Genomic DNA, 228,742 nt, shown 5'->3' on the forward strand with positions numbered 1-228,742 from the left:
TTACACGGACTCCTTCCGAGACGATCATCGCCTCACTCAAGATGTCCGGGAAACCGGGTCAGGCTCCAACCGCGACACCGAGGGAAGTGAGGGTGGTCGCGGATGGGAGGTACAGGTGATGCGCGGCCGCGGACAGGACCCGAGCCCATACAAGCGCGGCGAAGATCAGCGTCATGGCCGCGATCAGATAGGTCGCGGCGAGCAGGCCGCTTCGGGTCCAGCCTCGCACGATCCCGCGCAGGGCTGGATCGGCGCGCAGCTCGTCGTGTCGCCAGGCGAGGTCGCCGGGAGCCCCGCGGGCGGCGCGTCCGATCATCGCTGCGCCGACCCCGGACGCTCCGCGCCGCCGGGCGGCCGAACGCTGCTCCCAGAGGTCCGACGTGAGCTCGTCGAGGCGATCCTGACGCACCTGCTGATCGAGGTCGCGGGTGTACCAGCGCGCCCATCGGAGAACCCACGGTTCGGCGCTGGGGCGGCGGGAGTGGCCGGGGGCCCGCGAAGCGAACGCGGTCATGCGATACCTCGAGCAGCGTGAGCGGGTGCCGTCCCGCTCAACGGCTGATCCGCGCGCGCCTGCGCGAGGGCGGTGGCCCCCTCGGGGGTGACGCGGTAGAACTTTCGCCGCGGCCGGCCTTCCGCCTCGGCGACTGATGGATCTTCCCAATGGCTCTCGAGTAGTCCGGCTTTTGCCATGCGCGAGAGGGCCTTGTAGAGGGTGCCGTGACCGATCAACGACTCAGCGTTCGGAACGTCGTGGAGCGCGGTCGCGAGAAGGAACCCGTGGAAACCTTCAGTCGGGGTCTGCATTTCGAGTCCGCATTCGAGGATGCGGAGCTCCAACGGGATCAAGACTCCGGCACGACGACGAGGCACCCGGCGAGAATAGGACGCTAACTTCCTATTCACAAAACGGCGCGCCAGGCTATCCCCGAACGGTGACACCTTTGGAGCAGGTTTGCTGGTCGGCGCTCTGGCCTTGAACGGTGCTGGGGAGTGCCACAGGGGCTGGCGCTCCGCTGGGGGAGGGGGACGGTGGCGGCGAGGTCGGGGGAGATGTCGGAGCGGCGGATTGTGTTGGGCTGAGGACCGCCCCTCTGCCGGTTGAACCGGTGAGCTGGACGCGCTGATCTTGCTGGAGCGCGGTGTTCACGAGATTGTCGACGCCGGCCACCGGGACGACTCTGTTGGGATAGAGGGGGCTCGATCCGGCGGGATATTGGATCATGGCGATGTTCGCCAACGGGATGTTCTTCACGGCGAGGGCAATGCCGGCGAGCGTGTCGAGGTGACCGAGCGAATCGGACAGTTGCAGGCTCGAGGTCGCGACCTTGGCAATGCTGAACAGCTTGATCGGGTTGTTGAGTACGCCCTGGCTCTTGATCGTTCGCGCCAGCGCCGACAGGTAGATCTGCTGATTGCTGATCCGGCCCAGATCGCTGCCGTCACCGACCCCGTGGCGGGTTCGGAGGAACGCGCGCGCTGTATCGCCTGAGATGGTGTCCTCGCCTGCAGGGAGGTCGAGTCCGACGTTGGGATCATGGATCGGCGTTGCGACGCACACGGTCACGCCGCCCACGGCGTCAGCCATCGTGGCCGCGCCGTCGAAGTCCACCAGCGCGGCGTAAGGAATGTCGATTCCGGTCAGCTTCTCGATCGTCAGGACCGGGCAAGCAGGGCCTCCGCGGGAAAGGCTCTCGTTGAGCATGGCGATGCTCGACGCACCGTAGCTGCCGCCTGCGGGATTCGGGCAGGAGGGGATCGGGACCATGAGGTCTCGCGGGAAGCTGACGACGAGCGCGGACTGATGATCTGCAGCGATGTGAACGAGGATCGTCACGTCGTTGTTGCCGCGACCTGACGACGCAGAGAGCTCGTGCTCGAAACCGGCTTGATCCTTACGGGTGTCGGTACCTACGACGAGGACGTTCACTTCGCCCTTGATCGCGTCAAGCCCCGGCGGTGGCTTCGGACCTGCGAGGTGCACAGTATGGGTCGTCACCGCAGTCGTGAGCTGACCGACTGCGACAGCGACGACCGAAACCCCGGCCACGAGGACGACTGCGATCGCGGCGCCGGCGAAAGCGAGGATTGAACGAGCAATCCCGCGTCGCTTGAGTCGACCGTGACGGACAGGAGCCGTCGCGCGCGGATACGACGGCCGGCGAGGGCTCATCGTTCCGCCTCTTCGTCCTTGCTGACCCGTGCCGAACGAGCAAGAACAGCTGCTCCTTCACGCGTGATCCGATATTCCTTGCGGCGAGGCCGACTACTGGCAGCAGCTAGGAGAGGGTCCTCCCACTCCGCCGCGAGCAAACCGGCCGATTCCATCCGAATCAGCGCCTTGTAGATGGTCCCGTGACCGACTAGCGACGACGAGTCCTCGACGTCTCGCAGAGCTCGAGCAAGAGCGAACCCGTAAAAACCATGAGTCGGTGTCTCCAGCTGCAGACCTCGATCGAGGATGCGGAGCTCGAGCAGGGAAGCAGACCGGCGAGGCACCTGGCGAGATTAGGACTATACCTTCCCATTAGCAAACGCGACGCGCCGTCGAGTCAGCGACCGCTAGCCGTATTGAGCCAAGGCGATCAGAATCGAAGGATGTCGGTGCATCTCCTGGAACCTTCCGAGTGGGCACGCCGCCGTCGCATCGTCACGGAGATTCGGGACTCGACCAGGCTCGCGGGTGGCCGCAGCAGTGATGAGGCGCACCGAATTCAAGATCGCTGGGTTGAAGGAGAGATAACTCGGGAGGAGATGGGCGAGCTCATTCGTTCAATCGATCTTCCACTTTCGCCCTAGAAACGATCGTTTCCGGACGCGATCGCATTGTGACACCAATCTGGCCGTCCGCGCGTCCGATTGCCGTGTCCGAATGGCGACGGCAATGACGTCCGTTTGTGTGACACTGCGCGGGTGACGACCCACCGCATCGGCTATTCGCGCGTCTCGACTCTCGATCAGGACCCGTCGAGCCAGCAAGACGCTCTCGAGCGCGCCGGCGTGGATCGGGTCTTCGTCGAGCACTTCACGGGGACGCGGGCGAGTCGACCTGAGTGGGATCGCGCGCGCGAGCAGCTGCGCGCCGGCGACACGCTCGTCGTGACGCGGCTCGACCGTCTCGGCCGTTCGACCAAGGACCTTCTCGAGATCAGCCAATGGCTCGAGGCCCGTGGGGTCGAGCTTCAGGTGCTCGAGCAGCCGATCGACACTCGAACCCCGGAAGGCCGGATGTTCTTCACGATCCTGGCCGCGTTCGCTCAGTTCGAACGCGACCTGATCGTGGCGCGGACCAAGGACGGGCTCGCAGCCGCAAGAGCGCGGGGGAGAGCCGGTGGCCGGCGCCCGAAGCTAACGCCGCAGAAGACGACCCACATCCTCGAACGGCACGGCTCGGGGGAGTCGGTTACCTCGCTCGCGGCCTACTTCGGAGTGAGTCGGCAGACGATCTACCGGACGCTGGACGGAGAGACGAATGGCTGATCCACTCACCGGCGCCGCCACGGACATCGGGACCGGCGCCGTTCTGGGTATCGGTACCCGGATCTATCGCCGCCTTTCGTTCCCGTGGCGTATCGCCGCAGGTGCGCGAAGGGCCGCCAAAGCGCAGGGGTACTTCGTGTCGCGGCGACGGCTCTGGTTGGTCGTCCGAGCGAAGCCAGTGAAGGCCGCCATTCGGTCAAAGCAACCTGGCCAGGTGCAGGCTGCGCTCACCCTCTTGAAGAAGGTCCGTCCGGTGAACCGAGACGGCGTGGCGATGTCGGAGCAGGAGTTGTTCCGGCTGCTTCGTCGCTCCTACTTCGGCGCGGCGGAGCCTGCAGAGCGTCAGATCGCGCTGCATGACGAGGTGATCGAGAGCGTGCAGGCGTTGGCGACCTCAGGAGACGCACGAGCGGCCTTGTGGCGGACTTTTGTCGACCAGCTCTCACCGTCCTTCGGGCAAGACGCCGTCGCGATCCGCGAGTCGATCGGGGATTCGATGGATCGAGTGCTGCGGGAGCTGCTCAGCGCCGCGGATCGTGCCGCGCTGCTTCGGTCGTGGGCGGTATCACCGCCAAGCTGGCTACCCGATCACGCGGGACTGCTGGGTTGGCTCGGCGAGTACAGCTCCGAGGTGGAGGCCCGAGACGCAGCCTTGGCATGGTTCACACGCGCGATCGAGCTGGGAGCGGTGCCGATCGCGTACTGGAAGGTGCGATTGACCTGGGCCGACCCTGATCTCGATGAGGCCGCAACGGTCGATTACCTCGAGGATGTCTCCGACGACCTGATCGCCAAGGCTGTGCTGCCGGGCGACCCCGAAGAACGGCTTGGCGACGCTCGCTCATGGACTCCGCAGAGTGCAGTACAGGATTCGATTCGTTCGACCTTGATCGCTGACTTCATGCTGAGTCGACTCCAGCTCGACGACTTGATCGAATTCGGTACGACCTCCTTCAACACCAAGGGCCACACCGGCGCTGGCGGTCTCGCGGTGGAGGCGTATCTACGTCGCAGCGGAATGGACATGCGTGGAGCCCACACGCTCGATCTCAGCGCCGGCCTGGCTCTCGCGCTCAAGATCCGGGATGCGCGCCGGCGGTGGGGGCTGTCGTCGGGAGGCGCCGTCGCGCGAGCGATGCGCGCCTACGCAATGCTCACAAACTACGAAGGCGCGTGGAATCTCTCGCACCCGCCGACTGCGACCCAGGCCGAGGCCGATCACCCCGAGGTGCGCAGTGAGTCCGCGGTGCTCCTCGCGTTGTTCGGGAATGTCCGCGCTGCCCGCGAGCAGCTTGATGAAGCGACACCGAGATGGGTGAAGCTTCAGGTCGCCTCTCGCGAGGCAGAGCTCGCCGACGACGCGGACCGCGCGGCGGCTCTGCTCTCAGAGGCCATCGACGCAGCCGAGAAGGAATCGGACAAGGCCGATCTCTGTTTCCGATACGCGATCCTCGGTCATGTGCACCCGTTCGTGGACGAACTCCGCGGCGCCAACCCCGGGATTGCGTCTGAGCTCGAACTGATCGCGGAGCTCTACACGAACGTTCCGGGAGCAGAGCAGCGGGTTCGGGCGCAGGCTCCAAAGAACCCGCGACTGTCGCTCGCACTGATCGGCTATTACGAGAAGATCGGCAAGACCAAGGAGCTCGTCTTCATTGCGGAGCAAGCCGCACAAGAGTGGGGCGACGCCGAGCTGTGGCTGCGCGCGGCACGAGCGCTGCAGGGGGAGCAGAACTACGGCGCTGCTATCGAGCGCGCATCCCGCGCCCTGCAGATCGGCGGCTCCGACTGGGGCAACCAGTTCGACGCCTATGTCGTACAGCTTGAGTGCGGGTCATCACTCGGCGACTTCGCCGCCGCGCTGACCGCCGCGCAAGGCTTGCTCCGGGTCCGGCCGGACTCCCCTTCCGCGCAGTGGGCGCTGATCCGGCTACGCCACGACTCGGGCGATCTCGACCAGGCCTACCGTGATTGGAAGACGTACCGGCCGACGCCGCGGATCGCCGATGACGCCACGTTGTGGATGCTGTTGTTCCGTCATCACGGTAACGACATGGCGACGTTGGCGGAGTTCTTCGAGATCGTCACCAAGTTCGCCGACAACCGGCACGTCCGAAACTTCGCCGTCGCCGCGCTGACGATGGGGGAGGGACTCACGGAGCGGTCTCCGGACATCACTCCGTACAAGCTGCTCGACCAGTTCGAGCGTGAATACCCAGGCGAGAACGCGTTCCGCCGCATCGAAGTCGATCCCGATGACCCGGCCTCGATCATGCAGCAGATGGACGAGCTCGCCGCCGGCCAACACAATCCCGCGATGCAGGAGCTGAACGACAAGCTCAGGAAGGGCCTGTTCCCGATCGGCGTCGCTGCCAAGCCGACAGGTAGACAACTCGCCGAGCTCATCAATCTCGGGCATCGCTCGCCGAGATTCGCCGGCCTCATCCAAGGCGTCGATGAGTCCGCTGCAGTCGATGCAGCGATCACCTCCGGGGTTGTGGTCGACGTCACTGCACTGTTCACACTCACCGTTCTGGACCGCGACCGCGCACAATTCCTCGCATCACGGTTCCCACGCCTGATATCGACTTCGCAGCAGATGGTCGACGCCGGCGCGGCGCGGGAAGCGTTCGCGCGCGAGGTCGGGGGAGTGTTCATCCCCAGCGGGCCAGACGCTCCGGCAACCTTCCGCCCTCAGGATCCCATCGAGCTCCGTATTCAGCGCGAGAACGCGAATTCCCTCTACGAGTGGTTCCGTCAGACCGATCGCGTCGGCAACACGCAGTTCGCAACCGAGGTCGCTCAACGATTCGGGGATGAGCACGATCCGTGGCTCACGGCTTTGGATCTTGCAGTGCAGCGAGGTCTACCGTTCTGGTGCGATGACGTCGCGACGCGCGTCGTCGCCCGAGAAGCTGGTGCCCTGACATTTGGCACGCCGACCCTGATAGCGCGTCTCCGCGTGACGGGCGCTCTCAACGCTGTGGATGCGGACGCGGCGGACGTCGATCTGATCCGCAACTGGACGGTCGGAGTCCCGTTCCGAGACTGGGTGTGGGATGCCGCCGGGCGTGAGGAGCAATACGCGCCGCAGGGCCTCGCGGCGGCCCTCTTGCACAGCGGCCCGGAGCACGCTCCCGACAAAATCGCGTTGATGGTCAAAGCCGCTGCCGCGAATGTCGCTCTTCCCGATCACGTTTCTGCGTGGACTCGGATCGCCGCTAGCTACGCGCGCGACGTCGCCGGCGACGCCCAGGCTGCGTTCGACAACCAGGTGATCGTTCTGCGCAACCTGATCGGTCAGCAATGGATGGACGCCTCGTGTCTCGTGTTCGTCGTCAACGGGGCGCGCGGGGAGATCTCTCGTTGGAGTGAGGCCTTCCAAACCGCGTTCCGTCAGGTCTTCGTCGCGTTGGTCAACAGCAACGGCCATCCCGTCGCAGCGCCCTATGCGGTCGGACTCATCTCGCGGCTCGAAGACGTCGAACGACAGCTCGCCCTCGAGGTCATCATGGCCCGCTGAACGTCCATCAACGCGCCTGGTCGCCAAGTTCGCGGCGCCGGAGGGTGACGTAGTCCGAGCCGGAGCCTCCGGCTCGGGCAACGTGGGCCGCAATGATGGCCGGGGCGTACCCGAGGGTGTTGATCAAGCTCTTCGGGTCGAGTTCACGGCCGAGGTCGCGCAAGGTCGCATTCCGGGCGCGTTGGCCGTCGATGCCGAGGACGAGAAGCCTCTCGCTGAGGGTGCTCTCGTGGAGGTGGTGTCCGGCGCGCGTCCCTGGGAAGAGCCAGTCGGTGCCGGTGTTGGTGGTCTGCTGGTTCGCCCGGTTGCGCACGTGGGTCCAGAACATCGGCGCGATCGCCTCGGGGACGAGGGTGGGGATCTTGCCGAGGCGGATGTGCATCGCGTCCGGCTCGAGAGTGACGTCGGCGGTGGTGAGGGCGACGATCTTGTTCAGCGGGTGAGCCCATAGCAGCAGGAGCAGGCCGGCGATGCGCGTGGAGAGCGTGACCTGCTCGAGCGTGAGGCAGTTGACGACGAGTTGGATCCGCTGGCTCTGGGTGAGTTGGGGCTCGGACTGTGCTGCACGGCGGGGAGCGTCGAGCCGGTTCGCGCCATGGCGTTGCTGTTCGGGGTTGAGCCAGCGCACGAAGTTCCGGATATGCCGGCGCGTGCTGGTGCCGCTGCTGAGGTACTCGTCGACGTGCGCCTGTTGCAGAGCGGCAGGTCCGACGTCGTAGGTGTCTCGGAGCCACAAGAGGAACTTTCCGGCTTCGGTGATCTCTTGCTTGGCCGCGTGCGTGACCGTCTGAAGCTGCGCAGTCGCATGGTCGGCCCGGCGACGAGTTCGGCGCAGGTGGTGCCAGGTGCCGAAGCGTCCGATGGTGGCGCGGGTGCCGTCGTCGGGTAGCTGCGCGACGCGTTCGGTGAGCCACGTCTCGAACCGGACAAGGGGGAGTGGTTCACGCTGGGGGAGCATGCGGTGGTGTTCGAGGATCGCACGGAGATGCTCGGCCGCAGTTGAGCCGCGCAGCTGATCGAAGGCGTCGTGGGTGAGCTCGAGGTTCCGGGCGCCGATCCGGCTCAGAAGGTCTCTGGCTTTGGCTCCGCGCATCCAGGTGTAGACGCTTTCGGGGCGTTCGGCGGAGCTGAGAACGCCAACCAGGCGGTGCAGGCGGAGATCGTCGCCGGGTCGAAGAATGTCGCGGAGGTCGTCCTCGAGCGCGCAGCGTGCACAGAAACCCTTGCGGAATCGTTCGGCTTCTCGGCCGCATCGGTCGCATGTGAGCGCGGTCGTGATACTGGCACAGCTTCGGCACCATAGGTCGCCTTCGGGGGAGCGGCCAGGCAGCATCCGGTGTTCGCCGCATCCGGCGCAGGTGCCGAAGGTGTGCGTCGCTTGGGTGAAGCATGCTCCGCAGACTTGGCCGTCGGGCCACCGGACCCGTATCCGAGGGGTGGCCTGCCGGCATCGGTCGCAGGTGAGAGATCCCTCCGCTCGCGGTCGGCCGCGCTTCCGAGGCTCCACGAACCCCTGGATCGTGGGAGAGCGCCGCGACCCGTTCCCGCCGGTGGCTGGGCGGCCGCTGCTATTGGTCATCGTCGATGATGCGAGCTCGCACGGGCTTGTGGTCGCGAATGTCGGGGATGCCGTCGGCGCGGGAGCCGGCCCGTCTCTTCGTGCGGACGGTGGCCGTGTCGTGCGCGGTGAAGGTGATGAGGTCGTTCGGTGTCACATCGAGCACGTCGCATAGCGCTGCGAGCACCTTGAGCGAGACACGCTCGGGGTCCTGATTCACGATCCGCCACACCGCGTTGACGGTGAGGGTGATGCCACGCTCTTGCAGCAGGGGAGCGAGGTCCTTGGCCTTCCGGATGTGGCGCCGGGCCATGAGCTCGGGCAGGTGCCACGCGTAGTCGATCTCGCGTCGGGTCATGACTTCCTCTTTTCATCGATGAGAGCTTGTGCGGCCGCGAGGGTGCGCTCGTGCGCTGCCTTCAGTGCGAGCACTTGGTAGTCGGGGGAGGGGAGGGTGTAGCCCGTGGTTGTCGAGACGTGCGCGTGACCCATCTGGTGTTGAACGAAGGTCGCGTCGAATTTCTCGACGTACTGCAGATGGGTCGCGTAGGAGCGCCGGAAGGAGTGAATGTCGAGCCCCGGCGGGAACCCGAGCTCGTCGACCAGGGCGCGCAACTTCGACCAGAGATGCGACTCGCCGACGATCTTCCCGCCAGAGGTGGGGAACAGATCCGTGATCGGATCTCCGAACTCCTCCAGTCCCCACTCGACCCAATCCCGAACCACGTCCACCGACCATTGCCAGACGGTCAGCACGGAACGGACCTTCTTCGCGGATCCTCGGGGCGGCTTGCCCCATCGGACTCGCAGGACGCCGAAATCGCCGAAGTAGGGCGCGGAGCCGTTGCGGGAGAAGTCGACGAACTGCAGGTGTCGGACCTCGTTCGAGCGAAGACCCCACGCGTACGTCGTCTTCAACGCGACCGCGTCGCGCCATGCGGCGAGACCGCCTCGTCGGCCGGACTCACGGATCCGCACCACCTCGAGGTCCGCGAGATCGAACAGCTGCTGCAGCTCGTTCTGCGTGAAGGGTCGCTTTTTCGGCCGGGTCTCGGTCGGGACCGAGTGGGTGACTCTGTTCAGCTCCGTGACGATCTGAACGAACACGCTCCCGAACAGGCGGGCGCTCTGCTCGTTCCAGTCGTAGCGGATGTCTGTCGCGTAGTCGCAGAACAGCTTGATCGAGGTCTGATAGCTGCGCACCGTGGAGTGAGAGAGGTTCTTCACGCCGCGGGCATGCGAGAAGAACTCGTCGGCGTCGCCGAGTGTCCATTCCCACGGGTAGTGGCCGCTGAAGTCGATGAGCTGCTGCACGAGCTTGCGACGAACGCGGATGGTGGCGGGGGAGAAGTCCTTCGCTTGCTGCTGGCGCTCCCAGCCCTTAAGCACCTCCGCGATGAAGCGATCAGGATCCGGCGCTTCGCTCCCGAAGGGAGCGAAGACGACGTTGTCGCGCTCGTCTTTCACGCGCTGAACACGCTCCGGGGCACGTTGCGACTGTCGCACATTATTTGCGTCTGCCGCAACTTGCGTTCAAGAAATGCCCGGTCAAGCCGCATTCAAGGGCCCACGCGTGCACGGGCTCTGGCCAAGCCAGGCAAGGTCATCGACGATGAACGTGACCTTGTAAACCCCAGGTCAGGGGATGGTTCTCGCGCAAATCGTCCCGGTCGCGAAAGATGCGGTAATTGCATCAGACGCACAAAGAGTATTTACATACTGACATAATGGCCGTTCCCACGGCCACGCCCGTTCTGTCCCCCTCGGGGGAGCGGCGCCGCAGCGGCTCCAGCTCGCCCGCCCGCACCGCCGCAGGGCGCGCCGCACCCGCACGCCGGGGCGCGAGTTCGACCGTCTCCACGGCCTTCTCCAGACCCCAGTAGCCCCAGAAGTTCCCGCCACCACTCTCGCCCGCGAGGATCTTCGCGCGCCAGTGCGCGGGCATGTCGTTCTGGTAGTCCTTCGCGGTGAACGACCCGTGCTTCGCGAAGTAGGTGCCGATCCGGCGCGGGTCCGCGTAGCGCTCCACCTCGCGCTCCGACAGATCAACCCCGCGCGCCTCATGATCGCGGCGAGCCTGCCCGGTCGCTCCGACGATATCCGCCCACCGGTACCCCGCCCACTTGACGAACGACTGGTTCGGGATCGTCACACCCCGGCCTTCCCGACGCACACGAACGGACCGCCGCTCACCCCGCGCGGGCGGCGCCATGAGGATATGCAGGTGCGGCGCGCCCCGGCGCTGAAACTCCATCTTCCAGACGCCGCGGAGATGCTCGCCCCACGTCACCGCGTAGGCACGCACGAACCGATCGACCATCTTCTTGAACGTCGGCAGATCCGGGACCAGGGACTCCCAGTAGTCAGGATCCCCGTCGTCACCGACGCCCGGAAGGGTCAGGGTGACCATCGCAGCGCGGCGGCCCGGATCGGAGAACATGGGCTCGTAGTCGAGGGATTCCAGGGTGACCGTCATCCGGTTGCGGCTGCGCTCGGACCACTCCGTCACCCGGCCGCGAGTGGGGGCGTCATCCTCGGAATCGTCCACACCGTCATCATCCCCGTAGCCGAACTTCTCCGCCACAAGTCGCTTGCGCACCCGAACCAGGCCCGGCGCGATATCGAGGAAGAACGCGGGCCGCTCGTAGCGGCGCGGAGTCTCGTTCGTGACCTGATGGCCGAACCTCGACAGGCCCACCGGCTCCGGACGGGGAATCAGCGCGGCCGCGGCGCGCACGTCGAGCCGCGAGGGGATGCACAGCATGCGGGCCTCGCGCAGCGCGGGCGCGAGGTCTAGCATCGGGGACTGAACGGCCAAGTTCAACGCCCCCCGCATCTAGCCATGTGGGGGGCGTTCTTCATCCCGCGCTCACCGGAGCCTCCGCCGCGACCGGCTCGAAGTGAACACCCGTTCGAACGGGCTCGCCGGCGAGCAGGTGCTCCGCGTCGAAGGTAAGTTCAGCAATCTCCTCCGCGGTGTGGCCCTTGCAGTACTCGACGTGCTTTTTCTTGTCGCAGTAGGAGCACACCCCATCCGGATTGCCACCACGGACCATCGACACCGCGTCGAGCGTGTCGTAACTCCGGAACGCGAGCGAGCCAGGACCGCGAAACCACTGCTTCGCCACGGGCGTCAGCTTGTCGCGCTTGCCCGAGGTCCACTCGTCGAAATCGAGGGTGTCGAACGACCGCCACCGGAAGACCCGGCGCGGCGCCCACAACCGCACCTGGCCGTCGTTGTCCACCCGGATCGGGGCGGGGTAGTATCCGCGGCATTCGGTCACAAGCTGGGTGACCTCGCGAATGATCTTGTCGCTCCGAGCCCACGACGGCGCCGACCAACCCAGGGTCATGTCGCGGCGTCGCAACTGGACGAGCACGTTCTGCACCGCGGCCGGCAGCCGCATAGCCTCGCGGCTCGACGCGATGCCCACAATCTCGTCCATGAGCACATCGCAGTGCTCAGCGTCGAGCAGCTGCTCGAAGTCAGTGAACGGCACCCACAGCGGATGCGGCTTGTCCGTCGCCGCGTCGAGGATCCGGACCGTGCTGAGCACCCGCCGGCCGCGAGCCAGCGACGGGAGCACGTCGTGCACCATGGCGAGGGACTTGCCGCCGCCGTTCGGGCCAACGTAGGCGCGGATCGGGAAAGCGCGACGGGCCACCCGCGCGCGCTGTTGCGACTTCGGACTACCGCCGACCGCGAGCACGATCCGAGCCGTCAGCGGCAGCCGCTCGGACGGGTCCAGGCGCGCCGTGTCGCGCGGGCGGCTGCTCGGCTCGATCGAGTCAGCGATGCGCTCCAGCGCGTGTGCAGATCGCTTCTCGCTACGCGTCATCTCGGTGTTTCCTTCCTCGCGTCGGCCGGCCGCTCACGGGGGTTCTGCCCTCCCGGTCGCTCACGCGACCTCCCGGGCAGAACCCGCCGGCTATCCGGCCCCTCCGATGAACGGCAGATACGACGCCACCGCACGGAGGACCTTGATCGACAACGTGATGCCCCAGCACAGGAGAACCGCGCTCACCACCGCGAGAATGAACGTCCAATCGACCCAGGCCCCCACCCCGGCGAGGTTGTCGAGAACCGGGTTGACCTGGTCATCCAGGTGGACCAGCCACTCCGGCGGCTCCCACACCGGGAACAGACTCGCGAACCAGGCAGCAAACCCCGTCGCAACGTCGATCAGCCACTGAACGATCACGAGTCGCCCCCGCCCACACCCTTGAACGCGACCACGGCCCCGATGTACCGCGTAACCGCGAGGGCGCCGGCCACTCCGAAGGCCAGATCGCCAAATACCCGCGACCACGACGCGACCGGGGCCAGCACGTCGCCCGGGCACGCCTGCATGATCGTCATCGAGTGCGCGCTGTGATCGGGGAACAGCCATGACACGTCGAAAGTGATGCCGCCGCACCCGCCCCCGACATCGTGAAACGACCAGGCGGGGATGATCGCGCCAGCCTTCCCCATCGGGGTATCCGCCCACGCGTCCGTCATCGTCGCCACGTCCGCCGCGACCGCATCACCGTCAGGCACGAACGCCCATTGGAGGGCGCACTTCACCGGAGTCAAAATCCAGTCCAGCGGGTTGAAGTCGCCCCACGACAGCGCGCCCCAGCACGACGCCGGATCGGGGTTAGACGACGCAGTACCGGTCGCCGCGCCGGTCGTGGTGCCCGGGTTCGTCAGCGTGTCGCCCGATGCCGGGTCGCCGTAGTAGTTGCCGGTCGCTCGCGCCTGAGCCGTGAACGTCGGAGCATAGACGTTGCACTCACTGAGGTCGACCGCATGCGTCCCATAGCTGCACGAGTACGTCGATGCCTTGTTCGGGTCGGAGAACCACGACGTGCACGAGTCCGGCGACTGGAAGCAGCTCACGCCGCTCTTGCTCAGATCCAGCAGGCACGATCCGTTCGAACACTCCGGCGCCAGCGACTGAGCGCTCTGAAACTCCGGGGTGGTCGCTTGCGTCCACAGCGTGTTCGTCACGCCGCCTCCGACCTCGAGCACCGACACGCTCGACACCGTCAGCCCGCTCGCCGGCGTAGGACACGACACCTCAGGCAGCACGCCCGAGGATTCCCTGAATCCGGCCGAGTCCTGCTGTGACGTCGCCCCGCTCGTGTACGCGATGACACACCGAAGCACCCGGTCGGGGTCGGCGTTAGTCCCCGGGAAGCCCGGGCCGCACGTAGCCGTCGCGGCGTACCAACGGACCGGCGTCGGGGATCCGGTCGGCTGCGCACACGAGCCCGGATAATCCGCCTGCGCCTGATCGGTGCCCGGCCCAGGGGACGACGTGAACATCGAATACGGCGCGTAGCCGGTGCCGCACGCGACGCTCATCGTGAAGGTGTCGCCCGTTACTCCGGGGGCGTAATTCGCGGGGCTCTCACCGACTGGCGGGCTAATCGAGTACGTCTGGTTCACCTGCTTAAACGACGTCGGAGTAGTCGTGTTCCTGCAGAACGCGACGCCGGAATCCAACGTCTGCCTCTGCGATCCAGGGATCACCTTGCACGTGTAGCTCGCGTTACTGCCGACGACCGTGACCGCGCTGAGAACGCACCCGAAGTAGCTCGTTCCGGGCGGCGCGACATACCCGCGATAAAGGGTCGTCGCGGTCCACCCCGACGGTCTCGGTGACACGTCGGTGTTGGCGACGAAGCCGTGCGGGATCGAGTTGTAGTCGTCGCAGTTAACGCCGGTAATGAACCCCACCACCGCCTGACCGACTCCGCTCGTGTTGCCGCAGACCGCGCCGTCCGCGTTGACGCCAGCGAGGCCGAGGATGCCGTGTCCGAGCTGCGCGCCGAGTTCATAGCTGCCGAGCGCCGCCGTCGCGCCGCCGACCGCCTTGCCGAGCGTCGCGAGCTTCGTCGCTGGCATCGTGTAACTCTCAGCTTCACTCGTCAGCGCTGCGACCTGGGTCGAACTAGCCGTTCCCGCCGCCCGCGCGCGGACCGCATTCTGAAAGGCGCTGCTCTTCGCCATGCGGTAGAGCATCACCGCCATCATCGTCTGATCGGTGGTCGCGCCCGCCACCGCCGTGCCGCCTGTAATCACCGACGGGAGCCCGTTCAGCGCCGGCGGCGCAATCGGCGGAGTCAACGCACCGGCCGGCGCCGCAACCCCGAGCAGAAGAACGCCGGTGCCGAGCAGCGCTGCGGCGATCAGAGCGACGGTGCGCCTCATAGCGTCTCTCTCCTGTCGAGGATGCGGGGAGCCAGTGCGCCCCGCCCCCTGGGGGGCCGGGGGACGGGGCGCAGAGCGGGGGACTCGCGGCGGTTACTTGCCGACGGCGCGGAGCGCGCCGATGCCCTTGCGGATCCCGAACGTGACCGCGAACACGACCACGCCCGCTGCGACACCGCCGCCGATGTAGGGCAACGCCCCCGTGGCCGCGGTGAGGATCGACGCCGCAAAGTCCGTCGAGGAATAACCCGGATCGGTCATGACATCTCCTTCCATCTTGTGGCCCAGGAGGGCCGGTTACCTCGGCAGCGGGATTGCCGCCGAGGGGTCTCTATGCGCGCTCGATATGCACGCTCAGCCGGTCCAGCACGACGCGCGCCTGATGCGGACGCCCCTGGCGCCACAGCGCGAGCCCGAGACGCAGCGTCGGCTGCTCCACCGGCGTCATGCCCTCCCACGTACACATCCGCAGGAACAGCCACACGTTCGGCCGGCCCGTCGCCTCGCGCGCGTCGCGGCTCACGGTCACCTTGCCCCGCGCCCTCACGACCGGGGCCTTCCGAGGTTGATAGCGACGCCGACCGCGAGCCCGAGGACCCAGCACCCGACCAGGAGAGAGACGATCTGCACTGCCGTGTCCGTCATCGCACGACCGTCCGGAACGCGGTGATGCCGGCGCCGATGGCCCAGCAGATCGCGACGACGCCGAGCAGCGCTCCGGCCACCCCGGCCGTCATCCGAAGAACTCTCGTGAGAGCCGGAAGCCGAGCGTGAACAGGCCCAGGCACGCCGCGGTCAGCAGCAGGTACAAGCCGTCCTGGGCCAACGCGTAGATGTTGTCGAGAGTCATCGGAGGGACCTCCGCAGCGACCACTCCATGAGCACGCCGACGGCCCTGCCGAGCGCCCAGCAGCAGACCGCCAGGCACGCCCCGCTCGCCATCCCGAACGCGACCGCCTCGTCGGTACTCACGAGCGCGCCGCCCAGACGAAAGCGCCGATCCACCCGACGCCGAGGGCCAGGATCACGAAACTACAGATGTATCCGAGCATGGGGAACGGCCAAGTTCTCCGACGCTGGCAGACCCCGCGCTAGGCGGGGACCGCCGCCGTCTGGCTCTGCGCGATGGTCGCCCACGCGGACACCATCGACGGGCTCACGAACCCCGCGAACTTCATCGACGTGCCGCGCCGGCCCTGCATGTCCCACTCGTTGTAGTCCACGAGCACCAGGACCCGCGTCCGCGGCTCGAACTCCACCGAGTCGAACTCGTTCGGCACCTTGACGACCAGTTCCTCGACCTCCGCGTCGTCCCGGAGGCCCGCGGTCTGCACCGTCAGGACGCGACCCTTGTCGATGACCTCACCCGTCTTCTGCCGCGTCACCTCGTCGCGCACCTCGAACAGATCGCGGTCCACATCGAGCACGAGCGCGTCGAGGATCACGAGCGGGTGCTGCTTGAAGTTCCGTTTGATCGCCACAGCGGGCTCCTTCGTCTAGGTGCCCCGAACAGCCAAGTCACGAGGCAATGTACTGAGAACTATGGATTACTTGACAAGGCCAGCGCAACCACCGGACCCAGCGAGTCCTACCCCCGTTCTAGGGCCAATTCTCGAGGACCCCTCACCGGCCCCTGACGGGCCCTCCCCGTTAACGGACCCCCGTCCGCGTGTCTCTGCCCAGCGTGGGCGTTGCACTCCGCTACGCGCCCGTCAAGGGCCCTACAGACGGCAGTGGGGGAGGGGGTGCAGGAAGGAACTCCGTTCCTGTGCTCCACGAGTCCCAGCGTCGGGCCGTCCTCCGGAACCCTTGACAGCCGCTCCGCTCCGCGCACCGGGGCATGGGTGCAGCGATGCAGCCGCATCGCTGCGAACAGCGAAGGAGAGCAAGATCATGAACGACCACTACAGCCCCATCTACCCGGACATCCGGCACGCGCCGCGCCCCGCGCACCAGCCGAAGCCGTGCGGCATCTGCGGGGACCCCGACCACACCACCGCCTACCACCCGCTCCCGGAGGACCCGAGCCTCGCCATCGACACGGACTGCTGCCAGTGACCGGGCGCCGCGGTGACTACGCCACCGCCACCCCGGCCATGCAGCGCCCGGCCTACGAGGTCGGCGCGCCCGTCGAGCCCCGCATCCCCGTGCAGGGCGCCCAGCGCGGCATCGTGACCGCCCGACACGCCAACGGGCAGACCCACGCGTGGATGTACCGGGTCCGCTGGGCCGGCCCCTACGGGTGGGAGGACACCTACGCCGAGCTACAGCTGCGCCCAGCCGAGCAGGACGACCGCGGCTGCTACGTGATCGAGGTCCCGCTATGGTGAGCGCCGTCGAGCGGGGCGACTGGATCTACCTCGCGATCGCGCTCGCCCTCGTCGCCGTCACCGCCGCCATCAGATGGGCCGTGAGAACCGTTCTCAGTCGGCGCGATCGGCGTCGCTAAGCCACCAGCACCCAGGAGTCGCGCATGCCATCCAGGGTGTGCGGCTCGCCACGGTCCGCCGCGAGCAGCCGGGCGATATCCCGCGCCGTCGACGGGCCGTCGTTCACCGAGAGGAACCCGGTGCCCGTCGAGCGTCCGGCCAGGTAGGCGTGACGGCGCCGGACACGACGCTCCCGAACCTCGCCGGTTCGCTCGTTCACCCGATCCACGGTCACGACTCGCACATACGACCGGGACCGCGCTAGCTTGCGCAGGTGCCGCATCGCCACAACCACATCGCGGGGAATCTCATCCGCACCGGTCCAAGGGCCTCCTGACATAATACTGATTATCGGGTGACGCTCGCGCAACCTTCTGTTTTCGCCGAGCGGCCCGGAATCGACGTTCCACCGGTCACGAGGCGCCGATATTCGGCCGTTCGATGCCTCTGCCGGTTCGAACGGCGTCGACGAGCGGGCGACGAGCGCCTGAACGCCACTTCGCCGAGACCGGCCTGTCGCGCCGGATCGAGGCCTCGACCGTGGCCACCTGTCGCCTCGTCGATCGCACCGTGGCTGCTGACATAACGCAACTGCGCCCCTCGATCTACTTCGTGGTCGACGGGCAGCGGGTGGCGGGTGGCGGCGCCGGTGGATCAGCCGCGTCGCGCGAGGTAGCCCCGCACGGCGTCGGTGACCACCTGGTGATCGACGACGTCCGGCTCCCCCGACATCGTGATCGTGCCGACGACCTCGCCGTCGACCCGGATCGGCACCGAGCCGCCGTGCGCCTTGAGCACCTCGTGATCGACGTCGGCCCGCTCGGCGAACGGTGTGCCGGCCTCCTCGTGCGTGCGGCGGACGCGCAGTGACGGTTCGCCGAAGCGCTCGGCCACGGCCGCCTTGCCGGCGAGCCACGGGTCGTTGCCCGGCCCCGTGCTGCGCAGCTTCGCCTGGAACACGACGTCGCCGCGCAGCACGATCCGCACCGCCAGGCTCCTGCCGGACATGCGGATGGCCTCCACGGCGGTGAGGCCGAGCTCCACGGCGTCATCGTTGTCGAACGACTCCACCGCGAGCCCGGTCGGGTCGATATCGGCGGCGGTGTACACGGGCAGATCGGTCATGAGGATCCCTTCAGGCGCCGGGTCGGCGGTCAGAACTGCGAGTAGAACCGGGGTGGAGACGTGGGCGCGAACACGGCGTCGAGCCGCTCCCCCGCGGCGACGCCCGCGAGCGTGAGACGCGATGAGCGCTCGAGCTCGGTGGCCGTGACCGTGCCGAGAAGGAGCACGCCCAAGGTCGCCACGTCCATGGTCACATCGGGAGCGGCCGCCTCGACCCGACGGACCGACGCCGCTCCCCCGCGCACGTCGACCTCGAAGAGCCCGGCGGCGTGTCCGAGATCGTCACGGATGTCCAGCACGATCGTCTCGGCGACCGCTCCGCGGTAGCGGCGGGATCCGAGCGCGGCGACGGGGTCGAGCACGCGCACCCAGAGGGAGTCGTGCACCCCGGTCACGGCCGCCGTGCGGGGGTCGACGACCGCGTGCCGGATCGGCTCGTCGAGCACCGCGCCGTCGAACGTGAGGGTGTCGACGAGGTCCGTGTTGCCGAGCAGGGCCCAGAGCCCGAGGTAGGCGTCGGGTGTCAGGGCGATGAGGTCGAGGATCTCGAGGGAGTGCGCCCACGCTGTGCTGGGCCGGTAGAACGCGAACCCGTCGACCTCACCGTTCTCGCCGAGGTGCACTGCGGCGCGGACCAGCGCCGACAGCCGATCGCCGGTCGGCTCGAACAGGACGTCACCGAGGAACTCGGCGCGCCGGCTCACCGAGCCGAACGAGCGTGTGTGGAAGCGCTCGAAGACGGTCGGTGCGCGATCCATCAGCCAGTGGGGATCCACCTCGTGCACCGACCCCCTGCCGGAGGCTCGAAGCCGAAGACCGGAGCGGACGTCGAGGCGCAGCGGACCGCGCCAGACCGCCGCGCCGAAGCCGAACCGTTCGTAGATCCCGCCCTCGCTCGCGGTGAGGATCGACAGCGGCACGCCCGCGTCGGCGGAGGACCGCAACGACTGCTCCATCATTCGTCGCAGCAGTCCCTGACGGCGGTGGGTCGGCCTCACCCCGACGGAGGCGATGAGGGATGCCGTCACCGGCGCCCCGCCGAGATTCAGAGTGCCGGGAACCGCCGCGAACGTGCCCACGGGCGCGATCCGCCCGTCCACGCCCGGTGCGTCCTCGTAGGCGCCGGTGAGCATCGCGCCGTCCGCGACCGCCGAGTCGACCAGCCAGCTCAACCGCGTCTCATCGGGATCGGCGCCGTGGTACATCTGCGGAACGGCGCGCGCCCACGTGCGGGTGCGCTCGTCGTCAGCCGCCGTGAAGTGCTCGAGCCGGGTCACGGATTCCCTTTCGGTGGGGTGTTGGCGCGCACGAGGTCCGGCAGCTCGGTCGGCTCGGTCTCGTGGGCGGAGGCGGCTTCGGCCTCCAGCTCGGTGGCACTCATCCAGCGCCAGTCGACCATGTCGCGGAGCTCCTCGTCGGTCCATCCGTCGCGCTGCGGCTCGAACGACGCCGGAACACGCACGGCGTACCAGGCCCAGTGCCCGCGGTCGTACACGTGCCAGCGCTGGTCGGGATCGAAGTCGGTGTCGAGGAAGGGCGCCGGGACGCCGTCCAGCTCCAGCCCGGTCTCCTCGCGCACTTCGCGAATCGCCGCGGTGTCGTGGTCCTCCCCCGGATCCACGCCGCCGCCCGGCGTGATCCAGCGCGGCGGGATGCTGCGGTCCTTGCCGTAGTGCAGGAACATCAACACCCGATCGTCGGGGTCGAACAGCAGCACCCGGGAGGTGGCGCGGAAGGTCACGGGCTCTGGAAACCGCTCACGTCGCCGACCAGCCGGGTGTGATCATCCGGAATCGGGTCCACGGCCGCCCTCGCGACCTCGGCGGCGAACTCGGCGACCGAGTACAGGCGTCCGGCCTCCTCGCGCCGCGACTCGAGCGCACCGGGCTGGGCGCGCTCGAGGAGGGTCGCCGTGATGGTGCCCTCGATCATGTCGCCCGAGACGACGACGAAGGAGATGCCGCGCTCGTCGAGCTCGCCGAGGCGCGCGCGAAGCGCGTCCTCGCCGGCGCGTTTGCTGCGAGCCACCGGCTCGTAGAGGTCCATCGTGGCGGTCGTCTCGATGAAGTGCGCCTGGTGGCTGGTCACGAACACCACGCGCGACCCCGACGGCATCAGCGGCAGCGCCTTCTCGAGCACGTCGACCTGGGCGTCACGGTTGAGCCGGAGCGCATAGTCCTCGGCCATCCCGCCTTCCATGCCGCCGGAGGCATTCAAGACGAGCAGGTCGAGACCATCCCATTCCGCCTTGATCATGGCGAACATCGCGGCGACCGAGTCGGGAGCGGTGAGGTCGGCGCCGACGGCGATGGCCTCTCCCCCGGCCTCCTCGATTCCGGCGACGACCTTCAGGGCACGCGCCTCCTTGTTGCGGAAGTTGATGGCGACCCGGGCGCCGGCGTCGGCCAGGTAGCGGGCCGTATCGGCGCCGATCCCCCGGCTGGAGCCCGTGACCAGGGCGCGGATGCCGGACAGCGTGCCGGCCGCGAGCGGAGCCTCATCGTTCACGGGATCCGACCCTACCCAACCCCTCCGCCCGCCGGGCCGGGTGGTACTTTCGAATCATGCCCAGTGACGTGATCTCGAGCTGGGCGTGGGTGGTGTGGCTGGCCCTCATCCTCATCTTCCTGATCGTCGAGGTGCTCAGCCTCGACTTCACCTTCCTCATGCTGGCCATCGGCAGCGCGGGCGGCCTCGTCGCCGGCCTCCTGGGGGCCCAGTGGTGGGTCGACATCATCGTCGCCGGCGTGCTGGCGCTTCTGCTGCTGCTCGTGGTGCGCCCGCCCTTGCTGCACCGATTGCGCCGCGGCGGCGATCCGGCGCGCACGAACGTGGAGGCCCTGCTGGGCCTGACCGGCACCGTCGTCGTCGCCTTCGCCGACGGCCGCGGTCAGGTGAAGCTCGCCAACGGCGAGACCTGGACCTCCCGGCTCGGCAACGCGGGGCCGGCATCCGATCGCCTGATCGAGGGCGAGCAGGTCGTCGTCACGGCGATCGACGGGGCGACCGCCGTGGTCGCGCCGGCCGAGCGGCATCGAAACGAACCCTCAGAAGGAGCCAGCGCCTCATGACCGACGGTCAGATCTTCGGCGACGTGATCCTCATCATCGTGATCGTCATCGTGGCGATCTTCGTGTTGACGGTCCTGTTCCGGTCCATCCGCATCATCCCGCAGGCGTACGCCGGCATCGTGGAGCGGCTGGGCCGCTACCACAAGACCCTCATGCCGGGCCTGAACCTCCTGGTGCCCTTCGTCGACCGGCTCCGCCCGCTCGTCGACCTGCGCGAGCAGGTGGTGAGCTTCCCGCCGCAGCCGGTCATCACCGAGGACAACCTGGTCGTCTCGATCGACACGGTCGTCTACTTCCAGGTGACGGATGCCCGGGCCGCGACCTACGAGATCGCCAACTACCTCGGTGCGGTCGAGCAGCTCACCACGACGACCCTGCGCAACGTGGTCGGCGGCCTCAACCTCGAGGAGGCGCTGACCTCCCGTGACAACATCAACGGCCAGCTGCGCATCGTGCTCGACGAGGCCACCGGCAAGTGGGGCATCCGGGTGAGCCGTGTCGAGCTCAAGGCGATCGACCCGCCCGCCTCCATCCAGGACTCGATGGAGAAGCAGATGCGCGCCGAGCGCGACCGCCGCGCCGTGATCCTCACGGCCGAGGGCACGAAGCAGTCGCAGATCCTCGAGGCGGAGGGGCACCGGCAGGCCGCGATCCTCCAGGCGGAGGGCGACGCCAAGGCCGCGGTGCTGCGCGCCGAGGGCGAGGCGAAGGCCATCGAGACCGTGTTCGGCGCGATCCACGCAGGCGATCCCGACAGCAAGCTGCTCTCGTACCAGTACCTGCAGACGCTGCCGAAGCTCGCCGAGGGGGCGTCGAACAAGCTCTGGATCATCCCGAGCGAACTGACCGAGGCCCTGCAGAACATCGGAGCGGGCTTCTTCGCGCCGCGCGACCCGGATGCCCCGAGAGGGTCGGGTGCGCCCAAGAAGGAGTAGCGCGGCCCCCGGCCCCGATGCGGACTGGTTCTCCCCCGCTCCCCCGCGGGTGCTCGCCCACCGCGGGCTCGCCCTCGAGGCTCCCGAGAACACGATGCTCGCCTTTGTGAAGGCGCTCGCAACCGGCGTCGCCTACGTGGAGACCGATGTGCATGCGTCGGCGGACGGCGTCGCCATCGTCAGCCACGACCCCGATCTGCGCCGGGTCGCCGGCCGGAACATGAGGATCGATCAGCTGACCGCGGCCGAGCTCGCACGGATCGACCTCGGGTCCGGGCAGACCTATCCGACCCTGACCGAGGTGCTCGACGCGTTCCCCGACGCGCGGTTCAACATCGACATCAAGCACGCGGCCGCGAGCGAGCCGGCGGCGCGCGCCATCGCCGCAGCGCGAGCCCAGCACCGGGTGCTCGTCGGGTCGTTCGACGGCCGGCGGCGTCGGAGCACCGTGCGGCGGCTCGACGGCGTGGCCACCTCGGCCTCGTCGCTCGCGGTGCTCGCGACGGTGGTCGGGGCCAAGCTCGGCATCCGGATGCTGGTGCGACGGGCCCTGCGCGACGTCGATGCCGTACAGCTCCCGCTCCGGGTGCTGCGCATACGCGCGACGACCCCCCGCGTCATCCGGGCCGTTCACGAGCTCGGCATCGAGATGCACGTCTGGACCATCAACGACCCCGCGATGATGAGGCGACTGCTGGACCGCGGGGTGGACGGCATCATCACCGACCGATGCGACCTCGCGATGGATGCGGTGCGCCGGCGCGCGGCACCCTGATCCGTTCACTGCGAGGTCGGCGGGTTCCGCTGTGAAAGCTCTGAAAAGGGCCCTCCCCGGGCATGAACGCGACCACCCTCGGGTTGTATATGAGTCGCGTCCCACCGGGCGCGAGCACCACAGCGTCAGGAGGCCACACGATGGCAGATCGCAGCCTGCGCGGGATGCGACTCGGCTCACAGAGCATGCAGAGCGAAGAGGGCGTCGAGTTCTCACCCCGCAAGAAGGTCACGTACCGCACCGAGGACGGCTCGACCTTCGAGGTCGTCTTCGCCGCCGAGGCGGACGTCCCGGAGACCTGGGCCTCGCCCCGGAGCGGACAGGAGGGACGCCTCGTCGATGACGAGGGCGAACTCGTCGAGTCGGAGCCGGTCGAAGCCAAGCCGGTCCGCACCCACTGGGACATGCTGCTCGAGCGCCGCAGCCGTGCCGAGCTCGAGGAACTGCTGCAGGAGCGCCTCCAGTACCTCCGGGCACGCCGCGGCCAGGAGAAGGCCGGGAGCAAGAAGAGCGCCTAGCTCTTCCGCCTCCGGCCGAAGCGGACCGTGAAGCCGGCGACCAGCGCGCCGACGCCGAGCCCGCACACGAGCCACTCGATCTGACGCCCGCCGAGCACGGCGGGCGTCATCGTCGTGGCCAGGGGCACGTCGTCGATCATCACGCCGGGCGTGTAGGTCGCGAGCCGGTCGTGCTCGGTGCCGTCCGGGTAGACGATCGCGCTCGTACCGACGGTCGAGATGTTGACCACCGAGCGGCCGAGTTCGCGCGCCCGGATCCGGGCGATCGCCAGTTGCTGCACGCTCTCGTCGGTGAACTGCCCGAAGTCGGCGTTGTTGGTCTGCGCGAAGACCAGCTGACCGCCCTCCCGGACACCGTCGGTCATGATCTGGTCGTCGACGATGTCGAAGCAGATCGCGATCGAGGCGACGGCTTTGCCGACGTCCATGACGTCGTCGGTGGTTCCCGGCGTGTACTCGCGCTGGATGAGATCGATGAGGCTCGGCACGATCGCGTGGAAGAACGGCCGGGCCGGCACGTACTCGCCGAACGGCACCGGATGCTTCTTGTCGTAGTGGTCGGTCTCTCCGCCCCGCGCCGGCTGCCAGACCATCGACGTGTTGTAGTACCGGGTCACCCCGTGCGACGTGCGCGCGGTGATCGCCCCGCCCACGAGCGGCGCACCGGCGCGCTGGGCCACCTCGTCCCACAGCGCCGCGGCGTCGGGGTCTTCCAGCGGATCCAGGTCGGACGCCCCCTCGGGCCACACCACGACATCCACGTGCCGGCCGTAGACGGGCTGCGTCTTCTGGATCTGCCGCAGCAGGTTGTCGCCGACGCGCGCGGGCGGGTCGAAGTAGCCCGCCTTCGTGTCGCCCTGCACGGCGCCGACGCGGAGCGTCCCGTGGGTCGGAACGGGGAACGCCGGGATCACCACCATCAACGCGGCGATCGCGGTCACGAGAGCGGCGCGCGCGGCCCACGGCACCGCCACCGGCTCCCGCCACGGACCGCGCCTGCGCCACCCCTCCTGGATGGCGGCCAGCGCGACCGCGCACAGGAACACCATGACGAAGCTCACGCCCGAGACGCCCAGCCACGGGAAGAGGTCGGAGATCGCGCTGTCGGACTGCGAGAGCGCGACCCGGCCCCACGCGAAGCCGCCCCACGGCCAGACGCTCGCCACGGCCTCCCGGAGCGTCCAGAGCCCGGCGACGACCGCGGGGAGGAACAGCAGGCGCGAGACCGCGGTCGGGAACGCCGGTGGCACCCAGCGGTAGGCGAGCGTGATCAGCATCCCCCCGGCGCCGCACCATGCGCCCATGAACACCGACAGGGCCGCCCACGGAAGCGGCCCGAGGAACGTGGTCGCCCAGAAGACCTGCCAGCCGAAGAACACCGTGCCGAACACGAAGCCCACCAGGAACGCCGACCCGAGCCGGCGGCCCTGCTGGATCAGCAGCGCGAGCCCGATGCCGAGGAACGCGAGCGGCCAGACGTCGATGTCGGGGAACGCGCCGTCGAGGATGAAGCCGGCGCATACGGCGACCAGGAGCGCCCATCCGAGCGGCAGAGCGGGGCGGGCACGCACCGGCTCAGCATAGGTGGCCAATTACTGGACCGCGCTGTAGGCCACGATCCCGCGCCGGATGGCGTCGATCGCCACGCGCGCGGTGCGGCCGAGCGGGCCGTCCGCCACGATCGAGATCTGGTCGAGCAGATCGATGGCCTGCTTCATCCAGCGCACGAAGTCCCCGGCGGCCAGGTCGGCATCCCGCAGCACGGAGTCCAGCTGCGCTCCCTGCGCCCAGCGCTGGGTCGCGAGGGCGATTCCGGTCGAGGGCGGGTCGCTGTCCGGCAATCGGTGCTCGGTCTCCAGCTCGCTCAGCCGCTCCCAGATCGCCTCGGTCGCCTCGAGCGCGGCTCGGAAGGCGCCGCGGGGCAGCCCGTGCTCCCCCACCTCCTCGCGCTCACGACGGGGCTCGAAGACGAGACAGCTCGCGAGCGCCGCGAGCCCGGCCGCATCGAGGCCGTCCCACACGCCGGATCGCAGACACTCGGCGACGAGCAGGTCGCGCTCGCCGTAGATCCGGCGCAGCGCCGTTCCCGGTCCCGCGACGCCGAGCCGGCCGTGCTGGTCGCGCTCGAGGTAGCCGAGCTCGAGCAGCACGTCGCTCACCCGGTCGAAGACCTGGGCGACGGCGCCCGTGCGCCCGCGGATCTGCGTCGCCAGCTGGTCGTGCTCGCGCTTGAGACGCCACCAGCGCTCGGCCCAGCGGGCGTGCGCCTCGCGGTCGTTGCAGGCGTGACAGGGATGCTGTTTCATCCGGCGCCGGAGCTCGGCGATCCGGCGCTGTCGCTTGTCGCGCTCGCTCCGCGACTCGTTGCCGAGCTCGCCGCGGCGTCCCTCGGCCCGCGCGTTCTTGCGCTCGAGGTCGGTCAGCTCGCGGCGGAGCGTCGCGTACTCGGCGAAGTCGCCGAGGTGGCATCGCATCGCCTCCGCGTACGCCTCGAGCGACTTCTCCTGCTCGCGCAGCCGGCGCGCGAGGTCGACGACGGCGCGGTCGGCCTGGAACTGCGCGAACGAGCTCTCCAGGATCTCGCGGGTGCGCTCCCGGCCGAACTGCTCGATGAGGTTGACGGCCATGTTGTACGTGGGCCGGAAGCTCGACACGAGCGGATAGCTGCGGCGGGAGGCAAGCGACGCGACGGCCGCGGGGTCGAGGCCGCCGATCCACTGGATGACCGCGTGCCCCTCGACGTCGATGCCGCGCCGACCGGCCCGGCCGGTCAGCTGGGTGTACTCCCCCGGCGTGATCGGCACCCGCGCCTCGCCGTTGAACTTCTCGAGCTTCTCGAGCACGACGGTGCGGGCCGGCATGTTGACGCCGAGCGCGAGCGTCTCGGTCGCGAAGACGACCTTGAGGAGCTTGCGCTGGAACAGCTCCTCGATGATCTCCTTGAACGCCGGCAGCAGCCCGGCGTGGTGCGCGGCGACCCCCCGCTCGAGCCCGTCCAGCCAATCCCAGTACCCGAGTACGCCGAGATCGGCGTCCGGGATCGCACGGCAGCGCTCCTCGACGAGGTCGCGGATCTCGTCGCGCTCCCACTTCTCGGTCAGCCGCAGGTCGGAGCGCATGATCTGCTGCACGGCGGCGTCGCAGCCGGCTCGGCTGAAGACGAAGAAGATCGCGGGCAGCAGGTGCCGCGACTCGAGCAGCCGCACCACATCCGGGCGATCCATGCGGTCGCCGGCGTTCCATCCCCCGCCGAGGCCCCCCTGCCGCTGCCCCTCCGAGCCGAGGCCGCCCTGCCCCTTGCGATGGTGGCGGCCCGGGTGCTGGCCCCGGTAGGTGCCGGCCGGCCGCCCACCGGCGGAGGCGAGACGCGCGAGCTCGGGATTGACGCGGTTGGCCGCGATCGCGCCGGAGTCGTCGAAGAGGTCCATGAGCTTCGAGCGCACGAGCACGTGCTGCTCCAGCGGCACCGGGCGGTCCTCCGAGACGACGACGTCGGTGTCGCCGCGCACGGCCTGCAGCCAGTCACCGAACTCCTCCGCGTTCGACACCGTGGCGCTCAGCGACACGAGCCGCACCTCGCGCGGGAGGTGGATGATGACCTCCTCCCACACCGCTCCCCGGAACCGGTCGGCGAGGTAGTGCACCTCGTCCATGACCACGTAGGCCAGGTCCTTCAACAGGGGCGAGTCGGCGTAGAGCATGTTGCGCAGCACCTCGGTCGTCATGACGACGACGCGGGCGGAGCTGTTGACGTTGGTGTCGCCGGTGAGCAGGCCGATGCGCTCGGCGCCGTGCTCGGCCGCGAGCTCCGAGTACTTCTGATTGCTGAGCGCCTTGATCGGCGTCGTGTAGAACACCTTCGCCCGCGGGTCGGCCAGCGCCAGATGCACCGCGAACTCGGCGACGATCGTCTTGCCGGCTCCGGTCGGTGCCGCCACGAGCACCCCGCGCCCCGCCTCGAGGGCCCGGCAGGCCTCGAGCTGGAAGGGGTCGAGGTCGAAGTCCTGCCGCTCCCGGAACAGCTGCAGTTCGGGCGCCGCGCGACGCGCTCGTGCAGCCGCGTACCGCTCCGCGGGCGAGAGGGTGCTCACCCCCTCATTCTCGTTCAGTCGGGCCTCGTTCAGGCCGGCGTCGCGTCCACCGAAGCGGAGGAGGCGAGCTCCTCGGCGGCCTTGCGCCGGTCGACCTGGCGGTCGTGCAGCAGCGAGATCCCGATCGCGACGAAGTACAGCACCGTCATCGGCAGGGCGAGCAGCATCATCGAGCTGATGTCGGCCGCCGGCGTGGCGATCGCGGTGAACACGACGATCGCGAGCACGGCCCAGCGCCATCCCTTGAGGATCGCCTTGCCGCGCAACACCCCCACGAAGTTGAGCAGCACGAGGAACACCGGCAGCTCGAACGCGAAACCGACGACGAGCACCAGCTTCAAGACGAAGTCGAGGTAGTACTTGGCGTCGTAGAAGCTGGCCGACCCGGCCGGGACGAAGCTCGACATGAGCTCGATCATGTGGGGGAACACGATCCAGCCGACCGCGCAGCCGATCAGGAACAGCGGGATCGCCGTCCCGATGAACGCGAGGACGTAGCGCTTCTCACGCCGGGACAGGGCCGGCACCAGGAACGCGAAGATCTGGTACAGCCACACCGGGCTCGAGACGACGATGCCGATGGTGAACGCGATCTGCACCCGAAGGTCGAACGCGCCCGTGATGTTGGTGAAGTTGATGATCGCCTGGTGCGATTTGGCGATGTGCTGGATCGGCGACTCCAGTTGCGGCCAGACCAGGTCGTAGAGGAACCATCCTCCACCGGTTCCGACGACCACCGCGCCCGCGGCCCAGAACACCCGTCGCCTGAGCTCGACGAGGTGCTGGCCCAGGGACATGCGGCCCTCAGGATTGGACCGCCGCCGCGTGCGGACGGCCACGACCGCCTACTTCGCGGAGGTGCCGTCGGCGGGCGTCGTCGCCTCCGACGTGGTGGTGGTGCTGGCCGACGCGTCGTCGGCCTTCGCTTCGGCAGCCTTCTCGTCCTTCGCGTCCTTGACCTCGGTGCGGAAGATCTTGGCCGACTGGCCGAGGCTGCGGGCGAGAGCCGGCAGGCGGGTGGCGCCGAACAAGAGGATGACGACCGCGAGGATGATCCACGGAGCCGGACCCTCGAAGAGACCACGAAGCATGAGCGAGTTCCTGTTCTTCTGCGCTGAAGTGTCAGTGTAAGCCAGGCTACCTGGATTCACCCGACCGAAGACGGCGATACGAAATTATCGCATCTCTTTCCGATAACGGTCGACGCCGGAGCGGGCCCAGTCGGCGACCGCCTCCCGCGCGCTCGGCGGGGCGACCACCGTCATGACGCCGGACATCCGCGTCGCGAGTCGCTTGAGGCCGTGGTAGTGGGACACCCGGAGCGTCGTGCGGATGCGTCCGTCGTGCTCCGTCGACGTCGCGCCGTCGGGGATGAAGTCCGCGATCAGGGGCATCGCGGAGGACGCGATGTCGATCGTCACCTCGAGATCCTGCGGCGACGGCTCGAACAGGCGATCCGGCAGGCGCACCTCGCTCGCGCGGTGCTCGATCGGGAGGTCGGTGATGACCGCGTCGGAGATCCGGTCGAGCCGGAAGGTGCGCACGGCCTCCCGCAGGTGGCACCAGCCGCGCAGATACCAGTCGTCGTCGAAGGACTCGACCCGCAGCGGGTCGACGTGGCGGCGCTCCTTCTCCCCCGACGCGTTGAGGTAGACCAGATCGAGCTGCACGCCGCTCGCGACCGCCTGCCGGATGAGCGCCAGGGTGGATGCGATGGCCGGATCGGCCTCCACCCCCACCTGGGCGGGTGCGGCGGAGGCACCCGCGCTGAGCTTGCCCGTCAGACCCGCGAGCGTCGCGCTGCCGGCGTTCTCGGGCAGCGATGCGAGGTACTGCAGACCCGCGATGAGGGCGGCCGCCTCGCGCGCCGAGAACCGCGGTGCATCGTCGATCGCCACGAGGTGGGTGAGTTGGATCTCGTCGTGCTCCTCGAAGGCGTCCCAGTCGATGTCGAACAGATCCTCGTGCTGATAGGCGTCGGTCTCGCCGGGGATGCCGCTCACCGCGATCAGGCGCACCGCCTCCCGGATCTGCTCCGGCTGCATGCCGAAGTGGTCCGCGGTCTCGGCCACCGTGGCGCCGTCGTGGTCCATGAGCCACGGCACGAGCGACAGCAGGAACGCGAGCTTGTCGCGAGCCTGCAGCGGTTGCGCACGCTCAGCCACGCGCCGCCTCCTCCAGACGTTCCACGACCGCCGCGCGCAGGTCGGCGGGCTCGATGACGAGCACCTCCGGCCCGAACCCGGCGAGCTCGTCGGCGAGGATCGCCATGTCGACGTAGTGCACCCGCAGCCGCTCCGTGCCGGCAGCGCCCGGGCCGAGCTGCTCCGTGTCGCGGCGGTTGGTCAGACGGGTCGCCGCGTCGGTGTCGCAGGTGACCTCGACCTCGGCGACGCCGCGATGCCAGACCTCCTCCAGGCCCGCGACCGCCTCGGCGGTGTGGTCGCCGGGTCGCGCGGGGGCGGGCTTGCCGGTCGCGACGGGGCCGACGATCCGGCGCAGCAGGAACATCTTGCGCGCGCCCGCGGTCGAGCCGCCGTCGACGTACTCCTCCGCCGAGAGGTGCCATCGCCCCTGGTACTGCACGAGGGCGAGCGGGATCACCTCGCGCTCCCGCGCGGCCTGATCCCCCGGCTTGAGGTACGGGAAGCGCACCACGAGGTGCTTCTCGAGCGCCGCGTCGAGCGGCTCGAACGCCGCATCGCGCAGCCGCACGCGTGGCGCGTAGCCGATCGTGGGCTCGGCGACGTCGACGCCGAGCGAGCGGAGCTTCAGCAGCGCCCGCCGCGACTCCCCCGACAGCGAGCCCTCGCGCCACACGCGCGCCGCGAGGTCGAGCAGCGTCATCTCCTCCGGCGTGAAGCGGATGTCGCTCGGGAGCTGGTACGCCCCACGCGGGATGCGGTAGCGCAGCGTCTGGTTGTTGCCGGCATCCCCGGGCGAGTCGACGGTCTCGAGCGGCACGCCGAGATCCCGGATGTCATCCTTGTCGCGCTCGAACTGGCGCTCGAGATTGGCGTTGTCGCCCCCGGCGTCGAAGCGCTGGCGGTAACCCTGCACGGTCGACAGGATCTCGTTCTTGGTCAGCCCGTTCTCCGTGGCGAGCAGGGCGAGAACGAGGCTGAAGAGACGCTCCTCCACCGGCACGCGGGCGGTGGCGTTGGACATGCTGATGATCCTACGGACCGCGAGCACCTCCGTTAGGTGCGCGTCGTGCCCGGCGACGCATCCAGCCGGATCAGCGCGAGACCGGATTCGGGATCGACCTTCTTGCGGAGGGGTTCCGGGGTCTGCGTCAGGATGATCTCGCAGGTGGGCCGCACGTGGGCCTCCTGCACGTGACCGCCGAGCACCCGCCCGTCGGCGAGCGCGACGGCGGCGTGCGCGTGCAGCTGCGGCTCGCCGTCCTTCTCGGCGAGGTCGCCGATGAGCGAGACCAGCTCGACCTGCTCGTTCAGATCGACCGACGTGCGGTACTCCTTGGCCTCCCAGTCGAAGTAGGCGAGCCGTACCGACGAGAACGCACCGATCGCGCGGATCGAGGCGCCGAGGATCCGGTGCTCACGGGCGAACCCGGTCAAGGATCCGACGAGCTCCTCGCCCGTGTCCAGCACGATCACCCAGCCCGTGCCCGGAGTGCCCGATCGATCGACGCGCATCCGCCCTCACCGCCGTCACCGTCGCGGCCGCGATCGCGACCCGACTTCAGGCGTACCCGCGGATCCCGGCGGTGCGGCGCTCTCGAAGGATCCGCCCAGCCTCGGTGCCGAGCGGCGGGGTCTAGGAGCGGACGCCGAGGATGTCGATGACGAAGATGACGGTGTCCTTCGCCGAGGCGCCCTGCGGCGGGTTGGCGCCGTAGCCGTCCTTCGGCGGCAGCACGACGAGCAGCTGCGAACCCGCCTTCTGACCGACGATCGCGTCGATCGCCTGGGCGGGCAGGACGCCGTTGCCCTTGCTGAGCACGACGTCCCTCGCGATACCGGCCGACCACGTGTCGAGCGAGTCGATCACGGCCGGCTTGTCGCCGTTGGCGTCCGGCCAGGTCCACGCCGTGTAATGCAGAACGGCCTTCTGGCCCTTCTTCAGCACAGCGCCGCCTCCGGCCTTCACGACCTCGGAGCGTGCGTTCTTGGGCTTGTCGAGCTCCTGCAGCACGATGCCGGGCTGGCCGTCGACCGCCGTGATGACGCTCGGCATGCCGTCCTGCGGCAGCTGGTTCGCGCCGTCGGCCTTACCCGGGTAGACGTGCACGACATCGATCACCGCGACGATCGGCTCGGAGGCGGGGAGACCGGAGACCGCGTTCAGGCGCTTGCCGTTCGAGGTCAGCGCGATCCGGGATCCGGCCTGCGCGCACACGAGGGCCGTGGCGAGTGAGGACCTGCCGAGCCCGGCCTGACCGGGCAGCCCCTTGCCGGCCACGGCGCGCAGCGACCCGTCGTACGCGGTCGCGGCGATGGGCCGGCCGGTGGTGCCGTCGTAGATCGTCGCGTCGAGATCGATCTGCGCGCCCTTGGCCGCGACCAGGCCGTGACCGGCCTTCAGCACCGTCACCTGGTCGCTCTTCTTCACCACGATCGGCGTGGGGAATGTCGCCTTCGGGCTCTTGCCGACGACTCCCGTGGCCTTCACGATGCTCGAGGCGTCGCCGCTCGGCAGCTCGGGAACGCAGCCGCCGGGCTGATTGCCGGGCCCACGGCCGGCCGGAGCGCATCCCGCCAGGACGCCCGCGAGGAGGGCGGCGGCGGCCACGGCGGTGATGATCGCGGTCGTACGGCGCACGGGTCCTTCTTCCAAGCGTCGGGAGGGATGCCCGCCGATCCGCGCGAACGCAGACGGGCCCGAAACACTCTACCGGCCGTCGCCGGTCGCTCCGTGCGAACGCGCCTGCCCGGCGAGGCGCTGCGCCTCGCGAGCGACCTTGCGCAGGCGCTTGTCGCTCTTGACGTGCTCGCCGAGCGCCCCGGGCGTCCAGGCCTCGACGTCCTCGTCGCCGTACTCGGTCTTCGACGCCCGACGCGCCGGCGGGGTCAGCACGGCGCCCGGCGCGAGCCGGCGCGCGGTCAGCAGGAACCCGGTGTGACCGACCATGCGGTGATCGGGGCGCACCGCGAGGCCCTCGACGTGCCAGCCGCGCACGAGCGTCTCGGTCGGGTCGGGTTCCGTGTAGGACCCGGTGGCCCGGATCGCCTCCGCGACCCGCGAGAGCTGCGTCACGGTCGCGACGTAGCAGAGCAGCACTCCCCCGGGTGCGAGCGCTTCGGTGACCACGTCCAGGCATTCCCACGGCGCGAGCATGTCGAGCACGACGCGGTCGACCGATGCCGGCGTCGCGACGTCGGGCAGCCGCTCGGCGAGATCGCCCAGTTCCACGCTCCAGTTCGGCGGCACGCTCCCGGTGAAGGCCGCGACGTTCCCGCGCGCGACGTCGGCGAACTCCTCGCGACGCTCGAACGAGACGAGCCGCCCCTCGGGGCCGATCGCACGCAGCAGCCAGAGCGAGAGCGCGCCGGAGCCGACCCCGGCCTCCACGACCACCGCACCGGGGAACACGTCGGCCTGCGCGAGGATCTGCGCCGCGTCCTTCGGGTAGACGATCGCGGCGCCGCGCGGCATCGACATGACGAAGTCGGCGAGCAGCGGGCGCAGCGCGAGGTACCTGTCGCCGTTGCTCGCGGTGACGACGCTGCCCTCGGGTTCACCGATGATCGCGTCGTGGTCGAGAGCGCCGCGGTGGGTGTGGAACTGCTTGCCGGCCTCGAGCGTGATCGTATGCAGCCGGGCTCGCGGGCCGGTGAGCTGCACGCGGTCGCCGGCGGCGAACGGTCCCCGGCTCATGCGGCCCTCCGACGGGCGTGCAGGGCGGCGAGGTCGGCCACGCCGCGCCCCTCGAGAGTCGGCCAGAGGGTGTACGCCGCCGACGCGGGCAGCTCGAGGTGCGAGGGCACGGCGATCGTGCTCGCTCCCGAGGCGACGGCGGCGGCGACGCCGACCTCGGAGTCCTCGATCGCGACGCAATCCCCCGCCTCGACGCCCAGACGCGACGCGGCCGTGAGGTAGGCCTCCGGATCGGGCTTGCCGTGCTCGACCTGGTCGCCCGCGACGACCACATCGAATGCGGCTCCGGCGACCTCCGAGATCGCGTCCGCCATCCTCCGCAGCGACATCGTGACGAGCGCGGTCGGGATGCCGGCATCCCGCACGTCGCGCAGGAGCGCCTGGGCGCCCGGCCGCCACGGCACGGTGTCGCGCAGCTGCTCGAGCACCCGGTCGGTGAGCAGGTCGACGATCTCACGGGCCTCGAGGTCGACGCCGCGCGACTTCAGCACGAGCGCGGACACCTCGAGCGCGTTCCCGACCAGGGTCAGCGCGTCGTCGTGGGTCCAGGTGCCCCCCCACGCCTCCACCAGCTCCGTCTCGGCCCGCATCCAGTAGGGCTCGGTGTCGACGAGCGTGCCGTCCATGTCGAACAGGACGGCCGCCGGGAGCGCGGGCTGCGAGGTCACCCGGAGAGTCTAGGGAGCGGGCGGCCTCCGTTCCCGGCGCCTACAGTGGACTGATGGCCGAGGCAGCGGGATTCGGGACCGGCTCGACCCTCGTCGTCGCCTTCGAGGGGTGGAACGACGCGGGCGACGCGGCGTCCAACGCCGCCCGCATGGTGCGCGATCAGCTGGAGCTGGTGGCGATCAGCGACCTCGAGCCCGAGGACTACTTCGACTACCAGTTCAACCGCCCGACGAGCGTGCTCGACGAGGACGGCAACCGCACGCTCGAATGGCCGGGCGTCACCCTGTACGGGCCGGTGGACGGCGGGACCGGCATCCACGTGCTGCTCGGCACCGAGCCCTCGCGGGGCTGGCGGACCTTCGCCGGCGAGCTCGTCGACGCGTTCCTGGCCGCCGACATCACGGGGATCGTGTTCCTGGGCGCCATGCTCGCCGACGTGCCGCACACGCGGCCCATCTCGGTCTTCGCCTCCAGCGAGAGCGGCGAGCTGCGCGACCGGTTCGAGCTCGAGAAGTCCACGTACGAGGGACCGGTCGGCATCCTCTCCGTGCTGGGCGATGCGGCCCAGAAGGCGGGCATCCCGTCGCTGTCGATCTGGGCGTCGGTGCCGCACTACGTGCACAACGCCCCGTCGCCCAAGGCGACCCTGGCGCTCATCGAGCGGCTCGAGGAGTTCGTCGAGCTCGAGGTGGATCGCGGCACGCTCATCGAGGAGTCGACGGCCTGGGAGGACGGCATCAACGCCCTCGCGAGCGACGACGACGACATGGCGGCCTACATCACCCAGCTCGAGCAGGCCCGCGACACCGTCGACGCCCCGGAGGCGAGCGGCGACGCGATCGCCGAGGAGTTCGAGCGCTACCTGCGCCGCCGCGACGGTCGCGCGGGCGACGGGAACACGGGCCCTCGTCGCTGACGCATCAGTGCATCGCGATGTCGAGCAGGATGATCGCGAGCCCCAGCAATGCCGTCACGACTCCCCCGAGGATGCGCAGCGGCACGGGTCGGCGGCGTTCCGACAGCGACTGGTAGCCGAGCACGCCGAGCACGAGCACGTTGACCACGAGCGCCCAGTCGGCGGCGTCGGGCAGCACGCCGGCCGCGCCGAGCAGCACGACGACCGTCGCCGGGATGGCGCTCCACAGCATCCCGTTGGAGTGGGCGAGGGCGTGGCGGAAGGAGACGCCCAGACGCCGATCCTCCCCCGACCGCATCCCGTGCCCGGCGATCGTGCGCGCGTAGACGTGGGCGATCCAGAACACGATGAGCGTCGTGACCGACCACTCCAGCACCTGCAGGAAGTCGACCGAGGCCGGGGTCAGAAGGGCGAGGTCTCCCTGCACGTTCGGCTGATCGCCCGGAACACCGTCGCCGGCGTGTTCGTATGCCGCACTCACGGCGATCAGGGCGGCGTACAGGATCGTGCCGTAGACCGCGTCGGCGGTGACGACGCGGTCGCGGAGACGCGAGAGCCTGCTCATTGCGCCGGCAGGATCCCCAGGGCGAGCACCACGAACAGGGCGATGCCCAGCAGCACCCGGTAGATCACGAACGGCAGGAACGAGCCCTTCGAGATGTAGCGCATGAAGAGCGCGATGACCGCGAAGCCGACGACGCCCGCGACGACGGTCGCGACCCCGGTCTGCGGCCAGCTGAACACCTCGTGCCCGTGGCCCTTCAGGCTCTTGAACAGCTCGTAGAAGCCGCTGCCGAACACGGCGGGCAGGGCGAGCAGGAACGAGTAGCGCGCGGCCGCGGGGCGCTCGAAACCGAGCGCGCGGCCCGCCGCGATGGTGGCCCCGGAGCGGGAGACGCCGGGCACGAGGGCGAGCGCCTGCGCCGTTCCGAAGACCAGAGCCTGCCCCCAGCGCATGTCACGCAGCCGGTAGATCCGCTTGCCCAGCAGGTCGAGGACGCCGAGCAGGATGCCGAACACGATGAGCGTGGTCGCGACGATCCACAGGGACCGGAACACGGTCTCGATCTGGTCCTGGAACAGCAGACCGAGCACCACGATCGGGATCGAGCCCACGATGATGAACCAGCCGAGCATCGCGTTCGGGTCGCGCCGCGGGATCCGGCCGAACAGCGCCTTGACCCACGACCCGATGATGTGCGCGATGTCGGGCAGGAAGTAGATGAGCACGGCCGTCTCGGTGCCGAGCTGCAGGATCGCGGTGAACGCGGCCCCCGGGTCCTTGCCGGTGCCCATGAGGGTCGACGCGATCCGCAGGTGGGCGCTGGAGGAGATCGGCAGGAATTCGGTCAGACCCTGCACGATGCCGAGGATGATCGCTTCGAGCCAGGTGTCCACGAGCGACGATTCTGGCAGACCGGCGCTCGGCGATCGCGCCCCGGGCTCTCAGCAGTCCCTGAGGAAGTCCGCAAGGACCGCGCGGCCGAACTCGAGCGCAGCGAGCGGCACGCGCTCGTCGACGCCGTGGAACATCGCCGGGAAGTCGAGTCCGGCATCCAGCCGCAGCGGGGCGAAACCGTAGCCGGTGATGCCGAGTTCGGCCAGCGCCTTGTTGTCGGTGCCGCCGCTCATGAGGTACGGCAGCACGGGCGCACCGGGATCGTGCCGCTGCAGCGTGGCCGTCATCTTCTCCACGAGCGCCCCCTCGAACGGGAACTCGAGCCCGATGTCGTGGTGCAGCACCTCGAGCTCGATGTCGGGGCCGATGAGCTCGCGCACCCGGTCGAGCACCTCGTCCTCCTGGCCGGCGAAGGGGCGCAGGTCGACGAGGGCGCTCGCCGTGTCGGGGATCACGTTGTGCTTGTAGCCGGCCTCGAGCACGGTCGGGTTGCCGGTCACCCGCAGGGTCGCCTGCAGGAACCCGGCCGCGGTGCCGGTCGCGAGCACGACCTCGTCGGGCTCCGCGTCGTCGGGGAGCCCGAGGATGCCGCGCAGCTCCCCCACCAGCTGCGTCGTCGTGGAGGTCATGTGCAGCGGCCACTCCTCGGCACCGAGGGTGGCGACAGCGCGCGCGAGCTTCGTGACGGCGTTGTCGCGGATGACCCGCGACCCGTGCGCCGCCGTCCCGCGCGCGGTCAGCTTGATCCAGGAGAGCGCCTTCTCCCCCGTCTGCAGCAAATAGGCGCGGGTGCCGCCGATGTCGACCGAGTAGCCGCCGACCTCGCTGATCGCCTCCGTCGCGCCCGCGAACCACTCCGGATGCTGCACGACGGCCGGATGCGAGCCGAACACCCCGCCGTTCTCCTCGTCGGCGAAGAACGCCACCACGAGGTCGCGCGCCGGCTGCTCCCCCGCGGCGTGCAGGTCGCCGAGCGCGGTGAGGATCATCGCGTCCATGTTCTTCATGTCGACGGCCCCGCGGCCCCACAGCATCCCGTCGCGGATCTCGCCGCCGAACGGGTCGACGCTCCAGTTCGCGGGGTCGGCCGGCACGACGTCGAGGTGCCCGTGCACGACGAGGGCGGCGCGCTCCGGATCGCGACCCGGCACCCGCGCGACGACGCTCGTGCGGCGCTCGGCGGCGTCCCAGAGCGTGGGCTGAAGGCCGAGCCGGCGCAGCTCGGCGGCCACGTACTCGGCGGCCTCGGTCTCGCCCTTCGACCGGCCCGCACCCCAGTTCGTGGTGTCGATCCGGATGAGGTCGCGCGCGATGCGCGCGGTGTCCTCGAGGGGGGCGTCGGGGTGGGCGGCCATGTCCTCACGCTAACCGGCGAGGTGCTAATCTCGACACTCGGTCGTCCACAAGGCGACCACCTCGCGCGGGTGGCGGAAATGGCAGACGCGCTAGCTTGAGGTGCTAGTGCCCGTATAGGGCGTGGGGGTTCAAGTCCCCCCTCGCGCACGAGGGCTCTGTTCGCAGAGACCGAAGGCCCCGGAGTCCGCTCCGGGGCCTTCTTCGTTCTCTCGGCCGGCGGCGCGCGGCTACGCGGGCATGGGCACGCGGGCGAATGCGCGCACGGGCGACGTGCCGAGACCGCGGATGTTCAGCGGCGCCGCGGTGAACCGCGATCCGCTCGGCGGCAGCTGCGCGAGGCCGGTGAGGTGCTCGACGACGTGGATGCCGTCGCCCAGCAGACGGGTGTGGGCCGGCCGCTCGCCCCCGGCATCCGGGGACATGTCGTCGATGTTGACCGAGTCGATGCCCACGAGCGTCGCGCCCTGCTCGGCGAGGTGGTCCGCGGCCTCCGCGCCCAGGTACGGCGCGCCGTTCGCGTACGCGGGCGTGCCGAAGTGCCGCGACCATCCGGTGTGCAGCAGCACCGCCCTGCCCCGCACGTCGCGGTCGAGGAACAGGCTGGCCGGGATCTCGCGCCCCGTCACGTCGTCGAGGTGGAACACCTCGGCCGGGAGGTCGACCAGGGTCGCCAGATCGAGGCCGGACAGATCGGGTCCGTGCGGATAGCGGTGGTACGGGCTGTCGAGGTAGGTCCCCGTGTTCCCGGCGATCGTGATGACATCCATCGCGAACACCGTGCCGGGCGCGTACCGCGCGACCGAGTCGGCATGCGTGAGAAGCGGCGTGATGACCGGAGCCGGGATGCCGGGCAGGGTGACCAGGCCCTCGGAGATCGGGTGGCTGAGGTCGACGACGTGCCACGCGTCGGTCTCCGCCGGCGCCTCGATCACCCCGCGCGATCCCTTGTGCGCCTCCTCGACGATCTCCAGGCCCGTGAGGACGACCGAGCCGACCATCGCGAGACCGAGGTGCTGCACCAGCAGCCGCCCGATCTCCGATTCGGCGACGTCCCGGGACGGCAGGTCGAGCCGGAAGCCCTCGGCGGTGAGGCCGCCGCCGTTCAGGAAATCGATCCGGGCGTCGAAGCGGGCGCGGTACTCGGGCATGCGGCCAGTCTCGCAGCGGCATCCGACCCCGGCTGGGGCCGCTCTCGCCGGTCGGCTACCGGATGCCGGGCACGCCGCCCAGGAGCTCCCGGAACACCTCCGCGGCCTCGGTCGCGGTCGCGAGGGGTGCCGATTGCCCGAGCCACAGCGACTGGAGGTCCCCCCGTTCGCGGCGGCCGGCCTCCGCACGGAAGCGGCCGGTGAGCCAGTTCTGCGCCGGGAACGCGGCGATCGCGGCGCCCGCCTCGATCGTGCGGACCGCGCGGTTGGGAGCCCCCCGGGCGAGCCGCCCGCTCATCGCCCGGGTCAGCACCGTGCCGTGCGCCGGTGTCCGGGCGATCGCGTCCCGGTGGGCCGCATTCGCGGCGGACTGGCGCGTGTGAAGGAACGCCGTACCGACCTGCACGCCCTCGGCGTCCAGAGCGAACGCGGCCGCGACGCCGCGCCGGTCGGCGATGCCGCCGGCCGCGATCACGGGAACGCTCACCGCATCCGCGACCTGCGGGATCAGCGCGAGACCCCCGACGAGCGAGTCCTCCGCGCGGTGCAGGAAGGAGACCCGGTGACCGGCCGCCTCGGCTCCGGTCGCGACCACGGCATCCACCCCGCCTGCTTCGAGCGCGACCGCCTCGTCGACCGTCGTCGCCGTGCCGACCACGCGGATGCCCGCGGCGTGCACCCGCTCGACCAGCTCCGGCGAGGGGACGCCGAAGACGACGCTGAGCGCGGCCGGGCGCGCGGCGATGACGGCATCCACCTGTTCGGCGATGTCCGGCAGGAACCGGGCCGGCAGGGGCGGCACATCGACGCCGAGCTCGTGGAAGAACGGCGCGACGACGGCCATCGCGGCGTCCCATTCGGCATGCTGCGGGTCGATCTCGTCGCCCATCGGCAGCCACAGGTTCAGTGCGAAGGGTCGCGGGGTCGCGGCGCGGATCGCTCGGACGGTCTCGGCGATCCGCTCCGGCTCGTACCCGTAGAGACCGTAGGAGCCGAGGCCGCCGAGCTCACTGACCGCGGCCGTGAGCTCCACCGCGGACAGGCCGCCGAAGGGGGCGAGCACGATCGGGGCATCGATGCCGAACAGCTCGCGGACCCGGTCACCGTCGCGCATGACTCAGGACGATACCCCGCTCGATCGGCGCCCCGCGCGGGTCCGAACCTGCCCCGCCTACCCTGCAGCGGGCCGGATCGCGGCGAGCCGCTCGGCGATGGTGTCGCCGACGCGCCCCACGAAGCCGGCCATGTCGGGACCGGCCGCGCGGAGGTGAACGTGCTCGACCCCCAGGGCGGCCAGCTGCTCCGCGGAGCGCAGGAAGGCATTCGGATCGGTCAGCGGGTCGGCCACGATCGGTCCCTGCACGGTCTTCTCGATGGCGGCGTAGTCGGTGCCGAGCCGATCGCAGTGCTCACGGAGCACCTGGAGCTTGTGCGCGACCGCCTCGACGTCGGAGGCGATGAGGTTGCAGCCCTGCGCGTACTGCGCGACCAGGCGCAGCGTCTTGCGCTCCCCCGACCCGCCGATGACGATCGGGGGGTGGGGCGCCTGGATCGGCGCCGGGCGGTTGATCGTCTCCGCCAGCCGGTAGTGCGTGCCCTCGTACGGGCCGTCGTCGTCGCTCCACATCTGCAGCGCGATCTGCACCGCCTCCTCGAGCCGCTCGAACCGCTCCGCCAGCGGCGGGAACGGCACGCCGAGCGCGAGGTGCTCGCGCTCGTACCAGGCGGCGCCGATGCCGAGGAAGGCGCGGCCGCCGCTCAGCACGTCGAGCGTCGTCGCGATCTTCGCCAGGAGCGCCGGATGCCGATATGTGACGCCCGTCACGATCGTGCCGAGCTTCATCCGGCTCGTCACGCCGGCGACGAAACCGAGGGCGGTGTAGCCCTCGAGCATCGGATCGTGGGCCGTGCGGAACTGCTCCATCTGGAAGTAGTGGTCCATGACGCTGAACCACGAGGCCCCGATCTGCTCGGCCGCGATCGCGGTGTCGCGCATCATCGGGGCGATCGTCGCCGGCTCGCCGGGAATGGTGAAGTCCATGAAGTGGAATCCGAAACGCATGACTCAACGCTACGCCCAGCCGGAGGGTGCCTCCGCACAGGGGGCGTCGCGGGCGGGGCCAATCCACAGGCCGGGCAGTCCGGACGGTTCCGAGCCGGCCTCACCCTAGACTCCGGGGATGCTGGAGGGATGGAGCCGCCAGGCGGCCGACTACGTCGACAGCACCGCCGTCTGCCCGCGATGCGGTGCCCGCATCGAGCCCACGCTCGTGTGCGGCACCTGCCGCGCGATCCTGAGCGGTGAGGAGGCCGTGCGGGTCCGCGCCGCGTCGCAACGGGCCGCCGAGGCCCTGCGGGAGCGGCAGCGACTCATCGATCTGCTGCCGGTGGCCCCGCTCGCGAGCGCGGCGGCGGCCGTGCCCGCCACGGCGCCGGTCGGCCCATCGCCGACCTCCGCGGTGCCGCGCGCCCCGGGATCGCAGGGCCAGATCGGCGTGCCATCCGTCCTGGCGGTCGTCGGCGCCGCCCTCGTCGCGGTCGCGGGCATCGTCTTCACCTTCCTCAATCCCGATATCGCCTTCGCCGCCCGCACGGTGATCATCGCCCTGCTCACCGTGCTGTTCCTCGGCGCGTCGTGGCTCATGATGCAACGACGATTGCGGTTGTCGGCCGAGGCCCTCGGGGCTCTCGGCATGGTCTTCGTCGTGCTCGACATCTGGGCCGCGGTGCAGAAGACGCCGCTCGACGTGAGCGGATGGGTGCCGGCCGCCGTCGGCACGCTGCTCGCCTCGCTCGTCATGTTCGGGCTCGCGCTGCTCGTGCGGATGCGGGTGTGGCTCTGGACCTCGATCGTCGGCTTCGTCCTCGTGCCGGCGATGTTCGGGTACGCGCTCACGAACGGCTGGGCGGTGCACGCCGGGCACGTCGCGGCGGGTTTGGTCGCGTGGGGCGCCCACCGCCTCCTGCGGCGCGCGGCCGGGCGCTTCGGATCGGAGCTGCGGGCCGACCACGGCACGGCGACCACGCTGCAGCTGGTGGCATCCGGGGTCGTGGTGCTCACGCTGCCGTTCTTCCCGGCGCCCGATGGATTCCGCGTCGTCGGCTCCGGGGCCGACGACGCGGGAGCCCGCGTGCTCGGTGCGGGCCTCGTCCTGCTGGCGCTGGCCGTGCTCGCGGCGCTCGGCACGCGGGATCGCCTCCCCCGGCTGTGGAGCGTGCTGGCCGGCGTGTGGGTCGCCCTCGCCGTCGCCCAGCTCGCCTTCGTGCCGCTGGACGACGCGGCACCGCGCGTCGTGCTCGCGCCGCTCACGACCGCGATCGTGCTCGTGCTGCTGGCGGCGATCCCCCTTCCCGGCTCGGTGCGACGGCCTCAGCTGCTCGCGGGTGCCACCGCGGTCGCCGCCCTGGCGGCCGTGCCCGCGGCGGTCGAGGGCCTGCTGGAGCTCGGATCGGCCGGCGTGCTGCTGCCCGCGGACGCGGGCAGGTGGTCGATCCTCGGGCTGGCCGCCGCCGCGGTCGGCGCGGCCGCCACCGGCTTGCTCTCCCGCCGGCGCGGTGAGGGCGGGTTCGCCCGTGCCGGCTGGATCTCCAGTCTCTGGATCGGCGCCGGCACCGTCCTGACCCTTGCCGCCTGGGCCGGCTGGAGCCGCACGACGGGCGCGGTGCTGGCCCTCGCGATGGCCCTGGTGCTCGGGATCCTGGTGCTGCTCGTACCCGCGGCGCGCCGGTCGCCGGCCTGGCTGCGCATCCCCGTGCTCGTCGCGGGACACGCACTGCTGCTCGTCGCCGGCATCTCGTCGTGGATCGAGCGGCCGCTGACCGTGCCGGTCGGGGTCGCGATCGTCGCGGTGCTCATCCCGCTCGGTCTCGCGTCTCCCCGCGCACTACGGCCGTACACCGTCGCCGCCGGCTACGCGTACGCGCTCGTCGTGTTCGCCACCGGTCTGGCCCGGGCCGACGTCGAGTCGATCGCGGTGCTCTGCCTCACCGCGTCGCTCGCCGCGGTCGCGGGCCTCGCGGCCACGCTCGTGCGACGGGTGCGGGCGGGGGCCTGGTACGCCGTGCTCGTGGTGACCGCGGTGCCGTTCCTGATCGGCGTCGTGACCGTGCTGTTCGTGCGCAGCGGGTGGACCGCGCTCTCGACCGGGCTGATCTTCCTGCTCGCGCTCACCCTCCTGCTCACCCGCCGCCCCGGGCTCAACCGCGTCGTGCGCACGCTCGCGGCGGCGCTGCTCGTGCCCGCCCTCGCGGTCGTCGTGGTGTGCCTCGGCGCGCAGCTGCTGGTCCAGAGCGGCTCGCCGGTGACGCTGCCGATCATCGCCGTCATCGTCGCGGCGACCCTGTGCGCCACCACTCCGATCGCCGCGGGCCTCACCCGGCACGGACTCGCGGCGCAGGATGCCGTGGCGGCGCGCATCGCGATCGAGACCTCGGCGCTCGTCACCGGGGCGATCGCGGTGCTGCTCGCGCTCGTGCGCCAGGCGGCCGGACTCGGTACGACGTTCGTCGTGCTCCTCGTCCTCGGCATCGGCGCCGCGGCCGCGGCGGCGTTCGCGAAGCGCGGCTACGGCTGGTGGGTCGCCGGCGTGTGCTGGAGCGGCGCCCTGTGGTGCGCGCTGTGGCTGGCCGGTGTGCAGGTGGCGGAGCCCTACGTGCTGCCGCCCGCTCTCGCGCTGGCGCTCGTCGGGGTTCTGCTCGCGGCGCGCGGCGGGGCGGGACTGCCGCTCGTGGCGACCGGGCTGGCGTGCGCGGTGCTGCCGACCCTCGTGCTGCTCGCGGTCGCCGGGCCTGGCGACGGCATCCTGCCCTGGCGCACGGTCGGCCTGCTCGGCGGTGCGTTCGTGCTGCTCGTGCTCTCCCGCCTCGCGGCGGGCCGGCTGGATCGGCACGGCCGGCTGGCGAGGCTCCACGCGCCCGTGCTCGCCGCCGCGATCGTCGCCTCCGCGGCCGGCGCGGTGCAGGGCGTGCGGTGGGCGGTGCGGGGCGACGCGGTCGCGATCCCCTCGGCACAGCTGGTCCTCCCGGTGCTCGGCCTCGCGATCGTCGCGGTCGTGTTCGCGGGATTCGCCGGCCGGATGCTCGTGCAGCGCACCGGCCGCGCCTCGCGCTGGGTGCTTATGCCGGCCACGCTCTTCCTGATCCCCGGGCCGATCGCGTCGGCACGCGATGTCTGGCTGCCGATCTGGACCCTCTGGGGCCTCATGCTCGCGCTGCTCGCCGGGGTCGTGCTCGTCGCATGGCGAGCGCGACGCGGCCCCACGATCCTGCCGCCGGTGTGGCTCGTCTGGGGCGCCGCGTGGGCGGTCGCCGTCGCCGGGTGGAGTGCCCGCGAACTGCGGGTGGAGATGTTCTCGCTGCCCCTCGGCATCGCCCTCCTCGCGGCGGGTGTCGTCGGTATGCGTCCCATGGCGCCGACCACGATCGTCGACCGACCCCTGCGCACCACGCCCAACGGCTGGCCGGTGGGGTTCACCGGCTCGTGGGCGCTGCTGACGCCGGGCATCGCGGCGGTGTTCCTGCCGTCGCTGCTGTCGACCGGCACCGATCCGCAGACCTGGCGCGCCATCCTCGTGATCGCGCTCGCGCTCGCCGCGATCCTGGTCGGCTCGCTGTTCAAGCTCGGGGCGCCGTTCGTGCTCGGCATCGCCGTGCTGCCGATCGAGAACATCGTCGTGTTCGCGGTGCAGATCGGCCGCTCGATCGGCTCGACGCCGTGGTGGATCACGCTCGCCAGTGCCGGCGCCGTGCTCATCGTCATCGCGGCGACCTGGGAGCGGCGCACGAGCGGCGAACGGGGCGTGGCCGCCCGGATGCGCGATCTGCGGTAGCGCGCGCTCCGACTTCGACCTGCGATAGTCGAGTCATGACCGCGTCGTACGCGTTCGAGGCCGAGCTCTACCGCTGGGCGTCGCGGCGGGAGAAGTGGCTGTTCGTCTCGCTGCCCGCCGACGTGTCGGAGGAGATCGGCGAGCTGCCCGCTCCCCCGCGCGGCTTCGAGTCGCTGCGCGTCGACGTCACTCTCGGTGCCAGCACGTGGCGCACCTCGATCTTCCCGGGCGGTGACGGTCGGTACACGATGCCCGTCAAGCGCGCCGTCTACGAGAAGGAGGGCGTCGACGAGGGCGACACGGCGCGCGTCTCGATCCGCCTGCTCGACGTCGGCTGAGCGGAGCGCAGCACACGCAGGTGTCGGCCGTCGTTGACACCATCGAACACATGTTCGACACTGGAGCGATGACGGCGACAGCAGCGGCCGTCACCTTCGAGCTGTCGGAGGTGGAGGCCGAACTCGATCGGGGCGGCCACGCCCCGACTGGCCGCGCGCAGGGTGACGTGGTGCGCGAGCTGCAGGCGCGCATCCGGAGCATGCAGCGCAACCGCATCGACACACGGGCGCTGCCGACCCACCCCGCCCTCGCCGACCTGCTGCCGAACGGGGCGCTGAGTGCCGGCGGCACCTACGCGGTCGCCGGGTCGACGACCCTCGCCCTCGCCCTGCTGCAGGGCGCGAGCGCCGCGGGGGCCTGGTGCGCCGTGGTCGGGGTGCCCGATCTCGGGGTGGAGGCGGCCGCCGGCCTCGGTGTCGATCTCGACCGGCTCGTGCTGGTGCCGCATCCGGGTGAGCAGTGGCTCGCGGTCGTCGCCGCGCTCGTCGACGTCGTCTCGATCGTGCTCGTGAAGCCGCCGTCGGCCGCACCGGGCGTGCCGCGCATCGGCGAGGCGACCGCGGGCAGGCTCTCGTCCCGGCTGCGTCAGCGCGAGGCCGTGCTCGTGAGCCTCGGCGACTGGCCGCGGGCGGATGCCCGACTCGCCGTCACGGAGTCGGCGTGGGCCGGCGTCGGCGCCGGTTTCGGCCACCTCGTCGGGCGCCAGGCGACCGTGACCTCCGCCTCGGCGGCATGGTCGGGTCGTCCGCGCTCACGCCGGCTGTGGCTGCCCGGTCCCGGCGGGACCACCGTCGAGGCGGTCGTCGCCCGACCGGAGGGCGCCGACCGCGCCGACCGCGCCGACCGCATGGACCGGCTCCGCGTTGTCGGCTGAACGTCGCGGCCGCTGCGCGACGAGCCGGATGCCGAACAAGGCTCAGGGACAGCACAATGACCCCATGCAGATCTTTGCGATCGGATGGTTCACCCTGTTGGCGGCCGGCGTCATCCTCGTGATCGTCGGTCTCGTCGTCTGGATCACGGTCGGCATCCGCTGGCTGCGGCTTCATCCGGAAAACAACGCGCCCTCGTCGAACGGCACCGCGCCGCCCGCATCCTGACTCACTCCGGACCGACGCCCGAGACGGGCGTCGGGACTGGCGTCGCCGCGAAGGCCAGAAATGGCCTTCGCTCAGAGCTCCAGCGTCCCGATGTCCTCGTTCCACAGCTCGGGGTTGCCCGCGATGAAGTCGGTCATGATCCGGACGAGCTCCGGGTCCTGCACGACGTCGACGCGCACGCCGTTCTCGCGCAGCCAGTCCTCGCCGCCGTAGAACGTCGTGTTCTCCCCGATCACGACCCGGCCGATGTTGAACTGGCGCACGAGCCCGGAGCAGTACCAGCACGGCGACAGCGTGGTCACCATCGTCGTGCGGCGGTACGAGCGCTGACGCCCGGCGTTGAGGAACGCGGAGGTCTCGCCGTGCAGGGCGGGGTTGCCGCCCTGCACGCGCTGGTTGCGGCCGGAGCCGAGCAGCCGGTCGTCCGCGTCGAACAGCGCCGCACCGATCGGGATGCCGCCCTCCTCGAGCCCCGCGAGGGCCTCGTGCCGGGCGACGTCGAGCTTCTCGGCATCGGTGGCGTACACCGCGCCGACAACGGGCGCGGCGCTCATGCGGCCTCGTCCGCCGCGTCGACGCCGATCACGACATCCGGCTCCTCGGAGACCGGACCGCCGACCTGCGGGCGGAAGACCCGGAAGAACAGCAGGTACAGCAGGCCGGCCAGCACGAATCCGACGAGCGGCGTGAGGTCGCCGATCGGGGAGCTCGCGCCGCCCGTGGCGGTCACCACGAGCCCCGTGAACAGCACCTGGTTCGAGAACAGCACGATCGAGACGACCGCCGCGATGACGAACGCGATGATGCCGGCCGGGTTGCGGTACTTCGCGCGGTCCGGGATGAATGCCGCGATCGCCGTGCCCCGGCGCAGCAGCCGGTCGACGAGCACGACGCCGAGCCACGGCGCGATCCAGTAGGCGATGACGAGCAGGAAGTTCTCGTAGTTGCTGGTCACATCGGTGAGGATCGACACCAGCGCGATGAGGAATCCGAGGATGCCGAAGCCGATCGCGATGATCGCCCGCCGCAGCGAGAACCGGATCCGGATGCCGGCCGCGAGGAACGACATGGAGCCCGAGTAGATGTTGAGGGCGTTCGCGGCGATCGCGCCCACGGCGATCGCGAGGAGGGTGATGGCGGCGACCCAGCCGGGCATCCCGTGCACGAAGGCGTCGGTCGGGCTCGCGTTCTTCGGCGCCACGATGAGCGCGGATGCCGCGCCGGCCGCCATGAGCACCGTGCAGGAGACGAAGTTGCCGAGCGCGGCGGCCCAGCCGGTCTTGGCCCGGCTGACCGTCTTGGGCAGGTAGCGGGTGTAGTCCGAGGCGTACGGGTTCCAGCCGGCGGCGTAGCCGAAGGCCGCCGCCGCGGTGAGGGTGAACCCGCCGAACGTGAACGCCGAGTGGCCGAGGGCCGGGCCGACGACCGGGTTCGCGAAGATCGCGATGGTCGCGATGATGAAGACGACGCCGAGCACGATGCTTGCGTACCGCTCGAAGACCTGCACCAGATCGTGCCCGACGAAGGCCAGCAGCACCTCGAGCACCACGATGATGAGCAGCGCGAGCCAGATCGGCATGTGCGTCAGGGTCGCGAGCGCGAAGGCGCCGGAGACCGAGTTGACGGCGAACCAGCCGAGCCCCGCCATGATCGTGTTGATCGCCGCGGGCAGGATGTTGCCGCGCAGGCCGAACGCGGTGCGGCTCAGCACGAGCTGGGCGAGGCCCTCGCGCGGCCCCCAGGTCGACAGGATGCCGTGGCTGGTCGCGCCCAGCGCGTTGCCGATGACGACCGCGAGGATCGCCTGCCAGAAGCCGAGGCCGAAGTACGCGACGCCGATGAAACCGACGAAGACGGTGGCGAATTCGAGGTTGGGGGCTGACCAGGTGGCCAGGAGCTGCCAGGGCGATCCGTGGCGCTTGTCGGCCGGGATCGACTCGATGCCTCCCGGCTCGATCGAGGTGGGCCGGGGAGGGGCGGTCGTCGTCATGGCCACACCGTAGCGACTCGGCGCGTTTCGGGGGTGTTTCGCCGCGACGATCAGCGCGACCGGCGCCGCTGACGGGCCGAGGCGACGAGGACGATGATCCCGATGACCGCCATGACGACGCCGAGCCCGATCTTGACGCTGTCGGGCGGTCCGCCCTCGATGAACTGCGTTGCGGCGTAGCCGACGCCGCAGACGGTCAGCAGGATGCCGAAGATCATGATCACGGTCATCGCGGTGCGGCGTCTCACGGGCGGGTCTCCTCCATCGCCCTCGATCCTCTCAGTTCTCTCCCGACGCGCCGGACCGGGTTGAACCATTCGAACATATGTTCGAGAATACCGGGATGACACCACCCCGCCTCCTCGTGCTCTGGGTGCCGGACTGGCCCGTGCTCGCCCATGCGCGGGCCGGGCGGCTGCCGGAGGAGGCACCGATCGCGCTCGTGGCGAAGAACGAGGTGGTCGCCTGCTCGGCCGCGGCGCGCGACGACGGCGTCCGGCGCGGGATGCGGCAGCGCGAGGCGCAGGCGCGCTCACCCCGGCTGCACGTGCTGCGTTACGACCCCGCGCTCGACGCGCGTGCGTTCGAGCCGCTGCTCGTCGCGCTCGAGCAGTCGTTGCCGGGGCTGCATCCGCTGCGTCCCGGCACGGTCGCCGTGCGGGCGCGGGGGCCCGCGCGGTACTACGGCGGCGAGAAGGCGGCGGCCGTGCACGTGCTCGGCGTCGCGCGCGAGCTCGGCGCGCCGGGTGCGCGGGTCGGCATCGCCGACGGGCTGTTCGCCGCGGAGCGCGCCGCGAAGAGCGGCGCCGACGCCGCCACGATCGTCGCCCCCGGCGCCACCCCCGCCTTCCTCGCTCCGCTCCCGATCACGCTCATCGACGAGGATCCGAGGGCCGGGACGGCCCTCGGCGCTGGGGTCGCGGCGAAGGCCAGAAATGGCCTTCGCTCTGAGCTCCACCGCGCGGAGCTCGTCTCGCTGCTCCCCCGGCTCGGCATCCGCACGCTCGGCGAGTTCGCCGAGCTCGGCGCCGACGATGTGCTCGCGCGGTTCGGTCCCGCGGGAGCGCGGCTGCATGCACGGGCCGGGGGTCGGGATGCGCGGCCGGCGACCCCGCGCATCCCCCCGAGGGACGTCGACGCGCAGGTCGACTTCGAACCGGCGCTCGAGCGGGTCGACCAGATCGCGTTCGGCGTGCGGCAGGCGGCCGACGAGTTCATCGCCGCCCTGCTCGAGCAGAAGCTCGTGTGCACCGCGCTGCGGGTGGAGCTCGTCGGCGATCGCGGCGAGGCGAGCGAGCGGGTGTGGCTGCATCCGCGCTCCTTCTCCCCCGCCGAGGTCGTCGACCGGGTGCGCTGGCAGGTGGCCGGCGCCCTCGATCCGAAGCGCAGCGCGCGGCCGATCGAGGGCGAGCTGCGGTCCGCCGTCACCCGGGTGCGGCTGAGCCCGGAGGCCGTCGACCCGGCCGGGGCGCACGAGCGCGGGCTCTGGGGCACCGGACCGGACGAGGGCGTGCACTCCGCGCTCTCGCGCGTGCAGGGCATGGTCGGGCACGAGGGCGTTCTGACGGCGGCACCGGCCGGCGGTCGCACGCCGGCCGAGCGGCAGGCGCTCGTGCCGTGGGGCGACCGGCCGCTCGTCGCGCGCGATCCCCGTCGCCCGTGGCCCGGTGTGCTCCCGCCGCCGGCGCCGTCGATGGTCTACGAGCTGCCGCGCGGCATCGGCGTCGAGGATCCGGCCGGCAAGCCGGTCACGGTCGACGAACGCGGGGCCCTGAGCGGACCGCCCGCCGTGATGGTCTCGCCGACCGGCGCGCGGCGCGATCTGACGGCGTGGGCGGGTCCGTGGCCGCTCGACGAGCGCTGGTGGGATGCCGAGGCCGCCCGCAGCGTCAACCGCTTCCAGGCGGTCGACAGTGAGGGCGTCGCCTGGCTGCTCGTGCTCGACGGCGGCGGCTGGTGGGCCGAGGGGCGGTACGACTGATGATCGGCCGGGAGTAGGCGATGGGCTTCGACAATCCGCCGATCCCGTGGTCGGAGATCGAGCGCAAGCTGAGCGACCGGCGCCGGCCGAAGCAGATGCCCGCTGCGGCCGACGGCGGCGACAGCCCGGCGTGGTCGTTGCGCCGCGGTCCGTACCAGCGGCCCGACGACATCGTGCGCGACCGCGCGGCGGTCCCCTACGCCGAGTTGCACGCGCACTCGCACTACAGCTTCCTCGACGGCGCCTCCAGCCCCGAGGAGCTGCTCGAGGAGGCGGATCGGCTCGGCCTGCACGCGCTCGCCATCACCGACCACGACGGCTTCTACGGACTCGCGCGGTTCGCCGAGGCGGCCGAGCAGGCCGAGGTGCAGACGGTGTTCGGGGCGGAGCTCTCGCTCGGGCTGAGCGCCCCGCAGAACGGCGAACCCGACCCCGAGGGCGACCACCTGCTCGTGCTCGCCCGGCAGGAGGAGGGCTACCACCGGCTCTCGGGCGCGATCACGGCCGCCCAGCTGCGCGGCGGCGAGAAGGGGCGCCCGGCCTACGACCTGGGCGAGCTCGCCGAGATCGCCGGCGGGCACTGGGTGATCCTCACCGGATGCCGCAAGGGCGCGGTGCGGCGCGCGCTCGAGGAGCGCGGCTTCGGTCCGGCGGGTCGTATGGCCGCGGGCGAGGAGCTCGACCGGCTCGCGGGGTTGTTCGGGCGGGAGAACGTCTACGTCGAACTGTTCGACCACGGCGAGCCGCTCGACTCCGATCGCAACGACGCGCTCGCCGCCCTCGCCGCCGAACGCGGGCTGCCGGTCATCGCGACCGGCAACGTGCACTACGCCGCCCCGCGCCACCACCGGCTCGCCACCGCGGTCGCCGCGGTCCGCGCCCAGCGCAGCCTCGACGAGCTCGACGGCTGGCTGCCCGGGGCGGGAACCGCGCACCTGCGCAGCGGACGCGAGATGCAGGAGCGGTTCGCGCGGTATCCGGGCGCCGTCGAGCGGACGGTCGCTCTGGCCGACGAGCTCGCGTTCCCGCTGCGGCGCGCGAAGCCCGCGCTGCCCACGCAGGAGGTGCCCGAGGGGCACACCCCGATGTCATACCTGCGGCAGCTCGTCTGGGACGCCGTGCCGCAGAAGTACCCCGACCTCGACGAGGCCGGGCGCGAGCGCATCGAGAACGAGCTCGCCGTGATCGAGCAGAAGGACTTCCCCGGCTACTTCCTCATCGTCTACGGGATCGTCGCCGAGGCCCGGCGCCTCGGCATCCTGTGCCAGGGTCGCGGCTCGGCCGCGAACTCGGCCGTCTGCTACCTGCTGAACATCACGGCCGTCGACTCGATCTACTACGGACTGCCGTTCGAGCGGTTCATCTCCAGCCTGCGCGAGGAGGAGCCCGACATCGACGTCGACTTCGACTCCGACCGGCGCGAGGAGATCATCCAGTGGACGTTCGAGAAGTACGGGCGCGAGCGCGCGGCGCAGGTCGCCAACGTCATCCAGTACCGGCCGAAGAACGCCGTGCGCGACATGGCGAAGGCGCTCGGGCACTCGCCCGGCCAGCAGGACGCGTGGTCCAAGCAGGTGGAGCGCTGGGGCGCGTCGCTCTCGTCGATGGAGGACAACGACATCCCGCCGCCGGTCGCCGCGCTCGCGATGGAGCTGCTCGGCGCACCGCGGCACCTCGGCATCCACTCGGGCGGCATGGTGCTCACCGAGCGCCCGGTCGGTGAGGTCGTGCCGATCGAGCACGCCCGCATGGACAAGCGCACCGTCATCCAGTGGGACAAGGACGACGCGGCGTGGATGGGACTGGTCAAGTTCGACCTGCTCGGGCTCGGCATGCTCGCGGCGCTGCAGTACTGCTTCGACCTCATCCGCGAGGCCACCGGCGAGAAGTGGGAGCTCGCGACGCTGCCCAAGGAGGAGGCCGCGGTCTACGACATGCTGTGCCGCGCGGACTCGATCGGGGTGTTCCAGGTGGAGTCGCGCGCGCAGATGGGGCTGCTGCCCCGCCTGCAGCCACGGCGGTTCTACGACCTCGTCGTGCAGATCGCGCTCGTGCGGCCGGGTCCCATCCAGGGCGGCGCCGTGCATCCGTTCGTGCGGCGCAAGCTCGGGCAGGAGGCGGTGACCTACGCGCATCCGAAGCTCGTGCCGGTGCTCGAGCGCACGCTCGGGGTGCCGGTGTTCCAGGAGCAGCTCATGCAGATGGCGATGGCGGTCGGCGAGTGCTCGGGCGAGGACGCCGACCTGCTGCGCCGGGCCATGGGCTCCAAGCGCGGCATGGAGAAGATCGAGAAGCTGCGCGAGAAGCTCTACGCCGGCATGGCGTCGAACGGCCTGACGGGCGACGCCGCCGACGCGATCTACGAGAAGATCGAGGCCTTCGCGAACTTCGGCTTCGCCGAGAGCCACGCCCTGAGTTTCGCGCTGCTGGTCTATGCGAGCTCGTGGATCAAGCTGCACTACCCCGCCGTGTTCCTCGCGGGACTGCTGCGGGCTCAGCCGATGGGGTTCTACTCCCCGGCCACGCTCACGGGCGATGCGCGCCGGCACGGCGTCGAGGTGCGGCGCCCCGACATCCAGCGCTCGGGCGTGCACGCCGGTGTGGAATCGCTGAGCGGGTCGAGGAGTCCCTCACCCACGGGGATGGATTCGTGCCGCACCCTCCACCAGCCGCCGATCCCCGAGTTCGATCCGTCGGCAGCGGTCGCCGATGCCGCGCACCGCCGCGACGGGAACGTCGCCGTGCGCCTGGGACTCGCCGAGGTCACCCGGATCGGCGAGAAGGTCGCGCAGCGCATCGTCGCCGAGCGCGACGAGAACGGTCCGTTCCGTTCGATGGAGGACCTCGTGCGCCGCACGGGCCTCGTCACGGCGCAGCTCGAGGCGCTCGCCACCGCGGGTGCGTTCGACGAGTTCGGCCTCACCCGGCGGGAGGCGCTGTGGCGGGCCGGGTCGGCCGCGCAGGACCGCGAGGAGTTCCTCGCCGGCTCGATCGTGACCGTGCAGCCGCCGCTGTTCGCCGACCAGAGCGCGTTCGAGACCCTCGCCGCCGACCTCTGGGCAACCGGGATGTCGACCGACGACCATCCGCTCGCCCACTTCCGCGGGGCGCTCGACGAGCGCGGCGCGCTGTCGTCCGCGGCGATCCGGGTCGCCGAGCCGGGACGGCGGATCGAGGTCGCGGGGCTCGTGACGCACCGGCAGCGGCCGGCCACGGCATCCGGGATCACGTTCCTCAACCTCGAGGACGAGCACGGTCTCGTGAACGTCATCTGCTCGCAGGGCGTCTGGGGCCGTTATCGACGGATCGTGCGCGACTCCCCCGCGCTCATCGTGCGCGGGGTGCTCGAGCGCAGCCCCGAGGGCGTCACCAACCTGCTCGCCGACCGCTTCGAGCCGCTGCGCGTACCCGTCCAGCACCGCTCGCGCGACTTCCAGTGAGCGCGCGATGGCGGTCAACAGCGACCCGAAGGACGGGATCGATGCCGCCGGCCGGGCGCGCATCGGGTACGCGCCCGGATGGCATCCGATCCTCGCCGCCGTCGAGCAGCGGCCCGGCGAGTGGTGGCTCACGACGCAGTACGGCACCCACTACGCGATCGTGCGGCTGCTGCGCGTCGGCGGCGAGCTCGGGTACCGCGCGGTCACCTGGGCCGAGCACAGCGCCGACCGCGAGCTCATCGGGTACTTCCGCACCCTGCGGGCCGCGACGTTCTGGGCGCACCGGCACTGGCTGCGCACCCTCGCCCGGCCGGGCGGGGTGAACGGAGGTTAGGCGCGCTCCTCGATCGCGAGCAGCAGACACGTGCACAGCCCGTCGACCGCGGCCTCGACCTCGTCGAGAGCGGGGAAGGTCGGAGCGATCCGGATCACCGCGTCGTCCGGGTCCTCCCCGTACGGGAACGCGGCGCCCGCCGGCGTGATCGCGATGCCCGCGTCACGGGCGAGGTCGACCGCACGTGTCGCCGTGCCGGCCGGGCCGGTGAGCGCGACGAAGTAGCCGCCCGCCGGCGTCGTCCAGCGTGCGACGCCACCCGATCCGGGCGTGCCGAGCCGCTCCTGCAGGATCCGCTCCACGGCCGCGAACTTGGGCTGGATGATCGCGCGATGCCGCTGCATCAGCGCCCGGACGCCGTCGGCGTCCTGGAGGTGGCGCGCGTGGCGCAGCTGGTTGACCTTGTCGGGCCCGATCGTCTGCACCGATGCGTGCTTCCGATACCACGCGACATTCGTGGGCGACGAGCCGAAGAACGCCACCCCGGAGCCCGCCATCGTGATCTTCGACGTCGACGCGAACACGAACACCCGATCCGGGTTGCCCGCGTCCGCCGCGAGGCCGAGCACGTCGATGACCGGCGGGAACTCGTCGGTGAGCACGTGCACCGAGTACGCGTTGTCCCAGAACAGCCGGAAGTCCGGCGCCGCGGCGGGGAGCGACACGAGCGCGCGCACCGTCTCCTCGTCGTAGACCTCGCCGCCGGGGTTGGCGAACATCGGCACGCACCACATGCCGCGCACGGCCGGGTCCTTCAGGTGCTCGGCGATGACGTCGAGCGGCAGGCGACCGTCCTCGTCGAACGGCACCGGGATCATCCGGATGCCGAACGCCTCCGTGATCGAGAAGTGCCGGTCGTAGCCGGGCGATGGGCACAGGAAGGCGACGTCATCGTCGCGCCAGGGCACGTTGCCACCGGGCACGCCGTGCAGCAGCGCATGGACGATCGTGTCGTGCATGACCGCGAGGCTCGCGTTGCCGAGCGCGAGCAGTTGCTCGACCGGGATGTGGAGCAGGTCGCCGAAGATCGCCCGCAGCTCGGGCAGCCCGGTGTCGCCCCCGTAGTTGCGAACGTCGGTGCCGTCGGCGGCGCGGTAGTCGTGCGAGAGGTCCATCGCGAGCAGCGGCGCGGCGAGCTCGAGCTGCGCGGGCGACGGCTTGCCCCGGGTCAGGTCGAGCTTCAGGCCGCGGGCGACGAGCGCCTCGTAGGCGGCGCGCGCGGAGGTCGTGGGCATGGTTTCAGGCTACCGGCCGCGCCCTACTGCCCGATGCGCGCGCGCAGCCAGTCGATCCGCTTCTGCAACTGCGTCACGGAGGCGCGGGCGACCTCCGGACCGCCGTTGACGCGCCGCACCTCGGCGTGCACGTACGCGTGCGTCTGGCCCGTGTTGCGCGCCCGGATCGAGACGAGCCGGTTGAGAAGCTGACGCTGCTCGGAGAGGGTGCGGTGCAGCGGCGGCGGCACGTCGTCGGAGATCGGCCGGCCGGCGCTGCGGCGCGCCTGGCGGGTCTGCCGGGACCGCAGGAGCTCGCTCACCTGCTCCGGCTCGAGGATGCCCGGGATGCCGATGAAGTCCCACTCCTCGTCGCTGCCCGGCTCCGCGAGGTGACCGAACTCGGCGCCGTCGAACAGCACCTTCTCGAACGTCGCGATCGAACCGAGCGCTGTCCACTCCCCCTCGTCGAGCAGGTCCGCGCTGGCCGACTCGCCCTGCTCCGCGCGGTCGAGGTCGTCGTCGTCGAGCAGCTCGTCGTCGTCGCGTTCCCGATCGAGGGCGTGGTCGCGCTCGAGTTCGAGCGCGGTGGCGAGCGCGAGCAGGATCGGCACGCTGGGCAGGAAGATCGAGGCCAGCTCGCCGCGGCGGCGCGCTCGCACGAACCGGCCGACCGCCTGCGCGAAGTACAGCGGTGTCGCGGCGCTGGTCGCGTAGACGCCGACCGCGAGCCTCGGCACGTCGACGCCCTCGGAGACCATCCGCACCGCGACCATCCAGCGGTCGTCGCTCGCGGCGAAGCGCGCGATCCGGTCGCTCGACGCCTTCTCGTCGCTCAGCACGACGGTCGGGGCTCGGCCGGTCAGCTCGGTGAGGATGGCCGCGTACGCGCGCGCCGCCGCCTGGTCGGTCGCGATGACGAGACCCCCGGCATCCGGCAGGCTCTGGCGCACCTCGCTCAGCCGCCGGTCGGCCGCAGCCAGCACGGCGGGAATCCAGTCGCCCGACGGGTCGAGCGCCGCGCGCCAGGCCTGCGCCGTGACGTCCTTCGTGTCGCCCTGGCCGAGCGCGGCCGACATCTCCTCGCCCTGCCGCGTGCGCCAGCGCATCGACCCCGCGTAGCTCAGGAACAGCACCGGACGAACCACCCCGTCCTGCAGCGCGCGCCCGTACCCGTAGGCGTAGTCGGTCTGCGAGACCCGGACGCCGCGCTCGTCGCGCAGGTACGTGACGAACGGGATCGGCGCGGTGTCGCTGCGGAACGGCGTGCCGGTCAGCGAGAGCCGTCGCGTCGCCGGCTCGAACGCCTCCCGGATCGCGTCACCCCAGCTGAGCGCGTCGCCGCCGTGGTGCACCTCGTCGAGGATCACGAGCGTGCGGCGCCAGCCGGTGAGTTCCCGGTGCACGGCCGCCTTGACGGCGACCTGCGCGTAGGTGACGACGACGCCGTGGTAATGCCGCGCCTCGCGCCCGTGCCGGTTGCTGAACTTCGGGTCGAGCCGGATGCCGGCCCGGTGCGCCGCCTCCGCCCACTGGGTCTTGAGGTGCTCGGTGGGAGCCACGACCGTGATGCGGTCGACGATCCGCCGCCGCAGCAGCTCGCTGGCGAGCCGGAGCGCGAACGTCGTCTTGCCGGCGCCCGGAGTGGCGGAGACGAGGAAGTCGCGGCGCGCATCGCTCGCGAAATAGGTGTCGAGCGCCTCCTGCTGCCAGGCGCGGAGGCGGTTCGCGGTGCCCCAGGGGGCGCGCTCGGGGAAGCTCGGCGGGAGGTGCTCGGCTGCCGCGGTCGCGCGGAAGGTCGGCAGCTCACTCATCGCGTGTTCGAGGGTAGGCGATGACACCGACGGTCGAGACGGCCGTCGACGCCGGCGACCCGCTCAGTCGTCGCCGTCGGCGCCGATGCGACGCGCCGGCGACCGGCCGAGCAGCGCCGCCGGGCCGATCGCGCCCGCACCGAATCGTGACGCGACCGCGTCGACGGTCGACTCCGCGTCGCGCCAGGCGGCATCGTCATCCCAGAGGCCCAGATCCGCGCTCGCTCCCACGAGACCCTCGCCCCGCACCCCGAGGAGCCGCACCGGCCGGCCGTTCTCCGAGGCGGCGTCATAGAGGGTGCGCGCCTCCTCGTAGAGCCGTCGCCCGAGGTCGGTGGGCTCCGCGAGCGTGCGCGAGCGCGAGACGGTCGTGAAGTCGGAGAACCGGAGCTTGAGGGCGACGGTGCGGGCCTGCACGCTGGAGCGCCGCAGCCGGGCGCCGACGGCATCCGCGAGGCGCAGCAGCTCCTTGTGGATCTCGGCCCGGCTCGTCACGTCGTGCTCGAACGTGAGCTCGTGCCCGATGCTCTTCTCGACGTGGTGGGTCTGCACCGTCCGCGGGTCGCGGCCCCACGCCAGATCCTGCAGGCGCGCGGCATTGGTCGGCCCGACCGCGCGCGACAGCGCATCCAGCGGCACGGCGGCGACCTCGCCGACCGTGCGCAGGCCGAGGCGCTCGAGCTGCTCGGCCGACTTCGGGCCCACCCCCCACAGCGCCGACACCGGCAGCGGATGCAGGGTCTGAATCGTGCGATCGCGCGGCACGACGAGCAGCCCGTCGGGCTTGGCGAGCGATGACGCGAGCTTGGCGACGTACTTGGTGGCCGCGGCGCCGACGGAGGCGCGCAGCCGCGTCTCCTGATGGATGCGCTCGCGGATCCGGGCGCCGATCTGCCAGGGCGTGCCGTACAGGCGAAGCGCGCCCGCGACATCCAGGAACGCCTCGTCGATCGAGAGCGGCTCGACCCGGGGCGTGAACTCGTGCAGCAGTCGCATGACGATCTTCGAATAGCGGCTGTAGTCCTCGAAGTGCGGCTCGAGCACGATCGCCTGGGGGCAGCGCCGCAGGGCGAGCGCCATCGACATCGCGGAGTTGACGCCGTACTTGCGCGCCTCGTAGGTCGCCGCGGTGACGACCGAGCGGGCGCTCGGATGGCCGACGATGACGGGCTTGCCGACGAGGTCCGGGCGCTGCAGCAGCTCGACGGAGGCGTAGAAGGCGTCCATGTCGACGTGCAGGATGGTGGCGGTCAGGTCGTCGAGCGGCTCGGCCGAGACCTGCCTCCCGCTCCCGTCCTGCTTGCTCACCCCACCATGCTCGCAGCGACGGCGGACTTAAGCTCGAAGGCGTGACGGCTGCACACGCCTGGACGCGCTACGTCGCGATCGGCGACTCCTTCACCGAGGGCATCGGCGACCCGGAACCGGGTGCGCCGGGCGGCCACCGCGGCTGGGCGGACCGCGTCGCCGAGGTGCTGAGCGAGACGGCGGCGGGAGGGCCGGAGGGCTTCGCCTACGCCAACCTCGCGATCCGGGGCCGTCTGCTCGACCGGATCCTCGCCGAGCAGGTGGAGGCGGCGATGGAGCTGCGCCCCGACCTGATCACGATCTCCGCGGGCGGCAACGACGTCATCCGGCCGCGCACCGACCCGGACGACATCACCGCGCGCTACGAGACGGGCCTGCAGCGCCTGGTCTCGGGCGGTGCGACGGTCGTCGTCTTCACCGGCCCGGATCCCGGTCGCACCCCGGTGCTCGGCCGGGTGCGCGGCAAGGCGGCCATCTACAACGAGAACGTGCGGGCGCTCGCGAGCCGCTACGGCGCCCGGGTCGCCGACCTGTGGGCGCTGGATGTGCTGCGCGATCCGCGCATGTGGGCGCCCGACCGGCTGCACTTCTCCCCCGTCGGGCACCACACGATCGCGCGCATGGTGCTCGACGTGCTCGAGGTGCCGAACGAGCTGGAGCCGTTCCGCCCGGAGCCGCTGCCGCGCAGCGGCTGGCGCCGCGCCACGCGCGAGAACATCGACTGGGCGCGCGAGTACTTCGTTCCATGGATCGGACGTCGGCTCACGGGGCGCTCGTCCGGCGACGGCATCGAGCCCAAGCGACCGGTGCCGCGCGCGGTGCGCTGAGCGCCGCGGAGGACCCGCTGCTCAGACCCCGCCGAACACGATCCCGGGATGCCCGAGGCGCCATCCCCAGCCCGGGTCCTGGATGCCGCGCGACAGCTCGAGCGGCACGCTCAGCGTCGTGCCCGCGACGGTGAACCGCGCGGTGCCGACGTCGGCGCCGCGCACCGCGGTGGTGAGATTCTCGGCCGTGACCCTCGGGGCGACCGTGACGGCGCCCCAGACCAGCGTCGTGACCTTCTTCGTCGCGACGAGCTCGGCGCGCTGCCCCCACGGCATCGTGTAGCCGCCGAACACCTGGCCCCTGCTCGCGAGCGTGACGACGTGGAATCCGGCGACGACGCTGCGGATGAGGGCCCGGATGTCGCGGTCGATCGTCGCATGGTCGCGCCCGCCCAGCACGACGCCCACGATCGTGATGGCCTTCCCGCCGATCGTGCGGTCGCTCGCGAAGAGCAGATTGGCGCCCCAGTCGTTGAGCGTCCCGGTCTTGACCCCGTCCACCCCGTCCGTGCCGAGCAGCGTGTTCGTGTTGCGCACGCTGCCGACGTTCGGCACGGTCGCCGTCGCGCTCGACACGATCGGCGCGACCACCGGGTCCTGCAGCGCGAGTTCGCCGAGTTCGACGAGATCGGATGCCGTGCCGACGTTGCGCGGGTCGATGCCGGTGGGTTCGACGACGTGGATGCCGGTCAGGCCGTGCGCGGACAGCCAGGCGGTCGCGGCATCCGCGTAGCCCGCCGAGGAGCCGAAGGCCCACAGCGCAAGGCTGCCGGCGTAGTTGTTGGCCGACTTCACGAGCGCGAGCTTCAGCAGATCGAGCTCACTGAACCGAAACCCGGGCTGGACCTGCACGACCTCGCCGTCCAGGGAGAGGTAGTGCCGGTAGAGCGCGACGTCGTCGCTCGTCATCGTGATCGTCGGCCCCGCCTCGCCGGGTTTCAGCGGCTTGGCCTGCAGCACGACGAGGGCCGTGATGACCTTGCTGATGCTCGCCATCGGCACCGCGTCGGTGCGACCCGCGGTCGCCGCGGCCTGCGGATACCCGACGACACCGACGGCGCTCGCGCCGTACGACGGCAGACCCGGCTGGGCGGCGGCGGTCGGCGGGATCGCGGGAGCGGTGACGGTGGCGGCCACACCGCGCACGGGGGCGAGCAGTGTGAGCGTTCCGTACAGTCCGCCGCCCACGACGACGACGGCGATCAGCAGGGCGGCAAGGCGGCGTCGGCGATAGGTCGCGGGCGTCGGCACCGGTCGAGACTAACCGGTGTCGCGCGGGCGTCAGGTCCGCGTCGCCCAGATCGCGACCGCGGCCGCCGACGCGACGTTGAGAGAATCGACGCCGCCCGCCATCGGGATCTTCACGACATCGTCGGCGGCATCCATCGTGCGGGGCATCAGCCCGTCGCCCTCGGTGCCGAAGACGAGCGCGAGCCGCTCGGGGGCCCGGTACTCGTCGAGCGGGATCGCGTCGTCGCGCAGGCCGAACGCCGCGACCCGGAAGCCGAGCGACGTCAGCAGCTCGAGACCGGCGCCCGGCCACTCGTCGATCTTGGTCCACGGCACCTGGAACACCGTGCCCATCGACACGCGCACGCTGCGCCGGTAGAGCGGGTCGGCGCAGCGCGGGGTGATGAGGACGGCATCCACCGACAGCGCGGCGCAGCAGCGCACGATCGCCCCGACGTTGGTGTGGTCGACGATGTCCTCGAGCACGACGACGCGCCGAGCGTCCGCGAGGAGCTCGGCGACGGGTCGCAGCCGCGGTCGATGCATCGAGGCCAGAGCGCCGCGGTGCATGACGAAGCCGGTGATCGACTCCAGCACGTCGGGCTCCCCCACGAACACCGGCACGTCATACGGGTCGAGCACGGCCGAGACCTCGTCGACCCACTTGGGCAGCACGAGCGCCGATCGGGGCAGGTGCCCGGCCGCGAGGGCCCGCTCGATCACGCGTACCGACTCGGCCAGATACAGCCCGCCGGCGGGCTCGGCGAGGCGCCGCAGCACCACGTCGGTGAGGTCGCGGTAGTCGCGCAGCGCCGGATCGGCGGGGTCCGAGATCGGCACGAGATGCACGAGGCGGAAACATAATCGAAAAGAGCGGCGTTTACCCTGGGGAGCCTGACCAGGAGGTGCGCATGAGCGTCATGACCCCGCCCGCGCGGGACGCGCTCGCCCCGGAGACCGCGCCGCTCGTCGACGAGGCCGCCGAGCTGCTCGGCGGGCGGCTGCTCGTGCTGCTGACGGGAGCGGGTGTCAGCACCGATTCCGGCATCCCCGACTACCGCGGCGAGGGCGCACCCGTCCGCACGCCGATGACGATCGACCGGTTCCTGAGCGACCCGGTCGCCCGCCAGCGCTACTGGGCCGGCAGTCACCTCGGCTGGCGGCACTTCTCGGCGGCCCAGCCCAACGACGGGCATCGCGCCATCGCCGACCTCGAGCTGCTGGGCGTCGCCGACGGGGTCATCACGCAGAACGTCGACGGGCTGCACCTGCGGGCCGGCTCGCGGCGCGTTGTCGACATCCACGGCTCGATGGATCGGGTGCGCTGCCTGCACTGCGGCCAGATCTTCGCGCGCACCGACATCGCCGACCGGCTCACCCGCGACAACCCGTGGCTCGCCTCCCCCGACGACGTGAAGCTCAACCCGGACGGCGACGTCGACGTCGACGCGTACGACGAGGTCATCGTGCCGGCCTGCACCAACTGCGGCGGCGTGCTGAAGCCCGAGGTGGTGTTCTTCGGCGAATTCGTGCCGCGCGAGAAGTTCGCGGAGGCCGCGTCGCTCGTGCGGCGTGCGGAGGGCATGATCATCGCCGGCTCGTCGCTCGCGGTGAACTCCGGCATCCGGCTGCTGGATCAGGCGGTCAAGCGCAAGCTGCCGGTCGTGATCGTGAATCGCGGCGCCACCAAGGGCGACCCGCGCGCGACGCTCAAGATCGACGCCGGCACCTCCGAGGTGCTCGCGGCGCTGCGCGATCGCCTGACCTGAGCGCGCACCTGGCATCCTGGGCTGCGTGACACTGCTCTTCCTCGTGCGCCACGGCGAGACCGACTGGAACCGGCAGCGCCGCATCCAGGGCCGCACCGACATCCCGCTGAACGAGACCGGACGCGAGCAGGCCCGGATGACGGGGCGGCGGCTCGCCTCCCGATCCTGGGACGGCCTGCTCGCCAGCCCGTTGTCGCGGGCGCGGGAGACCGCGGCGATCATCGCCGAGGAGATCGGCCTCGGCGATCCGGATGCCGTTCCCGCCCTCGTCGAGCGCGACTACGGCGAGGCCGAGGGCATGGACTGGCTCGAGATCGAGCGGCGGTTCCCGGCCGGCACCGTCGTGCCCGGGCGCGAGACCCGCGCCGACGTGGCGAACCGGGTCGTGCCCGCACTCATGGAGATCGCGGCGTCGCGTCCGGGAGCCGCGCTCATCGTGGTCAGCCACGGCGGCGCGATCCGCGCGGTGCTCGACCGTGTCGACCCGGCGACCGAGTACGGGCCGATCACGAACGGCTCGGTGCACAGCTTCGAGCTCGCGCGCGGCGAGTTGCGGCTGGTCGCCTTCGACGATCCGCTCGGGTCGTCGCTCGACGAGCAGAACGCCATCGAGGCCCGCGAGGACGAGCAGCACGACGCCCGGCACGAGGGCGGCCGATGAACGGCGTCGACCGGTTCCGTGCGGCCGTCGCGCCGCTCGGTCTGCACCCGGAGATCCGCGAGTTCGACGAGTCGACCCACACGGCCGCCGAGGCCGCTGCCGCGATCGGCTGCCCCGTCGCGGCGATCGTCAAGAGCCTCGTGTTCGAGGCCGGCGGCGCGCCGTTGCTCGTGCTGGTCTCCGGCCCGAACCGCGTCGACACCGCCGCGCTCGGCGCGCGGTTGGGGGTCGACATCGGCAAGGCGGATGCCGCCCTCGTGAAGTCGGCGACCGGCTACTCGATCGGCGGGGTGCCGCCGCTCGGCCTCTCCTCGCCGTTGCGCACGGTCATGGACGCGGACCTGCTCGAGCTGGATGTCGTCTGGGCCGCTGCCGGCTCGGCGACGTCGGTGTTCCCCATCGGGCCCGCCGACCTGGCGCGGCTGACGCGCGCGGAGGTCGTCCCGGTCGACGCCTGAGCTCCGAGCGCGCTCACGGGTTCGACCGCCCACGTTCGCATCGATCCGGCACCGTCACCCGTGCCGACGTGATGCGAACGTGGGCGCTCGGTGGTCGCGGATCAGGCGAGCGACTGATCAGGCGAGCGACTCCATCAGCTCCAGCAGGGCGGCCGCGGAGCGGTCCCAGTCGAAATGCGCGGCCTGGAGCACCGACGCCGCCGATCGTACGCGCCACTCGTCCGGATCCTCGAGGCGCCGGATGCCCGCGGCGAACCCGGCGGGATCGTCTGCGGGTGCGTAGAGCGCGGCGTCTCCCCCGATCTCGCGGAAGATCGGGATGTCGCTCACGACGACGGGCGTGCCGAGCACCATCGCCTCCACGAGCGGCAGCCCGAACCCCTCGTCGCGGGATGCCGTCACGAGCGCCCGCGCCGACAGCAGCAGCGCGCGGTACTCCTCCTCGCTCGTGCCGTCGTGCACGACGAGCGCGCCGGCCGGTGCCAGCGCCTCGAGTCGGCTGCGGGCGGCGGACGGGATCCGGCTGAGGAGGTGCAGCCGGTAGCCGGGCAGTTCGTGCAGCGCGCGGGCGAGCGTCTCGACGTTCTTGTAGGGCATGAACGAGCCCATGTAGACGAGGTCCCGGCCGCCGGCGCCGGCCGGATCCGGTGCCGGCCGGTCGAGCCGGGCGCCGGCCGGTGCGGGATCGGCCGCGTTCGCGACGACGACGACGGGACGTCGCGTGAGCCGGTGCTGTGCGATGAGCTGCTTCGTCGTCGCCGACACGGTCGCGACCGCATCCGCGCGGTCCAGCAGCAGACGCTGCGGCCACCACGCGAGGTGGTAGATCCGCCAGAGCAGCCGGACGAACGCCGGCAGATCGCGCGGCGGGGTCCGGTGCCGGTGGTAGATCAGGTCGTGCAGGGTCTTCACCAGGCGGTAGCGCCGCCCGAACGTGCCCATCGTCTGCAGAGGCGTGAAGACGACGTCGGGTCCGAGCCGATTGACACGGCGGGCGACCCACGGCTCCCCCGGGCCGGTGGGCGACGGCCCCATCGCCCACGGCAGGTCGGGCAGCAGCGCCAACTGGCGCTCGTCGCAGATGAGCATCGTGACCTCGTGCCCCGAGGCCGCCGCGAGCCGGCCGAGCGCCGCCGTGATCCGGGAGCTGTACCGGCTGATGCCGTCGTGGTGGTCGACCCGCACGTAGCGGCAGTCGGAGACGATCTTCATCGCCGCGGCAGCCTCACGGCGCCACCTCGTCGAGGAAGGCGGTGATCGCGGTGGCGGCGCCCTCGGAGGCCTCGTAGTGGATGAGGTGCCCCACCCCCGGCAGCACGACGAGACGCCCGTCGGGGAACCGCCGCACGGTCTGCCGGGCCCCCGCGGCGGGCGCGATGTGGTCGACGGCGCCCGCGATCAGCAGGGTCGGCACGGTGACGTCCGCCGCCGCGTCGCCCACCTGCCGGCTGAGCGACGCGTCGAACCCCTCGGCGACCGTGCGCACGTCGCTGAAGCCGTTGAAGTAGCGGTGGTGCTCCTGGTGGATCCAGCGCCGCAGCGCCTTGTCGGGCGTCTTCACGAGGGTGCGCGACATGACCGTCACGATGGGCCGTGCCGCGAGCAGCGCGCGACCGATGCGCTCGGGCAGCCGCCGGGCGAGCCCGTAGTAGGCCCGGGTCGCGCCCGCTCCGCCGACCTTCGCCGGGTCGCTGGCGATGGGGTTCACCAGGATGAGGGCCGGCGGCGTCAGCCCCGCCGCCACCGCGTGCGATGTGACGATCGACCCGAACGAGTGCCCGAGCACCACGGCATCCTGCAGGCCGAGCGCGTCGACGAACGCCGCGAACCAGCGCGCGTAGCCGTCGATCGTGTGCCGGTCGTCGGTCATCGGCGTCGACGAGCCGAAGCCGGGCAGGTCGGGGCCGATGATCCGGATGCCCGGCAGCTTCGCGATGACCGGCTCGAGGCCGTGGTGGTCGCCTCGGTACCCGTGGCAGATCACGATCGTGCGTGCGGCGTGCAGCGGGCCGTAGTCCCAGTACCGGGTGGTGCTGCCGAGCAGCCCGAGCTCGCCGGTGCGCAGCGGCAGGGCCGCCAGCTCGGCGGCGTGCGGGGCGGGTACGGGCATCTGGCGAAGTCTATGAGTGCTGGCTGGGCGTGCCGTCCCCGGCACGACGGGCCAGCCCTAGGGTGGAAACGTGACCTTCACGGCCCCGATCACCCTGCCCGGTCTGGCGCTGGATCCACAGTGGTACCGACGGTCGGTCTTCTACGAGGTCATGGTGCGCTCGTTCGTCGACTCCAACGGCGACGGCACGGGAGATCTCGGCGGCCTGATCTCGAAGCTCGACTACCTGCAGTGGCTCGGCATCGACGCCCTGTGGATCCCGCCGATCTACACCTCGCCGCTGCGCGACGGCGGCTACGACATCTCCGACTACAAGGGGATCCTGCCGGAGTTCGGCACCCTCGACGAGTTCCGTGAGCTCGTGACCAAGGCCCACGAGCGCAACATGCGCATCGTCATCGACCTGGTGATGAACCACACCTCCGACCAGCACGAGTGGTTCCAGCAGTCGCGGTCGGACCCGGACGGCCCCTACGGCGACTTCTACGTCTGGAGCGACACCGACGAGAAGTACCGGAACGCGCGCATCATCTTCACGGACTACGAGGAGTCCAACTGGGCCTTCGATCCGGTGCGCCGCCAGTTCTACTGGCACCGGTTCTTCTCCCACCAGCCCGACCTCAACTTCGAGAACCCGGCCGTGCACGAGGCCATGTTCGACGTCATCCGGCACTGGCTCGACATGGGCGTCGACGGCCTGCGGCTGGATGCCATCCCGTACCTCTACGAGTCCGAGGAGGGCAACAGCGAGTCGGAGCCGCCGACGCACCAGTTCCTGCGCGAGGTGCGTGCGCTGGTCGACCGGGAGTACCCGGGACGGGTGCTCATCGCGGAGGCGAACCAGTGGCCCGCGGAGGTGGCGGAGTACTTCGGCTCGGACGAGGGCCCCGAATGTCACATGGCGTTCGACTTCCCCGTCATGCCGCGCATCTTCTATTCGCTGCGGTCCCAGTCGGCGGCGGAGCTGCAGCGGGTGCTCGCCGAGACCCAGGACGTGCCCGACGGCGCGGCCTGGGGCGTGTTCCTGCGCAACCACGACGAGCTGACGCTCGAGATGGTCAGCGAGGAGTACCGCCAGGCCATGTACGGCTGGTACGCCTACGACCCCCGGATGCGCTCCAACGTCGGCATCCGGCGGCGCCTCGCGCCGCTGCTGGACAACTCCCGCGCCGAGCTCGAGCTCGCGCATGCACTGCTGTTCTCGCTGCCCGGCTCGCCGTTCCTGTTCTACGGCGACGAGATCGGCATGGGCGACAACATCTGGCTGCCCGATCGCGACTCCTCCCGCACGCCCATGCAGTGGAACCCGGACCGCAACTCGGGATTCTCCACCGCCGATCCCGGCAAGCTCTACCTGCCGGTCGTGCAGTCGCTCGTCTACCACTACAACCAGATCAACGTGGAGGCCCAGCTCGCCCAGTCGCGGTCGCTGCTGCATTGGGTGCGCAACGTCATCCACGTGCGCAAGGCCCACCCGACCTTCGGGCTCGGCAGCATCCAGGTGCTCGAGACCGACCACGAGTCGATCCTGGCGTTCATCCGCGACTACCCCGGCTCCGGCCAGCAGTTCGGCGACGCACCGGAGCGGATCCTGTGCGTGTTCTCGTTCTCGCACAACCCCGCCTCCGTGCACATCCGGATGCCGGAGGAGGATCACGGCGCGCCCGTCTACGACCTCTTCGGCGGCGGCGAGTTCCCCACCGTCGACCCGGACGGCACCCTCACCCTCACGATGGCCACCCAGAGCTTCTACTGGCTCCACGTGGGCACCCAGCGCTACCAGCCGCCGCGGCCGTGAGCGACGATCGAACGATCCGGCTCTGCTGCCTCCTGTGGGCGGTCGAGGGCGAGGCGGCCGGCCTGCACGGCTACGAGGATGCCGTTCTGCCGCTGGTCGCCGAGCACCGCGGCGCGGTCACGAGCCGGGTGCTCGGAGGGGGCGCCGACGGCACGCCGCACGAGGTCCAGATCATCGAGTTCGCCGATCGGGAGGCCATGGACGCCTTCCTCGGCGATCCCCGGCGCACGGTCCTCGCGCCCGAGCGAGACCGGGTGGTCGCCCGGACGGAGCTCTTCCCGGTGCGCCTCCCCGGTGCTGACGGGGGCGCCGCCTAGCCTGACCGGGTGAGCACCTGGGACGGTCCTCTGGGCGTCTTCGACCTGGAGACCACGGGCGTCGACACGGACGTCGCGCGCATCGTCTCGGCGTGCATCGCGGTGCTCGATTCCGAGGGCCGGGTGACGGCGCGCTGGGACTGGCTCGTCGATCCGGGCGTCGAGGTCCCGGAGGGCGCGAGCGCCGTGCACGGCATCACCACCGAGCGCGTGCGGGCGGAGGGCCGGCCCGCCGGGGCGGCGATCGCGGAGATCGCGCAGACGCTGCGCGTGCTGTTCTCGCAGGGCATCCCGTTGACCGTCTACAACGCGCCGTACGACCTCACGCTCCTCGATCGGGAGTGCCGGCGGCACGCGATCGAGCCGGTCGAGCACCCGCAGCCGGTCGTCGACCCGCTCGTCATCGACAAGGCCGTCGACCGCTACCGCCGCGGCAAGCGCACGCTCGAGGTCACCGCCGAGTTCTACGGGGTGGAGCTCGACGGCGCGCACGACGCCGGTGCCGACGCGATCTGCGCCGGACGGGTGGCGCAGGCGATCGCCCGCGCCTACCCCGACGACCTCGGCGTGAGCGCGGGTGACCTGCACGGTCGGCAGGAGATCTGGTTCGCCGACCAGCAGCAGAACTTCGAGGAGTACGTGCGCACCAAGCCGGGGCGCGAAGGCTACGTCGGCGACCGCTCCTGGCCCGTGCGACCGGTCGGGCATCCGAACACCTTCGTCGACACGCAGCCGCTGCCCCCGCTGCCGCCCCAGCCCGGACGGGTGCCCATCGTCGACTTCTCGGAGTTCGATCAGCGACGGCTCGCGGCGCCGACCGTGGCGGACGAGCTCCGCGGCGCCCCCGGCGTCGGACCGCAGGCCGAGGACCTTCGGCGAGCACCCGAGGTACCGCTGACGACGCTGGTCGAGTCGATCAGCATCACGGAGGTCGAGGTCGAGGTCGAGTCCACTCCCGCACCGGCGGTGACGACGGTGCTGCGCGTCGCGGCCGCGATCGTGACGGATCCGGCCGGGCGGGCGCTCGTCGTGCGCAAGCGCGGCACCGAGCTGTTCATGCAGGCCGGCGGCAAGGTCGAGCCGGGCGAGTCGGCTCTCGAGGCGCTGACCCGTGAGCTGCGCGAGGAGCTCGAGCTCGAGCTCGACGCCGATCAGGCGGAGTACCTCGGCATCTTCCGCGCACCGGCGGCCCACGAGTCCGACACGATCGTATCGGCCGCGGTCTTCGCGGTCGCGGCGGCCGACGGGCTCCAGCCGCACGGCGAGATCGAGGAGCTGCGCTGGATCACGTCGCTCGACACGGACCTGCCGCTCGCTCCGCTCACCCGCGACGAACTGCTTCCGCTATGGGAACAGCGCCGCACGTCGTCCGACGGGGCGCTGTTCTGATCGGCGGGGCGCCAGGCGCGGAGCCCGGCGCGGGCGGTTACTTGCCGAAGCCCTTGTAACGCGAGTTGAACTTCTCGACGCGGCCGGCGCTGTCGAGGATGCGCTGCTTGCCCGTGTAGAACGGGTGCGACGCCGACGAGATCTCGACGTCGATGACCGGGTAGGTCTCGCCGTCCAGCTCGATGGTCTTCTCGCTCGTGACGGTCGAGCGGGTGAGGAACGTCTCACCGCTGGCCAGGTCGCGGAAGACGACCGGAGCGTACTCGGGGTGGATCTCGGACTTCATGGCGATACCTCGGGATGGAGATGGAAAGCGTACGGGCCGAACGGCCGAAGGATGAGTCTACTACGAGCGGGCGCGAGCCGAGAAGCGGCCGTCCTCGCTCGTCGCGACGACGAGCGGGACGCCGAATGCCTCGCTCAGGTGCTCCTCGGTGAGGATCTCGGCGATCGGACCGGCGGCGCGGATGCGGCCGTCGGCCAGCAGCAGCGCGTGCGTGAAACCGGGCGGGATCTCCTCGACGTGGTGGGTGACCATGATCATGGCGGGGCTCTGCGGGGCCGTGGCATAGGCGCCGAGCAGCTGCAGCAGCTCCTCGCGCGCTCCGAGGTCGAGCGAGGCCGCCGGCTCGTCGAGCAGCAGCAGCTCGGGATCCGTCATCACGGAGCGGGCGATCTGCACCCGCTTCTGCTCGCCATCGCTGAGCGTGCCGAACAGACGCCCCTCGAGGTGCTCGAGCCGCCACTCGGCGAGCACGCGGCGCGCCCGGCGCAGGTCGACGTCGTCGTACTCCTCGTTCCACCGCCCGGTCACCGAATAGGCCGCCGTCATCACGACATCCAGCACCGCCTCGTTCGCCGGGATGCGTCGGGCGAGCGCCGTCGAGGCGAACCCGATCCGCGGCCGCAGGTCGAACACGTCGACCCGGCCGAGCGTCTCGCCGAGGATCGTCGCGGAGCCGGAGCTCGGGTGCACGTTCGCCGACACGATCTGCAGCAGCGTGGTCTTGCCCGCGCCGTTCGGGCCGAGCACGACCCAGCGCTGATCCGGCTCCACCTCCCACGACACGTCGTCGAGGATGGACTTGCCGTCGCGGACGACGGTGAGATCGTGGAGGCCGAGCACGGGGGGCATGATCAGCCAGCCTAAGCGGTGGTGGTCGCCCCGGCTCCGAGCACCTCGTCGTAGATCGCACGGGTGCGCTCGGCGATGGTCGTCCAGCTGAACTCCGACTCGACGCGCCGCCGGCCGGCCTCGCCCATGCGCCGCGCCGACGCCGGGTCGGCCACGACCTCGGTGAGTGCGGTCGCGAGGTCCGCGACGAAGCGGTCGGGGTCCAGCGGTGTGCCGCTGCCGTCATCGGCCTGCTCGATGGGCACCAGCCGGCCGGTGACGCCGTCGTCCACCACCTCGGGGATCCCCCCGGTGGCGGTGCCCACCACGGGGGCGCCGCACGCCATCGCCTCGAGATTCACGATGCCCAGCGGCTCGTAGATCGAGGGGCACACGAACGTCGTCGCCGCGGAGTGCAGCACGGCCAGCTCGCGGCGCTGCAGCATCCGGTCGATCCACACCACGCCGGTGCGTTCCGCCTGCAGCGCCTCGACCCCCGCGGTCACCTCGGCGAGGATCTCCGGCGTGTCGGGGGCACCCGCGCACAGCACGAGCTGCACCTCGGGCGGCAGGCTGCGCGCGGCGCGGAGCAGATAGGGCAGGCCCTTCTGACGGGTGATGCGCCCGACGAACAGGACGCTCGGGCGATCGGGATCGAGCCCCAGAGCGCGTGCCGCCTCGGGATCCTCATCGCGGTGCCAGAGCTGCGGGTCGACGCCGTTGTGCACGACGCGCACGCGGGCCGGGTCCACCTCGGGGTAGCTGCGCAGGATGTCGCCGCGCATGCCCGCGCTCACCGCGATCACGGCGTCGGCCGCGTCGAACGCGCCGCGCTCGATCCAGCTCGACACCCGGTAACCGCCTCCGAGCTGCTCCGCCTTCCACGGCCGCAGCGGCTCGAGGCTGTGCGCGGTGACGACATGCGGGATGCCGTGCAGCAGCTGCGCGATGCGCCCCGCGGAGTTCGCGTACCAGGTGTGCGAATGCACGAGGTCGGCGTCGCCGGCATCCTGGGCCATCTGGAGGTCGATGCCGAGCGTCGCGAGCGCCGGGTTGGCACCGATCAGCTGCGGCGGCACCAGGTAGGCGTAGGTGTGCGGCTCGTCGCGCGGCGCGCCGAAGCAGCGCACGACCGTATCGATGTCGAGTCGGAGAGCGCGCACCAGCTCGGCGACGTGCACGCCGGCTCCGCCGTAAACCTCCGGTGGATATTCACGGGTGAGGACATCGACGCGCACCTGGGAAGGGTATCCGGCCTTACTGTGGGGTCGTGGCGTCGAAGAAGATCTTCGGGATCGTTCTCGCCGGCGGCGAGGGCAAGCGCCTGATGCCGTTGACGGCCGACCGGGCCAAGCCCGCGGTCCCGTTCGGCGGGGGCTACCGTCTCATCGACTTCGCCCTCTCCAACCTCGTCAACTCGGGGCTGCGGCAGATCGTCGTGCTGACCCAGTACAAGTCGCATTCGCTCGACCGCCACGTCTCGACGACCTGGCGACTGCCCCCGATGCTCGGCGCCTACGTCGCCTCCGTGCCCGCGCAGCAGCGACTGGGCAAGCGCTGGTTCTCCGGGTCGGCCGACGCGATCCTGCAGAGCCTCAACCTGCTGCGCGACGAGAAGCCCGACATCGTCGTGGTCGTCGGCGCGGATCACGTGTACCGCATGGACTTCAGCCAGATGATCGAGGCGCACGTCGAGTCGGGCAGCGGCGTGACGGTGGCGGCGATCCGCCAGCCGATCGAGCTCGCGAACCAGTTCGGGGTGATCGACGTCGACCCGACGCGGCCGGATCACATCCGCGCGTTCCTCGAGAAGCCGGAGGACCCGGTGGGCCTCCCCGACGCAGCCGATCAGGTCCTCGCCTCCATGGGCAACTACGTCTTCGACGCCGACGTGCTCATCGACGCGGTGCAGAGAGACGGGCTGCGCGCCGACTCGAACCACGACATGGGCGGCGACATCATCCCCGATTTCGTGCAGCGCGGCGACGCGGGGGTGTACGACCTCAACCGCAACGAGGTACCGGGATCGACGGTGCGCGATCGCTTCTACTGGCGCGACGTCGGCACCATCGACTCGTTCTTCGACGCCCATCAGGACCTGATCTCGGCACTGCCGATCTTCAACCTCTACAACGAGCAGTGGCCGATCTTCTCGTCGCAGCTCAACTCGCCGCCGGCCAAGTTCGTGCGGGACAGCCGGGGCGCGCTCGGCGAGGTCATCGACTCGATCGTCTCGCTCGGCTGCGTCGTCTCCGGAGCCCACCTCGAGCGCTCCGTGCTCGGCACCTGGGTGTCGATCGAGTCGGGGGCGGTCGTGACGGACACCGTCGTGTTCGAGCGCTCCCAGATCGGCGAGGGCGCGATCGTGCGTCGCGCTATCCTCGACAAGGGCGTCGTGGTGAGCCCCGGGGCGACCGTCGGCGTGGATCGCGAGGCGGATCTCGCGCGCGGCTTCACCGTCACCCAGAGCGGCATCACGGTCGTCGGCAAGGGCATCCTGGTCGAGTAGCCCGTCCCGACTACGAGAGGAACGCATGTCGCGCTTCCTCGTCGTCCTCGACGTCGACTCCACGCTGATCGAGGACGAGGTCATCGAGCTGCTCGCCGAGGAGGCCGGCTCGCTGGATGCCGTCGCCGACGTGACCTTCCGCGCGATGAACGGGGAGCTCGACTTCGCCGACTCGCTGCGGCAACGGGTCGCGACGCTCGCCGGACTCGAGGAGGCCGCGATCGACCGGGTGGCCTCACGGGTGCGCGTGACCGGCGGGGTTCCGGAGCTCATCGCGGCCGTGCAGGGCGCCGGCGGCCTCGTCGCCGTGGTCTCCGGGGGATTTCACGAGGTCATCGATCCGCTCGCAGCCCGGCTCGGGCTCGACCACTGGCGGGCCAACCGACTCGAGGTCGCGGGCGGCCGCCTGACGGGTGGGGTGATCCCGCCCATCGTGGATGCCACCGCCAAGGCCGACGCTTTGCGCGAGTGGGCGGGCGCGGCGGGCATCCCGTTGCATCAGACTCTCGCGGTCGGCGACGGCGCCAACGACCTGCCGATGATGGCGCTGTGCGGCCTGTCGATCGGGTTCGATGCGAAGGCGCCGGTGCGCGACGTCGCCGACGTGCTGCTCGACGACCGCGACCTCTCGCGGCTGCTGCCGCTGATGGGGCTGCGCTGATGGGCCGCACGTGATCACCGTCGGACGGGCGATCGCCGCGGGCGTGCTGACGGCGGTCCTCTGGGTGGCGACCGCGCTTCTCGGCACCGTGCCGATCGGCGCCCGGCCGCTCGGCTGGCTCGAGCAGGTCATCGTGCCCGGTCCGCTGGCGCGGATCGGCGAGCTGCCGGTGCCCTGGCCGCAGATCACGGTGGGAGCCGGGGCGGTGCTGCTGGGCGCGCTGATCGCCGGCGCCGCCCTGCTGACCCGCGGCGGTGCGCGCCTGCCGGTCGTCTGGCTGGCCGCCGCGGTCGGGTCCCTGATCGTCGGTGCGGTCATGGGCGTCGGAACGATCATCGGCGAGACGCCGCGACTCGGCGTGTCCTATCCCGCCGCCGACGTGGCCCGCGATCTCGGCACGCAGGCGTGGGGGCTGGTGCTCGGATGGGCGCCCGCCCTCGTCGCCGGGTGGTCGCGCGACCGCGGTCCGCTGCGGGCGGCCGGGATCGCGACGGGGGCCGTCGCTCTCGTCGCCGCCCTCGTCACGGGGGTCGCCGCCGGGGTCGGCGGGCCGTTGCGTTTCGCCGCGCTCGACGCCGCCGCCTCGCCGCCGGCCACGCCCTCCCCCACGCCGTCTCCGCCCGTCACCTTCTCCCCGGCACCGCTGCCCCATAACGTCTATGCCCTCGCGTCGACGACCTGCCCGCCGGACGCACTCGTGCTCGCGTCCACGGGGGGCGACGCTGCGCTCGGGCACCGGCACTTCGCGATCGAGATCCGCAACTCCTCCACCGCGACGTGCACCCTCGACGGCTATCCGGCCGTCGGCTTCCGGGACGCGCGGGGCCGTGCGGTCGCGGCCTCCGTGGCGCCGGGCCGCTCGTTCATGGACCCCGACCCGGGCGCGACGCCGGTCACTCTGGCGCCCGACGCGACCGCCCTCGCGACCATCGGATGGGATGCCGGCGCCGGATCCGGTGATCCGACCCTCGCGCGCGAGCTGGTGCTCCGGATCGACGCGGGCGGGCGCGAGCTGAGCATCCCGTCGGGCGCCTTCGACGTCGTGCAGGGCACCTCGGTCACGGTGCAGGCCTGGCACGCGGCGCCGGCGACGTCGGGCTAGTGCCCCATCCCGAGGCCGCCGTCGACGGGGATGACGGCTCCGGAGATGTAGCCGGCGTCGTCGGACGCGAGCCAGGCGACCGCCTTCGCGACCTCCTCGGCGCGTCCGGGCCGTCCGGCCGGCACGGTCTTGATGTACTCCGCCTGCTGATCCGCGGGAAGCTCGGCGGTCATGTCGCTCTCGATGAAGCCGGGCGCCACCACGTTCGCCGTGATGCCGCGCGCCCCGAGTTCGCGGGTGAGCGAACGCGCCATGCCGACGAGGGCGGCCTTCGACGAGGCGTAGTTGACCTGGCCGGGGCTGCCGTACAGGCCGACGATGCTCGAGATCAGGATCACCCGCCCGAACCGCGCCTTGAGCATGCCCTTCGAGGCGCGCTTGACGACGCGGAACGCGCCGCCGAGGTTGGTGTCGACGACCGTGTCGAAGTCCTCGTCGCTCATCCGCAGCACGAGCGTGTCCCGGGTGATGCCGGCATTGGCGACGACCACCTCGACGGGGCCGAGCTGCTTCTCCACCTCGGCGAACGCGGCATCCAGGGATGCGCCGTCGGTGACGTCGGCGCGAACGGTGAGTGCACCCTCCGGACCCTCGCCGGAGCGCGCAGTCACCGCGACGCGGTGACCCTGGGCGACGAACTCCGCCGCGATGGCGCGGCCGATACCACGGTTGCCGCCGGTCACGAGCACGGTGCGAGGTGTGGTCACGGTGAGCCAGCCTAGAGCCGAGGAACCCGGCCCGGAACCGACGGCCGAGACGGCCGTCGGCGCTGGCGTCGCGGCGGAGGTCCGAAAGGACCTCCGCTCTGAGCTCCAGCGCGCGAGCGTAGGCTAACGCTCAAGCCCATGGCCAAGACCGTCTCGATCACCGAGCTGCCGCCGTCGCCGGATCACGAGCGGCACATGCGGATGATCAAGTACGCGGTGGCGATGACCGTCCGGGTGATCTGCCTGATCGCGGTGCTGTTCGTCCCGGGCTGGTGGCGCCTCATCCCCGCGATCGCGGCCGCGGCGTTGCCCTACTTCGCGGTGGTCATCGCGAACAACGTGCACACCGACCGCGCTGCCGCTGTGGAGCGACCCGGCGGGATCGTGCCGGTGGGGTCGGGCGCGGGCGCCGGCGGCCAGCACGAGGACATGCGGTGATCGGCGGCGGCGAGGCGCCCACCCAGTGCTCGAGCGCGGGATGCCGGGAGCCGGCGTCCTGGCGGGTCAATTGGCGCAATCCCCGCCTGCACTCCCCCGACCGCGTCAAGGTCTGGCTGGCCTGCGACGCCCACCGCGACCACCTCGAGGGGTACCTCGCCTCGCGCGGGTTCCCGGTGGTCGTGACCGCGCTCGACGTCGTGGCTGACGTCGTGCCGGATCGCGCGTGAGCGGCATCCGACGCTGGGGCGGCTACGTCGCCCTCGTCGTCGTCTTCTCGATCGCCTGCGGCGTCCTCTCCTGGTGGCAGTGGTCGCGCAACGCCGAGCGGACGGCCGAGAACACGCTCATCTCGATCAACTGGTCCAAGCCCGCCGTGCCGGTCGACCAGGCGCTGCCGAGCCTCGACTCCTGGCGGCACGACCTGGAGTGGCGCGAGGTGACGCTGCACGGGCGGTACCTGCCCGGCCAGCAGCTGCTCGTACGCGATCGTGCGCGCAACGACAACCCCGGATTCGAGGTGCTGGTGCCGCTGCGCCTGCCCGACGGCCGGATCTTCGTCGTCGACCGCGGCTGGCTCCCGATTCCCGCGCGGGGCGATGTGCCGCAGGTGCCCGCGCCGCCGTCCGGTGACGTGTCGGTCGTCGTGCGGCTGCAGCAGAGCGAGCCCGACCTGCCCGGCCGCACCTCGCCGCGGGGCCAGATCGCCTCGATCGATCTGCCTCAGATCGCCCGCGCAACCGGCGCGGACACGTACACGGGCGCGTACGGCACGATGACGCGCGAGGATCCCCCCGCGACGAGCCGGCCCGTCGCGGAGCCCGAGCCGGTGGCCGATCCGGGGCCGTTCCTCTCCTACGCGATCCAGTGGATCGTGTTCGCGCTGCTCGCCGTCGTGGGCCTGGTCTGGGCCTACCGCCGCGAGAAGCGCCTCGGCGCCATGTCGGCCGAGGAGCGCGCGGTCGCCCTGCGGTCGCGCCGCCCCTCGCACGACGCCGACTACGAGGACGCGGTCCTCGACCGCAACCCGGACTAGCTGGCGCGCTAACTGACCCAGCGAAGCGGGGCGACCGCGCTCGTCCCGCGTAGCGGCCGCGCGCCGCAGGAGCGGCGGCGCGCTAACTGACCCAGCGAAGCGGGGCGACCGCGCTCGTCCCGCGCAGCGGCCGCGCGCCGCAGGAGCGGCGGCGCGCTAACTCACAGAAATGAGGTCGGCGTAGTCGGGGTTCCAGTGGTCCTCGACCCCGTCGGGCATGATCAGCACACGCTCCGGGTTGAGCGCCTCCACCGCGCCCTCGTCGTGCGAGACGAGCACGACGGCGCCCGTGTAGCCGGCCAGCGCGCCGAGGATCTCCTCGCGCGACGCCGGGTCGAGGTTGTTGGTCGGCTCGTCGAGGAGCAGCACGTTCGCGCCCGACACGACGATCATCGCGAGCGCGAGACGGGTCTTCTCGCCGCCGGAGAGGACGCCGGCGGGCTTGTGGCCGTCATCCCCGGTGAACAGGAACGAACCGAGCACCTTGCGCGCCTCGGTCTCGGTGAGCTGCGGCGAGGCGCTCATCATGTTCTGGATGACGGTGCGGTTCACGTCGATGGTCTCGTGCTCCTGGGCGTAGTACCCGATCCGCAGCCCGTGCCCCTGTTCGACCGCGCCGGTGTCCGGCCGGTCGATGCCGGCGAGGATCCGCAGCAGGGTGGTCTTGCCCGCACCGTTCAGCCCCAGCACGACGACCTTGGACCCGCGGTCGATGGCCAGGTCGACCGCGGTGAAGATCTCGAGCGATCCGTACGACTTCGAGAGGTCGGATGCCGTGAGCGGCGTGCGCCCGCACGCGACCGGGTCGGGGAAGCGCAGCTTCGCCACCCGATCCACCGCGCGCACCTCCTCGAGGCCGGCCAGCAGCCGTTCGGCGCGCGCGACCATCTGATGCGCGGCCGCCGCCTTGGTCGCCTTGGCGCCGAATCGCGCCGCCTGCAGCTGCAGCGCGGTCGCCTTCTTCTCGGCGTTGGCGCGTTCCTTCTTGCGGCGCTCCTCATCGGCCTCGCGCTGGCGCAGGTAGTGCTTCCAGCCCATGTTGTACACGTCGAGAACGGCGCGATTGGCGTCGAGGTAGAACACCTTGTTGACCGTCTCCTCGACGAGGTCGACGTCGTGGCTGATCACGATGACGCCGCCCTGGTAGCCCTTGAGGAACTCGCGCAGCCAGACGACGGAGTCGGCGTCGAGGTGGTTGGTGGGCTCGTCGAGGATCATCGTCTCGGCGCCGGAGAACAGGATGCGCGCGAGCTCGATGCGGCGCCGCTGGCCTCCGGAGAGGGTCTTGAGCTGCTGGTCGAGGATCCGGTCCGGCAGCGCGAGGTTCGACGCGATCGCGGCCGCCTCGGCCTCGGCCGCATACCCGCCGAGCGCGACGAAGCGATCGTCGAGCCTGCTGTAGCGCGCCATGGCCGCCTCGCTGACCGCCGGATCCGGGTTGGCCATCGCCAGACTCGCGGTGCGGAGGTCGGTCACCAGGCGCCCGAGGCCGCGCGCGTCGAGGATGCGGGTGCGTGCGGTGTCCTCCGGATCACCCGACCGCGGATCCTGCGGCAGGTACCCGATCTCACCGCTGCGGGAGATCGTGCCGCCCGTGGGCTGGGCCTCGCCGGCCAGCGCCTTGGTGAGCGTCGTCTTGCCCGCGCCGTTGCGGCCGACGAGGCCGACCTTGTCGCCCTTGTCTACGCGGAACGTCACGTCCTCCATGAGCAGACGTGCCCCGATGCGGATCTCGAGGTCGTGCACGGCGAGCACAGAAGGACTCCGGTTCTTTGGTGGGGAGGGTTGATGAGGCCGACGTGGGCCAGCCCGCTAGCCTAGCCGCATGACCATCGCAGCGCCCGTCCGCCGTCCCGTCCTCGCCGATCGCGTGGTCCCTCGGTCGTGGATCACGAGCGCGATCTTCGTGGTCGGCGGAACCGGCCTCGTCGCGCTGCTGGCGCAGGTCGCGATTCCGTTGTGGCCGGTACCCATCACGGGTCAGACGTTCGCGGTCCTGTTCGTGGGTGCGGCCCTCGGGCCGGTGCGCGGCGCGCTGTCGATGGCGCTGTATCTCGTGCTCGGTGTGGCCGGACTGCCGATCTTCACGGGCGGCGCCCACGGCAGTCTGTTCGCACTGGCCTCCGGGGGGTACATCGTCGGGTTCCTGTTCGCGGCCGGACTGGTGGGCTGGCTCGCCGCGCGCCGCTGGGACCGCCGTTGGTACGGCACCGTCGTCGCCTTCCTGGCCGGCTCCGCCGTCATGTACCTGTTCGGACTGCCCTGGCTCTACCTGACCGTCGGCGTGCACCAGGCCGACCCGGTCGGCTTCACGCTCCAGAACGGGCTCCTGGTCTTCCTGCTCGGCGACGCCATCAAGGCCGCGGTCGCCGGGGTGATCCTGCCCCTCGCCTGGAGGATGAGCGACCGCGCCGAGAACCATCGCTCGGCCTGAGCGACCTACGGGGGGGGGGCGGTGCACGGTGGGCGCTTCGGCGTGACGAGGGCGACGGCATGACCGAGACGCCCCGTCGGGTCGCGGTCGGCCTCGTCATCGGCGTGCTGACGGCCGTTCTCCTCGGGCTCGCCGGCGTCGCGGTCTTCTCCGCGACGGTGCCGCGCGCGACCTCCGCCAATCCGCTGCATGAGGCGCGGTTCTACGTCGATCCCGCCTCGAGCGCGGCGCTCGCCGCCCGTCGCGATCCCTCCTTCGGCCCGATCGGCCGTGAGCCCGCCGCGATCTGGCTGACCCCGGAGGCGCATGGTGCGTCCGAGGTGGGCGGATACGTCGGTGGGATCGTGGATGCCGCCCGGCGCGGAGGCGAGTGGCCCGTGTTCGTCGTCTACGGCATCCCGCACCGCGATTGCCAGGCGCAGGAGTCCGCCGGCGGAACGGCGGATGACGCCGCATACCGCGATTGGCTCCGGGCCATCGCACGCTCGCTGACGGCGCAGACCCTCGTCGTCGTCGAACCGGATGCGCTCGCCCTCACCGCCGAGTGCCACGATCGGTCGGCGCGGGTGGCGCAGCTGCGCGACGCGGTCGGTCTGCTCGCCCCGACGGGCGCCGTCGTCTATCTGGACGCGGGTCACTCCGGCTGGCTCGATCCCGCGCTCATGGCTGGCCTGCTCCGGGATGCCGGGGTCGACCGGGTGCGCGGGTTCGCGAGCAACGTCTCCAACTTCGAGACGACCGCCGCGGAGCGCAGGTACGACGAGGCCATCAGCGCCGCGCTGGGCGGCGCGCACTACGTGATCGACACCTCGCGCAACGGCAACGGGCCCGCGCCCGACCAGGCGTGGTGCAATCCGCCCGGTCGCGGGCTCGGCGACCCGCCGCGCGTCGTCGAGGATCGAACGCACCTGGATGCGACGCTGTGGGTCAAGAACCCGGGCGAGAGCGACGGCGCCTGCAACGGCGGTCCGGCGGCCGGGCGATGGTGGCCGGATGGCGCGCGAGCGCTCATCGCAGGAGGAGACTGAGATGGCCGAACGCGACGCACGTCGGGTGGCAGTGGTGATCGAGGACGACGACGACATCCGCAACCTGCTCGAGACCGTCCTCACCCAGGGCGGATTCGAGGTCGTCGCCCGGTCGAACGGGCTGGACGGGATCGAGGCGGTGCGCGCGTTCAGCCCGACCGTCACGACCCTCGACGTCAACATGCCCGGGATCGACGGCTTCGAGACCGCGAAGCGGATCCGGGCCTTCAGCTCCACCTACATCGTGATGCTCACCGCTCTCGACGAGGAGATCGACACCCTGCAGGGGCTGGAGGCGGGCGCCGACGACTACATCACCAAGCCGTTCCGGCCCCGCGAACTGCGCGCTCGGATCGAGGCGATGCTGCGGCGTCCGCGGACGCTCGGTTCCCCCGACGACCCGGCCTCGGTCGCCGGATCCTCCGCGCTCTCCCCCGCTGACGACGCGTCGACCGAACCGGTGCAGCCGGGCGCCGAGACCGACGGGACGCCCGTCGCGTCGGGATCGGCTGTGCGGGACGATGCAGAGGGCTGGATCGAGCACAACGGCCTCCGGCTCAACCTGCCGATGCATATCGTGCGCGTGGACGACGAGGAGATCCCGCTGACCCGGTCGGAGTTCGAGCTGCTCGCCGCGCTCATGCAGTCGGGTCGGCGGGTGCGCACGAAGGCGGATCTGGCGCTCCTGCTGCGCGGCGAGAGCTACGTGACGAGCCACTTCGTGAGCGAGGCGGATAAGCGCGGCATCGAGGTGCACATGGGCAACCTGCGCAAGAAGATCGGTGAGAGCTCCGCCACGCCACGCTGGATCGAGACCGTGCGCGGCGTCGGATACCGCCTCACCGCCGCCGACGACTGACGTCCGGAGGACGCTGACGGGAGGCCGCCCCGCCTGAGCTCCGTCCGACGACCCAGGGGGATGGAAGTCGTCACCGCCGTCTAGATTCGGCGGGCCGCGTCGGGGGTCGCGGCGAACGGATCGGGTTCTCAGGCGGGCGCAGCCTCCAGTCGGTGGGCCAGGTCGGCCAGTTCGTGGCAGGAGGCGGTGCCCACCTCCACGAGTCGCCGGACGGCGGGTCCGTCCACCTGGTGGGTTGCGGCGATCCGGTGCTCCAGATCGCTCGCGGCCGAAGACAGAGCCGTGGCTCCCAGCATCCCGCTCGCAGTGCGAACGCTCAGCAACACGGTGGTCACGTCCTCGGGGTCACGTCGTTCGGCCGCGTCGAGGAGCCGGGCGACCCGGCCCTCCCACGCCCGAACGAAGTCGGTCAGGAAGCGCACGCCGGCCGGGACGTCGCCCGCGAGCTCCCGCAGGAGTCGCACGACGATCGCCTCGTCGATGTGCATGTAGGTCATGGCGGTCACACCCGGTATCCGCGCTGGCGGCGCAGGAGCTTGAACAGCATCCCGACCGTCTGGACGGCGGTGATGACCCCCAGGATCGGCCAGCCGACCCAGAGGATCGACGACTGGATGATCACCGGCAGCAGGAACCACCCGAGCACGAGCACGGCCATGACGAGCACGGCGATGACCGCCGGCGCGATGAACGCGCTGCCGGAGCCGCGCTCCGCCTTGGCCTGGGCGGCCCAGTTGTCGACCTGCTTGCGACTGAGGAACTTGCTCCACGCCCGCACGAAGTGGCCCAGCCGGATCCACATGTAGATCTCCGACGGGACGAACAGCGCGGCGAACAGGATGTCCTTCGCGTCGCGCCGGTGCATGGACAGCGCGATGCGCAGGTTGAGCAGGATCGCGACGGCCGGCGCGATCAGCCAGATCGGCTCGAACACGAACGCGTGGATCGACAGCGACCCCACCAGCAGCAGGACGAACAGCAGACGCGTGACGCCGTTGATGAGCATCGACAGGTTCTCGAGCCAGCGCAGGCGGAGGTTCGGATGCAGTGGCTGGCCCTTCGTGTCGCCGCGCTGACCGGGCCACATGAGCTCGATCGCTCCGAAGTTCCACTTGACCTGCTGGGCATCGAGGCCGCGCAGCGTGGTCATGCCGCCGACGTCGGCGCGGGCGCGGGCGCTGATCTTGGTGAGATATCCGGCGCTCTTGATCTGCAGCGAGAGGAGCGAGTCCTCGACCTCGCTGTCCTTGACCCACGGCGTGGACTGGTGGTTGTCGATCATGGCCTGGTGCAGGGCCTTCATCGAGAAGATCGAGAACTGACCGCCGAGGACCGCCATGTTGCGTCCGCGCAGCATGTTCTGCATGTTGAAGGCCGCGAACTGGGCGCGCTGGCCGGCGACCAGGAAGCCCGCCATGCCGGACATCCGGGTGTCGTCGATCGTGTAGATCGCCGAGATGCCGCCGATGCGCGTGTCGCTGACGATCTCCTCCTCGAGGCGTTGCACCGCGTCGGCGTCGGCGACCGTGTCGCCGTCCACGCCGAGCAGGTAGTCGCAGCCTTCGACGAGCTCGAAGCCGTAGTTGAGTGCGCCGACCTTCTTGTCGGGGTTCTTGCCGATGTCGTGGACGAAGACCTCGGTGAACTGCTCGCGTGCGGCGTTGACGACGCGGTGCGGGCCGGCGTAGGCGCTCGCGATGGCGACGGTGTCATCCGTGGTGTTGTTCACGACCACGTGGATCATGTCGGGAACGCGTGACTGCGCGAGCAGCGACTCCAGCACCTGGGCGATCGATTCCCCCTCGTTGTAGGCCGGGATGATGCAGCCGATGGTGGCGCGCTGGACGCTGAGAGCCTCGACGGAGGCGATGAAGTCGTTGTCGGCGTCGGGCTCGACCCGCGTCACGTACGCCTTGGGCGCCGCGATGGTGTCCGTCATGTCTGTCATCCCCCGTGTCGCGGTTCCGGGTCTGTCCCTGGCCGCTACAGTCAGTGTTCAGCAGCGACCTCAAGGACCGGGCCTGGTCCCCGGCAAGATCACCTCAAGATCGGATCAAGTCGCAGCGGGGTCGTGGACGGGGGTGCCGGATGACGCGGACGGGACGTGGGATCGTCGTGGTCGCCGCTGGCTCGGCGCTCGTGCTGGCGCTCGCCGCGTGCGGAACACCGCCCTGGGATCAAAGCGGAGCGGCGACCGGAGGCGCGACACCGTCGCCGACGTCGACCCGGATCGTCGTCGTCCACAACGACCTGCAGACGGGTTCCACGAAGCGGACCCTCAAGGCGGGCGACATCACGCTCGACGTCACCTACTTCTCGACCCTCGACATCGGCCGGTGGTACGCCGACGCGAACAAGCCGCTGAGCCTCACCGCGGTCGCCTCGCTCGGCACCGACGTGGGCCAGGGCGTGTATCTGAGCAAGGTGACCATGACGACGACGGTGCGGGGTCCGAAGGGGGCCCTCCCGGCTCCCGCGGCGCAGGTCGACCAGTCGACGGTGCCGCCGGGGTACTTCATCAAGCAGCCGTTCAGCTACTCGCAGACCTTCGTCGTGCCACCCGTCGCCCCGTCGGCCACCTCGGCGACCTTCTCGATCGTCTACGAGCTGCTGCTGCAGACCGGGGCCAGCTCGTCGACGTACGCCAAGGAGACCGCGTCGGACAGCGTCACCGTGACCTTCCCGGCGCGTTAGGCCGCGTACTCGATCGTGCCGGGGCGGCCGGAGTCGATCGCGAGGTCGAGCACGGCTTCGGCGGTCTCGAGCAGTTCGTCGTAGCGCGATCCGGCGGCTCGCGTCGAGGTGATGCCGATGTAGGTCGCGACACGGAACCGGTCCGCGTCGTCGATCGGCGAGGTGAGAGCGTCTCCGTTGATGCGCTCGGCGACGACGCGCGCGTCGTCCTCGTCGTCCATCGGGAACAGCACGGCGAACCGCCGGCGGCTCAGCCGTCCGACCAGCGACGCGGCGGGAGCGTCGCCGAGCGCCAGCCGTCCCATGACCCGGATGGCGTGGTCCCCCAGCCCGCGCCCGAAGGCCAGGTTGATCTCGTCGATGTTGGCGAGCTCGACCAGCACGAGCGCGATCGTCGTCTGGTCGCGCATCGCCCGGCGCAGCCAGACCTCCGCCAGGGTCCGGAATCGGTCATCGGCGAGCAGTCCGTCGGCTTCCGAGTCGGATGGGATGTTCAGCCCAGGGCGCCGGAAGCGTTCCATCTGGAGCATGGAGAGGCTCACCGTCCCGAGGACGATCAGGCCGAGGTTCACGAGGGTGGCCTCCGCCGGTCCGAATCCCGTGGAGAAGACCGCGTCCGAGGGGCCCAGCAGCGGCAGCAGCACCGCGCGGGCGGCGTAGTACAGCGCCATGACGAGGCTCGCGATGCCGACGATCCGGGCGTTGAGGCTGCGTCTGAGCCACCCGCGGAGGGTCTCGATGAATCCGAGGCCGGCGAGCACCGCGGCCGCGACGAACATCTCGACCGCGCCGGCCCACATGCCGGCGGACGCCCCCCGCGCGAGCACCGCGGCGGCGACGAGTGCCGCGACGCCGAGCGGCACCGCGGTGAGCGGCCGACGTCCGTTCGCGGCACGGTGGCCCGACCACAGCATCCCGATCGCGAGCACGAAGGCCCCGTTGCCGACGGCGATCGCCCACCAGGCCGACGGCTGCAGCCCCTCGATCGTGTACGCGAGCGTCTCGAGGATGCCTGCCACGAACGCGACGCTCCAGATCCGGCCCACGGCGTCGTTGCGGCGCAGGGTCGTATTCAGCACGAACGTCACACCGCACAGGATCACGATGAACCCGCTGACGGCGGCGACGGTGGTGATGTCGAGCTTCATGCTGCCTTTCCATGGCGGGCGATCGAGGATGCCGAGATGGCTCGATCTGGCGCATCCGGCGCGACGTGCTCGGTCGGAATCCGGACGCGGAAGGTGCTGCCGAGCCCCAGCTCGCTCTCCACCGACAGGTCGCCGCCATGTCGCTGGACGATCTCGCGCGTGATGGCCAGGCCGAGCCCGGTGCCGCCGGTCGTGGAGTTGCGGGCCGACTTGGTGCGATAGAAGCGGTCGAAGATGCGGGCGAGGTCGATGTCCGGGATGCCCTGGCCGGTGTCGCGGACCTCCAGGGTGATCGCGGGGCCGGTCTCGCGCACCGACACCTGGACCGTTCCCCACTCGCGGTTGTACTTGATGGCGTTCGTGACGAGGTTGTCGACCACCTGCCGGATGCGCACCGGATCGATCGTCGCCGTCGCGGACGCCGGGACATCGAGCTCGAGCTCGACCTCGCGGTCCTCGGCGAAGATGCGCTGCGACGCGACGGACTCCCGGGCGATCTCCGCCACGTCGGCTCGTACGAACGACATCGGCAGGTTCTTGTCCGCGTCGCTCGCGGCGCGCAGCAGGTCGTTGACGAGCACGAGCAGTCGCTCGGCGTTGCTCGCGGCCACGTCGACCTGCTCGAGCGTCTCGTCGTCGAGGTCGGCGTCGCGGACGAGGTCGAGATACCCGAGGATCGAGGTGAGCGGAGAGCGCAGCTCGTGCGTCACCGAGCCCACCAGATCGTCCCGCGCCCGGACGGCGTCGAGCTCCCGGGTGACGTCCTTGACGACGACCACGCCGCCGCGGTATTCGCCGCGGGCGTCACGCAGCGCCCGCGATCCCACTGAGTAGGCGGCGCGGCGCCCGCCGGGGTCGCCCACCCAGATGACGAGGCCGTCGAACTCCTGCCCCGCAAGGGCGCGGGCGAACGGACGGTTCTGCTGCGGATAGGGGGTGGCTCGGTCCGCCTGATAGACGACGCGATGCACGAACACGGTCTTGGGCTCGCCGAACTCATCGAGCCACCGGCGCTGCGTGCGGTTGACGAAGGTGACCTGGCCGTTCCGGTCGAAGGCCAGCACGCCGAAGTCGACGGTGTTGAGCACCTCGTCGAGCAGCCGCTGCTGCTGGCGCGCTCGCTCCAGCGCGTTCTCGATGAGCTGCGAATGCTGCCGCAGCAGCACCGACTGCGCGCGCGAGCGCCGCGCCGCGACGTACACCGTGGTCGAGACGAAACCGAGCGTGATGGGAAGGAGCACGACGGAGGCGAAGTCGTTGACGACCAGGGGGGTCGGCGAGAGAGCGCGACTGATCCAGATCATGGCGACCGCCAGGCTCGTGCCGCCGACCACCTCGACCAGCGCGAACGACCTGGCCAGCCAGATCACCGGGAAGACCATCATGAGACCGGAGCCCAGTTGCGGCTCGGCCGCGCGGATCGCGCCGATCGCCAGGATGTTCAGCACCGGCATCAGCACCCGCCACTGTCGCGAGATCAGGTCCCACGGCACCATCGCCGCGACGCCGGTGAGCACGAAGACGAGGCCGATGCCGGCGAAGATCGCGGGCTGGGTGAGGGCCTCCGGTGCGAAGACGACGATCGCGACGACCACGACGAGGACCGCGGCGGAGACCAGCATCTGGCTCGCCAGGATCGCCGTCGCAGCCGCGCGCGATCGCGGCCGCGACGGGGCGCGTCGCTCCCCCGCCGACATGGACTCAGGTTATCGGGGCGGACGGAGCGATCCGAGGTCCCAGAAGGGGTGGGGCCAGAACGGGGGCGGACCGGACTCCGAGCTCCCCGCGTTCGCCGTCAGATGCTGAAGCCGCTACCTGCTGTCGCAGGAGCGATCGGTCGGCCGCCATCGGCGCCCGACATCTGCCGACTTCGTCGTCAGATGCTGAAGCCGATCGCTCTCATCATGTCTCGGCCGTCGTCGGTGATCCGCTCGGGGCCCCACGGCGGCATCCACACCCAGTTGATCCGGAATCGCTCGACGATGCCGTCCAGCGCCTGGCCGGTCTGCTCCTCGAGGACGTCCGTCAGAGGGCACCCCGCCGAGGTGAGGGTCATGGAGATGATGAGCGCGTCGTTCTCGTCGTCCCAGGCCAGGTCGTAGATGAGGCCGAGGTCGACGACGTTGACGCCCAGCTCGGGATCGATGACGTCCTTGAGACCTTCCTCGACCTGGTCGAAGAGCGCGGGCGACAGTGCGGTCGGCATGGCTACGCCTGCTCCCCGGCCAGCGCGGCCCCGTCGTTCAGATACCTGTCGTAACCCTCGTCCTCGAGCCGCTCGGCGAGCTCGGGGCCCCCCTCCTCGGCGACGCGACCGTCGACGAAGACGTGCACGAAATCCGGGTGGATGTAGCGCAGGATCCGCGTGTAGTGCGTGATGAGCAGGATGCCGAGGTTCGTGGTCTCATGCGCCCGGTTGACGCCCTCCGACACGATCTTGAGCGCGTCGACGTCGAGACCGGAGTCGGTCTCGTCGAGCACCGCGAAGCTCGGCTTCAGCAGCTCGAGCTGCAGGATCTCGTGGCGCTTCTTCTCGCCGCCCGAGAACCCCTCGTTGACGTTGCGCGACGCGAACGAGCTGTCCATCCGCAGGTTCTTCATCGCCTGCGTGACCGTGCCTGCCCACCCGCGGATCGCGGGGGCCTCCCCGTCGATCGCGGTCTTGGCGGTGCGCAGGAAGTTCGACACCGCGACCCCGGGGATCTCGACCGGGTACTGCATCGCGAGGAACAGCCCCGCGCGCGCGCGGGCGTCGACCGTCATCGCGAGCACGTCCTGCCCGTCCAGCGTGATCGAGCCGCCCTCCACCTTGTACCGCGGGTGTCCGGCGATCGTGTAGGCGAGGGTCGACTTGCCGGAGCCGTTGGGGCCCATCACCGCGTGGATCTCGCCCTGCCGGATCGTCAGGTCGACGCCCTTGAGGATGTGCTTGGTGCCCTGATCGGTCTCGATCGAGACCTTGAGGTCCTTGATCTCGAGGGTGCTCATGCGATGTCCTTCTTCACGTCCGGGTCGATGTACACGTCGTCGCCGTCGATCTCGACGACGAAGACGGGGACCGGCTCATAGGCCGGCAGGCTGAGCGGCTTGCCGCTCAGGAGGGAGAACTGCGAGCCGTGGGCCCAGCACTCCAGGGTGTCGTCCTCGACGAATCCCTCGCTCAGCGAGATGTCGCCGTGGGTGCAGGTGTCGCCGATCGCGTGGATCGCGCCCGCCGAGTCCTTGACGACGGCGATAGGTACCCCGCCCAGCACGACGCGCTTGGCCGTGTCCGGTTCGAGCTCGGCGACCGAGCACGCGCGCTCCCGGCTCACGACGCCGCCACCGTCCGAGCCCCCTCCAGCTCCGCGACGAGCGCCTCGAGCAACCGCGCCTCCAGAGCCGGTTCGCCGATGCGCTGCACGATCTCGCTGAGAAAGCCGAGCACGACGAGGCGGCGCGCCTCGTCCTCGGGGATGCCGCGTGCCTGCAGGTAGAACAGGTGCTCGTCGTCGAAGCGACCGGTGGCACTCGCGTGCCCCGCGCCGACGATGTCGCCGGTCTCGATCTCGAGGTTGGGGATCGAGTCCGCTCGGGTGCCTTCGCTCAGCACGAGGTTGCGGTTCTGCTCGTAGCTGTCGGTGCCCGTCGCCCGGGGGCCGATGAGCACGTCGCCGACCCACACCGTGCGTGCGCCGTCGCCGTTGAGCGCGCCCTTGTAGGTGACCCGGCTGCGCGAGTGCGGAGCATCGTGATGCACGTACACGCGCTGCTCGAGGTGCTGATGCGCGTCGGCGAAGTAGACCCCGAGCAGTTCGGCCTCCGAGCCCTCGCCCGCGAGGTGCGTCGAGGGGTTAACCCGCACGACCGCCCCGCCGAGCGACACCACGATGTGCTTCAATCGCGCGTCCTTGCCCACCCGCGCGAACTGGCTCGAGAGGTGCAGCGCGTCGTCGTCCCATTCCTGCAGGCTGACGACCGTGAGGTCGGCGCCCTCGTCGAGGATGATCTCGACGTTCTCGGTCACGGCGGCCGGCCCGCGGCTGTCGAGCACGACCAGCGCGCGCGACTGCGCGGCGGCCGTGATCAGCACGTGCGCGGCTCGCGGGGTGTCGCCGAGCTGCGCCCGGGTGACGGTCAGCGCGTCGGCGACCTCCCCCTGGACCCCGATGTGCAGCGCCTTCTCGAAGGCCGTCCAGGCGTTCGCGGCCGCGCGCTCCTCCGGCTGGCCGGCGGAGCCGATCCGGGTGTCGGTGCGATCGATCCACTCGACGGTCGTGCCGGCGACCTCCGGGTACAGCACGGGGTACGGCGATCCGTCGAGCTCGCCGTCGATGAGGGTGCGAACGCGATCGACCGGGGTGAGCTTCCACTCCGCCTCGAAGCCGGTGACCTCGGCGAAGTCGGCATGCTCGAAGCTCTTGAAGCGCTCCGAACGGGTCTGGACCGGGGCCAGGAAGGTGGGCTCGGTCTCGGTGTACGTGCTCACGTCAGCCGACGCTGCCTTCCATGCTCATCTCGATGAGCTTGTTGAGCTCGAGCGCGTACTCCATGGGCAGCTCGCGCGCGATCGGCTCGATGAAGCCGCGCACGATCATCGCCATCGCCTCGTCCTCGGGCATGCCGCGGGACTGCAGGTAGAACAGCTGCTCCTCGCTCACCCGCGAGACGGTCGCCTCGTGGCCGAGCTGCACGTCATCCACCCGGATGTCGATGGCCGGGTAGGTGTCGGAGCGCGAGATCGTGTCGACCAGCAGTGCGTCGCACCGCACCGTGTTGGCGGCGTGATGGGCCCCCTCGGTGACGCGGACCTCGCCCCGGTAACCGGCGCGGCCTCCGCCTCGGGCGATCGACTTCGAGACGATCGACGATGTCGTGTACGGCGCCATGTGGATCATCTTCGCGCCCGCGTCCTGATGCTGGCCCGGTCCCGCGAAGGCGACCGAGAGGGTCTCGCCCTTGGCGTGCTCCCCCACCAGATAGATCGACGGGTACTTCATCGTCACCTTGGAGCCGATGTTGCCGTCGATCCACTCCATGGTGGCGCCCTCGTGTGCGATCGCACGCTTGGTCACGAGGTTGTAGACGTTGTTCGACCAGTTCTGGATCGTCGTGTAGCGCACGCGCGCGTTCTTCTTGACGACGATCTCGACGACGGCCGAGTGCAGCGAGTCCGACTTGTAGATGGGCGCCGTGCAGCCCTCGATGTAGTGCACGTACGAGCCCTCGTCGGCGATGATGAGGGTCCGCTCGAACTGGCCCATGTTCTCGGTGTTGATCCGGAAGTAGGCCTGCAGCGGGATCTCGACGTGCACGCCGGGCGGCACGTAGACGAACGATCCGCCTGACCACACCGACGTGTTGAGCGCCGCGAACTTGTTGTCGCCGGCCGGGATCACCGTGCCGAAGTGCTCCTTGAAGAGCTCCGGGTGCTCCTTCAGGGCCGTGTCGGTGTCGAGGAAGATCACGCCCTGCTTCTCGAGATCCTCACGGATCTGGTGATACACGACCTCGGACTCGTACTGGGCCGCGACGCCGGCGACGAGGCGCTGCCGCTCGGCCTCCGGGATCCCGAGCTTCTCGTAGGTGGCCTTGATGTCGTCGGGCAGCTCTTCCCAGCTGGTGGCCTGCTTCTCGGTCGACCGCACGAAGTACTTGATGTTGTCGAAGTCGATCCCGGTGAGGTCGGCTCCCCAGGTCGGCATCGGCTTCATGCCGAAGATCTTGAGCGCCTTGAGGCGGTTCTTGAGCATCCACTCGGGCTCGTTCTTGAGCGCGGAGATGTTCCGGACGACCTCGTCGCTCAGGCCTCGCCGCGCGGCGGCGCCGGCGGCGTCGGAGTCGGACCAGCCGAATTCATACTGGCCGAGACCGGCCAGCTCGGGACGATCGATGAGCACGTCGGACATGGGGTTACCTTCTCTCTGCCGCTGCGAACCATTCCGCTCGGACCGGCATTCGTGGCACGCGCCATTGCGTTCGATCTGTCCACGATCCTACAGGGCGCTCCTCCGGCTGCGCCGAGAAGCCGGCCGTCACCGCGCCGTGCGAGTGCTAACTTTTCTTCATCCACGTCAGGAGTGAAGGTGTCTCGCATCCGGGCTCTCATCAGCGCACTGGCCGTCCTGTGCCTCGCCATGGCGGGCGCGATGTCCGGGGCTGCGAGTGCGACAGCCGACGCTGGCACCGGTTCGATTTATGGTGTCGTGACGGCGCCAGACGGTTCGACGCTGGACGGACCGGTGACCGTCACGCTCGGCCGAGTCTCGAGTCAGCAGACGGACGTGCACGGCAGGTATCTCTTCTCGGGTCTTGCCGCAGGGTCGTTCGATCTGACCTTTGACTACGGGGGGACGTCGAAGATCGTCCGTCATGAGAGGTGGGACGGATCGTTCGGGCCGACCGGCCCCGACGTTGTCCTCACCGCCGGCGCCGCCCGAGAGGTCAACGTGCGCCTCGTTCGGGGCGCCACCGTCAGTGGCGCCGTCACCGGCATCGACGGCCCCCTCGACGCGACGACGACGGTGACGCTCTTCTGGCGCACCTCGCCGGCCACGTTCAAGATCCCCGCCTCGTTCGATGCCGCGAGCCAGACCTGGCAGGTCAGCGACGTGCCGCCCGGCAGCTACTCCCTCCTGGTCGATCCACCCGACCGCTGGTCCTCGCAGCAATGGGGAGGGCTGACAGTCGTGGAAGGCGTCGATCTCGTCGACCAGTCCCGTACCCTCGCGCGGTCGACCAACATCGGTGGCACGGTCTCCTACGTCGAGAACGGGGTCGCATCCCCCCTGCCGGATGGCGTGGCATGGGCCTGGAATCACAAGGGCGGAGAGATCTCGGCGCCGATCGTCAACGGGCGCTACGACTTCTACGGGCTTTGGGCCGACAGCTACACGATCTGCTTTCAAGAGCAGAACTACGTCGATCTCACGTGCTACGGAGGCGGAGGCTTCTACGACCCGCCCAATGTCACCGTCTCCGAGGGCGAGGTGCTCGACGGCATCGATGCGACCGTCGTCCGCGGGGGGCAGATCCTCGGTGAGGTCCACGGCGCCGGCGACCCGCAGTGGCAGGTGAGACTTCTCCGGCGGGATCCCGATACCGGAGACTACGGCGACGAGCTCGATTCCTATACGAGCGCGGCGTTCGGCTTCTCAGCGGTCGCGGCGGGCACGTATCGACTGCAGGTGGTCGATCAGACCAATGCCAACCGTGCCCAGTACTGGGATGGTGCACAGTTCGCCGATGGAGCGACGGACATCGTGGTCACGTCAGGCCACACCGTGGATCTGGGCACGATCACGGCGCAGCCGTGGAACATCGACATGCAGAGAACCGGAGGATCCGACCGATTCGCCGTGTCCGCAGCGGTCTCGAACGAGCGCTTCCCGGTCATCCCCGCGTCGGGCGTCCCCGTCGTCTACGTCGCGGATGGACTGAACTTCCCCGATGCGCTGTCTGCCGGCCCGGCCGCGATCAAGGACGACGGCGACATCCTCCTCGTGACGCCGATGGCGATTCCCCCGCCGATCGCCGCTGAACTCGCGCGGCTGCGTCCCCAGCGGATCGTCGTGGTCGGGGGGACCGCGTCGGTGAACGAGGCGGTCCTCCATCAGCTCGATGCCTATGTCACGGGGGCGAGCGGCAAGGCGACACGCCTGGCCGGCGTCGACCGCTTCGCCGCCTCCCGCAACGTCGCCCGCTCGGCCTTCGGGACCGACGGCGCCCCGACCGTTTTCATCGCCACGGGGAACAACTATCCGGACGCCCTGAGCGCCGGGCCGGCAGCGGGATCGGTAAGCGCTCCCGTGATCCTCGTCGACGGGCTGGCCTCGCATTTGGACAGCGCGACCACCGCGCTCCTGCATGACCTGCACACGACCTCCGTCGACATCGTCGGCGGGCCGGCCAGCCTGAGCTTCGGGATCCAAGAGGATCTCGAGGGGATTGTCGGCCCGAGCCATGTGACGGTCTTCGGCGGCTCCACGCGTTACGACAACGCCGCGCAGTTGGGCGCCACCTTCTTCCGACACACTGATCTGGTCTACTTCGCGGTGGGCACGAACTTCGCCGATGCCCTCTCGGCCGCGGCACTTGCGGGCCACGACCGCGCTCCGATCGATCTGGTTGAGTCGAACTGTGTGCCGGCGAGCGTCGAGTACTGGGTGCGCGCTCAGGCGGCGCAGAGCATCCGGCTCATCGGAGGGCAGGTCTCGCTGGGTTCCGGCGTCGAGGCGATGACACCCTGTCCCGCGTGACCGAGCGACCACCTGACCTCGTGGAGGATCCATGACACGCACCCTCTCAGCCCTGACTTCGGCGCTCGTCATCGCGGTTGCCGTCGTGGTTCCTTCCGGGCCCGCGTTCGCCGACACCGGGACGGGGATGATCCATGGGGTCATTTCGATGCCCGACGGGACCGTTCCGGACGCCATTCAGCCGCTGGTCGTCTGCGGCGCCAATGCGGAGTCGAATGGATGCGGGTACGGAACCGCCTCCCTCGACCCCACTACGGGGGCGTACCAGATCACCGGCCTCCTGCCGGGGAGTTACCACGTGAGCGCCAGGTACGACGGCAGCTCGCCGGACGTGATCCAGTCGGTGGACTCGTCGAACGTCGACGTCGCGGACGGACAAGATGTCAGGCTGGACCTGCAGTTCGAGGCCGGCGCCGTCATCACCGGGCATCTCACCGGGTCGGACGGACCTCTGAGCTCGGCGATCGTCACCGGCTCATGGGACTCGGGAGCGTCATCCGGAGCCACCCAGGCGACATTCGACCCCGCCACGCAGACGTACAGGTTCGATCGCCTGTACCCCCAGACCTACACGATCCGATTCAGCAGCACGCGCTACGGGGATGTCACGGCACCGCCGGTCACGGTCACGTTCGGGCAGGTCGTCAGTGGTGTGGACGAGGTCCTCCCACGCGAGAACCAGATCTCGGGGCAACTGTCGTACGACGACGGCTCCGGTCCGGTCGCCCGACAGGGCAAGGTCTCGCTCATCTCGTCGGGCGCCGAGATCGCGTCGACGACAAGCGACGCGACGGGACACTACGAATTCAACGGCGTCGCGCCCGGCGACTACCGCATCTGCGCCAACGGGATCGGATACTTCGCGCAGGCGTGTTGGGGCGATGGCGGCGAACTCGACGCGCCGAACGTGTCGATCGCGAGCGGCGGATCCGCCGTCGGCAAGGACATCACTCAAGTCGCCGGTGGCATCCTCAAGGCGCAGGTCAACATGCCGCCGGAACCGGGCGGATTCTCGGTGGGGTACGAGGCCGAAGTCGACGTCTGGCGACTCGACCAGAGCGCGGGCTACTACACCCTGTTCCAGAAGTTCACTGCGAATGAGGGCGGGACGGGCACGGTCGAGGACGAGGGACTGCCGGCGGGCACCTACCGGGTCCAGTTCATCGACCCGCTGGGTACCTACAACGCGCAATGGTGGAGCGGCGCCCGCTACTTCAGCGACGGCGAGGACATCACGCTGTCGCCGAACCAGGTGACCGATCTGGGCAAGGTGGCGCTGATGCCGCGCACTCTGGACGTGTACAGGACATCCGGCAGCGATCGATACACGGGTTCCGTTGAGATGTCGAAGGAGACCTATCCGTCCGTGCCGAATGACGGCGTGCCCATCGTCTACGTCGCCAACGGCCTGAATTACCCGGATGCCCTTTCCGCAGGCCCGGCGGCGATCGCGCAGGGAGGGGTGCTCCTTCTGGTATCGCCGACGCAGATCCCCTCAGCAGTGGCGGGGGAACTCCAGCGTCTCCGGCCTCAGAAGATCGCCGTGGCGGGTGGCCCGGCGTCGGTGAGCGATGCGGTGCTCTCGCAGTTGACGGGATACGTGCAGAAGCCGTCGGACGTCTTCCGACTCAGTGGGGCCGATCGTTTCGCAGCATCGAGATCGATCACTCGCAGCGTCTTCCTCGGGGACGGCGCGCGCGAGGTGTTCATCGCCACCGGCAACAACTTCCCGGACGCGTTGAGCGCTGGTCCCGCCGCCGGATCTATCGGCGCCCCGGTGATCCTCGTGAACGGTCTGCTCCCCGCCCTGGACTCCGAGACCCGGCGTCTTCTGCTCGATCTCGGGACCACGGATGTCGATATCGCCGGGGGTCCGGGTAGCGTCAGCCCGGGAATCGAGGCGTCGCTGGACGACCTCATGGGCGGTTCGAGGCACGTGCATCGCTACACCGGTGCCACCCGGTACGAGGCTGCGGCTGCGATCGGCGCCGAGTTCTTCCCCGACCCGGAGACGGTGTTCCTCGCCACAGGGGCGAACTTCCCCGACGCTCTCGCCGGCGCGCCGCTGGCCGGTGCCGTCGGGGGGCCGATCTATCTGTCGCAGCCCGACTGCCTCTCGGATGTGGACGCGGGTCAGATCGTCAACTCGGACACTCAGCTCATTTGGCTGCTCGGCGGACCGGCCTCACTCAGTCCCGCCGTCGAGGACCTCCACGTGTGCTGACGCGGCACTCCGGAGCGGGAACAGCGCGGGATCGGCATCCAGCAGCACCCGGATCGCGCCCACCCACACGAGCGCCGCGCCCAGCACGTGGATGACCACGAGGAGCTCCGGCAGTGCGGTCAGCGATTGCACGAGACCCACCGCCCCCTGCAGCAGCAGCACGACCAGGAAGACGATCGCCCGGCGACGGGCGGCCGGGACGAGCAGCAGCGTCGCGACCGCGAGCAGGATCACCAGTGCGGCGAGCAGGCCGTGCACCCAGACGACCGAACCCCAGTCGAACCCGTTGCGAGGAACGAGGTGGCGCAGGTCGGTGCTGTCGCCGGAGTGCGGCCCCGCCCCGGTCACGATCGTGCCGACGATGACGAGCCCCGCCGAGGCGACGACGACGGCCCAGCCCATGCCGCGTGCGCGCGGGGTCACCACGGCTCCCGGGGTCCCGCGCCAGCGCGCGCGATGCCAGGTGAGGGTCGCGGTGGCCAGCAGCGCCATCGCGAGCACGAAGTGCAGCGCGACGACCCAGGGGTTCAGGCCGGCGAGCACGGTGATGCCGCCGGCGACGGCGTTGACGATGACGAGCCAGAACATCGACCACGCGAGCCGGGTGAGGGCGCGATCCCACGGCCTCTGCAACCGCACCGCGATGATCGCCCAGCCGACCGCGACGACCAGAACGCCGGTGAGCGTGCGGTTGCTCTGCTCGATCAGCTGGTGCACCGTGTCCGGCACCACCAGCACGCCGTGGCCGTCGCACGTGGGCCAGGTCGAGCATCCGAGGCCCGACGACGTGACGCGCACGATCGCTCCCCCGAGGACGATGACCACGCTCATCACGAGAGCGGCGGTCGTCCCCCAGCGCAGCGCCCGAGGGCCGAGGGTCCAGCGGGAGGCCGCCCAGGCGAACGGCGTGACGATCCGGCTCACGGAAGCGGGATGGCCAGGTGCAGCAGCGGGTCGAGACCGACCGCGATGAACACGATCGTGAGGTAGGTGATGCTCGCGTGGAACACCCGCATCGGCTTGATCTCGCCGTCGCGGATGGCGTTGGCGTAGAGCCGGTGCGACTCGAGCAGGAACCACGCTCCGGACAGGACCGCGGACACGCTGTACAGCACCCCCATGCCGGCGATCGGGATCAGCAGGAGCGAGCACGCCACCGTCGCCCACGCGTACAGCACGACCTGCATCCCAACCGCGGTGCGGGTGCGAACGACGGCCAGCATCGGCACGTGCACCGAGGCGTAATCCTCCTTGTAGCGCATCGACAGCGGCCAGTAGTGCGGCGGCGTCCACAGGAACACGATCCCGAACAGGATGACGGGGGCCCAGTCGAGCGAGCCGGTCACGGCCGCCCAGCCGATGAGCACGGGCATGCAGCCCGCCGCGCCGCCCCAGACGATGTTCTGCGGGGTGCGCCGCTTGAGGATCAGCGTGTAGATGAGCACGTAGAACGCGATCGCCGCGAACGACAGGATCGCCGCGAGCGGCGTCGTGAAGAACCACAGCCAGGCGATCGACACCGCGCCCGAGATCCAGGCGAACGCCAGCGCCTCGACGTCGCGCAGGTCGCCGGTCACGAGCGGGCGCTTCTGGGTGCGCTTCATCACGCGATCGATGTCGCGGTCGATGTAGCAGTTGAAGGCGTTCGCCGAGCCCGCGCTGAGCGTGCCGCCGACCAGCGTCGCCAGCACGGTCCACAGATTCGGGATGCCGTGTGCGGCGAGCACCATCACGGGCGCGGTCGTCACGAGCAGCAGCTCGATCACGCGCGGCTTCGTGAGCGCGACGTAGGCCAGGAGCTTGCGTCCGAGCGGGATCCGGGGTCGGCCGGCACGCCCGGCCGGCGGCGCGGCCGGAGTCGCCACGGCCTCCTGCATGCGGCCAGTTTAGGCGACGCGCGGCACCCGGCCCGTACTCCCCCGGGAGTCGACTGGACGGGGCAACGCTCGGTCGGCGCGAGTTCCGGCCTCTCACTAGGATCAAGGAACGTGACTGCTCTTACATGGGACGCCATCGATCAGAAGGCGGTCGACACCGTCAAGATCCTCGCCGCCGACGCCGTCGAGAAGGTGGGGAACGGGCATCCGGGCACCGCGATCAGCCTCGCGCCGCTCGCCTACCTCCTCTTCCAGAAGGTCATGCGCCGCGACCCGAAGGACCTGCAGTGGCTCGGGCGCGACCGGTTCATCCTGTCCGCCGGCCACAGCTCGCTGACGCAGTACATCCAGCTCTTCCTCGAGGGGTCCGGGCTCGAGCTCGACGACCTCGAGGCGCTCCGCACGTGGGGGTCGAAGACCCCCGGCCATCCCGAGTACGGGCACACCCCCGGCGTCGAGATCACCACCGGCCCGCTCGGCCAGGGGCTCGCCTCGTCGGTCGGCTTCGCGTACGCGCAGCGCTACGAGCGCGGCCTGTTCGACCCGGATGCCGCGCAGGGCGAGAGCCCCTTCGACCACCACGTGTACGTCATCGCGAGCGATGGCGACATCGAGGAGGGCGTCACGAGCGAGGCGGGGTCGCTCGCCGGCGTGCAGCAGCTCGGCAATCTGATCGCCTTCTACGACAGCAACCAGATCTCGATCGAGGACGACACCAACATCGCGCTGAGCGAGGATGTCGCCGCCCGCTACGCCGCCTACGGCTGGCAGGTGCAGACGGTCGACTGGAACACCAAGGCCGGCTACGTCGAGGACGTGCACAAGCTCTGGGACGCGATCGAGACCGCCAAGGCCAACACCACCCAGCCGTCCCTCATCGTGCTCAAGACGATCATCGGCTGGCCGTCGCCGACCAAGCAGAACACCGGCAAGATCCATGGATCGGCGATGGGCGCCGACGAGGTCGCCGGCCTCAAGAAGGCCCTCGGCTTCGATCCCGAGAAGTCGTTCGACGTCGACCCGGCCGTGCTCGAGCACACCCGGGCGTCGCACGACCGGATCCAGGAGTTCAAGGCGGCCTGGCAGGAGCGCTTCGATGCGTGGGCCGTGGCGAACGCCGACCGCAAGAAGCTCCTCGACCGGCTGTCGTCGGGCGCCGCGCCGGAGGGCGTGGCCGACGTGCTGCCGGTCTTCGAGCCGGGCAAGGACGTGTCGACGCGTGCGGCGTCGGGCAAGGTCATCAACGCGATCGCCGCCGTCATGCCGGAGCTGTGGGGCGGCTCGGCCGACCTCGCCGAGTCCAACAACACGACGATCGAGGACGCCGAGTCCTTCCTGCCGCCCGAGCGGAGCACGGCGATGTGGTCCGGTTCGCCCTACGGGCGCGTGCTGCACTTCGGCATCCGCGAGCACGCGATGGCGTCGATCCTCAGCGGCATCGTGCTGCACGGCAACACCCGGCCGTTCGGGGCGACGTTCCTCATCTTCAGCGACTACATGCGGCCCGCGGTGCGGCTGGCGTCGCTCATGAAGGTGCCCTCGATCTACGTCTGGACGCACGACTCGGTCGCGCTCGGCGAGGACGGCCCCACCCACCAGCCGGTCGAGCAGCTCACGGCGCTGCGCGCGATCCCCAACCTCGAGATCGTGCGCCCCGCCGACGCGAACGAGGTCGCCTGGGCGTGGAAGACCATGCTCGAGCGCCGGGTCGGACCCGCCGGGATCGTGCTCAGCCGACAGAACCTGCCGGTCTTCGCGCGCGGCGACGGGGCGGCATCCGGCGACACGCTGGCGGCCGCGTCGAACGTCGCGAAGGGCGCCTACGTGCTCGCCGAGGCGCAGGGCGGTGCGCCGGATGTGATCCTGCTCTCGACCGGGTCCGAGGTGCAGATCGCCCTCGCTGCCCGCGAGCAGCTCGAGGCCGACGGCGTGCACGCACGGGTCGTCTCCGTGCCGAGCCAGGAGTGGTTCGCCGAGCAGGATGCGGCCTATCGCGAGTCGGTGCTGCCGACGGCGGTCAGGGCGCGCGTCTCGATCGAGGCCGGGCTCGCCCTGACCTGGGCACCCTTGCTCGGCGACGCCGGTCGCCACGTCTCGATCGAGCACTACGGCGCCTCGGCCGACTACAAGACCCTGTACCAGAAGTTCGGTCTCACCGCGGAGGCGGCCGTCGCCGCCGCGAAGGAATCCATCGCCGCGGCATCGGCATAAGCCGTCACCATCCCGCCACCACCTCCGACAGGAACCAGGAATCATGGCCCCCAACACCAACACCGCAGCACTCTCGGCGCTCGGCGTCAGCATCTGGCTCGACGACCTCTCGCGTGAGCGGATCGCCTCGGGCGGGCTCACGGAGCTCATCGCCGACCGGAACGTCGTCGGCGTCACCACCAACCCCACGATCTTCGCCACGGCACTCGCCAAGGGCAACGCCTACGACGCCAAGGTCGCCGAGCTCGCCAAGGCGGGCACCTCGGTCACCGACGCCGTGTTCGCCATCACCACCGGTGACGTCCGCGACGCGTGCGACGTCTTCCGACCGGTCTACGACGCGACCGACGGCCAGGACGGCCGGGTCTCGATCGAGGTCGAGCCGGGCCTGGCCCGCGACACGGACGGCACGATCGCGGAGGCCAAGCAGCTCTGGTCGGCCGTCGACCGCCCGAACGTCATGGTCAAGATCCCGGCCACCGTCGAGGGGCTCGGCGCCATCACCGCGGCGACCGCGGCGGGCATCAGCGTCAACGTCACCCTGATCTTCAGCCTGGAGCGGCACCGTCAGGTCATCGAGGCCTACCTCGACGGCCTCGAGCAGGCCAAGGAGGCGGGTATCGACCTCTCGACCATCCGCTCCGTCGCCTCGTTCTTCGTGTCGCGGGTCGACACCGAGACCGACAAGCGGCTCGACGCCATCGGCACCGACGAGGCGAAGGCCCTGCGCAGCAAGCTGGGCATCGCGAACGCCCAGCTCGCCTACAAGCTCTACGAGGAGGAGTTCGCGACCGATCGTGCGAAGGCCCTCCTCGCCGCGGGCGCACACACCCAGCGTCCGCTCTGGGCCTCCACGGGCGTCAAGGACCCGGCGCTGCCCGACACGCTCTACGTGACGGAGCTCGCCGTCGCCGACGTGGTCAACACGATGCCCGAGAAGACGCTCGAGGCGGTCGCCGACCACGTACAGCTGCACGGGGATGCCGTCACCGGGTCGTACGCCACCGCGCAGCAGGTCTTCGACGACCTGAAGGCCGTCGGCATCGACTACGACGACGTCACCGCGCTCCTCGAGAAGGAGGGCATCGAGAAGTTCGACGTCTCGTGGACCGAGTTGCTCGACACGGTGACCGCGGCGCTCGAGGCGGCCAAGTGACCGTCTCGGTCGTCCCCACCGGGGCCGCGAAGGAAGCGGTCGACCGGCTGGTGCCGCAGCTGGTCGCCGACGGCGTCGCGGGCGGGATCGCCTCCCTCGACCCGACCCTGTGGGGCCCGGATGCCGAGAGCGAGGCCGCCATCCGGCTGGGCTGGACCGAGGCCGTCGCCATCTCCGAGCCGCTCGTCGCCGAGATCGTCGCGCTGCGCGAGCAGCTGCACGGCAAGGGCGTCACCCACATCGTCCTCGGCGGCATGGGCGGATCATCGCTCGCGCCCGAGGTCATCACCCGAACCTACGGGGTCGAGCTCACCGTCCTCGACTGCACAGACCCGCAGCAGGTGAAGGACGCGCTCGACGACCGGCTCGCCCAGAGCGCGGTCGTCATCTCGTCGAAGTCGGGCACGACGGTCGAGACCGACAGTCAGAAGCGCGTCTACGAGGCCGCATTCCGTGCGGCGGGCATCGACCCGACCGAGCGCATCGTCATCGTCACCGACCCGGGATCCCCTCTCGACGAGTCCGCTCGTGCCGACGGATACCGCGTCTTCAACGCCGACCCGAACGTCGGGGGCCGGTACTCCGCGCTCACGGCCTTCGGCCTCGTGCCCAGTGGCCTCGCCGGGGCCGACATCGCCGAGCTCCTCGACGAGGCCGGCGCGGTGCTGCTCGAGCTCGCGCTGGACCGCCCCGAGAACCCGGGGCTCATCCTCGGCGCGGCGATCGGCGGCACGCAGCCGCTGCGCGACAAGCTCGGGATCGTCGCGGACGGCACCCACATCGTCGGCTTCGCGGACTGGGCCGAGCAGCTGATCGCGGAGTCCACCGGCAAGCAGGGCACCGGGCTGCTGCCCGTGGTGCTTGACACCCGCTCGCCGGAGCTGTCCGAGAACCTGCCGGATCTGCAGATCGTGCGTCTCGTGCGGGATGAGCGCGCGACGCACGAGGTCAACGACGGCGAGATCGAGATCTCGGGCTCGCTCGGCGGACAGCTGATGGTCTGGGAGTACGCGGTCGCCGTCGCGGGACGGCTGCTCGGCATCAATCCGTTCGATCAGCCGGATGTCGAGTCCGCCAAGAAGGCGGCCCGGGGCCTGCTGGATGCCCAGCCCGCTCCGACCGAGCCGGTCTTCACGGACGGCGCCGTCGAGGTGCGCACGGCCGGGGGCCTCACGATCGACGGCACGAGCGTCGAGGCGGCGATCGACGCCCTGCTCGCAGCGCTCCCCGAGGACGGCTACGTCGCCATCCAGGCCTACCTCGATCGCGTCGACCACCCGGAGTTCGCCCAGCTGCGCGACCTGGCGGCCGCGGCGTCGAAGCGGCCGGTCACCTTCGGCTGGGGGCCGCGATTCCTGCACTCGACCGGGCAGTTCCACAAGGGCGGCCCCGCCGTCGGCGTGTTCCTCCAGCTCACCTCGGTGACGGCGCCGGCCGACGATCTCGCGATCCCGGACCGTCCGTTCACTTTCGGGCAGCTGATCCGCGCTCAGGCCGCCGGCGACGCGAGCGTGCTCGCCGATCACGGCCGGCCGGTGCTCACCCTGACGCTGACCGACATCGACGCCGGGTTCGACGCCGTCCGCTCGGCGCTCGGCGCGACCCGGGCGGGCTGATGCCACCGGTGGAGATCGGGCCCGGCCGCAACCCGCTGCGCGCGGCCAGCGATCGCCGGCTCAGCCGGATCGCGGGGCCGAGCGGCCTCGTGATCTTCGGCGTGACGGGCGACCTGTCGCGTAAGAAGCTCATGCCGGCGGTCTACGACCTGGCCAACCGCGGGCTCCTGCCGCCCGGGTTCGCCCTGGTGGGATTCGCCCGTCGCGAATGGGACGACCAGGACTTCGAGAAGGTCGTCTACGAGGCCGTCAAGCAGTACGCCCGCACACCGTTCGACGAGGACGTATGGAAGCAGCTGCGTGAGGGGGTGCGCTTCGTCCAGGGCGAGTTCGACGACGACGCGGCCTTCGACCGGCTGAAATCGACGCTCACCGAACTCGACGAGACGCGGGGCACGATGGGCAACCACGCGTTCTACCTCTCGATCCCGCCGAAGTCGTTCCCCCAGGTGACCGAGCAGCTCAAGCGCTCCGGGCTGGCCGATCCGAAGGACGGCGAGTGGCGGCGCGTCGTCATCGAGAAGCCGTTCGGGTCCGACCTGACGACCGCACGGGAGCTCAACGACGTCGTCGAGTCGGTGTTCCCGCCGGACTCGGTGTTCCGGATCGACCACTACCTCGGCAAGGAGACGGTCCAGAACATCCTGGCGCTGCGCTTCGCCAACCAGCTGTACGAACCGATCTGGAACGCCAACTACGTCGATCACGTGCAGATCACGATGGCCGAGGACATCGGCGTCGGGGGCCGCGCGGGGTACTACGACGGCATCGGGGCGGCGCGCGACGTCATCCAGAACCACCTGCTGCAGCTGTTCGCTCTCACCGCGATGGAGGAGCCGGTGTCGTTCGACGCCGCCGATCTGCGCGCCGAGAAGGAGAAGGTGCTCTCCGCCGTCCACCTGCCCGCAGACCTCTCGACCGCCACGGCCCGGGGGCAGTACTCCGCGGGATGGCAGGGGGGCGAGAAGGTCGTCGGCTTCCTCGACGAGGACGGGATGAACCCGCAGTCGGTCACCGAGACCTATGCGGCCATCAAGCTCAACGTCAACACCCGGCGCTGGGCGGGCGTGCCCTTCTACCTGCGGGCCGGCAAGCGCCTCGGCCGTCGGGTGACCGAGATCGCGGTCGTCTTCAAGCGGGCGCCGCAGTACCTGTTCGCCGAGGCGCAGACCTCGGCGCTCGGCCAGAACGCGCTCGTCATCCGGGTGCAGCCCGACGAGGGCGTCACGATCCGCTTCGGCTCCAAGGTGCCCGGGGCCGGCATGCAGGTGCGCGACGTGACGATGGACTTCGGGTACGGGCATGCGTTCACCGAGGCGAGCCCGGAGGCGTACGAGCGGTTGATCCTCGACGTGCTCCTCGGGGATCCGCCCCTCTTCCCGCGCCACCAGGAGGTGGAGCTGAGCTGGAAGATCCTCGACCCGATCGAGGAGTACTGGTCCTCGCTCGGCGGGCCGCTCGAGCAGTACAAGCCCGGCACCTGGGGCCCCACATCCGCGGACGAGCTCCTGGCTCGTGACGGACGGGTCTGGAGACGGCCGTGAGCTGGAGGAACGCATGATCGTCGACCTGCCGGACACCACCACGAGCGCCGTGTCGAAGGCTCTCGTCAGCATCCGCGAGGAGGGCGGCGCCGTCGCCCTCGGCCGTGTGCTCACGCTCGTCATCGTGACCCCGCTCGGCGAGGAGGAGGAGGCCATCGAGGCGGCCAACGACGCCTCGCGCGAGCACCCGATGCGCGTCATCGTGCTCTCGCGGGGCACCGACCGCTCGGAGGCGCCGCGCCTGGACGCGCAGATCCGGGTGGGAGGCGACGCCGGGGCCAGCGAAGTCATCGTGCTGCGGGTCTACGGCGAGCTCGCGAGCGACGAGGAGGGCCTGGTCATGGGCCTTCTGCTGCCCGACGCACCCGTCGTGCTGTGGTGGCCGAGCGATCCCCCGGCACATCCCGCCGAGTCGGCCCTCGGGCGCATCGCGCAGCTGCGCATCACGGACGCCGCGACGGCGGTGAACCCGGTGAAGGCGCTTCAGGCGCTCGGCGAGAACTACCGGCCGGGCGACACCGACTTCGCGTGGACGCGGCTGACGCTCTGGCGTGCCCAGCTGGCGGCCGTGCTCGATCAGCCGCCGTACGAGCCGGTCACCGCGGTGGTGGTCGCCGGGTCGAGCGACTCCCCGTCGACCGAGTTGCTCGCCGCCTGGCTGCAGCTCGAGCTGGAGGTCGACGCGCGGCTCGAGATCTCGAGCGCCGCGACCCACGGCTCCAGCGGGATCCACGGTGTGCGCCTCGAGCGACCCTCCGGCGCGGTCAGCCTCGAGCGGCTCGTGCCGAACGTGGCGACGCTCGTGCAGCCGGGTCAGCCCGACCACGACATCGCACTGCCTCGCCGCAGCCTCCGGGACTGCCTGGCGGAAGAGCTGCGCCGACTCGACCCCGACGACCTCTTCGGCGAGGTCGTGCAGTTGGGGATACCGAAGCTGCCGGCACCGTCCACAGCGGCCCGTGCCGGGAAGAGCAGCGCGAAGAAGGGCTGAGAACATGGCGACCAACGAACGGCGGGTGCTCGTGCATCCCGACAAGTCCTCCCTGGCCGGCGCGGTCGCGGCGCGGTTCGTCACGAAGATCATCGACGTGCTCGAGGAGCGAGGGCACGCCGACGTGTGCTTGACCGGCGGCTCGATGGGCTCCGCGGTCCTGCAGGCGATCGCAGACTCCCCCGCGTGCGGCACGGTCGATTGGAAGGCGATCACCTTCTGGTGGGGCGACGAGCGCTACCTGCCGCACGGCGATCCGGACCGCAACGACACCCAGTCCAAGGCGGCCCTGCTCGATGCCCTGAACCTCGACGCCGCGCAGATCAAGAGCCTGCCGGCACCGGGAGAGCACCCCGACATCCACGCCGCGGCGGACGCCTATGCGGCCGAGCTCCTGGCCGGCGCGCCGGAGGGGGCGCGGGCACCGCGATTCGACGTGACCTTCCTCGGCGTCGGACCGGACGGGCACATCGCCTCGCTGTTCCCCGACCATGCCGGCATCCGCGACACGGAGCACGTCGTCATCGCCGAGACCGACTCCCCCAAGCCGCCGCCCGAGCGGCTGAGTCTCACCCTGCCGATCATCAATGCGTCCGACCGGGTGTGGATGGTGCTGGCCGGCTCCGACAAGGCCGGCGCCCTGGGTCTGGCCCTCGCCGGGGCGAGCGCGAGCTCGGTTCCCGTCGCGGGGGTCGAGGGGCGTCGCCGTACGGTCTTCTTCGTCGACCAGGAGGCCGCGGCCGAGGTGCCGGCGAACCTCATCGCCCCCAGCTACTACTGGACGGGTGAGGACGACAAGCCCGAGGAGTAGGCGCTACTTCGACGGCGACGCGGTGCCGCGGCGCTGACGCAGCTGCGCGAGCGCCTCGTCGAGGAGCTGGGCCGCCTCCTCGTCGGTGCGACGCTCCTTCACGTACGCCAGGTGCGTCTTGTACGGCTCGGCCTTGGCCAGCAGCGGCGGGTTCTCGCGATCACGTCCGGCCGGCAGACCGGTGGTGGGGCTGTCGATCGTGTCCGGGATCTCCTCCACCGGGAGGTTCGCGGCGAAGTACCGCACGGTCTCGTTGCCGTGCGCGTCCCAGTAGGAGATCGCGACGCGGTCCGCGTGATAGCCGCGATCCTGCTCGCCCATCGGGCCGGAGCCCACCCGCGATCCGCGAATCGCGCTGCCGCCTGATGCCATGGTCAGATTCCGTCCGTCTTGTAGTGAACCCGGCGTCGGGTTTCTGAATGGATCAGACGCCGAATTTGATGGTGAGCCCGAGCACGACGATGCACGCGAGCCAGACGAGCGCGAGCACGACCGTGATGCGGTTGAGGTTGCGCTCCGCGACGCCGGACGCGCCGAGGTTCGAGGTCACGCCACCGCCGAACATGTCCGACAGGCCGCCACCGCGCCCCTTGTGGAGCAGGATGAGCAGCGTCAGCAGCAGGCTCGTGATGCCGAGGATCACCTCGACGATCACCTGGAGGATCTGCACGGGTTCGGGCCCTTCGGTCGGGAAGCTCGGATGATTCTACCTACAGGACGACGTGCTTCTGGAACTGCACGATGCTCGCGAACTCATCGAGCTGGAGGCTGGCCCCGCCCACGAGCGCACCGTCGATGTCGGGTTCGCGCATGAAGGATGCGATATTGGACGACTTGACCGATCCGCCGTAGAGGATGCGCGTGGCGGCGCCCGTCTCGTCGCCGAGCAGCTCGGCGAGCTCGCCGCGCAGGGTCACGGCGACATCCTGCGCCTGCTGCGGAGTCGCGGGCTGACCGGATCCGATGGCCCACACGGGCTCATAGGCCACGACGAGCTCCTGGCCGCGCTGCACCGGACCGAGCGCCTCGCGGAGCTGCTTGACCGGGATGGCGCTGGCGCCATGCCGCTCCAGGTCCTCGGCCGTCTCGCCGACGCACAGCACGGGGATCAGACCGTGCCGGATCGCGGCGGCGACCTTCTCGGCGCAGTCGGCGTCGGTCTCGCCGTGATATTCGCGACGCTCGGAATGGCCGATGAGAACGTACCGGCAGTCGAGACCCTTGAGGAACGCACCCGAGATCTCGCCCGTGTACGCACCGCTGTCGAACCTCGAGAGGTCCTGCCCGCCGAAGGCGATCGGCAGGTCGTCGGACCCGACGAGCGTTTGCACCGACCGCAGGTCGGTGAAGGGCGGGAACACCGCGACCTCGACGGCCTTCGTGTCGAGCTTCGCGTCGCGGAGGGTCCAGGCCAGCTTCTGCACGAAGGCGATCGACTGCAGATGGTCGAGGTTCATCTTCCAGTTGCCGGCGATGAACGGCGTGCGCGCTGTGCTCACGGTGCCCTCACTCTCGTGTCCAGCCCAGGGCTTCGAGCCCGGGCAGCGTCTTGCCCTCGAGGAACTCGAGGCTGGCCCCGCCGCCCGTCGAGATGTGACCGAAGTCGTCGTCGGCGAAGCCGAGCTGCCGCACGGCCGCGGCCGAGTCGCCGCCCCCGACGACGCTGAGCCCGTCGACCTCGGTGAGCGCCTGCGCCACTGCGCGGGTGCCGGCGGCGAACGGCTCGAGCTCGAACACTCCCATGGGGCCGTTCCAGAACACCGTCGCGGAGCCGCAGATCGCCTGGGCGAACGCCGCGGCGGTGTCGGGACCGATGTCGAGACCGAGCCCGTCGGCTCCGGCCGACGTCGACTCGATCCCGTCGATCGTCGTGACCTCGTAATGCGCGTCGGCGGCGAAGCGATCCGCGACCACGACATCCGTGGGCAGCAGGAGCTCCACGCCGCGCTCGTGCGCCTGGTCGAGATAGCCGCGCGCGGCCTCCAGACCGTCCGCGTCGAGGATGCTCTTGCCGATCGCGTGACCCTGCGCGGCGAGGAAGGTGAACAGCATCCCGCCGCCGATCAGCAACCGGTCCACCCGCGGCAGGAGCGCATCGATGACGCCGAGCTTGTCGCTGACCTTCGAGCCGCCGAGCACGACCGTGTACGGGCGTTCCGGCTCGCCGCTGGTGAGTCGCTCCAGCACCTCCAGCTCGGCCTGTACCAGGCGACCCGCGGCACTCGGCAGGAGCTTCGGCAGCTCGTAGACGCTCGCGTGCTTGCGGTGGGCGGCGCCGAAGCCGTCCTCGACGACGGCGTCGCCGAACCGGGCGAGCCGCGTCGCGAACTCCTCGCGGTGCGACGCGTCCTTCGAGGTCTCATGCGCGTGGAAGCGCAGGTTCTCCAGGACCGCGACGCCGCCGTCCTGCAGGGCGGCGACGGCCTTCTCGGCGTCGTGCCCGACCGTGTCGGCGGCGAACGCCACCGGTGCTCCGAGCAGTTCGCCGAGTCGCGTCGCGACCGGGGCGAGCGAGTACGCCGGGTTCTCCTCGCCGTCCGGGCGGCCGAGGTGCGAGATCACCACGACCCGCGCCCCGGCGCCCGTCAACTCGCGCAGCGTTCCGAGCGATGCCCGGATGCGACCGTCATCCGTGATCTCGCCATCCCGCAACGGCACATTCAGGTCGCAGCGGACGATGACGCGCGTGCCGGCGAGGTCGCCGAGCGATTCGATCGTGCGCAGCCGTTCGGAGCTCGGCACGTCTACAGGCGCTCGGCGACGTACTCGGTGAGGTCGACCATCCGGTTCGAGAATCCCCACTCGTTGTCGTACCACGCCGAGATCTTGACCTGATCGCCGAGGACCCGGGTCAGCCCGGCGTCGAAGATCGACGAGTGCGGGTTGCCCACGATGTCGCGCGAGACGATCTCGTCCTCGGTGTACTGCAGGATGCCCTTGAGCGGCCCGTCGGCGGCCGCCTTGTACGCCGCCTTGATCTCGTCGACCGTGACCGGCTTGGAGGCCGTCAGCGTGAGGTCGGTGATCGAGCCCGTCGGGGTCGGCACGCGGAGCGCGTAGCCGTCCAGCTTGCCGTTGAGCTCGGGCAGGACGAGCCCGATGGCCTTGGCGGCGCCGCTCGAGGTCGGGATGATGCTGAGCGCGGCGGCACGGGCCCGGCGCAGGTCGCTGTGCGGCCCGTCCTGGAGGTTCTGATCCGCCGTGTAGGCGTGGACCGTGGTCATGAGCCCGCGCTCGATGCCGAACGCGTCGTTGAACACCTTGGCGAGCGGCGCGAGGCTGTTCGTGGTGCACGAGGCGTTCGAGATGATGTGGTGGTTCGCCGGGTCGTAGTCGGTGTGGTTGACGCCGATGACGAACGTGGCGTCCTCGTTGCTGGCGGGCGCCGAGATGATGACCTTCTTCGCGCCGGCGGCGATGTGGGCCTTGGCCTTCTCGGCGTTGGTGAAGAAACCGGTCGACTCGATGACGATGTCGACGCCGAGCTCGCCCCAGGGCAGGTTGCCGGGATCGCGGTCGGCGAGCACCTTGATGCGCTTGCCGTCGATGACGATGCTGTCGCCGTCGACCGAGACCTCGGCGTTCAGGGTGCCGAGGATCGAGTCGTACTTCAGCAGGTGCGCGAGGGTCTTCGGGTCGGTGAGGTCGTTGACGGCGACCACATCCAGGTCGCTGCCCTGGGCGAGGGCCGCGCGGAAGTAGTTGCGTCCGATCCGGCCGAAGCCGTTGATGCCGATCTTGACGGGCACGGAAGATTCTCCTTGCCGGACGCGCGTCCGCGCGCCGCAGTTCGAGGGGTGGTGGTGGCGTGGACGGCGGCGACCGGGGCCGTAAGCCTGCGCTTCGGCCCGGCCGCGTCGCCTCTTACGACAGTAGCAGCAGGCCCTCGGTCTTCTCGCGCGCGGTGGTGAAGCGCTGATCGGCGTTCTGCCAGTTGGCGATGTTCCAGAACGCCTTGACGTAGTCCGCCTTGACGTTGAGGTAGTCGAGGTAGAACGCGTGCTCCCACATGTCGAGCTGGAGCACCGGGATCGTCGCCTGCGCGGTGTTCGCCTGCTGATCGAACAGCTGCTGGATGATGAGCCGCTTGCCCACGGGATCCCACGACAGCACGGCCCAGCCGGAACCCTGGATGCCGGTCGCGGCGGCCGTGAAGTGCGCCTGGAACTTGTCGAAGCCGCCGAAGAACTCATCGATCGCGGCGGCCAGCTCGGTGCCCTCGGGCTTTCCCTGGCCGTCGGGGGTCAGGTTGGTCCAGAAGATCGAGTGATTGACGTGACCGCCGAGGTTGAACGCGAGGTCCTTCTCGAGCTTGTTGACGTTCGCGAGGTCGCCGGAGTCGCGCGCCTCGGCGAGCTTCTCGAGAGCGGTGTTCGCACCGGCGACGTAGGTCGCGTGGTGCTTGTCGTGGTGCAACTCCATGATCTTGCCGCTGATGTGCGGCTCGAGGGCTGCGTAGTCGTACGGAAGATCGGGCAGCGTGTATTCGGCCATGACTCGAATCTAGTGATCCGAGCGGGGCCCGCGCCGGGGTGTGACGCCCTACTCCAAGCCTTCGGGAAGGTTGGCGTCGGTGCCCGGGATGCCGCGATCGCTCGCGCTCTTGTCGGCCATCGCGAGCAGACGCCGGATGCGCCCCGCGACCGCGTCCTTCGTCATCGGCGGATCGGCGTGGTGTCCGAGCTCGTCGAGGCTCGCATCGCGATGGCTCAACCGCAGCTCCCCTGCGTAGCGCAGGTGGCGCGGCACGTCCTCGCCGAGGATCTCGAGCGCCCTCTCCACGCGGGAGCACGCGGCGACGGCGGCCTGGGCGCTGCGCCGCAGGTTGGCGTCGTCGAAGTTGACGAGGCGGTTCGCGGTCGCGCGCACCTCCCGGCGCTGGCGCAGCTCCTCCCACGCGGCGACGCTCTGCGCCGCTCCCATGAGCCGCAGCATCGCCGCGATGCTCTCGCCGTCGCGGATCACGACCCGGTGCACGCCGCGCACCTCGCGGGCCTTGGCCACGATGTGCAGCCGCCCCGCGGCGCCGACGAGCGCCATCGCCGACTCGTTGCCCGGGGCGCTCACCTCGAGCGCGGCCGAGCGTCCGGGATCGGTGAGCGAGCCGTGGGCGAGGAACGCGCCACGCCAGATCGCGGCGAGCTCCTCGCGCGATCCCGTGGTGAGCCGGTTCGGCAGCCCGCGAACCGGGCGGCGCCGCGCATCCAGCAGACCGGTCTGCCGGGCGAGGGTCTCACCGCCCTCGACGACCCGCACGAGATAGGTGCTGCTGCGGCGCAGGTTGCCGCCGGAGATCACCGAAACCTCGCTGCGGACGCCGTAGAGCTCGGCGAGGTCCTTGCGCACCCGCCGCGCGATGTCCGGAGAATCCAGCTCCGACTCGACCGCGATGCGGCCGGAGATGATGTGCAGGCCGCCGGAGAAACGCAGCAGCGCCGCGAGCTCCGCGGCCCGCACCGACGTGCGACCCGCTTGAACGGCCGCCAGCTCTTCCTTGACGTCGGCGGTCAATGCCACGCGCTCCGCCCTTCTCTCGTCGCCCTACTCGCGCCCGAGATCTCGATGCTTGACGCTCACCGTCACGTCCGGAAGGGCGCGCAACCGGCGCCCGAGCTCCTCGGCGATGGCGACCGAGCGGTGCTTCCCGCCCGTACATCCGATAGCGATCGTAGCGTGCCGCTTGTTCTCCCGACGGTACCCGGCGAGTACAGGTGCCAGGGCGGCGACGTAGGCGTCGATGAACTCGGCGGCGCCCTCTTGATCCAGCACGTATTTCTCGACGGCGGGGTCGAGTCCCGTGAGGGGTCGCAGTTCCGGCACCCAGAACGGGTTGGGCAGGAACCGGCAGTCGGCCACGAGGTCGGCGTCGGAGGGCAGACCGTACTTGAAGCCGAAGCTCTCGACCGCGATGCGGGTGGTCTGATCGGCCGCCTCGGAGAACTGCTCGGCGATGACGGCGGCGAGCTGATGCACGTTGAGGTCGCTCGTGTCGATCACGACGTCGCTCTGGTTGCGCAGGTCGGCCATCCGGGCGCGCTCCGCCGCGATGCCGTCGAGCAGCGTGCCGTCGCCCTGCAGCGGATGCGGGCGCCGGACCTGCTCGAACCGCCGCACGAGCGCCTGGTCGGTCGCATCCAGGAACACGACCCGCAACTCCGACGCCGTGCCCCGCAACGACTCCAGGGCGCTCTGCACGTCGGCGAAGAGCCGTCCACCCCGCACGTCGACGACGGCGGCGACCCGCGGGATCGTGTCGCCCGTGTGCTCGGCGAGTTCGACGAGGGGGCGCAGCATCTGCGGCGGCAGGTTGTCGACCACGTACCAGCCGAGGTCCTCGAGCGCATCGGCGGCCGTCGAGCGACCGGCACCGGACATGCCCGTCATGATCAGGATCTGACGGTCGGTCGGCATGGCTCTAGTCTTCCGCAGGCTCGGCCGTGTCGGGGGCCAGCCGCGCCACGATCGACTCGGCGAGAACCGGACCGATGCCCTTGACCTGGGCGATCTCGTCGCGCCCGGCCGCACGCAGCCGCTTGACCGACCCGAAGTGCTTCAGGAGCGTCTTGACCCGGGCGGGGCCGAGGCCCGGCACCTGGGAGAGCTGCGATCCGATGTCGTTCTTGCGCTTCTGCCGCTGGAACGTGATCGCGAACCGATGCGCCTCGTCACGGATGCGCTGGATCATGAACAGGGCCTCGCTGTTGCGCGGCAGGATGACCGGGAAGTCCTGGCCGGGCAGCCAGATCTCCTCGAGCCGCTTCGCGATCCCGGCGACCGGGATGTCGTGGATGCCGAGCTCTTCGAGCGTGCGCGCCGCGGCCTCCACCTGCGGCTGCCCGCCGTCGACCAGGATCAGCCCGGGCCGGTAGGCGAATCTCCGGCGCCGACGCTGCCCCGGGGCGTCCTCGTCCAGCGGCGCATCGTCGTCGTCATCGCCGGCGGCCACGTCCTCCTCGACGCCCGAGATGTCCTCGTCCTCGAGATGCGCGAGCCGGCGGCCGAGCACCTGGTGCAGTGACTCGAGGTCGTCGGCGTAGCCGGGGATGGCGAACTTGCGGTACGCGCTCTTCTTCGGCAGCCCGTCCTCGAACACCACCATCGAGGCGACGATGTTCGTTCCGCCGAGATGCGACACGTCGTAGCACTCCATCCGCAGCGGCGCCTCGGGCAGGCCCAGCGCCACCTGGATGTCGTTCAGCGCCTCCGTCCGCGCGACGTAGTCGGCCGAACGACGGTTCTTGTAGAGGATGAGCGCCTGCTTGGCGTTCAGGCGCGCGTTGTCCATCACCCGGGCCTTGTCGCCGCGCTGCGCGGTGCGGATGGTCACCGCTCCCCCGCGCGGCCGCATCCCGGAGAGCCAGGTCTCCAGCGCGCTCGCATCCTCGGGCAGCGCGGGCACGATGATCTCGCGCGGCGGCACGTCGGTCTCGTATGCCGTCTCGAGCATCTGCTCGACCAGTTCGCCGGTCGTCAGGTCGAGCTCCTTGTCGACCACCCAGCTGCGCACACCGCGGATGCGGCCACCGCGCACGACGAACTGCTGGATCGCCGCCGCGAGCTCGTCCTCCTCGACGCCGAACACGTCGGCCTCCGCGCTCTCGGGCAGCACGACCGCGCTCTTCTCGAGCACGTTCTCGAGCGCCTGGATGCGGTCGCGGAGCCGCGCGGCCTCCTCGTACTCGAAGGCGGCGGCGGCCTCGTTCATCGCGCGCTTGAGATGCGTGATCACGCTCGTGTCGTGGCTCGCCATGAACGCGACGAACTGGTCGACGATCTCGCGATGCTCCTGAATCGTCACGGTCTGCGAGCATGGGCCGCCGCAGCGCCCGATCTGGCCCGGGAAGCACGGGCGCCCGGTCTGCATGGCGCGCTGGTAGCTCGAGTCGGAGCACGTCCGGATCGGGAACGCCTTCGTCATCAGGTCGATGGTCTCGCGGACGGCCCACATCTTCGGATACGGCCCGAAGTACCGCGCGCCTGGGATCCGGTGGTTGCGCGTGACCATGACCCGCGGCGCCTCGTCCGCGAGGGTCACCGCCATGTACGGGTAGCTCTTGTCGTCGCGGAACTTGACGTTGAACGGCGGATCGAACTCCTTGATCCAGGTGTATTCGAGCTGCAGCGCCTCGACGTCGCTGGCCACCACGGTCCACTCGACGCTCGTGGCCGTCATCACCATGCGCCGGGTGCGCTGGTGCAGGCTGCGCAGCGGCTGGAAGTAGTTGCCGAGGCGCGCCCGCAGATTGATGGCCTTACCGACGTAGATGACGCGCCCGTTGGCCCCTCGGAAGCGGTAGACGCCCGGCTGCGTCGGGATGTCGGACGGCTTCGGTCGCCAGTCGCGCGCGGCGCGGTGCGCGAGATCGCCCTCGCCCATGGCGATGCGCCCGGGCCCGGCGATGCCGAGCGATGCCATCAGCTGGCCTTCTTGCGCGCCGTCGTCACCCGACCCACGCCGGTGGACTCCGCCTCGAGCAGCTCGCGCAGGAACACCCCGGTGTGGCTGCCGGGCGCCTCGGCGAGCTCCTCGGGCGTGCCGGTGGCGATCACCTTGCCGCCGCCCGATCCGCCCTCGGGGCCGAGGTCGACGATCCAGTCGGCGCTCTTGATCACGTCGAGGTTGTGCTCGATGACGATGACCGTGTTGCCCTTCTCGACGAGCCCGTTCAGCACGAGCAGCAGCTTGCGCACGTCCTCGAAGTGCAGTCCCGTCGTCGGCTCGTCGAGCACGTAGACGCTGCGCCCGTTGGAGCGCTTCTGCAGCTCGGTCGCGAGCTTGACACGCTGCGCCTCACCGCCGGAGAGGGTGGTCGCGCTCTGCCCGAGCCGCACGTAGCCGAGGCCCACGTCGACGAGGGTCTTGAGGTAACGATGGATCGCACCGATCGGCTCGAAGAACTCCGCGGCCTCGCTGATCGGCATGTCGAGCACCTCGGCGATGTTCTTGCCCTTGTAGTGCACCTGCAGCGTGTCGCGGTTGTAGCGCGCGCCGTTGCAGGTCTCGCACACCACGTACACGTCGGGCAGGAAGTTCATCTCGATCTTGAGCGTGCCGTCGCCCTGGCAGGTCTCGCAGCGGCCGCCCTTGACGTTGAAGCTGAACCGGCCGGGCTGGTAGCCGCGCGCCTTCGCCTCCATCGTCTCCGAGAACAGCGTGCGGATGCGGTCGAAGACGCCGGTGTAGGTCGCGGGATTCGACCGCGGGGTGCGCCCGATCGGCGCCTGGTCGACGTGCACGACCTTGTCGAGATTCTCGAGCCCAGTGACCCGGCGGTGCCGACCCGGCACCTGGCGGGCGCCGTTGAGCTGGTTGGCGAGCACCTTGTAGAGGATGTCGTTGACCAGGCTCGACTTGCCCGACCCGCTGACGCCCGTGACGGCGGTGAACGTACCGAGCGGGAAGTCCACCGTCACGTCCTGCAGGTTGTTCGCCTTCGCGCCCTCAACCGTGATGATGCGATCGCGATCGACGGGACGGCGGGTGTGCGGCATCTCGATCGCGCGCCGCCCGGCGAGGTAGTCGCCCGTGATCGACGCCCGGTCCTCGAGCAGCGACTCGTAGTCGCCCGAATGGATCACGACGCCGCCGTGCTCCCCCGCGCCGGGGCCGATGTCGACGATCCAGTCGGCCGTGCGGATGGTGTCCTCGTCGTGCTCGACCACGATCAGGGTGTTGCCGAGGTTCTTGAGCTTGACGAGCGTGTCGATGAGCCGCCGGTTGTCGCGCTGGTGCAGGCCGATCGACGGCTCGTCGAGCACATAGAGCACGCCCGTCAGACCGGAGCCGATCTGGGTCGCGAGCCGGATGCGCTGCGCCTCGCCGCCGGAGAGGGTCGCGGCCGCGCGCGCCATGGTCAGGTACCCCAGCCCGACCTCGAGCAGGAACTCGAGTCGCAGCCGGATCTCACGCAGGACCTGCGCCGCGATCTTGGTCTCGCGTGCGGTCAGCTCGAGCTTCTCCATGAACCCGTAGGACTCCTGGAGGCTGAGCTCCGCGACCGCCGAGATCGAGTTGCCGGCGACCTGCACGGCGAGCACCTCCGGCTTGAGCCGCTGGCCGTGACAGACCGGGCAGGGGATCTCGCGTAGGTACTCGCCGTAGCGCTGCTGCGACCAGTCGCTCTCGGCCTCGAGGTACTTGCGCTCGATGTACGGCATGACGCCCTCGAAGCCGGTCGTGTACTTCATCGTGCGGCCGAAGCGGTTGCGCCACTGCACCTGCACCTCGAAGTCGTTGCCCTGCAGGATCGCCGCCCGCACCTCGTCGGAGAGATCGGACCACGGCGTGTCGAGGTCGAAGTGCAGGTCGCGCGCGAGCCCCTCGAGCAGCCGGCTGAAGTAGCTGTACAGGCCCTTGCCGCCCTGGTTCCAGGGGAGGATGACGCCCTCGTTGAGCGTGAGGCTCGGGTCGCCGATGAGGAGGTCGGCATCCACCGCCATCTTGGTGCCGAGGCCGGAGCACTCCGGGCACGCGCCGAACGGTGCGTTGAACGAGAACGTGCGCGGCTCGATCTCGGTGAGCGCGATCGGGTGCCCGTTGGGGCAGCTCAGCTTCTCGCTGAAGGTGCGGAACTTGGTCGTGGACTCGGCGGGCTGGTCGACGAAGTCGATGCCGACGATGCCCTGGGTGAGCCCGAGCGCCGTCTCGACGGAGTCGGTGACGCGAGTGAGCAGGTCGTCGGAGGCGACCAGCCGGTCGACCACGACGGAGATGTCGTGCTTGTACGACTTCTTGAGCACGGGCGGCTCGGTGAGCTGCACGGTCTCGCCGTCGACGACCGCGCGCGAGTAGCCGCTCGCGCTCAGCTCCTTGAAGAGGTCGACGAACTCGCCCTTCTTCTGCGAGATCACCGGCGCGAGCACCTGATACCGCGTGCCGGTGGGCAGCTCCATGAGCTGGTCGGCGATCTGCTGCACCGTCTGGCGCTGGATCGGCTCGCCGCAGATCGGGCAGTGCGGGATGCCGATGCGCGCCCACAGCAGCCTCATGTAGTCGTAGATCTCGGTGATCGTGCCGACGGTGGAGCGCGGATTGCGGTTGGTCGACTTCTGGTCGATGCTCACCGCGGGCGAGAGCCCCTCGATGAAGTCGACGTCGGGCCGGTCGACCTGCCCGAGGAACTGCCGCGCGTACGCGGAGAGCGACTCCACGTACCGCCGCTGCCCCTCCGCGAAGATCGTGTCGAAGGCGAGGCTGGACTTGCCCGAGCCGGAGAGCCCCGTGAACACGACGAGCGAATCCCGGGGGATCTCGAGGTCGACGTCTTTGAGGTTGTGCACCCGCGCGCCGCGGACGCTCAGCTTCTGGGGGCCGGGAACGGGTGAGATCGACACTCCCCCCATTCTACGAAGACCACCGACATCGCGCCGGGAGCGGATTCGCGATGGAATGGCGGGATGCGCATCCGGGCGGTCATCGCGGCCGCCGCGGTGCTGCTCTCGCTCGCCGGCTGCACGAGCGGCGCGTCGCCCGTGCCGCGGGTCTCGATCCCCGGTCTGCTCGGGGGCGGCGGCGCGACGGGGACGGCGCAACCGCTCGACACGTCCGACATCTGCGCCGTGTTCCCCGTGGCCGCGGTCGCGACGAGCTCCGGATGGCGGCTCTCCTCGGCCACGGCCGGCACGTCGACCGCGGGGTCGGCCCCGGCCGTGCAGTGCACGTACTCGGGGGTCGACGGCACGCTGCGCCTGCTCGCCGCCCCGGGCGGCGACGACGCCGCGCTCACCGCCCTCATCGCCTCGCCCGACCTCGGCGGGGGCGCCATCGTCGTCACCGGGCTCGGGGATGCGGCGCAGGCGGCCCTGGACGGCATCGTCGTGCGTTATGGCGACGACGTGCTGGCGATCGTCGAAAAGCCGGCCACGACGGCTCTGCCGCTGGCGATCACCCAGCGCCTCGTGATATCCCTCCGGGACCGCCTCACGCGGTAGCGTGCGGCATGGGCGTGCGGATCTCGACGGTGGGTGCCGTGACCGTGCAGCGAGACGGCCGGTCGCTGCCCGCCGGTGCGCTCGACGCCCGCCGCTCGCGTGTCGTGCTCGTCGCGCTCGCCCTCAGCCCCGCCGGTCTGGGCTCGCGCGCACTCGCCGAGCGTGTCTGGGACGCACCGCCGTCGACCTGGTCGGCCGCGCTGCGCGGCACGATCCTCGCCCTGCGGTCCGCCCTCGATCCGATCGGCCTCGGCGGTCAGGAGCTCGTGCGCACGACCGATCAGGGCTGGGCGCTGGCTCCGGATGCCGCGGTCGACCTGCTCGAGGCGCGCGCCGCCGCCGATCGTGCCGAGACCGAGCTCGCGGCGGGTCGCGCCGAGACCGCGCTCGAGCTCGCGACGGCGGCCAGGCCGCGCGGCGATCTGCTGCCCGGCGAGGACGGCGAGTGGCTCGACGAGCCGCGCGCGCAGCTGGCGGCGGTGACCGAGCGGCTTCTCGCGATCGAGGGCGACGCCGCCCTGGAACTGGGGCGGGGGCCCGCGGCGGCGGCCGCGGCACGGGAGCTGCTGGAGCGCAACCCGCTCGACGAGCGCCCGCAGCGCACCCTGATGCGGGCGCTCGCCCTCTCCGGTGACCGGGCCGGCGCCATCCACGCGTTCGAGGAGTTCCGGACGGTGCTGGCCGAGCAGCTGGGCGTGGATCCGGGCCCGGCGACCGCCGCGGCGTACCTCGAGGTCCTGCGATCGGGGGCATCCGGCGGCGGCACGCTCCCCGCTCCCCCGCGCAACGGCTTCTACGGCCGGCAGGACGAGCTCGCCCGCATCGCGGCTGGTCTTGCGGCGCCGGGGTTCATCGTCGTGCTGGGCCTAGGCGGCGTCGGTAAGTCGCGGCTCGTGCTCCGCGCGGCGCATGCGGCCGCGGATGCCGTCCCCGGCGGGCGCTACTGGGTCTCGCTCGGCGACCTGCCGAGCGCGGATCTGGTCGCGGTGGCCGTCGCTCGCGCGGTCGGTGCCGATGAGGGGCCCGACCCGATCGGCGCGGCGACGGCGGTGCTCGCGCCGGCCGGTGCCGCGCTCTTGGTGCTGGATGGCTGCGAGAACGTGGTCGACGGCCTCGCCGAGACGGTCGCCGCCCTCGCGGAGGCCAACCCCGAGCTCCGGGTGCTGGCGACATCGCGCCGGCCTCTCGACCTCCCCGCGGAGCGCAAGGTCGAGCTGGCTCCGTTCGAGCTGCCGGCCGGTGACGCGGCGTTCGCGCGGAGTGCGGCCGTGCAGCTGCTCGCCGACCGGCTCGCGGCGCGGGGCCAGGCGCTGGCCCTCGACACGCGCAACGCGGCGGCGGTCCGTGCGCTCTGCGAGCGATGCGGCGGGGTGGCCCTCGCCCTCGAGCTCGCGGCGGCGCAGCTCGGTTCGATGGCGGTCGCCGACCTGCTCGATGGACTGCCGACGGTCTCGCGCGGCGCCGAGGACGTCGTGCACTCCCTGCTGGCGCAGAGCTACCAGTCGCTGGACGAACGTGAATCCGCCCTGTTCCGCGCCTGGGGCGCGGTGGACGGGTCGCTCTCGCTCGGAATGGCCACCGCGCTCGTCGCGGACGGCACGGCACCCGGTCGCGTGGCCCGCCTGCTCGCCGAGCTCGCGGACGGCGGCCTGCTCGGAGTGGACCGCTCCGGCCCGCGCTGGCGCTATAGGCAGGATGACCAGGTGCGCGCGTTCGCGCGGGAGCGCCTCGACGAGACGGAGGGTCCGGGCGACGTACTCGCGGGGCTCGCCCGGGCCGTGCGGGCCCTGCTGCCCGAGGACGCCAGGACGCCTCCCGGCGGCTTCCGCGAGTCGGTGACGGATGCCTCCGATGCGCTGCGCACCGTGCTCGAGGCCGCCGCGAGCGGTCGGCTCGATCGCTCGGTCGGGCTCGAGCTCGCCTTCCGCCTCCACCGGTACTGGACGGTCGTCGGGCTCGCGGAGGGCCGCTACTGGCTCGCGCGACTGCTCGACGGGGCCGGCGATGACCGCTGGGCTCCGCTCGCGACGTTCGCCGCCGGCTACCTCGCGTACTGGGCCGGCGACACCGCGGCGGCCGGCGATCTGCTCGAGACGGCGGCGGAGCGCCTGCGGGGCGTCGAGGACTCCTTCGCCGCACGCGCGCTCGTCTTCGCCGCCGGGATCGCCGACGACGAGGACCGCCCGCAGGCGGCGCTGCGCGACATCCGGGCCGCCATCGAGCTCGCCGACACGACGGACGACGCCAACCTGCAGGTCACCGCCGCCATGGGTGTCGCGAGCATCCTCGCCGAACGCGGCGATGCCGACGCCATCGGATTCACCGACCGCGCCCTCACGATCTGCCGGGAAAAGGCGTCACGGGACCAGCTGCTCGCGACCCTCGCGACCGCGTCGATGATCGCGTGGCAGGTCGGCGACCTCGACGCGGCCAGACGCTGGATCGCCGAGGGCGAGCCCCTCCTGCGCGAGGAGGCGCGCATCGCGCGAGTGGTGCTCGCGGTTGCTGCGGCGGGCGTCGCGATGGCGGAGGCCCGCCTCGAGCAGGCGGCCCGGCTGGTGGAGCGGGCGGTGGCCGACGGCGAGGAGCTCGGCGTCGAGCGCGAGCTGCCCCTGGCCCATGCGCTGCGGGCGCGCATCGCGCTCGTGCGAGGTCGCCCGGCGGATGCCGTGGCCCCCACGCTCGCCGCGCTCGACACGGCGGATCGGCTGGCCTACCGGTATCCGCTCGCGATCGGCCTGGAAACCGCCGCGCTGCAGTGCGACGACGAGACCGCGGGGATCCTGCTCGCGACCGCGGCGGTGATCCGGGCCGAGGGCGATCGTCCGGCGCCGCACTCGCTCGCGGTGCCCGCGGTCCTCGGCGAAGCGATCGATCCGGCGGCGGCGGCTGATCTCGCGCGTTCGGTGCTCACCCGAGTGACCCGATGAGAACAGCGCGAAGGCGACGGTGCCTCAGATGTGCCCCGCGGTCGCCATCTGCCGCAGCTCCTTCTTCATGTCCTGGAGCTCGTCGCGGATGCGGGCCGCGAGCTCGAACTTGAGCTCCCCCGCGGCCTGCAGCATCTGCTGGTTGAGGTCGGCGATGATCGCCTCGAGCTCGTTCGCTCCCCCGGCCCCGATGCCCTCCCTGCGCAGGTTGGGCGTGGGCGAGCGCCGGCGCGATCCGTCGGAGGTGGACCGCCCGGCGAGCAGCGCGGCCGTGTCGGCCTCCTCGCGCGCGAGCACCGCCGTGATGTCGGAGATGCGCTTGCGCAGCGGCTGCGGGTCGATGCCGCGCTCCGTGTTGTAGGCGATCTGCTTCTCGCGACGCCGATCGGTCTCCTCCAGCGCGTTGCGCATCGAGTCGGTCATGTTGTCGGCGTACATGTGCACCTGGCCGTTGACGTTGCGCGCGGCACGGCCGATGGTCTGGATGAGCGACGTGCCGGACCGCAGGAAGCCCTCCTTGTCGGCGTCGAGGATCGCGACCAGCGAGACCTCGGGCAGGTCGAGTCCTTCGCGCAGCAGGTTGATCCCCACGAGCACGTCGTAGACCCCGGCGCGGAGCTCGGTGAGCAGGTCGACGCGGCGCAGGGTGTCGACGTCCGAGTGCAGATATCGCACCCGCACGCCGTGCTCGCCGAGGAACGCGGTCAGCTCCTCCGCCATCTTCTTCGTCAGCGTCGTGACGAGCACGCGCTCGTCGCGCTCCGCCCGCACCCGGATCTCCTCGAGGAGGTCGTCGATCTGCCCCTTGCTGGGCTTGACCACGATCTGCGGATCGACGAGCCCCGTCGGGCGGATGATCTGCTCGACGACCCCGTCGCCCATGCCGAGCTCGTACCGCCCCGGCGTCGCCGACAGGTAGACCTTCTGCCCGACCCGCTCGAGGAACTCCTCCCAGCGCAGCGGGCGGTTGTCGAGCGCGCTCGGCAGCCGGAAGCCGTGCTCGACCAGCGTGCGCTTGCGGCTCGCGTCGCCCTCGTACATTGCGCCGATCTGCGGCACCGTCACATGCGACTCGTCGATCACGACCAGGAAGTCGTCGGGGAAGTAGTCCAGCAGAGTGTTCGGCGGCTCGCCCGGGTTGCGGCCGTCGATGTGGCGCGAGTAGTTCTCGATGCCGGAGCAGAACCCGATCTGCTCCATCATCTCCAGATCGAAGGTGGTGCGCATGCGCAGCCGCTGGGCCTCGAGCAGCTTGCCCTGGCGCTCGAACTCCGCCAGCCGCTCCGCGAGCTCCTCCTTGATGGTGCCGATCGCCCGGTGCATCGACTCCGGGCTCGCCGCGTAGTGCGTCGCCGGGAACACCGAGACCGCGTCGAGCTTGGCGACGACGTCGCCCGTGAGCGGGTGCAGCGAGTAGAGCGCCTCGATCTCGTCGCCGAACATCTCGATGCGCACGGCGAGCTCCTCGTAGACGGGGATGATCTCGATCGTGTCGCCGCGCACCCGGAACTTGCCGCGCGAGAAGTCGACGTCGTTGCGCTCGTACTGCATGTTGAGGAACCGCCGCACGAGACGGTCGCGTGAGATGTGCTCGCCGACCTGCAACGCCGTCATCGCGCCCAGGTACTCCTCCGCCGCGCCGAGACCGTAGATGCAGGACACCGTGGAGACGACCACCACGTCGCGCCGGCTCAGCAGCGAGTTGGTGGTCGAATGCCGCAGCCGCTCCACCTCGGAGTTGATCGACGAGTCCTTCTCGATGAACGTGTCCGTCTGCGGCACGTAGGCCTCGGGCTGGTAGTAGTCGTAGTAGCTCACGAAGTACTCGACCGCGTTGTTCGGCATGAGCTCGCGGAACTCGTTGGCCAGCTGAGCCGCGAGCGTCTTGTTATGGGCGAGCACGAGGGTCGGGCGCTGCACCTGCTCGATCAGCCAGGCGGTCGTCGCCGACTTGCCGGTGCCGGTCGCCCCGAGCAGCACGATGTCGGTCTCCCCCGCCTGCACCCGGTGCGCGAGCTCCTGGATGGCCTGGGGCTGGTCGCCGCTCGGCGTGTACTCGCTCACGACCTCGAAGGGCCGCACCGACCGGGTGGGTTGCATGGTGTCCAGGCTAGGACGCGCCACCGACGAGCGCCGGATAAGGATCCGCTGTGAAGGGCCGCCGCGAGTCTGAGCATTTCCCTAGGGTTGTGAGCATGTCGACGACCGACGAGCGTCCGCGAGTCCGCCCCACGCCGATCCTGTTGCACCGACGCCGTGGCATGGTCATCGTCCTGCTCTGCGTCATGTACTTCATCGCGTACTTCGATCGCAACAACATCGCGACGGCCGCGCCGCAGATCATGGGCGACCTGCACCTCTCCAACGCCGAGTTCGGCCTTGCCATCTCGGTGTTCTCGCTGTTCTACGCCCTCTTGCAGATCGCGGGCGGATGGGTGGGCGAGAAGTTCGGCCCGCGCCTCGGCCTGCTCGTCCTCGGGGTGCTGTGGGGCCTGTCGACGCTGTTCACGGGCATGGCGGTCGGCCTGGTGACGCTGCTCGTCGCCCGCGCCCTCCTCGGTCTGAGCGAGTCGGCGACGTTCCCCACGGCGACACAGGCGATGAGCCGGTGGGTGCCGCGCGATCGCAACGGATTCGTCCAGGGCATCGTGCACTCCGCCTCCCGGCTCGGCAACGCGGCGGCGCCCATCACGGTGGCGTGGTTGATCCAGCTCGTCGACTGGCGCTTCTCCTTCATCTCGGTCGGCGTCCTGAGCATCCTGTGGGCGCTGATCTGGTACCTGATGTTCCGCGACCGCCCCAGGGACGTGAGGGGCATCAGCAAGGTCGAGCTCGCCGAGATCCCCGACATCCCCAAGGCCGCCGACCGCCCGCCGGTGCCGTGGCGGCGGCTCATCCGGTCGATCCTGCCGGTCACGCTCGTCGATTTCGGCTACGGCTGGGCGGCGTGGATGTTCTTCACCTGGATCCCGACGCTGCTGGTGAGCACCTACCACCAGAACATCAGCAAGTACGGTCTCGCGACGAGCGCGATCCTCGCCGGCGGCGTCATCGGCGACTGGCTGGGCGGCGTGCTGAGCGACGCGATCCTGCGTCGCACCGGCAACGCTCGCAACGCCCGCCGCACCCTGCTGCTGATCGGGTTCATCGGGGCGATCGTGTTCATGGTGCCGCTCGTGTTCACGCCACCGCTCCCGTTCGCGATCGCGACGCTCGCCCTCGCGTTCTTCTGCCTCGAGCTCACCAACGCGCAGCTGTGGTCGATCCCGATGGATGTCGCCCCGACCTGGTCGGGCACGGCCAGCGGCATGATGAACACCGGCTTCGGCGTCGCCGGCATCATCTCGCCGATCGTGGTCGGCGCGCTCGTCGACTGGACCGGGAGCTTCGCCTTCCCGTTCGGGCTGTCCGCCGGCATCCTGGTGGCCGCCACGATCCTCGCCGCCGTCATGCGGCCCAAGGTGGTCGACCCGATCGCCCCGCCCGAGGAGCGCGTGACGGCGTAGAGCGGCTCAGCCGCGCCAGCGCCGCCCGGCCAGCGCCAGGCTCAGCGGCGAACGGCGCGCGAGATCGGCGATCAGGTACGACAGCCCGATCACGATCAGGTACGCGACCAGCGTGAGCCACGGCGTGGGCACGTGGGCGGGGACCCAGCCGGCGCCGATCCAGAGCAGCACCCACAGCAGCATCGGGTGCACGAGGAAGATGCCGAACGATCGGTCGGAGATCCGGTCGACGGCCCGGGCGAAACGCGCCCCGTCGACGCGCCGATCCGCCCACCAGGTGCCGATCGCGAGGAAGCCGAGAACCACACAGGTCGACCAGACCATGATCACGGGCTGTAACGGCGTCCCCGCGTGGTACAGGCTCATGCCGACCACCCAGTGCTGGATCGCGAACACGCCGAGGGTGAGCACCGCGCCGCCCAGCACGAGCAGGCCGATCGCGCCGCGATGTGCGCGCACCCAGGCGAGGAACGCGGGCGCGTGGTCGGCGGCGATCGCGCCGGCGATGATGAAGAACGGGTAACTCCAGAAGAACTGCTTCTCGGCGGCGCCGTACCAGCCGAGCGACCCGGGGTGATAGAGGTACACCGCCGTGATCGCGAGCTGGATGACGAAGAAGATCGCGAGCACGAGCCGGTGGTGGCCGCGCGTCCTGCGCACGAACCACACGATGAGCGGGACGAGCAGGTACACCTGCATCGTCACGAGCAGGAAGTACAGGTGGTACCAGGCGGATCCGGTCACGATCCGGTACAGCAGGTCGACCACGTACTGCACGGGAGCCTTGTCGCTCTGGCTGTAGAGGTTGGAGGCAACGTAATAGATGACCGACCAGGCGACGTACGGCACGCCGACGAGCAGGAACCGCTTCGGCCAGAACTGCCGCATGGGCTTCGGCCGGTTGAGCTGCCCCAGCATGAGCACGAACGCGGTGAGCGCGAAGAAGACCAGCCGGGTGATGTGCAGCAGGCCCAGGAGGCCGTAGAGCGGGACGTCGTCCGACGCGATGGTGTGGCTGGTCACGTGCACGCCGATGACGCACGCGAAGGTCAGGATGCGGACGACATCGACCTCGTACAGTCGTTTCACGCCGGAGTCTCCGCCGCCATCCGGCGGACCTCGGCGCGACGGATCTTGCCGGCGGGCGCGCGCGGCAGCTCGGCGACCAGGTTGATCTCGACGGGTCGCTTGAAGCGTGCCAGCTGCTCCTCGCAGCGCTCACGCAGCGCCTCGACGTCGACGGCCGCCCCGTCCACCGGGATGACGTAGGCGACCGGGATCTGGCCGAGGACGTCGTCGGGCCGCCCCACGACCACCGCCTCGAGCACGTGCGGGTCGCCGAGCAGCACCTCCTCGACGTCGATGGGGTACACCTTCTCACCGCCGCGGTTGATGACGTCGTCGCTGCGGCCCGCGAGGGTCACGAGGCCGGAGCCGTCGATGGCGCCGACGTCGCCGGTGCGCAGCCAGCCGTCGTCGTCGAACCGGTCGGCCGCCGCGTCGAAGAGATAGTGCCGGATGATGCCCTCACCGCGCACCCAGAGTTCACCGGTCTCCCCCGCGGTCAGACGCTCCCCCTCCGGTGACCGGACCTCGACCTCCCCGCCCTGCGGCCGTCCGACTCCGCGCACCTCGGCGGCGTCCTGAGGGTCGGTCGCCGTGATCTGACTCGCGCCCTCGGTCATGCCCCAGCTGAGGATGAACGGGATGCCCGCGAACGCCTCGCGCACGTGGTCGGGCAGCGGGGCGGATGCGGAGCGGATGAAGCGCAGCGTCTCGGGCGGATCGAGCTCGCCCGTGCGCGCGAGCACCGCGAGGATCGCCGGGACGGCGTTGAGCCACGTGATGCGGCGCTCGTGCAGGAGCTCCCAGAATCCGGTGCGGCGGAAACGCGCGTCGAGCACCGTCGTCGAGCCGGCGACGAGGGTCGCCAGCACACCGATCACCTGCGGATTGACGTGGGACAGCGGAAGCGGGTTGAAGCCGCGATCGCCGGGTCCGAGGCCGTGGTGCGTCGCGATGCGCGCGGCGACGTACAGCAGCTGCGGCTCCGGCAGCTCCACGCCCTTGGGGGTGCCGGTCGAACCCGAGGTGAACAGCACCGCCGCGCCCGCGCCGGTGGGCTCGGCTGCTGCTGCCGGCGTGCCCTCTCCCGCCTCACCGGGCGCGAGGTCGGCGCCGACGGCGGTCCACGGGGCGCCGGGGACGGCACGATCGTCTCCGCGATCGCCGACCGTCATGCCCGCTCCGCGGATCAATCCGGCGATGCGCGCCGGCTCTTCACGGCTCGCGCCGTGATCGATCGTGATGGCCCGGAATCCGCCCGAGACGACGGCCAGCTGCAGCACCGTGGTGGCGAGCACGTCGTCGGTGTCGATCAGCACCGCCGCCGACGGTCCGAGCCCCGCACCCGCGAATCGCTCGTGCCAGGCGGCGACGAGGCGCTTCAGCTCACCGGCCGTGACGACGCGGTCCGAGCGGGCGTCCTCGAACAGCACGTGACCCGGGTCCTCGGCCGCTCGCCGCGCGATCAGCGACGACAGGGTCGGCGAGAGCATCCCCCGATCCTACCGAGCGCTCCTAGGACGCGATCCCGGAGGGCTGCCGGACGGCACGCAGCATCGCCGCCCAGACCTTCTGGAACACCGGGCTGTCCTGGTGCCCACGCGGACCCCGATCGGTGATGAAGAGGCTGTGCGACTGGCGGCGGTCGCCGATCCTGCGATCGGTGACCAGCTGATGAGCCAGCCGGTGCGGCGGCGTGCTCCCGAGCAGCTGGGGCCGCCCGGGCAGGTGCAGGGCGCGCCAGGAGCCCGTGATGCGATCCGCGTACATGTCGCGGCGGGAATCGAAGGCGTAGTAGCGCGTCACGGGGGTGACACCCGGGTGCGCCATCCATGCGGCCGTGACACCGTCGACCGACTCCACCGGAGACCCGAACATGAGCACGCCCTGCACGGCGTGGTGGTGAGCGATGAACGCGGACTCGCCACCCCCCTGCGAGTGCCCGGCCACGACGATCCGGCCCCAGCGCACGTGGTCACCGTGGGCGAAGCGCCCCCAGCCGCCGTGCGGATCGTGCCGGTCGAGCGTGGTCAGGGCCCGCCGCAGCCGGTCGAGGATCGAATCCTCCGGGGCGATCGCCGAGAAGCGGGTCGGGTGGCTGCCGTCGAACCGATTGGCCTGCAGGTCGCTGTAGCAGTTCGCGTCCCGCTCGCAGGTCCGTGCGACGGAACGGCCGCGGTTCCAGTAATCCAGCGCGAGCACGTGGTAGCCGAGATCGCCGGCGGTGTTCAGGAACTGCCGGTAGTCCCGCGGCACGGCGCCGGTCGCGGGCAGGAACAGCAGCAGTGGTCCGCGTGCATCGGAGCGCATCGCGACGTTGCGCGCGTTCGGCGAGTACCGGATGCCGTGCGCCCGGAGCCGGAACACGTCGCGCACGAGCGGAGCCAGGACGGCCGCAACCGGCTGCGATGCGGCCGGCGGCGTCGCCGCGTCGGTCGGCACCGCCAGCGGCGGATCGTCCGGCGTCCCCAGGGCCGTGCCGCTCACGACCCCGGCGATCATGAGGACGACGGCGCCCGCCCTGATCAGTCCCGTGGTCCGCACGCAAGGAGCATAGGTGAGCCGCGCGTCAAGGGGTGGCTGCAAACGCGTCGAAAACGCTCAGGAATCGCGCCGGAGCCGTTCCCAGAGCGCATCCGTCTGCGCGCGGGTCTCGTCGAGCGTGCCGTTCGCGTCGATCACGATGTCGGCGGCCGCGACGCGCTCGTCGTCGCCGGCCTGCGCGGCGATGCGGCGCCGCGCGTCGTCCTCGCTCATCCCGCGCAGCGACACCATGCGCCGCACGCGCTCCTCGGCGTCGGCGACGACCGCGACGATGAGGTCGAACTCCGCCGTGCGGTCGGTGTCGACCAGCAGCGGCACGTCGTAGACCACGATCGCCTTCGGATCGGCGGCCGCGGCCGCGGCGAACAGCTCGTGCGAGCGCCGCGCGACCGCCGGATGCGTGATCGCGTTCAGCAGGTGCCGCTTGTCGGGCTCCGCGAAGACGGCGGCGCCCAGCCGCGCCCGGTCGAGCGAACCGTCGGGGCGCACGAACTCCGGACCGAGCTCCGCGGCGATCCGGGCAAGGGCGGGTGTTCCCGGCTCGACCACCTCACGGGCGATCCGATCCGCGTCGACGACCACCGCCCCGTGCTCCGCGAGCCGCGCGGCGACCGCCGATTTGCCGGATGCGATTCCTCCGGTGACCGCGATGAGCTGCACCCGTCGATGCTAACGACGAAGGCCGGGCCCCGAAGGACCCGGCCTCGCGTTCGTGCGGGTGCTAGCTGTTCGAGCTCAAGCGCTCGCGCAGCGCGGCGAGCGACGCGTCGTCGGCAAGGGTGCCGCTCGAGGCGCTGTCGCTCGAGTACGAGCTGCCCTGCGACGCCACCGGACCGAAGTCGGTCGCGCCGGCCTCCTCGGCGGCCAGGATCTGCTTCTTGTGCGCCTCCCAGCGAGCCTGGGCGGCCGCGTACTCGGCCTCCCACGCCTCGCGCTGGGCGTCGAAGCCCTCGAGCCACTCGCCCGAGGTGGCGTCGAAGCCCTCCGGGAACTTGTAGTTGCCCTGCTCGTCGTACTCGGTGACCATCCCGTACAGGGCGGCCAGGCCGGAGTCGAACTCGGCGTTGTTGGGATCGATGCCCTCGTTCGCCTGCTTCAGCGAGAGCGAGATGCGGCGACGCTCGAGGTCGATGTCGATGATCTTGACGAACACCTCGTCACCGACCGACACGACCTGCTCGGCGAGCTCGACGTGCTTGCCCGACAGCTCCGAGATGTGAACGAGACCCTCGATGCCGTCCGCGACGCGCACGAACGCACCGAACGGAACGAGCTTGGTGACCTTGCCGGGCGCGATCTGACCGATGGCGTGGGTCCGGGCGAAGATCTGCCACGGGTCCTCCTGCGTCGCCTTGAGCGACAGCGACACGCGCTCGCGCTCCAGGTCGACCTCGAGGATCTCGACCGTGACCTCCTGGCCGACCTCGACGACCTCGCTCGCGTGCTCGATGTGCTTCCACGACAGCTCGGAGACGTGCACGAGGCCGTCCACGCCGCCGAGGTCGACGAACGCACCGAAGTTGACGATCGAGGAGACGATGCCCTTGCGGACCTGGCCCTTGTGCAGGTTGTTGAGGAAGGTCGAGCGCGACTCCGACTGGGTCTGCTCGAGCAGCGCACGGCGGCTCAGCACGACGTTGTTGCGGTTCTTGTCGAGCTCGAGGATCTTCGCCTCGATCTCCTGGCCGAGGTACGGCGTGAGATCGCGGACGCGGCGCAGCTCGATCAGCGACGCCGGGAGGAAGCCGCGGAGGCCGATGTCGACGATCAGGCCGCCCTTGACGACCTCGATGACGGTGCCGGTGACGACCCCGTCGGTCTCCTTGATCTTCTCGACGTCGCCCCACGCGCGCTCGTACTGCGCGCGCTTCTTCGAGAGGATCAGGCGACCCTCCTTGTCCTCCTTCTGGAGGACGAGCGCCTCGACGCTGTCGCCGACGTTGACGACCTCGCTCGGGTCGACGTCGTGCTTGATGGAGAGCTCGCGCGAGGGGATGACGCCCTCGGTCTTGTAGCCGACGTCGAGGAGGACCTCGTCGCGGTCGATCTTGACGACGGTGCCCTCGATGAGGTCGCCGTCGTTGAAGAACTTGAGAGTCAGTTCGACCGCGGCCAGGAAGTCCTCAGCAGATCCGATGTCGTTGATGGCGACCTGCTTGGTGGCCGTGGCGGTCGTGGTGTTCGTCATGTAGTAGGTGCTCCGAGATGGTGCACGCAGTTATGCGGGCGGGGATCGGGCTCCGGGAACGCGGTGCGCATGGATGTTCCCGGGGCGGTGCGGATATGAAGGATGATGCCGCGAAAGCGACATTCCAGACTACTACGCCCGGGCTAATCCGCGCGCCGGATGAGCTCCGTCTCGATGCGCAGCACGTTCGGCGTGCCCTCCAGGCCCACCTGCTTCACGATGCCGGGGTTCAGCGGAGCGTTGTACGCGTACCCGATCGACCCGCGATCCGAGCCGCCGGGCTCGGGCGACGTGTAGCTCCAGGTGCGGGTCTGCAGCGCGTACGGCACCGGCGTCGCCGAGGGCGCCGGCGTGTTCGTGTAGCTCGCCGTGAACCCCTTCGTCGCGCCCGTGGCGGCGACGGCGGCGATGAGCTTCTGGGCGTCCGCCGAGGAGATGCCGATGTAGAGGTAGGTGCGATGCGTGATCGTCGACGGCGCGTTGCCGTGGGTGCTCGTGCTGGACCGGTACGCGCAGGTCGGCGCCGGTGACGCGGGCACGTTGAACACCTTCGGCGAGTCGCCGGCATCGAAGGCGACCTGACGGGTCGCCGAGTCGTCGCCGAGCAGGATCTCCTTGACGTGGCCGCCGCAGCTCGGCGAGGCCGAGGCGGCGGGTGTGTCGGCCGTGCAGCCGGCGAGCAGGACGAGCGCCGACGCGGAGAGCGCGACGACGGCGGCACGAAGGAGCGGGCGGCGCGAGACGGAGGGGCTCATGACCTTGGCATCCTACTGAGGACCCACCTGAGCCCCGGCTGCGCGACGCGCCCCGCGCCGCTCGGCGACGATCTGCCGCAACGCGGGTTCGAGCTCCGGATACCGGAACCGGTACCCCGCGTTCTCGAGCCGTTCCGGCAGCACCCACCTGCTCTTGAGCACGAGCTCGGTCTCGGTGCGCAGCACGAACGCGCCGAGCTCCAGGGCGGCCCGCGGCAGCGGCATCCCGAACGGCACCCCGAGCACCCGCCGCAGGGTGCGCATGAGCGTGACGCCGTCGACCGGGTACGGCGACGAGACGTTGACGACGCCGGCGAGCTCCGGATGCGCCCGCAGGAACGCCACGATCCCCACCACGTCGTCGATGTGCACCCAGCTGAACCGCTGGCGACCGTGCGGCGTGCCGAAGCGGTGGTAGGTCCCGGCCGTGAGGCGGGTGCGCGACGCGGGCCAGCGCCCGTCGAGCTGGGCCCCGCCGGCGCCGAACCGGGCCAGGCGCAGCAGCGGGATGAGCGCGCTCCCGTTGCCGAGGGTGATGGCCGTCCGCAAGGCGACCCGCCGCACGCCCGGCAGCTCGGGGGCGAGGAAGGCGTCCTCCCACGCCCGCGCCACGCCGACCGAGAAGCCCTCGCCGAGCTCCCCCGCCTCCTCCGTCATCGGGCGGTCGTCGGCGTGCCGGTAGATCGTCGCGGTGGACGAGTTGACCCAGAGCGGCGGCGGCGCGTCGGACCGGTGGATCGCCTCGGCCAGCTCGGTCGTCGTCGCGACGCGTGAGCGCAGGATCTCCGCGCGGTTCGCCGGGCCGTACCGGCAGTCGACGCTCTTGCCGGCCAGGTTCACGACGAGCTCGGCACCGTCGACGAGCCGCGCGATCCCGTCGGTGTCGCCCCACACGGCGTCGCCGGCGCGTCCGACGGTGCGCACGGTCTCCCCCGCCGCCTCGATCGACGCGCGCAGCCGACGCCCCATGAAGCCGGATGCCCCGGCGATGACGACACTCATGCGTCCTCCACCACGTAGTCGAAATGCCCCGCGTATTCGTACAGGCGCCCCACGAGCGGGGCATCCAGCGTCAGGGCGACGTGCTGGCGCTCGACGGCGTCGTCCCAGCGCTCGGTGAGGTGGACCCGCGGCGCGAACGGCACCGGGATGCCGCGCCACGAGGTCCGGATCGAGCGCAGCAGCAGCGCCCCGTCGACGATCGACGCCGTCAGCACGGCACGCCACGAACCCGAGCCCCCGAGGCGGTCGACGATCACGCCGCCGCTCGCCTCGATCGCGTCGACCATGACGCGATCGCCGCCGGGCAGCGAGAAGGTCCGCCGCGCTCGCAGCACCGCGCCGTCGGGACGGTTCTCGATCGCGAACGGCACGTCGTGCGCCCAGACCGGGAAGGCGATCCCGGAACGACCGAGTACGGCCAGCATCGGCCACAGCCACCGCCGCGGCGTTCCCACCCGCTCGAACACGCCCGCTCCGCGGCCCACGCACCCCTCCGGGATCTGCCCGACGTAGGTGCGCAGGCGCGGATGCAGCGCCGCGGTGCCGTCACCGAGCACCCGCTGCCAGGGCGAGCTCACCCCCGCAGCAGCTCCGCCTGGAGGGTGTCGAGTCCGACGCCGCCGAGGTCGAGGGCGTCTTTGTGGAACTGCTTGAACGAGAAGTCGGCGCCCTGCCTGCTCTGCGCGGCCGCGCGGATCTGCTCCCAGATCCGCTGCCCCACCTTGTACGCCGGTGCCTGACCGGGCCAGCCGAGGTAGCGGTTCACCTCGAAGCGCACGAACGCGTCGTCCATGTTGACGTTCTTGCGCATGAACTCGAGCGCGTAGTCCGCATCCCAGGTGCCGTTCCCGTCCGGGCGCGGCTTTCCCAGGTGCACGCCGATGTCGAGCACCACGCGGGCGGCGCGCATGCGCTGCCCGTCGAGCATGCCGAGCCGATCGGCCGGGTCGTCGAGGTAGCCCAGCTCCTCCATGAGCCGCTCCGCGTAGAGGGCCCAGCCCTCCGCGTGACCGCTCGTGCCGGCGAGCTGACGCCGCCAGGTGTTGAGCTGCGCGCGGTTGTAGACGGCCTGGCCGATCTGCAGATGATGACCCGGAACGCCCTCGTGGTACACGGTCGTGAGCTCACGCCAGGTGTCGAACTCCGTGACGCCCTCGGGCACGCTCCACCACATCCGGCCGGCGCGCGAGAAGTCGTCGCTCGGGCCCGTGTAGTAGATCCCGCCCTCCTGGGTCGGCGCGATCATGCACTCGAGGGCCTTGACCGGCTCCGGGATGTCGAAGTGCGTCTTCGACAGCTCGGCGACCGCGTGGTCGGCCGTGCGCTGCATCCACTCCTGCAGGGCCTTCGTGCCGTGCAGCTTGCGGCTCGCATCCCTGTCGAGGACGGCGATCGCCTCCTCGACGCTCGCCCCGGACTGGATCTCGCCGGCGATGCGGGTCTGCTCGTCGACCATGCGCTGCAGTTCGGCGAGGCCCCACTCGTAGGTCTCGTCGAGGTCGATCGCCGCACCGAGGAACTGCCGCGACTGCAGCGCGTAGATCTCGCGGCCGACGCCGTCCTGCTCGCCGGCCTTCGGGGCGAGTTCGTTCTCGAGGAACTCCGCGAGCTCGCCGTACGCCTGCGCGGCCGCCTGGGCGCCTCGAGCGAGGTCGGAGGCGACGGCATCCGGCGCCGCCGCGCCCCCCTCGAGCTCGGCCGACGCGGCGAATCCGGCGAAGAAGCCGTTCTGCGCGTCGGCGTGCTTGCGGGCCTGGGCGGCCACCTCGGCCACCTGGCGCCGGGCGGGCACGACGCCGTGACCGATCCCCGAGCGCAGCGTCTCGATGTAGCCCGCGATCGCGCCCGGCACGTTGCCCATGCGCTCGGCGATCGTGGCCCAGTCGTCCGCCGTCTCGTGCGACATGAGGTCGAAGACGTCGCGGATCTCCTGCGACGGCGACGCGATCACATTGAGATCGCGCTCCTGCAGGCGCGCATCGCTGCGCTCGACCTCGAGGCGCAACTCGGCGAGCAGGTCGGTCTTGGTCACCCGGTCGATGTCATCCGCGACGGTGGCGTCCTCGAGGCGTCCGATCACGTCCTTGGCCGCGGCGAGGTGCGCCTCGTGCCCGGCCGGCGACTGGTCGCCGTATTCGCCGAGCCGGCCCGGCAGGCCGAGCCAGACCGCCATGGAGGGCTCGAGATCGATGAGGGTGGTCACCCAGTCCTCGGCGATCGTGTCGATCGAGGTGGGCGTGCGGTGCGGCTGTTCATCCGTCATGTCTTCACGCTATTCGTCGTCGAGGTCGCGTTCCAGCATCGCGGCAAGTGTCTCCACCGCCCCCGCGGACTCGGAGCGCAGGGTGACCGCCTCGCCATGGGCGACGCCGAGCGTCAGGATGCCGAGGATGCTCGCCGCGTCGACCGTCGTCCCGGCGGCGTTGGTGACGCTCACCGGCACTCCGAGCGCCGCAGCCGCCTCGCTGAACAGGGCCGCCGGGCGCGCATGGAGGCCGCTGGTCGCGGCGACCCGGACCCGGCGCTCGATCGGACGCGACGCCATCAGTGCGCGGCGGCGTCCCAGTCGGGACCGTGGCCCAGCTGCACGTCGAGCGGCACGGTCAGATCGGCGGCCCCCGCCATCCCGTCGCGCACGATCGTCGTGAGCTGGTCGATCTCGCCCGGCGCGACCTCGAGGACCAGTTCGTCGTGCACCTGGAGCAGCATGCGGCTGGCCAGCCCCTGCTCCCGCAGGCGCGTGTCGATCGTGATCATCGCCCGCTTGATGATGTCGGCCGCAGAGCCCTGGATCGGCGAGTTGAGCGCCTGACGCTCGGCGTTCTCCCGCAGCACCCGGTTCGTGCTCGTGAGGTCGCTGAAGGGCCGGCGGCGTCCGAAGATGGTCGTGGTGTAGCCGTCGACCCGCGCCTGCTCGACCACGCCGCGCAGGTAGTCGCGCACCGCGCCGAACCGCGCGAAGTAGTCGGCCATGAGCTCCTTGGCCTCGCTCACCTCGATCCGCAACTGCTTGCTGAGGCCGAACGCACTGAGGCCGTAGGCCAGGCCGTACGACATCGCCTTCACCTTGGTGCGCTGCAGCGGCGTCACCTCCGAGGGGTCGACGTGGAAGATCCGGGCCCCGACGAAGCGGTGCAGGTCCTCCCCCGAACGGAACGCCTCGATCAACCCCGCGTCGCCCGAGAGATGCGCCATGATGCGCATCTCGATCTGCGAGTAGTCGGCCGTGAGCAGCGTCTCGAAACCCTCGCCGCACCGGAAGGCGGCGCGCACCTCGCGGCCGACCTCGGTCTTGATCGGGATGTTCTGCAGGTTGGGGTCGTTGGAGCTCAGTCGTCCGGTCGCGGCTCCGGTCTGCTCATAGGTCGTGTGGATGCGACCGTCGTCGCCGATCGCCGCCTCGAGCGTCTCGACGATCTGCTTGATCTTCGTCGCGTCGCGATGCCGCAGCAGCATCTCGAGGAACGGATGCGGGTGCGCCTCCTGCAGGTCGGCCAGCGCCGCCGCGTCGGTCGAGTAGCCCGTCTTGTTCTGGCGCGTCTTCGGCATCCCGAGCTGGTCGAAGAGCACCTCCTGCAGCTGCTTCGGCGAGCCGAGATTGACCTCCCGCCCGATCTCGGCGAACGCGGCGCGGGCGATCTCGTCGGCCTGCGTACCCAAGCGGCTGTTCAGCCCGGCCAGCCGATCGCGATCGACCGTGACGCCCTGCAGCTCCATGCGGCCCAGCACGGGCAGGAGGGGCGCCTCGATGCCGGTCATGACACCGCGCGAGCCGTCGTCGAGCCGGAGGCGCAGCTCGTCGGCCAGCCGGAGGATGTACCAGGCCTCGGTCGCCGGGCTGAGCGGCTCGGTCTCGGGCACCAGCTGGCTCGGGTCGGGCTCCGGGAGCGCCTCGCCGAGGTAGTAGTAGCTGAGTCCGGCGAGGGTGTCGGTCTTGGTGCTCGGTCGCAGCAGCCACGCGCCGAGCGAGGTGTCGAACACGATGCCGTCGAGCGTCAGCCCGGTGCCGGCCAGCGCCTTGAACTGCCGCTTGCCGTCGTGCAGCACCTTCGGCGCGGGTCCGGCCAGCCACGCCTCCAGGGCGTCATAGTCCTGCCGGCCCGCCGCCCAGGGCACCCAGGCGGTGTCGTCCGGGCCCGCGATGCCGAAGCCGTCGACGCGGCCGTCGATCGTGACGATGCGCAGGCCGAGCTCCCGGGTGCCGCCCGCCGACTGCCTCTCGAGCCACAGCGCGAGCTCCTCGTCGATGAGCGTGCGCACCGGCGGAAGCTTCACCACGGGCGCGCGGGACTCGTCGGGCCCGGCGTCGCCCGCCGCCTCCTCGAGCTTCAGCACGCGCTCCAGCAGCGTGCGGAACTGCAGCCGGTCGTACACCGCACGGACCGCGGGCACGTCGAACGGGCGCCGCGCCAGGTCCGCGGGGCCGACCGGCAGCTCGACGTCGCGCACCAGCCGGTTGAGCCGGCGGTTGCGGACCACGCGGTCCTGCTGCTCACGCAGATTGTTGCCCACGACGCCGCCGATCTCCTCCGCGTGCGCGAGCAGCTCCTCGACGGTGCCGTACTGCTGGATCCACTTGACCGCGGTCTTCTCGCCGACCTTGTCGACGCCCGGGAGGTTGTCGCTGGTCTCCCCGACGAGCGCCGCGATCTCCGGGTACTGCTGCGGCTCGATGCCGTAGCGCTCGACGACGGCGTCGTGGTCGTAGCGCTTGAGCTCGGAGACGCCGCGGGCGTTCGGGTACAGCAGCGTCACGTCGTCGTCGACGAGCTGGATCGTGTCGCGGTCCCCCGAGACGACGAGCACGTCGAAGCCCTGCTCCTTGCCGCGCAGCGAGAGCGTGGCAAGGATGTCGTCGGCCTCGAAGTCCTCCTTCGTGATCGTCGTGATGTTCATGGCGTGCAGCGCCTCCTCGAGAAGCGGCACCTGGCCCTTGAACTCCGGCGGCGTCTCGCCCCGGGTCGCCTTGTAGTCCTCGTAGTCCCGGTTGCGGAACGAGTAGCGCGAGATGTCGAACGCCACCGCGAGGTGAGTCGGCTTCTCCTTCTGCAGCAGCAGGATGAGCATGCTGAGGAAGCCGTGAATGGCGTTGGTGTGCTGCCCATCTCGGGTCACGAAGCTGTCGATGGGCAGCGCGTAGAACGCCCGGAAGGCGAGCGAGTGCCCGTCGACGAGCAGCAAAGTAGGCTTTTCGGAGCCTTTGACGGCAGAGTCCGGCACGCGCTCCACCCTAACCGCCGGCCCCGACACCCCTTTCGATGATGCAGGAGCCCCGTGACCAAGCTGCCGCCGGATCTGGACCCGTTGCTCGCCGAGCGGCTCGTCGGAGGTGGCGGGGGCGAGCTGACGCAGCGCATGGGCATCGACCTGATCGAACTGTCCGCCGACTACTCGGTCGCGACCATGCCGGTCGTGGGCAATCGCCAGGTGGTCGGCATCCTGCACGGCGGAGCGCACCTCGTGCTCGGCGAGTCGCTCGGATCGCTGTCCTCCGCCATCCACGCCGGACCGACCAACTACGTCGTGGGCATCGAGATCAACGCGACCCACAGCGGCTCGGCGCGCGAGGGCATCGTGACGGGCACCTGCCGCGCGATCACGCTCGGCCGCACGCTCTGCACGCACGAGATCGTCGTCACCGACGAGCGCGACCGGCTGCTCTCGACGGTGCGCATCACGAACCTGATCAGGCCGATCAAGGACTGACCCGCCGCCAGCGCCCTACTTCTTGGGCGAGAGCTGCTCGATGATCGCCTTCGACACGTCGTGCATCGTGAGCCGACGGTCCATGGACGCCTTCTGGATCCAGCGGAACGCCTCGGGCTCCGAGAGTCCCATCTTCTCGTTGAGCAGGCCCTTGGCCCGGTCGACGAGCTTGCGCGTCTCGAAGCGCTCGACGAGGTCCGCCACCTCGTTCTCGAGCGTGACGATCTGCTGGTAGCGGCTGAGGGCGATCTCGATCGCCGGCAGCAGGTCGTTCGGCGTGAACGGCTTGACGACGTAGGCGAGCGCGCCCGCCTCCGACGCCCGCTCGACGAGCTCCTTCTGGCTGAACGCGGTCAGCAGCACGACGGGGGCGATGTGGTTCTTGGCCAGCTTCTCGGCGGCGCTGATGCCGTCCAGCTGCGGCATCTTGACATCCATCACGACCAGGTCGGGCCGCAGGTCGGTCGCGAGCTGCACGGCCGTCTCGCCGTCGCCCGCCTCCCCGACCACGTCGAACCCGTTGTCGCGCAGGATCTCGACGATGTCCAGCCGGATCAGCGACTCGTCCTCGGCGACGACGACGCGTCGCGGGGCGGCAGGGGTCTCCGGCTCATCGCTCACCCGTCGAGCCTACGATATGGTCGCAGCGCGCCGCGTGATGACGTGCGCGCCGGATTGGCGGAATGGCAGACGCGACCGACTCAAAATCGGTTGTCCGAGAGGACGTGAGGGTTCGAGTCCCTCATCCGGCACCTACTTCATCGTGCCCTGCGACACGGATCCCTGCAGCTGCCGCTGGAAGATGACGTACACCACCAGCACCGGCGCCACCGTGATGACCACGGCCGCCATGAGCGCCCCGAAGTCGACCGAGTAGCCGGCCTGGGAGGCGAACGACGCCATCCCCTGGGTCAGGACGTAGTTGTTCTGGTCCGGATTCAATGCCACGGGCAGCAGGAACTGGTTCCAGAGCCCCAGGAAGTTGAAGATCGCGACGGTCGCCATGCCAGGGCGCGCCATCGGCAGCATCACCTGGAAGAACGTGCGCCACTCGCTCGCCCCGTCGATCTGCGCGGCCTCGTAGATCTCGTCCGGAAGGGCCCGGAAGAACGAGTGCAGGAAGAACACGGTGAAGGGCAGCGCGAAGGCGACGTAGGTCAGGATCAACCCGGGCAGCGTGCCGAGCAGCCCGATGCTGCGCAGCACGAAGAACAGCGGCACGATCGCCAGGAAGATCGGGAAGGTCAGGCCGGCGAGCATGAGGTAGTAGATCGCGCGGTTGCCGATGAAGCGGAACCGGGCGAGCACGTACGCGCACATCGCGCCGAGCAGCATGACCAGCACGAGGGCGCTGCCGACCACGATCAGGGTGTTGGCGAAGTAGCTGCCGACGCCGGAGGTCGTCCACGCGTTGGCGTAGTTGTCGAACTTCCATTGCGCCGGCAGCGCGAACGGCGAGTGCAGGATCTCCTTCGTCGTCTTGAACGACGACATGAGCACCCACAGGAACGGCAGCACGATGATGACGGTCCAGAGGATCATCACGAGGTGCGAGAGCACGCCGGCGACCGCGTCCCCGGGGGTGAGGCGGCCGCGGCCGGTCGTCGGCGCGGCGATGCGCGGATCGACGCGATCGATCGTGGCGGTCATCGGCGGTCTCCCTTGTCACTGCCGGCGAGGAGGCGGTTCACGCCGAACACGATCGCCGCGAACAGCAGCGTCACAACGGCGAGCACGACGCCCATCGCGGTGGCGTAGCCGAAGTGCCCCTTGCGGAACGCCGTGATGAACAGCTCCTGCGACATCACGAGCGTCGTGTTGTTCGGTCCCCCGGCGTTAGGGAACAACGCCGTCATGTAGACGAACGCGTCGAGCGCCGCGATGCCGAGATAGATGTAGCCGGTCTGCACCGTGTCGCGGATCAGCGGGACCGTGATCGAGAAGGCGGTACGGAACCGGCCGGCGCCGTCCAGGCGCACGGCCTCGTACGTCTCGGCGGGGATGCCCTTGATCGCGGCGACGAACAGCACCGTGTAGAAGCCGACGAAGCTCCAGATGATGACGAACATCGACGCGGGCAGCGCCGTGCGCACGTCGCCGAGCCAGGCGAAGTCGCCGATCGGGATGCCGATGCCGTTGAGCACGCCGTTCAGGAGGCCGGCGGACGGGTCGTACACGAAACCCCAGATGATGCCGATCACGATGGCCGGCACGCAGTAGGGGAAGAAGGACAGGGTGCGGTACAGCGCGGACGCTCGGATGCCCTGGACGTTGCCGTGGCTGCGGCCGGCGACGGTAATGAGGCTCGCGAAAGCAAGCGCGAGCACGATCGTCACGAGCGGCACGACGACCGCGATGATGATGTTGTTCACGAGCGCGTGCTGGAAGATGTCGTCCTGCGCGAGCTTGACGTAGTTGGCGATCCCGATGAACGGGATGTCGCTCGAGAACCCGCTCCAGTCGGTGAGCGAGTAGTACCCCGCGAGGATGAACGGGTAGATGACGAAGATCAGGAAGATCGCGACCGGCAGTGCGAGGAACACCAGCATGAAGCTGACCCGGTCGAAGGTCAGCCGGCGCCGCCGGCGGCCGACCCGGGTGGGTCGACCGCCGACGGCGGTTCCGAGGGGGACGGTCACTTCTTGTCGGCCGCCGCTTTGTCGGTGATCTGCTGCAGTGCCGCCGTGAGACCCGCGGCGTCCAGGCTGCCCGAGAGGAACGAGTTCCACGGCACGAGCTGGTCGGTGTTGAGGCCGTACAGGTCGACGAACTGGTAGTTGAAGGTGTTGGAGCCCGCGGCATCCAGCATCTTCGTCTGCGAGACGAGCGCGGTCGAGCCGAAGCCGTCGGCGGGCACGAGCCCCTTGACGATCGTCGGCGCGAGACGCGTCTTGGCGAAGTTCGTGGCCGCCTCCTTGGAGAGCATGGCCCGCAGCAGCTCCTTGCCACCGGCGGGGTTCTTGCTCGTCTTCGGCACGATGAACGGCTCGCCCGCGGCACTGCGCAGCGACTCGTAGGGCATCTTGGGGCTGTCGCTCACGACGAGCTCCGGGATGCCGGTCATCTTGAAGCCGTCCTTGGTCGCCTTCTTCATCTCGTTCTCGATCCACGAGCCCGACGGGTAGAGCAGGGCCTGCTGGTCGTTGCTCCACTTCGCCTGTGCGGCCGTGAACTGCGTGCCCGCACCGCCCGGCACGAAGTACCCGGCGGCCACGATCTCGCCCAGCGCCTTGAGCACGCTCTGGACAGCAGGGTGCGACCAGCAGTCCTTGGTCAGGTTCTCGAACCCGTTCTTGACCTCGTCGCCACCCTCCTTGATCGCGGAGTCGACCGCAAGGGTCTGGTAGTAGGTCGCGGCCTCCTTGCCCCAGACGAAGAGGTACTTGCCCTTGGCCTTCGCCTTCGCGCCGAGCTCCTTGGCCTCCTCCCAGGTCTTGGGAGGCGTCCAGCCGTTGTCCTGGAACAGGCTCGCCGAGTACCAGAGCGCGTAGATCGTGAGGACGTAGTTGAGGGCCTTGAACTTGCCGTCGAACGTCCCCGGCACCTTCGCGTTCGGGTAGAGCGTGTCGCCGATCTTCTTGCCCTCGTAGTTGTTCGCCTCGAAGACGTCGTCGAGCTCCTCGAGCTGGTCGAGGATCGTCGTGAAGCCGATCGCGCCCGCGCCCGAGTTGTCGATCAGGTCCGGCGGGTTGCCGCCGACGAAGCGCGGCTGCAGCTGCTGGGCGATCTGGGTGGACGGCGACACCTTGACCTTGAGGCCCTTGGTGTACTTCTCCATCTGCTTGGCCGCGTCCTGGACGTAGTCGTACCCGTAGCCGCCGTTGAAGATGACCGCCTCGGTGCTGGAGTTCGCGGCGACGCCGAACGGGTTCTTCGCCGACTTGGTGCCGCCGCCGCCTCCCCCGTTGCCGCCACCGGTGACGCACGACGCGAGCGTCACGCTGACGGGGACGGCGACGGCCGCCGCGAAGGCGCCGCGCAGGAAGAGACGCCGGTTGAACTGACCGCTGTCATTGGTCATGGTGTCGATGCTGCCTTTCGTTGTTGTGGGTGTGGTGCTGCCGGGTCGGCCGTTGGCTCAGGCTGTGCGGCTGATCCGGTCTCGGTAGAGGTCCTCCAATGCCTTGTTGTGCTCGTCTCCGCCCGGGATGTTGGCCGAGAGGTAGACGGGCGGGGTCTGCCCCGATGCCGCGATGCGGTCGGTGACCGCGATCGTGAGCAGCTGCGCGATGAAGGCGGCGGTGATCGACGAGATCGCGCCGATCTTCGTCTCGCCGACGTCGAGCGTCGCGTCGCCGTACGGCGCCTTGTTGTCGATCACGACATCCGCGATGTCGCGCAGCCGCTTGCCGCTCGGGTGCTTGGGTTCCACGGCCATCGTGTGCTCGAGGCTCGTGACCGCGATCACCTTGTGACCGGTCTCCTTCGCCCTGAGGGCCATGCCGACGATCGACCCGTTGACGCCCGAGTTCGACGCGATGAGGAAGACGTCGTCCGGCCCGATGGGCGAGATGTCGAAGAGCTCGTCGACGATGGAGGGATCGCGTTCGAGCTTGCCGTCGCTCAGGATGTCGGAGGGCCGCGATCCCTGGAGCACGACGTTGCGCAGGGCGATGCGGTTGGTGGGGATCAGGCCGCCGGCGCGACCCGCGATCTCCATCGCGAACGCCTCCGAGTGCCCGGTGCCGAACGCCTGGAGCACTCCCCCGACATTCAGCGCCTCGACCAGGATGTCGATGGCCGGGTCGAGGGCGCCGGCGTCCGCCTCGGCCGTCAACGCGGCGATCCGCGTCTCGGCCTCGTGCCGGAAGTCGTCGTAGAGGGTCATGCCTGCTGCTCCTTGGGTTGGGCCCGTCGACTGCGTGACGACCGGCGGTGCGGGGCGACCGCCGACGCCGACGCCGCGAGGGTCGTCGTCGAGCGGCCGAAGTTCTGCTGCGCCACCAGGAGGTAGAGCAGGTCGAGCACGAAGAGCTGGGAGTGCTTGGCCGACAGGTCGTCGGGCTGCAGGAACTTCTCGTGCGCGAGGGTCACGATGTTCTCGTCGGCCGCCTGTGCCAGCGGGGATTCCGGGGAGCTCGTGATCGCGACCGTGAGCGCGCCGGTGGAGCGTGCGCATTCGATCATCTGGATCGTCTCGTCGGTGCGACCGGTGTTGGAGATGCCGATCGCGACGCAGTGCTCGTTCTGCAGCGAGGCGCTCGTCAGGCCGGAGTGCACCTCGGGCCACGAGTGCGCGTTGATGCCGATCCGGTACAGGCGCAGTTGCATCTCCTCCGCCATCACGCCGCTGCCGCCGATGCCGTACAGGTCGATGTGCTCGCACGTCGCGATCCGGGCCGCGATCCGCTCGAGCTGCTCGAGGTCGATGAACTCGGCCGTCGAGCGCAGCGATCGCGTGTGCGCCGTGAGCAGTGTGCTCATGACCTGGGTCGGCGTGTCGTCCGGGCCGAAGGCGCGGCCGATGTCCTCGCTCCACCGCTCGATGGCGTGCTTGCGGCCCGTGTCGGAGGCCACCGCGACGCGGAACGGGGTGTACCCGGAGTAGCCGATCGTGCGGCAGAAGCGCGTCACGGTCGCGGCCGAGGTGCCGGCCTCCTCGGCGAGTTCGGTGATCGAGAGCCGCAGCGGCGCATCCGGCGCCTCGAGCAGGAGGGCCGCGATCTTGCTCATCGCCTGCGACATGCGCGGAAGGCGGGACTGGATGCGCATCCCGATCGCCGACAGCGTGCCGGCGGACGCCGTCTCCGCGGCGCTGCTGGAGGACTCGGTGGTCACGGTCACTGAAAATCAGTCTCACTTCATCGTGCAATTGACTGAACAGCATTATCAGCGCGCGGGGGCCCGCAATCAAGCACAATCGACTCTCGTGACCGAATTGCTCGCTGTCGACGCCGGCGGGACCTCGACCAGGGCCATCGTCCTGAGCAGCGACGGCAGGTGCCTGGGGTTCGGGACCAGCGGCGCCGGCAATCCCATCTCGTCCGGCCCGGAGCACGTGGCGCACCAGGTGACGACGGCCGTCGGCCGCGCGATGAGGCAGGCCTCGATCACGCAGCTCGACGGGGTCGCGGTGCTCGCGATGGCCGGCTCGCGGGCATCGGCGCCGACCGACTGGATCGCCCCCCGGCTCGTGCAGGCGGGGGTGCGCGGACCGCTCGTCTTCGAGTCGGACCTGCTCGCGACCTTCTGCGCAGGCGCCTGGGAGCCCGACGGCTACGCGGTGGTCGCCGGAACCGGGGCCGCGGCGATCCGGGTGCGCGGCGGGCGGCAGGAGGCGGTGGCCGACGGCATCGGCTGGCTGCTCGGTGACGCCGGGTCCGGCTTCTGGATCGGCCGCCGCGTCGCGCGCGCGGTCGCGGCCCAGCTCGACCGGCGCGGGCCCGCCACGGCGCTCACGGGGGCGCTGCTCGAGTCGCTCGGCATCCCGGCCGACACGACCCCGCTGAGCCCCGCGGGGCGCCCCGAGGCGCTCGGGGCGCTGCTCGAGGCCGTCTATGCCGCCCGGCCCATCGACCTGGCGCGCTTCGCGCCCCTCGTGTTCGAGGTCGGGGACGATCCGGTGGCGAGCGCCATCCGTGCCGACGCGCGGGCTGCGCTGCGCACGTCGCTGCGATCGATCCACCGCCTCGACGTGAGCGGGCCCGTGGTGACCGGCGGCGGGGTGCTGGGGCGTCTGGGTCTCGACGTCGCCGGCCTGGACGGGATGCGCGAGGTCCGCCGGGTGACCGATGGCAGTGCAGGCGCCGCGGTGCTGGCCCTGCGACATCACGGCGTCGCGGTCGACGCTCTCATGTTCGAGCGGGTGCGCACGAGCCTCGAGCTCGTGCGCACGTCATCGCCGCGGGACCCGGTGTCCTAGTCCGCGTGCTCGCCCGTCTCCCAGACCGGCGGGTTCTCCGTCGTGCCCACGACGTGCACCCGCATGTCGTTCGTCGAGCCGGCGATCCCGGGAGGGGATCCGGAGATCACCACGACCTTGTCGCCTTCGGCCACCAGCCCCTCGCCGAGGAGCATCTCGTCCACCTGGCCGAACATGTCATCGGTGCGCACGACCCGGTCGACGAGGTACGACTCGACGCCCCAGGTGAGCGCCATGCGGCGCCGGATGGCCTCCTCGGTCGCGAACGCGCGCAGCGGCACCTTGTGGCGCAGCCGGGACATCCGGCGCGCGGAGTCGCCCGACTCCGTGAAGACGCAGACGAACTTCGCTTGGACGAACTCGGCGACGTCGGCGGCCGCGAGGGTGATCGCGCCCCCCTGGGTGCGCGGCTTCGTGCCGAGCGGCGGGATGCGCTCCAGGCCGTGGTCCTCGGTGGACGCGACGATGCGCGCCATCGTCGCGACCGTGACGACGGGGTACTCGCCGACGCTCGTCTCGCCCGAGAGCATGACGGCATCCGCACCATCGAGCACCGCGTTCGCGACGTCGGAGGTCTCGGCACGCGTGGGCACGGGGCTCGAGATCATCGACTCGAGCATCTGGGTCGCGACGATGACCGGCTTGGCCATCCGGCGCGCCAGTTCGACCGCGCGCTTCTGCACGATCGGCACCGCCTCCAGCGGCAGCTCGACGCCGAGGTCGCCGCGGGCGACCATGATGCTGTCGAAGGCGTCGATGATCTCCTCGAGGTTGTCGACCGCCTGCGGCTTCTCGATCTTGGCGATGACGGGAACGCGGCGCCCCTCCTCGGCCATGATCTCGTGCACCCGGGAGATGTCGGAGGCATCGCGCACGAAGGAGAGCGCGATGTAGTCCGCACCCAGCTTCAGGCCCCAGCGCAGATCGGCCTCGTCCTTGTCCGACAGCGCGGGCACGCTGACCGCGACGCCGGGAAGGTTGATGCCCTTGTTGTTCGAGACAGGCCCCGCGACGATGACCTCGGTGCGCACGCGCACCCCGTCGGTGTCGAGCACCTTGACGCGTACCTTGCCGTCGTCGATGAGCAGGAAGTCACCGGCCTTCACGTCGCCCGGCAGGCCCTTGAAGGTCGTGCTCACGAGCTCCTTCGTGCCGAGGATGTCCTCGGTGGTGATCGTGAAGATGTCGCCCACGGCCAGCTCGTACGGGCCCGACTCGAACTTGCCGAGCCGGATCTTCGGGCCCTGCAGGTCCACGAGCACCGCGACCGGCTTCTTGAGGTCCTCGGCGGCCCGCCGCACGTTGGCGTAGACCTCCTCGTGCACGGCGTAGGTGCCGTGGCTGAGGTTCATGCGGGCGACATCGACCCCCGCCTCGAGGATCGCCCGGATGTTCTCATAGCTCGAGGTGGCGGGCCCCAGAGTGGCGACGATCTTGGCTCGTCTCATGACTTCCTTCGGTGGTGGTGGTGGCGGTGGTGGTGGTGTGAGAGTGCAGCGCGAGCCTAGAGGCTGACCGCACGGTCGCTCGGCCGAACGGGGCTCGGCAGCTCGGTCTCGCCCTCGAGGTAGCGATCGACCGCGGCGGCCGCGGCGCGCCCCTCGGCGATCGCCCACACGATGAGCGACTGACCGCGGCCGGCGTCGCCGGTCACGAAGACGCCCGGCTGGTTGCTCGCGTAGTCCTCGTCGCGGGCGACGTCACCGCGGGGCGTGAACGGCAGGCCGAGCTGGCCCTCCAGCGCGTCGCGCTCGGCACCCGTGAAGCCCATGGCGATGAGCACGAGGTCGGCCGGGATCTCGCGCTCGGTACCCGACTTCGGCACCCGCCGCCCATCGACGTACTCGGTCTCCGCGACCCGCAGGGCGCGCACCTCGCCCGCCCCGTTGCCCAGGAACTCGACGGTGGAGGCCAGATACTGCCGCTCCCCGCCCTCCTCGTGCGCGCTCGAGACCTCGAAGATCTGCGGCATCATCGGCCACGGCTGGTCCTCGGGACGGTCCGACGGCGGCTGGTAGCCGATCGCGAGGTTGGTGACGGTCAGCGCACCCTGCCGGTGCGCGGTGCCGATGCAGTCGGCTCCGGTGTCCCCGCCGCCGATGACGACGACATGCTTGCCCTCCGCCGTGAGCTGCTGGGGCACGACGTCTCCGGCGCCCACCTTGTTCTGCTGCACGAGGTAGTCCATCGCGAAGTGGATGCCGAGCAGGTCGCGCCCCGGGATCGGGATGTCGCGCGGCACCGTCGCCCCGGTCGCGATCACGACGGCGTCGTAGCGCGAGCGCAGCTCACTCCAGGAGATGTCGACGCCGATCTCGACGCCCGCGCGGAACCGGGTGCCCTCCGCCTGCATCTGGTTCAGGCGCTGCTCGACCTGCTTCTTCTCCATCTTGAAGTCCGGGATGCCGTACCGCAGCAGGCCGCCGATCCGGTCGTCGCGCTCGTACACGGCCACGGTGTGCCCCGCCCGGGTCAGCTGCTGCGCGGCCGCGAGCCCCGCAGGCCCAGAACCGACGACGGCGACCGTCTTGCCGGTGAGGCGCTCCGGCGGATGCGGCGCCACCCAGCCGTTGGCCCAGGCCTGATCGATGATCGAGACCTCGACCTGCTTGATCGTCACCGCCGGCTGGTTGATGCCCAGCACACAGCTCGACTCGCACGGCGCGGGGCACAGCCGCCCGGTGAACTCCGGGAAGTTGTTGGTGGCGTGCAGACGCTCGATGGCGGCCCGGCCCTCGTTGCGCCAGGTGAGGTCGTTCCACTCGGGGATCAGGTTGCCGAGCGGGCAGCCGTGGTGGCAGAACGGCACACCGCAGTCCATGCAGCGCCCGGCCTGCCGACGCAGCTGCGCGGGATCCTGCTGCTCGTAGACCTCCTTCCAGTCCATGATGCGGACCGGAACGGGGCGGCGCTTGGGGAGCTCACGCTCCTGCACCTTGAGGAAACCCTTGGGGTCGGCCATCTCAGCCTCCCGTCACTTCGAGGATCTTGCGCCAGGTCGCATCGCCGTCGGGGTCGATCCCCGCATCGAGCGCGTCCTGCCGCGTCTGGAGCACCGCGGCGTAGTCGCGCGGAAGCACTTTGGTGAACCGGGCGACCGCGGCCTCCGGGTCGTCGAGCAGGCGCAGCGCGACGGCGGACTCCGTCTCGACCGCATGCTCGCGCAGCTGGTCGAGCAGGATCTCGGCGTCACCGCCCGCGAGCGGCAGAAGCTCGAGTTCGCCGGCGGCGAGCGCGTCGCGGTTGACCCGCTCCGGCTTGAGGTCGAGCACGTACGCCGTGCCGCCCGACATCCCGGCGCCGAGGTTGCGCCCCGTGCCGCCCAGGATGATCGCGAGCCCGCCCGTCATGTACTCGAGCGCGTGGTCGCCCACACCCTCCACGACCGCCGTCGCCCCGGAGTTGCGCACGAGGAATCGCTCCCCCACGACGCCGCGCAGGAACATGCTGCCCTGCGTCGCCCCGTAGCCGATCACGTTGCCGGCGATGACGTTGCGCTCGGCCGCGAAGAGGGCGCCGCGCGGCGGGCGGATCACGATCCGGCCGCCCGAGAGCCCCTTGCCCACGTAGTCGTTGCTGTCACCCTCGAGCCGCAGCGTGATCCCGCTCGGCAGGAAGGCGCCGAGCGACTGCCCGGCCGATCCGTGCAGCGCGATCTCGATCGTGCCCTCGGGCAGCCCGTGCTCGCCGTGGCGCTTCGTGACCTCGTGCCCCAGCATGGTGCCGACGGCGCGTTCCGTGTTGCGGATCTCGAGATCCAGCTCGACGTGGTCGCCGTGCTCGAGCGCGGCGGCCGCCTTCGCGATGAGGGCGCGGTCGAAGTGCTTGTCGAGTTCGTGCTCCTGGCCGCGGCCGTTGCGCCGCGGCTCGTCGTCGGCGAAGTCCGGACCGACCAGGATCGGCGTCAGGTCGAGGCCGTCGGCCTTCCAGTGCCGGATCGCGCGATCGACGTCGAGCAGTTCGGCGTGACCGATGGCCTCCTCGATCGAGCGGAACCCGAGTTCGGCGAGGTACTCCCGCACCTCCTGCGCCAGGAACTCGAAGAACGTCTCGACGAACTCGGGCTTGCCGCTGAACCGGGCCCGCAGCACCGGGTTCTGCGTGGCAACGCCTACCGGGCAGGTGTCGAGGTGGCAGACCCGCATGAGGATGCAGCCGGAGACGACGAGCGGCGCGGTCGCGAAGCCGAACTCCTCCGCACCGAGCAGCGCCGCCACGATGACGTCGCGGCCCGTCTTCATCTGGCCGTCCACCTGCACGACCACGCGATCGCGCATCCCGTTGAGCATGAGCGTCTGCTGCGTCTCCGCCAGGCCGATCTCCCACGGCGTTCCGGCGTGCTTGAGCGAGTTGAGCGGGCTGGCACCCGTGCCGCCGTCATGGCCCGAGACGAGCACGACGTCCGCGAGGGCCTTCGTCACGCCGGCCGCGACCGCACCGATCCCGGATTGCGACACGAGCTTGACGTGCACGCGCGCCTCGGGGTTCGCCCGCTTGAGGTCGAAGATCAGCTGCTTGAGGTCCTCGATCGAGTAGATGTCGTGGTGCGGCGGGGGTGAGATGAGACCGACGCCGGCGGTCGAGTGCCGGGTGCGCGCGATCCACGGATACACCTTGGCCGCCATCAGCTGGCCGCCCTCGCCGGGCTTGGCGCCCTGCGCCATCTTGATCTGGATGTCGGTGGCGTTGGTGAGGTACATGCTCGTCACGCCGAACCGGCCGCTCGCCACCTGCTTGATGCGACTGCGGCGTTCGGGGTCGACGAGGCGCTCGACATCCTCACCGCCCTCCCCGGTGTTGCTGCGCCCGCCGAGGCGGTTCATCGCGATCGCCAGCGTCTCGTGGGCCTCCTGCGAGATGGAGCCGTAGCTCATCGCGCCCGTGTTGAACCGCGCGATGATCGAGCTGATCGACTCGACCTCGTCCAGCGGCACCGCCGGGCGCGCTCCGGTGCGCAGGCCGAACAGACCGCGCAGGGTCATGAGGTTCTCGGCCTGCGCGTCGATGCGACGGGTGTAGTCGCGGAAGATGTCGTAGCGCCGCGCCCGGGTCGAATGCTGCAGGCGGAACACGGTCTCCGGGTTGAACAGGTGCGGAGGCCCCTCGCGGCGCCACTGGTACTCGCCGCCCGTCTGCAGGCGCTCGTGGGCGACGATCGCCCCGTCCTCCGGGTAGGCGGCCCGGTGGCGGGCGGCGTTCTCCGCCGCGATCACCTCGAGGCCGACACCGCCCAGCAGGCTCGTCGTGCCGGTGAAGTACTGGTCGACGAACTCCTGGCTGAGCCCGACCGCCTCGAACGCCTGGGCGCCCGCATAGGAGCCCACGACCGAGATGCCCATCTTGGACATGATCTTGAGCACGCCCTTGCCGAGCCCCTTGATGAGGTTCTTGACGGCCTTCTCGGGGCCGACACCGGTGAGGATGCCGCTCACCACCGCCTGCTCGGCGGTCTCCATCGCGAGGTACGGGTTGATCGCCGACGCGCCGTAGCCGATCAGCAGGGCCGCGTGGTGGACCTCGCGCACGTCGCCGGCCTCGACGACCAGCCCGGCCTTCATCCGGGTCTCCTGCCGGATGAGGTGGTGGTGGACGGCGGCGAGCATGAGCAGCGACGGGATCGGTGCGAGGTCCGCGTTGGAGTCGCGATCGCTCAGCACGAGGAACTGCGCGCCCTCCTCGATCGCCTGGTCGGCCTCCGCGCACATCGCGTCGAGCCGCTCGGCGAGCCCCGCGGTGCCGTCGGCGACGCGATACAGACCCTTGATCACGCGCGCGAGCCGGCGGCCGCCCTCGGTCTGGAAGTGCTGCACCTTGGCGAGCTCGTCGTTGTCGATGACGGGGAAGTCGAGCACGATCTGCTTCGCGTGCTCCGGGCCGGCGTCGAGCAGGTTGCGCTCGGGGCCCAGGCCCAGCTTCATGCTCGTCACGACCTCCTCGCGGATCGAGTCGAGCGGCGGGTTGGTGACCTGGGCGAACGCCTGGGTGAAGTAATCGAAGAGCAGGCGCGGGCGCTCACTGAGCACTGCGATGGGCGTGTCGGACCCCATCGCACCGAGCGGTTCGGCACCGGTGCGCGCCATCGGCGTGATGAGGATGCGCACCTCCTCCTCCGTGTAGCCGAAGGTGCGCTGGCGGCGCGTCACCGACGCCGGGGTGTGCGTCACGTGCTCGCGCTCCGGGAGGTCCGCCATGCGGATCCGGCCCTGGTCGAGCCACTCGCCCCACGGTTCGGCCGCGGCGAGCTCGCCCTTGATCTCGTCGTCCTCGACGATCCGTCCCGCGACGGTGTCGACGAGGAACATCTTGCCGGGCCGCAGCCGGCCCTTGCGCACGATGCGGTCGGGCGGGAAGTCGAGCACCCCGACCTCGCTCGCCAGCACGACGAGCCCGTCGTCGGTGACCACGAACCGCCCGGGGCGCAGACCGTTGCGGTCGAGGGTCGCTCCCACGAGTGAGCCGTCGGTGAACACCAGGGCGGCCGGACCGTCCCAGGGCTCCATGAGCATCGAGTGGAATTCGTAGAACGCACGGCGCCGCGGCTCGAGGTCGACCTGGTTCTCCCAGGCCTCCGGCACCATCATCATGATCGCGTGCGGCAGGGACCGACCGGCGAGGGTCAGCAGCTCGACGACCTCGTCGAAGGACGCCGAGTCGCTCGCGCCCTCGCTCACGATCGGGAACAGCGGCCGCAGGTCGCCCAGCGCCTCCGACTCGAGCTGGCTCTGGCGTGCGCGCATCCAGTTGCGGTTGCCCTGCACGGTGTTGATCTCGCCGTTGTGGGCGATCATGCGGAACGGCTGCGCAAGCGGCCACGACGGGAAGGTGTTCGTCGAGTACCGCGAGTGCACGAGCGCCAGCCGCGACGCGAATCGCTCGTCGCTGAGGTCGGGGTAGAACGGCTCCAGCTGGAGAGTCGTCACCATGCCCTTGTAGACGAGGGTGCGTGACGACAGCGACGGGAAGTAGGCGCCCAGCTCCCGCTCGGCGCGCTTGCGCAACCGGAAGGTCTGGCGGTCGAGCACGATCCCCGACACCGGCAGGTCGCGCTCGTCGAGGCGGCGGGATGCCAGGAACACCTGCTCGAAGACGGGCATCGCCTCGCGAGCGAGGTGTCCGAGGTGCGACGGGTCGGTCGGCACGACGCGCCAGCCGAGCACGTCGAGCTCCTCCTCGCCGGCGATCCGCTCGAGCTGCGCCTTCTGAGCGGCGCGCTCCGCGTCGTCGACGGGCAGGAACGCCATGCCCACCGCGTAGCGCCCCGCCGCGGGGAGATCGAACGACGCGACGGCGCGCAGGAAGGCATCCGGCATCTGCGTCACGATGCCCGCGCCGTCGCCGGTGCCCGCATCGGAGCCGACCGCACCGCGGTGCTCCAGGTGCCGCAGCGCCTCCAGCGCCTGCATCACGATGTCGTGCCCGGCCGTGCCGCGCAGCGTCGCGACCATGGCCAGACCGCAGGCGTCGCGCTCATGGCGCGGGTCGTACAGCCCCTGGGCATGCGGGACCATGCTGAAAGCCGACATGGCTACCGTCCTCACGATGGTGCGGTGGTCAGGACGTCAGCGGCCCGACGGATTCGGGAGTCCGCATGCGGTGGCGGACGGGTTACGAAACGGGGGCTGCGCTTGTGGCGGGCGCCTTCTCGGTCTCGGCGTCGTCATCGTCGTCCGAGTAGGTGTCCTCGGATTCTACCTGATCCTCCGGAGTCCACTGCCGCCCCGGGTGGTAGACGCTCGGCTCGATGCCCGGATGGCGCCGGGTCTGCACGACGATGATCACCAGTCCGAGCACGATCGCACCGATCGCGCCCCACACGTTGTCGCGGATCCCGAGGAAGGTCTGGCTCGGGTCGATGCGGATGTTCTCCATCCAGCTGCGCACGGCGCCGTACCAGATCAGGTACAGGCCGAGCACCTTGCCCCACTGCCAGAACGGGCTGCTCACCCACTGCCCGCTGCGGCGGCGATGCGTGATGACCATGATGACGCCGAAGCCGATGACGTTCAGGATCATCTCGTACAGGAACGTCGGCTGGAACAGCGTGCCGTCGGGCAGCCCGACCGGGATCGCGGGGTTGGGGCTGTCGATCTTGAGGCCCCACGGCGCGTCGGTCGGCAGGCCGAAGAGCTCCTGGTTGAAGTAGTTGCCGAGCCGCCCGAGCGCCTGCGCGAGCAGGAGCGTCGGCGCGAGCGCGTCGGCGACGCTCCAGAACCGGAGGCCGGCGATGCGGCAGCCGATGAACACGCCGAGCGCGCCGCCGAGCAGCGCGCCGAAGATGGCGTCGCCGCCGTCCCAGATGTTCCAGATCGCGCCCGGCTGGGTCGGATTCCAGGTGTTCTTGCCCGGACCGAAGTAGTCGTCGATGTGGGTGACGACGTGCCACCCGCGCGCCACGATGATGCCGAGCGCGATCGTCCACAGCGAGATGTCGATGATGATCCACGGCTCGCCGCCCCGGCGGGTCAGCCGGTAGTTCGTCAGCACGATCGACACGATGATCCCGACGAGGATGATGAGCGCGTAGAAGTGCACCGGCAGCGTCCACGAGGCCGGCCAGGCGGGCAGCCAGGAGTGGATCCAGGTGCCCACGTAGTAGACGCTCCACGACGGAGGCGGGCTCGGGATGCTCGTCAGGATCACGATGCAGAACCTTACCGGTCCGTGCCCTGAGCCAATTCCGCAGCGGTCCGGGCGAGGCCGGAGACGCCGTGCTCGGCGAGGGCGGTGACGAGGGCGGAGCCGACGATGGCTCCGTCGGCGTAGCCGAGCACCTCGGCCACCTGGCCGGGCGTCGAGATGCCGATCCCGACGCACGCCGGGATGGTGTCGGGGCCGGTCGCCCCGGCGGTACGGAGACGGCCGACGAGCGTGCGCGCGGCGGCGTCCACGTCCTGCCGCGCGCCGGTGATGCCCATCGTCGAGACGGCGTAGACGAAGCCGCGGCTCGACCGCACCGTCTCACGGAGACGCTCGTCGCTCGAGGTGGGCGCGGCGAGGAAGACGCGGGCGAGGTCCTGCTGCTCGCTCGTCGCGATCCAGTCGGCGGCGGCATCCGGCGTGATGTCCGGGGTGATGAGCCCGGCACCGCCGGCGTCGCGCAGATCGCGCGCGAAGCGGTCGACGCCGTACTGCACCACCGGGTTCCAGTACGTCATGACGAGGGTCGGCACCTCGACCCGGCCGCGGATCGCCTCGACGGCCGCGAACACGTCGCGCACCCGGAAGCCGGCCTGCAGGGCCGCCTGCGTCGCCTTCTGGATGGCGAGACCGTCCATGACCGGGTCGGAGTAGGGCAGCCCGAGCTCGAGCACGCCGACACCGTTCTCGACCAACGCGATGGCCGCGTCGATGCTCGTCTCCAGGTCGGGGAAGCCGATCGGGAGGTAGCCGATGAGGGCCCGATCGGGGATCGTGGCCGCCCCGGCGGTCGCGTCGGCGCTCACTCCTGCGTCGCCCCCTCGTCGAAGAGCCCGAACCAGCGGCCCGCCGTCTGCACGTCCTTGTCGCCGCGTCCGCTCAGGTTGACCAGCAGCACGGCGTCGGGGCCGAGCTCGCGCCCCACGCGCAGGGCACCGGCGAGGGCGTGCGCCGACTCGATCGCCGGGATGATGCCCTCGGTGCGACTGAGCAGCCGCAGCGCCTCCATGGCCTCGTCGTCGCTCGCCGGCAGGTACTGGGCCCGCCCGATGTCGTGCAGGTAGGCGTGCTCGGGGCCGACTCCCGGGTAGTCCAGGCCCGCCGAGATCGAGTGCGACTCGACGGTCTGACCGTCCTCGTCCTGCAGCAGGTAGCTGCGGGCGCCGTGCAGGATGCCGGGGCGGCCCTTCTCGATCGATGCGGCGTGCCGCAGGGTGTCGATCCCGTCGCCCGCGGCCTCGAAGCCGATCAGGCGCACGTCCGCGTCGTCGAGGAAGGCGTCGAAGATGCCGATCGCGTTCGAGCCGCCGCCGACGCAGGCCAGCACGGCATCCGGCAGCCGGCCGATGCGATCCAGCAGCTGCTGGCGCGCCTCGCGGCCGATGACGCTCTGGAAGTCGCGCACCATCGCCGGGAACGGGTGCGGTCCGGCGGCCGTGCCGAACACGTAGTTGGTCGTCTCGACCGAGGTCACCCACTCGCGGTAGGCCTCGTTGATCGCGTCCTTGAGGGTGCGGGAGCCGGTCGTCACCGAGACCACCTCGGCGCCGAGCAGCCGCATCCGGGCGACGTTGAGCGCCTGGCGCTGCGTGTCGACCTCGCCCATGAAGATCGTGCACTCCATGCCGAACAGGGCCGCCGCGGTCGCCGTGGCGACGCCGTGCTGGCCCGCTCCGGTCTCGGCGATGACGCGCTTCTTGCCGATGCGGCGGGTGAGCAGGGTCTGGCCGAGCACGTTGTTGATCTTGTGCGAGCCGGTGTGGTTCAGGTCCTCCCGTTTGAGGAAGACCCGCGCGCCCCCGGCGCGCTCCGCGAAGCGCGGAGCCTCGGTCAGGATCGACGGCCGGCCGCTGTAGTCGCGGTGCAGGGCCGCGAGCTCCGCCTGGAACTCCGGGTCGGACCGGGCGGCCTCGTACGCCGCCGCGAGCTCGTCGATGGCCGCGATGAGCGACTCGGGCATGAACCGGCCGCCGTACTCGCCGAAGAACGGGCCGGGGAGCTGCTGCAGCGACGTCATCGGCGGAACGCCTCGATCGCGGCGACCGGGTCGTCACCGGTCACGAGCGCCTCGCCGGCCAGGACGACATCGGCGCCCGCCGCGCGGTAGTGCGCGACGTCCGCGGGCTCCCGCACGGCCGACTCGGCGACCCGGATGACGCCCGAGGGGATCGCGTCGGCCAGCGACCCGAACAGCTCGCGGTCGAGCTCGAACGTCGCCAGGTCGCGCGCGTTCACGCCCACCACCTGGGCGCCCACGTCCAGCGCCCGCTGCACCTCGTCGGCGGAGTGGGTCTCGACCAGGGCCGTCATGCCGAGCTGGTGGACGAGCGCGTGCAGCGCGAGCAGCTGCTGCTGCTCGAGAGCGGCGACGATGAGCAGCACGAGGTCGGCGCCGGCGGCCCGCGCCTCGAGCACCTGATAGGGCTCGGTGACGAAGTCCTTGCGCAGCACGGGGATCTCGACGGCGGCGCGCACCTGCTCGAGATCGGCCAGGGAGCCGTGGAACCGCCGCTGCTCGGTCAGCACGCTGATCGCGCTGGCACCGCCGGTCTGGTACGAGACGGCGAGGGCGGCCGGCTCCGTGATGGCCGCGAGCGGACCGCGGGACGGCGATGCGCGCTTGATCTCGGCGATGATCTTCACGCGATCGCTCGGGGCGAGGGCGGCCACCGCGTCGAGTGCGGGGGGCGCGTCGAGGGCGTCGCGCTCGACCTGCTCGAGCGGACGATCGACTCGGCGCGCCGCCGCATCCTCGCGGGCGCCGGCGACGAGGTCGTCGAGCACGCTAGTCGTGCGCCTTCGAGGTCGTGCGCGACCCGTGCACGCCGTAGCCGAGCTTGGCGAGGATGCCGCCGACGATCGCGCCGACCAGCACGAGCCCGGCGAACGACCAGACGAGCCACGGGATGTCGAACCAGAACGCGAACGTGCCGCCCGCGATCGCGATCAGCATGATGATGACGGCCACCCAGGCGGCCGGCGAGTTGCCGTGACCCGGGTCGGTCTGACTGTGGTCGCTCACTCCGCGTGTCTCCTCGTGTCGTGCATGGTCAGTCTATGGGCTCGGCCGGGTCGGATCGTCGCCCTCGCTCAGGGCGTCCCACTCCCGGACCGGATCGAGGTCGGGCTCCGCGGAACCGGCACCGGCCCCGGGGGTCGCCCGGGTGCGGCTGAAGCGGCGACCGCTCCGCGGCCAGGAACGGACCGTGATCGCCAGGAACAGGCCGCAGAGCACCATGAGGCACCCCCCGACGATCGCCACGACCGGCCAGCCGGTCGCCGCGACATCGCCCGCGTACGCCGCCGTCGAGCCCGACAGACCGGTCGCCTTCGTGATCGAGGGCGCCGACGCGACGAGCGGGTTCGCGAGCGCGAACGAGGTCACCGTGATGACGCCCACTCCGAGGAGCGCCTCCAGCAGGGCCAGGATGATCCGGAACGCCGGGCCGGCCAGCGCGAGCGCCAGCACGAGGGCGAGCGACGCGAGCGCGAGCGCGGGCAGCGCGGCGCCCGCGACGTCGCCGCCGATGTCGAGCGCGTGCGGGGCGAGCGCGATCCGGAACCAGGTCTGCGACCAGGCCAGGAACTCCAGGCCCGCGAGCAGCGCGACGACGGCCAGCGAGACGCCGCGCAGCCGCGCCGGACTCACGGCGTTCCGATCGCGGGCTCGAGCGGGTCGACGTCGAAGCAGGCGTGCGCGCCCGTGTGGCAGGCCGGCCCGAGCTGTTCGACCTGCACGAGCAGGGTGTCGCCGTCGCAGTCGAGTGCCGCGCCCTTGACGTACTGACGGTGGCCGCTCGTGTCGCCCTTGCGCCAGTACTCCTGGCGGCTGCGCGACCAGAACGTCACACGCCCCTCGGTGAGGGTGCGGCGCAACGCCTCCGCGTCCATGTAGCCCAGCATGAGCACCTCGCGGCTGTCGTGCTGCTGGATGATCGCGGGCAGCAGACCGTCCGCGTTGAAGACCGCGCGGCTCACGACCTCGTCGACATCGGTCATCGGACCGTCACTCCCTCCGCGCGCAACGCGCCCTTCACCTGTCCGACGCTGAGCAGGCCGTCGTGGAACACGGATGCCGCGAGCACGGCGTCCGCCCCCGCCGCGACCGCGGGCGCGAAGTGCTCGAGCGCGCCGGCTCCCCCGCTCGCGACCACCGGCACGGGGCTGATCTCCCGGATCGCGGCGACGAGCTCGAGGTCGAAGCCCTGCTTCGTGCCGTCGGCGTCGATCGAATTGACCAGCAGCTCCCCCGCGCCTCGCTGGATCGCCTCGCGAGCCCACGCGATCGCATCCAGCTCGGTCTCGGTGCGGCCACCGTGCGTCGTGACGACGAAGCCGGACGGGTACCGTTCTCTCCCCGCGGGGGCGCTCCTCTTCACATCCAGGCTCAGCACGAGCACCTGCGCGCCGAAGCGGGTCGCGATCTCGTCGACGAGGTCCGGTCGGGCGATCGCGGCGCTGTTCACGCCGACCTTGTCCGCTCCCACCGCGAGCAGCCGCACGACGTCGTCGACGGTGCGCACGCCGCCACCGACGGTGAGGGGGATGAACACCTGCTCCGCCGTCGCCGTCACCGTCGCGTACATGGTCGCGCGGTCCTCGATCGTGGCCGTGACGTCGAGGAAGGTGATCTCGTCGGCGCCCTGGGCGTAGTACAGCCGCGCCAGCTCCACCGGGTCGCCCGCGTCGCGCAGGTTCAGGAAGTTGACGCCCTTGACGACGCGGCCCGCCGCGACGTCGAGGCACGGGATGACGCGGGTGGCAACATCGGATCCGGTCATATCCGTGCCGCGTGGATCGCGCTCACCAGGATGGCGCGGGCACCCAGCTCGTAGAGCCGGTCCATGATCTGGTTCGTCTCCGCGCGCGGCACCATGACCCGCACGGCGACCCAGCCGCCGTCGCGCAGCGGCGACACCGTGGGCGACTCGAAGCCCGGCGCCACGGCGGTCGCCTGGTCGATCAGCTCGGCCGGGAGGTCGTAGTCCATGAGCACGTAGCGATGAGCGACGATGACGCCCTGCAGGCGACGGCGCAGCGTCGTCAGGCCCTCCGGGTCGCCGTTCGCGATCAGGACCGCGTTCGACTCCAGGATGACCGGGCCGAAGATCTCGAGGCCCTGCTTGCGCAACGTCGTGCCGGTCTCCACGACGTCGGCCACGGCGTCCGCGACGCCGAGCCGCACCGCGGACTCCACCGCGCCGTCCAGGCGCACGACCGTCGCGCTGACGCCGTGACGGGCCAGGAAGTCGCTCACCAGGCCGTCGTAGCTCGTCGCGACGCGCACGCCCTCGAGGTCGGGGAGCCCGCCGAAGCGGTCGGGCGGGCCGGCGAAGCGGAACGTCGAGGAGCCGAAATCGAGCACGTCGACCTCGGTGGCGCCGGAGTGCGAGTCGAGCAGCAGGTCGCGGCCGGTGATCCCGACGTCCAACGCGCCCGAGCCGACATAGGTCGCGATGTCGCGCGGACGCAGGTAGAAGAACTCGACGTCGTTGCGCGGGTCCGCGACGATGAGCTCCTTGGGGTCGCGGCGGCCGGAGTAGCCGGCCTCGGCCAGCATGGCCCCCGCGGTCTCGGAGAGGGTGCCCTTGTTGGGCACGGCGATGCGCAGCATGGGGATGAGATCCTTCGGGTCGTCGGGTGGGCGGCGGGATCTCAGAGATGTCGGTAGACGTCCGCGGGCGTCAGGCCCTTCGCGAGCAGCAGCACCTGCAGGTGGTACAGCAGCTGCGACACCTCGAGCGCGGTGGCCTCGTCGGTCTCGTGCTCGGCCGCCATCCACACCTCGGCGGCCTCCTCGACGATCTTCTTGCCGATCGCGTGGATGCCCGCATCGAGCTCAGCGACCGTGCGCGACCCCTCGGGGCGCGCCGCCGCCTTCTCGCCGAGCTCGGCGAACAGCTCGTCGAAGGTCTTCACGCCCTCAAGGCTACCGACTACCGCACGCCCAGGAGATCGATGACGAACACGAGGGTCCGCCCGGAGAGCCGGTGACCGCCGCCCGCGGGGCCGTAGGCCCAGGCCGGTGGGCAGACGAGCTGCCGGCGGCCGCCGACCCGCATGCCGGGGATGCCCTCCTGCCACCCGCGGACGAGGCCGGCGAGCGGGAACTCGATCGACTCGCCGCGGTCCCAGCTGGCGTCGAACTGCTCGCCGGTCTCGAAGTCGACGCCCACGTAGTGCACGTCGACGCGCGCACCGGGCGTCGCCTCGGGTCCGTCGCCGACGACGAGGTCGGTGATGACGAGCTCGGTCGGGGCCGGGCCCTCGATGAAGTCGATCTCGGGCTTGGTCATGTCTGCCATGGGTCCATTCAAGCCCATGCTCCGACCGGCCCGGTCGAGTGCGTCGAGCAGGTCGGCGAGGGCCTCCGGGTAGATCGTCTCGGTGCTCGTCCGCAGCTCGGCCGTGGTCCACCACCGCATCTCGTCCTGCGCCCCGCGCTCCAGGTCGGTCCATCCGGAGCGGTCGGGCTCGAAGCGCGCGACCCGGATCGCGTAATACACCTCGTGCTGGCGCAGCACCATGCCGTTCCAGCCGAATTCGGCGTCGCGGCGCCACACCACGGGCCCGAGCGGCACGCCCGTGAGGCCGGTCTCCTCGGTCAGCTCGCGGGTCGCGGCCTCCTCGTCGCTCTCCCCCGGCTCGACACCGCCGCCCGGCGTGGTCCACCAGGAGCCGCCCGCCTCCTCGAGCGGGTCATGGCCGTGGATGAGCAGGATCGCCCCGTCGTCGTCGCGCAGCAGGATCCGCGCCGCATTGCGGTCGATCGGCTCGGTCATGCCGCGGCGGCCGCCGCGCGCAGGGCGCCGATCGCGGCCGCCGGATCCTCGGCGCCGTAGACGCTCGATCCCGCGACGAACGTGTCCGCGCCCGCCGCCGCCGCACGGGCGATGGTCCCAGCCGAGATGCCGCCGTCGACCTGCAGCCAGGTGCCGGTGCCGGCGGCGTCGATCGCCGCACGCACGGCGCGGATCTTGCCGAGCATGTCGTCCATGAATCCCTGCCCGCCGAAACCCGGCTCCACGGTCATGACGAGCACCTGGTCGTAGGCGTCCAGGTGCGCGATCACCTCGTCGGCCGGCGTGCCGGGCTTGAGCGCGATGCCCGCACGGGATCCGGCCGCGCGCAGCCGCGCGGCCAGTGCGAGCGGGTCGTCCGTCGCCTCCGCGTGGAAGGTCACCGAGAACGCGCCGAGCTCCGCGTATCCGGGAGCCCAGCGGTCGGCATCCGTGATCATGAGGTGCACGTCGAGCGGCACGGGCGAGACGGCCTGCACCCGCCGCACCATCTCGGGGCCGAAGGTCAGGTTCGGCACGAAGTGGTTGTCCATGACGTCGACGTGCACGGCGTCCGCGGTCGCGATCCGCTGCAGCTCCGCCTCCATGTTGACGAAGTCGGCGGAGAGGATGCTCGGCTCGATCCGCACGCTCACGCCTCGACCCTACGGCGCCGGGACGGCGCGCATCAGGCAGCGCGCAGCAGTTGGATGAACATCGCGTCGGTGCCGTGCCGGTGCGGCCAGAGCTGGGCGCTCGGCGACGCGGGCAGGCCGAGGTCGCGGGTCGCGATGCCGGCGAGAACGGCGGGGGTGTCGACGGCCCGCAGCCCCGGATGCCGGCCCAGCACCGCCGCGACCTGCTCGCGCGTCTCCGCGGGATGCGGCGAGCACGTGACGTAGGCCAGCAGCCCGCCGGGACCCAGCGCGACGACGGCGGCATCCAGCAACGCCGCCTGCAGCGGGACGAGCTCGGCGAGGTCGGACGGCTGCTTGCGCCAGCGCGCCTCGGGGCGACGGCGGAGCGCGCCGAGGCCCGTGCACGGCGCGTCGAGCAGGATCCGGTCGTACTCCCCCGGATGGTCCCGGCCGAACGCGACCGCGTCGCCCTCGTGCACGACCGGCGGCGGATCGAACACCTCCAGCGCGCGGCGCACGAGCCCGGCGCGGGCCGGGATGAGCTCGTTCGCCTCGAGGACGGCTCCCCCGAGGCGTGCCTCGGCCGCGAGCAGTGCGGCCTTGCCGCCCGGGCCGGCGCACAGATCGAGCCAGCGCTCCCCCGGGGAGATCGGACGGGCGCGGCTCAGCGCGAGCGCCGCGAGCTGCGAGCCCTCGTCCTGCACCCGGGCGCGGCCGGATGCGATCGGCGGCAACGCGGCCGGGTCGCCGCCGGGCGACGCGGCCGCCACGGGCGAGACGCCTCCCGGAGCACCGAGTTCCGCCGGCTCGGCGAGTCCCGGCAGCGCCACCAGCGCGACCCGCGGGGCGACGTTGTCGGCGGCCAGCAGCTCCGGCAGCTCCGCGGCGGCGTCCTCGGCCGCCAGCGCGGCGCGGAACGCCTCGACCACCCAGGTCGGGTGCGCGGACTCGGCCGCGAGCAGCTCGTCGCCATCGAGCCCCGCGAGAACGCGCGCGCGCCACTGATCCGGGGTCGACCGGGAGACCGTGCGCAGCACGCCGTTCGCGAACCCGGTCGCCCGCTTCCGGCCCGCGGCCGTGACGAGCGACACCGATTCGTCGACCGCCGCGTGGGCGGGAACCCGCATCCCGAGCAGCTGCCGCACCCCGAGCCGCAGCGCGTCGAGCACCTCCGGGTCGATCTTCTCCACGGGCCGTCCCGCCGCCAGCGCGATGACGCGATCGTCGTAGCCCTGCATCCGCAGTGCGCCGTAGCTGAGCTCGGTCGCGAGCGCGGCATCCGCCGGCGAGAGCCGAGCCTGACGGATCCGCGAGGGCAGCAGGAGGTTCGCGTACGCGTCCCCGTCGTGCACGGCGCGCAGCACACCGTACGCGACGCGTCGCGCGGGGCTGATGCTCACGAGACGCGGTCCCGAGCCCCGGCCGGGCGGCCGCGCCACCAGTCGGCGGCCGGCATCGGGCGCCGTCCCGCGGGTTGGACGAGCACGAGCTCGACGGGCTCGCCGCCGGTGCCCACCAGCACGCGTCCCTCGCGCACGGCCAGCGCGCCGGGCTCCAGCGGCGTGACGCCGCGGGCCGGCACCGCATCGAGGATCTTCAGCCGCTGGCCGTCCAGTTCCGTGAACGCTCCCGGCTCCGGCGTGACGCCGCGGATGCGGGCGTCCACTTCGTCGGCGTCGGCGCTCCAGTCGACCCGGGCGTCGTCGATCGTGAGCTTGGGCGCGAGGGTGAGCTCGCCGTCCTGTTCGACCGCGACCGCGGTGCCGGAGGCCAGTTCATCGACGACCTCGACCAGCAGCTCCGCGCCCTCCGCGGCCAGCGCATCCAGCAGATGCCCCGCCGTCTCACGGGCACCGATCGGGCGGCGCTGCATCGCGAAGACCGGGCCGGCATCCAGTTCCGGCACGAGCTGGAAGACCGCCGCCCCGGTCTCCCGGTCACCGGCCATCACGGCGCGCTGGACGGGCGCCGCCCCGCGCCACCGCGGCAGGAGCGAGAAGTGCAGGTTGATCCAGCCGAGCCGCGGGGCCGACAGCAGCGGCTCGCGGATCAGCCCGCCGTAGGCCACCACGACGCCCAGGTCGGCTCGCAGGGCGATCAGGCGCTCGGTCACCGCCGCCAGTCGATTGGCCTTGACGACGGGGATGCCGTGCTCCGCCGCGAGGTCGGCGACCGGGGTCGGTGTCAGCACCCGCTTGCGCCCGAGCGGTGCGTCCTCCCGGGTGACGACCGCGACGACCTCGTGCGGTCCGGCGATCAGGGCCCGCAACGAGGGGACCGCGGCGGCCGGACTCCCGGCGAACACGACCCGCAACGACTGCACTCCTCGACGCTAGCGGTCACCGCGGCTCGCGACCGGCACCCGGTCACTCGGCGAACGGGTCCGGATCGTCCAGGCGCACCTTGAGCGGGAGCGGCTGCCGCCCCCGGCGCGGTGCCCCGGGGGTCGGCTTGCGCCGGGCCGTCGCCTGCCGGATGACCTCGGCACGCAGCGCGGCGGCGACGGCCGCTCCGTGCGCGTAGTCGAAGCGGATGATCGAGCGTGCGGCGTCCCCATCGGCCGTCGTGCCCACCACCTCGGCGCCCTCGGGAAGGGCCGCACCCCCGGCCGCCACGGCGTCGGGCCGGCCCTGCAGCGTCGCCATCCGCACCGCGGGCGGGAACCGCAGGGCGCGCCGGTCGGCGAGCTCGGCTCGAGCGTATGCGGCGGTGTCGCCGGTGACCATCGCGGTCGCGAGGGCGCCGCCGACGCCGACGAGCACGACCCGGGCGTCGTCGGCGGCCAGGGCGCTCGCCGCGGTCCACCAGCGCAGCACGTCCTCCCCGATGCGCAGACTCGCGCGAGCCACCATCCGGTCGCCGTCGAGCAGCAGCACCGCGCGGTAGCCCCCCGCGGCGATCGGCTCGGCGCCGCGGGTCGCGATGACGATCGCGGGCTCGGGGCCCACCTCGCGCACCGTCCGCTCGCCGTCGGCGATGACGATCCGGATGCCGGGGAACGCGCGTCCGAGATCCTCCGCCGTGCGGGTGGCACCGGCCCCGCTCGGCCGCAGCCGGGTGCCGCCGCAGGTCGCGCACGCCCACGCGGCATCCGGCGAACCGCACCACCCGCAGGACGGCACGCCGCCCGCCCGCGCCTGCCGGAGCGGACCGCCGCAGCGGCGGCACCGCGCCGCCTCGCCGCACTCGGCGCAGCGCAGCCCCGGCGCGTAGCCGGGCCGCGCGACCTGCACGAGGACCGGGCCGCGGCGCGCCGCCTCGGACGCCTCGCGCCAGGCGACCGAAGGGATCCGCGCCCGGGCCGCGAGCCGGTCCCGCGCATCGATGTTGGCGGTCGGGATCACGTGCGGCCGCGACAGGCGCGCCGGCGCCGCGTCGCGCACCCAGCCGACCTCGACGAGCCGTTCGACGTCGGTCGTGCGCGTGTGGCCGGCGAGCACGAGCGCCGATCCCTGCTGCTCCTGCCGGATCAGGGCCGCATCCCGCGCGTGCACGTACGGCGCGAGCGGCTCGCCGAGCAGCGGGTCGCCGTCGTCCCAGACCACGATGAGCCCGAGCCGGGCGGCCGGCGCGTAGATCGCCCCCCGGGTGCCGAAGACCACCGCGGGCGCCGCCTCCATGGCCCGCAGCAGACCGCGGTACCGCTCCGGATTGCTGAGGGCGGCATCCCAGCGCACCCGCGCCGAGGCGGGCACGAGCGGCGCGAGCGCGGCCGCGAACTGATCCTCGTCGCGGTAGTCGGGCAGGACGACGATCGCCGACTCGCCCGCCGCGACGGTGCGTGCCGCCAGCCGCGCCAGCACCGACGCCCAGCGCCCGGCCCAGGCGTCGCCGATGCGTTCCACCCCGGTCGGCACCCGCAGCGCCAGCCGCTCGTGCGCCGCGAGGGCGCGCACGAGATCGTCCGGGTACTCCGGCAGTCCGGGTGCAGCGATCGCCGGAGCGGCCGGCTCCTCGCCGCGGGCCAGCCAGGCCTTCTCGACGCGCACCTGCCGGGTCGGGATGGCGTGTCGCAGCACGTCGGACGCCGAACCCGCCGCGCGATCGGCCACCGCGCGTGCCAGCCGCCACACCTCGGGCCTCAGCACGGGAACCGGCGACACGACGGCCGCGAGATCGCTGAGCGGTCCCGGGAACGCCTGCTGGTCGGCGAGCTCGACGACGAACCCGTCGGCCCGCCGGCCCGCGGAGCGCAGCGGCACCGAGACGCGCACCCCCGGGGCGACCTCGAATCCGTCCGGCACGCGGTAGTCGAGCAGCCGGTCGAGCTGCGGCAGCGACGAGTCGACGAGGACCCGCGCGATCGCGCTCACGGCTGAGCGACCGCCCGCAGCTGGTCGACCCGGTCGGTGCGCTCCCAGGTGAAGTCGGGCAGCTCGCGGCCGAAGTGGCCGTAGCTCGCCGTCGGCGTGTAGATCGGGCGCAGCAGGTCGAGGTCGCGGATGATCGCGGCGGGACGCAGGTCGAACACCTCGCGGATCGCGGCGATGATCCGCTCGTCGGGCACGGCGGCCGTTCCGAACGTCTCGACGTAGAGCCCCACCGGCGACGCCGTGCCGATCGCGTACGCGACCTGCACCTCCACCCGGTCGGCGAGACCGGCCGCGACGACGTTCTTCGCCACCCAGCGCAGGGCGTAGGCCGCGGAACGGTCGACCTTCGACGGGTCCTTGCCGCTGAACGCGCCGCCGCCGTGCCGCGCCGCGCCGCCGTAGGTGTCGACGATGATCTTGCGGCCGGTGAGGCCGGCATCGCCCTGCGGGCCGCCGATCTCGAACCGGCCGGTCGGGTTGATGTAGCGCTGCGCGTTCTCCCACGGCAGATCGACCCGATCGAGCACCGGACGGATCACGAGCTCGATGAGCTCCGCCTCGAGCTGCTTGGTGCTCACCCGCGGCGAGTGCTGAGCCGACAGCACGATCGCCTCGATGGAGCGCGGGACCGCGCCGTCGTAGCCGACGGTCACCTGGGTCTTGCCGTCCGGGCGCAGGTAGTCCACCTCCCCCGCCTTGCGCACCTCGGCGAGGCGCTCCGCGAGCCGGTGGGCAAGCCAGATCGGCAGCGGCATGAGCTGGGGGGTCTCGCGCACCGCGTAGCCGAACATGATGCCCTGATCGCCGGCGCCCTGGCGGTCGAGCTCGTCGGCGCTGGAGCCCACGCGCGTCTCGAGCGCCGTGTCGACCCCGAGGGCGATGTCGGGCGACTGGCCGCCGATCGAGATCTCGACGCCGCAGGAGCGCCCGTCGAACCACACGTCGGACGAGTCGTAGCCGAGCGCGGTGATGCGGTTACGCACGATCGACGGGATGTCGACGTAGCCGCTCGTGCTGACCTCGCCCGCCACGTGCACGAGTCCCGTCGTCACGAGGGTCTCCACGGCGACGCGCGCGTGCGGATCCTGCGCGAGCATCGCGTCGAGGATGCTGTCGCTGATCTGGTCGCAGATCTTGTCCGGGTGCCCTTCCGTGACGGACTCGGACGTGAAGAGGCGCAGATCGCTCACGGGGACCTTCTGATGGGGGCGGAGCCCGCCGGTCAGGCGAGCACGTCGAGGATACGGTCGGCGACCGACGCCTTGCTGCCGCTCGCCTCGGCCACGATATCGCCGGATGCCGCGAGCACCGTGACCGCGTTGGTCGCGGTGCCGAAGCCCTCGGACCACCCGACCCTGTTGAGGACGAGGAAGTCGCACCCCTTGCGGGCGATCTTGGCGCGGCCGAGCTCGAGCTGCCGCTCCGGGTCGCGCTCCGTCTCGGCGGCGAACCCCACCACGACCTGCCCCGCCCGCCGCGCGGCGGAGAGCTCGTGCAGGATGTCGGGGTTGCGCACGAGCCGCAGCGCGAGCTCGTCGCCCTGGACGTCCTTCTTGATCTTCTCGTCGGCCACCGAGTCGGGACGGTAGTCCGCGACCGCGGCGGCCATGATGACGACGTCCGCGGTCTGGGCCGACAGCAGCGCGGCCTCCTGCAGCTCCGCCGTCGTCGAGACGTGCTGCACCCGGAGTCCGTCGGCGGGCACCTCGAGGTTGGCGGCGATCAGCGTGACCTCGGCGCCGCGCCGCGCGGCCGCGCGCGCGAGCTCGACGCCCTGCCGGCCGGTGGAGCGGTTGCCGATGAAGCGCACGGGGTCCAGCGGCTCACGGGTGCCGCCCGCCGTCACGACAATCCGGCGACCCGCCAGGTCGTGCCGGGCGTGGGAGCCGGCGACCGCGAGGGCCGCCTCGGCGATCTCGTGCGGCTCCGACATCCGGCCCGGTCCCGAGTCGGTACCGGTCAGCTGCCCGTCGGCCGGACCCACGATGCGGATGCCGCGCGCCACGAGCGTCGCGACGTTCGCCTGCGTCGCGGCGTTGCGCCACATCTCGGTGTGCATGGCGGGCGCCACGACGAGCGGCGCCTCGGACGCGAGGATCGTCGTGCCCAGCAGGTCGTCGGAGAGCCCCGCGGCCAGCTTGGCGAGGGTGTGCGCGGTCGCCGGCGCGACGATGATGAGTTCCGCGCTCTGCCCGAGCGCGACGTGGCGCACCTCGGCGACGTGATCGAACAGGTCGCTCGTGACGTCGTTGCGGCTGATCGCCTCCCAGGTGGGCGCCCCGACGAATCGCAGCGCCGAGGCGGTCGGCACCACGTGCACATCGTGACCGGCGAGCACGAGCTCTCGCACGAGACCGACGGTCTTGTACGCCGCGATCCCGCCGGCGACGCCGACGACGATCTTCATACCCGTGGGGCGCGCCGCGTCCTACTCGGCGATCGGCTTGAGGACGAGCTTGTCCTCGTTGATCTCGTGCAGCGCCACGGAGAGCGGCTTGTCGTCGATCGTCGAGTCGACGAGCGGACCCACGTTGTCGAAGAGCGAGCCCTCGTGCAGGTCGGCGTAGTAGTCGTTGATCTGACGCGCACGCTTCGACGCGAAGATGACCAGCTGGTACTTCGAGTCGACGCGCGAGAGCAGCTCATCGATCGGCGGGTCGATGATGCCGGAGTTCTTGTCGGCCATGGGATGCTCCTTGCGAGGTCGTCAGCGCCCGTCGAGGTCGATCAGGGCACTTCGAGCAATTCTACGACCTCGTGCGCCGCTTGGCCGACGTCGCGGTTCACGACCTTGACGTCGAACTCATCCTGGGCCTGCAGCTCGACCTTCGCGGTCTCGAGCCGCCGCGCCTGCTCGACCGGGCTCTCGGTGCCGCGCCCGACCAGTCGGCGCACGAGCTCCTCCCAGCTGGGCGGCAGCAGGAACACCAGCAGCGCCTCCGGCATAGCCGCTCGCACGGATCGCGCGCCCTGCAGGTCGATCTCCAGCAGCACGCTGCGACCGGCCGCCAGCGCACGCTCGATCGGCGGTCGCGGCGTGCCGTAGCGGTAGGCGTTGTGCACCGTCGCCCATTCCAGGAACTCGTGGTCGGCGATCATCCGGTCGAACTCGGCGTCGCTCACGAAGTAGTAGTGCTGCCCGTCGACCTCGCCCGGTCGCGGCGGGCGCGTGGTCGCGGAGATGCTCAGCAGCACGTCCGGGTAGTTCGCCCGGATGTACTGCGACACCGTGCCCTTGCCGACCGCCGTCGGACCGGCGAGCACGACGAGCCGGCTGCGGTCGGGTGTGCCGGCCCCGCGCGGGCGGCTCTGCCGCTCGCGGCCGATGAGCCAGACGCGCAGCCGATCGCGCTGCCGGACGCCGAGCCCCCCGATCTTCTTGGAGCGTGCGATCCCGAGCTCGGCCATGACCCGATCGGTCTTGGTCGGGCCGACGTTCGGGATGCTGAGAAGCAGCTCCCGCACGCGCATCGCCGCCTCCGGGGCCGTGAGCTCGCCCGCCCACGCGGCCTCGGCGACGTCGATGGCCCGGCGCGCCCGGATGGCGACGTCGTGCTTGACCGCCGCCCGGGCCCGGCGGGCGGCGATCGCGGCCCGCGATGCGGCGGCGCGGTCGACCTCGGGCGGTGTGCCGCCCCGGCGGTCGATGCGGGGGGTCTCGTCTACCACTGCGCCTCCGCCGCATGCGCCGCGATCGCGTCGGAGAGCCCGTCCGGACCCGCCCGCAGGATGCTGCGGGAGGCGGAGGCGAGCACGAGGTCCGCCGCATCACCGAAGCGGGCGCGCGCGTCGACGAGGCGCGCCCCCTGAGCGCCGTGGCCGGGGGCGAGGATCGGCATCCCGATCAGGTCGTCGCGGTCCAGCCCGACAGCGACGAGTGCTCCGGTCGCCCCGATCACGACGCCGTGCCCGCGTGCACGCACCTCGTCGACGACCGCGCGCGCGACGCTGCGGCCGTCCCGCAGGAGTGCACCCTGCAGGGGCGCCGCCTCGGGGTTGGAGGTGGCGGCGAGCACGAACAGCCCCTTGCCGGCCGCGTCCGCCCGCTCGAAGGCGGGGGTCAACGCGCCGACGCCGAGGTAGGGCGACACGGTCATGGCATCGGCCTCGAGATCCGCCCCCGGAGTCAGCCAGCCCTCGGCGTACGCGTCCATCGTCGAGCCGATGTCTCCGCGCTTCGCGTCGGCCAGCACGAACAGGCCGGCTGCGCGTGCCGACGCGAGCACCTCGACCAGGGCGGCGGCGCCGTCAGCGCCGTGCCGCTCGAAGAACGCCGCCTGCGGCTTCACGACGCCCGCGACGCCGGCGGTCGCCGCCACGACCCGCAGCCCGAGCTCCCGCGCGCCGGCCGCGGAATCCTCGAGCCCCCAGGAGCGCAGCAGCTCCGCGTGCGGGTCGATCCCGACGCAGAGGTGCCCGTGCGCCGCGATGGCGGCGCCGAGCCGATCGCGGAAGCTCACGAGACGACCGCCGCCGCGGCGCGCTCGGCGCGCTCGGCCCGATCCCGGGCGTAATCCTGCAGGCTGCGCACCCGGATGGCACGGTTGTGGGCCTCGAACGACGCGACCGCGGCGCCGAGCTGGGCGATCGTCGTGAACAGCGGCTTGTCGGCCGCGACCGTCGCCGTGCGGATCTCGATGCCGTCGGCCCGCGCGCTGCGGCCCGACGGCGTGTTGATCACCATGTCGATCCGGCCCTCGTTGATGAGATCGACCACCGAGGGATCGCCCGGTTGCACGACCTGGCCCTGGAAGTACTTGCGCACCGTCGTCGCCCGGATGCCGTTGCGTGCGAGCACCTCGGCGGTGCCCTCGGTCGCCACGATGTCGAACCCGAGCTGGGTCAGGCGCAGGACGGGCAGCACGACCGCGCGCTTGTCCCGGTCGGCCACCGAGACGAAGACCGTGCCGCTGTCGGGCAGACCGCCGTAGGCGGCATCCTGGCTCTTCGCGAACGCGCGCGGGAAGTCGGTGTCGATGCCCATGACCTCGCCGGTGGAGCGCATCTCGGGTCCGAGCACCGAGTCGACGACATGGCCCTCGCGGGTGCGGAACCGCTTGAAGGGCAGCACGGCCTCCTTCACGGCGACCGGGGCATCCAGCGGCACCGACGAGCCGTCGTGCTCCGGCAGCAGCCCGTCGTGCACGAGGTCGGCGATCGAACGGCCCACCATGATGAGCGACGCCGCCTTGGCGAGCGGGATGCCGAGCGCCTTGGACACGAACGGCACGGTGCGCGAGGCCCGCGGGTTCGCCTCGAGCACGTAGAGCACGCCTGCCCCGATCGCGAACTGCACATTGAGCAGTCCCCGAACCCCGATGCCCTCGGCGATGCGGCGGGTGGCCTCGACCACCTGCTCGATGATGTCGCGGCCGAGGGTGACGGGCGGGAGGGTGCACGCCGAGTCGCCGGAGTGCACGCCGGCCTCCTCGATGTGCTCCATGACGCCGCCGATGTAGAGCCGGGATCCGTCGTAGAGCGCGTCGACGTCGATCTCGATCGCGTCGTCGAGGAAGCGGTCGACGAGCAGCGGCGATCCGGGACCGATCATGGCCTCGCTGCGCACCCGGTCGAAGTAGTCCTCGAGCGCGGGCGTCGAGTAGACGATCTCCATGCCGCGGCCGCCGAGCACGTACGACGGACGCACGAGCACCGGATAGCCGATCGACTCGGCGACCCGCACGGCGCTCGGCGCATCGGTCGCGGTGCCGTTCTTCGGCGCGAGCACCTGCGCGTCGTGCAGGATCCCCGCGAACAGCCCGCGCTCCTCCGCCAGGTCGATCGCCGACGGGGTCGTGCCGAGGATCGGCACGCCGGCCGCCTCGAGGCCCTTCGCGAGCCCCAGTGCGGTCTGGCCGCCGAGCTGCACGATGACGCCCACGAGCTGGCCCGACTGCGACTCCGCGTGGATGACCTCCAGCACGTCCTCGAGCGTGAGCGGCTCGAAGTACAGCCGGTCGCTCGTGTCGTAGTCGGTCGACACCGTCTCCGGATTGCAGTTGATCATGACCGTCTCGTAGCCGGCGTCGTGCAGCGCGAAGCTCGCGTGCACGCACGAGTAGTCGAACTCGATGCCCTGCCCGATGCGGTTGGGCCCGGAGCCCAGGATGATGACCTTGCGCCCGGCCGACGGCTCCACCTCGGTCTCGAGGTCGTAGCTCGAGTAGTGGTACGGCGTGTAGGCCGGGAACTCCCCCGCGCAGGTGTCGACCGTCTTGTACACCGGCCGCACGCCCGCCTGCCAGCGGACGTTGCGCACCTCCTGCTCGGTGAGTCCGCGCAGCTGCGCGATCTGGGTGTCGGAGAAGCCGTGGTCCTTCGCGAGCTCGAGCAGCGCACGGTCGAACGGGCGAAGGCTCGCCACCTCGGCCGCGACCTCGTTGATGAGCACGATCTGGTCGAGGAACCACGGGTCGATCCCGGTCGCGATGTAGAGCTCGTCGATCGTGGCCCCGGCGCGCAGCGCCTGCTGCACGGTCACGATGCGGCCGTCGGTGGGGGTCTTGGCGAGCTCGATCAGCTCGGCCTTCGGTGCCGGCTCGCCGAGCCAGTGGAAGCTGCTGCCGCGTTTCTCGAGCGAGCGCAGTGCCTTCTGCAGCGCGGTCGCGTAGTTGCGGCCGATGGCCATGGCCTCGCCGACGCTCTTCATCGTCGTGGTGAGGGTGGCATCCGCCGAGGGGAACTTCTCGAACGCGAACCGCGGCACCTTGACGACGACGTAGTCGAGCGTGGGCTCGAAGCTCGCCGGGGTGACTTTCGTGATGTCGTTCGGGATCTCGTCGAGCCGGTAGCCGATCGCGAGCTTGGCGGCGATCTTGGCGATCGGGAATCCGGTCGCCTTCGAGGCGAGCGCGGAGCTGCGCGAGACCCGCGGGTTCATCTCGATCACGATCACCCGGCCCGTGGACGGCTCGACCGCGAACTGGATGTTGCAGCCCCCGGTGTCGACGCCGACCGCGCGGATGATGTCGATGCCGATGTCGCGCAGGCGCTGGTACTCGCGGTCGGTCAGGGTGAGCGCCGGCGCCACGGTGATCGAGTCGCCGGTGTGCACGCCGACCGGGTCGACGTTCTCGATCGAGCAGACCACCACCGTGTTGTCGGCCTGATCGCGCATGAGCTCGAGCTCGTACTCCTTCCAGCCGAGGATCGACTCCTCGAGGAGCACCTCGGTGGTCGGAGACTGGTGCAGGCCGTCGCCCACCATCCGCACCAGCTCGTCGTGCGTGTAGGCGAACCCGGAGCCGAGGCCGCCCATCGTGAAGCTGGGGCGCACCACCATCGGGTAGCCGAGGTCGTCCGCCGCGGCGAGGGCCTCGTCGAGCGTGTGCACGATGTGGCTGCGGGCCACCTCGGCCCCGCACTCGAGCACGAGCTCCTTGAAGATCTGCCGGTCCTCGCCCTTCTTGATGGCGTCGACCTTCGCCCCGATCAGCTCGACGCCGTACCTGTCCAGGATGCCCGCCTCCTCCAGCGCGATGGCCGCGTTGAGCGCGGTCTGGCCGCCGAGGGTCGGGAGCACCGCATCCGGGCGCTCCTTTGCGATGATCGCCTCGAGCGCCTCGTTGGTGATCGGCTCGATGTAGGTCGCGTCGGCGAAGTCGGGGTCGGTCATGATCGTCGCCGGGTTCGGGTTGACCAGGATGACGCGCACCCCCTCCGCGCGGAGCACACGGCAGGCCTGGGTGCCCGAGTAGTCGAATTCGGCCGCCTGGCCGATCACGATGGGGCCGGACCCGATGACGAGGACGCTGGTGATGTCGGGGCGCTTGGGCATCTAGGCCGTGCCCTCCTTCCGGCCAGGATTCCCTGACTGATGAGCGACGACCATGTCCACGAACCGGTCGAAGAGGTAGTTGGCGTCGTGCGGTCCGCCCGCGGCCTCCGGGTGGTACTGCACCGAGAAGGCGGGGATGTCGAGCGCGCGCAGCCCCTCGACCACCTGATCGTTGAGGTCGACGTGGCTCACCTCGACCCGGCCGTAGCCGTTCGGGCTCTCGACCGCGCCGTCCAGCGGCGCGTCGACCGCGAAGCCGTGGTTGTGCGCTGTGATCTCGACCCGGCCGGTGAGGCGGTCGAGCACCGGCTGGTTGATCCCGCGGTGCCCGAACGGCAGCTTGTAGGTGCCGAAGCCGAGCGCCCGTCCGAGCAGCTGGTTGCCGAAGCAGATGCCGAAGAACGGCAGGCCCGCGTCGAGCACACCGCGCAGCAGCGCGACGTGCTCGTCGGACGCACCGGGGTCGCCCGGTCCGTTCGAGTAGAAGACCGCGACCGGATCGACCGCGAGCACGTCCTGCAGCGTCGAGCTCTGCGGCAGCACGTGCACCTCGAAGCCGCGGCGCGCGAGATTGTCGACCGTCGCCTGCTTGATACCGAGATCCAGGATGGCGAGGTTGCCGATCCGCTCCCCCTGCGCGGGTGTGACCGTGTCGGCGAGAACCGAGACCTCGGCCGAGAGGTTGCGGCCGGTCATCTCGGGGGCCTCGCGCACGATCGCCAGGTGGGCGTCGGCGTCGAGCGCGGCATCCGGTCCGGAGAAGACGCCCGCCCGCATCGCCCCCCGGTCGCGCAGGTGGCGCGTGAGGGCACGGGTGTCGATGCCGCGGATGCCGACGATGCCGTTCTGGGTCAGGTCGTCGTCGAGCGACCGGGTCGCCCGGAAGTTGCTGACGATGCGCGAGGGGTCGCGCACCACGTAGCCGGCCACCCAGATGCGACGTGACTCGGGGTCCTCGTCGTTGACGCCGGTGTTGCCGATGTGCGGCGCGGTCTGCACGACGATCTGCCCGGCGTAGCTCGGATCGGTCAGCGTCTCCTGGTAGCCCGTCATCCCGGTCGCGAACACGGCTTCGCCGAGTGTGCGACCGCGGGCGCCGTAGGCGCGTCCGGTGTAGCGCGTGCCGTCCTCGAGCACGAGCACGGCTCCGTCGTTCGGGGTGGCGCTCACGCGACCTCCTTCTTCCGGTCGGTGGGGATCAGGTCCTGAATCGCGGCGACCAGCGCCGCCGGGTCGTCGGGTCGCAGGTAGCTGTCGACCTCGGCCTCTCCCAGCATCCAGCGCACGAACACCAGCCCGGAGCCGCCGACGGCCCGGTCGATGGTCCAGGTCGCGCGTCCCACGCCACGGAGGTCGACCGCGGGGATGAAGGCGGGTCGCTCGCCCGCGATGTCGAGCCGGATGCCGACCGCGGCGACCGTGATCTCGGCGCGGCCCCGGAATCCCAGCCCGTGCACGGTGATGCGCTCCAGCGGGGCGTCGGCCGGCGTGGTCGCGACGTAGAACAGGTCGACGCGCAGCTCGACGTCGCCGAGTTCGGCGGGCGGTGCCGCGGGTTTCGCGACATCGGCCTGCCGGCGGCGGCGCGCGCGCCAGCCGAGCGCCATCCCGGTGAAGACGAGCACCAGGACGACGATCACGACCGCGGCGTCGAGGAACATGCCGTCAGTGAGCGCTGGCACGCGCCACCTCCTCCTCCGGACGCAGGTGCCCGTCGAGCACCGTCGGCACGCCGCCGTGCACGGTCGCGACGACGCGACCCGGCAGCTCGGTGCCGAGGTAGGGCGAGTTGACGCTGCGTCCGTGCAGGTTCTCGATCGAGAACGCGCGTCGCGCCGCGGGGTCGACGAGGGTCAGGTGCGCCGGGCTGCCGAGAGCGAACGGCGCGTCGTAACCCCCCAGCCGCCCGATCGCCGCCGGGGCCGACGAGAGCACGCGCGCGACATCGACCCAGCCGAGCAGTCCGGTGTCGACCATCGCCGCCTGCACGACGCTGAGGGCGGACTCCAGTCCGACCATGCCGAAGCTCGCCTCGGCCCAGGCCGCCTCCTTGCTCTCCACCGGATGCGGGGCGTGGTCGGTCGCCACGATGTCGATCGTGCCGTCGGCCAGCGCCGCACGCACGGCCGCCACATCCTCGGTGGAGCGCAGCGGCGGGTTGACCTTGTACCGGGCGTCGTACGACGCGGCGAGCTGCTCGGTCAGCAGCAGATGGTGGGGTGTGACCTCGGCGGTCACGGCGATCCCGCGGCCCTTGGCCCAGCGCAGCACCTCGACGCTGCCGGCGGTCGAGACGTGGCACACGTGCAGGCGCGCGCCGACCTGGTCGGCGAGCAGCACGTCGCGGGCGATGATCGCCTCCTCGGCGACGCCCGGCCAGCCGGCGAGCCCGAGCTCGGAGCTCAGCTCGCCCTCGTTCATCTGCGCGCCCTCGGTGAGGCGCGGCTCCTGCGCGTGCTGCGCCACGACGCCGTCGAAACCGGCCACGTACTCGAGTGCGCGGCGCATGAGCAGCGCGTCGGCGACGCACTTCCCGTCGTCGCTGAACATCCGCACCGCGGCGCGGGATCGTGCCATGGCGCCGATCTCCGCGAGCCGCCGGCCCTCGAGCCCGACCGTGACCGCGCCGACCGGCCGCACCGTCGCGTAGCCGTGCTGCGCACCGAGCGACGCGACCTGCTCGACCACGCCCGCCGTGTCCTGCACGGGGAACGTGTTGGCCATCGCGTGCACCGCCGTGAAGCCGCCGGCCGCTGCCGCGCGGGTGCCGCTCAGCACGGTCTCGCTCTGCTCGAAACCGGGTTCGCGCAGGTGGGTGTGCAGGTCGACGAGGCCGGGCAGCGCCTGCAGGCCGTCGGCGTCGATCCGGATGGCCCCCGCCGGTGCGTCGTCGACGAAGACGCCGCCGTCGACGACGAGGTCGCGCCGGGTTCCGTCCGGCAGCGTCGCGCCGGAGATGACGAGCGCGCTCATGAGGCGCCCTCCTTGCGTCCGCCCGCACCGAGCACGAGGTAGAGCACCGCCATCCGTATCGACACCCCGTTCGTCACCTGGTCGAGCACGACCGAGCGGGCCGAGTCGGCCGCCGCGGACGAGATCTCGAGACCGCGGTTCATCGGGCCGGGGTGCATCACCATCGTATCGGCGGGCAGCCGGGCGAACCGGGCCTCGTCGAGGCCCCACTCCCGGGTGTACTCGCGCTCGTTGGGGAAGAACGCGTCGTGCATCCGCTCGCTCTGGATGCGCAGCATCATGACGGCATCCGGGTGCTCGCCCCAGGGCTCCCCGGCCAGGGCCGCATCGAGGTCGGTCCCGGTGCTGACCGGCCATCCCGCGACCCCCGGCGGCAGCAGCGTGCCGGGGCCGACGAGGTGCACGCGCGCGCCGAGCGTCGCCAGCAGCCAGGCATTGGATCGGGCCACGCGCGAGTGCAGCACGTCGCCGACGATGGTGACGCGCAGGCCCTCGAGGTCGCGCCCGCGCGACGCATCGCCGTGCCGGGTCTTGCGCATCGTGTACGCGTCGAGCAGCGCCTGGGTGGGATGCTCGTGCGTGCCGTCGCCGGCGTTCACGACCGCCGCGTCGATCCAGTCGCCGTCCGCGAGGGTGCGCGCCGCCCCGGATGCCCCGTGGCGGATGACGACGGCATCCACGCCCATCGCCGCCACCGTCTGGGCGGTGTCCTTGAGGCTCTCGCCCTTGGAGACGCTGGAGCCCTTGGCGGTGAAGGTGATGACGTCGGCCGACAGCCGCTTGGCCGCGGCCTCGAAGCTCAGCCGGGTGCGGGTCGAGTCCTCGAAGAACAGGTTCGCGACCGTGCGCCCGCGCAGCGTCGGCAGCTTCGGCACGGCGCGGGTGGCGACGGCGGCCATGTCCTCGGCGACGTCCAGGATGCCGACCGCCTCGTCGCGCGAGAGGTCGCGCACGCTGAGCAGGTGCCTCACCGCGCCACCCCCTCTGCGCCGTCGCTCGCTCCGACGACGACCTCGTCGACGCCGTCGAGCTCGGTCAGGCGCACGTTGACACGCTCGCCGGGTGCCGACGGCAGGTTCTTGCCGACGAAGTCGGGGCGGATCGGCAGCTCGCGATGGCCGCGGTCGACGAGCACGGCCAGCCGCACGGCGCGCGGCCGCCCGAGGTCGTTGATCGCGTCGAGGGCGGCGCGGATCGTGCGGCCCGAGAACAGGACGTCGTCGACGAGCACGACCGTGGCTCCGTCGATGCCCGCGGGGGGCACCCGGGTGGGCTGCGGCGTGCGGGTGGGCTGGCGCGCGAGGTCGTCGCGGTACATCGTCACGTCGAGGGCGCCGATCGCGGCGTGGCCGGGTCGCAAGCGCTCCAGCACCGCGCCCAGGCGCTCGGCGAGCACGACGCCCCGGGTGGGGATGCCGAGAAGGACGAGCGGACCGGGGACGGCATCCGGGTCGACCGGCGAAGCCTCGAGGATCTCGTGAGCGATACGCGTGATCGCGCGCTCGATGTCAGCCTGCTGCAGCACGGGACGTGCCGGCATCCTGACCTCCTTCCCCGCCTCTCGGGACGGACTTAAAGGACGTCGTGGTCGAGAGCGAGCCTAGCAGCCGCTGCACGCGTTCCCGGGGCAGGGCCCAATACGCTGGGCGCATGGCGACGCCCCCCGACGAAACCTCCGCCGCCCTGGCGCGCTCCCTCTCCTTCGCGATCGGCCGTGCGAATCGCCGCATGCTCGCCGCCGGCGAGGGACTCGGCCAGGGCCATCTCAACGCACTCGCGACCGTGTTCCGGGTCGGCCCCATCCGGCCGGGCGACCTGGCGCAGCGCGAATTCGTGAGCGCCCCCACGATGACGCGCACCCTGCGCGACCTCGAGGATCGCGGCCTCGTGACCCGCACCGGCAACCCCGACGACCGCCGCTCGATCCTCGTCTCGGTGACCGCCGAGGGCGAGCACGAGGTGCTGCGCGCCCGCTCGGCCCGTGCCGACATCCTCGCCGGGCTGATCGCGCGGCTCGACCCCGCGGATCGCGCGGCGCTGCAGACGGCGCTCCCGGCGCTCGAGCACCTGGCGACGCTCGGCACCGACGATCCCGTCTAGTCGCGAGGGCCGCCGGTCTCTGCCGTCTTCGCGCGGGCGATCGCCCCCAGGAGCCCGTTGAGGAACCCGGCCGAGTCGTCGGTGCTGAGCACGGTCGCCGACTCGACCGACTCGGCGATCGCGACCGCGTCGGGCACCTCGTCGTTGTAGAGGATCTCCCACGCGCCGATCCGCGCGATCGCGCGGTCGAGCACCGGCATCCGGTCCAGGGCCCAGCCGTGCGCATTCTCGACGATGACGCGATCGAGTTCGTCGCGGTGCTCGGCCACGCCCTCGACGATCGCGCGCGCATAGGGCCACGACGAGCCGCGCTCGGGGCGCGCGGCGGCGCGCGCGGATTCCTCGGCGAGCAGCTGCTCGATCGGCAGGTCGCGCAGATCGGCGCCGTAGAGGATGTCGAGGGCGCGCTTGCGCGCCTTGCTTCGAGCGCTCACGCGGCGCTAGTCGGTGACCCGGCCGAGGTAGTCGCCCGAGCGGGTGTCGACCTTGACCCTCGTGCCGGTCTCGAGGAACAGCGGCACCTGGATCTCGTATCCGGTCTCGAGAGTCGCGGGCTTGGTGCCGGCGCTCGACCGATCGCCCTGCAGCCCGGGCTCCGTGTAGGTGACCTCGAGCACGACGGAGGTGGGCAGCTCGACGTAGAGCGCTTCGCCGTCGTTGGTGGCGATCGTCACGGTCTGGTTCTCGAGCATGAAGTTCGCGGCGTCACCGACGATCGCGCCGGGGATGGTGACCTGGTCGTAGTCGCTCGTGTCCATGAACACGAAGTCGTTGCCGTCCTTGTACAGGTACTGGAAGTCGCGCCGGTCGACGGTCGCGAAGTCGATCTTGGTCCCGGCGTTGAACGTGCGGTCGACGACCTTGCCGCTGCGCACGTTCTTCATCTTCGTGCGGACGAACGCGCCGCCCTTCCCGGGCTTCACGTGCTGGAACTCGACGATGCTCCAGAGCTGCCCGTCGATGCTCAGCACGGAGCCGTTCTTGATGTCGTTCGTCGTAGCCACGAGGGGAGAGTCTAGCTAGGCCGGGTCGGCCAGTCCGACCCCCCGCAGGGCGAGCACGTAGGAGTCGAAGCCGAAACCCGCGATGGTCCCGGTCGCGACGGCGCTGACGACGCTCGTGTGCCGGAACGTCTCCCGCGCGGCCGGGTTCGAGATGTGCACCTCGACGAGCGCCAGACCCGCCTTCGTGATGAGGGCGCACGCGTCGCGCAGCGCGTAGCTGTAATGGGTGAACGCCGCGGGGTTCAGGATGACGGGCTCGCCTGCGTCGACGGCCGCGTGCAACCAGCCGATCAGCTCCGCCTCGTCGTCGGTCTGCCGCAGGTCGATCTCGACATCCGCGGCCGCGACCTCGGCGAGCCGCGTGCGCAGCTCGGAGAGGTCCTGGCGGCCGTAGACGTCGGGTTCCCGGCTGCCGAGGCGGCCGAGGTTCGGTCCGTTCAGTACGAGCACGCGGCGGGTCACGGTCCGAGGCTACCGGGGCGTCACGTTGTGGTTGCCGCGGAACACGTTGTCCGGATCCCAGCTGCGCTTCACCTCGCGCAGTCGCTCCCGCGTCGACGGCGGGTACATCGCCTCGACGACGCGAGGCGCGCGAGTCGGGTGGAAGTTGCCGTAGCAGCCCACCGAGACGCCCGCCATGGCATGGGCCCAGATCTCGCGAGCCGCGGAGATCTGCTCGGCCGGCGCGCCCGGCGCCCGGAAGGCCGCGCAGATGAGGAAGGCCTCCGCCCTCCGCCCCGCGAAGGCCGTCGCGTCCTCCGCGACCCGGCCGTAGGCGCCGCCGAGGGTGCGGAGCATCATGACCGCGGGCGCGAGGCTCTCGTGCGCCGCCGCGATCCGCTCGATCGCGTCGTCGTCCAGACGGCCGACGAGGTCGCTCTCGTCGACCATCGTCGGCGGCGGCCCCGGCATCTCGGGCGGCGGTCCGGCCAGCAGGTCGCGGTAGGCGCCCGGTGCGAGTTCGCCCGCCCGGAGCGCGGGATGCCCCAGGAGCGCCCTCGACGCGTCACGGGCGGCGTCGAGGTCCTCTCCCGCCCAGACGACCTCGACGTGCAGGGAGGGAGGCATCTCGGGGCCGAACGACGGGAGCGTGAGGAGGTTCGCGGTCCACTCGTCGGGCGCGCGCCGCAGGTCGTCGCGGAGCGCGCGCAGCACCGAGCGCAGCTCGGCCGGATCGAACTCGAGGTGCCCGTGCACGACGCCCCGCAGCGGTCGCGCCCGGAAGACGAACTCGGTGACGATGCCGAAGTTGCCGCCGCCCCCGCGGATGCCCCAGAACAGGTCGGGGTGCTCGTTCGCCGATGCGCGCACGATCTCGCCGGCGACCGTGACGACCTCCGCGCCCACCAGCTGATCCACGGCGAGGCCGGTCGCGCGGACCAGCCACCCGATGCCGCCGCCCACGGTCAGCCCGCCGACGCCGACGCTCGCCGTGTCGCCGGAGCTGATGGCGAGCCCGTGCGGTGCGAGGGCGTCCGCGACGCTGCCCCACACCGCCCCGCCGCCGACCGTGACGAGCCGGTCGTCGCCCACCTCGATCCGGTCGAGCCGGAGCAGATCGATCACGACGCCGCCGTCGTTCGTGGACCACGGCGTGTGTCCTCCGCCGCGCACGCCCACCTCGAGCCCGCGTTCCACCGCCGATCGCACCGCCTCGGCGACCTCGCCGGCGTCCGCCGGCCGCAGCACCTCCACCGGGGTGCCGTGCACGTGGTACGAGGTCGCCGCCTCGTCGTAGCCGACGTCGTCCTGTCGCAGCGTCTCCATCCCGACACCGTAGGCGGCGCCGGCGACACGCGTCAGTCGGCGAGCTCCTGGTACGCCGAGTAGAGCAGCGACTCGTCCGGCCCCGAGATCGTGGTCGGGCGGCCGATGTCGTCGAGCACGATGAACCGCAGCAGGGCGCCGCGCGCCTTCTTGTCGCGCTTCATCGTCGCGAGCAGCATCGGCCAGCGCCCGGCCGGGTACGTCGTCGGCAGCGTGAGCGACTCCAGGATGCGGCGGTGTCGTGCCACGCCCTCCTCGCCGAGGTTGCGGGTGAGCCGCGACAGCTCCGCGGCGAACACCATGCCGATGCCGACCGCGGCTCCGTGACGCCACTGGTAGCGCTCGGCATGCTCGATCGCGTGCCCGAGGGTGTGCCCGTAGTTCAGGATCTCGCGCAGCCCCTGCTCCGTGAAGTCCTCGCCCACGACGCGCGCCTTGAGCCCGATCGCGAGCTCGATCGCCCGGCGGAACTGCGGTGTCGCCGGGTCGGTCGCGGCATCCACGTCGGCCTCGACGATGTCGAGGATCTCGGTCGCGCCGATGAAGCCGGCCTTCACGACCTCGGCGTACCCGGCGAGGATCTCGTTCCTCGCGAGTCCCTCGAGCAGGTCGAGGTCGCACAGCACCGCGCGCGGTGCCCAGAAGGCCCCGACGAGGTTCTTGCCCTCGGCCGTGTTGATGCCCGTCTTGCCGCCGACCGCCGCGTCGACCATGCCGAGCACCGTGGTCGGGATGTGGATGACGTCGACGCCGCGCAACCAGGTCGCCGCGACGAAGCCGGCGAGGTCCGTCGTGGCGCCGCCACCCAGGCCGATGATCGCGTCGGAGCGCGTGAAGTCGGTCTGCCCGAGGATCTGCCAGCAGAACGCCGCGACCTCGACGCGCTTGGCGGCCTCGGCATCCGGGATCTCCGCCAGCAGCACCTGGTAGCGCCCGCCGAGCGCCTCGCGCAGCTCCTCGGCGCGTGCGGCGAGGGTCGGGGGGTGCACGACGAGCAGCTTCTGCACGCGCCGCCCGAGATGCTCGGCGACCGAGGTCCAGATCCCGCGCCCGACGAACACCGAGTAGCCGGGGGCGCCGCTGACCGGGATCGCGGTGACGCGGTCGTCGTCGGTCATGCGCTCTGCCGCGCCCATGCGGCCACCTCCTCGGCGACCTCGGACGCGCGGCGGAACGACGTCTCGACCGTCAGATCGGCGAGGCTCTCGTACAGCGGCAGGCGCTCGGCGAGGATGCGTGTCCACGACGTGAGCCCGTCCTTGACGAGGGGCCGCCGTTCGTTGCCGAGCCGCGCCTCCACGGCCTCGGGGCTCACCAGGAACAGCGCCACGCGCTGCCCCGCCAGGTCGTGCCGCGTCGCGGGATCGAGGATCGCGCCCCCGCCGAGCGAGACGACGCCGTCGGTCTCGAGCGCTCGCTGCACCGCGGCGCGCTCCAGGGCGCGGAAGTGCGGCTCGCCGTGCGTCTCGAACAGATCGGAGATCGGCCCGTGCTCCGCGACGACCAGGGCGTCGGTGTCGGTGAACCCGACGCCGAGCTGCTGCGCCACGCGCTTGCCGATCCGGGTCTTGCCCGACCCCATCGGCCCGATGATGACGACCGCCGGGCTCATTCCGCGACCGCGGTCTCGGGCGCCGAATCGGTGGAGGTCTTCAGCAGCTCGGGGATCGAGTCGAGGTACGCCCGGAGGTTGCGTCGCGTCTCGGGCACCGAGTCGCCGCCGAACTTCTCGAGCACGGCATCGGCGACGACGAGCGCGACCATCGCCTCGGCGACCACTCCGGCCGCCGGCACCGCGCAGACGTCGGAGCGCTGATGGTGCGCCGGGGCCGCTCCCCCGGTCGCCACGTCGACGGTGCGCAGGGCGTGCGGCACCGTCGCGATCGGCTTCATGCCGGCCCGCACGCGCAGCAGGGTCCCGGTCGACATGCCGCCCTCGGTGCCGCCCGCGCGGTCGCTCAGCCGGGTGATGACCCCGTCGAGCTCGACGAGTTCGTCGTGGGCCTGCGATCCGCGTCGCCGGGCGGTGCGGAAGCCGTCGCCCACCTCCACGCCCTTGATCGCCTGGATGCTCATGATCGCCTCGGCCAGGCGGGCGTCGAGCCGGCGGTCCCACTGCGCGTACCCGCCGAGGCCGGGCGGCACACCGTAGGCGAGCACCTCCACGACACCGCCGAGGGTGTCTCCGGTGTCGTGCGCGTCGTCGACCTCGGCCACCATGAGCGCGGAGGTCGCGGCGTCGAAGCAGCGCAGCGGATCGGCATCCAGCGCCGCGACGTCGTCGGGCGTCGGCAGCGCCGCACCCTCCGGCACCTCGACCGGGCCGATCGCGAGCGTGTGGCTGACGAGCCGGATGCCGAGCTCGCCGAGGAAGCTCTTGGCGACGGCACCGAGCGCCACCCGGGCCGCGGTCTCCCGGGCGCTCGCGCGCTCCAGCACGGGTCGGGCCTCGTCGAAGCCGTACTTCTGCATGCCGACGAGGTCGGCGTGCCCGGGTCGCGGGCGGGTCAGCGCGGCGCCTCGGGCGGTCTGCAGCACCGACGGATCGACCGGCTCGGGCGACATGACGTCCTGCCACTTCGGCCACTCGGTGTTGCCCACCCGGATCGCGACCGGACTGCCCATCGAGACCCCGTGCCGCACGCCGCCGCTCAGGTGCAGCTCGTCCTGCTCGAACTTCATGCGCGCCCCGCGTCCGTAGCCGAGCTTGCGCCGCTGCAGGTCGGCCTGCACGAGCTCGGCCGTCACCGGCACGCCCGCGGGCAGTCCTTCGAGGATCGCGACGAGCTCGGGGCCGTGCGACTCCCCCGCGGTCAACCAGCGCAGCATGCCAGATCCTTCCCGTGCAGCATTCTCGCAGAGGGATCAGAGGCCGACCGACGCCCGCATCGCGGCGACGACCCGGGACTCGCGCTCGACCGGCGCCGATTCGGCGCCGGTCGTGAAGATCCGCACCTGTTCCACGGCCTGGTGCAGCAGCATCTCGAGGCCGGAGACGACCGGGCGACCCGCCTCGAGCCACCGCCGGGCACGGGGCGACGGCCAGCCCTCGTAGATCACCTCGAGGAAGGCGCCGGCGTCGTCGACCTCGGCCGTGTCGCCCATGTCGCCCGGGATCGTGTTGACGAGCAGGTCGATATCGGCGGGCGCGGGCGAACCGGCGGCGCGGAAGCTCAGGTCCCGGCCGAGCGCTCGCGCGAGGCGACGCAGCTCGTCGTCGTCGTCGCGTCGCCCGGTCACGACGATCTCGGTGGCGCCGAGCTGCGCGACGGCCGCGAGCGTGGAGGCCGCCGTCGCGCCCATGCCGAGGATGTGGGCGCGGCCCACCCGGCCGACGCCGTGCTCGCCCAGCGCGGCGACGATCCCCGCGACGTCGGTGTTGAATCCGTGCACGCGACCCTCGTCGAACAGCACCGTGTTCGCCGCGCCGACGAGCGTCACGAGTCCGGTGCGCGTGTCGAGCATCGGCAGCACCGCGCGCTTGAGCGGCATCGTGAGCGAGAGGCCCCGCCAGTCGGCGTCACGCGAGGTCAGGAACGCGCCGAGGGCGCCCTCCGGCACGTCGACGGCGTCATAGACCCAGTCGAGTCCCAGCTCCCGGTACGCCGCCGCGTGCAGCGCCGGGGAGAGCGAATGCGCGATCGGCGAGCCGAGCACGGCCAGCCGAGTCAATTGCAGTACGCCATGTTCTCGGGGCTCTGCCGGCACCAGGCCTGCCACTTCTTCACGGCCGCATCGTGCTCCGCAGCGGTCGTCGAGAAGACCGTCTCACCCGTCTTGAGGTTCACCGCGACGAAGTACAGCCAGGGACCGGGAGTGGGGTGCAGGGTCGCCTTGATGGCGTCGTCCCCGGGCAGCGCGATCGGGCCGACCGGCAGCCCCGCGTGCACGTAGGTGTTGTAGAGGTTCTTCGAGTCCGATCGCTCCGAACCCGTCGTGGTCACGTGATCGGTGCGCCCCGTGCCGTAGGCGACGGTCGCGTCGGACTGGAGCAGCATCCCCGCATCGAGCCGATTCTGGAAGACCCGGGCGACCTTGCCCATGTCGGGCACGCTGCCCGCTTCGCGCTGCACGATGGATGCCATCGTCAGCACCTTGAGGTCGTCCGCGGGCGCGACGCCGTCGGCTGCGAGGTGCTTCTGCATGGTCGTCACGAGCACCTGCAGCGCCTGCTGCGCGGTCGTGCCCGGATCGAACTGGTAGGTGGCCGGGAAGAGGAACCCCTCGATGCTCGGGAAGGTCGACGGCACGCCCAGTGCCTGGTAGTTCGCCGCCGCGGCCTGGAACTCGCTCACCGGTCGGCCGGTCGCGGCGGCGAGCTGGGAGTAGGCCTGCGCGGCGGTGATCCCCTCCCGGATCACGGCGGTGTGCACGATCCGGTTCTTCGGATCGGCGAGGGCCGCGAGCGCCGCCTTCGCGCTCATCTGCTTCTGCAGCTGATAGCTGCCCGGCTGGAAGCTCTGGTTGGTCTTGATCAGGATCGCGTAGGCCGCCTGGTACGTCTTGGTCACCCCGGCGCGCTGCAGCTCCTTCGCGACGTCGGAGCCGATGTCGCCCGACTGGATGACGACGGTGGCCTTCTGGCCGTTGCCCGATCCGGCGTAGTCGACCGACTCCTGGCAGAACGTCAGGACCTTGCAGACCTTGTCGTGGAAGCCGAACCACGCGACCGCTCCCCCGCCCAGCACGACGACGACCACGACGAGCAGCGCGATGAGGCCGCCCCACCGCCGTCGGCGACGGGGCGCGGGGGGCGACGGATCCGAGGGCCCGCCCCCGTTGGCGCGGACCTCGGCCTCGCGCAGCTCCCGGCGCGTCAGCGGCTGCCCGCCGGCGGTGCCGACCGCCTCGCGCGCGGCTTGCGCCTGCGCGGCATTGGCCTGCGCCGCGGCGACCGCGTAGGGGTCGGACAGGCGGGCGGTCGGGAACTCCTCCGACACGGGCTCCGGGCCGGCCGGCTGCTGCGTGGAATCCTCGGGTTTCTGTGGCCGGCCCCCGAAGATCTCGTCCCAGCTGGGTTCGGCCACGCGTCAGGTTCCTTCGTCGGGATCGACCGGAGCGCCGGGCGGACGACCGGATGCACGCTCCGAATCGAGGGCGTTCTGCAGGATGATAACAGCGGCGACCTGATCCACGACCGCCCGCGAGGAGCGCGTGGTGCGCCCGCTGCGGTGCAGCTCGCGCTGCGCGGAGACGGTCGACAGGCGCTCGTCCACGAGCCGCACGGGAACGCTCGTGCGCACCGCGAGCGCGGCAGCGAACGCCCGGGCGTCGGCGGTCGACGGGGTGTCGCCGCCGCTCAGCGACAGCGGCAGCCCCACCACGATCTCGAGCGGTTCCAGCTCGGCCACGACGGCCGCGATCCCGTCGAGGGCGCCCTCGCGGGGCAGGGTCTGGATGGGCGTCGCGAGCAGCGCATCGCGGTCGCTGCGGGCGACACCGACCCTCGCCCGCCCCACGTCGATCCCGAGTCGCACGCCGGGCCGCACCTCGGCCATCGCTCAGCCGCGCAGGGCCGCCGTGACGCCGTCGAGCGCTGCCCCGATCGCGCCCTCATCGGTGCCGCCGCCCTGCGCCATGTCGTCCTTACCACCGCCGCCGCCGCCGAGCACCGCGGCGGCCTGGCGCACGAGCGCGCCCGCCTTGGCGCCGAGCTCCCGCGCGGCCGGAGACGTCGCGACGACGATCGACGGCTTGCCGGCAATCCGCGCCGCGATCGCCGTCACGCTCGGCTCGCCGCCGAGACGCTCCCGCACGCCGGAGACGAGCGAACGCAGGTCGTCGGCGCTTCCGAGCTCCCCGGCATCCTCGACGACCGCCAGGTACGGGCCCAGCCGCGACGCGCTCTCGACGAGCGCCGGCACCCGGCCCGAGAGCCGGCTCGCCTCGAATGCCGCGATCTTCTTCTCGGCGGCCTTCAGCTCCTGCACCAGGTTCTCGATGCGGTCGGGCAGCTGCTCGCGCGGGATCTTGAGCGAGGTCGAGAGCTGCGACACGATCGCACGCTCGGTCGCCAGGTCCTTGAGCGCGTCCGCGCCCACGAGCGCCTCGACGCGGCGGTTGGTCGAGCCGACGCTCGACTCGCTCACGAGATTCACCAGGCCCACCTCGCTCGAGCGGCTCACGTGGATGCCGGCGCACAGCTCCCGCGACCACGGCCCGCCGATGTCGACCATCCGCACCGTGTCGCCGTACTTCTCGCCGAACAGCGCCATCGCGCCGGCCGCGCGCGCCTCGTCGATGGGCAGGATCCGCGTGACGACCTCGAGGTTGTCGCGCACCGCCTGATTCGCGATGTCCTCGATCTCGCTGCGCGTCTCGGGGCTGAGCGCATGGTTCCACGAGAAGTCCAGGCGCATGTAGCCGGCGCGGTTGAACGACCCGGCCTGGTGCGCCTCCTGCCCGAGCGTCTGCCGCAACGCCGCGTGGATGAGGTGCGTGGCCGAGTGCGCCTGCGACGCACCGGCCCGGTACACCGGATCCGCGAGCGTCGTCGCGGCGTCGCCCACACCCACCTCGCCGGAGCGCACCTGCACCGTGTGGCTGATCAGCCCCTTGACCGGGCGCTGCACGTCGAGCACCTCGAGCTCGAAGCCGGAGCCCACGATCGTGCCCTCGTCGGCGGCCTGGCCTCCGGATTCCGGATACAGCGACGACTCCGCGAGGATGACCTCCGCGACCTGGCCGGCACTCGCGCGCTGCACGGGACGCCCGTCGACGAGCAGGCCGAGCACGCGGCTCTCGGTCGTCAGGGTGTCGTAGCCGGTGAAGACCGTCTCGCCGGCCGCGCGGAAGTCGCCGTACACGGAGAGATCGGCCAGCGCCCGCTTCTTCGCCTTGGCATCCGCCTTCGCACGGCTGCGCTGCTCGGTCATCAGGGTGTCGAACGCGGCGCGGTCCACGCTCAGCCCGGCCTCCTCGGCGATCTCGAGGGTGAGGTCGATCGGGAACCCGAACGTGTCGTGCAGCAGGAACGCCGTGTCGCCCGCGAGACGCTCGCCCCCGGCGCGCTTCGTGTTCTCGACCGCGGTGTCGAGGATCGTGGTGCCGCTGGCGAGCGTTCCGAGGAAGGCCTCCTCCTCGCCGAGCGCGAGCCGCTCGCTGCGGTTCCAGTGCTCCAGCACCTCGGGGTAGCCGTCCTTCATCGCGTCGCGCGACGCGGCGAACAGCTCCGCGAACGACGGCGCATCCACCCCGAGCAGCCGCATCGAGCGGATGGAGCGGCGCAGCAGCCGCCGCAGGATGTAGCCGCGGCCCTCGTTCGACGGTGTGACGCCGTCGGTCATCAGCATGAGCGAGGAGCGCACGTGGTCCGCGATGATGCGCATGCGCACGTCGTCGTCGTGGTCGGCGCCGTACCGGCGACCGGACATCGCCGCGGCCCTGTCGAGCACCGGGCGCACCTGGTCGATCTCGTACATGTTCTCGACGCCCTGCTTGAGGAACGCCAGGCGCTCGAGGCCCGCACCGGTGTCGATGTTCTTCTTGGGCAGGTCGCCGACGACGTCGAAGTCGACCTTCGACGTGACGTTCGTGATCAGGTCCTGCATGAAGACCAGGTTCCAGATCTCGATGAACCGGTTGTCGTCGACGGCCGGACCGCCATCGCGTCCGTACGCGGGACCGCGGTCGAAGAAGATCTCGGAGTCCGGACCGCCCGGGCCCGGCTGCCCGGTGTGCCAGTAGTTGTCCGCGGCCCCGAGGCGCTGGATGCGCTCCGGCTTCAGGCCGATCACGTCGCGCCAGATCGACTCCGCCTCGTCGTCGGTCTCGTAGATCGTGACCCAGAGGTCCTTCTCGTCGAAGCCCAGCCCGCCCTCGGCCTCCGAGCTCAGCAGCAGCTCCCAGGCGAGCTCGATCGCCCCCTGCTTGAAGTAGTCGCCGAACGACCAGTTGCCGAGCATCTGGAAGAACGTGCCGTGGCGGGAGGTCTTGCCGACCTCCTCGATGTCGTTCGTGCGGATGCACTTCTGCACGTCCGCCGCCCGCGGGTACGGCGCCGGCACGACGCCCGTCAGGTACGGGATGAACGGCACCATGCCGGCGATGGTGAACAGGATCGACGGATCGTCGCTCACGAGCGACGCCGACGGCACGATGGTGTGGCCGCGGTCACCGAAGAAGGTGAGCCAGCGGCGTTGGATCTCAGCGGTCTGCACGGCAGTTCCTACTACTCAAGGCGGTCGGGAGGGGGCGGGGCGTCCGGGCCGCCGGCGCAGCTGCTGCCGAGGCCGGACTACTTGGCTCGCTTGGTGATGTCGACGACGGCGGCCTGGGCGTCCGACACCGCCGCGCGCAGCTCAGCCTCACGAGACCGATAGCCGTCGACGACGGCGTCACCGAACTCCTTGGCTTTGGCGTCGACGCTGTCGAAGAACTGCTTGCCCTGCGGCGTCTTGGCGACCTGATGGGCGATGACGAAGCCGGCTGCGGCGCCGACGACCAGGAGCAGGAGACCCTTCATACCCTCAGCCTACGCAACCGAGGGCACCGACAGCACGCCGTCGATGCGGCGCGGGATGCCGGGGTCGGCATCCCGCAGCTCGAACGGCAGCACCGACTCCGGAGCGTTCTGCCACGCCAGGGGACGGAGGAAGCGCCGGATCGCGGTCGGTCCCACGGAGGTGTGCTGGGTGTTCGTCGCGGGCCAGGGACCGCCGTGGTGCTGCGCCCAGGCGACCCGCACCCCGGTCGGGTAGCCGTCGAAGACGATGCGGCCCGCCCGATCGCGGACCTCCTCGACGAGCGCGCCGACCAGCTCGGTCTCGTCCGCCTCGGCGTGGATGCTGGCCGTCAGCGAGTGCGGCACCTGGTCGAGGGCGCGGGCGATCCCGGCGACATCGTCGTAGCGCACCACGACGACGAGCGGTCCGAATGCCTCCTCGGTCACGGCGGGCGTGACGTCGGCCGCGTCGATCTCGAGCACGCTCGGGGCGACCGAGAAGCCGCGATCGTCGGTCGACCCCTCGGCCAGCACCGTCGCCCTGCCCTGGGAGATCAGCCGCTCCCGGATCTCGCCGTACGACGCGAGGATCCGCGCGTTCAGCAGCGGCTGGCCCCCCGCGCTGCGGGCTCGGGCGGCGAGACCGTCGACGAGCGCCTGGGCGCCACGCGGCACGAAGGCGACGCCCGGCTTGGTGCAGAACTGCCCGGCCGAGCCCGTCACCGAGGCGAACAGGCCCTCGGCGAGCTGCTCGGCGCGCGCGGCCGCTGCCCCCGGTGTGACGATGAGCGGGTTGACGCTCGAGAGCTCGCCGTAGAACGGGATGGGCTGCTCGCGTCGCCCGATGATCTCGAGCAGGATCTCGCCGGTCGAGAGCGACCCGGTGAACCCGACGGCCTGGATCGCGGGATGGGCGACGAGGGTCGCGCCGGCCCGGGTGCCGTAGACGATGCCGAGGGTGCCGTCCGGGGCACCGGCCGCGGTCGCCGCCTCGGCGAGCACCTCGTGGGCGAGGCGGGACGTCAGCGGATGCGATCCGTGCGCCTTGAGCACGACGGGGCAGCCGGCGGCGAGGGCGGATGCGGTGTCGCCTCCGGGTACGGAGAAGGCGAAGGGGAAGTTGCTCGACCCGAAGACGGCCACGGGGCCGATGGGGACGAGCATGCGCCGCACGTCGGGACCCGGTCCCATCGGGGTGTCGCCGGCGTGGTCGATCGTCGCCTCGAGGTACGCGCCCTCGCGGATCACCTCGCCGAACAGCCGCAGCTGGAACGCCGAACGCGTGAGCTCGCCGTCCAGACGGCCCTCGCCGAGGCCGGTCTCCCGCTCCGCGGTGGCGACCAGCGCGTCGCGGTGCTCCTCGAGCGCCGCGGCGAGTGCGTCGAGAAGGCCCGCCCGCCGGTCACGGCTCCACTGCCGCAGGGTCGTGAACGCCGTCGCCGCGCGGTCCGCGATGGCGCCGACCTCGCCGTCGGGGGTCGCGGCGATGTCGGTGGCGGTGGTGGTTCCGGTGCGCGGGTCGGTCGTCGAGAGCATCGTCACCAGCGTACGAGGCCCCGACATGGAACGAGGACGGGAGTCGCCTCCCGCCCTCGTGACATCGCGTGCCTCAGCGCGCGGCGTAGTACTCGACGACCAGCTGGACCTCGGCGGTCACGGGCACCTCGGCGCGCTTCGGGCGGCGCACCAGGCGCGCGTGCAGCTTGTCGAGCTCGACCTCGAGGTAGCCCGGGACGGGCGGCAGCACCTCGGCGTGACCGCCGGCGGCCGCGACCTGGAAGGGCTCGAGGCCCTCCGAGCGCTCCTTGACGTGGATGAGCTGGCCCGGCTTCACGCGGAACGACGGGCGGTCGACGAGCTGGCCGTCGACCTTGATGTGACGGTGCACGACGAGCTGGCGCGCCTGAGCCGTGGTACGGGCGAACCCGGCACGCAGCACGAGGGCGTCGAGGCGCATCTCCAGCAGCTCGACCAGGTTCTCACCGGTCAGGCCCTGGGTGCGGCGCGCCTCGTTGAAGACGATGCGCAGCTGCTTCTCGCGGATGCCGTACTGCTCGCGCAGCCGCTGCTTCTCGCGCAGACGCACCGCGTAGTCGGAGTCGGTGCGGCGCTTGGTGCGGCCGTGCTCACCGGGGGCGTACGGGCGCTTCTCGAGGTAGCGCGCGGCCTTGGGCGTGAGCGGGATGCCTAGGGCACGGGACAGGCGGACCTTGCGGCGGTCCTGCGACTTCGTCGGCATGGGGTGATGCGTTCCTTCCGAGACGTGGCCGCGTCTTTCGCGACTCACGGACGTACACGCCCCGCCGTCCCGTCCCGGTCGCACGTCGCGGCGTCCGGAGGATCCGATGGTGGGGTGGTGCCCGAGTGGGCCGGTCAAGACTACCAGAACGGGCTCAGGGGGCGGCGGGCGCCTCGGGGTCGCCGGTCTCCGCGGCCGGCTCGGGACGAGCGGGCATCGGCTCACCGCGCAGGATCGCCCTCAGCCGATCGAGCCGCGGGCCCACGTCGCGCTCGTATCCGTTCCCGGTCGGCGCGTAGTACTCGGTGCCCCGGAGCTCGTCGGGCAGATACTGCTGCTCGGCGACGCCGTGCGGCTCGTCGTGGGCGTAGACGTACCCCGTGCCGTGGCCGAGGCGCTTGGCGCCCGGGTAGTGCGCGTCGCGCAGCGGTGCCGGGATGCGTCCGATCCGCCCGGCCCGCACATCGGCGATCGCCGCGTCCAAGGCGCGGTACGACGCGTTGGATTTGGGCGCGGTGGCCAGGTAGACGACGGCCTCGGCCAGCAGGATGCGGCCCTCCGGCATCCCGATGAGCGCCACGCCCTCCGCCGCCGACACCGCGATCGTCAGCGCGTTCGGATCGGCCATGCCGATGTCCTCCGCCGCGGAGATCATGATCCGCCGGGCGATGAACCGCGGGTCCTCCCCCGCCTCGATCATCCGGGCCAGGTAGTGCAGCGAGGCGTCCACGTCGGACCCGCGCACGCTCTTGATGAAGGCGCTGATCACGTCGTAGTGCTCGTCGCCCTGCCGGTCGTAGCGCAGCAGGGCGCGATCGACCGTGGCGGCGACGAGGTCGGCGGTGATGACGCCGTCGCCCTCCGCCTCGGCCGCGACGGCGGCCGCCTCGAGCGCGGTGAGCGCGCGCCGGGCGTCGCCGGACGAGAGCTGCACGATCGCGGCGCGGGCCTCCGGCTGGAGCTGCACCTTGCCCTCGAGTCCGCGCGGATCGCCGACGGCGCGGTCGACCAGCATCCCCAGGTCGTCGTCGGTCAGCGGCTCGAGAGTCAGCAGCAGCGAGCGCGAGAGCAACGGCGCGACGACGGAGAACGACGGGTTCTCGGTCGTGGCGGCGACGAGCACGACCCAGCCGTTCTCGACGCCGGGCAGCAACGCGTCCTGCTGGGCCTTCGAGAACCGGTGGATCTCGTCGAGGAACAGCACCGTCGAGAGGCCGTAGAGGTCGCGGTCGGCGTGCGCCTTCTCCATCACCTCGCGCACGTCCTTCACGCCCGCGGTGACGGCCGAGAGCTCGACGAAGCGCCGACCGGAGCTGTGCGCGATGGCCTGGGCCAGCGTCGTCTTGCCGGTGCCGGGCGGGCCCCACAGGATCACCGACACCGAACCCGAGGTGCCCTCGCGGTCGTTCGCGAGGTTCACGAGCGGCGAGCCGGGGCGCAGCAGGTGCTTCTGTCCCGCGACCTCGTCGAGCGACATCGGGCGCATGCGGACCGCCAACGGGGTCGACCCGGTCATCAGCCCCTGCTGCCGCGCCATGCCAGCAGCCTAGGAGAGACGCCCGACCGCGCTCGGCTAGAGTCGTCCCGGCCATTCACCCGGACCGGCAGGAGGCGGCGTGGCACCCAGCAGGCAGGATCGCGAGGCACGTCAGGCGCGCGAGCGGCTCCGGGCTTACGAGGCACGCCAGCAGGTGCACGAACGGCAGACGACCCGCCGTCGCCGCGACAACGTCATCGCCGTCGTCGGGGTCGTGGTGATCGCGACGCTCGCGGCTCTGACGCAGGTCTACTACTTCTCCGGCGGCCCCGGCAAGGCCGTGGCGAAGCCCTCGTCGTCGGCCTCCGCCACACCCTCGTCGACGCCGTCGCCCTCGGCCACCGGGTCGAACCTCGGCGCCCCGGACCCGAGCCTCGCCGCCGGCCGCACCTGGACCGGCACCCTCACGCTCAACAAGGTCGCTCTCGGGATCCAGCTCGACGGGGCGAAGGCGCCGCAGGCGGTCTCCGGGTTCATCCGCGACGTGCAGGACAAGTACCTCATCGGCAAGACGTGCCACCGGCTGGCCAAGAGCACCGGCTTCGGTCTCATCCAGTGCGGCTCGATCGACGGGCAGGGCGGACCCGATCCGGCCTACCACTTCGGACCCATCGAGAACGCACCGGCCGACAACGTCTACCCGGTCGGCACGATCGCGATGGCACGCGCGAGCGGCGACGCGTACAGCAACGGCCACCAGTTCTTCATCGTCTTCGACAAATCGAGCATCCCCGCCGACTCGGCCGGGGGGTACACGGTGATCGGCAAGGTGACGAGCGGGCTCGACCAGCTTGAGAGCGAGATCGTCGCCGGGGGCATCACCGGCGGGACCGACGACGGCGCGCCCAAGATCGCGACCGCCATCACCGCGGCCACCGTCCAGTAGATTCCGCGGTGGGCCGCGAGGCGGCGCCTGACTAGGCTGGTCTGCGCTCGGCGGACAGCGGCCGGGCATGAGGCGAGCGGCAGGAACTTTCAGTGGCGAATGACGAGACGACCTCGTGGGGTCGCGTCGATGACGATGGCACCGTCTACGTCCGCGACGGCGACGGTGAGCGGGTCGTTGGGCAGTATCCGGATGCGACGCCCGAGGAGGCACTGGCCTACTACGAGCGCAAGTACGTCGAGCTGGCCGGTCAGGTCGGCCTGCTCGAGCAGCGGGTGCGCGGCGGGGCGAAGGCGACGGATGTGGCGAAGGCCGTCGCCCACCTGAGCGAGTCGGTCGCCACCGCCAACGCGGTCGGCGACCTGGGTTCGCTCCGCCAGCGTCTGGAGAAGCTCGGCGGCAGCGTCGGCGAGCTGACCGAGCAGCAGGCCGCGGAGGCCAAGGCGGCGAGCGAGGGCGCCCTCGTCGAGCGCGAGGCGATCGTCGCCGCGGCCGAGGCCCTTGCGGCGCAGGAGCCGAGCCGCATCCAGTGGAAGCAGACCACGGCCGAGCTGGACGCCCTGTTCGCGCGCTGGCAGACGGCGCAGAAGGACGGCCCGCGCATCCCGAAGTCCGAGGGCGACGCCCTCTGGAAGCGCTTCCGCGCGGCGCGGGCGACGCTCGACGCCCACCGCAAGGCGTTCTTCGCCGAGCTCGACGACCAGCACAAGGAGGCGCGCTCGCGCAAGCAGCGGCTCGTCGAGCGCGCCGAGGCCCTCGCCCCCAAGGGCACGGCCGCGATCCCGGACTACCGCCGGCTGCTCGACGACTGGAAGCTCGCCGGCCGCGCCGGCAAGCGTGCCGACGACGCCCTCTGGGCGCGCTTCAAGGCCGCCGGCGACGTGTTGTACGCCGCGAAGGCGGAGGCCGACGCGATCGAGAGCGAGGAGTTCGCGGGCAACCTGGAGCAGAAGCTCGCGCTGCTGACCGAGGCCGAGCGGCTGCTCGAGGTCACGGATCGCGAGAAGGCGCGCAAGACGCTCACCGAGCTCCAGCGCCGCTGGGACGCCATCGGCAAGGTGCCGCGCGACTCGATTCGCACGGTCGAGGACCGGCTGCGCAAGGTCGAGACCCACGTGCGCAAACTCGATGAGGACCACTGGAACCGCAGCGATCCGGAGAAGCAGGCACGCTCGGAGGGGCTCGCCGCGCAGTTGGCGGCGTCGATCGAGAAGCTCGAGGACGAGCTGGCGGCCGCACGCAGCGCCGGCGACGAGAAGAAGATCGCCCAGGCGCAGGACAAGCTGGCCGCGCAGCGCGTCTGGCTCGACGCGATCGGCTCCTAGCGCTCTCCACAGGCGCGCGTCTCCACGGATGCAGCGGCGGCGCGGCCGGCCGGTGAGCCGGGGTCTCATCCTGATCGGGTGAGCCGCATCCCCGTCACGCTCGATCAGGGCGAGCTGCCTCTCGCCGAACTGCAGGCGATGCGGCTCGACGGAGAGGTCTTCGGGCTCGTCGACGCCTGGTGCCCGATCGACGTCGTCGAGACGCCGCAGGTCCGCACCCGCGCCGTGATGACCGCACGATCGGAACGGCTGGTCGCCGCGCGGTGCACCGCCGCCTGGATCTGGGGTGCGCTGCCCGTGCTCCCCCGACCGATCGAGTTGTGCGCGGACGTGCGCGCCCGGGCGCGGCTGCGCCCCGGTGCGGACGCCGTCGTGCACGAGTACGTGCTCGACGACGGCGACGTCGTCCGGTTCGACGCGAGCGCGGTCACCGCGCCGCTGCGCACCCTCGTCGACGTGGCGCGCTCCGGTGCGGTGGGCGACGACGTGCTGCGCGCCCTCGCCCAGGCGGGGCGGATCGGCCTCGACGAGGCGCTCGCGTCGATCCAGCGGCGCCCGCTCCCGGGCCGCCGGATCGCACGCCGGGCGCTCGAACGCGCGCTCAGCCCGCGCTGACCCGGTACACGTCGTACACCGCGTCGATGCGCCGCACCGCATTGAGCAGCCGGTCCAGGTGCACGGTGTCGCCCATCTCGAACACGTAGCGGCTGATCGCCAGCCGGTCGCTCGAGGTCGAGACGTTCGCCGACAGGATGTTGACGTGGTTCTCGCTGAGCACCCGCGTGATGTCCGACAGCAGCCCCGAACGATCCAGCGCCTCGACCTGGATCTGCACGAGGAACAGGCTCGACGAGGTCGGCGCCCACTCGACGTCGATCATGCGCTCGGGCTCGTTGCGCAGGGAGGCGACGTTGTGGCAGTCGGCGCGGTGCACCGAGACCCCCGCCCCGCGGGTCACGAAGCCCACGATCTCGTCGCCCGGCACCGGCGTGCAGCACTTGGCGAGCTTGACCAGGATGTCGGGCGCACCGCGCACCAGCACCCCGGAGTCGCTCGAGCGCAGCTGTCGCGCACGCCCCTTGGGCACGAACGGGATGTCGGCCTCGTCGGCGTCCGCATCGGTCTGCAGGCTCGCGAGGATCTTCTCGAGCACCGACTGGGTCGAGACGTGTCCCTCCCCCACCGCGGCGTAGAGCGCGTCGACGGTCTCGTAGCGCATCTGCGCCGCGACCTCGCTCAGGGCGTCCTGGCTCATGAGCTTCTGCAGCGGCAGGTTCTGCTTGCGCATCGCCCGCGCGATCGCGTCCTTGCCCTGCTCGAGCGCCTCCTCGCGACGCTCTTTCGTGAACCACCCGCGGATCTTGTTGCGAGCCCGGGGGCTGCGCACGAAGGTCAGCCAGTCCTGGCTGGGACCGGCATCCGGGTTCTTGGAGGTGAAGATCTCGACGACATCGCCCGAGCTCAGCGCGCTCTCGAGCGGCACGAGCCGGCCGTTGACCTTCGCGCCCATCGTGCGGTGGCCGATCTCGGTGTGCACGGCGTACGCGAAGTCGACGGGCGTCGCGTCGGCCGGCAGGCCGATGACCTTGCCCTGCGGGGTGAAGACGTAGACCTCCTTCGCGCCGATCTCGAAGCGGAGGTTGTCGAGGAACTCTCCCGGGTCGGCGGTCTCGGACTGCCAGTCGGTGATGTGCGCGAGCCACGCCATCTCGTTGTCGTTGGTGCGCTCGTCGACCTGCCGGCCGGCCATCCGCTCCTTGTACTTCCAGTGCGCCGCGACGCCGAACTCCGCGCGCTGGTGCATCTCCTGAGTGCGGATCTGGATCTCGACCGCACGCCCCTTGGGACCGATGACCGTCGTGTGCAGTGACTGGTACAGGTTGAACTTGGGGGTCGCGATGTAGTCCTTGAACCGGCCGGGGATCGGATTCCAGCGCGCGTGGATCGCGCCCAGCACGGCATAGCAGTCGCGGATGTTGTTGACGAGCACCCGGATGCCGACGAGGTCGTAGATCTCGTCGAATTCGCGACCGCGCAGCACCATCTTCTGGTAGATCGAGTAGTACTGCTTGGGCCGGCCGACCACCTGCCCCTTGATCCGGGCGGCCCGCAGGTCCTCGTTGATCGCGTCGATGACCTGCTGGACGAAGCTCTCGCGCTCGGGCGTGCGGTCGCGCACGAGGCTCTCGATCTCGACGTAGAGCTTCGGGTACAGCACCGAGAAGCTCAGGTCCTCCAGCTCCCACTTGATGGTCTGGATGCCGAGGCGATGTGCGAGCGGCGCGTAGATCTCGAGGGTCTCCTGCGCCTTGCGACGGGCGTTCTCCTGGGGCACGAAGCCCCAGGTGCGGGCGTTGTGCAGCCGGTCGGCGAGCTTGATGACGAGCACCCGGATGTCCTTCGACATCGCGACGACCATCTTGCGCACCGTCTCGGCCTGCGCCGAGTCGCCGTACTTGAGCTTGTCGAGCTTGGTCACGCCGTCGACGAGCATGGCGACCTCGTCGCCGAAGTCGGCGCGCAGCTGGTCCAGCGTGTAGTCGGTGTCCTCCACCGTATCGTGCAGCAGGGCCGCCGCGATCGTCTTCGCCCCGATGCCGAGGTCGGCGAGGATCTGGGCCACCGCGACCGGATGGGTGATGTACGGCTCACCGCTCTTGCGCTTCTGGCCGGCGTGCGCGCGGTCGGCGGCGGCGTACGCGCGCTCGATGAGGGCGACGTCGCCCTTCGGGTGGTGCGAGCGCACCGTCTTGATGACGGTGTCGATGGAGCGGGTCGAGCGGTCGGCGCGCGAGAAGATGCGCGGCAGCAGCGTCCGGAGCGTCGACGGCGAGCCCGTGGAGGGCGCGGCGGCGGGCGTCTGCGCGCGCGGTGGCTGCGTCTGCGTCATCCGATCACCTCCGGTGCCTCGAGTCTAGAAGGCAGCGGAGCGCGTGACCGGCGGTTCGCCGTGAGCGTCAGGCGCCGGCAGCGCGCGCCTTCAGACGCCGGGCCTTCTCGTCGCGCTGTCGGATCGCGGCCTCACCCGAGCGGAACTGCGCGTACAGCGGCGAGGCGACGAACGGCGTCGAATAGGTGCTGACCACCGTGCCGACGAACAGGGCGAGCGAGATCTCCTTGAGCGTGTCGGCTCCGAGGATGAACGACCCGATGAACAGGATCGCGGCGACCGGCAGCGCGGCGACGACACCGGTGTTGATCGACCGGACCAGCGTCTGGTTGACGGCGAGGTTCACCGCCTCGCCGAAGGTGCGTGTCGAGTCGTCGGTGAGCTCCGCCGTGTTCTCGCGGATCTTGTCGAAGACGACGACGACGTCGTACAGCGAATAGCCGAGGATCGTGAGGAACCCGATGATCGTCGCCGGGGTGATCGTGAATCCGGTCGCCGCGTACACCCCCGCCGTGATGACGAGGTCGTGCAGCAGCGAGAGGATGGCGGCCGCCGACATCTTCCAGGTGCGGAAGTAGAGCGCCATGAGCACGGCCGCGAAGATCACGAACACGATGAGCGCACGCAGCGCATTACCCGTGACGTCCGCGCCCCACGTGGCGCCGATGAAGGAGTTCGTGACGTTCTTCTCGGCGACGCCGTAGGTGTGGGCGAGCGCGGTCGCGACCTGCTGCGACTGCTGGTCCGTCAGCTGGTTGGTCTGCACCTGCACGCCGTGGTTGCCGGCCGTGGTGACGAGCACGTTGGCGCTGGGCACGACGCCGAGCGCGGCATCCCGCCCCTTGATCGTGTCCGTCGAGTTCGCGTCGGAGATCTGGAACTGCGATCCGCCGGTGAAGTCGATCCCGAAGTTGAAGCCCTTCGAGAAGTCGCCGCCGCCGCGCACGAACGGGATCGCGATCGACGCGAGCACCATCACGATCGCGATCATGTACCAGACGCGCCGACGACCGACGAAGTCGACCGACCGTGCGCCCGTGTAGAGGTCGTTGCCGAACTTGGCGAAGCTCGCCATCAGTTGCTCCCGCCCTTCGAACCGCGCGATGCCTCGAGCTCGGCGGCCTTGCGCTCCGCGATCGTCTGGCGGCGGCCGGCCTCACGGCTGGCACCGGAGCGGCGCGCGTCCTCCGAGAAGTGGAACTCCGCCCGGCCCCGATACACCGCGCCGAGCGCGTTCGGGTCGAGGCCCGACAGCGGATGGCCGCTGGAGAAGAACCTCGTCGTGGCGAGCAGGCGCAGCACCGGATGCGTGAACAGCACGACGATGATCACGTCGATCACCGTCGTGATGCCGAGGGTGAGCGCGAAGCCCTGGACGTTGCCGACCGCGAGCACGTACAGGATGATCGCCGACAGCAGGTTGACGCTCTTGGCCGCGAGGATCGTGCGCAGTGCGCGCTTCCATCCCGCCTCGACGGCGCCCGCGAGGCCGCGCCCGTCGCGCAGCTCGTCGCGGATGCGTTCGAAGTAGACGATGAACGAGTCGGCCGTGAAGCCGATCGCGACGATCAGGCCGGCGACGCCCGCCAGCGAGAGGCGCAGCCCGTTCTGCCACGACAGGATGTCGAAGAACTCGTACGTGATGACGCCCGCGACCACGAGCGACGCGAGCGTCACGAACCCCAGCAGCCGGTACTGGAACAGCGAGTAGACGGCGACCAGCAGGAGCCCGATGAGTCCGGCGATGAGGCCGTTCTGCAGCTGGCTCACGCCCAGCGTGGCGGCGATCGTGTCACGGCTCTGCACGGCGAAGTTGACCGGGAGGGCGCCGTACTTGAGCTGATTGGCGAGCGTCTGCGCGGAGGCCTGGGTGAAGTTGCCGGAGATCTGCGGCTTGCCGTTGGTGATCGCGGCCTGGGTGACCGGCGCCGAGATCACCTTGCCGTCGAGCACGATCGCGAACTGGCTGCGCGGCTGCTCGAGCGACACCAGCCGGTTCGTGACCTTCGCGAACTCCTTGGTGCCCTCGGCGTTGAAGATGATGTTGACGGCCCACTCGCCGGTGTTCACGCCCTGGCTGCCCTGGATCGTGCCTGCGTTGGCGTCGGAGATCGTGGAGCCCTCGACCTCCACCGGTCCGAGCAGGTAGGTCTGCGTCCCGGTGTCGTCGCAGGTCGCGAGCGGCTTGTCCGCCGGGGCGACGTTCGTGTCGGCCGCGTCGATCTTCGAGCAGTTGAGGTCGGTGAACTGCTTCTGCAGCGCCGGCGTGACCCAGTTGAGATCGCTGCCGTCGGTGGGCTTCGCGGTGGGGGTGTCCGCGAGCGACGGGCTCGGCGATGCGGAGGCGCTGCCGCTGGCACCCGGGCTCGGGGTGGCGCTCGCCGACGGGCTGACGTTCGAGGTCGCCGGCGCACCGGTCATCAGCACGGGCCGGAACTCCATCTTGGAGGCCGACTCGATGCGGTCCTGGGTGGTCTTGTCGAGGGTGGTGCCGGGGATCTCGATGAGGATGTTGCGCGAGCCCTGGGTGCTGACCTCCGCCTCCGAGATGCCGCCGATCCGCTGACGGATGATCGAGACCGCCTGGTTGAGCTGGTCGGAGGTCACCTGCTCCCCCGACGCCACCTTCGGCGTCAGGATGATCTCGATGCCGCCCTGGAGGTCGAGGCCGAGCTGCGGCTTCAGTCCCCAGTTCCAGAACATCTTGCCGGCCGCGAGCAGCAGGCCCATCACGATGACGATCACCAGCAGCCAGGCGAGCGACCTCCAGGCGCTGCGCACGGGCGTCGATCTCGTTGCCACAGGGCGTTCTGCTTTCTACGGAGCGTGCGAGCGGGCGCTGCGCGACGGCGGCGTCCGGCGGTATCGGCCGGACCGGCTATCAGAGTAACGGAGCCGACGAGAAGGGCTACTCGGCGGCGTCGCTGTCCGAGGCGGGCTTCTTGCGCGTCGTGGTGCGCGGCTTCGCAGCCGCCGACGACGAGCTCGCGCGCGGGGCGCGGGCGGGCTTGGCCGCGGCATCCGGCGTCTCGTCCGAGTCGATGCGCTCGCCGTACTCGGGCTCGCCGGTCACCACCGGCTCCTCCGCCACGACGTCCTGCTCGGGAGCGACGTCCTGCGGCTCGATCACGCGCGCGACCGTCTGGCGGTGCACGCGCAGCCGCGTGCCCGGGGTCGTCTCGATGATGGCCTCGTTCTTCTCGTCGTCGACCGAGATGAGGGTGCCGTAGATGCCGTGCTGGGTCATGACCTCGACGCCGGGAACGAACTTGTTCTTCAGCTCCTCGGCATCGCGCTTGCGCTTGCGGGAGTTGCGGACCATGAAGATGACCATGATCGCCAGCACCGCGACGAGCGCGATGGTGAGGAAGTTCTGGGAGAAGAAGTCGCCCGAGGCGGCCGGCTTGTCGGCGGCAGGAAGCAACGTGGTGAGGAACGACATGGGGGCGCGGGAGCCTTCCGGGATTCAGGGAGCGCGATCGAGCCTAAGAGAGGCCGCTGTGCGATTCCCCGGAATCATACGTCATCGAACAGCACTCCCGAGGTCGACCGGCGCACGCCCAGGTGATCCCACGCCCGTCGGGTGGCGACCCGCCCGCGGGGCGTGCGGGTCAGCATCCCGATGCGCACGAGGAACGGCTCGACGACCGACTCGATCGTCTCCGGCTCCTCGCCGACCGACACGGCCAGCGTGTTGAGCCCGACCGGACCGCCGTCGAAGCGGGTGACGACGGCATCCAGGACCGCCCGGTCGAGCCGGTCGAGGCCGACGGCATCGACGTCGTAGAGCTCGAGGGCGCTCTGCACGGCGGGCATGTCGGCGCCGCTCGCGTGCACGATGGCGTAGTCGCGCACCCGGCGCAGCAGCCGGTTGGCGATGCGCGGTGTGCCCCTGCTGCGGCTCGCGATCTCGTGACGCGCGGCGGGCTCGATCTCGAGCTCCAGCATGCGGGCGGCGCGGGCGAGCACCTCGTCGAGCTCGTCGTCGTCGTAGAACTCCAGGTTGGCGGTGAAGCCGAAGCGATCGCGCAGCGGATTGGGCAGCAGGCCCGAGCGGGTCGTCGCGCCGACGAGGGTGAAGGGCGCCAGGTCGAGCGGGATGCTCGTGGCGCCGGCTCCCTTGCCGACCATGATGTCGATCCGGAAGTCCTCCATCGCGAGATAGAGCATCTCCTCGGCGCTGCGGGCCATCCGGTGGATCTCGTCGATGAACAGCACCTCGCCGGGCACGAGGCTCGACAGCAGCGCGGCGAGATCGCCGGCGTGCTGGATGGCGGGGCCGCTCGACATCCGCAACGGGCGGCCCGACTCGTGCGCCACGATCATCGCGAGCGTGGTCTTGCCGAGCCCGGGCGGCCCGGCGAGCAGGATGTGATCGGGCGTGCGGCTCTGGATGGCGGCCGCGTCGAGCAGCAGCTGCAGCTGGCCGCGCACCTTGGCCTGACCCACGAACTCGGCCAGCGAGCGCGGACGCAGCGCGCCCTCGAACGCGAGCTCCGCCTCCGATTCGGGCTCCGGGCGCACGATCCCGTCGTCGGTCACGCGCGCACCTGCTGCGGGCCGAGACGGGCCAGCGCGAGACGCAGCAGCGCCTGCACGGAGGCGGTGTCGGCATCGGAGGCCCCTGCCGCTGCCTCGTCGACCGCCTGGGCGGCCACCCGCTCGTTCCAGCCGAGTCCGACGAGGGCACCGACCACCGCCGACGAGATCACGGACCCGGAGGCGCCCGACGGCACGGCGGCGGCCGCCGCCACGGGGGCGAGTTTGCCCGCGAGCGAGACGGCGATGAGCTTGGCGGTCTTGGGGCCGATGCCCGAGACCTTGCGGAAGGGCGCGTCGTCCTCGTCCGCGACGGCGCGGGCCACCTGCTCCGGCGTCAGGGTCGCGAGCACGCCGAGCGCCGACTTCGGGCCCACGCCCGACACGCCGCGGAGCAGATCGAACACGACGAGCTCCTCGGGGGTCGCGAAGCCGTAGAGGCTGAGGTCGTCCTCACGGACGACCAGGGCGGTGTGCAGGCGCGCCTCGTCGCCGATGCGCAGCGCGAGCGCCTGCGGCGGCGTCACCTGCACGGCGAGCCCGACACCGCCGACCTCGACCACGACGAGGCCGCCGCCGGAGGACAGCACGGCACCGCGGACCGACGAGATCATGCGGTCAGCCTACGAGCGGCTCGCCGCCTCGGCTCGCCGCCACGCGCGCTGGGCAGGGGTGAGGTCCCCGGTCGGCGCCCCGGCCGCGGGCGCGCCGCGCCACGCGTGGCAGATCGCGAGCGCGAGCGCGTCGGCGGCATCCGCGGGCTTCGGCACCGACGCCAGCCCGAGCACCCGCGCGACCATCGCGCCCACCTGCGCCTTCTCGGCGTTCCCATACCCCGTGACCGCGGCCTTGACCTCGCTCGGGGTGTGCAGCCCGACCGGGAGGCCCCGCTCGGCCGCGGCCGCCAGCGCGACCCCGGATGCCTGCGCCGTGCCGATGACGGTGCGCAGATTGTGCTGGGCGAACATCCGCTCGACCGCGAGCGCATCCGGCTGGTAGGTGTCGAGGGCCGCGGCGATCCCGCGCGCGACCGCGAGCAGCCGCAGCTCGATCGACTCCTCGGGGCCGGTGCGGATGACGCTCACGTGCACGAGCGTCGCGGACCGATCGGGCGCGACATCCACGATGCCGACGCCACAGCGGGTCAGGCCCGGATCGATCCCCAGGACGCGAAGCACGATGCGACTCCCGGGGCCGCTTCGTTACTCGTCGTCCGCGTCGAGCTCGGCCTGCACATCGGCCGGGATGTCGACGTTGCTGAACACGTTCTGCACGTCGTCGCTGTCCTCCAGCGCGTCGATCAGGCGGAACACCTTGCGCGCCGTGTCCGCATCCACCGGCACCTGCACGCCGGGCACGAACTCGGCCTCGGCCGAGTCGTAGTCGATGCCCGCCTCGACGAGCGCGCTGCGCGCCGACACGAGTTCGGAGGGGTCGGTGACGACCTCGAAGCCCCCGCCCTGGTCGACGACGTCCTCGACGCCGGCGTCCATGACCGCCTCGAGGATCGCGTCCTCCGTGACGCCGTCGCCCTTGGTGATGGAGATGACGCCCTTGCGGCTGAAGTTGTAGGAGACGCTGCCCGGGTCGGCCATCGTGCCGCCGTTGCGGGTCATCGCCGTGCGCACCTCGGCCGCCGCGCGGTTGCGGTTGTCGGTGAGGCATTCGATCAGCAGCGCGACGCCGTTGGGGCCGTAGCCCTCGTACATGATCGTCTGGTAGTCGACCGACTCACCGCTGAGCCCCGCGCCGCGCTTGATGGCGCGGTCGATGTTGTCGTTGGGCACCGAGGTCTTCTTGGCCTTCTGCACGGCGTCGACCAGGGTCGGGTTGCCGCTCAGGTCGGCGCCGCCCATCTTGGCCGCGACCTCGATGTTCTTGATGAGTTTGGCGAAGGACTTCGCACGCCGTTGGTCGATGACCGCCTTCTTGTGCTTGGTCGTCGCCCACTTGGAATGGCCGCTCACGGCTGCTCCTTGATGATCCGGGAAAGACGCTTCATCCTACGCAGGCGCCGCGCTCAGGCCGCGCGCACCCGCTCGAGGAAGCGCTCGTGGAAGCGGTAGTCGTCGGTGACCTCGGGGTGGAAGGAGGTGCCGAGCAGGTTGCCCTGCTCCACCGCCACGACGCGCCCGTCCTCGAGGGCGGCCAGCGCCGTGGTGCCGTCGCCGAGATCGCTGACCGCGGGCGCGCGGATGAAGACGGCGTGCACCGGGGCCTCCCCCAGCTCCGGGATGTCCAGGTCGGTCTCGAACGAGTCGTTCTGGTTGCCGAAGGCGTTGCGCTGCACGGTCACATCGAGCCCGCCGAGGGTCTCCTGGCCGTCGATCGCGTCGGTGATCCGGTCGGCCAGCATGATGAGGCCGGCGCACGTGCCGTACACCGGCATCCCGGCGGCGATCCGGCCGCGCAGCGGGTCGCGCAGCCCGTACAGCCGGCACAGCTTGTCCATGACGGTCGATTCGCCGCCCGGGATCACGAGGCCGGCGACCTGGTCGAGCTCGCTCTCGCGGCGCACGGGCACGGCATCCGCTCCCAGCTCGCGCAGGACGAGCAGATGCTCGCGGAAGTCGCCCTGGAGCGCGAGGACGCCGACCCGCGGAGTCCGTGTCGTCACCGGCAAGCGCTACCAGCCGCGCTCGGCGAGCCGGTGCGGCGCGGGCACGTCGGCGACGTTGATGCCGACCATGGCCTCGCCGAGCCCGCGCGACGCCTTGGCGATCTCGTCGGGGTCGTCGTAGAACGTCGTCGCCTTCACGATCGCCGCTGCGCGCTTCGCGGGCTCGCCCGACTTGAAGATGCCCGAGCCGACGAAGACGCCGTCGGCACCGAGCTGCATCATGAGCGCCGCATCGGCCGGGGTCGCGACGCCGCCCGCCGTGAACAGCACGACCGGGAGCTTGCCGGTCGCCGCGACCTCGGCCACGAGGTCGTAGGGCGCCTGCAGCTCCTTGGCGGCGACGTACAGCTCGTCCTTGGTCTTCGACTTGAGCGTGTTGATCTCCGACGTGATCGTCCGGATGTGCTTGGTCGCCTCCGACACGTCGCCCGTGCCGGCCTCGCCCTTGGAGCGGATCATGGCCGCGCCCTCGGTGATCCGGCGCAGGGCCTCGCCCAGGTTGGTCGCGCCGCAGACGAAGGGCACCGTGAAGGGCCACTTGTCGATGTGGTTGACGTAGTCCGCGGGCGAGAGCACCTCGGACTCGTCGATGTAGTCGACGCCGAGCGACTGCAGCACCTGCGCCTCGACGAAGTGGCCGATGCGCGCCTTGGCCATGACCGGGATCGACACCGCGGCGATGATGCCGTCGATCAGGTCGGGGTCGCTCATGCGCGCCACGCCGCCCTGCGAGCGGATGTCGGCCGGCACGCGCTCGAGCGCCATGACCGCGACAGCCCCGGCATCCTCGGCGATCTTCGCCTGGTCGGCGGTGACGACGTCCATGATGACGCCGCCCTTGAGCATCTCAGCGAGCCCGCGCTTGACGCGGCTCGTTCCGAGCTCGGTCGTGTCCTTGGTGTCAGTCATGATGACCGATTCTACGGGCCGCGGAGCCGGTCGGCTGCGCCGGCCGTCACGCAGCGACACGGCCGGTCGGCCGGGCCCGGCCGGCGCGCCGGGGCGTCCGCCGCGCATCGACCCAGGACGGAGGTACCAGCCAGCGCTCGCCCTCGACCACCTCGAGCGTCCACCTGTCGAGATCGAACCGGCGGTGGTGGAAGGGGCAGAGCAGGATCGCATTGTCGAGGTCTGTGGGTCCGCCCCGCGCCCAGGGATCCACGTGCGCGATCTCGCACCAGCCCGGAGGCGCCGTGCACCCCCACCACGCGCAGCCGCCGTCGCGCAGCCCCAGTGCGCGTCGTTGGGCAGCCGAGAACAGTCGTGCGGAACGGCCGAGGTCGAGGGGCTCGCTCGCCCCTCCGAGCACGACGGGCACGATCTCGGCCTGAGCGGCAAGGCGGCGGGCGGTCGCCGCCGAGATCGTGGCATCGATCCCCGCGATTTCCGCGGCGCCGAGGCCGGTGCGCAGCGCGTCGAGCGAGACCGTCACGACCATCGTCACCGCGGTTCCCGCGACGTTGCCGGGATCGTGGCGCAGCGACTCACTCGCGATCGAGACGAGGGCGTCGAGCCGACGATGAGCCAGCGTGCGGGTGCCGCCCTCGGTGGGCTCGTCCTCGAGGGCGTCGTCGACGGCGAACCGCGGCTCGCGACGCGGGGCGGTGCGGGCGTCGAGGGCCGCGGTGAGGAATCCGGCCGACTCCGGATCCATCGTGACGATCCAGCGCAGCATGCCGTCGGGTAGGTGCGAGACCTGCACCCCCGCGCGGCGGCGCTGCTCCTCCTCGCGGATCGGCACGCCATCCGGATCGGCGCGATCGATGGCGAATCGGCACAGCCGCGCGAGCTCCCGAGGCGCGAGACGCACGGCCTCGGCCAGCAGCACCGGAGCGATCGACTCGCCACGGCCCGAGGCGCGGCACTCGACCTCGTCGACCGTGCGCGCGATGCGCGACAGCGATCTCATCGTCAGCTCGGCCCGTTCAACTGCCTCGGCGATCACCGGGCGACGCGGGGACAGATCCTCCCCCGCGAGCGACAACCGCGGCACGACCTGCGCCCCCACCTCGCACCAGTCCTGAGCCTCCGCCGGGTCGAGGCCCGCCTCGACGGCAAGGACGGCCGCTGCCGAGCGCTCGCCCCACCGCACCGCGAGAGCGCCCTCGTCGCATCGACGGGCGAGCTCCCCCGCGATCCGCACGCCGACCGCATCCACGAGTCGTCGCACCGACCCGATCATGCCGATCAGGTCACGCAGCCGGTCGTCGCCGACTGCGCCGAGCGGCTCAGCGAGCGCGGCAGCAAGTGCCGCCGCCTCATCGGCGAGCCGGTGCTCGAGTGCCATGGCGCGACCCTTCGACGCGAATCAGATGACCGGCACGAGCAGGCCCAGTCTACCACACATTCGAACGTGTGTTCGACCCCACCTCGCCGATGCGGGGCTCGCCCGCCCTCGGCTCGTCACTCATCGGCGGTTCGGGGTCACCCACCCCGCTCCGCGCTCCGACTGCTCGCTCGCGAGTGCGAAGTACGGCTGGGTCGACAGGTCGTCGGACAGGCCCGGATAGAGGTCCTCGCCTGCCTCCGTCGAGACGGTGACGTAGTACATGAGCGGGTAGGTCCCGGCGGTGTACTCGGCGGGGATCTCCCCCGCGAACACGTCGCCGTCCCGCTCGAGCTCCACCACCTGCCACGACTCAGACTGGTCGACGTGCCGGTAATGCAGCCGCGCAGCGTCAACACCCGTCGAGCGGACGGCGATCGGGACGGCGGCGCCGCGCGAGAACGACGCGGGCGCGTCGTGCTCGAGGGCCCAGCCGTCCCGGCGCGGACCACGGGTCAGGTCGAGGGCGTCGGCGCCGGAGGCGGCGTCGGAGGCCGTGGCCGCCGCGCGCTCCGCCTCGAGCTCGGCCAGATCGGCCTCCATGTCGGGGATGCGGTCACGCCAATGGCCGTGCTCGGAGCGCTCCACGCCGAATGCCAGCTCGTCGCGGTAGACGCCGTCGACGAGCGGCAGGATCCCGGCGTACGCCGCATGGGCACGACGCGCGTGGGCGATCGCCTCGTCCAGAGCGAGCGTGGACGAGGCCTGACGCCATACGGCATAGCTCGTCGCCGCGCGCAGCTTCTCGGCGTAGAACCGGCCGAGCCGGATCAGGATCGCGATGTCGACGGACGCCCGCTCGACATCCGCCGAGGACCGGAAAGCGCCGAGCCCGGCCAGCGGAGCCTCCGCCTGATCGCACAGAGCGTCGATCCGGTCGGCGACCTCCAGCGGCGTGTAGGCCGCCGTCGGGCGGCCCGCGAGCGCATCCTCGACGAACCGGTCGATGATGACGAACATCTCCGGGTCGAACGGGCTGACCGCGCCCCAGTTGGTCGGCGCGTCCGTGTCGCTGGCGTAGTGCTCGGACCCCAGCCCCGCCGAGATCGGCAGGTCGACGTACATGTCCGGTGCGTAGCCGTTGTTCGAGCCGTTGACCCCGTGGACCACGACGACGAGCGGCAGGATGCGGCTGGCGGGCGTGAGCGCGGCCTCGACGAGCTCGGCGGCGTCACCGTACTGCGCGCGCAGCGGGGCCCGCCAGGCCTCGGCCCGCACGGCCGGGTCGTACAGGTGCCGCCCCATGAGCGTGTAACTGTGGCGGTGCTTGCGCCACTCGCGACCGCCCAGGCGGAGGTCCTCGCGCAGATAGGGCTCGCGCCCGCCCACGATCCCGCTGCCCTTGCGCCCCTTGAAGAACAGAGGCTCGCAGTAGTCGACGCCCGCGCTCCCGCCGAACGTCGCGTACCGGCCGTAGCCGGCCGCGATCGCGGGATCCCCCCAGAGCAGCAGCTTCTGGGTGCCCGGCCAGATCCGGAACATGAGGTCGACGACCCGGTCCTCGCGGAGGAAGTCGCCGTAGCCGTACCGTGTGAAGCGCCGGCTGAACTCGGTGATGCCCTTCATCTCGTGCCCCGGCGGGATCGGCCGCGCCGCCTCACGGTGCCGGATCCGCGCCTGGTGATAGGGCAGGCCCAGGTGTTCTGCCCAGTACTTTCCCGACAGGATCGGCGAGATGTTCGGCTTGTCCGCCGCGTCCAGCAGCGCCTGGTCGACGCCCTTGGCGTGCATGTCGATCTGGAGCGGGCGGCCGGCCTCCGACGCGGCCTGGAACATCGCGTCCCAGAACACCTCGTGGGCGTTCTCGTGGATGCCGCCCTCGTAGTGGACGCGGAAGCTCAGCCCGTCGACCTCGGGCACCTCGCGCAGGAGACGCGACAGCCCCGCGGCCGAGTACGCCGCGTGGGTCTCGGGGGTCAGGCCCGTGATCGGGTACCAGTGCCGGGAGTCGCGCCCGTAGTCGTAGGCGTGGTTCCAGAGCCCGAGCTGGAAGTCCATCCCCCGTCGCTTCGTCTCCGCGGCGATGTACTGCAGTGCCGCGAGGTTGCGGGCCTGCTCGGCCGCGTGGACGCCTTCCGCGCGAACCTCCCAGCCGTCCACGTCGAACAGGAACGGGTACGCGAAGCAGAGGTAGTTGTCGGTGGCGCCGTTGCGGTCGGCGCCGTAGTTGTACTGCATCCCGAGCGCGAGGTGGAACCGGCTGAAGCGGCAGTCCGCGAGGAAGTCGAGGTACTCCGTCCAGAACTCCCGGTCGACGAACCACGGCGTGTCCTCGTGCACGCTGGAGAAGGAGCGGACCAGCCCGCGGATCGGCACGGCGGGCCGGCCGGTGATCGTGACCTCGTCGGCGATCCCGCCGTCGCGCAGGCGCTCGGCGATCTCCTGGATTCCGTAGACGAAGCCGCGGTCGTCGGCGGCGCTCACCGTGAGCAGGTCGCCTGCGGTGACGCGATACGACTCGGCGGGGGCACCGGGCTCCGACACGAGGGCGATCGCCTCGTCCCGATCGGCGAGATGGTGCTCCAGCGCCCACGCGATCGGAGGGCGGGCGGCGAGCGAATGGTCGTCGGTGACGACGTGGACCACGATAGGACTCCTCAGATTGGACGGTCGGTCGAAGAGGTGGACGGCGGGACGGGCGTGGAGGACGCGTTCGCTCTGCCCGCCACGGTGTTCACCGGGAAGCGCATGCGCTCGCCGTCGAGGGCGAGGAGCAGATTGTCGACGGCCGCATCGGCCATCGCGGCGCGCGCGGCCGCGGTCCCCGACCCGATGTGCGGGGTCACCGTCACGCGCGGCGTGCTCAGGATGCGATGGCCGAGCGGCACCGGTTCGGGATCCATGGTGTCCAGCGCGGCGCCGCCCAGGCGGCCGGCGTCGAGTGCGTCGGCGACGGCATCCAGGTCGACGAGGCCGCCGCGCGAGGTGTTGATCAGGATGGCGCCGGGCTTCATCCAGGCGAGCGTCCGGCCGTCGATGAGGAGCGCGGTCTCCGGCGTCAGCGGACAGTGCAACGAGACCACGTCGCTCTCGGCAAGCACGGCGCGCAGGTGCTCCCGGGAGTCCTGCCTGCCCTGGACGAGCACCCGCATCCGGAGGCCGCGCGCGCGATCCGCCACGGCGGTGCCGATGCGACCGGGACCGATGACCGCCATGGTCGCCCCGGTGAGGCCGGCGCCGAGGAATGCCGTCGGCGACCAGGTGCGCCATGCTCCGGACCGGACGAACGCGTCGCCCTCGACGATCCCCCGCGCCCGTGCCATCAGCAGAGCCAGGGTGAGCTCGGCGGTCGCGTCCGTGAGGGCGTCGGGCGTGTTGCCGATCGCGATGCCTCGCGCGGTCGCGCCCGCCACGTCGATGTTGTCGAAGCCCACGGCGTAGTTGGACACCGCGCGCAGCTTCGGTGCCGCATCCATCAGCTCGGGGTCGATGCGGTCGGTCAGCAGCGCGAGGAGCCCCTCCGCGTCGCGGACGAGTCCGACGAGCGCCTCCCGCGACGGGGGCAGCTCGCCCTCCCACACGAGCACGTCGTGGCGCTCGCGCAGCCGATCCAGGGCCGTGCCGGGCAGCATCCGCGTGACCACGCAGCGCGCGCGATGTGCGTCGGCTCGCTGCTGGGGAGGCATCGTAGATCAATACTTTCAGTATGTGAAAGCCAGTTGCGGCTTATGCGATCAGTCAACGAGACCGCGCAGGGGATGTCAAGCACCATGTGCATTCCTACTTCGCTATGTGAAAGACTGCGGGCACGCACGACGGGAGGTCACGTGGCGTACGAACTGCAATCGCTCGAGCGAGCCCTCGACCTGCTCGGGCTGCTCGCGAGCCGCGGGCCGCTGCGGCTCAGCGCGATCGGAGACGAGCTCGGCGCGAACCAGACGACGGTGCTGCGCACGCTTCGCGTGCTCGAGCGCAACGGCCTCGTGCGCCGCGATCCGCGCGTGAACGAGTACGCGCTCGGAACCCGGCTCGCCGAGCTCGGCCAGGCGGCGATCGCCGGCATCGACGTCCCGAGGTCGCTGCGCCCGTGGACCACCGCGTTGTCGCGTCGATTCGGCTGCACCGTGCACGTCGGCATGCTCCGGGCGGGCATGGTGACGATCATCGACAAGGTCGACGCGATCGACTCCGTGGTCCGGTACTCCTCGCTCGGCACCCGGATGCCGCTGCACGCGACCTCGATCGGCAAGGCCGTCCTGGCGCTGGTCGGTGTGGACGACGCCCGCGAAATAGGTCTCACGCCGCCGCTCGGCGTGTACACCCCGCACACCATCACCGACCTCGACGCCCTGCGTGCCGACGTGCGAACGGCCGCCGAGCGCGGCTACAGCATCGAGCGCGAGGAGTATCAGATGGGCTTCGCGTGCAACGGCGTCGCGTTCCGGATGGGGGGCGAGGTGTTCGGGGTCAGCATCTCCGGGCAGACGGGCGACGAAGGCCTCATCGCCGATCGCGGCGACGCACTGAAGGCGGCGCTCGACGAGTTCGTGCGGGAGTTCCGCGGCGCCGCGACCTCGATCTAGTCGGACACCTGCTGCCACGCCTGCGCGAGCTCCTCGCGCGCCTCGCCCAGCAGCTTCGGGATCGCTTTGGTCTGCCCGATGATCGGCAGGAAGTTGGCGTCCGACGCCCACCGCGGCACGACGTGCTGATGCAGGTGCTCCGAGATGCCGGCGCCCGCGACGGCGCCCTGGTTCATGCCGATGTTGAAGCCGTGCGGATGCGAGGTCGCCGCGAGCACGCGCATCGCCGTCTGCGTCATCCGGGCGATCTCGTGCGTCTCCTCCGCCGTCGCGAGGTCGTACGTCGCGACGTGCCGGTAGGGCACCACGAGCAGATGGCCGCTGTTGTACGGGAACAGGTTGAGGATCACGTACCCGGTCTCGCCGCGGTGCACGATCAGGGTCTCCTCGTCGCTCATCATCGGCGCGGCGCAGAACACGCACGGCGTGGCCGCCTTCTCCTGCGGAGACTGCTCGATGTAGGCGATGCGGTGCGGGGTCCAGAGCCGCTGCAGCCCGTCCGGCACGCCGGCCAGACGGTCCGCCGGCTCGACGGATGGGTAGTCGGTGCCGTCGTAGTCGCGCATCCGCGGCTTAGACCTGCGCCCGGGTGTCGATGGCCCCGCGGATGCGGCGCACCGCCTCGTCGACGGGCACCCCGTTGTCCTGCGTGCCGTCGCGGAACCGGAAGCTCACCGTGCCGGCGTCGCGGTCCTTCTCCCCCGCGATCAGCTGGTACGGCACCTTCAGCTGCGTCGCGTTGCGGATCTTCTTCTGCATGCGGTCGTCGCTCGCGTCGAGCTCGGCACGCACGCCCTCCGTCTTCAGCCGGTCGACGATCTCGCCGAGGTAGTCGGCGTACTCGTCGGCGACGGGGACGCCGACCACCTGCACGGGCGCCAGCCACACCGGGAACGCGCCCGCGTAGTGCTCGAGCAGGATCGCGAAGAACCGCTCGATCGAGCCGAACAGCGCACGGTGGATCATGATGGGCCGCTTGCGCTGCCCGTCGCGGTCGGTGTACTCCAGCTCGAACCGCTCGGGCAGGTTCGGGTCGACCTGCACGGTCGAGAGCTGCCACACGCGGCCGATGGCATCCCGCGTCTTCAGGTCGATCTTCGGACCGTAGAACGCGGCCTCCCCCGGCACCTCGATGAGCTTGAGCCCGGATGCCATGGCGACGTTGCGCAGCGCGTTGGTCGAGTACTCCCAGAACTCGTCGGACCCGATCCACTTGTCCTTGTGGTCGTCGCGCATCGAGAGCTCCAGCTCGAAGTCGTCGAGACCGAAGTCGCGCAGCATCGAGATGACGAACTCCAGCACCTTGGTCGCCTCCTCCTCGAGCTGCTCGGGGGTGACGAACAGGTGCGAGTCGTCCTGGGTGAAGCCGCGCACGCGGGTGAGCCCGTGCAGGGCGCCGGAGAGCTCGTTGCGGTAGACGGTGCCGTTCTCGGCGAGCCGCATCGGCAGGTCGCGGTAGCTGCGGGCGCGCTCCTTGTAGATCAGGATGTGCATCGGGCAGTTCATCGGCTTGAGGTAGTAGTCGGTGCCCTGCTTGAGGATCTCGCCGGTGTCGGCGTCGCGCTCCTCGTCCATGCGGATGGGCGGGAACATCCCGTCCTTGTAGGTGACGAGGTGGTTCGACTGCAGGAAGAGGTCCTGCTTGGCGATGTGCGGGGTGTAGACGTAGGTGTACCCGGCCGCCACGTGGCGCTTCCGGGCGTGCTGCTCCATCTCCATGCGCACGACGCCGCCCCGGGGATGCCAGACCGAGAGCCCGGAGCCGATCTCGTCGGGGAACGAGAACAGGTCGAGCTCGCGGCCGAGCTTGCGGTGGTCGCGCTTGGCCGCCTCCGCGAGGCGCTCGGTGTAGCCGCGCAGCTCGTCCTTGGTCGCCCACGCGGTGCCGTAGATGCGCTGCAGCTGGGGATTCTTCTCCGAGCCGCGCCAGTACGCGGCGGCGATCCGCATGAGCCGGAAGACACCGAGCGCGCCCGTGTTCGGAACGTGGGGACCGCGGCACAGGTCCTTCCAGGCGGTCCGGCCCTCGCGATCCACGTTGTCGTAGATGGTCAGCTCGGCCCCGCCGACCTCGACCGACTCGCTGTCGTCGCCCGTGCCCTCGCCGTGGCCGACGTGACCCTTCAGGCCGATGAGCTCGAGCTTGTACGGCTCGCCGGCGAGCTCGGCGCGCGCCTCGTCCTCGGTCACGACCCGGCGCACGAAACGCTGACCGGAGCGCACGATGCGCTCCATCTCCTTCTCGATCGCCTTGAGGTCCTCCGGGGTGAAGGGCTCGGCGACGTCGAAGTCGTAGTAGAAGCCGTCGGTGATCGGCGGACCGATGCCGAGCCTCGCCTCCGGGTTGAGGCGCTGCACGGCCTGCGCCATGACGTGCGCGGTGGAGTGTCGCAGGATGTTCAGGCCGTCCGGCTCGTCGATCCGGACCGGCTCGACACCGTCCGTCGTCGTCAGCTCGGTCGCCTTGTCCTTCAGCTCGCCGTTCACCCGCAGGGCGATCACGGCGCGGTCGGGGAACAGGTCGAAACCGGTCTGCGCGCTCACCCCTCAACGATAGTGAGCGCGCGACGCGGGTTCAGACGCGGTCGAGCCCGCGCGCGACGAGGTACTTTTCGGCGTCGACCGTGCCTCCCGGGATGAGCACGTTGAGCTCGACGCCCTTGTGCCACGCGATCACGGCTGTGCCGCCGTCGCCGGTCGCGGTCACCGCCGCATCTCCCGCCCCCGTGATCCGCTGCGCGCCAGGATTCTGCATCGAGCTGGTGTCGAACGTCGCCCGATCGATTGCACGCGCGGTCACAATGACCGCTTTGCCGTAGACGCATGCCTGGTAGACCCCCGCGGGAGTGGCCCTCCCGGGCCCCGGGTCGGCTCCGGTGACGGATGTGATGTCCGCCTCCGTGACCAGCCCGCACGGATCGGGGGTGGCGGCAGCGGCGGCCGTCGCCACGGCGGACGCAGTCGTGGACTCGTGCGGCGATGGGGAGGCGGCGCCCGCGCCGGAGGATGCCGGCGTCGCGCCGGGAACGGCGGAGCATGCGGCGAGAGCAAGAGCAAGAGCGAGAGCGAGAGCAAGAGCGAGGGCGGCGGCAGGCAGAAGCGGGAAGATGCGCACGCCCGCAGTCGATCACCCCCTCGTAACGCCGCCGTAAGCGCCCTCCCCTCCCGTTCTGCCTACGCTGGAGCCGATGAAGTCGTTCGAGGTCCGCACCCATCCGAGCTCCGAGGCGTTCCCCCGCGAGGAGCAACTCGCCTGGCGGATCGCGGAGGTCGCGGCCGACCCGGTCGACGTCGCACCCGAGGTGGTCGAGATGATCGTCAACCGGGTCATCGACAACGCCGCCGTCGCGGTCGCCTCCATCGGGCGGGCGCCCGTCATCGCCGCGCGGGGCCAGGCACTCGCCCACCCCTTCTCCCCCGGCTCATCCGTGTTCGGCGTGACCGACCGCGTCTCACCCGAGTGGGCCGCGTGGGCCAACGGGGTCGCGGTGCGCGAGCTCGACTACCACGACACATTCCTCGCGGCCGAGTACTCGCACCCGGGCGACAACATCCCGCCGATCCTCGCCGTCGCGCAGCACGCGGGCCGCGGAGGAACGGACCTCGTACGCGGCATCGCGACCGGGTACGAGATCCAGATCGACCTCGCCAAGGCAATCAGCCTGCACGCCCACAAGATCGACCACGTCGCGCACCTCGGGCCGAGCGCCGCGGCCGGAATCGGCACGCTGCTCGGGCTCGACCCGGGGGTGACGTTCCAGGCGATCGGGCAGGCGCTGCACACGACGACCGCGACGCGGCAGTCACGCAAGGGCGAGATCTCCACCTGGAAGGCCTACGCCCCGGCCTTCGCCGGCAAGATGGCGGTCGAGGCCGTCGACCGCGCGATGCGCGGCCAGACGTCGCCGTCGCCGATCTGGGAGGGCGAGGACGGCGTGATCGCCTGGCTGCTCGACGGTCCCGAAGCCCGCTACGAGGTCTCGCTCCCGGGGGCCGGCGAGGCCAAGCGCGCCATCCTGGACTCCTTCACCAAGGAGCACTCGGCCGAGTACCAGGCGCAGGCCTGGATCGACCTGGCACGTCGGCTGCATGCCGAGCATCCGGAGCTGGCCGACCCGGCGAACGTCGACCGGATCGTGCTGCACACCAGCCACCACACCCACAACGTGATCGGCTCGGGTGCGAACGACCCGCAGAAGTACGACCCGGCCGCGAGCCGCGAGACCCTCGACCACTCGGTGCCGTACATCTTCGCCGTCGCGCTGCAGGACGGCGCCTGGGATCACGTGGCCAGCTACGCCCCCGAGCGCGCCGCCCGCCCCGACACCGTCGCGCTCTGGCGCAGGATCACCACGGTCGACGATCCGGAGTGGACCCGCCGCTACCACTCGAACGACCTGCGCGAGAAGGCGTTCGGCGGCCGGATGGAGGCCGTGCTCACCGACGGCTCCACGGTGGTCGACGAGATCGCCGTCGCCGACGCCCACCCGCTCGGCGCCCGGCCGTTCGCGCGCGCCGACTACGCCGCCAAGTTCCGGATGCTGGCCGACGGCGTGCTCGCAGCGGACGAGATCGAGCGCTTCCTCGGCCTCGCCGAGCGCCTGCCCGAGCTCACGCCCGACGAGGTGCGCTCGCTCAACGTCGTCGCGGAGTCCGCCCTGCCCGCCGCCCCGAAGGGACTGTTCTGATGCTGCACTCCACCGTCACGCCCGCGCAGAAGCGGCAGGCGTTCCGCGCCGGTCTCGACAGCGGCACCATCCAGCGCTTCCCGGGCGCGTTCACGCCGCTCTCCGCGGCGCTGATCCAGGAGAAGGGGTTCGAGGGCGTCTACAGCTCGGGCGCGGTCATGGCCAACGAGCTGGGGCTTCCGGACATCGGCCTCACCACGCTCACGGAGGTCGCGCAGCGCGGCGCCCAGATCGCACGGACCACCGACCTGCCCACCCTCATCGACGGCGACACCGGATTCGGCGAGCCCATGAACGTCGCGCGCACGGTGCAACTGCTCGAGGACGCCGGCGTCGCGGGCGTGCACCTCGAGGACCAGGTGAACCCCAAGCGATGCGGCCACCTCGACGGGAAGGAGGTCGTCGACGAGGGCACGGCGGTCAATCGGATCCGCGCGGCCGTGCAGGCGCGCCGCGACCCGGACTTCGTCATCATGGCGCGCACCGACATCCGCAGCGTCGAGGGGCTGGGTGCCGCGACCGAGCGGGCCAAGGCCCTCGCCGACGCCGGCGCCGACGCGATCTTCGCCGAGGCCATGGCCGACCTCGCCGAGTTCGAGGCGATGCGCGCCGCCGTCGACGTGCCGATCCTGGCCAATATGACCGAGTTCGGCAAGAGCGACCTCTTCACCGTGCAGCAGCTGCAGGATGTCGGGGTCAACATGGTGATCTTCCCGGTGTCGCTGCTGCGGATCGCGATGGGCGCCATCGAGCGCGGTCTCGACGCGCTCGCCGCCGAGGGGTCCCTGCAGTCGCAGCTGCCCGGCATGCAGACCCGCGCCCGGCTCTACGAGCTCGTCGACTATGCCGGCTATGCGGCGTTCGACGACGGCGTGTACACCTTCGACCTCACCAACAACAGGAGCTGACCGCGTGACCGACATCAAGAAGGGCCTGGCCGGCGTCGTCGTCGACACGACGGCGATCTCGAAGGTGAACCCGGAGACCAACTCGCTGCTGTACCGGGGGTACCCGGTGCAGGACCTCGCGGCGAAGTGCTCGTTCGAGGAGGTCGCCCACCTGCTCTGGCACGGCGACCTGCCCGACGACCGGCAGCTGGCCGACTTCGAGCAGTCGGAGCGCGCACAGCGCCACCTCGACGAGCGGGTCAAGCGCGTGATCGACGAGCTGCCGCGCGAGGCGCACCCCATGGACCTCGTGCGCACGGCGGTGAGCTTCATCGGCGCGGAGGACCTCACGGCCGCCGACTCTTCGCCCGAGGCGAACCTCGCGAAGTCGCTGACGCTGTTCGCGAAACTGCCCGCGATCGTGGCCTACATCCAGCGCCGACGCCACGACCTCCCCCTCGTGGAGCCGCGCGACGACCTGGGCTACAGCGCGAACTTCCTCCACATGTCGTTCGGCGAGGTGCCCGATCTCACGGTCGTGAAGGCGTTCGACGTCTCGATGACCCTCTACGCGGAGCACTCGTTCAATGCGTCGACGTTCACGGCGCGCGTCGTGACCTCGACCCTCTCCGACCTCTACTCCGCCGTCACGGCCGCCATCGGCGCCCTCAAGGGCCCGCTGCACGGCGGCGCCAACGAGGCCGTGATGCACGTGTTCGACGAGATCGGCACGGCCGACAAGGCCGAGGCGTGGCTCGACGAGGCGCTCGCTGCCAAGCGCAAGATCATGGGCTTCGGACATCGGGTGTACAAGAACGGCGACTCGCGCGTGCCGACGATGAAGGCCGCCCTCGACACGCTGGTCGCCGAGTACGACCGCCCCGACCTGCTCGAGATGTACGAGACGCTTGCCGGCGCCATGGACGCCCGCAAGGGGATCAAGCCGAATCTCGACTACCCGTCGGGGCCGGCGTACCACCTCATGGGCTTCGACACCCAGGTGTTCACGCCGCTGTTCGTCGCATCGCGGGTGACCGGATGGACCGCGCACGTCATGGAGCAGCTCTCCTCCAACGCGCTCATCCGCCCGCTCTCGGAGTATGTGGGCCCGGATCAGCGCGCGGTGCCCGACCGGGAGTGATCGTCGCCCGCTCCTGACCCGTCCCGCTCCGCCCGAGCGAGCAGCTGCAGATGCGTGATCGCCATGTCGATCGAGGTCGCCATCGGCGTGACGTCGCGCGAGGTCTGCGCGAGCAGGTAGCCGCCCTGCACCGCGGCCACGAAACCGGTGGCGAGCTGCGCGAGGTCTGCATCCTGCGGGATGATGCCATCCCGCTGCAGCCGTCCGAGCACCTGCGCGAAGAGCTCCTGCCAGGCGGCGAAGAGTTCCTCCAGCTTCGTCCGCGCGATCGCATCCTGATCGGCGACCTCGTTCGCCAAAGAGCCGAGCGAGCAGCCGTACCGGCCGTCGTAGAGCGCGTTGTCGTGCACGATCGCGTCGCGCCATCGCCGCAGCCCGTCGAGCGTGCGCACGGCCTCGAGGCGCTCGCGCTCGCCGGCGATCTTCCGCTCCCCCACGTACTCGATCACCGCGCGGACCAATGCGGTCTTGTCGGGGAAGTGCCGGTAGAACTGCGACTTGCTGACGTCGCTCGCCGACACCACGTCGTCGAGCGTCGTGCCTCCCACCCCGTGCGTCCGCATCAGGCCCGCGGCGGCCTCGACGATCCGGTCCCGGGTCTTGGCACCGCGCGCCGTCAACCGCACCGCTGGGGCCGACGGAGAGCTCTCCTGCACGGGGTCATGGTACCGAGACCGACCCAACAGGACGGTTCCGTCCAGTTGTACCATTGTGGGATCAGTTGGACGCCAGAGCAGAGCAGGGATCTCATGAAGAGCAGGAAGCCGAAGCCCGCGCAGACCTTTCCCGTCATGGACGGAGCGGGGCCGGCCCCGCGGGAGGATCAGATCGCCGGGATCGTCCAGCGCGTGTGGGCCGATTCCCGGCTGTACCACCAGGACGTGGAGGCGCTGCTCACGGAGTGGCTCGGCGTCGAGGGCTGCACGGTGAGCGATGAGGAGTTCACGCTGCTGCTCACCAAGGCGCACGGCGAGTTCGCGCGGGTGGCCACCACCTCCGACGCCGACGAGGCGCCGCACTGCCCCGCCGGCACCCTCGTCGAATGCCTGTACTGGGACGTGCAGCAGCTCGAGCGCAACGGTGCGGCAGGGGGCGACCGATGAAGGCGATCGTGGTGACCGACGGGGCCGCCGGTGCAGCGGGCATGACGCTCCTCGAGCGGCCCGAGCCGACGGCGGCGATCAACGACGTGATCGTGGAGGTGCACGCGTCGGGATACGTCCCCACCGAGGCCGGATGGCCGTCCACCGGGCGGGACCGGTCCGGGCACGACCGGTCGCCGGCGATCCTCGGGCACGAGCTGGCCGGTGTGGTCACGGCCCTCGGCTACGGGACCACCGGCCTGACCGTGGGTCAGCGGGTGTTCGGGATCTCCGACTGGCACCGCGACGGCACCCTCGCGGAGTACGTGGCCGTCGAGTCGCGCAATCTCGCGCCCCTGCCCGGCGACGTCGACTTCACGGTCGGCGCGAGCCTGCCGATCTCGGGCCTCACCGCGTGGCAGGGGCTCGTCACCCATGGCCGGCTCCGCTCGGGCCAGACCGTGCTCGCGCACGGCGCGGCGGGAGCCGTCGGGACGATGGTCACGCAGCTCGCACGGGAAGCCGGTGCCCATGTCATCGGCACCGGCCGCGCGGCCGATCGCGAGAAGGCGCTCGACTACGGAGCCCACGAGTTCATCGACCTCGACAACGAGGCGCTGGAGGATGTGGGCGAGGTGGACCTCGTGTTCGACGTCATCGGCGGCGACATCCAGGCCCGCTCGGCCCGCCTGATCCGCGCCGGCGGCACGCTCGTGACCATCACCGGCCCCGCCGAGACACGGCCACGCGACGGCCTCGCCATCGACTTCGTGGTCGAGTCGGTTCCCGCGCAACTGGTCGAGATCGTCCAGCGCGTGCGCGACGGGCGGCTCCGCACCAACATCGGCGAGGTCGCGAGCCTCGACGACGCCGTCACGGCGCTCAACCCCACGACGCGGCGCACAGGCAAGACCGTCATCAGCGTGCGCCCGTGACGCCTCCCCCCACCGACCTCGAAGGAGCAACCCCATGACCGACCCCGCCGAGCCGACCCGCTACGACTTCGAATTCCCCGACGAGGCCGGGTACCCGGATGGCACGGGCACCCTCAGCCAGGACCAGGTGGTTCTCATCGACGAGGTGCTCGACGATCCGCACGCGCCCGCGTTCGACTTCGACGTCGTGAAGAACGAGGAATTCGGCAGCTACGACGCCATCGTCGGAGATCGCGAGGTCGGCGTCCTGACCTATAACCGGGTCGGCGACGACCGGCTCGTGCTGCTGGCCACCTCCGTGTTCCCGGAGTTCCGGAAGCAGGGCGTCGCCACGGAGCTGATCCGGCGCGTGCTGGACGACGTGCGAGCACAGGGCAAGACGGTGACGATCCTGTGCCCGATCGTGCGCACCTTCATCGAGAACAACCCCGAGTACGCCGACCTCGTGAACACCGAGCACCCGGGGGTCGTGCGCCGAGCAGCGTGACTGCGTGAGGCGCGCGGCTCTGGCGTCGGTCGAGGGCGACGTCAGTGGGTCACGAGCACCGGACAGCTCGCGTGCTCCGCGACCGCCGCGCTGACCGAACCCAGGAGGAGCCCGGCGAATCCACCGTGCCCGCGGCTGCCGACGGCGACCATGAGGGCGTCCTTCGATCGCCTGATGAGCACCGCAGCCGGGTTGCACTCGGCGACCTCCTTCGAGAGGCTGTCGGGATCGGCGTCGCCGTAGACCTCGATGACGGCGTCATCCAGAACGCGCTTCGCATCCTCGGCAGGATCCCAGTCGTAAGCCCACGGACCGCCCCCGTAGAAGGCGGGGAGCTGCCAGGCGGAGATCGCCAGGACCCTCCGGCCGAGGACCTCGGCCAAATCGCGAGCGTGTCGAAGCGCCGCGATCGAGGCCTCCGAACCGTCGATTCCGACGACGACCGGAGCGGAGTTCTTGTCGTTCATGTTCGTTCCCTTCTCTGACGTGGTCAGTCCATGAGGCGGCTGGAGCCGCCGCCACGGGCGATCAGGAGCGGGATGCTCGTCCGATCGATGAGTTCACCCAGCACGGACACGTGCGAGGTGATCCGTTCCCCGCCCACGACGAGCAGCTCCCGGCCACGCGACTCGTCGAGGAGCGCGTGAACGGCGGCGATCGAGCGCAGGCGGCAGGTCAGGTCGACCATCGGGTGGTGGCGTTCGATGGCGGTCCGTCCGATCCGCAACGGCGGGTCGACGTGACCGGGCCGCGTGGAGAAGGGGTGCGCCTTGACTGCGACCGCGTGGAGCAGCAGCAACGGCTGTCGGGAGTGCTCCGCCTCCACACCAGCCGCGGCGGCGGTGATTCCTGCCGTCGTGACCCGGTCGACGCCGCAGACGATCCCGTGACCGCCGGAGTGATCCTCCGGCACGATGACGATCGAGCAGCCGAACAGATTGACGAGCGCGCGAGCCCTGCGCCGGCTCGCGGCGTCGGAGACTCCCACGACCACCACGTCGGCGGGGTGCGGCAGCGGAAGGGTGGGCATCGACAGCGGGTCGTTCAGGTCGGCGACATGGAAGCGGGACAGCGGGATGTCGCGGGCGGCCATGCGCTCCAACGCCCACTCGTACGCGCGTTGCGCGGCGGAGGTGTCGTCGTCGGCGAGCCAGCACGCACCGAAGGGCTCGAAGTCGTCGGTACCGCCCTCGACGGTGGCGGCGTGCGGTCCGGTCATGGTCGTCATCTCTCAGGCGTCGACGGCGAACTCGTCGTCGTCGATTTCGGTGTGAACGCGGGCGGGCGGGGGGACGATGCTGATCGGCGTGCTCGTGCGCGACAGCAGCGCGCGCGCGGTCGAGCCGAGGACGATGCCGACGATCGCTCCCCATCGGTGGCTGCCGATGACGACGAGTTCGGCGGTGCGCGCATGATCGGCGAGGGCGTCGGCGGTCGGCCGCTCCTCGAGTGCTCCTCTGACGTCGAGGTGCGCAACGGCGTCGCGAAGGTCGTCGACCGCCCGGCTCACCTCCCGCTGATGCGCATCGCGGAGCTCGACGTCCTCACTGACCAGCACGTCCGTGATGGTGCGGACGGGCATGGCCCAGGTGTGCACGACCGTGAGACGCGCGCGAGCTGCGGCGGCCTCATGGGCGGCGAAGAGAAGAGCTGCGGAGCTGGTGTCGTCATCGGCCATTCCGACGACGACCTCCCGGTCATGGCCGGGCTCCCAGTCCGTCGGCACGATGACGGTCGACGCGTGGGCACGGGACGCGATCCGAAGCGGCACCGATCCCTGCAGCGTCGACTGCACCGGGTGGTCGCGGTGCGCGCCGATGACGACGAGATCGGCGTGCTCGGCCGCGTCGACCAGCGCGTCGGGGACGGTCTTCATCTCGAGCGAGGTGTGCACTTCGGTGCCGGGAAGCGCCTTCCGGACGTGGTCGCGGACGCGGTCCAAGGTGATGCGGTTGTCGTTCGGATCCGAGGCGAGCATGTCGAACGCCCGGACCAGACGGACCTCCACGGCACGGTGCGCGGCGCGACGGATCACCCACTCAACCGCCTTGTGGCTGGCGGAGTCCCCCACTCCGACGACGATGCGTTCCATGATCGTTCCTCTCCGTGTCGGCTTTCTCACGAGGGTGCCGCGCCGACAGCGGCCACGGCAGGGCCGAAGGTCCCCTCGCGGTCGCGGGACCTTCGCCCCTCCCGCAGAGCACGCGGGAGGGGCACGCTCGCAGCAATCCGTCACGGAGAGGAACACGGATATGAAGACCGCAGGCATGCAGCGCACCGACCACGAGATCCTCCAGGCGGTGCGCGACGAGCTCGACTGGACCCCCGATGTCGATGCCGCCCGGATCGGCGTCGCCGTCGACCACGGCGGCGTCACGCTGACCGGCGAGGTGCCGAGCTACACCGAGAGGGTTGCCGCGACCCGAGCGGCGCTGCGGGTCCATGGAGTGCTCGCTCTCGCCGACGAACTCATCGTCAACCCGCCCGCCGCGGGAATCCTCACCGATAGCACGATCGCGCAGGCGATCGAGCACGCGTTCGAGTACGCGGGGACGCTCCCCTCGACAGTGAAGGCGACGGTCAGTCACGGGCGCGTCACTCTGACCGGGACGGCTGATTGGAACTACGAGCGCGCCCAAGCCCGTCGGCTCGTGCGCGGGATCAAGGGCGCGCGGGATGTGCTCGACCTGATCGAGCTCACCCCGCGCGCATCGGCGGATGCCACTTCGAAACGAATCCACGCGGCCCTGCTTCGCAACGCGGCTCTGGACGCGCAGAGCATCCACGTCACCGCCGAGGGAACCCGGGTGAAGCTCACCGGGACGGTCAGGTCGATCGCCGAGCGGCGGCAGGCCGAGCTGGCGGCGTGGGCCGATCCGAACGTCACCGCCGTCGACAACCAGCTTCTGGTCGCTCCATGACGCCTTCGGGAACGGTCGTCTCCGACCGGCAGATCCAGCAGCACGTCCAGGATGAGCTGCGATGGACCCCGGACGTCGACGCCGCAGGGATCGGCGTCGCGGTGGAGGACGGAGCGGTCCGCCTCTCGGGACGAGTCGACAGCTACATCGAGCGGGTCGCTGCGGTGCGCGCCGCGCTGCGGGTCCGCGGGGTCTCGACTCTCGTCGACGACCTCGAGGTACGACGACCCGTCGGCGGTGCGGTGACGGATGCATCGATCGCGGAGGCGATGGAGCACGGCCTCTCGTGGTCGACGGAGGTCCCCGCCACGGTGCAGGCCACCGTCCGGGACGGCGTGGTCACGTTGCGCGGCGAGGTCGACTGGGACCACCAGAGGGCGGCGGCCCGCCGCATCGCCGAGCACGTCGGCGGGGTCCGGGAGATCAGAAACCGGATCACCCTGTCGTTGCGTGCCTCGGCGGAGGAGACGGCGAGCTCGGTCCGTCGAGCACTGCGCCGCAACGCGCTTCTCGCCGGCACCGACATCCACGTGGCCGTCACCGGCACCCGTGTCACCCTCACCGGCGCGGTGCGCACCGAGCTCGCACGTCGACAGGCGATCTCCGCAGCATGGGGATCGCCCAACGTGACCGCGATCGAGGACCGGCTGACCGTCACCAGCGACGTGTGAACATCTCACGCGGGCGGCGGCGCGCCTTCAGACCGCGAGCGCGCCCAGCACCCCGTAGACGACGTAGACAGGCCAGACGATCGCCTGGAGCAGGCTCAGGATCACCGCCCAGAAGCTGCCATCGCTGTGCGAGATGAAGTAGATGGCAGCGCCGACATACGCCATCAGCATCAGCAGGCCGCCGACGCCGTTGCGTTCGACGATGCGCGTCTTCTCCGCCATGTCGGCTCCTTCGTTCGGTCCTGCACAACACGCTCGCGGCGCCGCTCGCCTCAGTGCACGACCAGCACGGGGCAGCGCGCGTGCTCGGCGACCGGCGCGCTCACGGACCCGAGGAGGAGCTGGCCGAGACCTCCGAGGCCACGGCTCCCCACCACGAGCATCGATGCCCGGTCGGACGCGCGGACCAGCTCGTCGGCGGGTGCACCATCGACCAACTCGACCGCGACCCTGTCCGGGACGGATTCCCCATAGACGGCGCGGACGGCGTCAAGCGCAGCGCGCTCGGCGTCGCCGAAGGCGCCCCACAGGTTCATCAGTCCACCGACGCCGCTGAGTGAGGAGTAGCGCCAGGCGACGAGGACCACGACCGGACGATCAAGGGCGTCGGCCATCTCGCGGGCCTGTCGGAGCGCATCGGTCGACGCCTCGGATCCGTCGAATCCCACGATGATCGGTGCCGACGTCGTCTCTCCCATGCGTCTCATCCCATCGGGCGCTCCGCTTCAGGCACAGGGACCAAGGTCCCGTCGCGTCCGGCCCGCCGTCATCTCACGAGACCCCCCACCGCGCGGTGGAGCCGACGGTCGACGGTCGGGCGCGCTGGGCGATCCTCTCGGTGGAAGAAGAGCCGCTTCGCGATGTCCGCCACCACCAGATACGCCACCACGAGTCCTCCCAGTGCGAGCAGCATGCCGACGGGGACAGGCTGCATCCCGAGCGCGCCGGCGAACGGAGCGAACGGGAGCAGCACCGCGGCGCCCGCCACGGCGAAGACGGCGACGAGGAGCGCCGTGCCGGGCCGGCTGCGTAGGAATGGGAAACGCTGCGTGCGGATGACCAGCACGACCAGCGCCTGGGACACGAGCGATTCGACGAACCAGCCCGACCGGAACTCGGAGGGTGTCGCGTGGAAGACGCCGATCAGCATCGCGAAGGTCGCCAGGTCGAAGAAGGTGCTGAGCGGCCCGAAGACCAGCATGAAGCGTCCGATGAGGCCGATGTCCCATTTCGATGGCCGGCGCAGGGCGTCGCGGTCCACCCGGTCGGTGGAGATCGTGAGCTGGCTCGCGTCGTAGAGGAGGTTCCCGAGGAGGATCTGGCCCGGCAGCATGGGCAGGAACGGCAGGAACGCGGAGGCCGCCGCCGCGCTGATCATGTTGCCGAGGTTGCCCGACGCCGCCATGTAGACGTACTTGAGGGTGTTGCGGAATATGCGCCGACCCTGCTCCACGCCGTCCGCGAGCACGGCGAGGCTCTTCTCGAGCAGCACGACGTCGGCGGCGTCCTTGGCCACGTCCGTCGCCGTGTCGACGGAGATGCCCACATCGGAATCGTGCAGGGCGAGGGCGTCGTTGACCCCGTCGCCCAAGAAAGCGACGGCTCCGCTTCGCCGAAGCACCGACACGACGCGGGCCTTCTGCTCCGGGCTGACCCTGGCGACGATGACCGTCTCCCGTAGCGACGCGGCGAGAGCGTCGTCGTCCAGCGCGTCCAGCTCCGCGCCCGTCAGGGTGCCGGCGCTGGGGACGCCCAGGCGCGTGCACACCGTCTCGGCCACCGCGGGGTGGTCACCCGTCGCCACGATGAGGCGGATGCCGAGCGCCTCCAGCCGCTGGATGGCCGCAGCGGCCTCGGGGCGCACTGCATCCGAGAAGGTCAGGAACCCGCGCAGCGTGAGACCGGTCTCGTCCTGGGCGGTGATTCCGCCGCCGTCGAACGGCTTCGAGGCGACCGCCAGCAGCCGAACCCCCTGCTCCAGCTGCTGGCGCACGACCTCCGCCGCAGCGGGCGGGACCTCATCGCACAGCGGGAGGATCGCATCGGGCGCGCCCTTGCACACCAGGGTGCTGTCCGGGCCGATTCCGCTCGCACGACGCCGGGCGTGATCGAACGGCAGGCGGACGGTGGCTGCGGGGATCACGTCCGTCGCCCTGACCAGCGCGGCGTCCAGGGCGTCAGTGCTGCCCGCGCCCGTCCCGGCTGGATCGACCGTCGCCACGGCGATGCCGGCGATTCGCGAGTCGGGCGTTCCTCCGGGATCGAGCGACGCCGTGAACTCGATCTCCCCCGTCGTTAGGGTCCCGGTCTTGTCGGTGACGAGCACCTCGATGTTGCCGAGGTCCTCGATGCAGACCAGGCGCTTGACGACCACCTTTCGGCGAGCCAGCCGACGCGCCCCGGCCGCCAGCGAGGTGTTCACGACGGCAGGGAGGAGCTGCGGGGTGATGCCCACCGCAATGGCCAACGCGAAGAGCAGGGAGTCGAGGATCGGACGGTGCAGGAGTGCACTGGTGAGCAGTACGGTCGCCACCAGCACCGCCGCAACCCACATCAGCAGCAGCGAGAAGCGCCGCAGACCGGCCTGGAACGCGGTCTCGGGGAGCCGCCCGCCGAGCTGCTGCGCGATGCGTCCGATCTCGGTATCCGCGCCCGTCGCGATGACAACGCCCGTCGCCGAGCCCGACCGGACGATCGTGCCCTGATAGGCGAGCGACGTCCGCTCGGCGAGTGCCGCGCCGGGTGGCGTCGGGTCCGGCGACTTCATCGAGGGGCTCTGCTCCCCCGTCAGCACGCTCTCGTCGCAGGTCAGATCGTGCGTTTCGAGCATGCGCAGGTCGGCCGGCACCCGGCTGCCCATCGTCAGATGGACGACGTCGCCGACCACGATGTCGGTGACCGGGATCGACCGCGCGTGGCCATCGCGCACCACGAGCGCCTGGTGGGCCATCGAGTCCTGCAGCCGGCCGGTGGTCCGCTCCGCGGCGTACTCCTCGACGAAGCCCAGTCCCACGCTGGCGAGCAGGATCACCCCGATGATGATGGCATCGACGGCATCCCCGAGCAGCCCCGCGAGCGCCGCGCTCACGATCAGCAGGATCAGCACCGCGTTGCGGAACTGCCGCGCGAGCACCCCGAGCGCCCCACTCCGTCGCCGGCGCAGCAGGTTCGGACCGTCGACGGCCAGCCGGTCCCGCGCCTCCTCGTCGGTCAGGCCGCGGGCTCGACTCCTCACCGCGGCAAGCGCGTCCGCCGCGGACCGCGCCGACCAGTCGAGAGCCGCGGTCATGGCGCCAGTATGACCGTCCGCCTGCCGGGCGCGGAGGACCTTCGGCCCTTCAGTTCGTCGCTCGGCGGGCTGATCGTGGCCCCATGAATGAGAACCGCATTGTTCCTGTACCTCCCACCCGCGTTGTCGTGGGCGTTGACGGCTCCGAGCACGCAGTCGAGGCGTTGCGCGTGGCCAAGCGCATCGCCGACGCGGTGCACGGCACGGTGGAGGTCATCGCCACCTGGGAATGGCCCTTCATGTACAACCCGATCGTCACCCCTGACTACTCGCCCGAACCGGAGACCCGGAGTGCCGCCACGGCCGCCGTCGAGCAGGTGTACGGTGCCGCCTCCCCGATTCCGATCGACGTCGTGCAGGGTCCCGCCGCGAAGGTGCTGATCGACGCCAGTCAGGGCGCCCAGATGCTCGTCGTCGGCAGCCGGGGGCGCGGCGGATTCGCCGGCCTTCTGTTGGGTTCGGTCAGCGCGGCGTGCGCCGAGCATGCGCACTGCCCCGTTCTCGTGGTGCATTCCGCAGTGTGAGGTTCGTGACGCGCGGACCCGGTGCACCGGGGCTCGCCGGAACGGGATGAGAATGGTCCCGACCCTTGGCTCAGCGATCGCCGGGGAGCAGGCTGGCGGGGTGGAAACCGACGAGCGGCGCGCGCCGATCACCAGTGAGACCATCGACAGGATCGACGCCTGGTGGCGGGCGGCGAACTATCTCAGCATCGGCCAGATCTACCTCCTCGCGAACCCGCTGCTGCGCGAGCCGCTTCGCGCGGAGCACGTCAAGCCCCGGCTGCTGGGGCATTGGGGCACGACGCCGGGTCTGAACTTCCTCTGGGCGCACCTCAATCGCGCGATCCGGGAGCGCGACCTGAACACGCTCTTCGTGTGCGGCCCCGGGCACGGGGGTCCCGGGATGGTGGCGAGCGCCTACCTCGACGGCACCTACAGCGAGCTGTACCCCGAGGTCGACCGGACCGAGGCCGGGATCGAGCGGATGTTCCGCCGGTTCTCCTTCCCGGGCGGGATCCCGAGCCACGCCTCCCCGGACACCCCCGGGTCGATCCACGAGGGGGGCGAGCTGGGCTACTCGCTCAGCCACGCGTACGGCGCCGCCTTCGACAACCCCGACCTGCTGGTCGCCTGCGTGATCGGCGACGGGGAGGCGGAGACCGGACCACTGGCGACCGGCTGGCACTCCAACAAGTTCCTCGACCCGCGCCAGGACGGCGTCGTGCTGCCGATCCTGCACCTCAACGGGTACAAGATCGCCAACCCGACCGTGCTGGCCCGCATCCCGGAGGAGGAGCTGCTCGAGCTCATGCGGGGGTACGGCCACGAGCCGTTCCTGGTCTCCGGGGGTTTCGGGCACGAGGACCCGCGAGCGGTGCACGAGCGCTTCGCCGCGACCCTCGACGACGTGCTGGACCGCATCCGGGAGATCCGGCGGGTCGCCGCCTCGGATCCGGAGGCGCCGCGACTGCGCTGGCCGATGATCATCCTGCGGAC

219 protein-coding genes, 2 tRNA genes and 1 pseudogene (1 of these 222 cut by a window edge) are annotated in these 228,742 nt (G+C 70.8%); 64 read left to right on the top strand and 158 right to left on the bottom strand.

Annotation, left to right across the window (positions count from 1 at the left end; all coding sequences use genetic code 11):
• Positions 1–58: 58 nt before the first annotated feature.
• From ABD285_RS10575 to ABD285_RS17005, 4 genes are all read right to left on the bottom strand, one after another.
• The gene (locus tag ABD285_RS10575; RefSeq protein WP_284252041.1) at positions 59–514 is read right to left on the bottom strand and encodes a hypothetical protein; all 456 of its coding nucleotides are present in this window, start codon (positions 512–514) and stop codon (positions 59–61) included.
• Positions 511–807, bottom strand: a complete 297-nt coding sequence (locus ABD285_RS10580; RefSeq protein WP_284255559.1) for a PadR family transcriptional regulator — start codon at positions 805–807, stop codon at positions 511–513. The genes ABD285_RS10575 and ABD285_RS10580 overlap by 4 nt, the downstream gene beginning before the upstream one ends.
• 115 nt (positions 808–922) lie before the next feature.
• Complete coding sequence (locus tag ABD285_RS10585) at positions 923–2,173, bottom strand: LCP family protein (RefSeq protein WP_344202496.1); 1,251 nt, start codon at positions 2,171–2,173, stop codon at positions 923–925.
• Complete coding sequence (locus ABD285_RS17005; protein ID WP_425565017.1) at positions 2,170–2,499, bottom strand: PadR family transcriptional regulator; 330 nt, start codon at positions 2,497–2,499, stop codon at positions 2,170–2,172. The genes ABD285_RS10585 and ABD285_RS17005 overlap by 4 nt, the downstream gene beginning before the upstream one ends.
• Positions 2,500–2,598: 99 nt before the next feature.
• Here ABD285_RS17005 and ABD285_RS17010 point away from each other — a divergent pair, with 99 nt between their 5' ends.
• The 3 genes from ABD285_RS17010 to ABD285_RS10595 all read left to right on the top strand — a co-directional run bounded on the left by ABD285_RS17010 (position 2,599) and on the right by ABD285_RS10595 (position 7,003).
• A complete protein-coding gene (locus tag ABD285_RS17010) occupies positions 2,599–2,799 on the top strand; it encodes an antitoxin VbhA family protein (RefSeq protein WP_425565018.1) in 201 nt (66 codons plus the stop codon).
• A gap of 114 nt (positions 2,800–2,913) precedes the next feature.
• A complete protein-coding gene (locus ABD285_RS10590) occupies positions 2,914–3,480 on the top strand; it encodes a recombinase family protein (RefSeq protein ID WP_344202498.1) in 567 nt (188 codons plus the stop codon).
• On the top strand, positions 3,473–7,003 hold the full coding sequence (locus ABD285_RS10595) for a tetratricopeptide repeat protein (protein WP_344202500.1): 3,531 nt from the start codon (positions 3,473–3,475) through the stop codon (positions 7,001–7,003). The genes ABD285_RS10590 and ABD285_RS10595 overlap by 8 nt, the downstream gene beginning before the upstream one ends.
• 7 nt (positions 7,004–7,010) lie before the next feature.
• On the opposite strand, the gene ABD285_RS10600 is transcribed toward ABD285_RS10595, so the two are convergent.
• From ABD285_RS10600 to ABD285_RS10650, 11 genes are all read right to left on the bottom strand, one after another.
• Positions 7,011–8,336 carry a hypothetical protein gene (locus tag ABD285_RS10600; RefSeq protein WP_284255551.1) on the bottom strand — a complete coding sequence of 442 codons (1,326 nt, stop codon included), beginning with the start codon at positions 8,334–8,336 and terminating at the stop codon, positions 7,011–7,013.
• A 235-nt stretch (positions 8,337–8,571) separates the two neighbouring features.
• Positions 8,572–8,919 (bottom strand): helix-turn-helix domain-containing protein, encoded by a 348-nt coding sequence (locus ABD285_RS10605; RefSeq protein WP_284252029.1) that lies wholly within the window; start codon positions 8,917–8,919, stop codon positions 8,572–8,574.
• Positions 8,916–10,028 (bottom strand): tyrosine-type recombinase/integrase, encoded by a 1,113-nt coding sequence (locus tag ABD285_RS10610; RefSeq protein ID WP_284252027.1) that lies wholly within the window; start codon positions 10,026–10,028, stop codon positions 8,916–8,918. The genes ABD285_RS10605 and ABD285_RS10610 overlap by 4 nt, the downstream gene beginning before the upstream one ends.
• A 226-nt stretch (positions 10,029–10,254) precedes the next feature.
• Positions 10,255–11,361 (bottom strand): rolling circle replication-associated protein, encoded by a 1,107-nt coding sequence (locus tag ABD285_RS10615; protein WP_344202503.1) that lies wholly within the window; start codon positions 11,359–11,361, stop codon positions 10,255–10,257.
• 58 nt (positions 11,362–11,419) lie between these two features.
• Entirely contained in the window at positions 11,420–12,271 is an 852-nt protein-coding gene (locus ABD285_RS10620; protein ID WP_344202505.1) for a hypothetical protein, read from the bottom strand.
• 219 nt (positions 12,272–12,490) lie between these two features.
• On the bottom strand, positions 12,491–12,763 hold the full coding sequence (locus tag ABD285_RS10625) for a hypothetical protein (protein ID WP_284252021.1): 273 nt from the start codon (positions 12,761–12,763) through the stop codon (positions 12,491–12,493).
• Entirely contained in the window at positions 12,760–14,760 is a 2,001-nt protein-coding gene (locus ABD285_RS10630; protein ID WP_284252019.1) for a hypothetical protein, read from the bottom strand. Before ABD285_RS10630 ends, ABD285_RS10625 begins: the two co-directional genes overlap by 4 nt.
• Before the next feature lie 93 nt (positions 14,761–14,853).
• Positions 14,854–15,021, bottom strand: a complete 168-nt coding sequence (locus tag ABD285_RS10635) for a hypothetical protein (protein WP_284252017.1) — start codon at positions 15,019–15,021, stop codon at positions 14,854–14,856.
• Between the two features lie 70 nt (positions 15,022–15,091).
• Entirely contained in the window at positions 15,092–15,307 is a 216-nt protein-coding gene (locus ABD285_RS10640) for a hypothetical protein (RefSeq protein WP_284252014.1), read from the bottom strand.
• Positions 15,308–15,606: 299 nt separating this feature from the next.
• Positions 15,607–15,732: a hypothetical protein gene (locus ABD285_RS10645; protein WP_284252011.1), complete on the bottom strand. Its 126-nt coding sequence runs from the start codon at positions 15,730–15,732 to the stop codon at positions 15,607–15,609.
• Positions 15,733–15,851: 119 nt separating this feature from the next.
• A complete protein-coding gene (locus tag ABD285_RS10650) occupies positions 15,852–16,241 on the bottom strand; it encodes a hypothetical protein (RefSeq protein WP_284252009.1) in 390 nt (129 codons plus the stop codon).
• 412 nt (positions 16,242–16,653) lie between these two features.
• Here ABD285_RS10650 and ABD285_RS10655 point away from each other — a divergent pair, with 412 nt between their 5' ends.
• Complete coding sequence (locus ABD285_RS10655) at positions 16,654–16,818, top strand: hypothetical protein (protein WP_284252007.1); 165 nt, start codon at positions 16,654–16,656, stop codon at positions 16,816–16,818.
• The gene (locus ABD285_RS10660; protein WP_284252005.1) at positions 16,815–17,090 is read left to right on the top strand and encodes a hypothetical protein; all 276 of its coding nucleotides are present in this window, start codon (positions 16,815–16,817) and stop codon (positions 17,088–17,090) included. The genes ABD285_RS10655 and ABD285_RS10660 overlap by 4 nt, the downstream gene beginning before the upstream one ends.
• A gap of 115 nt (positions 17,091–17,205) precedes the next feature.
• Here the strand turns inward: ABD285_RS10660 and ABD285_RS10665 are convergent, their stop codons facing one another.
• The 5 genes from ABD285_RS10665 to ABD285_RS10685 all read right to left on the bottom strand — a co-directional run bounded on the left by ABD285_RS10665 (position 17,206) and on the right by ABD285_RS10685 (position 20,822).
• A complete protein-coding gene (locus ABD285_RS10665) occupies positions 17,206–17,409 on the bottom strand; it encodes a hypothetical protein (RefSeq protein ID WP_284252003.1) in 204 nt (67 codons plus the stop codon).
• 434 nt (positions 17,410–17,843) lie between these two features.
• Positions 17,844–18,314, bottom strand: coding sequence for a heme-degrading domain-containing protein (locus tag ABD285_RS10670; protein ID WP_344202510.1), 471 nt, complete (start codon positions 18,312–18,314; stop codon positions 17,844–17,846).
• A 29-nt stretch (positions 18,315–18,343) separates the two neighbouring features.
• Complete coding sequence (locus ABD285_RS10675; RefSeq protein ID WP_344202512.1) at positions 18,344–19,591, bottom strand: GNAT family N-acetyltransferase; 1,248 nt, start codon at positions 19,589–19,591, stop codon at positions 18,344–18,346.
• Positions 19,588–20,055: an NUDIX hydrolase gene (locus ABD285_RS10680; RefSeq protein WP_344202514.1), complete on the bottom strand. Its 468-nt coding sequence runs from the start codon at positions 20,053–20,055 to the stop codon at positions 19,588–19,590. The genes ABD285_RS10675 and ABD285_RS10680 overlap by 4 nt, the downstream gene beginning before the upstream one ends.
• Positions 20,052–20,822 carry an SDR family oxidoreductase gene (locus ABD285_RS10685; protein ID WP_344202516.1) on the bottom strand — a complete coding sequence of 257 codons (771 nt, stop codon included), beginning with the start codon at positions 20,820–20,822 and terminating at the stop codon, positions 20,052–20,054. The genes ABD285_RS10680 and ABD285_RS10685 overlap by 4 nt, the downstream gene beginning before the upstream one ends.
• 56 nt (positions 20,823–20,878) lie before the next feature.
• On the opposite strand from ABD285_RS10685, the gene ABD285_RS10690 reads away from it, so the two are divergent.
• The 4 genes from ABD285_RS10690 to ABD285_RS10705 all read left to right on the top strand — a co-directional run bounded on the left by ABD285_RS10690 (position 20,879) and on the right by ABD285_RS10705 (position 23,613).
• The gene (locus ABD285_RS10690) at positions 20,879–21,385 is read left to right on the top strand and encodes an NfeD family protein (protein WP_284251992.1); all 507 of its coding nucleotides are present in this window, start codon (positions 20,879–20,881) and stop codon (positions 21,383–21,385) included.
• Positions 21,382–22,320 (top strand): SPFH domain-containing protein, encoded by a 939-nt coding sequence (locus ABD285_RS10695; RefSeq protein ID WP_284251990.1) that lies wholly within the window; start codon positions 21,382–21,384, stop codon positions 22,318–22,320. Before ABD285_RS10690 ends, ABD285_RS10695 begins: the two co-directional genes overlap by 4 nt.
• Positions 22,321–22,369: 49 nt before the next feature.
• On the top strand, positions 22,370–23,095 hold the full coding sequence (locus ABD285_RS10700) for a glycerophosphodiester phosphodiesterase family protein (protein ID WP_344202518.1): 726 nt from the start codon (positions 22,370–22,372) through the stop codon (positions 23,093–23,095).
• A 140-nt stretch (positions 23,096–23,235) separates the two neighbouring features.
• Positions 23,236–23,613, top strand: coding sequence for an RNA polymerase-binding protein RbpA (locus ABD285_RS10705; protein ID WP_284251983.1), 378 nt, complete (start codon positions 23,236–23,238; stop codon positions 23,611–23,613).
• Here ABD285_RS10705 and lnt read toward each other — a convergent pair.
• The 10 genes from lnt to ABD285_RS10755 form a co-directional block, all read right to left on the bottom strand.
• Complete coding sequence (gene lnt, locus ABD285_RS10710; protein ID WP_344202520.1) at positions 23,610–25,184, bottom strand: apolipoprotein N-acyltransferase; 1,575 nt, start codon at positions 25,182–25,184, stop codon at positions 23,610–23,612. The two genes, ABD285_RS10705 and lnt, sit on opposite strands and share 4 nt — an antisense overlap.
• A gap of 21 nt (positions 25,185–25,205) precedes the next feature.
• Positions 25,206–27,704, bottom strand: a complete 2,499-nt coding sequence (locus ABD285_RS10715; RefSeq protein ID WP_344202522.1) for a DEAD/DEAH box helicase — start codon at positions 27,702–27,704, stop codon at positions 25,206–25,208.
• Between the two features lie 29 nt (positions 27,705–27,733).
• The gene (gene tatC, locus ABD285_RS10720) at positions 27,734–28,501 is read right to left on the bottom strand and encodes a twin-arginine translocase subunit TatC (protein WP_284251977.1); all 768 of its coding nucleotides are present in this window, start codon (positions 28,499–28,501) and stop codon (positions 27,734–27,736) included.
• Positions 28,502–28,549: 48 nt separating this feature from the next.
• Positions 28,550–28,795: a twin-arginine translocase TatA/TatE family subunit gene (locus ABD285_RS10725; protein ID WP_284251975.1), complete on the bottom strand. Its 246-nt coding sequence runs from the start codon at positions 28,793–28,795 to the stop codon at positions 28,550–28,552.
• Between the two features lie 84 nt (positions 28,796–28,879).
• Complete coding sequence (locus ABD285_RS10730; protein ID WP_344202525.1) at positions 28,880–29,869, bottom strand: helix-turn-helix transcriptional regulator; 990 nt, start codon at positions 29,867–29,869, stop codon at positions 28,880–28,882.
• Positions 29,862–30,872: a helix-turn-helix transcriptional regulator gene (locus ABD285_RS10735; protein ID WP_284251971.1), complete on the bottom strand. Its 1,011-nt coding sequence runs from the start codon at positions 30,870–30,872 to the stop codon at positions 29,862–29,864. Before ABD285_RS10735 ends, ABD285_RS10730 begins: the two co-directional genes overlap by 8 nt.
• A 32-nt stretch (positions 30,873–30,904) precedes the next feature.
• Positions 30,905–31,363, bottom strand: coding sequence for a PPC domain-containing DNA-binding protein (locus tag ABD285_RS10740; RefSeq protein WP_284251969.1), 459 nt, complete (start codon positions 31,361–31,363; stop codon positions 30,905–30,907).
• A gap of 121 nt (positions 31,364–31,484) precedes the next feature.
• Complete coding sequence (locus ABD285_RS10745; protein WP_284251967.1) at positions 31,485–32,489, bottom strand: FKBP-type peptidyl-prolyl cis-trans isomerase; 1,005 nt, start codon at positions 32,487–32,489, stop codon at positions 31,485–31,487.
• Between the two features lie 69 nt (positions 32,490–32,558).
• On the bottom strand, positions 32,559–33,545 hold the full coding sequence (locus tag ABD285_RS10750; protein WP_344202528.1) for a tRNA (adenine-N1)-methyltransferase: 987 nt from the start codon (positions 33,543–33,545) through the stop codon (positions 32,559–32,561).
• Positions 33,542–34,213 (bottom strand): HAD family hydrolase, encoded by a 672-nt coding sequence (locus tag ABD285_RS10755; RefSeq protein ID WP_344202530.1) that lies wholly within the window; start codon positions 34,211–34,213, stop codon positions 33,542–33,544. Before ABD285_RS10755 ends, ABD285_RS10750 begins: the two co-directional genes overlap by 4 nt.
• 53 nt (positions 34,214–34,266) lie before the next feature.
• Here ABD285_RS10755 and ABD285_RS10760 point away from each other — a divergent pair, with 53 nt between their 5' ends.
• Complete coding sequence (locus ABD285_RS10760; RefSeq protein WP_284251965.1) at positions 34,267–35,130, top strand: proteasome assembly chaperone family protein; 864 nt, start codon at positions 34,267–34,269, stop codon at positions 35,128–35,130.
• 4 nt (positions 35,131–35,134) lie between these two features.
• Here ABD285_RS10760 and ABD285_RS10765 read toward each other — a convergent pair whose 3' ends face one another.
• Genes ABD285_RS10765 through ABD285_RS10775 form a run of 3 tightly spaced genes read right to left on the bottom strand, consistent with a single transcriptional unit; the run spans position 35,135 to position 37,884 of the window.
• On the bottom strand, positions 35,135–35,695 hold the full coding sequence (locus tag ABD285_RS10765) for a hypothetical protein (protein ID WP_344202532.1): 561 nt from the start codon (positions 35,693–35,695) through the stop codon (positions 35,135–35,137).
• Positions 35,692–36,528 (bottom strand): undecaprenyl-diphosphate phosphatase, encoded by an 837-nt coding sequence (locus ABD285_RS10770; protein ID WP_284251962.1) that lies wholly within the window; start codon positions 36,526–36,528, stop codon positions 35,692–35,694. The genes ABD285_RS10765 and ABD285_RS10770 overlap by 4 nt, the downstream gene beginning before the upstream one ends.
• A gap of 48 nt (positions 36,529–36,576) precedes the next feature.
• Positions 36,577–37,884: a M20/M25/M40 family metallo-hydrolase gene (locus ABD285_RS10775; RefSeq protein ID WP_344202534.1), complete on the bottom strand. Its 1,308-nt coding sequence runs from the start codon at positions 37,882–37,884 to the stop codon at positions 36,577–36,579.
• 63 nt (positions 37,885–37,947) lie between these two features.
• Between ABD285_RS10775 and ABD285_RS10780 the strand changes: the two genes are divergently transcribed.
• Positions 37,948–38,032, top strand: a tRNA-Leu gene (locus ABD285_RS10780).
• An 80-nt stretch (positions 38,033–38,112) separates the two neighbouring features.
• Here the strand turns inward: ABD285_RS10780 and ABD285_RS10785 are convergent.
• Genes ABD285_RS10785 through ABD285_RS10795 form a run of 3 tightly spaced genes read right to left on the bottom strand, consistent with a single transcriptional unit; the run spans position 38,113 to position 41,095 of the window.
• Positions 38,113–39,033: a cyclase family protein gene (locus ABD285_RS10785; RefSeq protein WP_284251959.1), complete on the bottom strand. Its 921-nt coding sequence runs from the start codon at positions 39,031–39,033 to the stop codon at positions 38,113–38,115.
• 55 nt (positions 39,034–39,088) lie between these two features.
• On the bottom strand, positions 39,089–40,147 hold the full coding sequence (locus ABD285_RS10790; RefSeq protein WP_344202537.1) for an NAD(P)H-dependent flavin oxidoreductase: 1,059 nt from the start codon (positions 40,145–40,147) through the stop codon (positions 39,089–39,091).
• Positions 40,148–40,204: 57 nt separating this feature from the next.
• Complete coding sequence (locus tag ABD285_RS10795) at positions 40,205–41,095, bottom strand: LLM class F420-dependent oxidoreductase (RefSeq protein ID WP_344202539.1); 891 nt, start codon at positions 41,093–41,095, stop codon at positions 40,205–40,207.
• A gap of 118 nt (positions 41,096–41,213) precedes the next feature.
• On the opposite strand from ABD285_RS10795, the gene ABD285_RS10800 reads away from it, so the two are divergent.
• The 4 genes from ABD285_RS10800 to ABD285_RS10815 all read left to right on the top strand — a co-directional run bounded on the left by ABD285_RS10800 (position 41,214) and on the right by ABD285_RS10815 (position 46,300).
• Positions 41,214–44,861, top strand: a complete 3,648-nt coding sequence (locus tag ABD285_RS10800) for an SCO7613 C-terminal domain-containing membrane protein (RefSeq protein WP_344202541.1) — start codon at positions 41,214–41,216, stop codon at positions 44,859–44,861.
• Between the two features lie 35 nt (positions 44,862–44,896).
• Positions 44,897–45,199: a DUF1905 domain-containing protein gene (locus ABD285_RS10805; protein ID WP_344202543.1), complete on the top strand. Its 303-nt coding sequence runs from the start codon at positions 44,897–44,899 to the stop codon at positions 45,197–45,199.
• A 68-nt stretch (positions 45,200–45,267) separates the two neighbouring features.
• Positions 45,268–46,074, top strand: a complete 807-nt coding sequence (locus ABD285_RS10810; RefSeq protein WP_344202545.1) for a hypothetical protein — start codon at positions 45,268–45,270, stop codon at positions 46,072–46,074.
• Between the two features lie 64 nt (positions 46,075–46,138).
• Positions 46,139–46,300, top strand: a complete 162-nt coding sequence (locus tag ABD285_RS10815; RefSeq protein ID WP_284251943.1) for a hypothetical protein — start codon at positions 46,139–46,141, stop codon at positions 46,298–46,300.
• Positions 46,301–46,371: 71 nt separating this feature from the next.
• Here the strand turns inward: ABD285_RS10815 and ABD285_RS10820 are convergent, their stop codons facing one another.
• The 3 genes from ABD285_RS10820 to ABD285_RS10830 are packed head-to-tail and all read right to left on the bottom strand — an operon-like array spanning position 46,372 to position 48,538.
• The gene (locus tag ABD285_RS10820) at positions 46,372–46,854 is read right to left on the bottom strand and encodes a nucleoside deaminase (RefSeq protein WP_284251941.1); all 483 of its coding nucleotides are present in this window, start codon (positions 46,852–46,854) and stop codon (positions 46,372–46,374) included.
• Positions 46,851–48,290, bottom strand: a complete 1,440-nt coding sequence (locus tag ABD285_RS10825) for a purine-cytosine permease family protein (RefSeq protein ID WP_284251939.1) — start codon at positions 48,288–48,290, stop codon at positions 46,851–46,853. The genes ABD285_RS10820 and ABD285_RS10825 overlap by 4 nt, the downstream gene beginning before the upstream one ends.
• A gap of 50 nt (positions 48,291–48,340) precedes the next feature.
• On the bottom strand, positions 48,341–48,538 hold the full coding sequence (locus ABD285_RS10830; protein ID WP_284251937.1) for a hypothetical protein: 198 nt from the start codon (positions 48,536–48,538) through the stop codon (positions 48,341–48,343).
• Positions 48,539–48,633: 95 nt separating this feature from the next.
• Between ABD285_RS10830 and ABD285_RS10835 the strand changes: the two genes are divergently transcribed.
• From ABD285_RS10835 to ABD285_RS10845, 3 genes are read left to right on the top strand one after another with little or no spacing between them, the layout of a single operon-like run.
• Positions 48,634–50,271 carry a DNA polymerase Y family protein gene (locus tag ABD285_RS10835; RefSeq protein WP_344202549.1) on the top strand — a complete coding sequence of 546 codons (1,638 nt, stop codon included), beginning with the start codon at positions 48,634–48,636 and terminating at the stop codon, positions 50,269–50,271.
• 20 nt (positions 50,272–50,291) lie between these two features.
• Positions 50,292–53,711 (top strand): error-prone DNA polymerase, encoded by a 3,420-nt coding sequence (locus ABD285_RS10840; RefSeq protein ID WP_284251935.1) that lies wholly within the window; start codon positions 50,292–50,294, stop codon positions 53,709–53,711.
• A 7-nt stretch (positions 53,712–53,718) separates the two neighbouring features.
• Positions 53,719–54,045, top strand: coding sequence for a hypothetical protein (locus ABD285_RS10845; protein ID WP_284251933.1), 327 nt, complete (start codon positions 53,719–53,721; stop codon positions 54,043–54,045).
• Here the strand turns inward: ABD285_RS10845 and ABD285_RS10850 are convergent.
• From ABD285_RS10850 to dinB, 3 genes are all read right to left on the bottom strand, one after another.
• Positions 54,042–55,280, bottom strand: coding sequence for an aspartate aminotransferase type Ic (locus ABD285_RS10850; RefSeq protein WP_284251931.1), 1,239 nt, complete (start codon positions 55,278–55,280; stop codon positions 54,042–54,044). The two genes, ABD285_RS10845 and ABD285_RS10850, sit on opposite strands and share 4 nt — an antisense overlap.
• Positions 55,281–55,303: 23 nt before the next feature.
• Positions 55,304–57,073 carry a DEAD/DEAH box helicase gene (locus ABD285_RS10855; protein ID WP_344202553.1) on the bottom strand — a complete coding sequence of 590 codons (1,770 nt, stop codon included), beginning with the start codon at positions 57,071–57,073 and terminating at the stop codon, positions 55,304–55,306.
• A 63-nt stretch (positions 57,074–57,136) separates the two neighbouring features.
• On the bottom strand, positions 57,137–58,381 hold the full coding sequence (gene dinB, locus ABD285_RS10860; RefSeq protein WP_344202555.1) for a DNA polymerase IV: 1,245 nt from the start codon (positions 58,379–58,381) through the stop codon (positions 57,137–57,139).
• A 41-nt stretch (positions 58,382–58,422) separates the two neighbouring features.
• Here dinB and ABD285_RS10865 point away from each other — a divergent pair, with 41 nt between their 5' ends.
• A complete protein-coding gene (locus ABD285_RS10865; RefSeq protein WP_344202557.1) occupies positions 58,423–59,208 on the top strand; it encodes an SGNH/GDSL hydrolase family protein in 786 nt (261 codons plus the stop codon).
• Positions 59,209–59,229: 21 nt separating this feature from the next.
• Here the strand turns inward: ABD285_RS10865 and ABD285_RS10870 are convergent, their stop codons facing one another.
• On the bottom strand, positions 59,230–60,459 hold the full coding sequence (locus ABD285_RS10870) for a D-alanyl-D-alanine carboxypeptidase family protein (RefSeq protein ID WP_284251929.1): 1,230 nt from the start codon (positions 60,457–60,459) through the stop codon (positions 59,230–59,232).
• A 30-nt stretch (positions 60,460–60,489) separates the two neighbouring features.
• Complete coding sequence (locus tag ABD285_RS10875; protein WP_284255538.1) at positions 60,490–61,287, bottom strand: TrmH family RNA methyltransferase; 798 nt, start codon at positions 61,285–61,287, stop codon at positions 60,490–60,492.
• Between the two features lie 71 nt (positions 61,288–61,358).
• On the opposite strand from ABD285_RS10875, the gene ABD285_RS10880 reads away from it, so the two are divergent.
• From ABD285_RS10880 to ABD285_RS10890, 3 genes are read left to right on the top strand one after another with little or no spacing between them, the layout of a single operon-like run.
• Positions 61,359–62,207, top strand: coding sequence for a Sir2 family NAD-dependent protein deacetylase (locus ABD285_RS10880; RefSeq protein WP_425565061.1), 849 nt, complete (start codon positions 61,359–61,361; stop codon positions 62,205–62,207).
• 25 nt (positions 62,208–62,232) lie between these two features.
• Positions 62,233–62,868, top strand: a complete 636-nt coding sequence (locus ABD285_RS10885; protein WP_284251925.1) for a histidine phosphatase family protein — start codon at positions 62,233–62,235, stop codon at positions 62,866–62,868.
• Positions 62,865–63,326 carry a YbaK/EbsC family protein gene (locus ABD285_RS10890; protein WP_284251922.1) on the top strand — a complete coding sequence of 154 codons (462 nt, stop codon included), beginning with the start codon at positions 62,865–62,867 and terminating at the stop codon, positions 63,324–63,326. Before ABD285_RS10885 ends, ABD285_RS10890 begins: the two co-directional genes overlap by 4 nt.
• 117 nt (positions 63,327–63,443) lie before the next feature.
• Here the strand turns inward: ABD285_RS10890 and ABD285_RS10895 are convergent, their stop codons facing one another.
• Together ABD285_RS10895 and ABD285_RS10900 are read right to left on the bottom strand one after the other, a co-directional pair.
• Positions 63,444–64,538: a glycosyltransferase family 4 protein gene (locus tag ABD285_RS10895; RefSeq protein WP_344202561.1), complete on the bottom strand. Its 1,095-nt coding sequence runs from the start codon at positions 64,536–64,538 to the stop codon at positions 63,444–63,446.
• Positions 64,539–64,551: 13 nt separating this feature from the next.
• On the bottom strand, positions 64,552–65,436 hold the full coding sequence (locus ABD285_RS10900; RefSeq protein ID WP_284251920.1) for an alpha/beta fold hydrolase: 885 nt from the start codon (positions 65,434–65,436) through the stop codon (positions 64,552–64,554).
• A 70-nt stretch (positions 65,437–65,506) separates the two neighbouring features.
• On the opposite strand from ABD285_RS10900, the gene treS reads away from it, so the two are divergent.
• Genes treS through ABD285_RS10915 form a run of 3 tightly spaced genes read left to right on the top strand, consistent with a single transcriptional unit; the run spans position 65,507 to position 68,940 of the window.
• Positions 65,507–67,234 carry a maltose alpha-D-glucosyltransferase gene (gene treS / locus ABD285_RS10905; protein ID WP_284251918.1) on the top strand — a complete coding sequence of 576 codons (1,728 nt, stop codon included), beginning with the start codon at positions 65,507–65,509 and terminating at the stop codon, positions 67,232–67,234.
• Positions 67,231–67,551: a hypothetical protein gene (locus tag ABD285_RS10910; protein ID WP_344202563.1), complete on the top strand. Its 321-nt coding sequence runs from the start codon at positions 67,231–67,233 to the stop codon at positions 67,549–67,551. The genes treS and ABD285_RS10910 overlap by 4 nt, the downstream gene beginning before the upstream one ends.
• A gap of 9 nt (positions 67,552–67,560) precedes the next feature.
• Positions 67,561–68,940 (top strand): exonuclease domain-containing protein, encoded by a 1,380-nt coding sequence (locus tag ABD285_RS10915; RefSeq protein ID WP_344202565.1) that lies wholly within the window; start codon positions 67,561–67,563, stop codon positions 68,938–68,940.
• A 37-nt stretch (positions 68,941–68,977) separates the two neighbouring features.
• Here the strand turns inward: ABD285_RS10915 and ABD285_RS10920 are convergent, their stop codons facing one another.
• The 3 genes from ABD285_RS10920 to glgA are packed head-to-tail and all read right to left on the bottom strand — an operon-like array spanning position 68,978 to position 71,292.
• Complete coding sequence (locus tag ABD285_RS10920) at positions 68,978–69,226, bottom strand: type B 50S ribosomal protein L31 (RefSeq protein WP_284251914.1); 249 nt, start codon at positions 69,224–69,226, stop codon at positions 68,978–68,980.
• A gap of 60 nt (positions 69,227–69,286) precedes the next feature.
• Positions 69,287–70,075, bottom strand: coding sequence for an ABC transporter ATP-binding protein (locus ABD285_RS10925; RefSeq protein WP_344202567.1), 789 nt, complete (start codon positions 70,073–70,075; stop codon positions 69,287–69,289).
• 11 nt (positions 70,076–70,086) lie between these two features.
• Entirely contained in the window at positions 70,087–71,292 is a 1,206-nt protein-coding gene (gene glgA, locus ABD285_RS10930) for a glycogen synthase (RefSeq protein ID WP_344202569.1), read from the bottom strand.
• A 32-nt stretch (positions 71,293–71,324) separates the two neighbouring features.
• Between glgA and glgC the strand changes: the two genes are divergently transcribed.
• The 3 genes from glgC to ABD285_RS10945 are packed head-to-tail and all read left to right on the top strand — an operon-like array spanning position 71,325 to position 74,326.
• On the top strand, positions 71,325–72,563 hold the full coding sequence (gene glgC, locus ABD285_RS10935; RefSeq protein WP_344202571.1) for a glucose-1-phosphate adenylyltransferase: 1,239 nt from the start codon (positions 71,325–71,327) through the stop codon (positions 72,561–72,563).
• Entirely contained in the window at positions 72,493–73,224 is a 732-nt protein-coding gene (serB, locus tag ABD285_RS10940; protein WP_344203539.1) for a phosphoserine phosphatase SerB, read from the top strand. Before glgC ends, serB begins: the two co-directional genes overlap by 71 nt.
• Positions 73,225–73,234: 10 nt before the next feature.
• A complete protein-coding gene (locus tag ABD285_RS10945) occupies positions 73,235–74,326 on the top strand; it encodes a DUF4232 domain-containing protein (RefSeq protein WP_284255536.1) in 1,092 nt (363 codons plus the stop codon).
• Here ABD285_RS10945 and fabG read toward each other — a convergent pair.
• On the bottom strand, positions 74,323–75,033 hold the full coding sequence (gene fabG / locus ABD285_RS10950; protein ID WP_284251912.1) for a 3-oxoacyl-ACP reductase FabG: 711 nt from the start codon (positions 75,031–75,033) through the stop codon (positions 74,323–74,325). The genes ABD285_RS10945 and fabG overlap by 4 nt on opposite strands.
• Positions 75,034–75,171: 138 nt before the next feature.
• Between fabG and ABD285_RS10955 the strand changes: the two genes are divergently transcribed.
• The 3 genes from ABD285_RS10955 to ABD285_RS10965 are packed head-to-tail and all read left to right on the top strand — an operon-like array spanning position 75,172 to position 76,507.
• The gene (locus ABD285_RS10955; RefSeq protein ID WP_284251910.1) at positions 75,172–75,471 is read left to right on the top strand and encodes a DUF3099 domain-containing protein; all 300 of its coding nucleotides are present in this window, start codon (positions 75,172–75,174) and stop codon (positions 75,469–75,471) included.
• Positions 75,468–75,701, top strand: coding sequence for a hypothetical protein (locus tag ABD285_RS10960; protein WP_344202574.1), 234 nt, complete (start codon positions 75,468–75,470; stop codon positions 75,699–75,701). Before ABD285_RS10955 ends, ABD285_RS10960 begins: the two co-directional genes overlap by 4 nt.
• Positions 75,698–76,507 carry an SURF1 family cytochrome oxidase biogenesis protein gene (locus tag ABD285_RS10965; protein WP_344202576.1) on the top strand — a complete coding sequence of 270 codons (810 nt, stop codon included), beginning with the start codon at positions 75,698–75,700 and terminating at the stop codon, positions 76,505–76,507. Before ABD285_RS10960 ends, ABD285_RS10965 begins: the two co-directional genes overlap by 4 nt.
• A 156-nt stretch (positions 76,508–76,663) precedes the next feature.
• Here ABD285_RS10965 and ABD285_RS10970 read toward each other — a convergent pair whose 3' ends face one another.
• Positions 76,664–78,262, bottom strand: a complete 1,599-nt coding sequence (locus ABD285_RS10970; RefSeq protein ID WP_284251906.1) for an ABC-F family ATP-binding cassette domain-containing protein — start codon at positions 78,260–78,262, stop codon at positions 76,664–76,666.
• A gap of 70 nt (positions 78,263–78,332) precedes the next feature.
• Here ABD285_RS10970 and ABD285_RS10975 point away from each other — a divergent pair, with 70 nt between their 5' ends.
• The 3 genes from ABD285_RS10975 to ABD285_RS10985 are packed head-to-tail and all read left to right on the top strand — an operon-like array spanning position 78,333 to position 80,828.
• Positions 78,333–78,941: a biotin transporter BioY gene (locus tag ABD285_RS10975; RefSeq protein ID WP_344202578.1), complete on the top strand. Its 609-nt coding sequence runs from the start codon at positions 78,333–78,335 to the stop codon at positions 78,939–78,941.
• A 59-nt stretch (positions 78,942–79,000) separates the two neighbouring features.
• A complete protein-coding gene (locus ABD285_RS10980) occupies positions 79,001–79,969 on the top strand; it encodes a glycoside hydrolase family 6 protein (RefSeq protein WP_284251900.1) in 969 nt (322 codons plus the stop codon).
• 1 nt (position 79,970) lies between these two features.
• Entirely contained in the window at positions 79,971–80,828 is an 858-nt protein-coding gene (locus ABD285_RS10985; RefSeq protein ID WP_284251898.1) for a response regulator transcription factor, read from the top strand.
• A gap of 128 nt (positions 80,829–80,956) precedes the next feature.
• Here the strand turns inward: ABD285_RS10985 and ABD285_RS10990 are convergent, their stop codons facing one another.
• Both ABD285_RS10990 and ABD285_RS10995 read right to left on the bottom strand, forming a co-directional pair.
• Positions 80,957–81,334: a hypothetical protein gene (locus ABD285_RS10990; protein ID WP_284251895.1), complete on the bottom strand. Its 378-nt coding sequence runs from the start codon at positions 81,332–81,334 to the stop codon at positions 80,957–80,959.
• Complete coding sequence (locus ABD285_RS10995; protein ID WP_284251893.1) at positions 81,331–82,767, bottom strand: glycosyltransferase family 2 protein; 1,437 nt, start codon at positions 82,765–82,767, stop codon at positions 81,331–81,333. The genes ABD285_RS10990 and ABD285_RS10995 overlap by 4 nt, the downstream gene beginning before the upstream one ends.
• A gap of 149 nt (positions 82,768–82,916) precedes the next feature.
• Between ABD285_RS10995 and ABD285_RS11000 the strand changes: the two genes are divergently transcribed.
• Complete coding sequence (locus ABD285_RS11000; protein ID WP_284251892.1) at positions 82,917–83,522, top strand: hypothetical protein; 606 nt, start codon at positions 82,917–82,919, stop codon at positions 83,520–83,522.
• On the opposite strand, the gene ABD285_RS11005 is transcribed toward ABD285_RS11000, so the two are convergent.
• The 7 genes from ABD285_RS11005 to sufB all read right to left on the bottom strand — a co-directional run bounded on the left by ABD285_RS11005 (position 83,519) and on the right by sufB (position 90,558).
• Positions 83,519–84,670, bottom strand: coding sequence for a diguanylate cyclase (locus tag ABD285_RS11005; protein ID WP_344202582.1), 1,152 nt, complete (start codon positions 84,668–84,670; stop codon positions 83,519–83,521). The two genes, ABD285_RS11000 and ABD285_RS11005, sit on opposite strands and share 4 nt — an antisense overlap.
• Complete coding sequence (locus ABD285_RS11010; RefSeq protein WP_344202584.1) at positions 84,667–86,367, bottom strand: sensor histidine kinase; 1,701 nt, start codon at positions 86,365–86,367, stop codon at positions 84,667–84,669. Before ABD285_RS11010 ends, ABD285_RS11005 begins: the two co-directional genes overlap by 4 nt.
• Before the next feature lie 179 nt (positions 86,368–86,546).
• Complete coding sequence (locus ABD285_RS11015) at positions 86,547–86,876, bottom strand: metal-sulfur cluster assembly factor (RefSeq protein ID WP_284251884.1); 330 nt, start codon at positions 86,874–86,876, stop codon at positions 86,547–86,549.
• A gap of 2 nt (positions 86,877–86,878) precedes the next feature.
• Positions 86,879–87,658: a Fe-S cluster assembly ATPase SufC gene (gene sufC, locus ABD285_RS11020; RefSeq protein ID WP_344202586.1), complete on the bottom strand. Its 780-nt coding sequence runs from the start codon at positions 87,656–87,658 to the stop codon at positions 86,879–86,881.
• Positions 87,655–87,984: a non-heme iron oxygenase ferredoxin subunit gene (locus ABD285_RS11025; RefSeq protein WP_284255534.1), complete on the bottom strand. Its 330-nt coding sequence runs from the start codon at positions 87,982–87,984 to the stop codon at positions 87,655–87,657. Before ABD285_RS11025 ends, sufC begins: the two co-directional genes overlap by 4 nt.
• Entirely contained in the window at positions 87,981–89,138 is a 1,158-nt protein-coding gene (gene sufD, locus ABD285_RS11030) for a Fe-S cluster assembly protein SufD (RefSeq protein WP_344202588.1), read from the bottom strand. The genes ABD285_RS11025 and sufD overlap by 4 nt, the downstream gene beginning before the upstream one ends.
• A 1-nt stretch (position 89,139) precedes the next feature.
• The gene (gene sufB / locus ABD285_RS11035) at positions 89,140–90,558 is read right to left on the bottom strand and encodes a Fe-S cluster assembly protein SufB (RefSeq protein ID WP_284255533.1); all 1,419 of its coding nucleotides are present in this window, start codon (positions 90,556–90,558) and stop codon (positions 89,140–89,142) included.
• A gap of 228 nt (positions 90,559–90,786) precedes the next feature.
• On the opposite strand from sufB, the gene ABD285_RS11040 reads away from it, so the two are divergent.
• A complete protein-coding gene (locus tag ABD285_RS11040) occupies positions 90,787–92,907 on the top strand; it encodes a cell wall-binding repeat-containing protein (RefSeq protein ID WP_344202590.1) in 2,121 nt (706 codons plus the stop codon).
• Positions 92,908–93,055: 148 nt separating this feature from the next.
• The gene (locus ABD285_RS11045) at positions 93,056–95,131 is read left to right on the top strand and encodes a cell wall-binding repeat-containing protein (RefSeq protein WP_344202592.1); all 2,076 of its coding nucleotides are present in this window, start codon (positions 93,056–93,058) and stop codon (positions 95,129–95,131) included.
• On the opposite strand, the gene ABD285_RS11050 is transcribed toward ABD285_RS11045, so the two are convergent.
• Together ABD285_RS11050 and ABD285_RS11055 are read right to left on the bottom strand one after the other, a co-directional pair.
• Positions 95,093–96,055 carry a COX15/CtaA family protein gene (locus tag ABD285_RS11050; protein WP_284251874.1) on the bottom strand — a complete coding sequence of 321 codons (963 nt, stop codon included), beginning with the start codon at positions 96,053–96,055 and terminating at the stop codon, positions 95,093–95,095. The genes ABD285_RS11045 and ABD285_RS11050 overlap by 39 nt on opposite strands.
• Positions 96,052–97,008: a heme o synthase gene (locus tag ABD285_RS11055; RefSeq protein WP_284255528.1), complete on the bottom strand. Its 957-nt coding sequence runs from the start codon at positions 97,006–97,008 to the stop codon at positions 96,052–96,054. Before ABD285_RS11055 ends, ABD285_RS11050 begins: the two co-directional genes overlap by 4 nt.
• 111 nt (positions 97,009–97,119) lie before the next feature.
• Between ABD285_RS11055 and tkt the strand changes: the two genes are divergently transcribed.
• The 6 genes from tkt to pgl are packed head-to-tail and all read left to right on the top strand — an operon-like array spanning position 97,120 to position 105,337.
• Entirely contained in the window at positions 97,120–99,219 is a 2,100-nt protein-coding gene (gene tkt, locus ABD285_RS11060) for a transketolase (protein WP_344202595.1), read from the top strand.
• A gap of 43 nt (positions 99,220–99,262) precedes the next feature.
• The gene (gene tal / locus ABD285_RS11065; protein ID WP_284255527.1) at positions 99,263–100,375 is read left to right on the top strand and encodes a transaldolase; all 1,113 of its coding nucleotides are present in this window, start codon (positions 99,263–99,265) and stop codon (positions 100,373–100,375) included.
• A complete protein-coding gene (locus tag ABD285_RS11070) occupies positions 100,372–101,991 on the top strand; it encodes a glucose-6-phosphate isomerase (protein ID WP_344202597.1) in 1,620 nt (539 codons plus the stop codon). The genes tal and ABD285_RS11070 overlap by 4 nt, the downstream gene beginning before the upstream one ends.
• A complete protein-coding gene (gene zwf / locus ABD285_RS11075; RefSeq protein ID WP_344202599.1) occupies positions 101,991–103,535 on the top strand; it encodes a glucose-6-phosphate dehydrogenase in 1,545 nt (514 codons plus the stop codon). The genes ABD285_RS11070 and zwf overlap by 1 nt, the downstream gene beginning before the upstream one ends.
• Positions 103,536–103,548: 13 nt before the next feature.
• Positions 103,549–104,526, top strand: coding sequence for a glucose-6-phosphate dehydrogenase assembly protein OpcA (locus ABD285_RS11080; RefSeq protein ID WP_284255526.1), 978 nt, complete (start codon positions 103,549–103,551; stop codon positions 104,524–104,526).
• A gap of 4 nt (positions 104,527–104,530) precedes the next feature.
• Positions 104,531–105,337: a 6-phosphogluconolactonase gene (pgl, locus tag ABD285_RS11085; RefSeq protein WP_344202602.1), complete on the top strand. Its 807-nt coding sequence runs from the start codon at positions 104,531–104,533 to the stop codon at positions 105,335–105,337.
• 3 nt (positions 105,338–105,340) lie between these two features.
• Here the strand turns inward: pgl and ABD285_RS11090 are convergent, their stop codons facing one another.
• The 10 genes from ABD285_RS11090 to uvrA all read right to left on the bottom strand — a co-directional run bounded on the left by ABD285_RS11090 (position 105,341) and on the right by uvrA (position 116,680).
• Positions 105,341–105,709, bottom strand: a complete 369-nt coding sequence (locus ABD285_RS11090) for an RNA polymerase-binding protein RbpA (RefSeq protein ID WP_284255525.1) — start codon at positions 105,707–105,709, stop codon at positions 105,341–105,343.
• A 52-nt stretch (positions 105,710–105,761) separates the two neighbouring features.
• Complete coding sequence (gene secG, locus ABD285_RS11095) at positions 105,762–106,007, bottom strand: preprotein translocase subunit SecG (RefSeq protein ID WP_284255524.1); 246 nt, start codon at positions 106,005–106,007, stop codon at positions 105,762–105,764.
• A gap of 40 nt (positions 106,008–106,047) precedes the next feature.
• On the bottom strand, positions 106,048–106,836 hold the full coding sequence (gene tpiA, locus ABD285_RS11100; protein WP_284255523.1) for a triose-phosphate isomerase: 789 nt from the start codon (positions 106,834–106,836) through the stop codon (positions 106,048–106,050).
• A 7-nt stretch (positions 106,837–106,843) separates the two neighbouring features.
• On the bottom strand, positions 106,844–108,079 hold the full coding sequence (locus tag ABD285_RS11105) for a phosphoglycerate kinase (protein WP_284255522.1): 1,236 nt from the start codon (positions 108,077–108,079) through the stop codon (positions 106,844–106,846).
• 2 nt (positions 108,080–108,081) lie between these two features.
• Positions 108,082–109,086, bottom strand: coding sequence for a type I glyceraldehyde-3-phosphate dehydrogenase (gap, locus tag ABD285_RS11110; RefSeq protein ID WP_284255521.1), 1,005 nt, complete (start codon positions 109,084–109,086; stop codon positions 108,082–108,084).
• 115 nt (positions 109,087–109,201) lie between these two features.
• Entirely contained in the window at positions 109,202–109,831 is a 630-nt protein-coding gene (locus tag ABD285_RS11115; protein ID WP_284255520.1) for a superoxide dismutase, read from the bottom strand.
• A 48-nt stretch (positions 109,832–109,879) separates the two neighbouring features.
• The gene (gene whiA, locus ABD285_RS11120) at positions 109,880–110,854 is read right to left on the bottom strand and encodes a DNA-binding protein WhiA (RefSeq protein ID WP_284255519.1); all 975 of its coding nucleotides are present in this window, start codon (positions 110,852–110,854) and stop codon (positions 109,880–109,882) included.
• Between the two features lie 24 nt (positions 110,855–110,878).
• Positions 110,879–111,748 carry an RNase adapter RapZ gene (rapZ, locus tag ABD285_RS11125; RefSeq protein ID WP_344202605.1) on the bottom strand — a complete coding sequence of 290 codons (870 nt, stop codon included), beginning with the start codon at positions 111,746–111,748 and terminating at the stop codon, positions 110,879–110,881.
• A 4-nt stretch (positions 111,749–111,752) separates the two neighbouring features.
• Complete coding sequence (gene uvrC / locus ABD285_RS11130) at positions 111,753–113,714, bottom strand: excinuclease ABC subunit UvrC (protein WP_284255772.1); 1,962 nt, start codon at positions 113,712–113,714, stop codon at positions 111,753–111,755.
• A gap of 38 nt (positions 113,715–113,752) precedes the next feature.
• Positions 113,753–116,680, bottom strand: coding sequence for an excinuclease ABC subunit UvrA (gene uvrA / locus ABD285_RS11135; RefSeq protein ID WP_425565022.1), 2,928 nt, complete (start codon positions 116,678–116,680; stop codon positions 113,753–113,755).
• 54 nt (positions 116,681–116,734) lie between these two features.
• Between uvrA and ABD285_RS11140 the strand changes: the two genes are divergently transcribed.
• The gene (locus tag ABD285_RS11140) at positions 116,735–117,268 is read left to right on the top strand and encodes a hypothetical protein (protein WP_284255518.1); all 534 of its coding nucleotides are present in this window, start codon (positions 116,735–116,737) and stop codon (positions 117,266–117,268) included.
• A gap of 8 nt (positions 117,269–117,276) precedes the next feature.
• Entirely contained in the window at positions 117,277–120,198 is a 2,922-nt protein-coding gene (locus ABD285_RS11145; protein WP_344202611.1) for an ATP-binding protein, read from the top strand.
• A gap of 24 nt (positions 120,199–120,222) precedes the next feature.
• On the opposite strand, the gene uvrB is transcribed toward ABD285_RS11145, so the two are convergent.
• A complete protein-coding gene (gene uvrB / locus ABD285_RS11150) occupies positions 120,223–122,298 on the bottom strand; it encodes an excinuclease ABC subunit UvrB (protein WP_344202613.1) in 2,076 nt (691 codons plus the stop codon).
• Positions 122,299–122,393: 95 nt separating this feature from the next.
• Between uvrB and ABD285_RS11155 the strand changes: the two genes are divergently transcribed.
• Positions 122,394–123,704, top strand: a complete 1,311-nt coding sequence (locus ABD285_RS11155; RefSeq protein ID WP_284255515.1) for an MFS transporter — start codon at positions 122,394–122,396, stop codon at positions 123,702–123,704.
• Positions 123,705–123,710: 6 nt separating this feature from the next.
• Here the strand turns inward: ABD285_RS11155 and ABD285_RS11160 are convergent, their stop codons facing one another.
• The 11 genes from ABD285_RS11160 to polA all read right to left on the bottom strand — a co-directional run bounded on the left by ABD285_RS11160 (position 123,711) and on the right by polA (position 136,436).
• Positions 123,711–124,793 carry an acyltransferase gene (locus tag ABD285_RS11160; protein WP_284255514.1) on the bottom strand — a complete coding sequence of 361 codons (1,083 nt, stop codon included), beginning with the start codon at positions 124,791–124,793 and terminating at the stop codon, positions 123,711–123,713.
• Entirely contained in the window at positions 124,790–126,262 is a 1,473-nt protein-coding gene (locus tag ABD285_RS11165; RefSeq protein WP_344202616.1) for a class I adenylate-forming enzyme family protein, read from the bottom strand. Before ABD285_RS11165 ends, ABD285_RS11160 begins: the two co-directional genes overlap by 4 nt.
• Positions 126,263–126,284: 22 nt before the next feature.
• Entirely contained in the window at positions 126,285–127,313 is a 1,029-nt protein-coding gene (locus ABD285_RS11170) for a BPSS1187 family protein (protein ID WP_344202618.1), read from the bottom strand.
• A 57-nt stretch (positions 127,314–127,370) separates the two neighbouring features.
• Entirely contained in the window at positions 127,371–127,973 is a 603-nt protein-coding gene (gene coaE / locus ABD285_RS11175; protein ID WP_284255510.1) for a dephospho-CoA kinase, read from the bottom strand.
• A 61-nt stretch (positions 127,974–128,034) separates the two neighbouring features.
• Complete coding sequence (gene rpsA, locus ABD285_RS11180; protein ID WP_284255509.1) at positions 128,035–129,501, bottom strand: 30S ribosomal protein S1; 1,467 nt, start codon at positions 129,499–129,501, stop codon at positions 128,035–128,037.
• Positions 129,502–129,644: 143 nt separating this feature from the next.
• Entirely contained in the window at positions 129,645–130,256 is a 612-nt protein-coding gene (locus tag ABD285_RS11185) for a hypothetical protein (protein ID WP_284255508.1), read from the bottom strand.
• Positions 130,257–130,268: 12 nt separating this feature from the next.
• Positions 130,269–131,258, bottom strand: a complete 990-nt coding sequence (locus ABD285_RS11190) for an epimerase (RefSeq protein ID WP_344202621.1) — start codon at positions 131,256–131,258, stop codon at positions 130,269–130,271.
• Positions 131,255–131,836, bottom strand: a complete 582-nt coding sequence (locus tag ABD285_RS11195; RefSeq protein WP_284255507.1) for a DUF4166 domain-containing protein — start codon at positions 131,834–131,836, stop codon at positions 131,255–131,257. The genes ABD285_RS11190 and ABD285_RS11195 overlap by 4 nt, the downstream gene beginning before the upstream one ends.
• The gene (locus tag ABD285_RS11200; protein WP_344202623.1) at positions 131,833–133,521 is read right to left on the bottom strand and encodes a DUF885 domain-containing protein; all 1,689 of its coding nucleotides are present in this window, start codon (positions 133,519–133,521) and stop codon (positions 131,833–131,835) included. The genes ABD285_RS11195 and ABD285_RS11200 overlap by 4 nt, the downstream gene beginning before the upstream one ends.
• 9 nt (positions 133,522–133,530) lie before the next feature.
• Positions 133,531–133,803: an HPr family phosphocarrier protein gene (locus ABD285_RS11205; RefSeq protein WP_284255505.1), complete on the bottom strand. Its 273-nt coding sequence runs from the start codon at positions 133,801–133,803 to the stop codon at positions 133,531–133,533.
• Entirely contained in the window at positions 133,803–136,436 is a 2,634-nt protein-coding gene (gene polA / locus ABD285_RS11210) for a DNA polymerase I (protein WP_344203541.1), read from the bottom strand. Before polA ends, ABD285_RS11205 begins: the two co-directional genes overlap by 1 nt.
• A gap of 96 nt (positions 136,437–136,532) precedes the next feature.
• Here polA and ABD285_RS11215 point away from each other — a divergent pair, with 96 nt between their 5' ends.
• Positions 136,533–136,964, top strand: coding sequence for a PaaI family thioesterase (locus tag ABD285_RS11215; RefSeq protein WP_284255503.1), 432 nt, complete (start codon positions 136,533–136,535; stop codon positions 136,962–136,964).
• A gap of 15 nt (positions 136,965–136,979) precedes the next feature.
• Here the strand turns inward: ABD285_RS11215 and ABD285_RS11220 are convergent, their stop codons facing one another.
• Complete coding sequence (locus ABD285_RS11220) at positions 136,980–137,585, bottom strand: ANTAR domain-containing response regulator (protein WP_284255502.1); 606 nt, start codon at positions 137,583–137,585, stop codon at positions 136,980–136,982.
• Between the two features lie 48 nt (positions 137,586–137,633).
• Here ABD285_RS11220 and ABD285_RS11225 point away from each other — a divergent pair.
• A tRNA-Leu gene (locus tag ABD285_RS11225) sits at positions 137,634–137,716 on the top strand.
• Between the two features lies 1 nt (position 137,717).
• Here ABD285_RS11225 and ABD285_RS11230 read toward each other — a convergent pair.
• The 5 genes from ABD285_RS11230 to ABD285_RS11250 are packed head-to-tail and all read right to left on the bottom strand — an operon-like array spanning position 137,718 to position 142,748.
• Positions 137,718–138,614, bottom strand: coding sequence for a carbohydrate ABC transporter permease (locus ABD285_RS11230; protein WP_344202625.1), 897 nt, complete (start codon positions 138,612–138,614; stop codon positions 137,718–137,720).
• Positions 138,611–139,603, bottom strand: a complete 993-nt coding sequence (locus tag ABD285_RS11235) for a carbohydrate ABC transporter permease (RefSeq protein WP_344202626.1) — start codon at positions 139,601–139,603, stop codon at positions 138,611–138,613. The genes ABD285_RS11230 and ABD285_RS11235 overlap by 4 nt, the downstream gene beginning before the upstream one ends.
• On the bottom strand, positions 139,600–140,985 hold the full coding sequence (gene ngcE / locus ABD285_RS11240; RefSeq protein ID WP_284255501.1) for an N-acetylglucosamine/diacetylchitobiose ABC transporter substrate-binding protein: 1,386 nt from the start codon (positions 140,983–140,985) through the stop codon (positions 139,600–139,602). The genes ABD285_RS11235 and ngcE overlap by 4 nt, the downstream gene beginning before the upstream one ends.
• Positions 140,986–141,042: 57 nt before the next feature.
• Positions 141,043–141,792: a sugar isomerase domain-containing protein gene (locus ABD285_RS11245; RefSeq protein WP_344202628.1), complete on the bottom strand. Its 750-nt coding sequence runs from the start codon at positions 141,790–141,792 to the stop codon at positions 141,043–141,045.
• Positions 141,789–142,748 (bottom strand): MurR/RpiR family transcriptional regulator, encoded by a 960-nt coding sequence (locus ABD285_RS11250; protein WP_284255498.1) that lies wholly within the window; start codon positions 142,746–142,748, stop codon positions 141,789–141,791. The genes ABD285_RS11245 and ABD285_RS11250 overlap by 4 nt, the downstream gene beginning before the upstream one ends.
• Positions 142,749–142,833: 85 nt before the next feature.
• Here ABD285_RS11250 and ABD285_RS11255 point away from each other — a divergent pair, with 85 nt between their 5' ends.
• Positions 142,834–143,826 carry an N-acetylglucosamine kinase gene (locus ABD285_RS11255; protein WP_344202631.1) on the top strand — a complete coding sequence of 331 codons (993 nt, stop codon included), beginning with the start codon at positions 142,834–142,836 and terminating at the stop codon, positions 143,824–143,826.
• Here the strand turns inward: ABD285_RS11255 and pyk are convergent.
• The 30 genes and pseudogenes from pyk to pyrR all read right to left on the bottom strand — a co-directional run bounded on the left by pyk (position 143,823) and on the right by pyrR (position 176,483).
• Entirely contained in the window at positions 143,823–145,274 is a 1,452-nt protein-coding gene (gene pyk, locus ABD285_RS11260) for a pyruvate kinase (protein ID WP_344202633.1), read from the bottom strand. The genes ABD285_RS11255 and pyk overlap by 4 nt on opposite strands.
• Before the next feature lie 56 nt (positions 145,275–145,330).
• Positions 145,331–146,788 (bottom strand): glutamate synthase subunit beta, encoded by a 1,458-nt coding sequence (locus ABD285_RS11265; RefSeq protein WP_344202635.1) that lies wholly within the window; start codon positions 146,786–146,788, stop codon positions 145,331–145,333.
• A gap of 1 nt (position 146,789) precedes the next feature.
• Complete coding sequence (gltB, locus tag ABD285_RS11270) at positions 146,790–151,334, bottom strand: glutamate synthase large subunit (RefSeq protein WP_284255496.1); 4,545 nt, start codon at positions 151,332–151,334, stop codon at positions 146,790–146,792.
• 97 nt (positions 151,335–151,431) lie between these two features.
• A complete protein-coding gene (gene lgt, locus ABD285_RS11275) occupies positions 151,432–152,466 on the bottom strand; it encodes a prolipoprotein diacylglyceryl transferase (RefSeq protein ID WP_425565023.1) in 1,035 nt (344 codons plus the stop codon).
• 11 nt (positions 152,467–152,477) lie between these two features.
• Complete coding sequence (trpA, locus tag ABD285_RS11280) at positions 152,478–153,269, bottom strand: tryptophan synthase subunit alpha (RefSeq protein WP_284255495.1); 792 nt, start codon at positions 153,267–153,269, stop codon at positions 152,478–152,480.
• Positions 153,266–154,480, bottom strand: coding sequence for a tryptophan synthase subunit beta (trpB, locus tag ABD285_RS11285; protein WP_344202637.1), 1,215 nt, complete (start codon positions 154,478–154,480; stop codon positions 153,266–153,268). Before trpB ends, trpA begins: the two co-directional genes overlap by 4 nt.
• On the bottom strand, positions 154,477–155,247 hold the full coding sequence (gene trpC, locus ABD285_RS11290) for an indole-3-glycerol phosphate synthase TrpC (RefSeq protein ID WP_344202638.1): 771 nt from the start codon (positions 155,245–155,247) through the stop codon (positions 154,477–154,479). The genes trpB and trpC overlap by 4 nt, the downstream gene beginning before the upstream one ends.
• A 1-nt stretch (position 155,248) precedes the next feature.
• Positions 155,249–155,485 (bottom strand): DUF6704 family protein, encoded by a 237-nt coding sequence (locus ABD285_RS11295; RefSeq protein ID WP_284255494.1) that lies wholly within the window; start codon positions 155,483–155,485, stop codon positions 155,249–155,251.
• A 33-nt stretch (positions 155,486–155,518) separates the two neighbouring features.
• Positions 155,519–156,112 (bottom strand): Trp biosynthesis-associated membrane protein, encoded by a 594-nt coding sequence (locus tag ABD285_RS11300; RefSeq protein ID WP_344202639.1) that lies wholly within the window; start codon positions 156,110–156,112, stop codon positions 155,519–155,521.
• Positions 156,109–156,462, bottom strand: coding sequence for a phosphoribosyl-AMP cyclohydrolase (hisI, locus tag ABD285_RS11305; protein ID WP_284255492.1), 354 nt, complete (start codon positions 156,460–156,462; stop codon positions 156,109–156,111). The genes ABD285_RS11300 and hisI overlap by 4 nt, the downstream gene beginning before the upstream one ends.
• Positions 156,459–157,244, bottom strand: coding sequence for an imidazole glycerol phosphate synthase subunit HisF (hisF, locus tag ABD285_RS11310; protein ID WP_284255491.1), 786 nt, complete (start codon positions 157,242–157,244; stop codon positions 156,459–156,461). The genes hisI and hisF overlap by 4 nt, the downstream gene beginning before the upstream one ends.
• The gene (gene hisG / locus ABD285_RS11315; RefSeq protein ID WP_284255490.1) at positions 157,241–158,077 is read right to left on the bottom strand and encodes an ATP phosphoribosyltransferase; all 837 of its coding nucleotides are present in this window, start codon (positions 158,075–158,077) and stop codon (positions 157,241–157,243) included. The genes hisF and hisG overlap by 4 nt, the downstream gene beginning before the upstream one ends.
• A gap of 41 nt (positions 158,078–158,118) precedes the next feature.
• Entirely contained in the window at positions 158,119–158,382 is a 264-nt protein-coding gene (locus ABD285_RS11320) for a phosphoribosyl-ATP diphosphatase (protein ID WP_284255489.1), read from the bottom strand.
• A gap of 17 nt (positions 158,383–158,399) precedes the next feature.
• A complete protein-coding gene (locus ABD285_RS11325; protein WP_284255767.1) occupies positions 158,400–158,768 on the bottom strand; it encodes an FKBP-type peptidyl-prolyl cis-trans isomerase in 369 nt (122 codons plus the stop codon).
• Positions 158,769–158,852: 84 nt separating this feature from the next.
• Positions 158,853–159,245 (bottom strand): annotated as a pseudogene (locus ABD285_RS11330) (NUDIX hydrolase); the annotation flags it as partial.
• The gene (rpe, locus tag ABD285_RS11335; protein WP_284255487.1) at positions 159,242–159,898 is read right to left on the bottom strand and encodes a ribulose-phosphate 3-epimerase; all 657 of its coding nucleotides are present in this window, start codon (positions 159,896–159,898) and stop codon (positions 159,242–159,244) included. The pseudogene ABD285_RS11330 and the gene rpe, both read right to left, overlap by 4 nt.
• A 32-nt stretch (positions 159,899–159,930) precedes the next feature.
• Complete coding sequence (locus ABD285_RS11340) at positions 159,931–161,280, bottom strand: RsmB/NOP family class I SAM-dependent RNA methyltransferase (RefSeq protein WP_344202640.1); 1,350 nt, start codon at positions 161,278–161,280, stop codon at positions 159,931–159,933.
• The gene (fmt, locus tag ABD285_RS11345) at positions 161,277–162,194 is read right to left on the bottom strand and encodes a methionyl-tRNA formyltransferase (RefSeq protein ID WP_284255765.1); all 918 of its coding nucleotides are present in this window, start codon (positions 162,192–162,194) and stop codon (positions 161,277–161,279) included. The genes ABD285_RS11340 and fmt overlap by 4 nt, the downstream gene beginning before the upstream one ends.
• 52 nt (positions 162,195–162,246) lie before the next feature.
• Positions 162,247–164,193, bottom strand: a complete 1,947-nt coding sequence (locus tag ABD285_RS11350; protein ID WP_344202641.1) for a primosomal protein N' family DNA-binding protein — start codon at positions 164,191–164,193, stop codon at positions 162,247–162,249.
• Positions 164,190–165,383, bottom strand: coding sequence for a methionine adenosyltransferase (metK, locus tag ABD285_RS11355; RefSeq protein ID WP_344202642.1), 1,194 nt, complete (start codon positions 165,381–165,383; stop codon positions 164,190–164,192). The genes ABD285_RS11350 and metK overlap by 4 nt, the downstream gene beginning before the upstream one ends.
• Positions 165,384–165,415: 32 nt before the next feature.
• Positions 165,416–166,600, bottom strand: a complete 1,185-nt coding sequence (coaBC, locus tag ABD285_RS11360; protein ID WP_284255484.1) for a bifunctional phosphopantothenoylcysteine decarboxylase/phosphopantothenate--cysteine ligase CoaBC — start codon at positions 166,598–166,600, stop codon at positions 165,416–165,418.
• A gap of 21 nt (positions 166,601–166,621) precedes the next feature.
• Complete coding sequence (rpoZ, locus tag ABD285_RS11365; protein WP_284255483.1) at positions 166,622–166,879, bottom strand: DNA-directed RNA polymerase subunit omega; 258 nt, start codon at positions 166,877–166,879, stop codon at positions 166,622–166,624.
• A 41-nt stretch (positions 166,880–166,920) separates the two neighbouring features.
• A complete protein-coding gene (gene gmk, locus ABD285_RS11370) occupies positions 166,921–167,862 on the bottom strand; it encodes a guanylate kinase (protein ID WP_344202643.1) in 942 nt (313 codons plus the stop codon).
• Entirely contained in the window at positions 167,856–168,653 is a 798-nt protein-coding gene (gene pyrF, locus ABD285_RS11375; protein ID WP_344202644.1) for an orotidine-5'-phosphate decarboxylase, read from the bottom strand. Before pyrF ends, gmk begins: the two co-directional genes overlap by 7 nt.
• Positions 168,650–171,970: a carbamoyl-phosphate synthase large subunit gene (carB, locus tag ABD285_RS11380; protein WP_344202645.1), complete on the bottom strand. Its 3,321-nt coding sequence runs from the start codon at positions 171,968–171,970 to the stop codon at positions 168,650–168,652. Before carB ends, pyrF begins: the two co-directional genes overlap by 4 nt.
• Positions 171,971–173,140 (bottom strand): glutamine-hydrolyzing carbamoyl-phosphate synthase small subunit, encoded by a 1,170-nt coding sequence (carA, locus tag ABD285_RS11385; protein WP_344202646.1) that lies wholly within the window; start codon positions 173,138–173,140, stop codon positions 171,971–171,973. It abuts the gene before it with no gap.
• Complete coding sequence (locus ABD285_RS11390; protein WP_284255482.1) at positions 173,137–173,652, bottom strand: PH-like domain-containing protein; 516 nt, start codon at positions 173,650–173,652, stop codon at positions 173,137–173,139. Before ABD285_RS11390 ends, carA begins: the two co-directional genes overlap by 4 nt.
• Positions 173,636–174,943 carry a dihydroorotase gene (locus tag ABD285_RS11395; protein WP_344202647.1) on the bottom strand — a complete coding sequence of 436 codons (1,308 nt, stop codon included), beginning with the start codon at positions 174,941–174,943 and terminating at the stop codon, positions 173,636–173,638. The genes ABD285_RS11390 and ABD285_RS11395 overlap by 17 nt, the downstream gene beginning before the upstream one ends.
• Positions 174,940–175,914 (bottom strand): aspartate carbamoyltransferase catalytic subunit, encoded by a 975-nt coding sequence (locus ABD285_RS11400; protein WP_284255481.1) that lies wholly within the window; start codon positions 175,912–175,914, stop codon positions 174,940–174,942. Before ABD285_RS11400 ends, ABD285_RS11395 begins: the two co-directional genes overlap by 4 nt.
• Complete coding sequence (pyrR, locus tag ABD285_RS11405) at positions 175,911–176,483, bottom strand: bifunctional pyr operon transcriptional regulator/uracil phosphoribosyltransferase PyrR (protein WP_344202649.1); 573 nt, start codon at positions 176,481–176,483, stop codon at positions 175,911–175,913. Before pyrR ends, ABD285_RS11400 begins: the two co-directional genes overlap by 4 nt.
• Before the next feature lie 110 nt (positions 176,484–176,593).
• Here pyrR and ABD285_RS11410 point away from each other — a divergent pair, with 110 nt between their 5' ends.
• Positions 176,594–177,043 (top strand): MarR family winged helix-turn-helix transcriptional regulator, encoded by a 450-nt coding sequence (locus ABD285_RS11410; protein WP_344202651.1) that lies wholly within the window; start codon positions 176,594–176,596, stop codon positions 177,041–177,043.
• On the opposite strand, the gene nusB is transcribed toward ABD285_RS11410, so the two are convergent.
• The 15 genes from nusB to ABD285_RS11485 all read right to left on the bottom strand — a co-directional run bounded on the left by nusB (position 177,040) and on the right by ABD285_RS11485 (position 192,033).
• Entirely contained in the window at positions 177,040–177,477 is a 438-nt protein-coding gene (gene nusB, locus ABD285_RS11415; RefSeq protein WP_284255479.1) for a transcription antitermination factor NusB, read from the bottom strand. The genes ABD285_RS11410 and nusB overlap by 4 nt on opposite strands.
• 6 nt (positions 177,478–177,483) lie before the next feature.
• Complete coding sequence (efp, locus tag ABD285_RS11420; protein WP_284255477.1) at positions 177,484–178,047, bottom strand: elongation factor P; 564 nt, start codon at positions 178,045–178,047, stop codon at positions 177,484–177,486.
• A 15-nt stretch (positions 178,048–178,062) separates the two neighbouring features.
• The gene (locus tag ABD285_RS11425) at positions 178,063–178,509 is read right to left on the bottom strand and encodes a type II 3-dehydroquinate dehydratase (protein ID WP_344202653.1); all 447 of its coding nucleotides are present in this window, start codon (positions 178,507–178,509) and stop codon (positions 178,063–178,065) included.
• Positions 178,510–178,518: 9 nt separating this feature from the next.
• Positions 178,519–179,814 (bottom strand): FAD-binding oxidoreductase, encoded by a 1,296-nt coding sequence (locus ABD285_RS11430; protein WP_344202655.1) that lies wholly within the window; start codon positions 179,812–179,814, stop codon positions 178,519–178,521.
• Between the two features lie 32 nt (positions 179,815–179,846).
• On the bottom strand, positions 179,847–180,932 hold the full coding sequence (aroB, locus tag ABD285_RS11435; protein ID WP_344203544.1) for a 3-dehydroquinate synthase: 1,086 nt from the start codon (positions 180,930–180,932) through the stop codon (positions 179,847–179,849).
• Positions 180,929–181,426 carry a shikimate kinase gene (locus ABD285_RS11440; RefSeq protein ID WP_284255473.1) on the bottom strand — a complete coding sequence of 166 codons (498 nt, stop codon included), beginning with the start codon at positions 181,424–181,426 and terminating at the stop codon, positions 180,929–180,931. Before ABD285_RS11440 ends, aroB begins: the two co-directional genes overlap by 4 nt.
• Positions 181,423–182,643 carry a chorismate synthase gene (gene aroC, locus ABD285_RS11445; protein WP_344202657.1) on the bottom strand — a complete coding sequence of 407 codons (1,221 nt, stop codon included), beginning with the start codon at positions 182,641–182,643 and terminating at the stop codon, positions 181,423–181,425. Before aroC ends, ABD285_RS11440 begins: the two co-directional genes overlap by 4 nt.
• Positions 182,644–182,679: 36 nt before the next feature.
• Positions 182,680–183,486 carry a shikimate dehydrogenase gene (locus ABD285_RS11450; protein ID WP_284255471.1) on the bottom strand — a complete coding sequence of 269 codons (807 nt, stop codon included), beginning with the start codon at positions 183,484–183,486 and terminating at the stop codon, positions 182,680–182,682.
• Positions 183,483–184,841 carry an endolytic transglycosylase MltG gene (gene mltG / locus ABD285_RS11455; protein ID WP_344202659.1) on the bottom strand — a complete coding sequence of 453 codons (1,359 nt, stop codon included), beginning with the start codon at positions 184,839–184,841 and terminating at the stop codon, positions 183,483–183,485. Before mltG ends, ABD285_RS11450 begins: the two co-directional genes overlap by 4 nt.
• A gap of 3 nt (positions 184,842–184,844) precedes the next feature.
• Positions 184,845–185,312 carry a Holliday junction resolvase RuvX gene (gene ruvX / locus ABD285_RS11460; protein ID WP_284255469.1) on the bottom strand — a complete coding sequence of 156 codons (468 nt, stop codon included), beginning with the start codon at positions 185,310–185,312 and terminating at the stop codon, positions 184,845–184,847.
• A gap of 3 nt (positions 185,313–185,315) precedes the next feature.
• Positions 185,316–187,973: an alanine--tRNA ligase gene (gene alaS / locus ABD285_RS11465; RefSeq protein ID WP_284255468.1), complete on the bottom strand. Its 2,658-nt coding sequence runs from the start codon at positions 187,971–187,973 to the stop codon at positions 185,316–185,318.
• Between the two features lie 77 nt (positions 187,974–188,050).
• On the bottom strand, positions 188,051–188,278 hold the full coding sequence (locus ABD285_RS11470) for a hypothetical protein (RefSeq protein WP_284255467.1): 228 nt from the start codon (positions 188,276–188,278) through the stop codon (positions 188,051–188,053).
• 9 nt (positions 188,279–188,287) lie between these two features.
• A complete protein-coding gene (locus tag ABD285_RS11475; protein ID WP_344202663.1) occupies positions 188,288–189,793 on the bottom strand; it encodes an aldehyde dehydrogenase (NADP(+)) in 1,506 nt (501 codons plus the stop codon).
• A gap of 73 nt (positions 189,794–189,866) precedes the next feature.
• Entirely contained in the window at positions 189,867–190,496 is a 630-nt protein-coding gene (gene rpsD / locus ABD285_RS11480) for a 30S ribosomal protein S4 (protein WP_284255464.1), read from the bottom strand.
• Positions 190,497–190,650: 154 nt separating this feature from the next.
• Positions 190,651–192,033: a replication-associated recombination protein A gene (locus ABD285_RS11485; RefSeq protein ID WP_284255463.1), complete on the bottom strand. Its 1,383-nt coding sequence runs from the start codon at positions 192,031–192,033 to the stop codon at positions 190,651–190,653.
• 79 nt (positions 192,034–192,112) lie between these two features.
• On the opposite strand from ABD285_RS11485, the gene ABD285_RS11490 reads away from it, so the two are divergent.
• The 3 genes from ABD285_RS11490 (at position 192,113) to ABD285_RS11500 (ending at position 194,859) form a co-directional block, all read left to right on the top strand.
• Entirely contained in the window at positions 192,113–192,919 is an 807-nt protein-coding gene (locus ABD285_RS11490) for a peptidylprolyl isomerase (RefSeq protein WP_344202666.1), read from the top strand.
• 92 nt (positions 192,920–193,011) lie between these two features.
• Positions 193,012–194,244 (top strand): DUF349 domain-containing protein, encoded by a 1,233-nt coding sequence (locus ABD285_RS11495; RefSeq protein ID WP_284255460.1) that lies wholly within the window; start codon positions 193,012–193,014, stop codon positions 194,242–194,244.
• A 78-nt stretch (positions 194,245–194,322) separates the two neighbouring features.
• Entirely contained in the window at positions 194,323–194,859 is a 537-nt protein-coding gene (locus ABD285_RS11500) for a hypothetical protein (protein ID WP_344202668.1), read from the top strand.
• Here the strand turns inward: ABD285_RS11500 and ABD285_RS11505 are convergent.
• The 13 genes from ABD285_RS11505 to ABD285_RS11565 form a co-directional block, all read right to left on the bottom strand.
• Complete coding sequence (locus ABD285_RS11505) at positions 194,846–197,134, bottom strand: RelA/SpoT family protein (RefSeq protein WP_344202670.1); 2,289 nt, start codon at positions 197,132–197,134, stop codon at positions 194,846–194,848. The genes ABD285_RS11500 and ABD285_RS11505 overlap by 14 nt on opposite strands.
• 67 nt (positions 197,135–197,201) lie before the next feature.
• Complete coding sequence (gene secF / locus ABD285_RS11510) at positions 197,202–198,209, bottom strand: protein translocase subunit SecF (protein WP_284255458.1); 1,008 nt, start codon at positions 198,207–198,209, stop codon at positions 197,202–197,204.
• Entirely contained in the window at positions 198,209–199,936 is a 1,728-nt protein-coding gene (secD, locus tag ABD285_RS11515; RefSeq protein WP_344202672.1) for a protein translocase subunit SecD, read from the bottom strand. The genes secF and secD overlap by 1 nt, the downstream gene beginning before the upstream one ends.
• Positions 199,937–200,042: 106 nt before the next feature.
• A complete protein-coding gene (locus ABD285_RS11520; RefSeq protein WP_284255456.1) occupies positions 200,043–200,576 on the bottom strand; it encodes a preprotein translocase subunit YajC in 534 nt (177 codons plus the stop codon).
• Between the two features lie 74 nt (positions 200,577–200,650).
• The gene (gene ruvB, locus ABD285_RS11525; protein ID WP_344202674.1) at positions 200,651–201,676 is read right to left on the bottom strand and encodes a Holliday junction branch migration DNA helicase RuvB; all 1,026 of its coding nucleotides are present in this window, start codon (positions 201,674–201,676) and stop codon (positions 200,651–200,653) included.
• Entirely contained in the window at positions 201,673–202,287 is a 615-nt protein-coding gene (ruvA, locus tag ABD285_RS11530) for a Holliday junction branch migration protein RuvA (protein WP_284255455.1), read from the bottom strand. The genes ruvB and ruvA overlap by 4 nt, the downstream gene beginning before the upstream one ends.
• A gap of 9 nt (positions 202,288–202,296) precedes the next feature.
• Positions 202,297–202,854: a crossover junction endodeoxyribonuclease RuvC gene (gene ruvC, locus ABD285_RS11535; RefSeq protein ID WP_284255763.1), complete on the bottom strand. Its 558-nt coding sequence runs from the start codon at positions 202,852–202,854 to the stop codon at positions 202,297–202,299.
• Positions 202,855–202,875: 21 nt separating this feature from the next.
• A complete protein-coding gene (locus ABD285_RS11540) occupies positions 202,876–203,640 on the bottom strand; it encodes a YebC/PmpR family DNA-binding transcriptional regulator (protein ID WP_284255452.1) in 765 nt (254 codons plus the stop codon).
• 53 nt (positions 203,641–203,693) lie between these two features.
• Positions 203,694–204,290: a pyridoxal 5'-phosphate synthase glutaminase subunit PdxT gene (pdxT, locus tag ABD285_RS11545; protein ID WP_284255451.1), complete on the bottom strand. Its 597-nt coding sequence runs from the start codon at positions 204,288–204,290 to the stop codon at positions 203,694–203,696.
• A 9-nt stretch (positions 204,291–204,299) separates the two neighbouring features.
• Positions 204,300–205,202 carry a pyridoxal 5'-phosphate synthase lyase subunit PdxS gene (gene pdxS, locus ABD285_RS11550; protein ID WP_284255761.1) on the bottom strand — a complete coding sequence of 301 codons (903 nt, stop codon included), beginning with the start codon at positions 205,200–205,202 and terminating at the stop codon, positions 204,300–204,302.
• A gap of 46 nt (positions 205,203–205,248) precedes the next feature.
• Positions 205,249–206,580, bottom strand: coding sequence for an HNH endonuclease signature motif containing protein (locus tag ABD285_RS11555; protein ID WP_344202677.1), 1,332 nt, complete (start codon positions 206,578–206,580; stop codon positions 205,249–205,251).
• Between the two features lie 120 nt (positions 206,581–206,700).
• Positions 206,701–209,205: a hypothetical protein gene (locus ABD285_RS11560; RefSeq protein WP_344202679.1), complete on the bottom strand. Its 2,505-nt coding sequence runs from the start codon at positions 209,203–209,205 to the stop codon at positions 206,701–206,703.
• An 11-nt stretch (positions 209,206–209,216) separates the two neighbouring features.
• Positions 209,217–210,245, bottom strand: a complete 1,029-nt coding sequence (locus tag ABD285_RS11565; protein ID WP_344202681.1) for a 2-hydroxyacid dehydrogenase — start codon at positions 210,243–210,245, stop codon at positions 209,217–209,219.
• Positions 210,246–210,386: 141 nt separating this feature from the next.
• On the opposite strand from ABD285_RS11565, the gene ABD285_RS11570 reads away from it, so the two are divergent.
• The gene (locus ABD285_RS11570) at positions 210,387–211,142 is read left to right on the top strand and encodes an IclR family transcriptional regulator (protein ID WP_344202683.1); all 756 of its coding nucleotides are present in this window, start codon (positions 210,387–210,389) and stop codon (positions 211,140–211,142) included.
• Here ABD285_RS11570 and ABD285_RS11575 read toward each other — a convergent pair.
• From ABD285_RS11575 to ABD285_RS11585, 3 genes are read right to left on the bottom strand one after another with little or no spacing between them, the layout of a single operon-like run.
• Complete coding sequence (locus ABD285_RS11575) at positions 211,139–211,708, bottom strand: HIT family protein (RefSeq protein ID WP_284255444.1); 570 nt, start codon at positions 211,706–211,708, stop codon at positions 211,139–211,141. The two genes, ABD285_RS11570 and ABD285_RS11575, sit on opposite strands and share 4 nt — an antisense overlap.
• 7 nt (positions 211,709–211,715) lie before the next feature.
• Entirely contained in the window at positions 211,716–213,686 is a 1,971-nt protein-coding gene (thrS, locus tag ABD285_RS11580) for a threonine--tRNA ligase (protein ID WP_344202685.1), read from the bottom strand.
• 31 nt (positions 213,687–213,717) lie between these two features.
• On the bottom strand, positions 213,718–214,257 hold the full coding sequence (locus ABD285_RS11585) for a DUF3558 family protein (protein ID WP_284255442.1): 540 nt from the start codon (positions 214,255–214,257) through the stop codon (positions 213,718–213,720).
• A 73-nt stretch (positions 214,258–214,330) separates the two neighbouring features.
• On the opposite strand from ABD285_RS11585, the gene ABD285_RS11590 reads away from it, so the two are divergent.
• The 3 genes from ABD285_RS11590 to ABD285_RS11600 are packed head-to-tail and all read left to right on the top strand — an operon-like array spanning position 214,331 to position 217,858.
• Positions 214,331–215,830, top strand: coding sequence for an MmgE/PrpD family protein (locus ABD285_RS11590; RefSeq protein WP_284255441.1), 1,500 nt, complete (start codon positions 214,331–214,333; stop codon positions 215,828–215,830).
• Complete coding sequence (prpB, locus tag ABD285_RS11595; protein WP_284255440.1) at positions 215,830–216,738, top strand: methylisocitrate lyase; 909 nt, start codon at positions 215,830–215,832, stop codon at positions 216,736–216,738. Before ABD285_RS11590 ends, prpB begins: the two co-directional genes overlap by 1 nt.
• 4 nt (positions 216,739–216,742) lie before the next feature.
• Complete coding sequence (locus ABD285_RS11600) at positions 216,743–217,858, top strand: bifunctional 2-methylcitrate synthase/citrate synthase (RefSeq protein ID WP_284255438.1); 1,116 nt, start codon at positions 216,743–216,745, stop codon at positions 217,856–217,858.
• Here the strand turns inward: ABD285_RS11600 and ABD285_RS11605 are convergent.
• Positions 217,831–218,514 (bottom strand): TetR/AcrR family transcriptional regulator, encoded by a 684-nt coding sequence (locus ABD285_RS11605; protein ID WP_284255437.1) that lies wholly within the window; start codon positions 218,512–218,514, stop codon positions 217,831–217,833. The two genes, ABD285_RS11600 and ABD285_RS11605, sit on opposite strands and share 28 nt — an antisense overlap.
• Positions 218,515–218,607: 93 nt before the next feature.
• Here ABD285_RS11605 and ABD285_RS11610 point away from each other — a divergent pair, with 93 nt between their 5' ends.
• From ABD285_RS11610 to ABD285_RS11620, 3 genes are read left to right on the top strand one after another with little or no spacing between them, the layout of a single operon-like run.
• The gene (locus tag ABD285_RS11610; protein ID WP_284255436.1) at positions 218,608–218,961 is read left to right on the top strand and encodes a hypothetical protein; all 354 of its coding nucleotides are present in this window, start codon (positions 218,608–218,610) and stop codon (positions 218,959–218,961) included.
• On the top strand, positions 218,958–219,875 hold the full coding sequence (locus ABD285_RS11615) for an NADP-dependent oxidoreductase (protein ID WP_284255435.1): 918 nt from the start codon (positions 218,958–218,960) through the stop codon (positions 219,873–219,875). Before ABD285_RS11610 ends, ABD285_RS11615 begins: the two co-directional genes overlap by 4 nt.
• A 34-nt stretch (positions 219,876–219,909) precedes the next feature.
• Positions 219,910–220,362, top strand: a complete 453-nt coding sequence (locus ABD285_RS11620; RefSeq protein WP_284255434.1) for a GNAT family N-acetyltransferase — start codon at positions 219,910–219,912, stop codon at positions 220,360–220,362.
• 41 nt (positions 220,363–220,403) lie between these two features.
• Here ABD285_RS11620 and ABD285_RS11625 read toward each other — a convergent pair whose 3' ends face one another.
• Genes ABD285_RS11625 through ABD285_RS11635 form a run of 3 tightly spaced genes read right to left on the bottom strand, consistent with a single transcriptional unit; the run spans position 220,404 to position 222,454 of the window.
• Positions 220,404–220,829, bottom strand: coding sequence for a universal stress protein (locus ABD285_RS11625; protein ID WP_284255432.1), 426 nt, complete (start codon positions 220,827–220,829; stop codon positions 220,404–220,406).
• A gap of 23 nt (positions 220,830–220,852) precedes the next feature.
• On the bottom strand, positions 220,853–221,581 hold the full coding sequence (locus ABD285_RS11630; RefSeq protein ID WP_284255431.1) for a hypothetical protein: 729 nt from the start codon (positions 221,579–221,581) through the stop codon (positions 220,853–220,855).
• Between the two features lie 12 nt (positions 221,582–221,593).
• Positions 221,594–222,454, bottom strand: coding sequence for a universal stress protein (locus ABD285_RS11635; RefSeq protein ID WP_344202690.1), 861 nt, complete (start codon positions 222,452–222,454; stop codon positions 221,594–221,596).
• A 160-nt stretch (positions 222,455–222,614) separates the two neighbouring features.
• Here ABD285_RS11635 and ABD285_RS11640 point away from each other — a divergent pair, with 160 nt between their 5' ends.
• Positions 222,615–223,283 carry a BON domain-containing protein gene (locus ABD285_RS11640; RefSeq protein WP_284255427.1) on the top strand — a complete coding sequence of 223 codons (669 nt, stop codon included), beginning with the start codon at positions 222,615–222,617 and terminating at the stop codon, positions 223,281–223,283.
• Positions 223,280–223,954, top strand: a complete 675-nt coding sequence (locus ABD285_RS11645; protein ID WP_284255425.1) for a BON domain-containing protein — start codon at positions 223,280–223,282, stop codon at positions 223,952–223,954. The genes ABD285_RS11640 and ABD285_RS11645 overlap by 4 nt, the downstream gene beginning before the upstream one ends.
• Positions 223,955–223,981: 27 nt before the next feature.
• On the opposite strand, the gene ABD285_RS11650 is transcribed toward ABD285_RS11645, so the two are convergent.
• The 3 genes from ABD285_RS11650 to mgtA form a co-directional block, all read right to left on the bottom strand.
• Positions 223,982–224,176 carry a hypothetical protein gene (locus tag ABD285_RS11650; protein WP_284255424.1) on the bottom strand — a complete coding sequence of 65 codons (195 nt, stop codon included), beginning with the start codon at positions 224,174–224,176 and terminating at the stop codon, positions 223,982–223,984.
• 50 nt (positions 224,177–224,226) lie between these two features.
• On the bottom strand, positions 224,227–224,652 hold the full coding sequence (locus tag ABD285_RS11655; RefSeq protein WP_284255423.1) for a universal stress protein: 426 nt from the start codon (positions 224,650–224,652) through the stop codon (positions 224,227–224,229).
• 68 nt (positions 224,653–224,720) lie between these two features.
• Complete coding sequence (gene mgtA / locus ABD285_RS11660) at positions 224,721–227,243, bottom strand: magnesium-translocating P-type ATPase (RefSeq protein WP_344202693.1); 2,523 nt, start codon at positions 227,241–227,243, stop codon at positions 224,721–224,723.
• 83 nt (positions 227,244–227,326) lie between these two features.
• Between mgtA and ABD285_RS11665 the strand changes: the two genes are divergently transcribed.
• On the top strand, positions 227,327–227,767 hold the full coding sequence (locus ABD285_RS11665; RefSeq protein WP_284255421.1) for a universal stress protein: 441 nt from the start codon (positions 227,327–227,329) through the stop codon (positions 227,765–227,767).
• Positions 227,768–227,819: 52 nt separating this feature from the next.
• Positions 227,820–228,742, top strand: the beginning of a protein-coding gene (locus tag ABD285_RS11670; protein WP_425565026.1) for a phosphoketolase family protein. 1,516 nt of this gene lie beyond the right edge of the window; the window shows 923 of its 2,439 coding nt (coding positions 1–923); its start codon is at positions 227,820–227,822; the stop codon falls past the right edge of the window.

This window comes from Pseudolysinimonas kribbensis (genome assembly GCF_039531715.1).
Lineage (GTDB): Bacteria > Actinomycetota > Actinomycetes > Actinomycetales > Microbacteriaceae > Pseudolysinimonas > Pseudolysinimonas kribbensis.

What these genes read in the sequence shown, in the direction of transcription:
- ABD285_RS10575 (WP_284252041.1), bottom strand. Translation starts at nt 514, where the DNA reads ATGACCGCGTTCGCTTCGCGGGCCCCCGGCCACTCCCGCCGCCCCAGC.
- ABD285_RS10580 (WP_284255559.1), bottom strand. Translation starts at nt 807, where the DNA reads ATGCAGACCCCGACTGAAGGTTTCCACGGGTTCCTTCTCGCGACCGCG.
- ABD285_RS10585 (WP_344202496.1), bottom strand. Translation starts at nt 2,173, where the DNA reads ATGAGCCCTCGCCGGCCGTCGTATCCGCGCGCGACGGCTCCTGTCCGT.
- ABD285_RS17010 (WP_425565018.1), top strand. Translation starts at nt 2,599, where the DNA reads ATGTCGGTGCATCTCCTGGAACCTTCCGAGTGGGCACGCCGCCGTCGC.
- ABD285_RS10595 (WP_344202500.1), top strand. Translation starts at nt 3,473, where the DNA reads ATGGCTGATCCACTCACCGGCGCCGCCACGGACATCGGGACCGGCGCC.
- ABD285_RS10600 (WP_284255551.1), bottom strand. Translation starts at nt 8,336, where the DNA reads ATGCTGCCTGGCCGCTCCCCCGAAGGCGACCTATGGTGCCGAAGCTGT.
- ABD285_RS10605 (WP_284252029.1), bottom strand. Translation starts at nt 8,919, where the DNA reads ATGACCCGACGCGAGATCGACTACGCGTGGCACCTGCCCGAGCTCATG.
- ABD285_RS10615 (WP_344202503.1), bottom strand. Translation starts at nt 11,361, where the DNA reads ATGCTAGACCTCGCGCCCGCGCTGCGCGAGGCCCGCATGCTGTGCATC.
- ABD285_RS10630 (WP_284252019.1), bottom strand. Translation starts at nt 14,760, where the DNA reads ATGAGGCGCACCGTCGCTCTGATCGCCGCAGCGCTGCTCGGCACCGGC.
- ABD285_RS10635 (WP_284252017.1), bottom strand. Translation starts at nt 15,021, where the DNA reads ATGACCGATCCGGGTTATTCCTCGACGGACTTTGCGGCGTCGATCCTC.
- ABD285_RS10655 (WP_284252007.1), top strand. Translation starts at nt 16,654, where the DNA reads ATGAACGACCACTACAGCCCCATCTACCCGGACATCCGGCACGCGCCG.
- ABD285_RS10670 (WP_344202510.1), bottom strand. Translation starts at nt 18,314, where the DNA reads ATGACCGATCTGCCCGTGTACACCGCCGCCGATATCGACCCGACCGGG.
- ABD285_RS10690 (WP_284251992.1), top strand. Translation starts at nt 20,879, where the DNA reads ATGCCCAGTGACGTGATCTCGAGCTGGGCGTGGGTGGTGTGGCTGGCC.
- ABD285_RS10695 (WP_284251990.1), top strand. Translation starts at nt 21,382, where the DNA reads ATGACCGACGGTCAGATCTTCGGCGACGTGATCCTCATCATCGTGATC.
- ABD285_RS10705 (WP_284251983.1), top strand. Translation starts at nt 23,236, where the DNA reads ATGGCAGATCGCAGCCTGCGCGGGATGCGACTCGGCTCACAGAGCATG.
- tatC (WP_284251977.1), bottom strand. Translation starts at nt 28,501, where the DNA reads ATGTCCCTGGGCCAGCACCTCGTCGAGCTCAGGCGACGGGTGTTCTGG.
- ABD285_RS10725 (WP_284251975.1), bottom strand. Translation starts at nt 28,795, where the DNA reads ATGCTTCGTGGTCTCTTCGAGGGTCCGGCTCCGTGGATCATCCTCGCG.
- ABD285_RS10735 (WP_284251971.1), bottom strand. Translation starts at nt 30,872, where the DNA reads ATGTCCAACGCCACCGCCCGCGTGCCGGTGGAGGAGCGTCTCTTCAGC.
- ABD285_RS10740 (WP_284251969.1), bottom strand. Translation starts at nt 31,363, where the DNA reads ATGCGCGTCGATCGATCGGGCACTCCGGGCACGGGCTGGGTGATCGTG.
- ABD285_RS10750 (WP_344202528.1), bottom strand. Translation starts at nt 33,545, where the DNA reads ATGAGCCGGGGACCGTTCGCCGCCGGCGACCGCGTGCAGCTCACCGGC.
- ABD285_RS10760 (WP_284251965.1), top strand. Translation starts at nt 34,267, where the DNA reads ATGGCCGAGGCAGCGGGATTCGGGACCGGCTCGACCCTCGTCGTCGCC.
- ABD285_RS10765 (WP_344202532.1), bottom strand. Translation starts at nt 35,695, where the DNA reads ATGAGCAGGCTCTCGCGTCTCCGCGACCGCGTCGTCACCGCCGACGCG.
- ABD285_RS10775 (WP_344202534.1), bottom strand. Translation starts at nt 37,884, where the DNA reads ATGGCCGCCCACCCCGACGCCCCCCTCGAGGACACCGCGCGCATCGCG.
- ABD285_RS10785 (WP_284251959.1), bottom strand. Translation starts at nt 39,033, where the DNA reads ATGCCCGAGTACCGCGCCCGCTTCGACGCCCGGATCGATTTCCTGAAC.
- ABD285_RS10790 (WP_344202537.1), bottom strand. Translation starts at nt 40,147, where the DNA reads ATGCGCGACGGTGACCGGGTCCGCGAGCTGTTCGGCATCGATGCCCCG.
- ABD285_RS10795 (WP_344202539.1), bottom strand. Translation starts at nt 41,095, where the DNA reads ATGCGTTTCGGATTCCACTTCATGGACTTCACCATTCCCGGCGAGCCG.
- ABD285_RS10800 (WP_344202541.1), top strand. Translation starts at nt 41,214, where the DNA reads ATGCTGGAGGGATGGAGCCGCCAGGCGGCCGACTACGTCGACAGCACC.
- ABD285_RS10805 (WP_344202543.1), top strand. Translation starts at nt 44,897, where the DNA reads ATGACCGCGTCGTACGCGTTCGAGGCCGAGCTCTACCGCTGGGCGTCG.
- ABD285_RS10810 (WP_344202545.1), top strand. Translation starts at nt 45,268, where the DNA reads ATGACGGCGACAGCAGCGGCCGTCACCTTCGAGCTGTCGGAGGTGGAG.
- ABD285_RS10815 (WP_284251943.1), top strand. Translation starts at nt 46,139, where the DNA reads ATGCAGATCTTTGCGATCGGATGGTTCACCCTGTTGGCGGCCGGCGTC.
- ABD285_RS10820 (WP_284251941.1), bottom strand. Translation starts at nt 46,854, where the DNA reads ATGAGCGCCGCGCCCGTTGTCGGCGCGGTGTACGCCACCGATGCCGAG.
- ABD285_RS10825 (WP_284251939.1), bottom strand. Translation starts at nt 48,290, where the DNA reads ATGACGACGACCGCCCCTCCCCGGCCCACCTCGATCGAGCCGGGAGGC.
- ABD285_RS10835 (WP_344202549.1), top strand. Translation starts at nt 48,634, where the DNA reads ATGACACCACCCCGCCTCCTCGTGCTCTGGGTGCCGGACTGGCCCGTG.
- ABD285_RS10840 (WP_284251935.1), top strand. Translation starts at nt 50,292, where the DNA reads ATGGGCTTCGACAATCCGCCGATCCCGTGGTCGGAGATCGAGCGCAAG.
- ABD285_RS10845 (WP_284251933.1), top strand. Translation starts at nt 53,719, where the DNA reads ATGGCGGTCAACAGCGACCCGAAGGACGGGATCGATGCCGCCGGCCGG.
- ABD285_RS10850 (WP_284251931.1), bottom strand. Translation starts at nt 55,280, where the DNA reads ATGCCCACGACCTCCGCGCGCGCCGCCTACGAGGCGCTCGTCGCCCGC.
- ABD285_RS10855 (WP_344202553.1), bottom strand. Translation starts at nt 57,073, where the DNA reads ATGAGTGAGCTGCCGACCTTCCGCGCGACCGCGGCAGCCGAGCACCTC.
- ABD285_RS10880 (WP_425565061.1), top strand. Translation starts at nt 61,359, where the DNA reads ATGACCCCGCCCGCGCGGGACGCGCTCGCCCCGGAGACCGCGCCGCTC.
- ABD285_RS10890 (WP_284251922.1), top strand. Translation starts at nt 62,865, where the DNA reads ATGAACGGCGTCGACCGGTTCCGTGCGGCCGTCGCGCCGCTCGGTCTG.
- ABD285_RS10895 (WP_344202561.1), bottom strand. Translation starts at nt 64,538, where the DNA reads ATGAAGATCGTCTCCGACTGCCGCTACGTGCGGGTCGACCACCACGAC.
- ABD285_RS10900 (WP_284251920.1), bottom strand. Translation starts at nt 65,436, where the DNA reads ATGCCCGTACCCGCCCCGCACGCCGCCGAGCTGGCGGCCCTGCCGCTG.
- ABD285_RS10920 (WP_284251914.1), bottom strand. Translation starts at nt 69,226, where the DNA reads ATGAAGTCCGAGATCCACCCCGAGTACGCTCCGGTCGTCTTCCGCGAC.
- ABD285_RS10925 (WP_344202567.1), bottom strand. Translation starts at nt 70,075, where the DNA reads ATGCCCCCCGTGCTCGGCCTCCACGATCTCACCGTCGTCCGCGACGGC.
- ABD285_RS10955 (WP_284251910.1), top strand. Translation starts at nt 75,172, where the DNA reads ATGGCCAAGACCGTCTCGATCACCGAGCTGCCGCCGTCGCCGGATCAC.
- ABD285_RS10975 (WP_344202578.1), top strand. Translation starts at nt 78,333, where the DNA reads ATGACCATCGCAGCGCCCGTCCGCCGTCCCGTCCTCGCCGATCGCGTG.
- ABD285_RS10980 (WP_284251900.1), top strand. Translation starts at nt 79,001, where the DNA reads ATGACCGAGACGCCCCGTCGGGTCGCGGTCGGCCTCGTCATCGGCGTG.
- ABD285_RS10985 (WP_284251898.1), top strand. Translation starts at nt 79,971, where the DNA reads ATGGCCGAACGCGACGCACGTCGGGTGGCAGTGGTGATCGAGGACGAC.
- ABD285_RS10995 (WP_284251893.1), bottom strand. Translation starts at nt 82,767, where the DNA reads ATGACGGACACCATCGCGGCGCCCAAGGCGTACGTGACGCGGGTCGAG.
- ABD285_RS11000 (WP_284251892.1), top strand. Translation starts at nt 82,917, where the DNA reads ATGACGCGGACGGGACGTGGGATCGTCGTGGTCGCCGCTGGCTCGGCG.
- ABD285_RS11005 (WP_344202582.1), bottom strand. Translation starts at nt 84,670, where the DNA reads ATGAAGCTCGACATCACCACCGTCGCCGCCGTCAGCGGGTTCATCGTG.
- ABD285_RS11010 (WP_344202584.1), bottom strand. Translation starts at nt 86,367, where the DNA reads ATGTCGGCGGGGGAGCGACGCGCCCCGTCGCGGCCGCGATCGCGCGCG.
- ABD285_RS11015 (WP_284251884.1), bottom strand. Translation starts at nt 86,876, where the DNA reads ATGCCGACCGCACTGTCGCCCGCGCTCTTCGACCAGGTCGAGGAAGGT.
- sufC (WP_344202586.1), bottom strand. Translation starts at nt 87,658, where the DNA reads ATGAGCACCCTCGAGATCAAGGACCTCAAGGTCTCGATCGAGACCGAT.
- sufB (WP_284255533.1), bottom strand. Translation starts at nt 90,558, where the DNA reads ATGTCCGACGTGCTCATCGATCGTCCCGAGCTGGCCGGTCTCGGCCAG.
- ABD285_RS11040 (WP_344202590.1), top strand. Translation starts at nt 90,787, where the DNA reads ATGGCGGGCGCGATGTCCGGGGCTGCGAGTGCGACAGCCGACGCTGGC.
- ABD285_RS11045 (WP_344202592.1), top strand. Translation starts at nt 93,056, where the DNA reads ATGCCCGACGGGACCGTTCCGGACGCCATTCAGCCGCTGGTCGTCTGC.
- ABD285_RS11055 (WP_284255528.1), bottom strand. Translation starts at nt 97,008, where the DNA reads ATGCAGGAGGCCGTGGCGACTCCGGCCGCGCCGCCGGCCGGGCGTGCC.
- tal (WP_284255527.1), top strand. Translation starts at nt 99,263, where the DNA reads ATGGCCCCCAACACCAACACCGCAGCACTCTCGGCGCTCGGCGTCAGC.
- zwf (WP_344202599.1), top strand. Translation starts at nt 101,991, where the DNA reads ATGCCACCGGTGGAGATCGGGCCCGGCCGCAACCCGCTGCGCGCGGCC.
- ABD285_RS11080 (WP_284255526.1), top strand. Translation starts at nt 103,549, where the DNA reads ATGATCGTCGACCTGCCGGACACCACCACGAGCGCCGTGTCGAAGGCT.
- pgl (WP_344202602.1), top strand. Translation starts at nt 104,531, where the DNA reads ATGGCGACCAACGAACGGCGGGTGCTCGTGCATCCCGACAAGTCCTCC.
- ABD285_RS11090 (WP_284255525.1), bottom strand. Translation starts at nt 105,709, where the DNA reads ATGGCATCAGGCGGCAGCGCGATTCGCGGATCGCGGGTGGGCTCCGGC.
- ABD285_RS11115 (WP_284255520.1), bottom strand. Translation starts at nt 109,831, where the DNA reads ATGGCCGAATACACGCTGCCCGATCTTCCGTACGACTACGCAGCCCTC.
- rapZ (WP_344202605.1), bottom strand. Translation starts at nt 111,748, where the DNA reads ATGCCGACCGACCGTCAGATCCTGATCATGACGGGCATGTCCGGTGCC.
- uvrC (WP_284255772.1), bottom strand. Translation starts at nt 113,714, where the DNA reads ATGGGCGAGGGCGATCTCGCGCACCGCGCCGCGCGCGACTGGCGACCG.
- uvrA (WP_425565022.1), bottom strand. Translation starts at nt 116,680, where the DNA reads ATGGGGGGAGTGTCGATCTCACCCGTTCCCGGCCCCCAGAAGCTGAGC.
- ABD285_RS11140 (WP_284255518.1), top strand. Translation starts at nt 116,735, where the DNA reads ATGCGCATCCGGGCGGTCATCGCGGCCGCCGCGGTGCTGCTCTCGCTC.
- ABD285_RS11145 (WP_344202611.1), top strand. Translation starts at nt 117,277, where the DNA reads ATGGGCGTGCGGATCTCGACGGTGGGTGCCGTGACCGTGCAGCGAGAC.
- uvrB (WP_344202613.1), bottom strand. Translation starts at nt 122,298, where the DNA reads ATGCAACCCACCCGGTCGGTGCGGCCCTTCGAGGTCGTGAGCGAGTAC.
- ABD285_RS11155 (WP_284255515.1), top strand. Translation starts at nt 122,394, where the DNA reads ATGTCGACGACCGACGAGCGTCCGCGAGTCCGCCCCACGCCGATCCTG.
- ABD285_RS11165 (WP_344202616.1), bottom strand. Translation starts at nt 126,262, where the DNA reads ATGCTCTCGCCGACCCTGTCGTCGCTGATCGCGCGGCGAGCGGCCGAG.
- rpsA (WP_284255509.1), bottom strand. Translation starts at nt 129,501, where the DNA reads ATGACGAACACCACGACCGCCACGGCCACCAAGCAGGTCGCCATCAAC.
- ABD285_RS11185 (WP_284255508.1), bottom strand. Translation starts at nt 130,256, where the DNA reads ATGAGCCCCTCCGTCTCGCGCCGCCCGCTCCTTCGTGCCGCCGTCGTC.
- ABD285_RS11190 (WP_344202621.1), bottom strand. Translation starts at nt 131,258, where the DNA reads ATGAGTGTCGTCATCGCCGGGGCATCCGGCTTCATGGGGCGTCGGCTG.
- ABD285_RS11200 (WP_344202623.1), bottom strand. Translation starts at nt 133,521, where the DNA reads ATGACGGATGAACAGCCGCACCGCACGCCCACCTCGATCGACACGATC.
- ABD285_RS11205 (WP_284255505.1), bottom strand. Translation starts at nt 133,803, where the DNA reads ATGGCGTCGCGTCCGATCGAGCGCCGGGTCCGGGTCGCCGCGACCAGC.
- ABD285_RS11230 (WP_344202625.1), bottom strand. Translation starts at nt 138,614, where the DNA reads ATGACCGCCACGATCGATCGCGTCGATCCGCGCATCGCCGCGCCGACG.
- ngcE (WP_284255501.1), bottom strand. Translation starts at nt 140,985, where the DNA reads ATGACCAATGACAGCGGTCAGTTCAACCGGCGTCTCTTCCTGCGCGGC.
- ABD285_RS11245 (WP_344202628.1), bottom strand. Translation starts at nt 141,792, where the DNA reads ATGACCCTCTACGACGACTTCCGGCACGAGGCCGAGACGCGGATCGCC.
- pyk (WP_344202633.1), bottom strand. Translation starts at nt 145,274, where the DNA reads ATGAGACGAGCCAAGATCGTCGCCACTCTGGGGCCCGCCACCTCGAGC.
- ABD285_RS11265 (WP_344202635.1), bottom strand. Translation starts at nt 146,788, where the DNA reads ATGGCCGACCCCAAGGGTTTCCTCAAGGTGCAGGAGCGTGAGCTCCCC.
- gltB (WP_284255496.1), bottom strand. Translation starts at nt 151,334, where the DNA reads ATGGTCCCGCATGCCCAGGGGCTGTACGACCCGCGCCATGAGCGCGAC.
- trpB (WP_344202637.1), bottom strand. Translation starts at nt 154,480, where the DNA reads ATGACGTCGCTGCAGCAGCTCCCCGGCCCGTTCTTCGGCGAGTACGGC.
- hisI (WP_284255492.1), bottom strand. Translation starts at nt 156,462, where the DNA reads ATGACCGATGTCGACGAGGTCGTGAGCCGCGCGGTCTTCAACGCGGAC.
- hisF (WP_284255491.1), bottom strand. Translation starts at nt 157,244, where the DNA reads ATGACCGGATCCGATGTTGCCACCCGCGTCATCCCGTGCCTCGACGTC.
- hisG (WP_284255490.1), bottom strand. Translation starts at nt 158,077, where the DNA reads ATGCTGCGCATCGCCGTGCCCAACAAGGGCACCCTCTCCGAGACCGCG.
- ABD285_RS11325 (WP_284255767.1), bottom strand. Translation starts at nt 158,768, where the DNA reads ATGGCAGACATGACCAAGCCCGAGATCGACTTCATCGAGGGCCCGGCC.
- coaBC (WP_284255484.1), bottom strand. Translation starts at nt 166,600, where the DNA reads ATGAAGATCGTCGTCGGCGTCGCCGGCGGGATCGCGGCGTACAAGACC.
- rpoZ (WP_284255483.1), bottom strand. Translation starts at nt 166,879, where the DNA reads ATGGCCGACAAGAACTCCGGCATCATCGACCCGCCGATCGATGAGCTG.
- carB (WP_344202645.1), bottom strand. Translation starts at nt 171,970, where the DNA reads ATGCCCAAGCGCCCCGACATCACCAGCGTCCTCGTCATCGGGTCCGGC.
- ABD285_RS11395 (WP_344202647.1), bottom strand. Translation starts at nt 174,943, where the DNA reads ATGAGCGCGCTCGTCATCTCCGGCGCGACGCTGCCGGACGGAACCCGG.
- pyrR (WP_344202649.1), bottom strand. Translation starts at nt 176,483, where the DNA reads ATGCCGGCACGTCCCGTGCTGCAGCAGGCTGACATCGAGCGCGCGATC.
- ABD285_RS11410 (WP_344202651.1), top strand. Translation starts at nt 176,594, where the DNA reads ATGGCGACGCCCCCCGACGAAACCTCCGCCGCCCTGGCGCGCTCCCTC.
- ABD285_RS11430 (WP_344202655.1), bottom strand. Translation starts at nt 179,814, where the DNA reads ATGGAGACGCTGCGACAGGACGACGTCGGCTACGACGAGGCGGCGACC.
- aroB (WP_344203544.1), bottom strand. Translation starts at nt 180,932, where the DNA reads ATGACCGACGACGACCGCGTCACCGCGATCCCGGTCAGCGGCGCCCCC.
- ABD285_RS11440 (WP_284255473.1), bottom strand. Translation starts at nt 181,426, where the DNA reads ATGAGCCCGGCGGTCGTCATCATCGGGCCGATGGGGTCGGGCAAGACC.
- aroC (WP_344202657.1), bottom strand. Translation starts at nt 182,643, where the DNA reads ATGCTGCGCTGGTTGACCGCGGGGGAGTCGCACGGCCCCGAGCTCGTC.
- ruvX (WP_284255469.1), bottom strand. Translation starts at nt 185,312, where the DNA reads ATGGCCGAGGTGCGGCCCGGCGTGCGACTCGGGATCGACGTGGGGCGG.
- ABD285_RS11470 (WP_284255467.1), bottom strand. Translation starts at nt 188,278, where the DNA reads ATGAAGGGTCTCCTGCTCCTGGTCGTCGGCGCCGCAGCCGGCTTCGTC.
- ABD285_RS11475 (WP_344202663.1), bottom strand. Translation starts at nt 189,793, where the DNA reads ATGCTCTCGACGACCGACCCGCGCACCGGAACCACCACCGCCACCGAC.
- rpsD (WP_284255464.1), bottom strand. Translation starts at nt 190,496, where the DNA reads ATGCCGACGAAGTCGCAGGACCGCCGCAAGGTCCGCCTGTCCCGTGCC.
- ABD285_RS11485 (WP_284255463.1), bottom strand. Translation starts at nt 192,033, where the DNA reads ATGGCGCGGCAGCAGGGGCTGATGACCGGGTCGACCCCGTTGGCGGTC.
- ABD285_RS11505 (WP_344202670.1), bottom strand. Translation starts at nt 197,134, where the DNA reads ATGACGCAGACGCAGCCACCGCGCGCGCAGACGCCCGCCGCCGCGCCC.
- secF (WP_284255458.1), bottom strand. Translation starts at nt 198,209, where the DNA reads ATGGCGAGCTTCGCCAAGTTCGGCAACGACCTCTACACGGGCGCACGG.
- ABD285_RS11520 (WP_284255456.1), bottom strand. Translation starts at nt 200,576, where the DNA reads ATGTCGTTCCTCACCACGTTGCTTCCTGCCGCCGACAAGCCGGCCGCC.
- ruvA (WP_284255455.1), bottom strand. Translation starts at nt 202,287, where the DNA reads ATGATCTCGTCGGTCCGCGGTGCCGTGCTGTCCTCCGGCGGCGGCCTC.
- pdxS (WP_284255761.1), bottom strand. Translation starts at nt 205,202, where the DNA reads ATGACTGACACCAAGGACACGACCGAGCTCGGAACGAGCCGCGTCAAG.
- ABD285_RS11555 (WP_344202677.1), bottom strand. Translation starts at nt 206,580, where the DNA reads ATGGCACTCGAGCACCGGCTCGCCGATGAGGCGGCGGCACTTGCTGCC.
- ABD285_RS11565 (WP_344202681.1), bottom strand. Translation starts at nt 210,245, where the DNA reads ATGCCTCCCCAGCAGCGAGCCGACGCACATCGCGCGCGCTGCGTGGTC.
- ABD285_RS11575 (WP_284255444.1), bottom strand. Translation starts at nt 211,708, where the DNA reads ATGCGCGACTACGACGGCACCGACTACCCATCCGTCGAGCCGGCGGAC.
- ABD285_RS11590 (WP_284255441.1), top strand. Translation starts at nt 214,331, where the DNA reads ATGAAGTCGTTCGAGGTCCGCACCCATCCGAGCTCCGAGGCGTTCCCC.
- prpB (WP_284255440.1), top strand. Translation starts at nt 215,830, where the DNA reads ATGCTGCACTCCACCGTCACGCCCGCGCAGAAGCGGCAGGCGTTCCGC.
- ABD285_RS11610 (WP_284255436.1), top strand. Translation starts at nt 218,608, where the DNA reads ATGAAGAGCAGGAAGCCGAAGCCCGCGCAGACCTTTCCCGTCATGGAC.
- ABD285_RS11615 (WP_284255435.1), top strand. Translation starts at nt 218,958, where the DNA reads ATGAAGGCGATCGTGGTGACCGACGGGGCCGCCGGTGCAGCGGGCATG.
- ABD285_RS11620 (WP_284255434.1), top strand. Translation starts at nt 219,910, where the DNA reads ATGACCGACCCCGCCGAGCCGACCCGCTACGACTTCGAATTCCCCGAC.
- ABD285_RS11625 (WP_284255432.1), bottom strand. Translation starts at nt 220,829, where the DNA reads ATGAACGACAAGAACTCCGCTCCGGTCGTCGTCGGAATCGACGGTTCG.
- ABD285_RS11630 (WP_284255431.1), bottom strand. Translation starts at nt 221,581, where the DNA reads ATGACCGGACCGCACGCCGCCACCGTCGAGGGCGGTACCGACGACTTC.
- ABD285_RS11635 (WP_344202690.1), bottom strand. Translation starts at nt 222,454, where the DNA reads ATGGAACGCATCGTCGTCGGAGTGGGGGACTCCGCCAGCCACAAGGCG.
- ABD285_RS11640 (WP_284255427.1), top strand. Translation starts at nt 222,615, where the DNA reads ATGAAGACCGCAGGCATGCAGCGCACCGACCACGAGATCCTCCAGGCG.
- ABD285_RS11645 (WP_284255425.1), top strand. Translation starts at nt 223,280, where the DNA reads ATGACGCCTTCGGGAACGGTCGTCTCCGACCGGCAGATCCAGCAGCAC.
- ABD285_RS11650 (WP_284255424.1), bottom strand. Translation starts at nt 224,176, where the DNA reads ATGGCGGAGAAGACGCGCATCGTCGAACGCAACGGCGTCGGCGGCCTG.
- ABD285_RS11655 (WP_284255423.1), bottom strand. Translation starts at nt 224,652, where the DNA reads ATGGGAGAGACGACGTCGGCACCGATCATCGTGGGATTCGACGGATCC.
- mgtA (WP_344202693.1), bottom strand. Translation starts at nt 227,243, where the DNA reads ATGACCGCGGCTCTCGACTGGTCGGCGCGGTCCGCGGCGGACGCGCTT.
- ABD285_RS11665 (WP_284255421.1), top strand. Translation starts at nt 227,327, where the DNA reads ATGAATGAGAACCGCATTGTTCCTGTACCTCCCACCCGCGTTGTCGTG.